Source organism: Leifsonia sp. Root1293 (assembly GCF_001425325.1).
Taxonomy (GTDB): domain Bacteria; phylum Actinomycetota; class Actinomycetes; order Actinomycetales; family Microbacteriaceae; genus Orlajensenia.
Genome location: NZ_LMEH01000002.1, coordinates 677560 through 906290, shown reverse-complemented (window position 1 = coordinate 906290; position 228731 = coordinate 677560). Strand labels below are relative to the sequence as shown.

214 protein-coding genes (2 of these 214 only partly in view) are annotated in these 228731 nt (G+C 68.6%); 76 read left to right on the top strand and 138 right to left on the bottom strand.

The window, feature by feature from the left end; genetic code table 11:
- Nucleotides 1–477, bottom strand: the start of a protein-coding gene (locus ASC59_RS16090; RefSeq protein WP_055824978.1) for a glycerate kinase. The gene continues 657 nt to the left of window position 1, outside the view; the window shows 477 of its 1134 coding nt (coding positions 1–477); its start codon is at nt 475–477; its stop codon lies beyond the left edge, outside the window.
- Nucleotides 478–550: 73 nt separating this feature from the next.
- Nucleotides 551–1600 carry a Gfo/Idh/MocA family protein gene (locus ASC59_RS16085; RefSeq protein ID WP_055824975.1) on the bottom strand — a complete coding sequence of 350 codons (1050 nt, stop codon included), beginning with the start codon at nt 1598–1600 and terminating at the stop codon, nt 551–553.
- A 278-nt stretch (nt 1601–1878) separates the two neighbouring features.
- Here ASC59_RS16085 and ASC59_RS17420 point away from each other — a divergent pair, with 278 nt between their 5' ends.
- Nucleotides 1879–2043: a DUF4175 domain-containing protein gene (locus tag ASC59_RS17420; protein ID WP_162243194.1), complete on the top strand. Its 165-nt coding sequence runs from the start codon at nt 1879–1881 to the stop codon at nt 2041–2043.
- Nucleotides 2044–2173: 130 nt separating this feature from the next.
- On the opposite strand, the gene ASC59_RS16080 is transcribed toward ASC59_RS17420, so the two are convergent.
- From ASC59_RS16080 to ASC59_RS16070, 3 genes are read right to left on the bottom strand one after another with little or no spacing between them, the layout of a single operon-like run.
- The gene (locus ASC59_RS16080; protein WP_055824973.1) at nt 2174–2428 is read right to left on the bottom strand and encodes a DUF6510 family protein; all 255 of its coding nucleotides are present in this window, start codon (nt 2426–2428) and stop codon (nt 2174–2176) included.
- A complete protein-coding gene (locus ASC59_RS16075) occupies nt 2425–3213 on the bottom strand; it encodes a ferredoxin reductase (RefSeq protein WP_200942412.1) in 789 nt (262 codons plus the stop codon). The genes ASC59_RS16080 and ASC59_RS16075 overlap by 4 nt, the downstream gene beginning before the upstream one ends.
- A complete protein-coding gene (locus ASC59_RS16070; protein WP_055824967.1) occupies nt 3210–3803 on the bottom strand; it encodes a sulfite oxidase-like oxidoreductase in 594 nt (197 codons plus the stop codon). The genes ASC59_RS16075 and ASC59_RS16070 overlap by 4 nt, the downstream gene beginning before the upstream one ends.
- A 110-nt stretch (nt 3804–3913) precedes the next feature.
- Here ASC59_RS16070 and moaA point away from each other — a divergent pair, with 110 nt between their 5' ends.
- A complete protein-coding gene (moaA, locus tag ASC59_RS16065; RefSeq protein WP_055824964.1) occupies nt 3914–4981 on the top strand; it encodes a GTP 3',8-cyclase MoaA in 1068 nt (355 codons plus the stop codon).
- 2 nt (nt 4982–4983) lie between these two features.
- Nucleotides 4984–5232, top strand: coding sequence for a MoaD/ThiS family protein (locus tag ASC59_RS16060; protein ID WP_055824960.1), 249 nt, complete (start codon nt 4984–4986; stop codon nt 5230–5232).
- A gap of 374 nt (nt 5233–5606) precedes the next feature.
- Here ASC59_RS16060 and ASC59_RS16055 read toward each other — a convergent pair whose 3' ends face one another.
- From ASC59_RS16055 to ASC59_RS16040, 4 genes are read right to left on the bottom strand one after another with little or no spacing between them, the layout of a single operon-like run.
- Nucleotides 5607–6020, bottom strand: a complete 414-nt coding sequence (locus tag ASC59_RS16055) for a molybdenum cofactor biosynthesis protein MoaE (RefSeq protein WP_055825825.1) — start codon at nt 6018–6020, stop codon at nt 5607–5609.
- The gene (gene moaCB / locus ASC59_RS16050; RefSeq protein ID WP_055824957.1) at nt 6013–7095 is read right to left on the bottom strand and encodes a bifunctional molybdenum cofactor biosynthesis protein MoaC/MoaB; all 1083 of its coding nucleotides are present in this window, start codon (nt 7093–7095) and stop codon (nt 6013–6015) included. Before moaCB ends, ASC59_RS16055 begins: the two co-directional genes overlap by 8 nt.
- Nucleotides 7092–8288 carry a molybdopterin molybdotransferase MoeA gene (locus ASC59_RS16045; RefSeq protein WP_055824954.1) on the bottom strand — a complete coding sequence of 399 codons (1197 nt, stop codon included), beginning with the start codon at nt 8286–8288 and terminating at the stop codon, nt 7092–7094. Before ASC59_RS16045 ends, moaCB begins: the two co-directional genes overlap by 4 nt.
- Nucleotides 8289–8321: 33 nt before the next feature.
- Nucleotides 8322–9440 (bottom strand): ThiF family adenylyltransferase, encoded by a 1119-nt coding sequence (locus ASC59_RS16040; protein WP_055824951.1) that lies wholly within the window; start codon nt 9438–9440, stop codon nt 8322–8324.
- Nucleotides 9441–9621: 181 nt separating this feature from the next.
- On the opposite strand from ASC59_RS16040, the gene ASC59_RS16035 reads away from it, so the two are divergent.
- Nucleotides 9622–10389 (top strand): MBL fold metallo-hydrolase, encoded by a 768-nt coding sequence (locus tag ASC59_RS16035; RefSeq protein WP_055825822.1) that lies wholly within the window; start codon nt 9622–9624, stop codon nt 10387–10389.
- 169 nt (nt 10390–10558) lie between these two features.
- Nucleotides 10559–13123, top strand: coding sequence for a transglycosylase domain-containing protein (locus tag ASC59_RS16030; RefSeq protein WP_055824948.1), 2565 nt, complete (start codon nt 10559–10561; stop codon nt 13121–13123).
- Here ASC59_RS16030 and ASC59_RS16025 read toward each other — a convergent pair.
- Nucleotides 13053–13832 (bottom strand): polyprenol monophosphomannose synthase, encoded by a 780-nt coding sequence (locus ASC59_RS16025; protein WP_055824945.1) that lies wholly within the window; start codon nt 13830–13832, stop codon nt 13053–13055. The two genes, ASC59_RS16030 and ASC59_RS16025, sit on opposite strands and share 71 nt — an antisense overlap.
- Before the next feature lie 49 nt (nt 13833–13881).
- The gene (locus ASC59_RS16020; RefSeq protein WP_055824941.1) at nt 13882–14517 is read right to left on the bottom strand and encodes a ScbR family autoregulator-binding transcription factor; all 636 of its coding nucleotides are present in this window, start codon (nt 14515–14517) and stop codon (nt 13882–13884) included.
- A gap of 391 nt (nt 14518–14908) precedes the next feature.
- Here ASC59_RS16020 and ASC59_RS16015 point away from each other — a divergent pair, with 391 nt between their 5' ends.
- Nucleotides 14909–15301: an SHOCT domain-containing protein gene (locus ASC59_RS16015; protein WP_055824938.1), complete on the top strand. Its 393-nt coding sequence runs from the start codon at nt 14909–14911 to the stop codon at nt 15299–15301.
- Between the two features lie 42 nt (nt 15302–15343).
- Here the strand turns inward: ASC59_RS16015 and ASC59_RS16010 are convergent, their stop codons facing one another.
- The gene (locus tag ASC59_RS16010) at nt 15344–16381 is read right to left on the bottom strand and encodes an AI-2E family transporter (RefSeq protein WP_055824935.1); all 1038 of its coding nucleotides are present in this window, start codon (nt 16379–16381) and stop codon (nt 15344–15346) included.
- A 205-nt stretch (nt 16382–16586) separates the two neighbouring features.
- Here ASC59_RS16010 and ASC59_RS17320 point away from each other — a divergent pair, with 205 nt between their 5' ends.
- The gene (locus tag ASC59_RS17320) at nt 16587–16736 is read left to right on the top strand and encodes a hypothetical protein (protein ID WP_157488192.1); all 150 of its coding nucleotides are present in this window, start codon (nt 16587–16589) and stop codon (nt 16734–16736) included.
- A gap of 25 nt (nt 16737–16761) precedes the next feature.
- On the opposite strand, the gene ASC59_RS16005 is transcribed toward ASC59_RS17320, so the two are convergent.
- Nucleotides 16762–17610 (bottom strand): alpha/beta fold hydrolase, encoded by an 849-nt coding sequence (locus tag ASC59_RS16005; protein WP_055824933.1) that lies wholly within the window; start codon nt 17608–17610, stop codon nt 16762–16764.
- A gap of 55 nt (nt 17611–17665) precedes the next feature.
- On the opposite strand from ASC59_RS16005, the gene ASC59_RS16000 reads away from it, so the two are divergent.
- Nucleotides 17666–18142, top strand: a complete 477-nt coding sequence (locus ASC59_RS16000; protein WP_157488190.1) for a hemerythrin domain-containing protein — start codon at nt 17666–17668, stop codon at nt 18140–18142.
- 193 nt (nt 18143–18335) lie between these two features.
- On the opposite strand, the gene ASC59_RS15995 is transcribed toward ASC59_RS16000, so the two are convergent.
- Nucleotides 18336–19283 (bottom strand): cytochrome b/b6 domain-containing protein, encoded by a 948-nt coding sequence (locus tag ASC59_RS15995; protein ID WP_055824926.1) that lies wholly within the window; start codon nt 19281–19283, stop codon nt 18336–18338.
- Between the two features lie 86 nt (nt 19284–19369).
- Between ASC59_RS15995 and ASC59_RS17675 the strand changes: the two genes are divergently transcribed.
- From ASC59_RS17675 to ASC59_RS15975, 4 genes are all read left to right on the top strand, one after another.
- The gene (locus ASC59_RS17675; RefSeq protein ID WP_055824923.1) at nt 19370–19984 is read left to right on the top strand and encodes a TOPRIM nucleotidyl transferase/hydrolase domain-containing protein; all 615 of its coding nucleotides are present in this window, start codon (nt 19370–19372) and stop codon (nt 19982–19984) included.
- A gap of 67 nt (nt 19985–20051) precedes the next feature.
- Entirely contained in the window at nt 20052–21116 is a 1065-nt protein-coding gene (locus ASC59_RS15985; protein WP_055824921.1) for a trans-sulfuration enzyme family protein, read from the top strand.
- Between the two features lie 101 nt (nt 21117–21217).
- Nucleotides 21218–21823: a DUF6518 family protein gene (locus tag ASC59_RS15980; protein WP_055824918.1), complete on the top strand. Its 606-nt coding sequence runs from the start codon at nt 21218–21220 to the stop codon at nt 21821–21823.
- A gap of 140 nt (nt 21824–21963) precedes the next feature.
- Nucleotides 21964–22818, top strand: coding sequence for a class I SAM-dependent methyltransferase (locus tag ASC59_RS15975; RefSeq protein WP_055824917.1), 855 nt, complete (start codon nt 21964–21966; stop codon nt 22816–22818).
- A 58-nt stretch (nt 22819–22876) separates the two neighbouring features.
- Here ASC59_RS15975 and ASC59_RS15970 read toward each other — a convergent pair whose 3' ends face one another.
- The 5 genes from ASC59_RS15970 to ASC59_RS15950 all read right to left on the bottom strand — a co-directional run bounded on the left by ASC59_RS15970 (nt 22877) and on the right by ASC59_RS15950 (nt 29192).
- Nucleotides 22877–24310: a DUF4832 domain-containing protein gene (locus tag ASC59_RS15970; RefSeq protein ID WP_082513743.1), complete on the bottom strand. Its 1434-nt coding sequence runs from the start codon at nt 24308–24310 to the stop codon at nt 22877–22879.
- A gap of 17 nt (nt 24311–24327) precedes the next feature.
- A complete protein-coding gene (locus ASC59_RS15965) occupies nt 24328–25848 on the bottom strand; it encodes a glycoside hydrolase family 36 protein (RefSeq protein WP_082513742.1) in 1521 nt (506 codons plus the stop codon).
- 12 nt (nt 25849–25860) lie between these two features.
- Nucleotides 25861–27216: an ABC transporter substrate-binding protein gene (locus tag ASC59_RS15960; RefSeq protein WP_055824915.1), complete on the bottom strand. Its 1356-nt coding sequence runs from the start codon at nt 27214–27216 to the stop codon at nt 25861–25863.
- A 76-nt stretch (nt 27217–27292) separates the two neighbouring features.
- Complete coding sequence (locus ASC59_RS15955; protein WP_082513741.1) at nt 27293–28249, bottom strand: carbohydrate ABC transporter permease; 957 nt, start codon at nt 28247–28249, stop codon at nt 27293–27295.
- Nucleotides 28250–28259: 10 nt separating this feature from the next.
- Nucleotides 28260–29192, bottom strand: a complete 933-nt coding sequence (locus tag ASC59_RS15950) for a carbohydrate ABC transporter permease (RefSeq protein ID WP_055824913.1) — start codon at nt 29190–29192, stop codon at nt 28260–28262.
- Between the two features lie 162 nt (nt 29193–29354).
- On the opposite strand from ASC59_RS15950, the gene ASC59_RS15945 reads away from it, so the two are divergent.
- The 3 genes from ASC59_RS15945 to ASC59_RS15935 all read left to right on the top strand — a co-directional run bounded on the left by ASC59_RS15945 (nt 29355) and on the right by ASC59_RS15935 (nt 33206).
- On the top strand, nt 29355–30557 hold the full coding sequence (locus ASC59_RS15945; RefSeq protein ID WP_235492758.1) for an ROK family protein: 1203 nt from the start codon (nt 29355–29357) through the stop codon (nt 30555–30557).
- 74 nt (nt 30558–30631) lie between these two features.
- Nucleotides 30632–32050 (top strand): LLM class flavin-dependent oxidoreductase, encoded by a 1419-nt coding sequence (locus ASC59_RS15940; protein WP_055824911.1) that lies wholly within the window; start codon nt 30632–30634, stop codon nt 32048–32050.
- Nucleotides 32051–32114: 64 nt separating this feature from the next.
- Nucleotides 32115–33206, top strand: coding sequence for a DNA glycosylase AlkZ-like family protein (locus tag ASC59_RS15935; RefSeq protein ID WP_055824909.1), 1092 nt, complete (start codon nt 32115–32117; stop codon nt 33204–33206).
- A gap of 2 nt (nt 33207–33208) precedes the next feature.
- Here the strand turns inward: ASC59_RS15935 and ASC59_RS15930 are convergent, their stop codons facing one another.
- Nucleotides 33209–34732 carry an ATP-dependent DNA ligase gene (locus ASC59_RS15930; protein ID WP_055824908.1) on the bottom strand — a complete coding sequence of 508 codons (1524 nt, stop codon included), beginning with the start codon at nt 34730–34732 and terminating at the stop codon, nt 33209–33211.
- 148 nt (nt 34733–34880) lie between these two features.
- On the opposite strand from ASC59_RS15930, the gene ASC59_RS15925 reads away from it, so the two are divergent.
- Nucleotides 34881–35228 carry a hypothetical protein gene (locus ASC59_RS15925; RefSeq protein WP_055824906.1) on the top strand — a complete coding sequence of 116 codons (348 nt, stop codon included), beginning with the start codon at nt 34881–34883 and terminating at the stop codon, nt 35226–35228.
- A gap of 17 nt (nt 35229–35245) precedes the next feature.
- Here the strand turns inward: ASC59_RS15925 and ASC59_RS15920 are convergent, their stop codons facing one another.
- Complete coding sequence (locus ASC59_RS15920) at nt 35246–36427, bottom strand: MFS transporter (RefSeq protein ID WP_055824904.1); 1182 nt, start codon at nt 36425–36427, stop codon at nt 35246–35248.
- A gap of 98 nt (nt 36428–36525) precedes the next feature.
- On the opposite strand from ASC59_RS15920, the gene ASC59_RS15915 reads away from it, so the two are divergent.
- Nucleotides 36526–36993, top strand: coding sequence for a winged helix-turn-helix transcriptional regulator (locus ASC59_RS15915; RefSeq protein WP_055824902.1), 468 nt, complete (start codon nt 36526–36528; stop codon nt 36991–36993).
- A gap of 41 nt (nt 36994–37034) precedes the next feature.
- On the top strand, nt 37035–37991 hold the full coding sequence (locus tag ASC59_RS15910; RefSeq protein WP_055824900.1) for a hypothetical protein: 957 nt from the start codon (nt 37035–37037) through the stop codon (nt 37989–37991).
- Between the two features lie 18 nt (nt 37992–38009).
- Here the strand turns inward: ASC59_RS15910 and ASC59_RS15905 are convergent, their stop codons facing one another.
- The 4 genes from ASC59_RS15905 to ASC59_RS15890 form a co-directional block, all read right to left on the bottom strand.
- Nucleotides 38010–39794 (bottom strand): glycoside hydrolase family 35 protein, encoded by a 1785-nt coding sequence (locus tag ASC59_RS15905; protein WP_055824898.1) that lies wholly within the window; start codon nt 39792–39794, stop codon nt 38010–38012.
- A 112-nt stretch (nt 39795–39906) separates the two neighbouring features.
- A complete protein-coding gene (locus tag ASC59_RS15900; protein ID WP_055824896.1) occupies nt 39907–41256 on the bottom strand; it encodes an ABC transporter substrate-binding protein in 1350 nt (449 codons plus the stop codon).
- Nucleotides 41257–41349: 93 nt separating this feature from the next.
- Nucleotides 41350–42234 (bottom strand): carbohydrate ABC transporter permease, encoded by an 885-nt coding sequence (locus tag ASC59_RS15895; protein WP_055824894.1) that lies wholly within the window; start codon nt 42232–42234, stop codon nt 41350–41352.
- On the bottom strand, nt 42231–43151 hold the full coding sequence (locus ASC59_RS15890; RefSeq protein ID WP_055824891.1) for a carbohydrate ABC transporter permease: 921 nt from the start codon (nt 43149–43151) through the stop codon (nt 42231–42233). The genes ASC59_RS15895 and ASC59_RS15890 overlap by 4 nt, the downstream gene beginning before the upstream one ends.
- 88 nt (nt 43152–43239) lie before the next feature.
- Here ASC59_RS15890 and ASC59_RS15885 point away from each other — a divergent pair, with 88 nt between their 5' ends.
- On the top strand, nt 43240–44295 hold the full coding sequence (locus ASC59_RS15885) for a LacI family DNA-binding transcriptional regulator (RefSeq protein ID WP_055824889.1): 1056 nt from the start codon (nt 43240–43242) through the stop codon (nt 44293–44295).
- Here ASC59_RS15885 and ASC59_RS15880 read toward each other — a convergent pair.
- Nucleotides 44292–45086, bottom strand: a complete 795-nt coding sequence (locus ASC59_RS15880; RefSeq protein WP_055824888.1) for an SDR family NAD(P)-dependent oxidoreductase — start codon at nt 45084–45086, stop codon at nt 44292–44294. The two genes, ASC59_RS15885 and ASC59_RS15880, sit on opposite strands and share 4 nt — an antisense overlap.
- A gap of 185 nt (nt 45087–45271) precedes the next feature.
- On the opposite strand from ASC59_RS15880, the gene ASC59_RS15875 reads away from it, so the two are divergent.
- Together ASC59_RS15875 and ASC59_RS15870 are read left to right on the top strand one after the other, a co-directional pair.
- Complete coding sequence (locus ASC59_RS15875; RefSeq protein WP_055825809.1) at nt 45272–45865, top strand: dihydrofolate reductase family protein; 594 nt, start codon at nt 45272–45274, stop codon at nt 45863–45865.
- A 10-nt stretch (nt 45866–45875) separates the two neighbouring features.
- Nucleotides 45876–46448, top strand: coding sequence for a GNAT family N-acetyltransferase (locus ASC59_RS15870; protein WP_055824886.1), 573 nt, complete (start codon nt 45876–45878; stop codon nt 46446–46448).
- Nucleotides 46449–46478: 30 nt separating this feature from the next.
- On the opposite strand, the gene ASC59_RS15865 is transcribed toward ASC59_RS15870, so the two are convergent.
- Complete coding sequence (locus tag ASC59_RS15865) at nt 46479–47450, bottom strand: Dyp-type peroxidase (RefSeq protein ID WP_055824884.1); 972 nt, start codon at nt 47448–47450, stop codon at nt 46479–46481.
- A gap of 11 nt (nt 47451–47461) precedes the next feature.
- Entirely contained in the window at nt 47462–47632 is a 171-nt protein-coding gene (locus ASC59_RS17315) for a hypothetical protein (protein WP_157488188.1), read from the bottom strand.
- A 259-nt stretch (nt 47633–47891) separates the two neighbouring features.
- Here ASC59_RS17315 and ASC59_RS15860 point away from each other — a divergent pair, with 259 nt between their 5' ends.
- The 4 genes from ASC59_RS15860 (at nt 47892) to ASC59_RS15845 (ending at nt 51227) form a co-directional block, all read left to right on the top strand.
- Entirely contained in the window at nt 47892–48605 is a 714-nt protein-coding gene (locus ASC59_RS15860) for a DUF2306 domain-containing protein (protein WP_055824882.1), read from the top strand.
- Nucleotides 48606–48609: 4 nt separating this feature from the next.
- Nucleotides 48610–49740, top strand: a complete 1131-nt coding sequence (locus ASC59_RS15855) for a histidine kinase (protein ID WP_055824880.1) — start codon at nt 48610–48612, stop codon at nt 49738–49740.
- The gene (locus ASC59_RS15850) at nt 49737–50381 is read left to right on the top strand and encodes a response regulator (RefSeq protein ID WP_055825806.1); all 645 of its coding nucleotides are present in this window, start codon (nt 49737–49739) and stop codon (nt 50379–50381) included. Before ASC59_RS15855 ends, ASC59_RS15850 begins: the two co-directional genes overlap by 4 nt.
- A 69-nt stretch (nt 50382–50450) precedes the next feature.
- Nucleotides 50451–51227 carry an EI24 domain-containing protein gene (locus tag ASC59_RS15845; protein ID WP_235492757.1) on the top strand — a complete coding sequence of 259 codons (777 nt, stop codon included), beginning with the start codon at nt 50451–50453 and terminating at the stop codon, nt 51225–51227.
- Between the two features lie 57 nt (nt 51228–51284).
- Here ASC59_RS15845 and ASC59_RS15840 read toward each other — a convergent pair whose 3' ends face one another.
- Nucleotides 51285–53855 carry an ATP-dependent Clp protease ATP-binding subunit gene (locus ASC59_RS15840; protein ID WP_055824878.1) on the bottom strand — a complete coding sequence of 857 codons (2571 nt, stop codon included), beginning with the start codon at nt 53853–53855 and terminating at the stop codon, nt 51285–51287.
- Nucleotides 53856–54011: 156 nt separating this feature from the next.
- On the opposite strand from ASC59_RS15840, the gene ASC59_RS15835 reads away from it, so the two are divergent.
- From ASC59_RS15835 to ASC59_RS15820, 4 genes are all read left to right on the top strand, one after another.
- On the top strand, nt 54012–54386 hold the full coding sequence (locus ASC59_RS15835; protein WP_055824876.1) for a hypothetical protein: 375 nt from the start codon (nt 54012–54014) through the stop codon (nt 54384–54386).
- A 100-nt stretch (nt 54387–54486) separates the two neighbouring features.
- Nucleotides 54487–56859 carry a molybdopterin oxidoreductase family protein gene (locus tag ASC59_RS15830; protein WP_055824874.1) on the top strand — a complete coding sequence of 791 codons (2373 nt, stop codon included), beginning with the start codon at nt 54487–54489 and terminating at the stop codon, nt 56857–56859.
- Nucleotides 56856–57317 carry a hypothetical protein gene (locus ASC59_RS15825; protein ID WP_055824871.1) on the top strand — a complete coding sequence of 154 codons (462 nt, stop codon included), beginning with the start codon at nt 56856–56858 and terminating at the stop codon, nt 57315–57317. The genes ASC59_RS15830 and ASC59_RS15825 overlap by 4 nt, the downstream gene beginning before the upstream one ends.
- 45 nt (nt 57318–57362) lie before the next feature.
- Nucleotides 57363–57917: an HPP family protein gene (locus ASC59_RS15820; protein ID WP_235492756.1), complete on the top strand. Its 555-nt coding sequence runs from the start codon at nt 57363–57365 to the stop codon at nt 57915–57917.
- A 27-nt stretch (nt 57918–57944) separates the two neighbouring features.
- On the opposite strand, the gene ASC59_RS15815 is transcribed toward ASC59_RS15820, so the two are convergent.
- From ASC59_RS15815 to ASC59_RS15800, 4 genes are read right to left on the bottom strand one after another with little or no spacing between them, the layout of a single operon-like run.
- Nucleotides 57945–58709: an ABC transporter permease gene (locus tag ASC59_RS15815; RefSeq protein WP_055824869.1), complete on the bottom strand. Its 765-nt coding sequence runs from the start codon at nt 58707–58709 to the stop codon at nt 57945–57947.
- A complete protein-coding gene (locus ASC59_RS15810) occupies nt 58706–59536 on the bottom strand; it encodes an ABC transporter ATP-binding protein (RefSeq protein WP_055824867.1) in 831 nt (276 codons plus the stop codon). The genes ASC59_RS15815 and ASC59_RS15810 overlap by 4 nt, the downstream gene beginning before the upstream one ends.
- Nucleotides 59533–59901, bottom strand: coding sequence for a DUF1048 domain-containing protein (locus tag ASC59_RS15805; RefSeq protein ID WP_055824865.1), 369 nt, complete (start codon nt 59899–59901; stop codon nt 59533–59535). The genes ASC59_RS15810 and ASC59_RS15805 overlap by 4 nt, the downstream gene beginning before the upstream one ends.
- A 2-nt stretch (nt 59902–59903) precedes the next feature.
- Nucleotides 59904–60260 carry a PadR family transcriptional regulator gene (locus tag ASC59_RS15800; RefSeq protein WP_055824863.1) on the bottom strand — a complete coding sequence of 119 codons (357 nt, stop codon included), beginning with the start codon at nt 60258–60260 and terminating at the stop codon, nt 59904–59906.
- Between the two features lie 170 nt (nt 60261–60430).
- Between ASC59_RS15800 and ASC59_RS15795 the strand changes: the two genes are divergently transcribed.
- Nucleotides 60431–60898, top strand: coding sequence for a VOC family protein (locus ASC59_RS15795; protein ID WP_055824862.1), 468 nt, complete (start codon nt 60431–60433; stop codon nt 60896–60898).
- A gap of 45 nt (nt 60899–60943) precedes the next feature.
- Here ASC59_RS15795 and ASC59_RS15790 read toward each other — a convergent pair whose 3' ends face one another.
- Complete coding sequence (locus ASC59_RS15790) at nt 60944–61297, bottom strand: nuclear transport factor 2 family protein (protein ID WP_055824860.1); 354 nt, start codon at nt 61295–61297, stop codon at nt 60944–60946.
- A 167-nt stretch (nt 61298–61464) separates the two neighbouring features.
- Here ASC59_RS15790 and ASC59_RS15785 point away from each other — a divergent pair, with 167 nt between their 5' ends.
- The 3 genes from ASC59_RS15785 (at nt 61465) to ASC59_RS15775 (ending at nt 65363) form a co-directional block, all read left to right on the top strand.
- Nucleotides 61465–62250: an SDR family oxidoreductase gene (locus ASC59_RS15785; RefSeq protein ID WP_055824858.1), complete on the top strand. Its 786-nt coding sequence runs from the start codon at nt 61465–61467 to the stop codon at nt 62248–62250.
- A gap of 6 nt (nt 62251–62256) precedes the next feature.
- Entirely contained in the window at nt 62257–63063 is an 807-nt protein-coding gene (locus tag ASC59_RS15780; RefSeq protein ID WP_055824856.1) for an SDR family oxidoreductase, read from the top strand.
- A 95-nt stretch (nt 63064–63158) separates the two neighbouring features.
- Nucleotides 63159–65363, top strand: a complete 2205-nt coding sequence (locus ASC59_RS15775) for a cell wall-binding repeat-containing protein (protein ID WP_055824853.1) — start codon at nt 63159–63161, stop codon at nt 65361–65363.
- Nucleotides 65364–65429: 66 nt separating this feature from the next.
- On the opposite strand, the gene ASC59_RS15770 is transcribed toward ASC59_RS15775, so the two are convergent.
- Together ASC59_RS15770 and ASC59_RS15765 are read right to left on the bottom strand one after the other, a co-directional pair.
- Nucleotides 65430–66230 (bottom strand): formylglycine-generating enzyme family protein, encoded by an 801-nt coding sequence (locus tag ASC59_RS15770; RefSeq protein WP_442915111.1) that lies wholly within the window; start codon nt 66228–66230, stop codon nt 65430–65432.
- 283 nt (nt 66231–66513) lie between these two features.
- Entirely contained in the window at nt 66514–67551 is a 1038-nt protein-coding gene (locus ASC59_RS15765; RefSeq protein WP_055824851.1) for an NADPH:quinone reductase, read from the bottom strand.
- A 71-nt stretch (nt 67552–67622) separates the two neighbouring features.
- Between ASC59_RS15765 and ligD the strand changes: the two genes are divergently transcribed.
- From ligD to ASC59_RS15750, 3 genes are all read left to right on the top strand, one after another.
- Nucleotides 67623–68861, top strand: coding sequence for a non-homologous end-joining DNA ligase (gene ligD, locus ASC59_RS15760; protein WP_055825793.1), 1239 nt, complete (start codon nt 67623–67625; stop codon nt 68859–68861).
- A 123-nt stretch (nt 68862–68984) separates the two neighbouring features.
- Nucleotides 68985–70298, top strand: coding sequence for an endonuclease/exonuclease/phosphatase family protein (locus tag ASC59_RS15755; protein WP_082513737.1), 1314 nt, complete (start codon nt 68985–68987; stop codon nt 70296–70298).
- 64 nt (nt 70299–70362) lie between these two features.
- A complete protein-coding gene (locus tag ASC59_RS15750) occupies nt 70363–71094 on the top strand; it encodes a M23 family metallopeptidase (RefSeq protein WP_055824849.1) in 732 nt (243 codons plus the stop codon).
- A gap of 96 nt (nt 71095–71190) precedes the next feature.
- On the opposite strand, the gene ASC59_RS15745 is transcribed toward ASC59_RS15750, so the two are convergent.
- From ASC59_RS15745 to ASC59_RS15710, 8 genes are all read right to left on the bottom strand, one after another.
- Nucleotides 71191–72678, bottom strand: a complete 1488-nt coding sequence (locus ASC59_RS15745) for an MFS transporter (RefSeq protein WP_055824847.1) — start codon at nt 72676–72678, stop codon at nt 71191–71193.
- Nucleotides 72679–72834: 156 nt separating this feature from the next.
- Nucleotides 72835–74088 (bottom strand): RNA polymerase sigma factor, encoded by a 1254-nt coding sequence (locus tag ASC59_RS15740; RefSeq protein ID WP_055825787.1) that lies wholly within the window; start codon nt 74086–74088, stop codon nt 72835–72837.
- A gap of 7 nt (nt 74089–74095) precedes the next feature.
- On the bottom strand, nt 74096–74515 hold the full coding sequence (locus ASC59_RS15735; RefSeq protein WP_055824845.1) for a YciI family protein: 420 nt from the start codon (nt 74513–74515) through the stop codon (nt 74096–74098).
- Nucleotides 74516–74626: 111 nt separating this feature from the next.
- Nucleotides 74627–74857, bottom strand: a complete 231-nt coding sequence (locus ASC59_RS15730) for a helix-turn-helix domain-containing protein (protein ID WP_055825785.1) — start codon at nt 74855–74857, stop codon at nt 74627–74629.
- Nucleotides 74854–75351 (bottom strand): DUF2975 domain-containing protein, encoded by a 498-nt coding sequence (locus ASC59_RS15725; RefSeq protein ID WP_055824843.1) that lies wholly within the window; start codon nt 75349–75351, stop codon nt 74854–74856. The genes ASC59_RS15730 and ASC59_RS15725 overlap by 4 nt, the downstream gene beginning before the upstream one ends.
- Nucleotides 75352–75413: 62 nt before the next feature.
- Nucleotides 75414–75908 (bottom strand): bifunctional nuclease family protein, encoded by a 495-nt coding sequence (locus ASC59_RS15720; RefSeq protein ID WP_055825782.1) that lies wholly within the window; start codon nt 75906–75908, stop codon nt 75414–75416.
- 141 nt (nt 75909–76049) lie between these two features.
- Nucleotides 76050–76736, bottom strand: coding sequence for an NUDIX hydrolase (locus ASC59_RS15715; protein ID WP_055824840.1), 687 nt, complete (start codon nt 76734–76736; stop codon nt 76050–76052).
- A 19-nt stretch (nt 76737–76755) separates the two neighbouring features.
- On the bottom strand, nt 76756–77193 hold the full coding sequence (locus ASC59_RS15710; RefSeq protein ID WP_055825778.1) for a VOC family protein: 438 nt from the start codon (nt 77191–77193) through the stop codon (nt 76756–76758).
- A 55-nt stretch (nt 77194–77248) separates the two neighbouring features.
- Between ASC59_RS15710 and ASC59_RS15705 the strand changes: the two genes are divergently transcribed.
- Nucleotides 77249–77713, top strand: a complete 465-nt coding sequence (locus ASC59_RS15705) for a cupin domain-containing protein (RefSeq protein WP_235492755.1) — start codon at nt 77249–77251, stop codon at nt 77711–77713.
- Nucleotides 77714–77735: 22 nt separating this feature from the next.
- The gene (locus tag ASC59_RS15700) at nt 77736–78029 is read left to right on the top strand and encodes a DUF4287 domain-containing protein (protein WP_055824837.1); all 294 of its coding nucleotides are present in this window, start codon (nt 77736–77738) and stop codon (nt 78027–78029) included.
- 3 nt (nt 78030–78032) lie between these two features.
- Here the strand turns inward: ASC59_RS15700 and ASC59_RS15695 are convergent, their stop codons facing one another.
- A complete protein-coding gene (locus ASC59_RS15695; protein WP_055824835.1) occupies nt 78033–78251 on the bottom strand; it encodes a hypothetical protein in 219 nt (72 codons plus the stop codon).
- Between the two features lie 58 nt (nt 78252–78309).
- On the opposite strand from ASC59_RS15695, the gene ASC59_RS15690 reads away from it, so the two are divergent.
- The 5 genes from ASC59_RS15690 to ASC59_RS15670 all read left to right on the top strand — a co-directional run bounded on the left by ASC59_RS15690 (nt 78310) and on the right by ASC59_RS15670 (nt 85154).
- Nucleotides 78310–78819 (top strand): MarR family winged helix-turn-helix transcriptional regulator, encoded by a 510-nt coding sequence (locus ASC59_RS15690; protein WP_082513736.1) that lies wholly within the window; start codon nt 78310–78312, stop codon nt 78817–78819.
- Between the two features lie 160 nt (nt 78820–78979).
- Nucleotides 78980–80248 carry a diaminobutyrate--2-oxoglutarate transaminase gene (gene ectB, locus ASC59_RS15685; protein ID WP_055824833.1) on the top strand — a complete coding sequence of 423 codons (1269 nt, stop codon included), beginning with the start codon at nt 78980–78982 and terminating at the stop codon, nt 80246–80248.
- 172 nt (nt 80249–80420) lie between these two features.
- Nucleotides 80421–81335 carry an endo alpha-1,4 polygalactosaminidase gene (locus ASC59_RS15680; RefSeq protein WP_055824831.1) on the top strand — a complete coding sequence of 305 codons (915 nt, stop codon included), beginning with the start codon at nt 80421–80423 and terminating at the stop codon, nt 81333–81335.
- A gap of 182 nt (nt 81336–81517) precedes the next feature.
- A complete protein-coding gene (locus tag ASC59_RS15675; RefSeq protein ID WP_055824828.1) occupies nt 81518–84547 on the top strand; it encodes a hypothetical protein in 3030 nt (1009 codons plus the stop codon).
- Between the two features lie 172 nt (nt 84548–84719).
- Complete coding sequence (locus tag ASC59_RS15670) at nt 84720–85154, top strand: cupin domain-containing protein (protein WP_055824826.1); 435 nt, start codon at nt 84720–84722, stop codon at nt 85152–85154.
- 10 nt (nt 85155–85164) lie between these two features.
- Here the strand turns inward: ASC59_RS15670 and ASC59_RS15665 are convergent, their stop codons facing one another.
- From ASC59_RS15665 to ASC59_RS15640, 6 genes are all read right to left on the bottom strand, one after another.
- On the bottom strand, nt 85165–85656 hold the full coding sequence (locus tag ASC59_RS15665; RefSeq protein ID WP_055824823.1) for a MarR family winged helix-turn-helix transcriptional regulator: 492 nt from the start codon (nt 85654–85656) through the stop codon (nt 85165–85167).
- Between the two features lie 62 nt (nt 85657–85718).
- On the bottom strand, nt 85719–86480 hold the full coding sequence (locus tag ASC59_RS15660; protein WP_055824821.1) for a ParA family protein: 762 nt from the start codon (nt 86478–86480) through the stop codon (nt 85719–85721).
- Between the two features lie 73 nt (nt 86481–86553).
- Complete coding sequence (locus ASC59_RS15655) at nt 86554–87942, bottom strand: class I SAM-dependent methyltransferase (protein WP_082513735.1); 1389 nt, start codon at nt 87940–87942, stop codon at nt 86554–86556.
- Nucleotides 87939–89330: an FAD-binding oxidoreductase gene (locus ASC59_RS15650; protein WP_055824819.1), complete on the bottom strand. Its 1392-nt coding sequence runs from the start codon at nt 89328–89330 to the stop codon at nt 87939–87941. Before ASC59_RS15650 ends, ASC59_RS15655 begins: the two co-directional genes overlap by 4 nt.
- 131 nt (nt 89331–89461) lie before the next feature.
- Nucleotides 89462–90262, bottom strand: a complete 801-nt coding sequence (locus ASC59_RS15645; RefSeq protein ID WP_055824817.1) for an alpha/beta fold hydrolase — start codon at nt 90260–90262, stop codon at nt 89462–89464.
- Nucleotides 90263–90788: 526 nt separating this feature from the next.
- Complete coding sequence (locus tag ASC59_RS15640; RefSeq protein WP_235492754.1) at nt 90789–91457, bottom strand: helix-turn-helix domain-containing protein; 669 nt, start codon at nt 91455–91457, stop codon at nt 90789–90791.
- Between the two features lie 72 nt (nt 91458–91529).
- On the opposite strand from ASC59_RS15640, the gene ASC59_RS15635 reads away from it, so the two are divergent.
- The gene (locus ASC59_RS15635) at nt 91530–92483 is read left to right on the top strand and encodes an NAD(P)/FAD-dependent oxidoreductase (protein WP_055824815.1); all 954 of its coding nucleotides are present in this window, start codon (nt 91530–91532) and stop codon (nt 92481–92483) included.
- Between the two features lie 280 nt (nt 92484–92763).
- Nucleotides 92764–94185, top strand: coding sequence for an APC family permease (locus ASC59_RS15630; protein ID WP_055824813.1), 1422 nt, complete (start codon nt 92764–92766; stop codon nt 94183–94185).
- A 21-nt stretch (nt 94186–94206) separates the two neighbouring features.
- Here the strand turns inward: ASC59_RS15630 and ASC59_RS15625 are convergent, their stop codons facing one another.
- From ASC59_RS15625 to ASC59_RS15615, 3 genes are all read right to left on the bottom strand, one after another.
- Nucleotides 94207–94656 (bottom strand): MSMEG_6728 family protein, encoded by a 450-nt coding sequence (locus ASC59_RS15625; protein WP_055824810.1) that lies wholly within the window; start codon nt 94654–94656, stop codon nt 94207–94209.
- A 13-nt stretch (nt 94657–94669) separates the two neighbouring features.
- A complete protein-coding gene (locus ASC59_RS15620) occupies nt 94670–94876 on the bottom strand; it encodes a DUF2945 domain-containing protein (RefSeq protein ID WP_055824808.1) in 207 nt (68 codons plus the stop codon).
- Nucleotides 94877–95117: 241 nt separating this feature from the next.
- A complete protein-coding gene (locus ASC59_RS15615; protein ID WP_055824806.1) occupies nt 95118–95543 on the bottom strand; it encodes a VOC family protein in 426 nt (141 codons plus the stop codon).
- Nucleotides 95544–95647: 104 nt separating this feature from the next.
- On the opposite strand from ASC59_RS15615, the gene ASC59_RS15610 reads away from it, so the two are divergent.
- Nucleotides 95648–96643 (top strand): helix-turn-helix transcriptional regulator, encoded by a 996-nt coding sequence (locus ASC59_RS15610; RefSeq protein WP_055824804.1) that lies wholly within the window; start codon nt 95648–95650, stop codon nt 96641–96643.
- A 100-nt stretch (nt 96644–96743) separates the two neighbouring features.
- Here the strand turns inward: ASC59_RS15610 and ASC59_RS15605 are convergent, their stop codons facing one another.
- The 7 genes from ASC59_RS15605 to ASC59_RS15575 all read right to left on the bottom strand — a co-directional run bounded on the left by ASC59_RS15605 (nt 96744) and on the right by ASC59_RS15575 (nt 102216).
- On the bottom strand, nt 96744–98465 hold the full coding sequence (locus ASC59_RS15605; RefSeq protein WP_055824802.1) for an ABC1 kinase family protein: 1722 nt from the start codon (nt 98463–98465) through the stop codon (nt 96744–96746).
- Between the two features lie 5 nt (nt 98466–98470).
- Nucleotides 98471–99022: a PadR family transcriptional regulator gene (locus ASC59_RS15600; protein WP_055824800.1), complete on the bottom strand. Its 552-nt coding sequence runs from the start codon at nt 99020–99022 to the stop codon at nt 98471–98473.
- 283 nt (nt 99023–99305) lie between these two features.
- A complete protein-coding gene (locus ASC59_RS15595; protein WP_055824798.1) occupies nt 99306–99716 on the bottom strand; it encodes a nitroreductase/quinone reductase family protein in 411 nt (136 codons plus the stop codon).
- A gap of 99 nt (nt 99717–99815) precedes the next feature.
- Nucleotides 99816–100277 (bottom strand): DUF3817 domain-containing protein, encoded by a 462-nt coding sequence (locus tag ASC59_RS15590; RefSeq protein ID WP_055824796.1) that lies wholly within the window; start codon nt 100275–100277, stop codon nt 99816–99818.
- A 67-nt stretch (nt 100278–100344) separates the two neighbouring features.
- Nucleotides 100345–100824: a MarR family winged helix-turn-helix transcriptional regulator gene (locus tag ASC59_RS15585; RefSeq protein WP_055824794.1), complete on the bottom strand. Its 480-nt coding sequence runs from the start codon at nt 100822–100824 to the stop codon at nt 100345–100347.
- A gap of 245 nt (nt 100825–101069) precedes the next feature.
- Nucleotides 101070–101612 carry a hypothetical protein gene (locus ASC59_RS15580; RefSeq protein ID WP_157488186.1) on the bottom strand — a complete coding sequence of 181 codons (543 nt, stop codon included), beginning with the start codon at nt 101610–101612 and terminating at the stop codon, nt 101070–101072.
- A 58-nt stretch (nt 101613–101670) separates the two neighbouring features.
- Entirely contained in the window at nt 101671–102216 is a 546-nt protein-coding gene (locus tag ASC59_RS15575) for a hypothetical protein (protein ID WP_055824790.1), read from the bottom strand.
- A gap of 215 nt (nt 102217–102431) precedes the next feature.
- On the opposite strand from ASC59_RS15575, the gene ASC59_RS15570 reads away from it, so the two are divergent.
- Nucleotides 102432–102974 (top strand): dihydrofolate reductase family protein, encoded by a 543-nt coding sequence (locus ASC59_RS15570; RefSeq protein ID WP_055825763.1) that lies wholly within the window; start codon nt 102432–102434, stop codon nt 102972–102974.
- Nucleotides 102975–102992: 18 nt separating this feature from the next.
- Here the strand turns inward: ASC59_RS15570 and ASC59_RS15565 are convergent, their stop codons facing one another.
- From ASC59_RS15565 to ASC59_RS15535, 7 genes are all read right to left on the bottom strand, one after another.
- A complete protein-coding gene (locus tag ASC59_RS15565; RefSeq protein WP_082513734.1) occupies nt 102993–104057 on the bottom strand; it encodes an ABC transporter permease in 1065 nt (354 codons plus the stop codon).
- A complete protein-coding gene (locus tag ASC59_RS15560; RefSeq protein ID WP_055824788.1) occupies nt 104054–105142 on the bottom strand; it encodes an ABC transporter permease in 1089 nt (362 codons plus the stop codon). The genes ASC59_RS15565 and ASC59_RS15560 overlap by 4 nt, the downstream gene beginning before the upstream one ends.
- Nucleotides 105139–106779: a sugar ABC transporter ATP-binding protein gene (locus ASC59_RS15555; protein WP_055824786.1), complete on the bottom strand. Its 1641-nt coding sequence runs from the start codon at nt 106777–106779 to the stop codon at nt 105139–105141. The genes ASC59_RS15560 and ASC59_RS15555 overlap by 4 nt, the downstream gene beginning before the upstream one ends.
- A 122-nt stretch (nt 106780–106901) precedes the next feature.
- A complete protein-coding gene (locus ASC59_RS15550; protein ID WP_055824783.1) occupies nt 106902–107903 on the bottom strand; it encodes an ABC transporter substrate-binding protein in 1002 nt (333 codons plus the stop codon).
- Between the two features lie 183 nt (nt 107904–108086).
- The gene (locus ASC59_RS15545) at nt 108087–109637 is read right to left on the bottom strand and encodes a sugar ABC transporter ATP-binding protein (RefSeq protein ID WP_055824781.1); all 1551 of its coding nucleotides are present in this window, start codon (nt 109635–109637) and stop codon (nt 108087–108089) included.
- Entirely contained in the window at nt 109634–110662 is a 1029-nt protein-coding gene (locus tag ASC59_RS15540; RefSeq protein WP_055825756.1) for a LacI family DNA-binding transcriptional regulator, read from the bottom strand. The genes ASC59_RS15545 and ASC59_RS15540 overlap by 4 nt, the downstream gene beginning before the upstream one ends.
- Before the next feature lie 164 nt (nt 110663–110826).
- A complete protein-coding gene (locus ASC59_RS15535; RefSeq protein WP_055824779.1) occupies nt 110827–111123 on the bottom strand; it encodes a DUF2277 domain-containing protein in 297 nt (98 codons plus the stop codon).
- A gap of 118 nt (nt 111124–111241) precedes the next feature.
- Between ASC59_RS15535 and ASC59_RS15530 the strand changes: the two genes are divergently transcribed.
- Entirely contained in the window at nt 111242–111838 is a 597-nt protein-coding gene (locus tag ASC59_RS15530) for a dihydrofolate reductase family protein (RefSeq protein WP_055825753.1), read from the top strand.
- A 176-nt stretch (nt 111839–112014) separates the two neighbouring features.
- On the opposite strand, the gene ASC59_RS15525 is transcribed toward ASC59_RS15530, so the two are convergent.
- Nucleotides 112015–112617: a TetR/AcrR family transcriptional regulator gene (locus tag ASC59_RS15525; protein ID WP_055824777.1), complete on the bottom strand. Its 603-nt coding sequence runs from the start codon at nt 112615–112617 to the stop codon at nt 112015–112017.
- 98 nt (nt 112618–112715) lie between these two features.
- Between ASC59_RS15525 and ASC59_RS15520 the strand changes: the two genes are divergently transcribed.
- From ASC59_RS15520 to ASC59_RS17310, 3 genes are all read left to right on the top strand, one after another.
- Nucleotides 112716–114260, top strand: coding sequence for an APC family permease (locus tag ASC59_RS15520; protein ID WP_082513733.1), 1545 nt, complete (start codon nt 112716–112718; stop codon nt 114258–114260).
- A complete protein-coding gene (locus tag ASC59_RS15515; protein WP_055824776.1) occupies nt 114257–115933 on the top strand; it encodes an amidohydrolase in 1677 nt (558 codons plus the stop codon). Before ASC59_RS15520 ends, ASC59_RS15515 begins: the two co-directional genes overlap by 4 nt.
- Nucleotides 115934–116057: 124 nt before the next feature.
- Entirely contained in the window at nt 116058–116579 is a 522-nt protein-coding gene (locus tag ASC59_RS17310) for a hypothetical protein (RefSeq protein ID WP_157488184.1), read from the top strand.
- Between the two features lie 152 nt (nt 116580–116731).
- Here the strand turns inward: ASC59_RS17310 and ASC59_RS15505 are convergent, their stop codons facing one another.
- The gene (locus ASC59_RS15505; RefSeq protein ID WP_157488182.1) at nt 116732–117118 is read right to left on the bottom strand and encodes a hypothetical protein; all 387 of its coding nucleotides are present in this window, start codon (nt 117116–117118) and stop codon (nt 116732–116734) included.
- A gap of 264 nt (nt 117119–117382) precedes the next feature.
- Between ASC59_RS15505 and ASC59_RS15500 the strand changes: the two genes are divergently transcribed.
- Nucleotides 117383–117772: a hypothetical protein gene (locus ASC59_RS15500; protein WP_157488180.1), complete on the top strand. Its 390-nt coding sequence runs from the start codon at nt 117383–117385 to the stop codon at nt 117770–117772.
- 674 nt (nt 117773–118446) lie between these two features.
- On the top strand, nt 118447–119565 hold the full coding sequence (locus tag ASC59_RS17305; RefSeq protein ID WP_157488178.1) for a hypothetical protein: 1119 nt from the start codon (nt 118447–118449) through the stop codon (nt 119563–119565).
- 506 nt (nt 119566–120071) lie between these two features.
- Here ASC59_RS17305 and ASC59_RS15490 read toward each other — a convergent pair.
- From ASC59_RS15490 to nrdH, 5 genes are all read right to left on the bottom strand, one after another.
- Nucleotides 120072–120839 (bottom strand): hypothetical protein, encoded by a 768-nt coding sequence (locus ASC59_RS15490; protein ID WP_157488176.1) that lies wholly within the window; start codon nt 120837–120839, stop codon nt 120072–120074.
- Nucleotides 120840–120922: 83 nt separating this feature from the next.
- Complete coding sequence (gene nrdF / locus ASC59_RS15485; RefSeq protein WP_055824765.1) at nt 120923–121900, bottom strand: class 1b ribonucleoside-diphosphate reductase subunit beta; 978 nt, start codon at nt 121898–121900, stop codon at nt 120923–120925.
- A 158-nt stretch (nt 121901–122058) separates the two neighbouring features.
- The gene (nrdE, locus tag ASC59_RS15480; protein WP_055825750.1) at nt 122059–124164 is read right to left on the bottom strand and encodes a class 1b ribonucleoside-diphosphate reductase subunit alpha; all 2106 of its coding nucleotides are present in this window, start codon (nt 124162–124164) and stop codon (nt 122059–122061) included.
- Between the two features lie 26 nt (nt 124165–124190).
- Complete coding sequence (gene nrdI / locus ASC59_RS15475) at nt 124191–124595, bottom strand: class Ib ribonucleoside-diphosphate reductase assembly flavoprotein NrdI (protein WP_055825747.1); 405 nt, start codon at nt 124593–124595, stop codon at nt 124191–124193.
- Nucleotides 124596–124807: 212 nt separating this feature from the next.
- Complete coding sequence (gene nrdH, locus ASC59_RS15470) at nt 124808–125041, bottom strand: glutaredoxin-like protein NrdH (RefSeq protein ID WP_055824762.1); 234 nt, start codon at nt 125039–125041, stop codon at nt 124808–124810.
- 497 nt (nt 125042–125538) lie between these two features.
- Between nrdH and ASC59_RS15465 the strand changes: the two genes are divergently transcribed.
- Complete coding sequence (locus ASC59_RS15465) at nt 125539–125913, top strand: VOC family protein (protein WP_055824760.1); 375 nt, start codon at nt 125539–125541, stop codon at nt 125911–125913.
- Nucleotides 125914–125949: 36 nt separating this feature from the next.
- Here ASC59_RS15465 and ASC59_RS15460 read toward each other — a convergent pair whose 3' ends face one another.
- From ASC59_RS15460 to ASC59_RS15370, 19 genes are all read right to left on the bottom strand, one after another.
- Complete coding sequence (locus tag ASC59_RS15460; RefSeq protein ID WP_082513731.1) at nt 125950–127125, bottom strand: LacI family DNA-binding transcriptional regulator; 1176 nt, start codon at nt 127123–127125, stop codon at nt 125950–125952.
- A gap of 117 nt (nt 127126–127242) precedes the next feature.
- A complete protein-coding gene (gene mmsB, locus ASC59_RS15455; RefSeq protein WP_055824758.1) occupies nt 127243–128487 on the bottom strand; it encodes a multiple monosaccharide ABC transporter permease in 1245 nt (414 codons plus the stop codon).
- A gap of 51 nt (nt 128488–128538) precedes the next feature.
- A complete protein-coding gene (gene mmsA / locus ASC59_RS15450) occupies nt 128539–130065 on the bottom strand; it encodes a multiple monosaccharide ABC transporter ATP-binding protein (protein WP_055824756.1) in 1527 nt (508 codons plus the stop codon).
- A 149-nt stretch (nt 130066–130214) separates the two neighbouring features.
- Nucleotides 130215–131300 (bottom strand): multiple monosaccharide ABC transporter substrate-binding protein, encoded by a 1086-nt coding sequence (gene chvE, locus ASC59_RS15445; protein WP_055825740.1) that lies wholly within the window; start codon nt 131298–131300, stop codon nt 130215–130217.
- A gap of 201 nt (nt 131301–131501) precedes the next feature.
- Nucleotides 131502–133016: an L-arabinose isomerase gene (gene araA, locus ASC59_RS15440; RefSeq protein WP_055824755.1), complete on the bottom strand. Its 1515-nt coding sequence runs from the start codon at nt 133014–133016 to the stop codon at nt 131502–131504.
- A 58-nt stretch (nt 133017–133074) separates the two neighbouring features.
- Nucleotides 133075–134721, bottom strand: a complete 1647-nt coding sequence (locus ASC59_RS15435) for a xylulokinase (protein ID WP_055824753.1) — start codon at nt 134719–134721, stop codon at nt 133075–133077.
- Nucleotides 134718–135431, bottom strand: a complete 714-nt coding sequence (locus ASC59_RS15430) for an L-ribulose-5-phosphate 4-epimerase (RefSeq protein ID WP_055825737.1) — start codon at nt 135429–135431, stop codon at nt 134718–134720. Before ASC59_RS15430 ends, ASC59_RS15435 begins: the two co-directional genes overlap by 4 nt.
- Nucleotides 135432–135711: 280 nt before the next feature.
- Complete coding sequence (locus ASC59_RS15425; RefSeq protein WP_055824751.1) at nt 135712–136830, bottom strand: substrate-binding domain-containing protein; 1119 nt, start codon at nt 136828–136830, stop codon at nt 135712–135714.
- A gap of 69 nt (nt 136831–136899) precedes the next feature.
- Nucleotides 136900–138240, bottom strand: a complete 1341-nt coding sequence (gene mmsB, locus ASC59_RS15420) for a multiple monosaccharide ABC transporter permease (protein WP_055824750.1) — start codon at nt 138238–138240, stop codon at nt 136900–136902.
- Nucleotides 138240–139790 carry a multiple monosaccharide ABC transporter ATP-binding protein gene (gene mmsA, locus ASC59_RS15415; protein WP_055824748.1) on the bottom strand — a complete coding sequence of 517 codons (1551 nt, stop codon included), beginning with the start codon at nt 139788–139790 and terminating at the stop codon, nt 138240–138242. Before mmsA (ASC59_RS15415) ends, mmsB (ASC59_RS15420) begins: the two co-directional genes overlap by 1 nt.
- A gap of 255 nt (nt 139791–140045) precedes the next feature.
- Nucleotides 140046–141080 carry a LacI family DNA-binding transcriptional regulator gene (locus ASC59_RS15410; protein WP_055824746.1) on the bottom strand — a complete coding sequence of 345 codons (1035 nt, stop codon included), beginning with the start codon at nt 141078–141080 and terminating at the stop codon, nt 140046–140048.
- Between the two features lie 168 nt (nt 141081–141248).
- The gene (locus tag ASC59_RS15405; RefSeq protein WP_157488174.1) at nt 141249–142577 is read right to left on the bottom strand and encodes an MFS transporter; all 1329 of its coding nucleotides are present in this window, start codon (nt 142575–142577) and stop codon (nt 141249–141251) included.
- Nucleotides 142578–142907: 330 nt separating this feature from the next.
- Nucleotides 142908–143741: an aldo/keto reductase gene (locus tag ASC59_RS15400; protein WP_055824743.1), complete on the bottom strand. Its 834-nt coding sequence runs from the start codon at nt 143739–143741 to the stop codon at nt 142908–142910.
- 186 nt (nt 143742–143927) lie between these two features.
- Nucleotides 143928–144845 carry a cyclase family protein gene (locus tag ASC59_RS15395; RefSeq protein WP_055824741.1) on the bottom strand — a complete coding sequence of 306 codons (918 nt, stop codon included), beginning with the start codon at nt 144843–144845 and terminating at the stop codon, nt 143928–143930.
- A gap of 1 nt (nt 144846) precedes the next feature.
- Nucleotides 144847–146154 carry an APC family permease gene (locus ASC59_RS15390; RefSeq protein WP_055824739.1) on the bottom strand — a complete coding sequence of 436 codons (1308 nt, stop codon included), beginning with the start codon at nt 146152–146154 and terminating at the stop codon, nt 144847–144849.
- A gap of 79 nt (nt 146155–146233) precedes the next feature.
- Nucleotides 146234–146671 carry a nuclear transport factor 2 family protein gene (locus tag ASC59_RS15385; RefSeq protein WP_082513730.1) on the bottom strand — a complete coding sequence of 146 codons (438 nt, stop codon included), beginning with the start codon at nt 146669–146671 and terminating at the stop codon, nt 146234–146236.
- Nucleotides 146672–146751: 80 nt separating this feature from the next.
- Nucleotides 146752–147150: a nuclear transport factor 2 family protein gene (locus ASC59_RS15380; RefSeq protein ID WP_055824738.1), complete on the bottom strand. Its 399-nt coding sequence runs from the start codon at nt 147148–147150 to the stop codon at nt 146752–146754.
- A gap of 187 nt (nt 147151–147337) precedes the next feature.
- Nucleotides 147338–148510, bottom strand: a complete 1173-nt coding sequence (locus tag ASC59_RS15375) for a cystathionine gamma-synthase (protein ID WP_055824736.1) — start codon at nt 148508–148510, stop codon at nt 147338–147340.
- Between the two features lie 140 nt (nt 148511–148650).
- Entirely contained in the window at nt 148651–150012 is a 1362-nt protein-coding gene (locus ASC59_RS15370; RefSeq protein WP_055824733.1) for a cystathionine beta-synthase, read from the bottom strand.
- Between the two features lie 334 nt (nt 150013–150346).
- Here ASC59_RS15370 and ASC59_RS15365 point away from each other — a divergent pair, with 334 nt between their 5' ends.
- Nucleotides 150347–151048 carry a DUF3105 domain-containing protein gene (locus ASC59_RS15365; protein ID WP_055824732.1) on the top strand — a complete coding sequence of 234 codons (702 nt, stop codon included), beginning with the start codon at nt 150347–150349 and terminating at the stop codon, nt 151046–151048.
- Nucleotides 151049–151064: 16 nt separating this feature from the next.
- Complete coding sequence (locus tag ASC59_RS15360; protein ID WP_055824730.1) at nt 151065–151772, top strand: DUF305 domain-containing protein; 708 nt, start codon at nt 151065–151067, stop codon at nt 151770–151772.
- A gap of 16 nt (nt 151773–151788) precedes the next feature.
- Here ASC59_RS15360 and ASC59_RS15355 read toward each other — a convergent pair whose 3' ends face one another.
- From ASC59_RS15355 to ASC59_RS15340, 4 genes are all read right to left on the bottom strand, one after another.
- Nucleotides 151789–153711: an ABC transporter ATP-binding protein gene (locus tag ASC59_RS15355; protein WP_442915110.1), complete on the bottom strand. Its 1923-nt coding sequence runs from the start codon at nt 153709–153711 to the stop codon at nt 151789–151791.
- A 151-nt stretch (nt 153712–153862) separates the two neighbouring features.
- On the bottom strand, nt 153863–154849 hold the full coding sequence (locus ASC59_RS15350) for a carbohydrate ABC transporter permease (protein ID WP_055824726.1): 987 nt from the start codon (nt 154847–154849) through the stop codon (nt 153863–153865).
- Nucleotides 154846–155817 (bottom strand): carbohydrate ABC transporter permease, encoded by a 972-nt coding sequence (locus tag ASC59_RS15345; protein ID WP_055824723.1) that lies wholly within the window; start codon nt 155815–155817, stop codon nt 154846–154848. The genes ASC59_RS15350 and ASC59_RS15345 overlap by 4 nt, the downstream gene beginning before the upstream one ends.
- Before the next feature lie 99 nt (nt 155818–155916).
- Nucleotides 155917–157263 (bottom strand): ABC transporter substrate-binding protein, encoded by a 1347-nt coding sequence (locus tag ASC59_RS15340; RefSeq protein ID WP_055824721.1) that lies wholly within the window; start codon nt 157261–157263, stop codon nt 155917–155919.
- Nucleotides 157264–157532: 269 nt separating this feature from the next.
- Here ASC59_RS15340 and ASC59_RS15335 point away from each other — a divergent pair, with 269 nt between their 5' ends.
- Nucleotides 157533–158561, top strand: coding sequence for a LacI family DNA-binding transcriptional regulator (locus ASC59_RS15335; protein WP_055824719.1), 1029 nt, complete (start codon nt 157533–157535; stop codon nt 158559–158561).
- Between the two features lie 101 nt (nt 158562–158662).
- Here ASC59_RS15335 and ASC59_RS15330 read toward each other — a convergent pair whose 3' ends face one another.
- The 4 genes from ASC59_RS15330 to rplJ all read right to left on the bottom strand — a co-directional run bounded on the left by ASC59_RS15330 (nt 158663) and on the right by rplJ (nt 161503).
- Entirely contained in the window at nt 158663–159916 is a 1254-nt protein-coding gene (locus ASC59_RS15330) for an MFS transporter (RefSeq protein WP_055824716.1), read from the bottom strand.
- The gene (locus ASC59_RS15325; protein ID WP_055824714.1) at nt 159913–160422 is read right to left on the bottom strand and encodes a MarR family winged helix-turn-helix transcriptional regulator; all 510 of its coding nucleotides are present in this window, start codon (nt 160420–160422) and stop codon (nt 159913–159915) included. Before ASC59_RS15325 ends, ASC59_RS15330 begins: the two co-directional genes overlap by 4 nt.
- A gap of 134 nt (nt 160423–160556) precedes the next feature.
- Nucleotides 160557–160940 (bottom strand): 50S ribosomal protein L7/L12, encoded by a 384-nt coding sequence (gene rplL / locus ASC59_RS15320; RefSeq protein ID WP_055824712.1) that lies wholly within the window; start codon nt 160938–160940, stop codon nt 160557–160559.
- Nucleotides 160941–160987: 47 nt separating this feature from the next.
- Nucleotides 160988–161503 carry a 50S ribosomal protein L10 gene (rplJ, locus tag ASC59_RS15315; protein ID WP_055824710.1) on the bottom strand — a complete coding sequence of 172 codons (516 nt, stop codon included), beginning with the start codon at nt 161501–161503 and terminating at the stop codon, nt 160988–160990.
- A 497-nt stretch (nt 161504–162000) separates the two neighbouring features.
- Here rplJ and ASC59_RS15310 point away from each other — a divergent pair, with 497 nt between their 5' ends.
- Genes ASC59_RS15310 through ASC59_RS15300 form a run of 3 tightly spaced genes read left to right on the top strand, consistent with a single transcriptional unit; the run spans nt 162001 to nt 164816 of the window.
- Nucleotides 162001–163770, top strand: coding sequence for an MDR family MFS transporter (locus ASC59_RS15310; RefSeq protein WP_268765496.1), 1770 nt, complete (start codon nt 162001–162003; stop codon nt 163768–163770).
- A gap of 33 nt (nt 163771–163803) precedes the next feature.
- Nucleotides 163804–164247 carry a MarR family winged helix-turn-helix transcriptional regulator gene (locus ASC59_RS15305; protein ID WP_055824708.1) on the top strand — a complete coding sequence of 148 codons (444 nt, stop codon included), beginning with the start codon at nt 163804–163806 and terminating at the stop codon, nt 164245–164247.
- Nucleotides 164244–164816: a MarR family winged helix-turn-helix transcriptional regulator gene (locus ASC59_RS15300; RefSeq protein ID WP_055824705.1), complete on the top strand. Its 573-nt coding sequence runs from the start codon at nt 164244–164246 to the stop codon at nt 164814–164816. Before ASC59_RS15305 ends, ASC59_RS15300 begins: the two co-directional genes overlap by 4 nt.
- Here the strand turns inward: ASC59_RS15300 and ASC59_RS15295 are convergent, their stop codons facing one another.
- The 14 genes from ASC59_RS15295 to ASC59_RS15230 all read right to left on the bottom strand — a co-directional run bounded on the left by ASC59_RS15295 (nt 164817) and on the right by ASC59_RS15230 (nt 178886).
- Nucleotides 164817–165272 (bottom strand): hypothetical protein, encoded by a 456-nt coding sequence (locus ASC59_RS15295; protein ID WP_055824703.1) that lies wholly within the window; start codon nt 165270–165272, stop codon nt 164817–164819.
- Nucleotides 165269–165964 carry a hypothetical protein gene (locus tag ASC59_RS15290; protein ID WP_055824701.1) on the bottom strand — a complete coding sequence of 232 codons (696 nt, stop codon included), beginning with the start codon at nt 165962–165964 and terminating at the stop codon, nt 165269–165271. The genes ASC59_RS15295 and ASC59_RS15290 overlap by 4 nt, the downstream gene beginning before the upstream one ends.
- Complete coding sequence (locus tag ASC59_RS15285; protein WP_055824698.1) at nt 165964–166278, bottom strand: hypothetical protein; 315 nt, start codon at nt 166276–166278, stop codon at nt 165964–165966. Before ASC59_RS15285 ends, ASC59_RS15290 begins: the two co-directional genes overlap by 1 nt.
- A gap of 4 nt (nt 166279–166282) precedes the next feature.
- The gene (locus tag ASC59_RS17540; RefSeq protein ID WP_055824696.1) at nt 166283–167056 is read right to left on the bottom strand and encodes a YbaB/EbfC family nucleoid-associated protein; all 774 of its coding nucleotides are present in this window, start codon (nt 167054–167056) and stop codon (nt 166283–166285) included.
- Nucleotides 167057–167342: 286 nt separating this feature from the next.
- Nucleotides 167343–168911: a sensor histidine kinase gene (locus ASC59_RS15275; RefSeq protein ID WP_082513728.1), complete on the bottom strand. Its 1569-nt coding sequence runs from the start codon at nt 168909–168911 to the stop codon at nt 167343–167345.
- A complete protein-coding gene (locus tag ASC59_RS15270; RefSeq protein ID WP_055824694.1) occupies nt 168908–169666 on the bottom strand; it encodes a response regulator transcription factor in 759 nt (252 codons plus the stop codon). The genes ASC59_RS15275 and ASC59_RS15270 overlap by 4 nt, the downstream gene beginning before the upstream one ends.
- Nucleotides 169667–169853: 187 nt before the next feature.
- Nucleotides 169854–170516, bottom strand: a complete 663-nt coding sequence (locus ASC59_RS15265; RefSeq protein ID WP_055824693.1) for a pentapeptide repeat-containing protein — start codon at nt 170514–170516, stop codon at nt 169854–169856.
- A gap of 359 nt (nt 170517–170875) precedes the next feature.
- Nucleotides 170876–171910, bottom strand: a complete 1035-nt coding sequence (locus ASC59_RS15260) for a sugar phosphate isomerase/epimerase family protein (RefSeq protein WP_055824691.1) — start codon at nt 171908–171910, stop codon at nt 170876–170878.
- A complete protein-coding gene (locus ASC59_RS15255) occupies nt 171907–172776 on the bottom strand; it encodes a sugar phosphate isomerase/epimerase family protein (protein WP_055824689.1) in 870 nt (289 codons plus the stop codon). Before ASC59_RS15255 ends, ASC59_RS15260 begins: the two co-directional genes overlap by 4 nt.
- A 79-nt stretch (nt 172777–172855) precedes the next feature.
- On the bottom strand, nt 172856–174061 hold the full coding sequence (locus ASC59_RS15250) for a substrate-binding domain-containing protein (RefSeq protein ID WP_055824687.1): 1206 nt from the start codon (nt 174059–174061) through the stop codon (nt 172856–172858).
- Nucleotides 174062–174086: 25 nt separating this feature from the next.
- Nucleotides 174087–175193 (bottom strand): ABC transporter permease, encoded by a 1107-nt coding sequence (locus ASC59_RS15245; RefSeq protein ID WP_082513727.1) that lies wholly within the window; start codon nt 175191–175193, stop codon nt 174087–174089.
- Entirely contained in the window at nt 175190–176266 is a 1077-nt protein-coding gene (locus ASC59_RS15240; RefSeq protein WP_055824685.1) for an ABC transporter permease, read from the bottom strand. The genes ASC59_RS15245 and ASC59_RS15240 overlap by 4 nt, the downstream gene beginning before the upstream one ends.
- Nucleotides 176263–177783 carry a sugar ABC transporter ATP-binding protein gene (locus tag ASC59_RS15235; RefSeq protein WP_055824684.1) on the bottom strand — a complete coding sequence of 507 codons (1521 nt, stop codon included), beginning with the start codon at nt 177781–177783 and terminating at the stop codon, nt 176263–176265. The genes ASC59_RS15240 and ASC59_RS15235 overlap by 4 nt, the downstream gene beginning before the upstream one ends.
- Nucleotides 177780–178886 carry a Gfo/Idh/MocA family protein gene (locus ASC59_RS15230; protein ID WP_055824681.1) on the bottom strand — a complete coding sequence of 369 codons (1107 nt, stop codon included), beginning with the start codon at nt 178884–178886 and terminating at the stop codon, nt 177780–177782. Before ASC59_RS15230 ends, ASC59_RS15235 begins: the two co-directional genes overlap by 4 nt.
- 115 nt (nt 178887–179001) lie before the next feature.
- Here ASC59_RS15230 and ASC59_RS15225 point away from each other — a divergent pair, with 115 nt between their 5' ends.
- From ASC59_RS15225 to ASC59_RS17410, 9 genes are all read left to right on the top strand, one after another.
- Nucleotides 179002–180189, top strand: a complete 1188-nt coding sequence (locus ASC59_RS15225) for an ROK family transcriptional regulator (protein WP_157488172.1) — start codon at nt 179002–179004, stop codon at nt 180187–180189.
- Between the two features lie 405 nt (nt 180190–180594).
- Nucleotides 180595–181161 carry a YqaJ viral recombinase family protein gene (locus tag ASC59_RS15220; RefSeq protein ID WP_055825722.1) on the top strand — a complete coding sequence of 189 codons (567 nt, stop codon included), beginning with the start codon at nt 180595–180597 and terminating at the stop codon, nt 181159–181161.
- Nucleotides 181158–181916, top strand: coding sequence for an alpha/beta fold hydrolase (locus tag ASC59_RS15215; RefSeq protein WP_082513726.1), 759 nt, complete (start codon nt 181158–181160; stop codon nt 181914–181916). Before ASC59_RS15220 ends, ASC59_RS15215 begins: the two co-directional genes overlap by 4 nt.
- A 313-nt stretch (nt 181917–182229) precedes the next feature.
- On the top strand, nt 182230–183216 hold the full coding sequence (locus ASC59_RS15210; protein ID WP_055824677.1) for an NADP-dependent oxidoreductase: 987 nt from the start codon (nt 182230–182232) through the stop codon (nt 183214–183216).
- Entirely contained in the window at nt 183213–183509 is a 297-nt protein-coding gene (locus ASC59_RS15205; RefSeq protein ID WP_055824675.1) for a hypothetical protein, read from the top strand. Before ASC59_RS15210 ends, ASC59_RS15205 begins: the two co-directional genes overlap by 4 nt.
- 60 nt (nt 183510–183569) lie before the next feature.
- Entirely contained in the window at nt 183570–184640 is a 1071-nt protein-coding gene (locus ASC59_RS15200; protein ID WP_055824673.1) for a hypothetical protein, read from the top strand.
- Entirely contained in the window at nt 184640–185026 is a 387-nt protein-coding gene (locus ASC59_RS15195) for a hypothetical protein (RefSeq protein ID WP_055824672.1), read from the top strand. The genes ASC59_RS15200 and ASC59_RS15195 overlap by 1 nt, the downstream gene beginning before the upstream one ends.
- Nucleotides 185016–185483: a hypothetical protein gene (locus ASC59_RS17415; RefSeq protein WP_162243193.1), complete on the top strand. Its 468-nt coding sequence runs from the start codon at nt 185016–185018 to the stop codon at nt 185481–185483. Before ASC59_RS15195 ends, ASC59_RS17415 begins: the two co-directional genes overlap by 11 nt.
- Before the next feature lie 47 nt (nt 185484–185530).
- Complete coding sequence (locus tag ASC59_RS17410) at nt 185531–185824, top strand: WXG100 family type VII secretion target (RefSeq protein WP_055824667.1); 294 nt, start codon at nt 185531–185533, stop codon at nt 185822–185824.
- A 64-nt stretch (nt 185825–185888) separates the two neighbouring features.
- On the opposite strand, the gene eccCa is transcribed toward ASC59_RS17410, so the two are convergent.
- The 8 genes from eccCa to ASC59_RS15145 all read right to left on the bottom strand — a co-directional run bounded on the left by eccCa (nt 185889) and on the right by ASC59_RS15145 (nt 196635).
- Nucleotides 185889–189839: a type VII secretion protein EccCa gene (gene eccCa / locus ASC59_RS15180; protein WP_055824665.1), complete on the bottom strand. Its 3951-nt coding sequence runs from the start codon at nt 189837–189839 to the stop codon at nt 185889–185891.
- Nucleotides 189839–191296: an RDD family protein gene (locus tag ASC59_RS15175; RefSeq protein WP_055824664.1), complete on the bottom strand. Its 1458-nt coding sequence runs from the start codon at nt 191294–191296 to the stop codon at nt 189839–189841. The genes eccCa and ASC59_RS15175 overlap by 1 nt, the downstream gene beginning before the upstream one ends.
- Nucleotides 191293–192657 carry a hypothetical protein gene (locus tag ASC59_RS15170; protein WP_055824661.1) on the bottom strand — a complete coding sequence of 455 codons (1365 nt, stop codon included), beginning with the start codon at nt 192655–192657 and terminating at the stop codon, nt 191293–191295. The genes ASC59_RS15175 and ASC59_RS15170 overlap by 4 nt, the downstream gene beginning before the upstream one ends.
- Before the next feature lie 161 nt (nt 192658–192818).
- The gene (locus ASC59_RS17735) at nt 192819–194210 is read right to left on the bottom strand and encodes a WXG100 family type VII secretion target (RefSeq protein WP_055824659.1); all 1392 of its coding nucleotides are present in this window, start codon (nt 194208–194210) and stop codon (nt 192819–192821) included.
- A gap of 2 nt (nt 194211–194212) precedes the next feature.
- Nucleotides 194213–195550: a S8 family serine peptidase gene (locus ASC59_RS15160; protein WP_055824658.1), complete on the bottom strand. Its 1338-nt coding sequence runs from the start codon at nt 195548–195550 to the stop codon at nt 194213–194215.
- Nucleotides 195547–195927 (bottom strand): hypothetical protein, encoded by a 381-nt coding sequence (locus ASC59_RS15155; RefSeq protein ID WP_055824655.1) that lies wholly within the window; start codon nt 195925–195927, stop codon nt 195547–195549. The genes ASC59_RS15160 and ASC59_RS15155 overlap by 4 nt, the downstream gene beginning before the upstream one ends.
- A gap of 69 nt (nt 195928–195996) precedes the next feature.
- A complete protein-coding gene (locus tag ASC59_RS15150) occupies nt 195997–196278 on the bottom strand; it encodes a WXG100 family type VII secretion target (RefSeq protein ID WP_082513787.1) in 282 nt (93 codons plus the stop codon).
- Nucleotides 196279–196320: 42 nt separating this feature from the next.
- Nucleotides 196321–196635 (bottom strand): WXG100 family type VII secretion target, encoded by a 315-nt coding sequence (locus ASC59_RS15145; RefSeq protein ID WP_055824653.1) that lies wholly within the window; start codon nt 196633–196635, stop codon nt 196321–196323.
- Between the two features lie 242 nt (nt 196636–196877).
- Here ASC59_RS15145 and eccD point away from each other — a divergent pair, with 242 nt between their 5' ends.
- From eccD to ASC59_RS15130, 3 genes are read left to right on the top strand one after another with little or no spacing between them, the layout of a single operon-like run.
- Nucleotides 196878–198215, top strand: a complete 1338-nt coding sequence (gene eccD / locus ASC59_RS15140; protein WP_055824651.1) for a type VII secretion integral membrane protein EccD — start codon at nt 196878–196880, stop codon at nt 198213–198215.
- Nucleotides 198216–198219: 4 nt separating this feature from the next.
- Nucleotides 198220–199545 carry a type VII secretion protein EccB gene (gene eccB, locus ASC59_RS15135; RefSeq protein WP_055824649.1) on the top strand — a complete coding sequence of 442 codons (1326 nt, stop codon included), beginning with the start codon at nt 198220–198222 and terminating at the stop codon, nt 199543–199545.
- Nucleotides 199542–200858 (top strand): S8 family serine peptidase, encoded by a 1317-nt coding sequence (locus tag ASC59_RS15130; protein ID WP_055824647.1) that lies wholly within the window; start codon nt 199542–199544, stop codon nt 200856–200858. The genes eccB and ASC59_RS15130 overlap by 4 nt, the downstream gene beginning before the upstream one ends.
- A 33-nt stretch (nt 200859–200891) precedes the next feature.
- Here the strand turns inward: ASC59_RS15130 and ASC59_RS15125 are convergent, their stop codons facing one another.
- The 9 genes from ASC59_RS15125 to ASC59_RS15085 form a co-directional block, all read right to left on the bottom strand.
- A complete protein-coding gene (locus ASC59_RS15125; RefSeq protein ID WP_157488168.1) occupies nt 200892–201602 on the bottom strand; it encodes a hypothetical protein in 711 nt (236 codons plus the stop codon).
- The gene (locus ASC59_RS15120; RefSeq protein WP_055824643.1) at nt 201599–202441 is read right to left on the bottom strand and encodes a PP2C family protein-serine/threonine phosphatase; all 843 of its coding nucleotides are present in this window, start codon (nt 202439–202441) and stop codon (nt 201599–201601) included. The genes ASC59_RS15125 and ASC59_RS15120 overlap by 4 nt, the downstream gene beginning before the upstream one ends.
- Nucleotides 202438–203991, bottom strand: a complete 1554-nt coding sequence (locus ASC59_RS15115; protein ID WP_055824641.1) for a DUF5684 domain-containing protein — start codon at nt 203989–203991, stop codon at nt 202438–202440. The genes ASC59_RS15120 and ASC59_RS15115 overlap by 4 nt, the downstream gene beginning before the upstream one ends.
- On the bottom strand, nt 203988–206492 hold the full coding sequence (locus tag ASC59_RS15110) for a transglutaminase-like domain-containing protein (protein ID WP_055824639.1): 2505 nt from the start codon (nt 206490–206492) through the stop codon (nt 203988–203990). The genes ASC59_RS15115 and ASC59_RS15110 overlap by 4 nt, the downstream gene beginning before the upstream one ends.
- Complete coding sequence (locus tag ASC59_RS15105) at nt 206489–207859, bottom strand: DUF58 domain-containing protein (protein WP_055824637.1); 1371 nt, start codon at nt 207857–207859, stop codon at nt 206489–206491. Before ASC59_RS15105 ends, ASC59_RS15110 begins: the two co-directional genes overlap by 4 nt.
- The gene (locus tag ASC59_RS15100; RefSeq protein ID WP_055824636.1) at nt 207856–208821 is read right to left on the bottom strand and encodes an AAA family ATPase; all 966 of its coding nucleotides are present in this window, start codon (nt 208819–208821) and stop codon (nt 207856–207858) included. The genes ASC59_RS15105 and ASC59_RS15100 overlap by 4 nt, the downstream gene beginning before the upstream one ends.
- A gap of 55 nt (nt 208822–208876) precedes the next feature.
- Nucleotides 208877–214945, bottom strand: coding sequence for an Ig-like domain-containing protein (locus ASC59_RS15095; protein WP_055824635.1), 6069 nt, complete (start codon nt 214943–214945; stop codon nt 208877–208879).
- A complete protein-coding gene (locus tag ASC59_RS15090) occupies nt 214945–216075 on the bottom strand; it encodes a serine/threonine-protein kinase (protein ID WP_055824633.1) in 1131 nt (376 codons plus the stop codon). Before ASC59_RS15090 ends, ASC59_RS15095 begins: the two co-directional genes overlap by 1 nt.
- 61 nt (nt 216076–216136) lie before the next feature.
- The gene (locus ASC59_RS15085; RefSeq protein WP_055824631.1) at nt 216137–217177 is read right to left on the bottom strand and encodes an FHA domain-containing protein; all 1041 of its coding nucleotides are present in this window, start codon (nt 217175–217177) and stop codon (nt 216137–216139) included.
- A 76-nt stretch (nt 217178–217253) separates the two neighbouring features.
- On the opposite strand from ASC59_RS15085, the gene ASC59_RS15080 reads away from it, so the two are divergent.
- Complete coding sequence (locus ASC59_RS15080) at nt 217254–218645, top strand: cryptochrome/photolyase family protein (RefSeq protein ID WP_235492750.1); 1392 nt, start codon at nt 217254–217256, stop codon at nt 218643–218645.
- A 32-nt stretch (nt 218646–218677) separates the two neighbouring features.
- On the opposite strand, the gene ASC59_RS15075 is transcribed toward ASC59_RS15080, so the two are convergent.
- A complete protein-coding gene (locus ASC59_RS15075; RefSeq protein WP_055825717.1) occupies nt 218678–219649 on the bottom strand; it encodes an ArsR/SmtB family transcription factor in 972 nt (323 codons plus the stop codon).
- A 56-nt stretch (nt 219650–219705) separates the two neighbouring features.
- Between ASC59_RS15075 and ASC59_RS15070 the strand changes: the two genes are divergently transcribed.
- Together ASC59_RS15070 and ASC59_RS15065 are read left to right on the top strand one after the other, a co-directional pair.
- On the top strand, nt 219706–221010 hold the full coding sequence (locus ASC59_RS15070; RefSeq protein ID WP_235492749.1) for an MFS transporter: 1305 nt from the start codon (nt 219706–219708) through the stop codon (nt 221008–221010).
- Between the two features lie 308 nt (nt 221011–221318).
- Nucleotides 221319–222110, top strand: coding sequence for a Pr6Pr family membrane protein (locus tag ASC59_RS15065; RefSeq protein WP_055824626.1), 792 nt, complete (start codon nt 221319–221321; stop codon nt 222108–222110).
- Nucleotides 222111–222127: 17 nt separating this feature from the next.
- Here the strand turns inward: ASC59_RS15065 and ASC59_RS15060 are convergent, their stop codons facing one another.
- Complete coding sequence (locus ASC59_RS15060; protein ID WP_162243192.1) at nt 222128–223615, bottom strand: flavin monoamine oxidase family protein; 1488 nt, start codon at nt 223613–223615, stop codon at nt 222128–222130.
- Nucleotides 223616–223840: 225 nt separating this feature from the next.
- Between ASC59_RS15060 and ASC59_RS15055 the strand changes: the two genes are divergently transcribed.
- A complete protein-coding gene (locus ASC59_RS15055) occupies nt 223841–225049 on the top strand; it encodes a Pr6Pr family membrane protein (RefSeq protein ID WP_157488167.1) in 1209 nt (402 codons plus the stop codon).
- Between the two features lie 6 nt (nt 225050–225055).
- On the opposite strand, the gene ASC59_RS15050 is transcribed toward ASC59_RS15055, so the two are convergent.
- The 3 genes from ASC59_RS15050 to aceA form a co-directional block, all read right to left on the bottom strand.
- Nucleotides 225056–225607 carry a GNAT family N-acetyltransferase gene (locus ASC59_RS15050; protein ID WP_055824620.1) on the bottom strand — a complete coding sequence of 184 codons (552 nt, stop codon included), beginning with the start codon at nt 225605–225607 and terminating at the stop codon, nt 225056–225058.
- A 205-nt stretch (nt 225608–225812) separates the two neighbouring features.
- Nucleotides 225813–227519: a malate synthase A gene (gene aceB / locus ASC59_RS15045; RefSeq protein ID WP_082513724.1), complete on the bottom strand. Its 1707-nt coding sequence runs from the start codon at nt 227517–227519 to the stop codon at nt 225813–225815.
- A gap of 120 nt (nt 227520–227639) precedes the next feature.
- Nucleotides 227640–228731: the 3' portion of an isocitrate lyase gene (gene aceA / locus ASC59_RS15040; protein ID WP_055824617.1), read on the bottom strand. It continues 234 nt past the right edge of the window; 1092 of the gene's 1326 nt are visible here — the last part of the coding sequence; the start codon falls outside the window, past its right edge; the stop codon is at nt 227640–227642.

The following is a 228731-nucleotide window of genomic DNA, read 5'->3' as shown; positions in this document are numbered from 1 at the left end:
ATCGCCGAGGTCGAGGCCGAGGGCGGCCAAGGCGCCGGCTCCCCCGTCGGTCGATGAACTCCCACCGAGGGCGAGCAGCAGGCGATCGACTCCGGCGTCGAGTGCTGCGGCGATGGCCTGCCCGAAGCCGAAGCTGTGCGCGTCGAAGGGCAGCAGCGGATCGAGCAGCGTGATGCCCGAGGTGCTCGCGAGCTCCACCACCCCCGTCGGCCCGTGATCGCCGGCTTGCGGCAGCCACAGCCACGACGTCTCGACGGCGCGTCCGTCTGGACCGTCGACCGTGACCGGCATGCGGCGGGATCCGGGCACGGCGAGCTCGAAGGCATCGAGCGTCCCCTCCCCGCCGTCGGCCATCGGCACCAGCCTGAGTTCGTCGGCGGAGCGCACCGAGGCCCAGCCTTCGGCGAGCGCCCGGGCGGCATCCGCAGCGCTGATCGTTCCCTTGAAGGAATCGGGGGCGATGACGATCACGGTCATGGTGTCACTCCTGCTCGCGACGAGTCAGCCCCGACATCCGCGTCGCTCGTCGGCCCTGCGCTCATCGCTGCGCTCACTCCCGCGGCGGCGCCCCGATCGCGCGCACCTGGCGCCGCGCCTCGTCGATGGTCTCGAGCACCGCGATGGAGCGACGCAGCGGGTGCAGCGCCGACTGCGTGCGTCCCTCGCTGATCTCCCGGGCCACGGATGCCGCCTGCCAGGCGAGCCCGTCTCTCCCTTCGAGGCCGGTCTCATCCCGCCAGAGGAGCTCTGCACCGTCCGGTGCGACGAGAGCGAAGCTGCCGGGCATGAGGAACAGCGGATCGATCTCGATGCGCGCTCTGGTTCCGAAGATGCGCGCCTCGGCCGTGGTCTGCACGAAGAGGGAGGTGCTGAGCAGGGCCTGGGCGCCCTGGTCGCCGTCGAGCACGAGTGAGGTCTGGCCGTCGACGCCCGTGGCCGCCAGGGTCCCGGTGGCCGTGATCTCGGTGGGGGCGCCGAGCACGAAGTGCGCGAACCAGACGGGATAGATCCCGAGGTCGAGCAGCGCACCGCCACCCAACGCTGGATCGAAGACCCGACTGCTCGGATCGAACGTCGGCTTGCCGCCGAAGTCGGCCGTCACGAGCTGCACGTCGCCCAGCACCCCGTCTGCCAGCAATGAGTTGATCACCGTCGTCTGAGGCAGGAACCTCGACCACATCGCCTCCATGGCGAACACGCCGGCGGCCTCGGCGGCCGCGGCCACCTCTCGCGCCTCTGCCGCCGAGGTGCCGATCGGCTTCTCCACCAGCACGTGCTTTCCTGCGGCGATGGCCAGCAGTGCCAGAGTGCGGTGCTCGGTGTGCGGTGATGCGATGTAGACGATGTCGACGGCCGGATCCGTGACCAGCACCTCGTAGGAGTCGTACCAGCTGGCGATGCCATGAGCGGCCGCGAAGCGCTCCGCGCGCTCGGCACTGCGCGACGCGACGGCCACCACCCGCTGGTCGGTGTTCGCGTGCAGGGTGCCGACGAAGGCGTTCGCGATCATGCCCGGCGCGAGCACACCCCAGGCCAGGGTCGGGCCACCACGCAACGGGGCCGCCGTGGAGACCGGGAGGGTCCGGGGAAGAGAGGTCATGAACGCGATTGTAGGGGCGTGGCCCCACTCGGCGCAGGAGTGCCAAGGCTCGACCGCAAGCGGAACCGTCGCAGAAAACTGAGGAAACCTCTGCGCGTCAGCGGCCCTTTAGCAGGAAGTCCGAGGCCCGGCCACCCCATTCGAAGAATCCCCACGATGTGCCACGATAGGCGAGGCCCAAACGGGAACCCCCTCAACAGGGGTGACCGTGAAGCGGGCCACACGGAGGGCGTCGGTCACAAGTCGGCTCCCACAACAGAAAACGGGAACAACAGAACATGAATCTTCTTCTCATCATCGTCGCCGTCGTCGCCGTCATCCTGCTCTTCACGGGTGGGTTCGTCTCGGCCCTCAACTGGCTGATCTGGGTCGGAATCATCCTGCTCGTCATCGCGGTCATCGCCTGGCTGCTGCGCGTCATCAGCGGACGCAAGTCCGTCTGATCCATTGAACTGAGGAAGGGCCCGTGCGCATCGCGCACGGGCCCTTCTCTCGTTCAGGGGCGCAGCTCTCGTTCGAGCGGCATCTCCCCGCTACCCGCTCAGCCGGCACAGGCGGCAGGAACGCAGTGTCTCAGCGCGGTACCTCGACGGCCGTGATTCCCGAGAAGTTCAACCAGACCTTGTCATCGGACTCCACGATGGTGGCCAGCACGTTGTCGCAGCTCGCGCAGCGCACCACGGTGCCCGGCCGCCCCTCCCAGACCATCGCCCTGGCGAGCACGTCGATCGTGCCGCAACCGGCGCATCGAGCCGACGCCGTCGTCGGGTCGAAACGGAACAGCTCCGAGAGCACACCGGCCAGGGAATTGCCGTCGAGGTGGGTCATGACGTTCCTCCGAAGCGTTCCGTGCGGATGGATCGCGGGTCGTGGCCCAGGTCCACGAGCCACTCGGCGACGGTCTCGACGAACGCCGTCGACCCGCACAGGTACACGCGCGGGTTGTCGGATGCTGGGAAGACCGACGATTCCACGACCTCACGAGTGATGCGCGCCGGAGTGACGGGCCAGCCGTCGGGTGCGCGTCGGGTGTAGATGAGGTCGACACGCAGGGCAGGGGCCCCGGCGTCGTCCTCGAGCACGTCGGGGAAGAACACATCCTCGGGAGTTCGCACCGAGTACAGCAGGCGGAACGGCGTCGGATCGTCAGCGGCCACATGCGAGCGGATCATGGCGACGAGGGGCACGACCCCGGATCCGCCACCGATCAGCTGGACGGGGCGCGGGGATGCCGGCCCGTGCTCGGCCGCTGCTCCATCGGCCGCGGCATCCGGAGCTGCATCCGGCTCCCAGACGAACCAGCCGCCCAGGGGGCCGTGGATCTCGAGCATGTCGCCGACCATGAGGTCGTCGACGAGGAACGGCGACACCTCACCGTCGGGGAGCTTGTCGACGGCGAGGTCGACACGGGTGCCTGGCCCGGCCGAGGCGATCGAGTACGACCGTGTCGCCGAGTAGCCGTCTGGGGCGGTGAGTCGGATGTCGAGGTGCTGCCCGGCGATGTTGCCCGGCCAGCCGTCCACGTCGATGATGATGCGCCGGGCGCTCGGCGTCTCCGAGTGGACCTCTGCCACCGTGCCGACGCGCCAGGCTGTGTCGGATGCGCCACTCACCAGTAGCGTTCCTCTTTCCAGGGGTCGCCGTGGATGTGGTAGCCGGACTGCTCCCAGAATCCGGGCTCGTCATCGGCCATCATCACGAGGCTGCGCACCCACTTCGCGCTCTTCCAGAAGTACAGGTGCGGAACGATGAGCCGCGCGGGCCCACCGTGCTCGGGGTCGAGCGGCTCGCCGTCGAACTCGAAGGCGATCCAGGCCTGGCCGTTGAGCAGCTCGTCGAGCGGCACGTTGGTCGTGTACCCGCCGTAGCTGTGCGCCATCACGTAGTCCTGGCTGGTCTCGACGTCGGCGAACAGGGTGTCGAGCGAGACGCCGCGCCACGTCGTTCCCAGCTTCGTCCAGTGGGTCACGCAATGGATGTCGGTCGTGACCTCGTCGATCTTCTCCGCCATGAGCTGCTCCCACGACCACGTGTGCGGTTCACCGCTCTCGGGCACGATGGAGAACTCCCACTCTGCGGTGTCGATGCGCGGCGTCGGGCCTGCGGAGAGCACCGGGAAATCGCCGACCTCGGTCTGCCCGGGCGGAATCCGAGGATCACGGTCACGGGAGCGTCCGGAGAAACCTCGAGTGATGAACGACATCGGATCCCCTTTCGAGTCCCGCAACGAAAAAGACGGGAGTTCACTCACGATAGTGACGCTGAGGGAGCGCTGTCACGCAATGGTTGCGAGATTGATCGTAGGGTTGAGCAATGACGCCGATCACGCTCGGAATCCCCGCCGTGCGGCGAGATCCGTCCTCCGCGCCGTCCACTCTCGGTCGACCGGATGTGCCCGGGCTCCTCGATCGCTTCGGTCGGGTCGCGCAGGACCTCCGCATCTCCGTCACCGAGAAGTGCTCGCTGCGCTGCACCTACTGCATGCCTGCCGAGGGCCTGCCGTCGATTCCGCGCAACGACCTGCTGACGGCATCCGAGATCGCCAGGCTCGTGGGCATCGCCCACCACGACCTCGGCGTGAAGGAGGTGCGCTTCACCGGCGGCGAGCCGCTCACCCGGGCCGACATGGTGGAGATCATCGCGCGGTCGCATGAGATCGCTCCGGCCATCCAGATCGCCATGACCACCAACGGCATCGGCCTGGACCGCAAGGCCGAGGCGCTCGTCGCCGCCGGCCTCACGCGCATCAACGTGTCGCTCGACACCCTGGACCGCGAGCACTTCATCCGTCTCACCCGGCGCGACAGGCTCGACGCCGTGCTCGCCGGCATCGCTGCTGCTCACGCCGCCGGGCTCACTCCCCTCAAGATCAATGCCGTGCTGATGCGCGAGACCCTGCACGACGCCGCAGAGCTGCTGGCGTGGGCCGTCGCCCACGATTGCCGCCTGCGCTTCATCGAGCAGATGCCGCTCGACGCCGACGAGACCTGGCGCCGCGACAACATGGTCGATGCCGCCGAGCTGCTGGCCGTGCTCGGTGAGCGCTTCGTGCTCACCCCCGTCGCACGGGAGGATCCGTCGGCACCGGCCGAGCAGTGGACCGTCGACTGCGGGCCGGCGACGGTCGGCATCATCGCCTCGGTCACGCGGTCGTTCTGCTCAGCCTGCGACCGCACCCGCGTCACGGCCGAGGGAACAGTGCGCTCCTGCCTGTTCGGCGACGACGAGACCGATCTGCGCGGCCTGCTGCGGAACGGCGCGACGGATGCCGAGATCGCCGACCGCTGGCGCGCCGCCATGTGGAACAAGCAGGCGGGCCACGGCATCGACGCGGCCGACTTCCATCGACCCGTGCGGTCGATGGGCGGGATCGGCGGCTAGAGGTGGTCGACGTGCACGTGCGCTACTTCGCTGCCGCAGCCGAGGCGGCCGGGCGTGAGGAGGAGGTGCTCGATGTGGACTCCGACGCCACGGTGGGCGACCTCGGCTCCGCTCTCGTCTCGCGCTACGGCCCCGTGATGGCCAGGGTCGTGTCCTCGGGCTCGTTCCTGGTCGACGGCCTCGCGACCCGCGATCCGCTCCGTCGACTCGGTGCTCGGGTCGATGTGCTGCCGCCGTTCTCGGGCGGCTAGGGCGCGCCCGCTGATCGAGTAGGCGCCCGTACCCGTTGATCGAGTAGGCCGCGCGCGCAGCGAGCAGCCGTATCGAGATCACCCTGTCCCGGCGACCCCTCGGGCAGGCGCCAGCGCCGAACCATGGTCTCGATACGCGACCTCGCTTCGCTCGGGCGCTACTCGACCAGCGAGGGGGGCAGCATTCTCGCCATTCCCGCTGATCGAGTAGGCAGCGAGCGCAGCGAGCAGCCGTATCGAGATCACCCTATGCCGGCGGCCCCTCGGGCAGGCGGCAGCGCCGAACGATGGTCTCGATACGCGACCTCGCTGCGCTCGGGCGCTACTCGACCAGCGGCGGAGGGGGACTCGACCGGAGGGGAGGCGACGACCCCCTACAGGTTCACCCACTCCGTCGTGCCCGTCGCCAGATGCTGGCGCTTCCAGATGGGCGTGCGCTCCTTGATCCGGTCGACGAGAGCGGAGCAGGCGGCGAACGAATCGGCGCGGTGTGCTGACGCGACACTCGCCACCAGGGCGACATCGCCGATGCCCAGCCGTCCGACGCGATGCGCCGCGGCCACCCGCACGCCGAACTCCTCGGCGATCTCCTCGCACACTGTGCGCAGGAACGCCTCGGCATCGGGGTGCGCCTCGTAGTCGAGCAGCTCGACGCTCTCGCCGTGGTCGTGGTCGCGGATGATGCCCTCGAAGGTGACCATCGCGCCGTCCTGCGGGGTGAGCACGAAGGCCTCGATGGCGGCGCGGTCGAGTCGATCGGACGTGACGGTGGCGAGGACCTCAGGCATGGTGCCCTCCGTGCCCGCCACCGGCCAGCTGGTCGACAAGGTGCGGCAGCACCTCGGCGAGCACGGCCAGGCCGTCACGCACTCCGCCGGGCGACCCGGGCAGGTTGACGATGATGGTGTCGCCGGCGAGTCCCGCGACGGCGCGGCTGAGCGCTGCCGTCGGCGTCACGGCGCGGCCGGCCGCCCTGATCGCCTCGGCGATCCCGGGAAGTTCCCGATCGAGCCGGGCACTGGTGGCCTCCGGGGTCCGGTCCTGCGGATGCAGCCCGGTGCCTCCCGTCGTCAGGATGATGCGCGGCGAGCCCGCGAGCGCCTCGTCCAGCGCCGACGCGATGTCGGCGTCGGCCACGACGACCGGAGCCTCGATCGCATATCCGGCCGCCTGCAGCCAGTCGACGATCACCGGACCCGTCGCATCGGTCGAGGTGCCCGCAGCGGCGCTGGTCGAGGCCACGATGACGACGGCGGAACCGAGCGATGCGACAGGAGCGTCCGGTGCGGCATCCGGCGCGACATCCGCTGAAGCCCCAGGCGCGGCACCAGGTGCCGCCGCGTCGACGAGCAGGTCGCCGGAGGCACCCTCGGCCACCCAGTGCCCGCGCTTGCCGCCGGTCTTCTCGAGCAGTCGGATGCTGCCGAGCTCGGCGCCGGGGTCGACGGCCTTCACCATGTCGTGCAGCGTGAGTCCGGCGATGGCCACGGCGGTGAGGGCTTCCATCTCGACGCCGGTGCGGCCGGTGACCGAGACCTGCGCGCGGATGTCGATCGAGTCCTCGTCGAAGCCGAACTCGATCGTCACCGAGTCGAGCGGGAGCAGGTGGCAGAGCGGGATGAGCTCGCTCGTGCGCTTGGCACCCTGGATGCCCGCGATCCGCGCGGTCGCGAGAACGTCGGCCTTGGGCATGCCGTCGGCGATCACCAGCGCTACCACCTCCGGCGTCGTCGTGAGACGTCCGGTGGCGACAGCGACACGACGGGTGACGGCCTTGCCGCCGACGTCGATCATGCGGGCTCGGCCCTGGTCGTCGACGTGGCTCAGCGCCGCGGCATCGTGGTGTTCGTGGTGATCGGTCATAGCTCCAACACTTCCACGAGATCGCCGGCCGCCAGAGCAGCGACGGCCTCCGGCACGATCACGAGCACGTCGGCGGCCGCGAGGGCCGCGACGAGATGCGAGCCGGGCCCGCCGACGAGTTCCACCCTGCCGTCCCGCATCCGCCGCCCCCGGAGGTACTGGCGGCGGCCGACGATGGAGGTGACGGATGCCGCCAGCGTGCGGTGCTCTCGAAAGGCGACGGGCAGGCCGGCGATCTCTCGCAGCACCGGCGCCACGAAGAGCGCGAACGACAGCTGGCTGCTCACGGGATTGCCCGGGAAGCAGATGACGGGCAGTCCGCGATAGCTCGCCGTGGCCTGCGGACCGCCGGGCTGCATGGCGACGGCGCCGACCCAGGCTCCGAGAGGTTCGAGCAGGTCGCGCACGACCTCGTGCTCCCCCATGGAGACCCCACCGCTCGTGAGCAGCAGCTCGGCGCCGGCGTCGATGGCCGCATCGAACCTGGCTCGCAACTCCGCGGCGTCGTCGCGTACGCGGGCAGCCGAGACGACCACGGCTCCGGCAGCCGTGACGGCGGCCTGCAGCGCAATGCCGTTGGAGTCGGGAATCTGACCGGATCCGAGTGCCTCCCCCGGAGCGACCAGCTCGGAGCCCGTGCTCACGACAGCGACCCGCACGCGTGACCGCACGGCCACCTCGGTGAGACCCGACGCGGCGAGGGCGGCCAGGTGCCGCGACTCGAGCAGCACTCCGGCGCCAAGCAGCTCGGCCCCGGCGCGCAGGTCGGAGCCCGCCTCGCGCACGTACTCCCCACGCTCGCGAGCTCGCAGGATCGTGACTGAGGCGCCGTCGACACTCGTGTCCTCGACCGGGACCACGGCATCCGCGCCAGCAGGAATCGGCGCGCCCGTCATGATCCGGGTCGTCGTGCCCGGCTCGAGCGTCGGCGGCTCACCGGGAGCGGCGGCGACCTCGCCGACGACGGGCAGCGCGACGGGCGCCCCTACCACCTCGGCGGAGCGCACGGCGAACCCGTCCATCTGGGAGTTCCGGAAGGGTGGCAGGTCGATGGCGCTGCGGATGGCGCCGGCCGTCGCCCGGCCGCGCGCGTCGAGGAGGGGCAGGGTCTCCGCAGCACCTCGATCGCGGAGCGGCGCGAGGAGTTCTGCGACCCGTTCGACGTGCTCCTCGACCGGAATGCGTTCGCCCATCAGGTCCACCCAGCCATCAGCGCCGCCTCGTCATCAGTACCGCTTCATTCCCGGGTCGACGGATGCCGCCCAGTCCTCGATGCCGCCGGCGAGATGCGACGCCTGGGCGAAGCCGCTCTGCTCGAGGTACACCAGGGCGTGGGCCGATCGCACCCCGTGGTGGCAGTACACGACGACCGGTGCGGAGGGATCCAGTTCGCCGACGCGGGAGCCGAGCTCGCCGAACGGGATGCGGATGGACCCGGGAAGCTCCGCGATCTCGGCCTCCCAGTCCTCGCGCACGTCGAGAAGCACGGGCGGCTGAGCACTCGCGAGCATCGTCGCCAGCTCCTCCGCGGAGTACGACCGCGGCCGGGAGGGCGGGGCTGCGGACGCCCGGGAGTCGGACGCCGGCTCGGCGGAGCGGTCGCCCGACACGCTCCGGGCAGGGTCCCGGGAGTACGGCACTTCACGGGTGCGTCCGGTGAGCGCGTCGTACACGGCGACACGGCCGAGCAGAGGCTCCCCGATGCCCGTGAGCAGCTTCACGGCCTCCGCGGCCATGAGCGCGCCGGCGACGCCGCAGACCATGGGCAGCACTCCGGTCAACTCGCAGCTGTCGCCGTCATCGGCCGGCTGCTCGGGGAACAGGTCGCGGTAGTCGATGCCGTGGGCGTCCCACGCGACGCCGACCTGCGCTCCGTAGCCGACGGCCGAGCCCCAGACCAGCGGGATGCCGAGCGCGGCAGCGGCGTCGTTCGCCGCGTACCGGGCATCGATGCTGTCACTGCCGTCGATCACGAGGTCGACGCCATCGAGCAGGGCCGAGGCGTTCTCGACGGTGAACAGCACGGCATGGCGGACGATCCCGAGCTCGGGTGCGAGGCGGGCTGCGGCGTCGGCGGCCGAGTCGACCTTGGGCCGGCCGACGTCTGCCACTCCGTGAGCGGTCTGGCGGGGCAGGTTCGTCTCATCGACGGTGTCTGGATCGACGAGCGAGAGCGTGCCGATGCCCACCGCGGCGAGCGCCGGGATCACGGCGCTGCCGAGGCCGCCGGCGCCGATGACGAGCACATGCGCGTCGGCGAGCGCGCGCTGGCCGGCGAGGCCGAAGCCGGCCAGGACATGCTGGCGCGCGAAACGCCGGGACGACGGATCGACGCTCGGAGCCATACGCCGATTCTGACACGGGACACCGGCACCATCGGCCGGCCCTGAGCCCGGCTCTGCTCGCTGAGGCCCGGACGCAGTCCACGCTCTCTGCTCGCTGGGGCCCGAACGCAGTCCGCTGCCGAAGCGCTCCGCCGTGCGGCGCCGCGCTGCGCTACGCGCCGCCGTGACCTACGCTGCTGCCATGAGCCCTCTCGTGCGCCGCGTGCTCGCCCCGAATCCGGGCCCGATGACGCTCGACGGCACCAACTCCTACGTGATCGCGAGCCCGACGGCCGAATCCGTCATCGTGGTCGATCCCGGCCCCGACGACGACGCGCATCTCGCAGCCCTTGCCGCCTTAGGGAGCGTCGGGCTCATCCTGCTGACCCACCACCATGCCGATCACGCCGACGGCATCGATACCCTCGTGGCACTCACCGGCGCTCCCGTGCGCGCGGTCGATCCCGCCCTGTGTCGAGATGCCCCTCCTCTCGCCGACGACGAGCTCATCGAGTCCGCGGGAGTGCGGTTGCGCGTCCTCGCGACGCCAGGCCACACGGCCGACTCGGCCTGCTTCCACCTGCTCGGCGACACCGGCTCCGACACCCACGGTGCCGTGTTCACCGGCGACACCGTGCTCGGCCGGGGCACCAGCATCATCGCGGACCCCGACGGGGCGCTCGGTCCCTACCTCCGGTCCCTCGAGCGGCTGCAGGAGCTCGGGCCGGTGGGAGTCCTCCCCGGCCACGGTCCGGAGCTCGAGAGCCTCTCCGCGGTCGCCGCCGCCTACCTCGCCCACCGCGCGGGCAGGCTCGCAGAGGTACGGCGTGCCCTCGAGCAGCTCGGCGCCGACGCCACCGCCCGAGCCGTCGCAGACCTCGTCTATGCCGACACGGATGCCGCGGTGCGGCCGGCCGCCGAGGCGTCGGTGCGCGCCCAGCTTCAGTACCTGCGAAGCGGCACAGACTGACGAACGATCCGCAAGCCCCAGAACGAGCAGGTCACGATCGGGCGCCCAATGCCGTTCTTCGCGACGCCATCTGTCAGAGTCGTAGTGAGCGCTGCGTCCACGGGGGTCGGTGAGTGCTCACTGCAGATCCGATGCCCATCGGCGCAGTCTGCGAGGAGAGGGGTGGAGTGTGGCTGATGATCGCTCCGAAGGGTCACGGGGCCGGGCACTGCTTGCCTTCGTCGGCCTGAGCGTCGCTGTCGGCGTTCTCGCCGCCCTCGCCGTCACTCCGGCGCTTGCCGTCGGCGGCCTCGCGGCATCCAGCAGCATCTCGATGTTCGAGAAGCTGCCCGGCTTCCTCCAGATCGGCGATCTCGCCGAGAAGACCAACATCTACGCGACCATGCCCGACGGCACGCAGACGCTTCTGGCTTCGTTCTTCGACCAGGACCGCGAAGAGGTCGACTGGGAGAACGTGTCGGCCTACGCGAGGGATGCCGCCGTCGCGGGCGAGGATCCCCGGTTCTTCGAGCACGGCGGTATCGACATCCAGGGAACCCTGCGCGCCGCTGCCGTGAGTCTCGGCGGCGGGAGCATCCAGGGCGGCTCCTCGATCACGCAGCAGTACGTCAAGAACGTCCTCGTCCAGGAGGCGGTCGCGACCGCCAAGACCCAGGAGGAGGAGGACGCCGCCGTTGCCGCGGCGACCAGGCAGACCCCGGATCGCAAGATCAAGGAGATGCGCCTCGCCATCGGCGTCGAGAAGAAGTACACGAAGAACGAGATCCTGATGGGGTATCTCAACATCGCCTTCTTCGGTGGTCGGGTCTACGGCATCGAGTCGGCCGCGCACTACTACTTCGGCACCACGGCGAAGGACCTGACCCTCGATCAAGCGGCCTCGCTGCTGGCCATCGTGAACAACCCCGAGAAGTTCCGCCTGGACAAGCGAGACAACCCGAAGAACGGGGCGGAGAACGGCTACGCCAACACGCTCTCCCGACGCAATTACATCCTCGACAAGATGCTCGAGCACTCCAAGATCACCGAGGCCGAGCACAGTGCCGCGAAAGCGCTGCCGATCACCCCGAAGATCACCCCGCCGAGCACGGGCTGCGCCACGGCGAAGGGCTCGGCGTACTTCTGCGACTACGTCTATTGGACCATCCGCAACGACGAGGCGTTCGGCGCCACCGAGGCCGAGCGCCTCACCCTGCTGAAGCGGGGCGGGCTCGACGTCTACACGACGATCGACCCCATCATGCAGGGCGCCGCCGAGCAGGCCATGCGCGAACTCGTGCCTGCCACGGCCGAGGGCATCGACCTGGGCGGCTCGAGCGTCTCGGTCGAGGTCGGTACTGGCCGCGTGCTCCAGATGACCCAGAACACGACCTTCTCCGACGACCCCGAGGTGCTGGCGACTCCCGGAACCAGCGCCGTCAACTACAACACCGACGGCGAGTACGGCGGATCGGCCGGCTTCCAGCCCGGGTCGACCTACAAGATCTTCACGCTGGGCGAGTGGATCAAGGAGGGGCACTCCCTCAACGAGTACGTCAATGCGTACAGGCGCTCCGATTGGGGCAGCTTCACCGACAGCTGCCTCGGCGAGCAGTCCGACCCGTCGTGGAACCCCCGTAACGACGGAGGCGAAGGCGGCGGAACGTGGAGTGCGCTGACCAACACCGAGCAGTCCTACAACACGGGCTTCGTGGCCATGGCCAAGGAGCTCGATCTCTGCGGCATCCGCACGATGGCGGAGTCCTTCGGGGTGCACCGTGCGGACGGCAAGCCACTGCAGCAGGGGCCGGCGTCGATCCTCGGCACCAACGAGGTGGCGCCCGTCACCATGGCCGCGGCCTTCGCTGGTGTCGCCGGCAACGGCATGGTCTGCAAGCCGATCGTGATCGACAAGGTGCTGCGCCACGGCGTCGAGATCCCCGTGCCGACGGCCGACTGCGCCCAGAAGGTCGACCCGACGATCACGGCCGCGATGGCGTACGCCATGGAGCGGGTCATGAACGGTGGAACCGGCTCACCCTCCAACGGCAGAACCGACCCCTATTCGCCGATGATCGGCAAGACGGGAACCTCCGACAACGCCGAGGCGACGTGGATGAGTGGAGCCAGCACCAGGGTCGCGACGACTGTGGGAGTCTTCAACGCCAGCGGCCACGTCAACCTGCGCGACACCTATATCAACGGCGAGCAGGCCGCCTTCATCCGTCACCTGATCTGGCCGCGCATCATGTCGACGGCCAACGCGCAGTACCCCGGCGGGGAGTTCCCCGAGCCTGACGACAGCGCCCTCGTGACGGTGACGAGGGACGTTCCCGACGTGCGCGGCAAATCCATCGCCGAGGCGGAGCAGATCATCGAGAACGCCGGCTTCAGCTTCTCAGACGGCGGCGCGCGCGACTCGGAGCTGCCGGCAGGTCAGGTCACGGGAACCGACCCGTCGGGCACCGCGCCACGCGGCTCGCTCATCACGGCGTTCACGTCGAACGGCGCGCTCGTCGTCGTGCCGCAGGTCGACTCCGACCCTCAGAGCGCCGAGAAGACTCTCCGCGATGCCGGGTTCACGGTGAAGACCACGGAACAGACGACGACGGATGCGAAGGCCGTCGGCAGGGTCATCTCCATCGACCCGGCACCCGGCACCGCTGTGGGTGCGGGCTCCACCATCACGATCGTGGTGGGGAAGGCTGCGGAGGAACCCGATCCGACTCCTGAGCCGCCCGAGGGCGACGGCTGAAGCCCCATCGGGTGACCTGGCCGATCGCCTCGAGAGCGATACCCGTGGTCATCTTCGAGGTGCCGTCATGGCGCTCCACGAAGGTGATGGGCACTTCACGGATGTCTGCGCCCGCACGTTCAGCGCGCCAGGCGACCTCGATCTGGAACGCGTAACCGGCGCTCTGCAGCCCGTCGAGATCGAGCGAGTCGAGGAACGGCGCCCGGAAGGCCCGGTAGCCCGACGTGATGTCGTGCAGGTGCGAACGCAGCATCACCCTGGCGTAGGCGGTGGCACTCCGCGAGATGAGCTTGCGATACCACGGCCAGTGCACTGTGCGCCCGCCCGGGATCCAGCGTGCGCCGATGGCCAGGTCTGCTCCCTCGGTGATCGCGGCGATGAGGCGCTCGAGTTCCTCGGGCTGATGCGATCCGTCCGCGTCCATCTCGACGATGATGTCGAATCCGCCCGCGTCCAGCGCATGGTGGAAGCCGGCGATGTAGGCGGGGCCGAGCCCCTCCTTGCCCGCTCGGTGGAGCACCTGCATCCGCGGCTCGGATGCCGCCATCTCGTCGGCCAGGACCCCGGTGCCGTCCGGGGAGTTGTCATCGACGACGAGAACGGAGGGCTTCGGCGGCGATGCCAGCACCCGTTCCACCAGGGGCCGCAGAGAGTCGACCTCGCAGTAGGTGGGCACGACCACCAGCACACGAGGCGCGTTCGCGCTCACAGCGTTCGTCGTTCCGGCTGGCCAGCGCCCATGTCGTTCATCATCCCCATTATCGACGCAGATGGCGCTCGACCATGGCGAGAGCCCGCTCCAGGCGTTCGGGGGGCACAGCGGCCCTGAAGACGATGCCCCACATCTCGGCGAGCCGCTCGGGCAGATCCGCCCGCGCCGTGAAGACCTCGGAGATGATCTGGATGCCGGTGAACGACGGGATGATGAAGCGCGCCAGCATGGCGGGATCGGAGCCGGCGCGCAGGTCGCCGGCTGCGAGTGCCGCCACCAGGATCGCCTCGAAGGTCGCCAGCCAGTGCTCGTACGGGCCGCGGACGGGCGCGTCGAAGGCGGAGGACTCCGTGGTCAGGCGGATGCCGGCCCTGGTGAGCGGATCGCTCTGCAATGAGCGCGCCAGACCGGCCGAGATCGCGACGGCGGTCTCGAGAGCATCCTCGTTCGTGACCACCATGCCCGCGGCCGACCTGGCCGCCGCGGCGTGCTGGGCCTCGATCACGGCGCTGGCCAACTCGTCCTTCGAACTGAAGTGAAAGTACAGGGCGCCCTTGGTCACTCCCGCGGCCGCCGCGATGTCGGCCAGGGACGCCGTCGCGAAGCCGCGCCTGTCGAACGTCTCCGCCGCGCCGACGATGATGCGCTCGCGCGTGGCGCGAGCTCGTTCCTGCGTTGCCATCGGTCTCCTGTCAGCGGGCTGCCGACATGCTAGTCGCGGAAGTCGTGGACCGGACACAGCTTCCGTCTGGCAGAGACCAGCGCACCAGAACGACGCCCCGCATAAGGAAAGGGAAGCCCATGTCCCCCCGGGCTTCCCTTCCGCATCCGCGTGGCGGACGCGTGGCGCAGACCCCCGTACGCGCCACCTCTGCGATCAGCATAATCGAAACAAAACCAGTCGTTCGGAATGTTCTGCTCCCTCGCCATTGTGTTACGCGATCGGGATGCGCGGGTGCCGTGCACCGTCGGCCCCGACCGACTCGTGACGAGATGCGTGCCTTCCGGCACTTCTCAGCGGTAGTTTGTGGTCAGACGCACGGGCGGGCCGGGCGGAACGGGAGACAACCATCATGTTCAACGACTTCTGGGGCTTCGCCTGGGTCTTCTTGTGGGCGTTCGCCTACATCGCCTACCTGTTCGTGCTCATCTACATCCTCGCCGACATCTTCCGCGACAAGACGCTGCACGGCGGGTTCAAGGCGCTCTGGATCATCGCGATGGTGTTCCTGCCCTTCGTCACCGCGGTGGTCTACCTGATCGCCAGGGGCAGGGGCATGAACGAGCGTTCAGCCGCCAGGGCGAACACCGAGATCCTCTCCGAGGACCGCTCCTCGATCCAGGCGCAGTCCTACGCCGACCCGCAGGCGGAGATCGCCAAGGCCGCCGCCCTGCGCGACCAGGGCGTCATCACCGCCGGCGAATTCGACGCGATCAAGGCCAAGGCAGAGGGCAAGAAGTTCTGATCTGAACGGGCATCTCAGACGCGGACCGCGGATGCGGCCGCGTCAGAGTTCGTTCTGACGCGGCACGACGACCTGCTTGATGATGAGCAGGATCGAGGCGGCCACGGGGATGGCGACCAGTGCGCCCAGGATGCCGAGCAGGGATCCGCCGGCGAGTGCCGCGATCACGACGACCGCGCCCGGAACCGACACAGCTCGATTCATGATGCGCGGGCTCAGGATGTAGGCCTCCACCTGCATGTAGATGATGTAGTAGATCGCCGCGGCGATGGCCGTCTGAGGTCCGGAGATCAGGCAGAACGCCACGATGATCACCGAACCGGTGATGGTTCCGACCAGCGGGATGAGCGAGAACGTGAAGGCGATGACCGCCAACAGGATCGCGAACTTCGCCCCGATGATGGTCAGGAAGATGGCGCTCAGGATTCCGTTGCAGAGCGCGAGCGCCACCTGGCCCATGACGTACTTGCCGACGGAGTCGGTGATCTGGTCGGCCAGTTCGCTGAAGCGCGAACGCTTCGTGGCGGGAACCAGCTGGTAGGTGCTGCGCTTGATCGCGGGCAGCGACGACGTGAAGTAGATCGTGAGGATGATCACGATGATCGTGGCGAAGAACCCGCTGATGATGCCGAGGCCGACCTGCAGCACTCCGCCGCCGATCTTCCCGGCGTTGTCCTGGAAATAGGACACGACGGAGTCGAGGTTGTCCTGGTTCACGATCGTCGGGAACTGCTGCTGGGCCTGATGCAGCAGGTCGAGCGCATCGCCGCTCTGCACCCACTTCGTGATGCCCTCGATGGCCTGCGTCGACTGGTCGACGATCACCGGCACGATGGCCCAGACGAGTCCCGCGATCGCCGCCAGCAGCACCACCATGGTGGTGAGCAGGGCGAGCCAGCGCTTGAAGCCTCGGCGTTCGAGGAACGAGATGAGGGGTTCGATGCCGAGCGCCAGGAACAGTGCGGCTCCGATGTAGGTGAGGATCGTCGCGAGTGAGACGATCGACATCAGGATCAGGATGCCGAGCCCGACCCCCAGTGTGCCGATGAGCCCGAGACGGAAGGCGTTCTGGATCTTCATGGCAGCTCCTGCGGTAGGGAATCCCAGTATGGGCTTCTGACCGGCCGAATTCGCTCCCTTGACACGGCGCTTCGCCAGCCGCGTTCTGCGACGGGTGCCGCTGCCGGATGCCGCGTGTCAAGGTCTCGGCATCCGTTGCGCATCGGCGTACGCTCGCACCAGCGGCGGTCACCGGACCGTGGCGGATGAGACGAGGAGCACAACGATGACCGACTCAACATCGACCAACTACCCGGATGAGCAGCCCGGGCGCGAGGCCGACGCAGCCGACGAGGTCGACGAGCAGTCGTTCAATCCCGACGACACTGCCGATGAGCTCGAGGGCGGACGCGGGGAGCAGCCGACAGCGGAGTGAGGTGACCCGCGCCCGGCGCGGGCCTCTACGCCTCGTTCGCTCTGATCAGCACGGCGAGCCTGTCGAGCGCATCCGGAATCACCGAGAGCACGGAGACGTGGCCGTCGTCCGGTCGCGCCCAGAGCTGGGCGTTGGGCAGCAGGCTCAGCATCCATGAGGCGTGCAGGCGCGGCACGACGCGATCGAGGTCGCCCTGCACGAGCAGCACCGGCGCCGCCACCTGCTCGAGATCGAAGCCCCACGGCGAGGTGAATGCCACGTCGTCGTCGATGAGGCCGTCGTCGCCCCACTCCGCCGATCGACCGACGTCATCGCCGAGCGCCGACCATGCCCCGTCGAGGGCGGCGAAGTCGGCGGCGATGAACTGCTCGGGGTCGAACTCGTCGACCTCGGCGAAGGCGGCGCGGCCCGTGCCACCGTCGGCGAGGGCCGACTTCAGTCCTCCCGGGGCGACCATGCCGCCGAACCAGTCGAAGCGCTCCGTGAAGGGCGCGATGCCGGCGATGGTCACGACGCCGCGCACCCGCTCGGGCAGCAGGGCGGCGCAGGCGAGTGCGTGCGGGCCGCCGCCCGATGCTCCCATGACGGCGAACCGCTCGATGCCGATGGCGTCAGCCACCGCCGCGACATCCGCCGCGGCTGAGGCGACGTCGCGTCCGGGGTTCGGGGTCGATCCGCCGTAGCTGGGCCGCCCATAGCTCACCAGGCGGATTCCCCGCTCTCGCGTCGCGGCGAGCACCGGCTCGAGAGGCGCTCCGGTCTGAGGCGAACCGTGATGCCACACCAGGGCGAGGCCGGACCCGGCATCGGCGCCGGTGTCGTAGGCGTGCAGGATGCGGCCGTCTGAGGTGGCGACGTCGAGCTCGGTGGTCATCCGGCGAGTGTAGACGGAAGGCGGGTCGCCGCGCTGGGGTGGGATCATGGTCGGGATGAGCACCGAGAGAGTGATCGCGTGGGGCGACGAGATGCGGGCAGTTCACGAGCGCCTGCGCCAGGCTCTGGACGCGGCGCGCGACACGATCGAGGCCGGCGGGGACGCGGCATCCGTCGCCCGAGACATCAGGCTGTTCTGCTGGGGCTTCTGCGTGGCACTCGACGGCCACCACGTGAGCGAGGACACCGCCCTGTTCCCCGAGATCGCGCGGCAGCATCCGGAGCTCGAGCCGGTCATCGCCCGGCTCATGCAGGATCACAGCATGATCGCCCACCTCATCCGCGGGGTCGAGCTCGCACTGAACTCCGGCGACGAGCCGGCTGTACTGCTCGGACACCTCGACGGCATCGGCGCCATCATGACGTCGCACTTCGGCTACGAGGAGCGCCAGCTGCTGGGCGTGCTCGACACCATCGAGGTCTCGTCGACGGATGCGAGCCCGCGCCGCTACTTCGGTCCGCTCGCGGAGTGAGCGGGTCGGCGGCTCGCCAGGTGTGGCCGTCTGCGACTCACTCGCTCGCCACTTGTGGTCGCTCGTGCTTCGTCGGCTCGCCACGTGTGGTCGCTCGCGACGCCGTCGAGCGGCCACAAGTGGCGAGTCGGTGAGTCCGCGAGTCGGTGAGTCCGCGAGCCGGTGAGTCCGCACGTTGCGTGGGCCGCTCGGCTCAGCGCTTCTGCGGCGGCCGCACTCCCTGCACGCGGCCGAACCGCGCGGCGAGCGGCACCAGCACCAGGGGCTTCGCCAGCAGCCACGCCCCGACCATGGCCACCACCGAGATCAGGAAGATGATGAAGCCGACCCAGTCGTCGGAGTCGCGGGCGGCGTACATGATGTTGAGGTTGCGCAGGGCGCCGGTGGTGAGCACCAGGAAGACGTGCACAGCCGTGAAGGCGAGGAAGAACAGCATCACGGGGTAGTGCAGAGCCCGCGCCAGCTTCTCGGGGAACACCCGCGACCAGGCGCCCTCCATCGGCCAGATCGGCGAGAGGCGCAGGCCCGTGATGATCGCGAGCGGCGACGCCAGGAACACGACCGCGAAGTAGCTCAGCAGCTGGGCGGCGTTGTAGGAGACCCACGAGTCCTCGACCGGCCAGTCGAGCGACGCGTACTGCAGCAGCGCCGAGATCGTGTTCGGCACCACCCCCCAGTCCGTGGGCACGATGCGCACCCACTGGCCGGTGGCGAACAACAGCACGACGTACGAGAGGCCGCAGAGCACCCAGAGCGCATCGACGACCAGGTGCAGCCAGAGCGGGATGCCGAGCCGGCGCGGTGCGCGCTTCGTGCGCGGCCAGCGAGTGTTGTCGCGGGTCCAGAACGCCGGCGGGCGCACCCCGGACTTGAGCAGCATGCCCGTGCGCACCAGCATCACGAGCAGGAACGCGCTGAGGAAGTGCTGCCAGGCCAGCCAGGCGGGGATGCCGACGGGGGCTCCCTCGGGAGGCGTGGTGCCGCCGGGATACTCGGCGAGAAAGGCGGCGACCTCCGGAAGCCCCCGCGCCCAGCGCGCCAGGAGCACGACGGCGGCGAAGGCCACGATCGCCGCGGGGATCAGCCATGCGAGCCGGCGCAACGGCACGCCCGCGAACGCGGGACGGTCGGGTTTCGGCACGTCTCACCTTCGCAAAGCCGCCGCGCGGATGCAAGCCGGCGCCCGCAGTGCAGCGGCCGGCCACCTCCGTGTGCCAGCCTGAGCACATGGACCCGGCCGACCTCGCCCGTTTCGCCGCGGCGAGCGCCGGCATCCGCCCCCTCAGACGCGTCGTGCTCGTCGAGGGCGACAGCGACAGGGAGGCCGTGCTGCAGTTCGCGGCCACAGTGGGTCGCGATCTGCCGGGCGAGGGCACGGCCGTCGTCGGCATGGGCGGCGCCAACAGCCTGCCGCGCTTCCTCGAGATCACACGGGCCACCGATCAGGGGCTGGCTCTGACCGGCCTCTGCGACGAGCAGGAGGTTCCGGTCTACCGCCGGGCCCTCGAACGCGTGGGGCTCGCGGATGCCGCCCACCCCGTGCCACTCGAGGAGCTGGGGTTCTTCGCCTGCAGGCACGACCTGGAGGACGAACTCATCCGTGCTCTGGGCATCGACGTGGCCGTTGCGATCATCGCGGAGCAGGGCGAGGGCGCCAGGTTCGAGGGGATGCGGCGGCAGCCGGCGCAGCGCGAGCGCGCACTGGCCGACCAGCTGCACAGGTTCATCGGTGCCGGGGCCGGACGCAAGGCTCGCGTGGCGCGGGCCTTCGCCGAACGCATTCCCGCGGAGCGCATCCCCGAGCCGATCCTCGGGCTGCTGTCAGCGACGCTTCCGACGTAACGCTCGTCGTCGATCCCCGATACTGGAACCGGCGCACGAGACGCGCCCCAGGCGAACCGGAGGTCCCGTGCACGAGCAGAATCCAGCCTTCCACCCCGAGACGCTCGCCATCATCGCGGGTCGTCCGGCGCGTGAGGTCGACGAGCCGCTCAATGTGCCCATCACCCTCGCCTCCACCTACGTCGCAGGTGGCGAGCGCGAGTACGGCCGCTACGCCAACCCGTCGTGGACGGCGTTCGAGGACGCCCTCGGCACCCTCGAGGGCGGGCGCTGCCTCTCCTTCGCGTCCGGCCTCGCCGCCATCTCGGCCGTGCTCGACCTCGTCGAGCCGGGCGGAGTCGTCGTGGCGCCGCGCCGCTCGTACACGGGCACGGTTCTGCAGCTCGACGACCGGGCCCGCGAGGGGCGGCTGAACGTCGTGTACGTCGACATCGCCGATGCAGCCGCGGTTGCTGATGCATCCGCCGGTGCCGCCATGGTCTGGATCGAATCGCCCACCAACCCGGCCCTCGAGGTCGCGGACATCCCCGCCATCTCCGAGGCAGCCCACGCAGCCGGAGCCATCGTCGTCGTCGACAACACCTTCGCGACCCCGGTGTTGCAGCGCCCGCTCGAGCTCGGTGCCGACATCTCGGTGCATTCGGCCACCAAGTACATCGCCGGTCACAGCGACGTTCTCCTCGGTGCCGTCATCACGGCCACGGATGCGCACCACGACGCCGTGCTCGGCCGCCGTTCCCTCTACGGGGCCATCCCGTCCCCCCTCGAGGCCTTCCTTGCACTGCGCGGCCTCCGCACCCTGTCGGTGCGCGTCGAGCGCGCGCAGGCGACGGCGCAGGAGTTGGTTCGCCGTCTGGCCGATCACCCCGCGCTCGAGGAAGTGCGCTACCCCGGCTTCGGCGCCATCATCTCGATCGTGGTCAGAGGCGGGGCGGATGCCGCCGACGCCCTCGTGCCGCGCACGGCGCTGTGGCTGCACGCCACCAGCCTGGGCGGCGTGGAGTCGACCTTCGAGCGCCGTCGTCGCTGGGCCGCGGAACACGAGACCATCCCCGAGGGCCTCGTACGCCTGTCGGTCGGACTCGAGCACGTCGACGACCTCTACGACGACCTCGTCGCGGCGCTCGGCTAGCCTGCGCTCGTCTAGTCCGCGCTCGGCCCGGACTCGATCTCAGGGTCGAACCGGGGATGTGACGGATGCGGCCGCCGGCCGACGCTGCCTAGCGTGAAGGTATGCCCCCGATCGTCACCTCATCCCTGCGCATCGCGGGGATCACCGCAGCCGCCCTCGTGCTCGGCGGGCTCACTCCCCTCGGCCAGGGCGCCCTGCCTCCGGAGTTCTCCTCGCTCGCGAACTCCGTCTCGGGGTGGATGATCCCGACCGCGCTGCTCGTGTGGCTCCTGGCCAGGAGCTACGTGGAGGCCGCGTTCGGCGGCGCCCTCGGCTTCGTGGGGCTCACGGTCGGCTACGCCGTGGTCTCCGGATGGCGCGGCGTCGACTTCGATCCGACGTTCTGGATCATCGTCGGCGTCGTGGCCGGTCCGTTCATCGGAGCCGCAGCGCACGCCCTGCGCCGCAGCGCGCTGTCGGCGGCTCTCGGCAACGGTCTGCTCTCCGGCCTGCTCGTGGGAGAGGCCGTCTACGGCTTCACCGTCGTCGGCGCCACGACCAGCCCGGTCTACTGGTGGATCAGCGCAGCCTCCGGCGTGCTGCTCCTCGGTGGAATGGCGTTCCGCATCCGTCGGCCACGACTCATCCTGTTGGCCACGGCGCTGACGGCCACGATCGCCGCGGCCTTTCTCGTCGCCTATCAGCTGCTCGGTGCAGTGTCGCGCTGACCTTGCTCACTGCACCCCGGCGAATACCCGTGGACGGCACGGATGCGCCTCCGCACTGTCGCGAGCACGATGGAGTGAATCACCATCCGGCCGAGCGCATTCGACCGGAGCCATGCACTCACCCGAACGAGGAGACACTCATGACCGAACCCCAGAAGAGCAGTGACACCATCACCTCCACCGACGCGGACAGGGCGCTCAAGGCCAAGCACCGCGGCATGTGGGCATCGGGCGACTACCCCACCCTCGCAGCCGAACTCATCGACGAGCTCGGCCCGCGGCTCGTCGCCGCGACCGGGGTGGGCCCGGGCGATCGCGTGCTCGACATCGCGGCCGGCAGCGGCAACGCGTCCATCCCCGCGGCGCTGCGAGGAGCGACTGTCGTCGCGAGCGACCTGACACCGGAGCTGTTCGACGTCGGCCGACGTCGCGCGGACGAGGCCGGAGCCGAACTGGAATGGCGTGAAGCGGATGCCGAGGCCCTGCCATTCCCCGACTCCTCCTTCGACGTCGCGCTCTCGTGCGTCGGCATCATGTTCGCGCCCCACCACCAGCTCGCCGCCGACGAACTGCTCCGCGTCACCGCCGCCGGCGGCCGCATCGGACTGCTCAGCTGGACGCCCGAGGGCTTCATCGGTCGGATGTTCCGCACGATGAAGCCCTTCGCCGCCCCGCTCCCCGAAGGCGCGCAGCCGGCCCCGCTGTGGGGCGACGAGCAGCACGTGCGCGAGTTGCTCGGCGATCGCGTCGACGATTTCACCGCTGAACGTCAGACGGTACGGATCGACAGATTCGCAACGGCCGATGAGTTCCGCGACTATTTCAGGAGCCACTACGGACCCACCATCGCCGTCTTCAACCGGATCTCCGACGATGCCGATCAGGTTCAGGCACTCGACGCGGCGCTCGTGCAGCTGGCGATCGACAATGGGCTGCGCTCCCCCGGCGACGCCCTCGAGTGGGAGTACCTGGTCGTGACGGCGCGCGTGCACTGAAAGCGATGCGGGGGCGGGGAGCGCATCAGCGCTCCCCGCCCCCGCACTCAGTGCATGGTCACCTCGTGACGGTCGCCCTGCCCAGGGTGAGCCAGCCGGTGACGGTGGCATCCTGATCGGAGTTGGCGAACCTCACGGGCTGACCCGTCGCCAACGGGTTCGTCCCCTGGACGAGCACCGTGTACCGCCCGGGCTTCACACCGCGAGTGTCGAAGCTGCCGTCGAATCGCTCCTGGGCCCCGCTGGCGATCTCGTCGAGACCCCACCGGGTGGTCCACTGCTTCACGACCCTTCCCCGTGAGTCGGCGAGAGCGACGGAGAGCGGCCAGTCGTAGTAGAACGGCGCGACTCCGACGTTCTTCACCACGAGGCCGACGTCGAGCTTTCCCTTCGATCGGCGGGGCTCGTCGATCCCCGCCTTCGTCACCCTCAGCGAATAGCCGAGAGATCGTGCCGCGTCGACCGCGCGGTCCCGGTCGGCGGCCGGGTAACCGGTCGCGAAGGCGTAGTGGTTGATCAGCCAGCTCGCGTGGGTCTGGTCGAGGCTCCCGGCGAAGTCGTTGTCTCCGCCCTCCTGCACCACAGGGCATCCGGCAGCGCTGAAGATGCACGACTGGAGTTCAGGGCGCAGTTCGCCGCCGATCGAGTTGGTCTTCCATTTCTCCGTAGCGCCTGCCGCGACGATCTGGTCCATGAAGTACCAGCCGTAGGGACTCTGCTTCGTCGTCAGCGCGAACGAGTCGTCGTGGTAGCCCACGTCCATACCCGCATTCGCCGTGCTCGCGTAGCGCACCTCGATGTCGGTCTCGTCGAAGGCCGTCGTGAAGTCGTTCAGCAGGCGCAGCTGGTTCTCCTCGGTCGCCATGTAGTCGGGCAGTCCCTCGCCGTTGTAGGGCCAGGTGTGCCACTCCCCCCAAAAGCCGATGAGGCCCGCCTGTACGAAACCGAGACGCGGGTCGCCGTCGTAGCGGTCTCCGAGAGCTGCGACGAAGGCGTCGAGGGCAGCGAGGAGCTGCGGATCGTTGTAGTCGGGGATGACGCTGGTCGTGTTGCCGAACTCGGTGTACGAGTGGGTGAGGAGGCCGCCGTCGAGCAGGAACTGCGGAATGCCGCTCTCGCGCTGCGGGTAGTCGAGGTAGAACCGCATGGTCGTCTGGTGACCGCGAGCAGCCACCTCGTCGAGGGTCGTCTCGACGGCGGTCCAGTCGAATGTCGACGGGCCCGTCATCACCGCGTCGAGCGGAAAGTACGACCATTCCATCGAATGCGGAAAGTCCGGGTAGTCCCCGGCGAACGGGATGAATCCCTTGAGCGGGTTGCTGTCTGGTTCAGGCCCGGCAGCGACGCTGCGCCAGTCGCTCCCGTGCCCGTTGCCATTGCCGGGGCCGGTGCCGGCGATCGCCGCCGGCGCCACACCACCGATCGTGATCGCCAGCACGGCTGCGATCGCCGTGGCGCTGATCGGGCGGATACTGCGTGAGGAGAGTGTCATGTTCTCATTCCCTTGATCTACCCCGCCATCGTGCTCGGGGGTGCTACGTAGTCGACATAGGGTCCGAAGTCGACGAGTCGGTCGTCGATGCGGAAGAGGTAGCGTCCTTCCTGGGTCACCTCCTCGTCTCGCTCCAGCCAGTGACGCAGCTCGGCGATCTCGTCGGGAAGCAGCCAGGACGTCGGATCCGAGGTGGACTTGAAGCCGAGCACCGTCGCGACGTCTTCGACGAGCTGGCGCTGGCCCTCGTCGAGCAGGCTGCGTCTCCGCCGGAAGTAGACGACATCCGGATCGGTCTCGAAGACCGGGCGCAGCCAGCTGCGGTGGATCGACGCGAGGAAGGCATTCTTGGCGCCGACGCCGGTCGGATCGCCCGGGCGCTCGGCGTTGTCCCAGAACGCGGCGACGTCGGGCCCGACGCGCACGCCGTCGAAGACTCCGGCTGACGGGAGCATCGGCACGCCGCAACCCAGCAGATAGACGTCGTCGCCGACGACCTCGCGGATGAGGGCGATCGCGTCGCGGTAGGCCCACTCGCGGTGGACGGGCTCGCTCCTGGCGCCCTCGAGGGCGCCGGCGTACATGAAGTCGAGCTTCAGGTAGCTGAAGCCCCATCCGACGACCCGCGTGAACAGTTCGCGGAGGTGGGCCTTCACCTCCGCCTGGGTCGTGTCGAGGGCGAAGTACGGCCCGCCCCAGTTGTAGCCGGCGACCATCGGCGTGCCGTCCGGCCCCTGCACGAGCAGGTCGGGTCGTTCGAGGGCGAACTGCGACGACGGCAGCGCGATGAGGGGTGCGAGCCAGATGCCCGCGCGGAAGCCGGCATCGATGATGGTGCGAGCGGTCTGCGCCATCCCGGACGGAAAACGCTCGTTGGCCCGCCAGTCACCCACGACGGGCTCCCACCCGTCGTCGAGCTGCACGACGTCGAACGGCATCCCGGCCAGGCCCTGGACTGTGTCGCGGACGAGGCCTTCGTCGAGCGCCTCGTAGAAGGAGTACCAGCTGCACCAGACCCGGCCCGCACGAGAATCGCGAGAGCCGAGCCGTTCTGCGAGCAGGTGCGCATACCGAGCGAAGACCTCTCCCTCGGGGCCGCGGGCGAGGTACCACTCGCCGTCCGGCTCCTCAACGCTCCCCCACAGCGTCGTCGGCGTCGCGCCCACCCTCGGGGCGCCCAGACCGAGCGCCCCGAGGAGGAGGATCTCACCATCACCCACTGCGATCGCGCCGACAGCGCTGCCCGAATGCGCCAGCGGGGTGTCGTTCCTTGCGTCGTCGGCAGTCAGCAGTCGCTGCGGGCTGTCGTAGATGCGTAGTGGCGCGTCGGTGAGGCGCCTCCAGCCCGATGGGCTCCACGAGTTCCATCCGTGACGGAAGAACTCGGCGTCCTCGAACGGATGCACGACCGTGACGGAACCCGACGGGATCAGGAACTCGCGTTCGCCGATCGAGCGGGGCGCACCGGGTGCGACCAGAGGTAGAGACAGGTCTCCGAGCTGTACGACGCCGGAGAATGTGGCGAGATCTGTGAGCATTCTGCTTTCCGGCTACTCGAAGAGGGCGTTGACCTTGGCGTTGGCATCGGTGAGGGCCGGTTCGGCCTCGTTGGTGCCCAAGGCCACGCTCTGGATGGCGTCCTGCACGATCTGCGACATCTCGGCGCCGTTGTAGTTGATCGGGATCAGGAACGTACCGTCATCCTCCTGCGAGTACGACAGGAAGACGGAGGCGTCGAGACCGAGGTCGCCACGCGCCGCGACCGATGCGTCGGAAGCCGATGCGACAGCCGGGAAGATGACGCCGGTGGCACCGACGACGTCCTGGCAGTCGGCCGAGGCGAGGTACTTGATCCACTCCCAGGCCTGGTCCTTGTGCTTGCCGCCCGCGTACATCGCGTCGCTCAGACCGTTGATGGCCGACTTGCGGCCCTCTGGCCCGGCCGGTAGCGGGGCGAACGTCCAGTCTGCGGCGGAGTCCTTGAACATGAGCTGGTTGAACGAGCCCATGCTCGTCATCGCCCCGGTTCCGGACTGCAGCACTTCGAGGCGCGACAGCGTCGACTGCTGGTCGAACGGCGGCGCGTAGCCCTTGTCGGCGAGCGACGCCATCCAGTCGATCGTCTCGGAGAGCTTCGGGTCGTCGTAGTAGAACTCGCTGCCGAAGGGGTTCTCGTCGGAGTAGGTGAAGCCGTTCGACTGCGCCAGGTTGCCCCACAGGTTCTGGCCCTGCGATCCGTCGGCCCACTCCGGAAGGAAGCCGTAGACGGCCACGTTGCCCTTGTCGAAGCCGGCCTCGTCGCCGTGCTTGCCGGCCTTGTCGACGGTCAGCTTCGCGATGGTCTCCTCGAAGGTGCCGCCGTCATCCGGGTTCCAGGTGAGGTCCTGGAGGGAGGCCGGGTCGACTCCTGCGTCGGCCACGGCCTTCGAGTTGATGACGAGGCCGATCGTGTCCCAGTCCTTGGGGAGGCCGTAGCGGGCGTCGCCGATCTGGTAGACGTCGGCGATGCCCGGAACGTACGCGTCGAAGTCGACGGCGTCGGGGTCGTCGTCGATGTAGGGCTGCAGGTCTTCGATCTGCTTGTCGGCGACGAACTGCGGATAGTACGAGCCCTGGTCGACCCAGACGTCCGGCGCGCTTCCCGCGGCGATCTGAGTCGCCAGGTTGGTCCAGTACTCGCCCCACCCGTACTGGGTGATCTCGACCTTGATCTCGGGATTGGCCTTCGTGAAGTCGTCGGCGCACTGCTGGTAGGCCGGAAGCTGGGCGTCATCCCACAACCAGTAGTTGATCGTGGCGGCGCCGCCGTCGTCTCCGCTGCCTGCGGCGGAGCATCCTGCCGTCATCGCCAGGACGATCCCGGCTGTGGTGATTCCTGCGATGCGCAGGGCTTTCTTGGTTCTCATGGGTGCACGCACTCCTTTGTCGTGATGATCGGTTTGTCGTGATGGTGGGTTCGGTGTTGCAGGTGGGGTGGAACCTTCACTTGATGCCTGTGAAGTTGAGCGACTCGACGATCCGTCGGCCGAGGAAGATGAGCAGCACGGCCACCGGGATGACCGACAGCGTGGATGCGGCCATGAGGCCGGTCCAGTCGGGTTGCGTGTTGGGCGACTGCTGCAGGTAGACGCCGAGGGCGACCGTGACGGTGCGCACGGCCTCGTCTCGGCCGATGAGCAGCGGCCAGAGGTAGTCCTTCCAGGACCACACGACGGTGATGAGCCCGATCGTGATCAGCGGCCCCTGGGCCATCGGCAGCACCACTCGCCAGAAGATGCGGATCTTGCCGGCGCCGTCGAGCATGGCCGCCTCCTCGACGTCGCGCGGGATGTTGAGGAAGAACTGGCGCAGGAAGAAGATGGCGAATGGCGTCATGAGCAGGCTGGGTGCGACCATGCCCCACATGTTGTTGAGCAGGCCCAGGTCACGAACGAGCACGAAGTTCGGCAGCAGGGTGAAGATGCCGGGCACCATCAGGGCTGCGATGAGGATGCTGAACAGCAGTTCGCGGAAGCGGAAGTGGAGCCGCGCGAATGCGTAACCGCCCATGGCGCAGAACAACGTCTGGAAGAAACCGATGAGCGCGCAGTAGACGACGGAGTTCCAGAGGTAGATGGCGAAGTTGATCGATGCGCCGCTTCCGCCGGCCTCGCGGATCTCCTCAGGAGAGAGCAGTCCGAGCACTCGCGCGAAGTTCACCGCCGTCGGGTTCGTCGGCCAGAGGTTTCCCGCGTCGGTGACCATGTCGGCGGCCGGGGTGAGCGCCGACTTCACCATCCAGTAGAAGGGGAAGAGGGTCAGCAGAAGCGCCAGGAGGAGCACGGCCCATCCGACGATGCGGGCGAGGGAGAAGCTCCGCCCAGTGCGGATCTGCGGCGGGCGAGGAGCCTGGGGCGCGTCGTCGAGCGTGACGGGAGTCAGGGTGGCTGTCGTGGTCATGGCGGGACTCCTAGGCGAGCTGGGATTCGGAGGCGCGCAACAGGCGCAGTTGGACGAAGGTGAGTACCGCCAGGATCAGCACGAGCAGGATCGCCATCGTCGCCGCGTAGCCCATGTTGAAGTAGGTGAACGCCTGTTGGTAGATGTAGTAGTAGATGACCCGGGACGCATTCACCGGGCCGCCCTTCGTCGTCACGGCGACGGTGTCGAAGATCTGGAACGACCCGATCAGCGACACGACGAGCACCAGGGCGAGGATGGGCCGCAGCAACGGCAGGGTGATCCGGGTGAAGGTACGGAACTCGCCAGCACCGTCGATCGCTGCCGCCTCATAGGTCTCCTGAGGGATCTGGAGCATCCCGGCGTAGAACAGGAGTGCCGTGTATCCCACGAAGGCCCAGGTGTTGATCATCGAGATGGTGGGGATCACGAAGACGGGGTCGGTGAAGAAGCCGATCTTGTCCAGCCCCATCGAGTCCAACGTGCGGTTGACGAATCCGAGGTTCGTATCGAGCAGCCACAGCCAGACGAGTCCGACCGTCACGTTGGGGACGAGCCAGGGCAGCAGCAGGGTGGTGCGGAGGGCGACGGATCGAGTCAGCCTGTGCATGAGAGCGGCGAGCACCAGTGCGATCAGCGTCTGCGACACGACGTTCAGCACCACGTAGTAGAAGGTGACGCCCATCGAGTTCCAGAATTCGGCGTCGGCGAGCACGTCGACGTAGTTCTTGAGACCGATGAACTCGGGCTCAGCGAGCAGGCTGTAGTCGGTGAAGGACCACCAGAATCCCCGGATCGTCGGATAGAGGTAGAAGACGGCGAAGCCGACGAGGACTGGCGCGATGAAGAACAGGGCGATCCGCCCATCTCCGCGCTTCCGCTTGCCTCGAGCCGCTGGCCGCGCTGAGCTGCCTTGTGCCGTGCGCAGCCGTACGTCTGTCATCGAGTGCCTTTCAGCGCCCGGCGGCAGTGGCCGACATTGGCGCGATCTTGGAAGGTGTTGCATTCTCGGATCGGCTCGAAAGTCGGACCGGAGAACCACTAGAGTTGGGCTAGCGGGTTAATAATCCAACATGGCGATATAAAACGCAAGAGGGAGGACGGAATGGCTCGAGAAGCGATGATCGACGCGTCGACGGCATCGATGGGAAGCCGCTCGCTGCTCCGCCGGATGAACTCGCTCGGAGTGCTGCGGGCTGTCATGGCCGAGCCGCAGACCCTGCGCGGGCTGGCGTCGTCGTCGGGTCTGTCCCGCACGGCGGTCGATGCCGTCGTCTCCGATCTCACGGCCATGGGGTGGCTGACGGCATCCGATAGCACGATCGTGCGCGGAGTCGGTCGCCCCGCGATGACCTACTCGATGCCGCAGGGCGTCGGGTGTCTCCTCTCGGTCGACATCGGCGCGAACCACATCTTCGCGGTGCTCACCGACCTGACCGGCGAGGTACTCGGGCAGCTCGCCGAATCCGTGTCCGAAGCGGATGACGCCGACGAACGCATCGCCGCAGCCCTGCGGGTCTGCGACCGACTGCTCGCCGATCACGAACTCGATCGCAGTTCCCCCTGGATCGTGACGATCGGCTCTCCGGGCGCCATCGCCGACGGGCGGGTGATGCACTTCGGTGGCACCGGAATGCCCGGATGGGTCGGGCTCGATCTGCGCGCCAGGTTCGCCTCGAAGTTCCGAGGGGCCGTCCTGGTGGAGGGCGACGTTCCTCTCGGCGCCCACGCCGAGCTGGCTTTCGGCGCTGCCCGGGGCCGCAGTGACGTCGTGTACGTCCTCTGCGGGCGACGCACGAGCGCGGCGGCCATCGTGAACGGCCGCGTCCACCGAGGAGTGCACGGTGCGGCTGGAACCGTCGGCGAGATGCCGGAACTCAAGTGGGCCGAGCTCAACGAGCTCTATGGTCAGGGTGTGTTGAGCTCCCCGCGCCCGTCCCGCGAGCAGATCTTCGCTCTGGCGCGATCGGGCGATGCCGCCGCGATCGCGGCCATGGAGGAGTTCGCCGACGACCTCGCCACCGGCGCCGCTGCCATGACGCTGGCCATCGATCCCGAGCTGCTGGTGGTCGGCGGCGGAAGCGCGCCCGGAGCCGACGTCTTCCTTCCTCGGTTCGAACTCACCCTCGGTCGCCTCTGCCCCCTGCCTCCGGAGGTCATCGCGTCGAGCCTCGGCTCAGAGGCCGTCGCCATGGGCGGCGTCAGCCTGGCGGCCCGCTACCTCGAGACGATCCTGGAGGAGGCCGTGCGAACCCGGTCGTCGTTCCCCGCCCCCGAGGACGCGCGGCAGCTCGTCCACGGGGCCTAGGAGGTAGCCGCCGCTGTGACGCTGTGTTGCGGCAGCCCTCGATCGCCGGGAGCCGGCGAGAGAGGATTGCGGCCATGTCCTCAGAGTCGACAACACCGAGCGCCGAGATCCCCCAGCGCCAGATCCGCTTCAACGCCTTCGACATGAACTGCGTCGCCCACCAGAGTTCGGGCATGTGGCGGCATCCGCAGGACCAGTCCTACCGCTACAAGGAGATCGGCTACTGGACCGAACTCGCCAGGCTGCTGGAGCGCGGGACCTTCGACGGCATCTTCATCGCCGACGTGCTCGGAACCTACGACGTCTACGCCGGGAGCAACGAGGCGGCCATCCGCCACGGCGCCCAGGTACCGGTGGCGGATCCGCTGCTGCTGGTCTCGGCGATGGCCGCTGCGACCGAGCACCTCGGCTTCGGAGTGACGGCCGGTACCGCCTACGAGCATCCGTACCCCTTCGCCAGGCGCATGTCGACGCTCGACCACCTGACGAACGGCCGCGTGGGCTGGAACGTCGTGACCGGGTACCTGCCCAGCGCCGCCCGCAACATGGGGCACGACGACCAGCTCGAGCACGACGACCGCTACGACCACGCCGACGAGTACCTCGAGGTGCTCTACAAGCTGTGGGAGGGCTCGTGGGAGGACGACGCCGTGGTGCGCGACCGCGAGACCGGCGTCTTCACCGACCCGTCGAAGGTGCACGAGATCGGCCACAGGGGCAAGCACTTCACCGTGCCCGGCATCCACATCTCGGAGCCGTCGCCCCAGCGCTCCCCCGTCATCTACCAGGCCGGCGCCTCTCCGCGCGGCATCGGGTTCGCCGCGGCGAACGCCGAGGCCATCTTCGTGGCCGCGCCGACCAAGGAGGTGCTGAAGTCGACGGTGGCACGCATCCGCGATGCTCTGGAGGCTGCCGGGCGCGACCGCTATGCCGCACGCATCTACACCCTTCTCACGATCATCACGGATGCCACCCCCGAGGCCGCGCAGGCGAAGTACCAGGACTACCTGTCCTACGCCAGCGAGGAGGGCGCCCTCGTCTTCATGTCGGGATGGATGGGCATCGACCTGTCGCAGTACGACCTCGACGAGCCTGTCGGCAACGTGAAGTCGAACGCCATCCGCTCGGTCATCGCGAACTACGAGGAGTCGGCGAAGAACGGCGAGGTGTTCACCGTGCGCGACATCGCCCGCGGCGGCGCCATCGGCGGCCTCGGACCGACGATCGTCGGGTCGGGTGAGGAGATCGCCGACACCCTGCAGGAGTGGGTGGACTACACGGACGTCGACGGCTTCAACCTCGCCTACGCCATCACCCCGGGCACCTTCGAGGACGTGATCGAGTTCGTCGTGCCGGTGCTCCGGGAACGCGGCGCCTATCCGACCGAGTACGTGGAGGGCACCCTGCGGCAGAAGCTGCACGGCCGCGGCGATCGCCTGCCGGCCGAGCACCGCGGCGCCGGATACCGCGTGGGGGCCGGCGTCACGGCATGAGCCCGGGCAGGACCGGGGCAGAGCGGGACTGACGGATGCCGCGGCCACGGCTTAGCGTGGACGCATGGAGCCGCACCGCCTCAGTCGTACCGATGCGCGCCGCATCGCGGTGCGCGCGCAGATGCTGGACGCCCAGCGCCCGACCGACCTGGTCGACCTGGTTCGCCACCTCTCGCTGCTGCAGATCGACCCGACAGCGGCCATCGCCCCGAACGCCGACCTCGTCGCCTGGAGCCGCCTCGGCAGCGCGTATCGCCCGGAACACCTCACGCGCGCGCTCGAGCATGACCGCAGCCTCGTCGAATTCGAGGTGCTCATCCGCCCCGTCGAGGACCTCGCGCTGTTCCGGCCGGGCATGGCGTCGTATCCGATCTACGAGCGCGGCCGTGAGTGGTTCGAGCAGAACGCCTCCTTCCGCCGCGACGTGCTCGATCGCCTGCGCGAGGCCGGCCCGCTCGCGTCTCGCGAGATCGCCGACACCTCGACGGTTCCCTGGCCGTCATCGGGGTGGAAGAACGACCGCAATGTGACGCAGATGCTCGAGTACCTCGTCTCCCGGGGCGAGATCGCCGTCTCCGCCCGCCGCGGACGCGAGCGCATCTTCGACCTGGCCGAGCGCGTCTACCCGTCAGGGGGCGAGACCATCCCGGCCGACGAGGCCATCAGCATCCGCAACGAGCGTCGGCTGGCGTCTCTGGGCATCGCGCGCGCGAAGACCACGACGTTCCCCATGGAGCCGGGCGACGTCGGGACCGCCGGCGAACCCGCCGTGGTCGAGGGCGTTCCCGGCGAATGGCGCGTCGATGCCGGCCAGCTCGCGCGGCTCGGCGAGCCATTCGCCGGCCGCACGGCCCTGCTCTCGCCGTTCGACAGGCTCGTGCACAACCGCCAGCGCACCCTCGAGCTGTTCGGCTTCGAGTACACCCTCGAGATGTACAAACCGGCCGCGGCCAGGCGCTGGGGCTACTTCGCGCTGCCGATCCTGCACGACGACGCTCTCGTGGGGAAGCTCGACGCCAGGGCCGACCGCAAGGCGGGCGTGCTCACCGTCGCGGCCGTGCACGAGGACGTGCCGTTTCCGAAGCGGATTCGGTCGGCCGTCGACGCCGAGATCGCGAGCCTCGCCTCGTGGCTGGGGCTCACGCTGCGCCGCTGACCCTACTCACGGAGCATCGCCCTCAGCGTCTGGATGGTGTCGGCATCCGTCGCCGTCTTGTCGTCTCGATAGCGCTTGACCCGCGCGAACCGCAGCGCGATGCTGCCGGGGTACCGGCTCGAACGCTGCACGCCGTCGATGGCGATCTCGACGACGGTGATGGGCTCGACCCAGACCGTGCCGGCGGTGCGACGCACCTCGATCTCCTGGAACCGCTCGGTCTGCCAGCGCAGCAGCGCATCGGTGAGGCCCTTGAAGGTCTTGCCCACCATCACGAAGCCGCCGGGCTCGCCGAACTCGCCGGTGGGGTCGATGGCCCCGAGGTGAAGGTTCGACAGGAGGCCGGTGCGGCGGCCTGATCCCCATTCGCACGCCAGCACGACGAGGTCGTAGGTGTGCACCGGCTTGACCTTGATCCAGCTCGATCCGCGTCGGCCGGCGGCGTACGTCGACCCGATGGCCTTCACGACGACGCCCTCGTGCCCGGCGGCGAGAGCCTCGCGCGACACCCGCTCGGCGACATCGGGATCGCTCGTGATCTCCCCCGGGATGCGATTGGCGGGTGCGATGCGCTCGAGCTCGGCGATGCGCACGGCCAGGGGTTCGTCGAGCAGGTCGCGCCCGTCGAGATGAAGCACGTCGAAGAACCAGGGCCGCAGCACCGTCGTGCGAGCGGCATCGGCACCGAACGTCGACATGGTCTCCTGGAACGGCCGTGGAACGCCGTCCTCGTCGAGGGCCAGCGTCTCGCCATCGAGGATGACGTCGTGGACCGGCATCCGGCGCACGACGTCGACGACGTCGGGGAGGCGGTGCGTGATGTCGGCGAGATTGCGGGTGAACACCCTGATGACGTCGCCGGAGCGGTGCACCTGGATGCGGGCGCCGTCGAGCTTGAATTCGACGGAGGCCTCCCCCGTGGATTCGAGTGCCGCCGCGGCGCTGGCAGCCGTTCCGGCCAGCATGGGCAGAACAGGCCGCCCCACGATGAGGCCGACGGAATCGAGCTCCTCGGCTGTGCCGGTGAGCGCCAGTCGAGTGGTCTCGCCGAGATCGCCCGAGAGCATCGCTGCGCGCCGCACGCTCCCGATCGGCCGGTCGGACGCCCGGGCGACGGCGTCGGTGAGCACGCCCTCGAGCGCGCCAGTGCGCACCTCGCCGAGCAGCACGCGAGAGATGAGGTGCTGCTCGTCCGCCGTCGCACGGCTCGTGAGCGAGCGCAGGGCGTCGGCACGGGCGCCAGCAGAGCCGGAACCCGACAGAGCGAGCAGGCGATCGAGCGCTGCGTCGAGATCGGCGACGGTGAGCGACGCCTCGTCGGCCGGTGAGCCCATGGCCGCCTCCATGCCACGCCAGCCGACGCCGACACGACCCTGGCGGGGCTTGCCGACGAGGAACCCGACGGCCGGTGCGATCTCGTCCGGCTCGAGACGACGCAGCAACTCGGCGAGCGCCTCCACCTTGGCCAGCCGCGAGCGCGTCGCAGTCACGGCATCCGTCGTCGTCACAAGCTCCTGGAGCAGCACGGGCCCAGTCTGCCATCGACCTCCGACACCCGCCGGGGCATTGACAGGCGTGCGCATCAGCCCCTGCCGGGCGTCGGTGCTCGCCTCCGGTCGGTGCTCGCCTCGGTCGGTGCTTGCCTCCGTCGGTGCTCGGTCGTACCGTCGACGCATGAGCCAGAAGTCCGCGGAACCCCGGCCCGAGAGGGTGGCGGGGCGTGCGCTCCTCGACACCGTCACGAGCGAGCTGCGGAAGCAGCCCGATGTCGCGGTGGGGAGGATGTTCGGTTCAGAGGGCTATTCGGTCCGCGGCAAGCTGTTCGCGTTCGTGTCGACCGACGGCAGCCTGGTCGTGAAGCTCCCGGGCGAGCGCATCGAGGCACTCGGCCTCGACAACATGGTGATGCACGGCGGCCCTGCCAAAGAGTGGGCGAGCGTGCCGCTCCTCGACGGCGCCGATCGGTGGCACGCCATCGTCGACGAGGCCCACGCCTTCGTCGACTCGATCACTCCGCGGTAGCACGTCGACGGATGCCGCTATGCCGCGAGCAGAATCCGTCGAGGTGCATTCGCGACGACGAGCGAGGCGACGCCGATGAGCAGGATCACGGGCGCCCCGATCTCGAGGGCGAGCTGGAGCCCGACCGAGGTCGCGAGGACGCCGAGGCCGAGGGCCGCGACCGCCTGCACGAGGTAGCCGATCACGTAAGCCGCCGAGATGACGCCGGCCCGATGGTGAGCCGGGGCACTGGCGGTCACGAGGCCGAGTCCACCCGAGAACATCAGGCTGTAGCCAGCGCCGGCCACTAGCGAGGCGACGATGAAGGCGGGCAGCGAATGCGCCAGTCCGGCCACGATGAGCAGGCCGAGGCCCGCGGTCGCGAGCACCGGGCCGAGGGTAACGGCCAGGCGCGGTCGCAGTGGCCTGGCCAGCACCGCGACGACGCCGATCGACACCGCGGAGAGCGAGATGATCGCCCCGTCGATGAAGGCGTTGTCGCTGCGCACCAGGTCGCGGGCGATCTGCGCCCCGAGCGCGAGGAAGATCGCGCCCATCGCGTAGGCGGCCGAGATTCCGAGCGCGCCGGCGAGGAAGGCTGGTCGCTCTCCCTGGGGCATGCGGGGAAGGCGGGGCTGCCAGCGCTCGCTGCCATCCCGTACATGTCGGGGCAGGAAGGCGGCCGCCAGGGCGACGAGGAGGGTGACGGCCGTGAGCACCCAGAAGCTCAGGTGCAGCGGGGCCGGCGCGTACTGCACCAGCGCTCCCCCGACGAGCGTGGCCAGCGCGAGCCCCGTCGCCGTGGCCGCCGTCGTGGCGGAGCTCGCCCTCCGCGCTCCGTCGGGGCCACCGAACTCGACCATCGCCGCGGTGGCCGGGCTCAGCGAGAGTCCGACGCCCACGCCCATCAGCGCCCGTCCCACGAACACCGAGGTGAGGTCGGGAGCCAGCCCGAACACGATCGACCCCGCGCCGAGAGCTCCGAGTCCCATGAGGATGACGGCCCGCCGGCCGATCACGTCGGAGAGATTGCCGAAGATGATGAGCACGGGCACCAGCACGATCGGGTACACGGCGAAGATGGCCGTGCTGACCGCGGGCGGCAGTCCCCACTCCTGCGCGTACAGCGGGTACACGACGGTGGGAGCACCACTCGCCCAGAGAGCGAGGCCGGCGACGGCTGCCGCAGTCCAGAAACTTCCACGCTGCGACAAGGTCACGGGTCCGCCTTTCGGGCTCACACGAGCTCCACCTGAATTGGTTTCACCAAGTTAGCATGCTGACTACGTTTCTCCTACTCAGTTGCTATGATCGACGCATGGCGAGTACACCGGCCCCCAGCGTGGAGCGCTGTTCCATCGCGCGCAGCCTCGAGGTCCTCGGTCAGAAGTGGTCGATGCTGATCGTGCGCGAGGCGTTCTGGGGGCGTACCCGTTTCGCCGAGTTCCGCACGCGCCTCGGTGTCGCACCCGATGTGCTCGCCGATCGACTCGGCCGCCTCGTCGATGCCGGCATCCTCGCGCGCCGCCCCTACCGGGCCGACGGCGAACGCGAGCGCGAGGAGTACGTGCTGACCGATGCCGGCACCGCACTGCTTCCCGTGCTCGCGGCGATGAACGCGTGGGGCGACGAGTTCCGTCCGACGGGCTTCGGCTCGGCTGCCGTCTACACCGACCGCGCGACGGGGGAACCTGTCCGCCTCGCCTTCCTCGATGCCCATGGGGTCGAGCACGATGCCGCCGACGTTGCCGTGGTGCGCGGGCCGGGAGCGGCATCCGTCGCCTGATGGCCCTTGCCTGTGTCGGTGGGCGGGCCTAGCGTCGACCCATGGACGTCACCGACTGGCTGCTCGACTCCGATCCCGCGATCCGCTGGCAGGTTCTGCGAGACCTCACCGATGAACCGCCGGAAGTCGCGGAGACCGAGCGGGCCAGGATCGCGACGGAGGGCTGGGGCGCCGCCCTCCTCGCGCTGCAGGACGAGCGCGGCTACTGGGGCGGCGACGAGTACGGCGAAGACCGCAAGAGCGTGCACTGGACCCTGCAGTCGCTGCGACGATTCGGGGTCGACCCGCAGGACGCATCCGTCGCCGCCGCGGTGAAGCTCGTGCACGATAACGTCGTCTGGCACTACTGGGACGACCTGCCCTACTTCTCGGGCGAGGTGGAGCCGTGCATCAACGGCGGCGTTCTCGCGTCGGCAGCGTACTTCGGTGCTCTCGGGGAGGGCAGCGACCGCATCATCGCCCGCCTCCTGGCCGAGCAGCTCGACGACGGCGGCTGGAACTGCGAGACCGAGTCATCGAAGGCATCCTTCGACACCACGCTCTGCGTGCTGGAGGGCCTGGCCGAATACGAACGCGCCGCCAGCCAGGTGAAGACCTCGGAGGAGACGGATGCCGACAGGGTCGTGCTCACCGCCGTGACCACGGCCCGCCATCGGGGCGAGGAGTACCTGCTGGAGCGCAGCCTGTTCCGCCGCCTCTCCACGGGAGAGATCGTGCAGCCGCGCTACGGCAACCTGTCATTCCCGCCTTACTGGTTCTACGACATCCTGCGCGCGCTCGACTACTTCCGCAGCACCGGACAGGTGGCCGACCCGCGGGTCGAGGACGCGATCGACAAGCTCGTCGGCCAGCGCCAGGACGACGGCCGCTGGCTCGCCGGACAACCGTGGCCGGGCGAGGTCTACTTCGCCCTCGACGCGGCGGAGGACGAGCCGAGCCGGTGGAACACCCTGCGTGCTCTCCGCGTACTGCGCTGGTGGGACGGCGAGCTCGCATAGAGCCCGCCCACACCGCGACTAGACCTCGGTGTGCCCGAGCTCCGGCCGCGGGAGGAAGACCGCACGCGCGTCGGCGAGCACCTCGAGTTCGAGCACGACGATCTCATTCGAGCCGGCGTGGACCACGGGCCCCGGCACGAAGAGCGTGCGCTGCGGCCCCCGACGCCAGTACCGGCCGAGCAGGAAACCGTTCACCCAGACGAAGCCCTTGACCCAGCCGGCGGTGTCGAGGAAGAGCCCATCGACGTCGGCGGCGAGGGTGAACTCGCCGCGCGCGATCACCGGCCCGGCTGTCGTTCCTGCGGTCGCCGTGGACGCCCGGGCCGCCGCGGTCGCCGGCACCGCATCCAGGTCGAGTGGCGTGACCGCCCAGTCGACGAGGTCGACGCCATCGAGCCGTGCGCCGCCGATGAGGCCCTTGGCCTCGCCGATGCGCTGACCGTAGTTCACCCGACCCTGGTCCTCCACGAGGATGCTCAGCTCGCCCACCGTCCGCGGAAGCACGATCGCATTCTCGTGGGTGTCCCGGGCCAGGATGCCGACGGGTGAACCGTCGAGGAACAGCCAGGCGCGGTCGCGTACCTCGTCGAAACGGAGGATGCCGGAGCCTGCCACCTCGCCGTCCCCCGGAAGCGTCGTGGTGAACAGTGCCAGCCCGCGATCGTGCTGCAGGTCATCGAAGGTGGGCAGCTCCGCGTGCGTGCTGGTGGTTCCGAGGGCCGAGCCCGGCGCCGCGATGGCGTCGAACAGCGACACCGCCGGTCGGAGCGGCGTCTCGAGGGCCGGAGCATCTCCGGCGGCATCCGGAATCTCGGAGGGAACGGGAGCGTACTTCGCGATGACATCGCGGAAGGCGAAGTACTTCTCCGTCGGATGCCCGGCCTCATCCAGCGGGGCGTCGTAGTCGTAGCTGGTGACGATGGGCTGGTACATGCCCTTGTCGTTCGCCCCACTCGTGAGGCCGAAGTTCGTTCCGCCGTGGAACATGTAGAAGTTCACCGATCCGCCGACCGAGAGGATCGCGTCGAGGTCGGCCGCCGTCTGCTCCACCKTGTTGGTGTGGTGATGGGTGCCCCAGCTGTCGAACCAGCCGTTCCAGAACTCCGCGCACATCAGCGGGCCCGTCGGCTGGTGTTCGCGCAGGGTTGCGAAGCGTTCGACCGTGCGCGACCCGAACGAAGCCGTGAGGTGCAGTCCGGGCAGGCTCCCGTCGGCGAGCATCTCGGGGGTCGGCTGGTCGATGGTCGTGAGCGGCACGGTGATGCCGGCATCACGCGTGACCTGCACGAGGTGACCGAGGTAGTCCTTGTCCGAGCCGTAGGCGCCGTACTCGTTCTCGATCTGCACGAGGACGACGGGGCCACCGCGATCGATCTGGCGCGGTTCGACGATCGCGTAGACCTGCTGCAGGTACTCCGTCACGGCGTCGAGGTAGCGCGGCTCCGAGCTGCGCGGGCGCACCTCGGGGTCGCGCAGCAGCCAGGCCGGCAGCCCGCCGTTGTCCCACTCGGCGCAGATGTAGGGCCCCGGGCGCACGATGGCGTGCATCCCCTCGGCCGCCACGAGGTCGAGGAACCGCGCGATGTCGAGTCCACCCTCGGTCGTGAACTCCCCACGGCGGGGCGCGTGAGCATTCCACGCCACGTAGGTCTCGATGGTGTTCAGACCCATGAGGCGAGCCTTGCGGATGCGATCGGCCCACTGCTCCGGGTGCACGCGGAAGTAGTGCAGCGCACCGGAGATGACCTGGTGCGGGCGCCCGTCGAGGAGGAAGTCGGTCTCGCCGATGGTGAATTCAGACATGGAGGTCCTCAGGAATGAGAGATGGAAAGGAGAACGGATGCGGGTCGCGGCTGTCGCCATCGACCCGCATCCGCTCACCGGATGTCACGCCGTCGCCCAGCGACGGGTGGCGTCACTTGTTGACGGTGAAGCCCTGACCGTTGCCGTAGTCGACGAGCTGCTTCTGCCACTCGGCGAGACCGTCGTTCAGGTCGCCCTTGTTCGCGTAGGACTGTCCGACCGTGTCGCCGAAGATGCTGTTCGCGTAGACCTGGAACGGCAGGTACTGCCACCCGGTCGGAACGTTCTTCGCGGCGTCGGTGAGCACCTCGTTGATCTTCTGGCCGCCGAAGTACTCGGGGGCCTCGGCGAGGAACTCGTCGGAGTTGAGGTCGGCCGTCGTGGCGGGGAAGCCACCCTTCTCGAGGAAGACCTTGATCGACTCCGGGTCGTTGTTCAGCCACTTGAGGAATGCGGCGGCGAGGGCCGGGTTCTTCGACTGCTTGATCACGGCCTGTCCGCCGCCGCCGTTCTCGGCCGAGACGGGCGTGCCGTCGTAGGTCGGGATCGGAGCGACCCGCCAGTCACCGGAGGCGTCGGGAACGCTGCCCTCGAGCACGCCGGGCATCCAGGCGCCCGTGATGAGCGTCGCGATGGTGCCGTCGCCGAGGCCCTTGTACCACTCGTCGCTCCAGCCGGGGATGTCGGAGAGCAGTCCGCCGTCGATGAGACGGTTCCAGTTGTCCGCCCACTTCTTGCTTCCGGCGTCGGCGAGGTCGATGGTCACGTCGGTGCCGTCGGCTTGGAACGGCTGGCCGCCCGCCTGCCAGATCATGCTGGTGGCGAAGCCGGAGTCGCCGGTGTCGGAGGTGATGTACTTCGTCGGGTCGGCGGCGTGCAGCTTCTCGGCCGCGGCGACGTACTCGTCCCACGTGGTGGGCACCTCGATGCCGTACTGGTCGAAGACGGTCTTGTTGTAGAACATCGACATGGGGCCGGAGTCCTGCGGAAGACCGAAGACCTTGTCACCCGAGGTGACGGATCCCCAGGTCGACGCGGAGTAGTCGTCCTTCAGGTCGCCGAATCCGTACTGCGAGAGATCGACGAGCGACTCGGACAGCGAGAACTGCGGGATGGCGTAGTACTCGATCTGCGCGACGTCGGGAGCACCGGAGCCGGCCTTGATCGCGTTCTGGAGCTTGGTGTACTCGTCGGTGTTGGTTCCCGCGTTGACGAGCTTCACGTCGACCTTCGGGTAGGCCTTCTCGAAGGCGGCGACCTGGGCCTCTGCCGAGGGGGTCCAGCTCCAGTACGTGATGGTTCCACCCTTCTCGAGGGCCGCGTCGAGGTCGGATGCCGAGCCGGAGCCTCCGGACGAACCGGAGTCTGCCGAGCAGCCGACGAGGGCCGCACTGATGGCCGCGACGGCGACGATCGCTGCTGCGCTCCGACGGATGCCGGAGCTGCTGCGCTTGATGGTCATGGTGTTCCTTTCACTTCCTTGTAAACGGTTCCGGCGCAGGACGCCCCGGGTGAGAGTGGTGCTGTATCTCGCAAGTGCGTGCCTCTCGAACACTCACTTGACGCTTCCGGCGCTCAGCCCCGACTGCCAGAAACGCTGCAGGACGAGGAAGGCGGCGACGATGGGGAGGATCGTGAGCAGGGAGCCCGTGATCACCAGGTTGTAGATGGGCTGCGCCGCGACACCCGTCGCCTGCGCGTTCCACTGGTTGAGTCCGACGGTGAGCGGGAACCAGGCCGGATCACTCAGCATGATGAGCGGCAGGAAGTAGTTGTTCCAGGTCGCGACCACAGCGAAGAGCAGCACGGTGACGATGCCGGGCGCGAGCAGCCGGATCGAGATGGTGAAGAAGGTGCGGAACTCGCCGGCTCCATCGATCCGCGCCGCCTCGAGGAGTTCGGTCGGGATGGACTCCGCCGCGTAGACCCAGATCAGGTAGAGGCCGAACGGGCTGATGAGCGACGGGATGATGATCGCCCACGGGGTGTTGGTGAGACCCAGCTGGCTGAACATCAGGAAGGTCGGCACGGCGAGGGCCGTTCCGGGAATCGCGATGGCACCCAGCACCACGGCGAACACCGCGCGGCGACCCGGGAACCGGTACTTCGCCAGGCCGTAGCCCGCGACCGTCGCCAGCAGGGTGGCGCCACCGGCGCCGACGACCACGTAGAGCAGGGTGTTGCCGAGCCAGCGCACGAAGATGCCGTTGTTGTAGCTGAGCGTCTGCGCGATGTTGTCGAAGAGGGCGAAGTCGTTGCCGAACCAGAGGCCGAAGGTCGAGAACAAGTCGGGCTGGGTCTTGGTCGCGTTGATCACGAGCCACACCAGCGGCACGAGCGTGTAGACCACGAAGAGGAGCATCAGCAGCGTGAGTGCGATGGACTTCCGCGAGCGGGGACGCGAGTTGTCCTTGCTGCGCACGTAGGCGGGGGCGGTCATCGGTCTTCCTTCCGCGAGCCGCGGAGTTGCACGACGTAGGCGATCACCGCGGTGATCACGCCCATGACGATCGCCACCGTGGCCGAGTAGTTGAACTGCTGACCGGCGAAGGAGAGGTTGTAGGCGTACATGTTGGGCGTGAAGTAGCTCGTGATGATGTTCGGCGCCAATGGCTTGAGGATGTTCGGCTCGTTGAAGAGCTGGAAGCTTCCGATGATGGAGAAGATGGCGGCGATCACGATCGCGCCGCGGAGGGCGGGGATCTTGATCCCGGTGATCACCCGGAACGGTCCGGCGCCGTCGAGCTCGGCCGCCTCGTAGAGCTCCGTGGGGATCGTCCTCAGGGCGGCGTAGAAGATGAGCATGTTGTAGCCCACGAACTCCCACGTCACGATGTTGCCGATGGCCGGGAGGATCCACTCGCGGGTGAACGGCGTGATGACCTCGGAGCCGAGGAAGTCGTTGATGTTGGCGGCGAGGCCGAAGTTGCCGCCGTAGATGAAGCCCCACATCAGAACCGCCACCACGGCCGGCACGGCGTAGGGCAGGAAGATCACGATGCGGAAGAAGCCCGTGGCGTGCAGGCGCGCGCTGTCGATGGCCATCGCGGCGGCCAGGGCGAGCACGAGCATGATCGGAACCTGGATCACCAGGAAGAGCAGCACCCGCAGGAACGCCTCCCAGAACTTGCCGTCGGAGAGGACGAGGAGGTAGTTCTCGAAGCCGACGAAGGCGTTGCCGCCCACCAACTGCTCGCGGAACAGGCTCAGGTACACGGCGTAGATCACCGGGGCGATGAACACCAGGAGGAACACGGCCATGAACGGGCCCACGAAGGCCCAGCCGCGCCAGTCTCGGCGGGCCTTGCGGCTCGGTCGCGGGATCGGAAGTCCCTGCTGTCGTGACAACGTCGTCATTTCACTCTTTCGTGGAGAACCCATGTTTACGTCAACATGTGGTGCTGGGAACAGTAGCATGTTGACGTAACCATCACAAAGGAGACCAATGACGGCCACCGATGAGACCGGCGCCGTCGAGGCGACCCGACGACGCGGCCCGTCGATGGCCGACGTCGCCCGCGAGGCCGGGGTGTCTGGCCAGACGGTGTCGCGGGTGTCGACAGGGCGCCCCAACGTCGACGCCGAGACGCGCCGGCGCGTGCTCGAGGCGATGCAGAAGCTCGGCTACAGGCCGAACAGCGCCGCCAGGGCGCTCCGCTCCGGCCGCTTCCGCACCATCGGCGTGATCATGTTCACCCTGTCGTCGTACGGCAACATGCGCACCCTCGACGCCATCGCCGTCACCGCGGCATCCGCCGGCTACTCGATCACCCTCCTCCCCGTGCAGCACCTGACCCAGGGCGAGGTGTCCGTCGCCTTCGGCCGCCTCAGTGAGCAGGCCGTCGACGGGATCATCATCATCATCGAGGCCCACCTGCTCGACGATGCCGACATCACGCTTCCGCCCGGACTGCCCGTCGTCGTCGTCGACTCCAGCGCCCGCTACCCCTACCCGGTCGTCGACACCGACCAGGCGCAGGGCGCCCGCATCGCCACGGAGCACCTGCTCGACCTCGGCCACCGGACCGTCCAGCACATCTCCGGCCCACTGGGCTCCTTCTCGGCGGGGCGGCGTCGGGACTCGTGGGCCGAGACCCTCCGCGCTCGCGGGGCAGCCGTTCCCGAGGTGATCGTGGGCGACTGGTCGACGGATGCCGGCTACAGGGCCGGGCTCGACCTCGCCGACGATCCGGAGGTGACCGCCATCTTCGCCGCCAACGATCAGATGGCGCTCGGCGTCATCCGCGCCCTGCACGAGCGCGGCGTCGCCGTGCCAGGCCAGGTGAGCGTCGTCGGCTTCGACGACATGGAGGAGGCGGGCAGCTTCTGGCCGCCCCTCACCACGGTGCACCAGCACTTCGACGAGGTGGGCCGGCTGAGTGTCAGCCAGCTGCTCGACGAGATCGACGGCGTCCTGCCGGAGGACCTCACGGTGAGGGTGCAGACCGAGCTCGTCGTGCGCGCCAGCACCGGCCCGGTCGGGCCACCACGGTCGCGCTAGTCGACGATCATCCCGGCCGTGAGGTTGGCGATGACCCCTGTCATGGAGCGCGCACGATCTGAGGCTGCGAATGCCAGGTACTCGGCGACCTCGTCCAGCAGCGGCAGCCTGTCGAGGAGGGTGTTCCCTGCCAGCCCGGCCAGCCATTCGGCTCGGGGCGTGGCAGTCAGTGCTGCGATGCGGCCGAACATCTCCCCGGTGTACGAGGTGCCGATGGCGTCGAGCAACGCATTCGGGCGCACGCACACCACCCGCACTCCGGCCGGACCGAGTTCACCGGCGAGCGCCCTGGAGAAGCCCTCGAGCCCGGCGCTCTGGGCGGCGTTCCCGATGAGGCCCGGCCCCGTGAGCCGTGCGCCCGGCGTGGAGATCGTCAGGATCACGCCGCTCCCCTGCGACGCCATGTGCCGCGCGGCCGCCTTCGCCGTGACGAAGTTGGTCTGCAGGTATCCCGTGATCGGATGCAGGTAGTCGGCGAGCGCCGCGTCGCCGATGGCGAGCCCCTGCACGTGGTCGAATCCCACGGCGTTCAGAGCCACGTCGATGCCGCCCTGCGCCCGGACGACGGCATCGACATGGTCGTCGACCGCGGCCTGGTCCATGGCGTCCACCACGGCGATCTCGACCGAACCCCTATCGGCTCGGATCGAGGATGCCGCAGCCTCCAGCCGAGGGAGGCTGCGCCCCGCGAGGAAGACTTGCGCGCCCTCTCGGGCGAAGACCCGCGCCGCGGCGGAACCGATCGATCCCCCGCCGCCGTGGATCACGGCGACCTTGCCCTCCAGCAACATGCGACGTCCTTTCATTCACCCTTTTGGGTGAATATACTCCGGCATCCCGCCGCACGTCAAGGAATGCGGGCGAGGAATGGCACACGAGACCGGTGCTGGAGGGCTGGACAGCCGCGGCCGTGCTGATCGAGGATGGAACGGTGCGCCGGCGCACGAGGCTCCGGCGACGACGGAAGGACGCATCCGTGGGCATCATCGTTGCGAACATGTTCATCACCCTCGACGGGGTCTACCAGGGTCCCGGCGGAGCGGATGAGGACACCTCGGACGGCTTCCGGTTCGGCGGCTGGCAGGCGCCGGTGTCCGACGACGAGGCCGGTGCGGCCATCGGCGCCGAGATCGAGCGCATCGACGCCCTGCTTCTCGGCCGCAGGACCTACGACATCTTCGCCGAGTACTGGCCCCGCCAGAGCGACGACATCGGCGGCGTGCTGAATCGCGTGCCCAAGTTCGTCGTCTCGAGCACTCTGACCGATCCCACCTGGGAGGGAACGACGGTGCTCCCGGATGCCGCTGCCGCCGGGCGTCTCCGAGACGACTACGACGAGGTGCACATGTTCGGCAGTGGCGCCCTCATCCGGTCGCTCCTCGCCGAGGACGTGCTCGATCGCCTCCACCTCTACCTGTATCCGCTCACCCTGGGTCAGGGCAAGCGCCTGTTCGACGACGGCACCATCCCGGCGACCTTCCGGCTGAGAGAGCCCGCTCGCACCTTCCCCAAGGGCGGCGTCTCGCTCGTCTACGAGCGTGCCGGCGAGGTCGAGCTCGAGGACATGTAGGCCCGGCGCCGTGGCGATCGACGTGCGACCGGCCACCCGGTTCGCCGATGTGCGCACCATGGTGGGCCCGAAGCGCCCCGACGCCAATGTGTGCTGGTGCCTGAGCTATCGCATCCCCTCGAAGGAGAACCTCGCCCTTTCCGGCACCGCACGCGGTGAGCGCGTGAACGGGCTCTGCCGCGAGGATCCGCCGCCGGGAGTCCTCGCCTACGACGACGAGGAGGTCGTCGGCTGGGCCGGCGTGCACCCCCGGGCAGACACGACCTTCGCCACCAACCGCAGGATCCCGCACGTCGACGACCTCGACGTCTGGTCGGTGTGGTGCATCCGGGTGCGCCCCGGGCACCGAGGGCATGGGGTCTCCCACACCCTCCTCGACGGCGCCGTGGCGTTCGCGCGCGACCACGGCGCGCCTGCGATCGAGGGCTACCCCGTCGACAACGGGGGCGAGAAGGTCGATCTCACCATGGCCTACGTCGGCACCCGCTCACTGTTCGAGAGGGCGGGGTTCCGCAAGGCAGCAGACACCACGAGCGTGCTGAACGGCTTCCCGCGCGTGATCATGCGGCTCGACCTGAGCTGAGCTGAGCTGGTCTGTGCTGGTCAGGGCTGGTCAGCCGACCGGCTCGACGGCGAGCGCATCGAGCACCGGCCGGCTCGGCACGAAGTAGGTGGAGCCCGTGAGCGCAGTGGAGAAGTCGAGCAGGCGGTCGTAGGCACCGGCCGGGAACCCGATGAACATGCGCCGGAGCATGCGATCGATGGTCTGCGGAGACCGGGCGTAGCCGGTGAAGTAGGTGCCGAACTCGCCGGCACCGGGCTGCCCGAACGGCATGTTGTCGCGCAGGATGCCGTGCTCGGTGCCGTCGGGGTCCGTGATGGTCGCGAGCGTCTTGTGAGCGGATTGGGTGCCGGCCGGCGCATCGTCGAGCTCGACGTTGTCGGCCTTGGTGCGCCCCATGATCGCCTCCTGCTGCTCGGTCGAGAGACCCCGCCAGCCGGCCATGTCGTGCACGTACTTCTGCACGGTCACGTAGCTGCCGCCGCTGTAGCCGGCATCCTCGTCCCCGATGATGACGTCGTCGAGAAGCTCGCCGCCGACGGGGTTGGCCGTGCCGTCGACGAAGCCGAGCAGGTCCCTGGCGTCGAAGTACCGGAACCCCGTCACCTCATCGGCCACGTCGACGCCCCCGTCGAGTGCCGCCAGCAGCAGGCGCTCGAATTCGAAGCACAGGTCGAACCGATCGGCGCGGATGTGGAAGAACAGGTCACCTGGGGTGGAGACCGCTGTGTGCACCGGCCCGGCGATGGGCGTGAACGGGCGCAATTGAGCCGGCGGCGGAGAGCTGCTGAGTCTCGGCCAGGCGGCGGCTCCGATGCCGACCACGCAACTGAGCTTGGCGTCGAGGTCGCGGAAGCCGACGCTCTTCACCAGGTCGGCGATGCCGGTGACGGCGTCGCGCGCCACGTCGGCTGCGGCATCCCCGTCGCGGATGGTGACGACGAGGAAAATGGCCGAGCGCGTGAGCGGTGCGAGCACGCTCTGGGCCTCGATCGGAACACGATCGCCGGAGGGTTCGGTCACGGTCGCGTGGCTCAGTAGTCCTCTCTCCCTTCCCTCAGCAGGCGAAGCTCGTCTTCTGTGCCCTGCCATGCCATGAGGGCGCCATCGAGTTGAGCGCGCAGCCACGTGGGGTCGAGGTCGTTCGGTTCGATCAGTGCGAGCTGCTGCATCCGTTCGGTCGCAGATCCGTTCAGGTCGTCCATTGCTTCGCCTTTCGTCCGGAGGCTCGGCCGCGACCGGGCCGGCACGCCGCCGGGTGCCGCCGCGGGCGGCCATCACGCTCATCCAAGCAGGTTCCGGGGATTCGCGGAACGATCGGTTCCGGCCGCGCCGGGTGGGTTCACACGCTTGTAACCGCGATCTCAGCTCGCGCCAGACGCGGCCCGGGGTCGGCCGAAGGGACGAGCCGATCCGACCAGCCGGCCGATGCGGCCGAGAACCGCAGGGCGCGACGATCGAGCCATGACCGAAACCATCGACACCGTGGCCACTCGTCCGCTGCCGCGGCGCCGCCCCGAGTGGCTCGCTCCCACGGGGCTCATCGCCCTCAGCCTCGTCCCGATCCTCGCCGGGTCGATGCGGCTCTCCCAACTCGGCAGCGGGGCCGCGGTCACGGCCGAGAACGCGCGCTTCTTCGACTCACCCGTTCCGGTGATCGTGCACATCGTGAGCTCGAGCGTGTTCCTGGTGCTCGGCGCCCTCCAATTCGCGCCCTCGTTGCGGCGGCGCCGCTGGCATCGCATCGCCGGTCGGATCGTCGCACCTGCCGGCGTGCTCTCGGCTCTGTCCGCGCTGTGGATGACCCTGTTCTACTCGATGCCGGCGAATTACGGGCCGATCCTGTTCGTTCTCCGGGTGGTGCTCGCCGTCGCGATGGTCGGGGCGATCGTCTACGCGGTCCTCGCGATCCGTCGCGGGGACGTGCGCACCCACAGCGCGTGGATGACCAGGGCCTACGCCATCGGCCTCGGGGCCGGGACCCAGGTCTTCGTCTTCCTCCCGTGGACGCTGCTGCTCGGCGAGCCCGATCAGCTGGCGTACTCGCTGCTCATGGGCGCCGGATGGGCCATCAACCTCGCCGTGGCCGAGGTCGTGATCCGGCGTCGTGCACTCACTGGCGGCGGGCGAGCCCGTACCTTCGGCCGATCCACGCCGCTCACGACCCCTCTATCCTGAGGGCATGACCAGCCCTGTCCGCGCGCTCTGGCAGGAGCCGGCGGCATACCCACCTCCGCCGCTCCGGGTGTGGCGGGACTGGGTGCTCGTGGCGATCCTCCCGCCGCTCGCGCTCGTCGAGGCAGCGCTCCGCCGCGAGGTCACCGCGGGCTGGGTGTGGGCCATCGCGCTCGTCGTCCTGGTTCCGACGCTGCTCTGGCGGCGGCGGCATCCGCTCGGCATGCTCGCGGTCGCGTTCGGAACCGGCACTGTCTGGAGCCTCGTCACCAACGGCGAACCCCAACTGTTCACGACGGCGTACTTCCTCATCCTCGTCTACGCCGTGATGCGCTGGGGCAGCGGGCGGGCCATGGTTCTCGGCGGACTGCTCCTCGTGGCGGGCATCCTCTCATCGTTCCTGTTCGAGCCACCGACCGTGTCTGATGTGATCGGGTCGATCGCCGTCGTCGTCACGACGAGCACACTGGGGCTGGCGTTCAGGCTGCGGGCATCGGCCCGGGCTCGCGAGTTCGACCGGATGCGATCGCTCGAGCGGGAACGACTCGCCCGCGACCTGCACGACACTGTCGCCCACCACGTGTCTGCGATCGCCATCCAGGCGCAGGGCGGACTCGCGGTCGCCGCCATCGACCCCGCAGCGGCCGTCGGAGTGCTCAGGGTGATCGAGGGCGAGGCCTCTCGCACGCTCGACGAGATGCGGTCGATGGTGCGGATCCTCCGCCACGACGATGCCGTCGACCTCGTCCCCGTCGCCGGCCTCGACGAGTTGTCGCGGCTGGCGCACGTCGACGGAGACGGCCCCGCCCTCGCCGTGCACACCACGGGTCCCGCCGATTCGGTGCCGCCAGCCATCGGCGCTGCGGTGTACCGCATCGCGCAGGAGGCCGTCACGAACGCCCGTCGGCACGCGGTCGGCGCCACCAGGCTCGACGTCGACGTGTCCATCGATGCCTCCGGGATCCGGCTCGAGGTGCGCGACGACGGCATCGGGGCGGCGCCAGCGGTGCCCGGATACGGGATGACCGGCATGGCAGAGCGCGCCGCGTTGCTCGGCGGCACCTGCGAGGCCGGTCCTCTGCCCGGCGGCGGCTGGGCCGTGGAGGCCGTTCTTCCCCGGGCGGGGTGGTCGGCATGACGGTGCGCGTTCTCATCGCCGACGACCAGGAACTGGTGCGCACGGGCCTGCGCATGATCCTCGACTCCCAACCGGGAATCGAGGTCGTCGCCGAGGCATCCGACGGGGCACAGGCCGTGGCGCTCGCGCGGGAGCTCAGGCCCGACGTCTGCCTCATGGACATCCGGATGCCGGTGCTCGACGGCATCGCGGCGACCACGATGCTCGCCGGACCGGGCGTTGCCGACCCGATCCCCGTCGTGGTGGTCACGACCTTCGACCTCGACGAGTACGTCTACGCCGCGCTCCGGGCCGGCGCCCGCGGGTTCCTGCTCAAGAACGCCGGACCCGTCCTCCTCGCCGAGGCCGTGCATGCCGCCGCCCGCGGCGACGCCCTCATCGACCCGAACGTCACCGTGCGCCTCCTCGAGACCTTCGCTCCGACGACCCGGGCTTGGGCGACCGAGCCGGCGAGCCCCATCACCGATCGCGAGCAGGCGGTGCTGGGCGCCGTCGCCCGCGGTCTCGGCAATGCCGAGATCGGCCGGGAGCTGCACATCTCGCTGAGCACGGTCAAGACGCATATCGCGAGCCTCATGCTGAAGCTGGAGGTGCGCAACCGCGTCGAGCTCGCGATCTGGGAGTACGAGCACCGACGCTGACACCGACCGCGCGGGATGCCGCCGTCAAGCCCACGGCGCGGCCGTGCTGCGCCACCTAGGCTGAGCGGCGTGCTGAGCGGATTCCTGTCGGGCGTTGCCCTGTTGCTGCGCGGTTTCGGTGTCTGGCGCCGCAACCCGGGCGTGATGCTGCTCGGGCTCGTGCCGGCGCTCATCGTCTTCGTCTTCGTCGTGGGCGCCCTCGTGGCCCTCGGGTTCAGCCTGGCGCCGCTCATCGACTGGGCGACCCCCTTCGCCGATTCCTGGGAGGAGTCGTGGGCGACGGCGCTGCGCCTCACCCTCGGTGCCATCACCCTGGGAGCCGCCGGCCTGTTGGCCGCGGTCACGTTCACCGCGCTCACCCTCGCGATCGGCGACCCGTTCTACGAGCGCATCTGGCGCTCCGTCGAGCTCGAGCTGGGCGGCGAGATCCCCGATCGCGGCGCCGGCGTCTGGCAGGCGGTCCGGGACTCGACCGCTCTCATAGTGCTCGGCGTGCTCTCCTCGCTCGTCGTCGTGGTCGTCGGCTTCCTCCCGGTCGTCGGCGCCGTGGCGGCTCCGGTGCTCGGCGTCGTCCTCTCCGGCCGTCTGCTCGCCCGCGAGCTCACGTCGCGTGCCTTCGAGGCGCGCGGCCTCACTCCGACCGAGCGCCGCGCCGTGCTCCGCCCGCACCGCGCCCGGATGCTCGGCTTCGGCGTCGCCACCCAGCTGCTGTTCCTCATCCCGCTCGGCGCCGTGTTCACCATGCCCGCCGCCGTGGCGGGCTCGACGATGCTGGCGCGCGAAGCGCTCGACGCTGCGCCGGCGCCCCAGCCCGAAAACAGGATGAGCCGCCCGATGCGCCCCTGAGGGACGCCATCGGGCGGCTCATCCTGTTTTCTTGCGACGCCGCCTGCGGCTGTGCGGCTAGGCCGCCTGCGCCAGGCCTGCGGATGCCGTCACGACGACGGCCCCGTCGCGGGCGTCGACGTGCACGGCGCCACCGTCACCCACTGACCCGTCCACGAACAGGTCGGCGATGCGGTCGTCGACCTCGCGCTGGATGAGGCGGCGCAGCGGCCGCGCTCCGTACTCGGGCTCGTAGCCGTGCTCGGCGAGCCAGTCGATGGCGGCATCCGTCACCTCGATGCTCACCTCGCGGGCGGCCAGGCGGGCGGAGGTCGCACCCAGCAGGAGCGACACGATCTCGCGCAGCTGCGGCTGGTCCAGCTTGCGGAACAGCACGATCTCGTCGATGCGGTTGAGGAACTCGGGCCGCATCGCCTCGCGTAGCTTGCCCATCACGCGGTTCTTCAGGTCCTGCTCGGAGCTGAAGCCCGACGCATCCGTACCCGCCACGAAGCCGAGGGCACCGGAACGCGACGCGAGGAACTCGCTGCCGATGTTCGAGGTCATGATGACCACGGTGTTCCGGAAGTCGATGCGCCTGCCCTGGCCGTCGGTCAGATGACCGTCGTCGAGCACCTGCAGCAGCAGGTTGAACACATCGGGGTGCGCCTTCTCGATCTCGTCGAACAGCACGATCGAGTACGGGTTGCGCCGCACGCGCTCCGTGAGCTGTCCCGCCTCGTCGTAGCCGACGTATCCGGGAGGGGCACCGACGAGACGCGACACCGTGTGACGCTCGCCGAACTCGCTCATGTCGAAGCGGATGACGGCACTCTCGTCGGCGAACAACGAGGTCGCGAGCGACTTGGCCAGCTCGGTCTTGCCCACGCCGGTCGGTCCGAGGAACAGGAAGCTGCCCACGGGACGGTTGGCGTCGCCCATGCCCGTACGGTTGCGGCGCACGGCCTTCGCGACGGCCGTGACGGCGTCGTTCTGTCCGATGACGCGCGAGTGCAGCTCGGTCTCGAGCACGGCCAGACGGTCGCGCTCGCCCTCGGTGAGGCGGTTGACCGGGATGCCGGTCGCCCGTGAGATGACCGCCGCGATCTCGGCCTCGTCGATGACGGCGCTCGCAGACGCCCGTACGGAGTCGGCAGCAGAGGCGACCTCGTCGAGCTTGACCTGCACTGCCGAGATCTCGTCGCGGATCCGCGACGCCTCCTCGTAGTGCTCAGCGCTCACGGCCGAGTTCTTCGACGCCTCGAGCTCGGCGAGCCGGGCCTGGAGGGCGGACACGTCGACCTTCGCCCCGAGGCGCAGGCGCAGACGCGCTCCGGCCTGGTCGATGAGGTCGATCGCCTTGTCGGGCAGCACCCGGTCGGTGAGGTAGCGCGCCGAGAGCTCGACCGATGCGCGCAGGGCGGCATCCGTGTAGCTCACAGCATGGTGCTCCTCGTAGGCCGGCTTGAGCCCGTGCATGATGAGCACGGCATCCTCGATGGACGGCTCGCCAACCCGCACCGGCTGGAAGCGGCGCTCGAGGGCCGGGTCCTTCTCGATGGTGCGGTACTCCTTCAGCGTGGTCGCACCGATGAGGTGCAGCTCTCCACGCGCGAGGCGGGGCTTCAGGATGTTGCCTGCGTCCATGCCTTCGCCCGCTCCACCGGCTCCGACCACGCTGTGCACCTCGTCGATGAACACGATGATCTCGGTCTTGTGGGCCGCGATCTCGTCCATGGTCTTGGTGAGGCGCTCCTCGAAGTCACCGCGGTAGCGGGTTCCTGCCAGCATCGCGGGCAGGTCGAGGGAGATGACGCGCTTGTCGCGCAGCTGCTCGGGAACACTGCCCTCGACGATCGCGCTGGCGAGACCCTCGACGATCGCGGTCTTGCCGACGCCGGCCTCGCCGACCAGCACGGGGTTGTTCTTGGTACGACGGCTGAGGATCTCGATGGTCTGCTCGATCTCGTCTGAGCGCCCGATCACGGGGTCGAGCTCCCCACCCTCGGCGAGGGCGGTGAGGTCGGTGCCGAACTTGTCGAGCATCGGGGTGTCGGACTCCGCGGCCGCGCCACCCTCGGCATCCGTGCCGTCGAAGCCGGTCTCGTCTCCGACGGTCTCGCGCATGCCCTGGGTGAGGGCATCGGCGGTGACGCCGGCGTTCGCCAGCACCTGGCCGGCGGGCGTGTCCTGGTTGAGCACGAGCGCGAAGAACAGGTGCTCCGGCTCGATGTAGGTGGACCCTGAGGCGCGAGCCACCTGGTAGGCGTGGAACAGGGCGCGCTGGGCCGAGTTCGTGATGGTCGCCGCGTTGACGGATGCCTCACCCGACGCCTGCGGCAGCCGCTTCTCGGCGGCCGTGGCGATGGCGGATGGGTCGACTCCGAGCCGCCTGACGGCGTCCTTGGCGGCATCCTCCGCGATGATGATGCGCAGGATGTGGAGTGCGTCGAGCTCGTTCTGGCCGCGCTCGAGCGCGAACCGACCTGCCTGCTGCAGGATCTCCTGCGTGCGCGCGGTCAGGAACCGGCTCAGGTCGATCGATCGAGGCGTGTTCGCGCGGGCGCGCTCGCCATCGAGGTAGCGGGCCAGGAACTCGTCGAACGAGTTGCCGGAATCGCCGTTCTGGGGTGTGAAATCGTCGGGCACGGGACCTCCTGGATGAAACTTGAGTGCCTTGCACTCAACTTCAACGCGGAGGGGGCGTGGGTATTCCCGCATCATTCGAGATTGCTCGGCGACGCGGGAATCGACGCGGACGGGGACCTGCGCGAGGCATCTCCCGCCCGCCCATAGGATCGCCCCATGCCCGCTGCCGCCATCGCCCTCTGCGTCATCCTCGGTGCGCTCGCCGTGTTCCAGCTCGCCTTGATCCTCGGTGCGCCCATCGGTCGCTTCGCCTGGGGCGGACAGCACCGAGTACTCCCCGCGAAGCTGCGCATCGGCAGCGCTGTGGCCATCGTCATCTACGCGGTGATCGGCATCCTGGCGCTGGATCGCGCCTCCGTCGTCGATGTCGTTCCCGACGTGGTGTCGACCATCGGCATGTGGGTGGCGTTCGGCTACTTCGTGCTGGGAATCCCGATGAACGCGATCTCGCGCAGCAGGCCGGAGCGCTTCACCATGACACCGGTCGTGGCGGTGCTCGCTGTCCTCAGCCTCCTCGTCGCCCTGGGCTGACGCAACAGGGTTCGCACGCGACCGGGCGCCCATCTCAGGGAAACGAGCCCGCGAATGCAAGCCCCTTCTCGCCGTGTGGAGGCGAGCGTAGCTTCGCGCCATGAGGATCGATGAACGCGCCCACGCCCGATGTGCAGCAGAGACCGACCGCACGACGGACGTCTGGGGTCGGCGCACGCCGCACGACATCCTGACGAGCTGGCCCGTGCGCGTCGACACCCAGTTCGCCGAGGGGATCGAGGAAGCGGATGTCGACCGCTGGGTGCAGTCGGCCTGCGTGCTGTGCAGCAACGGATGCGGCTGCGACATCGCCGTCAAGGACGGCCGCATGGTCGGCATCCGGGGCCGAGCCGATGACTCGATCAACAGGGGCAGGCTCGGACCGAAAGGTCTCCTCGCCAGCTGGCAGGGCATGGACAATCCGGATCGGCTGACCCAGCCGCTGATCCGCAGGAACGGCGAGCTGCAACCCGCGAGCTGGGACGAGGCGATGCAGGCCATCGTCGAGCGCAGCAGTTCGCTGCTGGAGAGCGCGGGCCCGCTCTCGCACGGCTTCTACACCAGCGGCCAGCTCTTCCTCGAGGAGTACTACGCACTCGCCGTCATCGGCAAGGCCGGCATCGGAACCCCGCACATGGACGGCAACACCAGGCTCTGCACTGCGACAGCGGCGACGGCCCTGAAGGAGACCTTCGGCGCCGACGGCCAGCCGGGCTGCTACGAGGACATCGACGACTGCGACGCCCTGTTCCTGTTCGGGCACAACATGGCGGCGACGCAGACGGTGCTCTGGGCCCGCGTGCTCGATCGACTCGACGGCGAGCACCCACCGAAGCTCGTGGTGGTCGACCCGCGGATGACGCCGGTCGCTCGCCGCGCCGACGTTCACCTGCCCGTGCTTCCCGGCACCAATCTGGCGCTCATGCACGCCCTCGTGAACGAGCTGCTGACGCACGGCTGGGTCGACGACGCCTTCATCGCCGAGCACACGATCGGGCTCGATGAGGTGCGCTCCGTCGTCGCGGAGTGGACTCCGGAACGTGCCGCAGAGACCTGCGGTGTGAGCGCGGACGACATCCGCCGCGCAGCCGAGATCTTCGGAACGAGCACGCGCGTCCTCTCCACGGTGTTGCAGGGCTTCTACCAGGCCGCCCAGGCCACGGCATCCGCATGCCAGGTCAACAACCTGCATCTGCTGCGCGGCATGATCGGGCGGGAAGGCTGCGGCATCCTCCAGATGAACGGTCAGCCGACCGCGCAGAACAACCGCGAATGCGGGGCGGACGGCGACCTCCCTGGCTTCCGCAACTGGGACAACCCGGACCATGTGGCCGAGCTGGCGAAGCTGTGGGGCGTCGATGACCTGGTCATCCCGCACTGGGCTCCGCCGACCCACGCCATGCAGCTGTTCCGCTACGCCGAGCAGGGCTCCATCCGGTTCCTCTGGATCTCGGCGACCAATCCGGCCGTCTCGCTGCCCGAGCTCAGGCGCATCAGGGAGATCCTCGCTCGAGCGGAGCTCTTCGTCGTCGTCCAGGACCTGTACCTGACGGAGACGGCGCGCCTGGCCGACGTTGTGCTGCCCGCTGCCGGATGGGGCGAGAAGACGGGCACCTTCACCAACGCCACGCGCACCGTGCACCTGTCGGAGAAGGCCGTCGATCCGCCCGGTGATGCGCGATCCGACTTCGACATCTTCCTCGACTACGCCGCCAGGATGGGCTTCCGGCGCGACGACGGACGCCCGCTCCTCGACTGGACAGACCCCGAGGACGCCTATCGGGCGTGGCAGGACTGCTCCCGGGGCAGGCCGTGCGACTACACCGGCATCAGCTACGACGACCTGCGTGCTCGGAGCGGCATCCGCTGGCCGCGGACCGAAGGCCAGGTCGCGAGCGTCGATCGCCTATACGCCGATGCCGACTTCCCGTCCCGACCCGACTACTGCGAGAGCTATGGCCACGACCTCCTGACCGGAGCGAGCAGGACGGCGGAGCAGTTCCGGGCCTCTGCGCCGAACGGCCGGGCCATCCTCAAGACCGCCGAATACACCGGACCGCACGAGCCGCCGGACTCCGAATACCCGTTCCGGTTCACCACCGGTCGCTCGACGTTCCACTTCCACACCCGCACGAAGACGGCGCACAGTCCGGAACTCGACGCCCGGGCCCCGGAGGTCTGGGTGGAGCTGGCGGAGGCGGATGCACGAGCGGCCGGACTGGTCGATGGCGAGATGGTGCGGGTGAGCTCGCGACGGGGCAGCATCGTGGCCGAACTGCGCATCACCGGCATCCGCTCCGGCACCGTCTTCGCCCCCTTCCACTACGGCTACTGGGACGCCCCGGAGGGCGCCGAGACGCGGCATCCGACGGCGGCGAACGAACTGACCATCACGGAATGGGACCCGGTCTCGAAGCAGCCCGTCTTCAAGACGGCCGCGGTGCGGGTCGAGCGGCTGGAGGAGAGCTCATGATGCTTCCCGTGTACATCGGGCTGCTCGTCGAGAGCGAGCGCACGCTTGCCGCGGCGTATCGGCAGGTCGCCGACGGGCATGGGGATGAACCCGACGTTCACTTCCTGTGCCTCACGCTCGCGGGCCAGTGCGACGGCCAGGTGGCCGCCCTGCAGCCGATGATCGACCGCTACGGCGAGTCCACCCCCGATGACGAGCCCGAGCGCCTCCATGCCGACTCCCTCGACGAGGTTCGGAGCGGCCCACTCGGGCTGCTGCGCGACCTGCAGGACCTCTACCTGCTCGCGAGCCTGCTCGACGTGACCTGGATCATGCTCGACCAGGCGGTTCAGGCGCTCCGCGACCGCGAGAGCCTCGAGGTCGTCAGGGCGGGCGAGAAGCAGACCGAGACCCAGCTGGCGTGGCTGCGCACCCGCATGAAGCAGGCGGCACCGCAGGCGCTCATCGCGGCTTCGTGAAGCCACGGCTCACAGAAGACACCAGACGGATCGACAGGAGGAATCATGAGCTCGAGTGACGTGCGCCGGCGGTCGGTCTTGGATCGGATGACGGATGCCGCCGGGCCGAGCGGCACCGCAGCCTACGTGGGGGTGCTGAGCATCGCGGTGCTGGCGGCCTGCGGGGCGATCGGTCTCGCCCTGCGATCGCCGTGGCTGTTCCCGAGCCTGGGGCCGACGGTGATGCTGATCTTCGGTTCGGCGGGAAGTCCGTCTTCCCGGCCGCTGAACGCCGCCGTCGGTCATGCCGTGGGCATCGGCGCCGGCGTGCTCTGTCTCCTCGTCTTCGGCCTCAACGGCCAGCCGTCGGCGCCCGACCAGGGGCTCACGCCCGCCTACCTCGCCGCGGCAGCCCTCTCGGTGGGCATCACGGCGTTCGTCCTGTCGGCGCTCCGCCTGCCGCATCCGCCCGCCGGTGCCACCACCATGATCATCAGCCTCGGCGTGATCGCCGATCCGACCGGAATCCTCTCGATGGCCGGAGCGCTCGCATTCACGATCATCGCGAGCTGGGGCGTGAACATGCTGCTCGGCACCCGACCGGCCGGGAACGGACGGTGAGGTGCCGAGCGGGCGACGCCGTGAGCGTCAGCTGAACTTCCGCCTGTAGATGGCGTTCGCCCAGAGGTAGGCGATCACCAGGATGCCGACGAGCCAGGCCAGGGCGACCCAGATGTCGCTGCCGACGGGCTGCCCGGCGAACAGGGCACGCGTGGTGTCGACGATCGACGTCACGGGCTGGTTCTCGGCGAACCAGGCCACCGGACCGGGCATCGACTCGGTCGGCACGAATGCCGAGCTGATGAAGGGCAGGAAGATCAACGGATAGCTGAACGCGCTCGCGCCGTCGACGGTCTTCGCCGAGAGCCCGGCGACCACGGCGAGCCACGTGAGGGCCAGGGTGAACAACACCAGGATGCCGGCGACGGCGAGCCAGGCGCCGAGATCGGCTCCGGTGCGGAACCCGAGGATCAGCCCGACGCCGATCACGATGGCGATCGACACGAGGTTCGCGACCACCGAGGTGAGCACATGCGCCCAGAGCACGCTCGACCGGGCGATCGGCATGGACTGGAAGCGCTCGAAGATGCCGCCCTGCAGGTCGAGGAAGAGCCTGTACGAGGTGTACGCGATTCCCGACGCGATGGTGATTAGCAGGATGCCCGGGAGCATGTAGTCGATGTACGACTCGTCGGATCCGGTGTCGATCGCTCCACCGAGCACGTACACGAACAGCAGCATCAGGGCGATCGGGGTGACGGCCGTGGTGATGATCGTGTCTGGGCTGCGGAGGATGTGGCGCAGCGACCTCCCGGTGAGCACACCGGTGTCGCCGATGACGTGGGTGGTCATCGCTTCTCTCCTTCTGTCTGTGCTGCCGCTGCGGCATCCGTGGTCCCGGCATCCGTGCTGCCGGCATGACCGGTCAGGGCGAGGAAGACGTCCTCGAGGGACGGCTGCTTCTCGACGTATTCGACCGTCGCCGCCGGGAGGAGGCGCTTGAGCTCGTCGAGGGTGCCGTTCTGGATGATGGTGCCCTCGTGGAGGATCGCGATGCGGTCCGCGAGGTACTCGGCCTCGTCGAGGTACTGCGTCGTGAGCAGCACCGTGGTGCCCTGGCCGGCCAGGGTCTTGACGGTCTGCCACACCTCCTTGCGCGCCTGGGGGTCGAGCCCCGTGGTCGGCTCGTCGAGGAAGATGATCGGCGGGTTGCCGATCAGGCTCATCGCGATGTCGAGCCTGCGCCGCATTCCGCCCGAGTAGGTGCCGGCCCGTCGGCTGCCGGCATCCGTCAGCGCGAATCGGGTGAGCAACTCGTCGGCGATTGCGCCCGGGTTCCTCAGGTGTCGGAGCTTCGCCACCAGCACGAGGTTCTCGCGTCCGGTGAGCACCTCGTCGACGGCGGCGAACTGGCCGGTCAGGCTGATCGACTCGCGCACGTCGCCCGCTGAGGCGACGACATCGAAGCCGTGAACGGATGCGGCACCCGCGTCGGCCTTCAGCAGGGTCGACAGGATGCGCACGAGCGTGGTCTTGCCTGCGCCGTTCGACCCGAGCAGGGCGAAGATGCTGCCGGCTGCGACATCGAAGTCGACGCCGCGCAGCACCTGCAGGTCCTTGAAGGACTTCTCGATGCCGTGCACCCTGATCGCGGGCGCGACGGCCTGGGCGGTGGTCATCTGCGATCCTTCCCCTCTGCGTCGTCGATCGCCTTGTTGAGGCGTGCGCGCTCCTTGTCGATCCACTTCTCGCCGGTGTACGCCTGGGCGAACGTCTCGGCGAACTCCGCCGGGTCATCACCGACGATGTCGCGCACGGGCGTTCCGTCGATGGCGGCTCGCTCCCACAGATCGGCGAGATCGTGGAACATCGTGATGAGGGTGTCGCCGTCGGTGATGCCGCCGTAGTACATGAGGTAGCGGTGCATCGCCTTCGCGGCGGTTCCGTACGGTTCGGCCAGGCCGTCGATGCGGGCCTTGTCCTGCTTGTACTGCTTCTTCTGCTCGAGCGAGCCCGTGAGGGTCTCGATCCACTTCGCGGCCATGGTCATTCTCCTTCGTGCTGCTGGTTGTCGGTGTGGTGCTGGTGGAGCTGCGCGATGCGTTCTGCGAGGAAGCTCCAGCTCTTCCAGAACTCGTCGAGGTACTCGCGTCCCTGTGCGTTCAGCGAGTACACCTTGCGTGGCGGACCCTTCTCCGACGGGACCTTCGTCACGTCGACGAGTCCGCGCTGCTCGATCCTGAGGAGCAGTGCATAGACGGTGCCCTCGACGATGTCGGAGAAGCCCTCGTCCCGCAGCTTCGCGGTGATCTCGTAGCCGTATGCGGGCTCGGAGGCCACGATCGCGAGCACGATGCCCTCAAGCGTGCCCTTGAGCATCTCGGTCATCTGCTGCTTGCCCACTGTGCCCTCCCTTGAACTACTCGGCGATGGTGAGTACTAGTACTCAGTGATGTTGAGTACCAGTACATAGTGACACCGAATACCGCTTCGCGCAAGTGGGATTCCGGATGCGACGGTGCTGGCCTGCGCGTAGCGTTGTGACCGCATGCCAGCGAACAGGGAGGTTCACCATGGCCGAGCTCTCACCCATCACTCCGTGCCTGTGGTTCGACGACAGGGCCCGGGAGGCGATGGAGTACTACGTGGAGGTGTTCCCGAACTCCCGCATCCGCGCGATCGAGGAGTACCCCGACGAGTCGATCGACTCTCACTTCGCCGGCATGAAGGGCAAGGTGCTGAACGGTCAGTTCACGCTGAACGGCATGGACTTCGTCTGCCTCGACGGCGGGCCCATGTTCACGTTCTCCGAGTCGATCTCGTTCGTGGTGAGCTGCGCCGATCAGGCCGAGATCGACCACTACTGGGCCAAGCTCTCTCACGTGCCGGCGTCGGAGCAGTGCGGTTGGTGCAAGGACCAGTTCGGCGTCAGCTGGCAGATCGTGCCGGCGAACATGAGTGACCTCACACGGACGCCGGCGCAGGTCCAGGTGATGATGAGTCAGAAGAAGATCGTGATCTCCGAGCTCGAGAACGCCTGAGGGACGCCCGCAGACGTTGTCGGCTGGTGGGCCGATCCCGTCGGCTCACTCCCCGACGTCGACCGTGTACGAGATGATCTCGGTCACTCTGCCGTCGACGAAATCATAGATGTCGCACGATGCGACGACGGAGACCTCTCCCCCGGCCTCCGTGTAGCGGGCCAGGCTGTCGACCACGACGCTGTCCTCCCCCACCACTGTGCGGAACCGCTGGAACTCCGTGGTGGCTTCGGCGAGGTCGGCGGCGGTGCCCCGGCAGAGCTTCTCCACGGCGTCGCGTCCGAGCACGGGGTCTGCACCGACCAGGCTCCAGACGACGTCGTCGGCGAGGTACGGGAGGGCATCCTCGAAGCGGTGGCTGGAGAAGGCTCGAGCGATCTCCTCCGGGGTGGCGTCCATGGTCCCGTCCTTCCTTTGCGCACGTGCGGCCGTGCGCATCACGGTAGTCCCGGTCGGCCCGGTGCGCGACTGATCTGGCGGCATCCGTCACAGAAGACATCGCCACCCGGTCTGAGCTTGGTGAAGGCAGCGGAATCACCGCTAGCCATGACGGAAGGAACCCGCTCATGAAGATCGTCGTCATCGGAGGCACCGGCCTCGTCGGATCCCAGGTCGTGCAGCACCTCGCCGAGCACGGTCACGACGCGATTCCCGCGTCGCCGAACTCCGGAGTGAACACCATCACCGGTGAGGGCCTCGCCGAGGTGCTCGTCGGCGCGAACGTCGTCGTCGACGTGTCGAACTCGCCCTCGTTCGCGGATGCCGATGTGCTCGAGTTCTTCACGACCTCGACGGGCAACCTGATCGCCGCCGAACGAGAGGCCGGAGTCACCCATCACGTCGCCCTGTCCATCGTCGGAGCAGAGCGCCTTCCCGACAGCGGATATTTGCGGGCCAAGGTGGCCCAGGAGAAGCTCATCGAGGAGTCGGGCCTGCCCTTCTCCATCGTGCGCGCGACCCAGTTCTACGAGTTCATGGGACGCATCGCCGACGCGGCGACGGTCGACGGCGTCGCACGGGTGTCGACGGGGATCATGCAGCCGATCGCTGCAGCGGATGTCGCGATCGACGTGGCGAGGGTCGCCGCGAACGAACCGCTGAACGGCACGATCGAGATCGCCGGCCCCGAGCGCCTCGGCCAGGACGAGCTCGTCCGCACCGTGCTCGCGGCCGCCGGCGACTCCAGGGACGTCGTCTCGGATCCCGAGGCCCAGTACTTCGGCACGACGCTCTCGGGAGACGAGCTGAGCGCCGGGCCGGACGCACGACTGGCGACGACCTCGTTCGGCCAGTGGCTCGACGCCCAGTCGCAGGCCTCAGGCGGCACTGCCCAGCCTGCTGCGGCGCGGTAGCCGATCATGCGCATCGCGGTCATCGGCGGCACCGGCCTCATCGGAACCCGACTCGTCTCGCTGCTTCGCGCCGGCGGTCACGACGTCATCGCGGCATCCCGGGCCACGGGCGTCAACTCCTACACCGGCGAGGGTCTCGCGGAGGCGCTCACGGGAGTCGAGACAGTGGTGGACGTGTCGAACTCCGGTTACCTCGACGAACGCGAGGCGAACGAATTCTTCTACGGATCGACGCTGAATCTGCTCACCTACGGGGCGGCGGCAGGGGTCGCTCACCACGTCGTGCTGTCCGTCGTCGGCACCGACAGGCTCGCACGCACCGAGGGCGGCTACTTCGCCGCGAAGGCAGCGCAGGAGCGACTGGTGCGGGCATCCGGTCGGCCGTTCTCCCTCGTTCACGCGACGCAGTTCTTCGAGTTCATCCAGAGCATCGCGGATGCCGCCTTCGTGCGCGGCGCGGTTCGTGTGTCCGACGCCCTCATCCAGCCGATGGCGGCGGATGACGTCGCTGCCGCGACGGCCGCCGTCGCCCTCGGCGGGCCGGTGAACGGGACGACCGAGTTCGCCGGCCCCGAGCGATTCCGGCTCGCGGAGATCGTGCGGCGGGGGCTGGCCATCAGACAGGACTCGCGCGAGGTCGTGGCCGATCCGCTGGCGCAGTACTTCGGCACGAGGCTCGAGGAGGATGAGCTGCTGCCGGGGCCGGGAGCGACCCTGGCCACGACGCGGTTCGTCGACTGGTTGGCGGGGACGCCGGCGGCGGTGTCGTCAGCGGGGGTGTCGTCGGCGCCCTCGACTGTCGCCTCGGCCTGACCGGCACGCCCCCGGGCGACTCGGGATGTTAGTGTCGCAGCGCGAGGACGCCAGCGCCTCTGACCGATCCAGTACCGCCCGGGGGAACTTCTCATATGCGTTCACGCGCTGCCAGCACCGTCGTCGTCGCGTTCGCCCTCACACTGGTCGCGCAGCTCGCCGTCGTCGGCCCGGCCGCCGCGATGCCGGCCTCGTCGGCTGCATCCGCGACGCCGACCGCGTGGCCGGCCACCTCGGGTTCGTCGGCATCCGCCGCACCTGCGTCCGCTGCATCCGCGCCGCCCGCACCGTTCCCGGCCGGCATCACCCGGCTGAGCGGCGCCTCGCGTTACGAGACCGCTGTCGCGGTGTCGAAGCGGTACGCGCCCGGGGTGCCCGTGGTCTACGTGGCCTCCGGAGCCGACTTCCCCGACGCCCTGTCGGCGGCATCGGCAGCAGCACTGGCGGGCGGACCGCTCCTCCTGACGGCCCCCACCAGCCTGCCGAGCGCGGTGATGGCCGAGCTGAAGCGACTGCGGCCCGCCGCCATCCGGGTCGTCGGAGGAACCGGCGCCGTGTCGGCGACCGTGGCCACGGCACTCGGCCGGCTGGCCCCCACGAAGCGTCTCGCCGGTGCCGACAGGTACGCCACCGGTCTCGCGATCCTCAAGGCGGCCTTCACACGCTCCGAGCACGCGATCATCGCGACGGGCCGCACCTTCCCCGACGCTCTCGCCGCCTCGGGAGCCGCCGGCGCCATGCGCGCGCCCGTCGTGCTCGTCGACGGCGCGGTGTCCACGGTTCCCCCGGCGACGATGGCCGCTCTGGCGAAGCTGGGTGTCACCTCGGTCGCCATCGCCGGCGGAACAGGTGCGGTGAGCGACGGCATCCGTCGGCAGCTGCAGAAGGCGGGATATGCGGTGAAGCGCTACGGCGGTACGACCCGCTACGACACCGCAGCGCTGGTCAACCAGGCGTACTTCCCGGCCGGATCCTCCTCGACCACGTTCCTCGCCACAGGGCTCGACTTCCCCGACGCCCTCGCCGCGGCCGCCCTGGCGGGCCGGCTCGCAGCGCCCCTGAACGTCTCTCCGCGCGACTGCGTGCATCCAGCAGTCGGCGATGCCATCGACTCCGTCGGCGCCACGAGTGCCGTGGTGCTGGGCGGCACGGCCGTGGTGTCGAACACGGCCGCGTCGAACGTCCGTTGCGTCTATCCCGTCACCGACCAGCCGCTCACCAGCTGGGCCCTCTCGCCCTGGACTCTGAACGCCAAGGCTGCCGTTCCGTACTCGGATCGTCCGCCGGTGAACGTCGCCGACCCCTCGATCAAGCTCGACTCGACAGGATTGCGCATCTACCTGCGCCGCGACACCGGCGCGCGGGCGGATCACCCGGTCGCCTACGCGCAGTACGGGATCTCGGCGCTCATGGAATACAAGCGCACGGGCAAGAAGGTCTGGCTCGACCGCGCCGTGCGACACGGCCAGCGGCTCATCGACATGCACACGGTGCGCGACGGCGGCTGGTGGTACCCCTACTCCTTCCCGTGGACCTACTACGAGCGCACCATCTCGGCGCCGTGGTACTCGGGCATGGCGCAGGGTCAGGCCCTGTCCCTGTTCGTGCGGCTCGCCCAGCAGACGGGCGACAAGCGCTGGAGCACCGCGGCCGACCGCACCTGGACGAGCTTCGCCCAGGCGAAGTCGGGCTCGGCGCCGTCGTCGTCACTCGTCATCGACAACCACCTCTACTTCGAGGAGTACGCCGGAGATCAGCCGCCACTGCTCGTGCTCAACGGGCAGATCTTCGCGATGTTCGGCCTGTACGACTACTGGCGCTACACCGGCAACCCCGAGACCGCGCGCTACTTCACCGGAGGAGGAACCACCGTGCTCGAGCGGATGATGCCGCTCGTCCGCGTGAAGGGCGGGGTGTCGTACTACTGCGTGCAGGTCACCTACTGTCACAGCCCGCTCTGGCAGAACCAGACCTACCACGTGATCCACTCGTGGCAACTCGACACCCTCGCGAGACTCACCGGCGACGCCGCGTTCACGACCTGGGCGGATCGCCTCCGCACCGACTGGACGCCGACGGATGCCTCCGTCAGGCGGGTCGAGCCGCAGAACGGCTCCGGCGATCTGGGTGAGGCTGGCGAGACGGGTGAACCGACTGACCCTGCTGACCCGGGCGCGACGGGTGAGGTGGGTGAGCCTGGCGACACCGGTGAGGTCGTCCCCGAGCCGGGTCTGGCGCCGCCGCCCGCGTCGGGACCTCGTGCCGGGACCGGTGGCGATCCCGACTGGATCGAGCCGTAGGAGCACCCGCCCTCTCGCCCGTTCAGTGAGGCCCGGACGCAGTCCGCGGCCGAAACGCACCGGCCGTCAGCCCTCGAATCGCAGCGGTGTCCACCCGACCGGGCGCGGCCCGCGCACGTCGGCGCGCTTGCGATCGGCTCGGTCCGACCAGCCCTGTGCCTCGCTGCCGCCGGGCGATCCGACGACCCCGCGCGCAACACGGAAGCCGACGTCTTCGAGCACGGCATCCGGAGCACTCCCGCGGCGCACGGATGCCCTCAGACTCCACTCCCGATCGGCCCACCCGCCGCCGCGCAGGGAACGATAATCGCCGTATCGGGCAGTATCGGCATAGTCCCAGCACCACTCCCACACGTTGCCGATGGTGTCGAAGAGTCCGAACGCATTCGGCGCCTTGCCTGCCACAGGCTGCGGGCCGGCAATGTCATCGAGGCTCGACCACGCGATCTCATCGAGCGAGCCGTACCGTGGCCCCGTGGAGCCCGCTCGAGCAGCGAACTCCCACTCCGCTTCCGTCGGCAGCCTGAAGCCGTCGGCGCTCCCGTCCCAGCTAACCCGGCCGCCGTCGACGACGTAGGCGCGTCGCAGGCCCGCGGCATCCGACGCCCCGTTGCACCAGTTCACCGCCTCGAACCAGGTGACCGGATGCTGTGGCACCGGGTCGTCGACGCGGGGAACCGGTCTGGCCACCGCCGCCCACTCCGCCGCGGTCACAGCAGTCCGGCCGATCTCGAAGGATTGCAGCTCGACGCTGCGCGCTGTCTCCGAGCGCGCGTCGCGCAGTTCGATCGTGCCGGCCGGCACAGTGATCAATACCGGCAGAACAGCCAGGTCGGGCGCGGCACGATCGGGCCGCGCAGGCTGGATCTCGGACACGCCCCAACGCTACAGCCGCCGGTCGGTCAGGCGGGAAGCTCTCGCCCCCACCACCGCCGGTCGACTAGGCAGGTCCCGACCGCAACGCTCCCGCCCCACCGCTGGTCGAGTAGGCCGCGAGCGCAGCGAGCAGCCGTATCGAGACCATGTTTCAGCTGCCGCGCCGACCTGAGTAGCGGCGAGCCTCGACGATGATCTCGATACGCGTCCTCGCTGCGCTCGGTCGCTACTCGATCAGCGGGGGGGGAGGCGGCTGCGCTCGGTCGCTACTCGATCAGCGGGGGCGGCGCTCGTCGCCCACCGCGATCAGCACCTTGCCGACGACGCCACCCTCGACGGCGTCGTGCGCCTCCGCGGTCTGCTCGAGGGCATACCGGTGCACGGGCAGCCCCGTCTCATCGCCGATGCCCAACGCGCTGTCGGCGGCAGCCGCGGTGATGGCGGAACCCGCCGCGACCCATGCCTCGGCGCCCATCGTGTAGATCAGCACGAACTGGTAGCGCAGGTTGAGCGAGATCGCTCGCCCGAACTCGATGGTGAGCGGCACACCACCATCGTTGCCGTAGCTCGCGATGGTGGAGCGCGAATGCGTCACAGCCTGGTCGAGCGCCGCATTGGCGCCGGCCGCGACCTCCACCACGATGTCGACGCCGTCGGGAGCGAGCCCGCGGATCTGCTCCTCGGCATCCGGATCCCGATAGCTGACGACGTGGTGCGCTCCGGCTGCAGTGGCCAGCGCCGCCTTGTCGGATCCGCTCACTGTGGTGATCACGGTGGCGCCGGCCCACCGAGCGAGCTGGACGGCCGCATGTCCGACGGCGCCCGCTCCACCAGCGACGAGCACCACACGTCCGGCGAGGGCGCCCGGCGCGAGCTGCGCGGGTCCGTCCTCGGCGACGGTCAGTGCGCGATGCGCGGTCACGGCGGGTACGCCGAACGCAGCGCCCTCCTCGAAGCTCACCGCATCCGGCAGCGGGAATGCCCGCGAAGCCAGGGTGATCGTGTACTCCTGGGCGGTTCCGGATGCTGGCCGCTGCCATGCCGAGATTCCGAGCCAGACGCGGTCGCCGACGGCGAATCCGTCGACGCCGGGACCGACCGCGTCCACGATGCCGGCGCCATCCTGGTTGGGAACGCTCTCGACCCCGGATGGCGCTGCATTCGACCCGCGACGCGTCTTCCAATCCGTGGGATTCACGCCCGAGACCATGACCCGCACCCGGATCTCGCCGGGACCCGGTTCCGCAATCTCACGTTCGGTCGATTCGAGCACCGACGAGTCGCCGGTCTGGGTGTAGACGATTGCTCTCATGTCGAATGCAACCGACCCCAGCCCGCATCGATTCCTCGCGCGACGGCCGACCCGCGCGTAGCATCGCCAGCATGAACGCGGCCAAGGACGACGCGACCACGCTCGAGATCGACGGGCGTGAGGTGCGCATCAGTCACCCCGACAAGATCGTCTTTCCAGAACCGGGGCTCACCAAGCTCGACCTCGTCCAGTACTACCTGGACGTGGCCGACGGCGCCCTGCGCGGAGCAGCCGACCGCCCCATGGTGCTCAAGCGCTTCGTCAAGGGAATCGATAAGGAGGCCTTCTTCCAGAAGCGAGCCCCCGAGTCCCGCCCGCCGTGGATCGAGACCACGACACTCCACTACGCGTCCGGAACGTCGGCCGAGGAGGTCGTGGTGACGGATGCCGCCTCTCTGGCCTGGGTGATCAACCTGGGGTGCATCGACCTCAACCCCCATCCGGTGCGCGCATGGGACCTCGATCACCCCGACGAACTGCGCGTCGACCTCGACCCGATGCCCGGCGTCGACTGGACGCAGATCGTCGACGTCGCCTTCGTCGCCCGCGACGTGCTGGAGGACTGCGGGCTCGTCGGCTGGCCGAAGACGAGCGGGTCGCGAGGCCTGCACATCAACGTGCGGATCGAGCCGAAATGGAGCTATCGCGAGGTGCGCCTGGCCGCGGAGACGCTGGCCCGCGAGGTCGAGAACCGGGCTCCGGGGCTCGCGTCGGCACACTGGTGGAAGGAGGAACGGGGAGCGAGCGTCTTCGTCGACTTCAATCAGAACGCGAAGGACCGCACTGTCGCTTCCGCCTACTCGATCCGCGCCCTGCCCGACGCTCGGGTGTCGACTCCCCTCACGTGGGAGGAGGTGCGCGATCGACGACCCGATGAGTTCACCGTCGCCACCATGCTCACCCGGTTCGCCGAACGCGGAGACGTCGCTGCCGGCATCGACGGAGCTGCCGGCAGCCTCGACGCGCTGCTCGCACTGGCCGAGCAACTCGGCCCGGCCGAGAAGGCTCCGGCGACCGCCAAGGGCGACGGCGCGGAATCCTCCGGTCGCCGACAGCCGTCGATGCCGCTCATCGAGATCGCGCGAGCGAAGACCAAGGACGAAGCCCTCGCGGGTCTCGAGACGTGGAAGGCACGGCATCCGGATGTCGTCCCGCACCTCGAGCCGGCCGATGAACTCGTCGACGGCATGCGCGGATCGAGTTCGCTCTGGTACCGCATCAGGGTGAACCTCCAGCATGTTCCGGAGGATCTGCGCCCCGAGCAGGCTCCACTCGAGGTCGACTACGACCCGTGGGCGGGGCGCGGCTGAGCGCGACCGGCCGAGCGACCTGTCACCTCGGGTTCTTCCGCTCGTCACCGGAGACCCCTAGTTTGGGGGACGGGGGTGAACCGCACGCGTCACTCCTGTCGCATCGCCCACGAAGGAGTCAGCATGCCCGTCACCCGTTCGATCCCGATCGCCATCGCCGCCACCCTCGTCGGCGGCCTGCTCACAGCGACCGTCGGAGTCGGCGCGGCCAGTGCCGCCGTGCCATCGACCTCGACCTCGACCTCGACCCAGAGCGCGGCGGCCGCGGCCGCATCCGGCCTCCCCACGGCGACGAACCTGCGCATCGCCACCTTCAACCTCTCGCTCAACCGCGCCGCACCCGGCCAGCTCGAGGCCGACCTCGCCACGGGCACCAACGAGCAGGCGCGTACGGTGGCCGAGATCATCCAGCGCGCGAACCCCGACATCGTGCTCCTGAACGAATTCGACTACGTTCCGGATGGCCGGGCCACCGACGCCTTCCGCAGCAATTACCTGGCCGTCGGCCAGAACGGTGCGAACCCGGTCGACTACCCGTACGCGTACACGGCTCCGTCGAACACCGGCATACCCAGCGGCTACGACCTCAACAACGACGGCACCGTCGGCGGCGGAGACGACGCCTTCGGCTTCGGGGTGTTCGAGGGGCAGTACGGCATGGCCATCCTGTCGAAGTTCCCGATCGTCACCGACAAGGTGCGCACCTTCCAGAAGTTCCTCTGGAAGGACATGCCCGGCGCCCTGCTCCCCGACGACCCGGCCACCCCGGAGGCGAACGACTGGTACTCTCCGGAGGAACTGAAGGTGGTGCGGCTCTCGAGCAAGTCGCACTGGGACGTGCCCGTGAAGGTCGGCAGGGCGACGGTGCACGTGCTCGCCGCTCACCCGACCCCGCCCACCTTCGACGGGCCGGAAGACCGGAACGGCCGCCGCAACCACGATGAGATCCGGTTCTGGGCCGACTACATCTCGCCGCTGAAGAGCCGCTACATCACCGACGACGCCGGAAAGCGCGGCGGCCTGTCACCGCTGTCGCCCTTCGTCATCCTGGGCGACCAGAACGCAGACCCGCTCGACGGCGACTCGGTCGACAGCGCCATCCAGCAACTGCTCGACAACTGGCGCATCACCGATCCGAAGCCGACCTCCGCTGGTGCGCCCGAGGCTGCAGCGCTGCAGGGGGGCGCGAACGCCACCCATCTGGGCGACCCGAAGTACGACACCGCCGACTTCGCCGACACGGCCCCGGGCAACCTCCGCGCCGACTACGTGCTGCCGTCGCGCGGACTGCTGCAGGTGCGCGACGCCGGTGTCTTCTGGCCGACGCAGTCCGACCCGCTGTCTGCGCTCACCGGAGTCTTCCCCTTCCCGAGCAGCGACCACCGCTTGGTCTGGGTCGACCTGCGGGTCCCGCGTCTCGTGGGCCTTCTGGGCTGACGGATGCCGCCAGCCGGAGCCGGAACGCACGCCTGAAGCCTCAGTCCCCGAGCCCGATCCGATCATGCGCTACTCCCCCGACCATCCCGTCGTCGTCGGCCTTCCGCTTCGCGGCGAGGGATGGCTCGCGGTGACCACACCGGCCACCCGCGTGCCGAGTCACGGCGTCGACGTGCTCGGGCAGACGTACGCCTACGACTTCCTCAAGGTCGACGAGCGGCCGGGCGGCCATTTCAGCCCAGCGGGCGGACTGCGCGGCAACCTCCTCGGCGTGCGGGCGCGCGACTGCTACGCGTGGGGCGCATCAGTTCACGCTCCCTGTGACGGTGTCGTCGTGGGCGCGAGCGACGGCACGCCCGAGCGCGAGTGGATCCACCCCGTGCGCGAGCTCACGCGCATGACCTGGAACGGGCTGACGTTCACCCCGGGGAGGCTGGGCGCCATCATGGGAAACCACGTGACACTGAGGCTCGATCCGAGCACCTGCTCTGCAGACCGGCCGGACGCCCCCGCCTCGATCTTCGCCGGGTTCGCCCACCTGCAGCCCGGCAGCGTGAGCGTCAGCCCCGGTCAGCGCGTGCACGCGGGTGACGTGCTCGGCCGCGTCGGCCACACGGGCAACTCCACGTCGCCGCACCTGCACTTCCAGCTGATGGACTCCGCCGACCTGCTCGAGGCGCACGGCATCCCGTGCGCCTTCAGCGCCTACGAGGTGCAGCGCGGCGGGTCGTGGGAACGGGTGACGGATGCGATCCCGAGCAGTCGGGACCGCATCCGTTCGATTCCCACTCGCTGAAAAGACCGCTCGCTGAGGGCCGAGCGAAGCGACCGCCCGAAGCGCGCGTCAGCGGCGGACCGCTCGAAGCGCTTCGACCGCGGCCTTCGCCCGGGCTCAGCGACCTGACGTGACCGGCACCGACCCCGTGGGAGCCTCATCGTCGACCGACGACGCATCCGAAGCCGCATCCGTCGCCGCCTGCAGCTTCGGCCGGCGAATGAGCGCGATCGCGATGACAGTGCCGACGAGCATGGCGATGGCGGCGCTCAGGAAGGCGGCCGAGTAGCCGTCGACCAGCGCGTCCATCGAGCCGGGCACCGAGGCGTCACGGATGGCGGAGGCGTACGCCGTCGCGAAGATCGACAGGCCGATCGACCCGCCGATCTGCATGGCGGCGTTGGCCGTGGCGCTCGCGGCCCCGGCATCGTGCGGAGCGACTCCGGCGAGCGCGAGGTTCTGCATCGGGATGAACAGCATCGCCATGCCGATTCCGAGCAGCACGAGGGCGGGCAGCACCTGCACGACGTAGCTGCCGTCGACAGTGATGAGGCTGAGGTAGCCGAGCCCGGCCGCTGCCACCAGCGTTCCGCCGATCATCAGCGGACGCGGTCCCCAGGTCGAGAGCACCTTGGTGGCGAGCGGGGCGCACAGCGAGATGACCACGGGCAACGGGAGGGTGGCGAACCCAGCCACGAGAGGCGAGAGCCCGAGCACGATCTGCAGGTGGAAGGTGAGGAACACCATCGCGCCGATCATCACGCTGCCTGCGATCGCCTGCAGCAGGAAGGCGCCGCCGCGCACCCTGTCGAGCACGATGCGCAGCGGAAGCAGGGGCTGACCGACGCGCGACTCGATCCAGACGAAGGCCGCGAGCAGCACGACTCCGGCGGCGATGAAGCCGACGGTGCCGACCGATGTCCAGCTCTCCTCGGCGAGGGTGAACCCGTAGACGAGCGAGCCGAGCCCGAGCGTCACCGTGATGACACCGGGGATGTCGTAGCGGTTCTCTCCCTCGGCACGGCTCTCGGTCACCAGGATGGCTCCGGCGATGAAGGCGATGACGACCACCGGAACGTTCACGAGCAGGCACCACCGCCAGTCGGCCGCCTCCGTGAGCAGACCGCCGAGCAGCATGCCGACACCGGCGCCCGCTCCCGCGACGGCGCCGAACACCGCGAAGGCCCGGTTGCGGTCGCGTCCGCTCGGGAAGGTCATGGTGAGCAGCGCGAGCGCTGCCGGGGCCATGAGTGCGGCGAACACTCCCTGCAGTCCGCGGGCGAGGATGAGCTCGGTGCCGTTCTGGGCGATCCCTCCGATGACCGAGGCGATTCCGAATCCGACCATGCCCACGAGGTAGGCGCGCTTGCGTCCCCAGTAGTCGGCGATGCGGCCACCGAGCAGCAGCAGGGCGCCGAAGGCGAGGGCGTAGCCGGTGACGACCCACTGGCGCTCGGAGTCGGTCAAGCCGAGCTCCTGCTGCGCCTGCGGAAGCGCCATGTTCACAATGGTGCCGTCGAGCACCACGATGAGCTGCGTGAGCGCGAGGGTGACGAGCACCCACCAGCGGCGAGAGGTTGACGAAGACGAACTGGACGAAGACATAGGCGTGGCCTGCTTTCCGATTGCACTGCGTGATCACGGGGTTTCCAGCCCGGATCACGCCCCTGAATCGGTGACGCGACCACACCGACGAAGAATGTCGGTCGAACGTTCAGTTTATCAGGCGCCCGCCGCACCCCGGCGGTCGGCCGGCGCCCGCTACCGAAGCGCGTCCAGCTTGCGCTGCAATGCCGCCCGCTCCGCGGCGTTCGTGCACAGCTCCAGCGCCTCGGCGAGCGCGCTCTGCGCCTCCTCGTGCCGCCCCAGGCGCAGCAGCAGCTCACCGCGCACCGCGGGAAGCAGGTGCGATCCGGCCAGGTCGCCGCGCTCCGCGATGACGGCGACCACGCCGAGACCATCCGCCGGCCCTGAGTCCATCGCGACTGCGACGGCTCGGTTCAGCTCGACGATCGGCGACGGCGCGAGCCGACCGAGCGCCTCGTACAGGATGACGATGCGCTGCCAGTCCGTTTCGCCGACGGATGCCGCCACGGCATGGCACTCGGCGATCGAGGCCTGCAGACCGTAGACGCGCAGGCCTCCGCTCGGACTCACCGCACGGGCCAGTGCCGCGCGTCCGCGCCGGATCGCAGCGTGGTCCCAGAGGCGCCGGTCCTGATCCTCGAGAAGCACCGGACTGCCGGAGGCATCGATCCTGGCCGGGAAGCGGGCGGCTGTGAGCTCCATGAGCGCGAGCAGGCCGAAGACCTCGGGTTCGGGATCCAGTCGAGCCAGCACGCGCGCCAGGCGCATGGCCTCGCCCGCGAGCTCCGAGCGCATCCAAACATCACCGCCAGACGCGTACGAGCCCTCGGTGAAGATCAGATAGATCACCTGCAGCACCGAGCCCAGGCGCTCCGGCAGCTCGGCGGCGTCCGGAACCCCGAAGGGGATCTGCGCCGCGGCGAGGGTCTTCTTGGCCCGGGTGATGCGTGCCTGCACCGTCGGCACCGGGATGAGCAGGGCTCGCGCGATCTCCTCCGTGGTGAGGCCGCCGACGACACGCAGGGTGAGGGAGAGCCGGGCCTCCTTCGAGAGCACGGGGTGGCACGCGATGAACATGAGGGCGAGCACGTCGTCGTCGATCACGTCGGGGTCGAAGAGCGCGTCGGCACCCGGCGTCGACTCGTCGAGGTCGAGGTCGCGGGCGAGCAGGGCGTAGCGCTCGTCTCGGCCCGAACGCCGGCGAAAGGCATCGATGGCGCGGCGACGTCCCACGGTGAGAAGCCATCCGGTGGGTTCGCGCGGCACGCCGTCGACGGACCACGACACCAACGCCTCGGCCAGAGCCTCCTGCGCGAGGTCCTCCGCCAGCGAGAAGTCGCCGGTGTAGCGGGCGAGGGCGCCGACGATGCGCGCGGACTCGATGCGCCACACCGCCTCGACGGCGCCCCGCGCCTCGCTCGTGCTCACCACGCGATCAGAGCTGCCCCGTCTGTTCGCGCCAGGCGCGCTCCTTCTGGATCCACACGTTGTCCTGGGGGAACTCGTCGATCGACGGCACGCGACGGATCTCCATCTTGGTTCCCTCGGTGTACGGCGCCCGCTTGGCCCACTCCACAGCCTCCTGCTGCGACGCGACGTCGAGGATGTAGAAGCCGTTGAACAGCTCCTTCGTCTCCCCGTAAGGACCATCGCTGACGACGGGGCTCTCGCCGGTGAAGTCGACCACCACACCGCTGTTCGGGTCGTCGAGGCCCTCGGCCGCGAGCAGAACGCCGGCGCGGATGAGTTCGTCGTTGAACCGTCCCATCGCTTCGAGCAGGTCGTTGAAATCGGCCTCGGCGAACTTCGAGGCGACGTCGTCGCTCGAGCGCATGATCAGCATGTACTTGGCCATCGGAATTCTCCTTGTTCGTGTCAGGTCGCGCTTCGACCTTCTCACCCCAAGGTCGAACGGCGCGATGGGGAATCGACATCGTCGATGAGAAACTTCCCGCCCGCTGTCCCGTCAGATGATCAGGTCAGGCTCGTCCTCAGAGTCCACGTACTCGAGCAGGTCTCCAGGCTGGCACTCGAGCACCCGGCACATGGCGTCGAGCGTGCTGAACCGCACAGCCTTCGCGCGACCGTTCTTCAGCACGGCCACGTTCGCCGGCGTGAGTCCGATCCGCTCGGCGAACTCGCCGACGCTCATCTTGCGCTTGGCGAGCTCCACGTCGATGCGAACGACGATCATCAGATGACGTCCTCCATGTCGGCCCGCAGCACGGCTGCCTGCCTGAGCAGGGCGCGCAGCACGACAACGGTCAGCACGACAACACCGCCGATCAGGACGATGCCGAACAGCAGCATGGGAGTTCCGGGATCGCGGAGCTCGGGCGTGAAGTAGATGACGCCCACGATGACGGCCGAGACACCGGCGAGCAGGGCCCAGCCGACGACCAGTGCCCAGACGATGCCGTCGACCCAGCCGAACGATTCCTCGCTGAAGATGCGGTCGGCCCGCACGAGGGTGAGCAGGCGCCAGGTGCACACGATCACCACCTGGATGCAGAGCAGTTCGACCACGGAGAAGGCGAGCAGCAGCCACGGCACCGACCCGAGGTCGGGGTTCCGTTCCGCCAGGTACCGGAACGTTCCGGGCAGGCTGAAGGTCTGCGCGACGAGCAGACCGACGAAGACGAGCACCAGCAGCACTCTGAGCGGTACGACGACGCGATCGATGCTTCTCATGCATTGATTAACGCTCGATTCCTATCGTTTGTCAATCGATAGGAGGAAGGAATACGGCCGCTTCAGCCTTGGAAGTCCTCGGGGTCGACGTGTTCGAGGAACTCCTTGAACTCCTCGAGCTTCTCCTCGTCCTCGGCGACGTCGACGAGCTCCGCCGGGATCCCGGCCTCCTCGACCACGGCATCAGCGACCCAGATCGGCGAATGGAACCGAGCCGCCAGACCGAGGGAATCGGACGGGCGCGCGTCGATCACGCGGCGACCCGATGGCGTCATCAGGGTGATCTCCGCATAGAACGTTCCGTCTTCGATGCGGGTCACGTCCACTCGCTCGACCTCGGCGCCGAGGGTCTCGAGCATCGTCTTCATGAGGTCGTGCGTGAGCGGCCGCGGCGGTTCCTCGCCCTGCGTCGCCATGAGGATCGAGTTCGCCTCGAGCTCACCCACCCAGATCGGCACGACCCTCCCCTGACCAGGCTCCTCGAGCACGGGCTTCAACAGGATGATGTGCTGCAGCGCCGAGTCGAGCGCCACCCCGAGGATGCGGACCTGCACCATGACGCCTCCCATCGCAGACCGACAGCCGGCTGAATCAGCCGAGACTGCCATGGTAGATCCGGATGCCGTGAGCCGGTCAGGAGTTCCGGGCGCGAAGTTCCCGTCACCGGTGCGTCAAGGAGGCGACCGGGTGGTCGTGCCTCAGGGCAGAAGATCCTCCGGCACGACGACGCGGGCGTCATCCCAGGGCTCGGCCCAGCCGAGCTCATCGAACATGCGCGACAGCACCATGGCCGTGAAACCCCAGATGAGCCTGCCGTCCACGGTGAATGCCGGCGATCGATAGGTGCGCCCTCCGAGCGTGTGCGATGTGATGGCGCGGTTCGCGGGCAGCAGCAGATCGGCCACCGGCACTCTGAAGACGTCGACGGACTCGTCGTGGTCGACGGCGGCCACCTCCGACGGGTGCGTCCACCACGCCGGCACAGGGGTGACGAGATGCCGACTGATGGGGACGGGGAACGGAGGCAGGGTTCCGAGCGGCTCGATGCCGTCAGGATCGAGCCCGGTCTCCTCGACGGCCTCGCGCAGGGCACCCGCGATCGGACCGTCGTCGGATGCCTCCAGTCGACCTCCGGGGAAGGCGATCTGCCCGGCGTGCGATCGCAGCGTCGACGCTCGGCGCAGCAGCAGCACGTCGAGGTCTCCGCGCACGGGACCTGTCGCCCGCGCCGGGTGGCCGTCGAGCACGCCGAACAGCACGAGTACCGCCGCCGGACGCAACTCCGCGGCCCCGAGCATCGCCTGTTGCAGGTCGGCGTGCCAGTCCAGCGGACGCCCGCACAGCGCCAGGAGTTCGGAGCGTGGGCCGTCATCGGCTGGAGTCATGGGTCCAGCCTAGGCAGGGTCAGCCCTCCGTCAGCTTCTGCGCCAGCATCACGAGGATGCCGCTCGGTCCGCGCAGGTACGTGAGCTTGTAGACGTCTTCATAGGTGGCGACGCCGCGAAGCGGGTGGCATCCGTGCCGCGCGGCGATGGCGAGGGCTTCGTCGATGTCGTCGACGGCGAACGCCACCCTGTGCATGCCGATGTCGTTGGGTCGCGTCGGCTCCGACTCGATCGCGTCGGGGTGGATGTACTCGAACAGCTCGATGCGGCCGTGACCGTCCGGCGTCTCGAGGAGGGCGATCCTGGCGTGGTTGCCGTCGAGGCCGACGGCGGTGTCGGCCCACTCACCGCTGATGGTGTCGCGGCCGACAACGGTGAGCCCGAGGTCGGTGAAGAAGGAGATCGCGGCTTCGATGTCGCGAACGGCGATGCCGACGTTGTCGAGTGTGATGGCCATGCGTTGCATGCTACTTCCGGAGCCGAGGTCGGCACTGGATTCGGCGAGAGCCGCGGTGAGAGGCTGGCTCCAGCGCGAGCGGCATCCCGTCGCTCCCCGATCATCCGGAATCGAGGCCGCCATGCCCGTCTCCAGCAGTCCAGCCGAGATCACGATGCACCCGAGCGATGCCGCACCCGTCACCCCTGAGATCATTCCTCCGCAGGCTCTGCTGATCGGCAGCAAGGGCACCCGCCGCTTCGTGGGTCGCGAACACGGGGCCGGCATCTCCTACTTCTTCGTCGACGCCGAGCCCGGAGACGGGCCCGACCTGCACTGGCATCCGTACACCGAGACCTGGTTCGTCATCGAGGGCACGGCGCGCATCACCGTCGGAACGGCAACCCTCATCGCGAACGCCGAAGACACGGCCACAGTTCCGGCAGGCGTATGGCATGGTTTCAAGAACTCCGGCACGGGGCGCCTGCGCATCCTCTGCATCCATGCGTCGGACACGATCATCCAGACCTGGGCCGACTGAGCCCGACCGCGAAGGAGCACCCATGACGTTTCAGGCCTACCTCGACAACATCGAGGCGAAGACCGGGCTCACCCCGCGTCAGTTCATCGATCTCGCACACGAGAAGGGCTTCGACGAGACGACGAAGGCCGGGCCGATCCTGGCCTGGCTGGCCGACGACTACCAGCTGGGCAAGGGCCACGGCATGGCACTCGTGCACGTGATCACGAAGGGTCCGCAGATCAGCCAGAAGCACGTGAACACGGGCACGACCCACAGCGATCCGAGCGACACGCTCTGGCTCGACGGGGCTGCATCGAATCCGGCGGCGAAGTAGCTCCTAGCGCGAGCTCGGGCAGTACAACTGGGTCGGCACCCGCTGGTCGCTCGACCGCTCGATGCGGTGTTCGGACATCGGCTGGTGGCAGAGCGGACACGACGGATCGCTCGGCCGCACGTCGGGACCCTCGGGGCGGCCGATGCCCACCTGCGCCGGGCCGGTGAAGATGCGCACCACGTCGTTGGCCTTCTCGTAGAAGCGCCAGAACCTGTTGCCCATCTCGCCGTCCTCATTTCGTTCGTGTACTAATCATTAGGGTAGCATGTAGTCTGGGCGCATGAGCAGTTCAGCCCAGATCCTCGCGACGGAGACGGTCGATCCCGCCGCGGCGCCCACGACGCCCACAGCGGGCGTGCCCGATGTCCTCGCCCTCGAGAACCAGGTCTGCTTCGCCCTCGCGGTTGCAGCGCGCGGAGTCATCGGGCTGTACCGCCCGATCCTCGAGCCACTCGGGCTCACGCATCCGCAGTACCTGGTGATGCTCGCGCTCTGGGAGCGCAGCCCTCGCACGGTTCGCGACCTGGGCGATGCGCTCCAACTCGAGCCGGCCACCCTCTCGCCGCTGCTCAAGCGCCTCGAGGCCCAGGGCTACATCGCTCGCGACCGCAACCCCGCTGACGAGCGGGCATTGAACATCACCCTCACGGATGCCGGCGCTCGACTGCGCGAACAGGCGCTGGGCGTTCCGCCTCAGGTCGTGGCCAGGCTCGGCGTCGAGCTCGACGAACTCGAGCGCCTGCGCTCCCAGCTCACCGACGTGATCGCGGCGGTGCGCACGACGCGGTGACGTGAAGCGGGGCTATGCGGTGCCGTGCCGTGCGGTGCCGGCGTGCGGCGCCAACGGTGCGTCCCCCGTCGAGGAATCGGCGAGCGGCAACGTACCCTTGAAGAAGTGCGCATTCTCGACCCGGCGCGCGTGATTCAGTACGAGCAAGAGGTGGTGCGACGTGAGCGACGTCTCGTCCTTGGAGACATTCGACCGACGGGAGTCGGAGGTTCGGGGCTACATCCGTTCCTTCCCCGTAGTCTTCGACAGTGCCCGCGGCTCCGTGCTGACCGCCGCCGACGGGCGTGAGTTCCTCGACTTCTTCGCCGGTGCCGGTGTTCTGAACTACGGCCACAACAACCCGGCCTTCACCCGCGCACTCATCGAGTATCTCGAGCACGACGGCATCATCCATGGCCTCGACATGGCCACGAGCGCCAAGAAGGGCTTCATCGAGGCGTTCGAGAGGCTTGTGCTCGAGCCGCGCGGCTTCGACTACAAGCTGCAGTTCACCGGCCCGACCGGCGCCAACGCCGTCGAAGCGGCACTCAAGGTGGCACGCCAGGCCACCGGGCGCGCCAACGTCGTCGCCTTCACGAACGCCTTCCACGGCCTGAGCATCGGCGGACTCGCCGCCACCGGAAACAGCCACTACCGCGAGGCTGCCGGCATCGCGCTCGACAACGTGACGCGACTTCCGTTCGACGGCTACCTCGGCGACGGCGTCGACACCCTCGACCTGTTCGAGAAGATGCTCGGCGACCCCGGCAGCGGTCTCGACCTTCCGGCGGCGGTCATCGTCGAGGCCGTGCAGGGCGAGGGCGGCATCAACGTCGCCAGCTCGGCCTGGCTGCAGCGCCTCCGCCGGCTCACCGCCGACAACGGCATCCTGCTCATCCTCGACGAGATCCAGTCGGGCATAGGCCGCACCGGCTCGTTCTTCGCCTTCGAGGAGTCCGGAATCGTTCCCGACATCGTCACGGTGTCGAAGTCGATCTCGGGCTCGGGCCTCCCGATGTCGCTCGTGCTGCTGCGCCCCGAGGTGGACGTCTGGAAGCCGGGCGCCCACACAGGCACCTTCCGTGGCAACAACCTCGCCTTCGTCTCGGCTCGGGTCGCCCTCGAGGAGTACTGGGCGGATGCCGCCCTCACCGACGGCGTCACGGCCAAGTCGGCTGTGCTCGAGGCTGAACTCCAGCGCCTGGCCGCCGCTCACCCGTCGCTCGGCGCCGTCGTGCGCGGTCGCGGCCTCATGTTCGGCCTCGCCATCGACAGCGACCGCACCCTGGCCGGTCGCATCTCGAAGGAGGCCTTCACGCGCGGCCTCATCATCGAGACCTCCGGCGCCCACGACGAGGTGCTCAAGTTCCTCCCGGCGCTCACCATCACCGACGACGAGCTCGCCCGCGGCCTGCGGATCGTCAGCGACAGCCTCGACGCGGTGCTCTGAGTGGTCAGCCCACTCACCTCGACTGCGCACTTCGCACTCTGAGCAGCCGACCGACGAGGGCCGCTTGTAGTCTGAGCGCATCCGTGGAGGGTCCTACCGGCGATCGGCTCGATCGCGCGGGTCGTACGCCAGAGATCAGCTCGAGGCGGGTCATCCGCAGATCGGAACTTCCATGAGCACGCTCTCCCGCAGGATCCTCGCCGCCGCGATCGCCGTCGGTGTCGTCGCGGCATCCGTCACCGGAGTCGCCATCGCCGCGAACGCCGGCACCGAATCGTCGAGTGCAGCGGCGTCGAGCGCAGCAGCCGCGTCCAGCGCCGCCACGTCGTCGGCCGCCGCCAAGAAGGTCACGCTGCCTCCGGTCAACGGGCGCTTCGACTACCAGATCGGCGGCGTCTACCCGCCCGCGGCATCCGTGAAGATCGTCGACCGCGATCGCACGGCGAAGCCAGCGGCCGGAAAGTACAACATCTGCTACGTGAACGCGTACCAGACCCAGCCCGACGACGCGAAGACCTGGTCCGGCCGCAACAGCGACCTCATCCTGCGCAACAGCAAGGGCGTGAAGGTCGGCGATCCCGAGTGGGACGAGTACCTGCTCGACACGTCCACCGCCGCCAAGCGCACGCGCATCGCGGCCATCATGAACGCCTGGATCGACGGATGCGCCGCGAAGGGATTCCACGCCATCGAACCCGACAACCTCGACTCGTGGACCCGCTCGAAGAGCGCAGGCACGCAGCTGCTGACGAAGGCCGACAACGTGGCACTGGCCAGGCTGCTGGCGACGCACGCCCACGGCAAGGGCCTGGCCATCGCCCAGAAGAACACCCCGCAGCTCGGCATCGCGGGCAAAAAGACCGTCGGCTTCGACTTCGCCATCGCCGAGGAATGCCAGATGTACACCGAGTGCGATGCCTACACGGATGTCTTCGGCCGGAACGTGATCGAGATCGAGTACACCGACAACCCGCTGAAGGCATACACGACGGCCTGCGCCAAGCAGGGCACCCGGATCTCGGTGATCCTCCGCGACCGCGACGTGGTGGCGAAGGGCAAGCCGGACTACGTCTACAAGTCCTGCTGAGCCCGCCCCGCCCCGCCCCGCTCGCTGAGGCCTCGACGAAGTCCGCGGCCGAAGCGCACCGGCCCACCTTCCCGCCCGCTCGCTGAGGCCCGGACGCAGTCGGCGGCCGAAGCGCACCCAGTGCAGGGGACAACACCATCACCCGGTCAATCGACCGCCGAGATCCGGGCTACTCTGACGCAGTGAAACTCGCACTGCGGCGACGTTTGACGCTCATCGGCGTCTCCCTCGCGCTCCTCTCCCTCGGCGCCGGCGTCGCCTCCCAGGTGTCCGATGCACTCGGCCTGCAGAGCGAGCCCTCGGTGGGCATCCCCGTCGAGAAGCTCAGCGTCGCCCCGGCATCCGCCGTGGTGCTGCCACCCGAGTTCACCAGCATCGACGCTCCCGACGACCTGCGCATCGACACCGCCCTCGACGAACTGCGCGATGCCGTCGCCGACGCCGGCGCCACCTCGGGAACCTCGACGCTCGCAGTCAGCTTCGACAGTGCTGATGCACCCGGCGAGAGCTACTCTGTCTCGGGCACTCCCGGCGCACTGCGCATCTCGGCCGCCTCGCGCAGCGGTGCCGTCCTAGGCGTCTACGACCTCGCGTCGGCCGTACGGGCCGGACGCCCGGTGACCGAGAACCTCGGAACCACCGTCGAGTCGACGCTGCCCTTCCGCATGGTCGACCTCGGAGCCGTCGGGGTGCAACCGGATGCCGAGGCCTACGCGGCGGGCACCGACTACTCGCACAACTCGAACGCCTTCAAGGACGTCATCCTGGCCGACGCGCCCTACATCGACGACGCCGCACTCGCCACGGCGACGACGGAGTTCGAGGAGTACGTGCGACACACCCTCGCCCTCGGCTACAACGCCATCGCCGTTCCCGGCTTCATCGAGTACGTCACCTTCGACGCCGTCGGCGACGGCACCGAGGTGTACGCGGCCGACGATCCGCATCGCGCCCGCGCCGAGGCCATGCGCGCGGCCTTCGGCCCGCTCCTCGACTACGCGCACGAGCTCGGCATGAAGGTCTACTTCCGCACCGACATGCTGGCGCTGACGACGCCGCTGCAGGAGTACTTCGACCGCACCTTCGGCGGGCTCGCCACCGACGACCCGGCCTTCTGGGACGTCTATCGAGCGGGGCTCGACGAGCTCTACGATGCGTTGCCCTCCGTCGACGGCGTCGTCGTGCGCATCGGCGAGGCCGGCCGGGTCTACGACCTGCCCGGCTGGGACTACTACTCCGAGCTCGCCGTCACCTCGGTGGCATCCGTTCGCGCGATGCTCACCACCTTCAGCGATCAGGCGGAGGCGTCGGGCCGCGAGGTGATCTTCAGGTCGTGGAGCGTGGGCGTCGGCGCCGTCGGCGACATGCACATCGACCCGGCGTCGTACGCCGAGGTGCTCGACGGCATCGATTCTCCAGCGCTGGTCGTCTCGACGAAGTACACGCTCGGCGACTTCTACAGCTACCTGCCGCTGAACACCACGCTCGAGTCCGGAACGCAACGGCGCATCGTCGAGTTCCAGAGCCGGCGCGAGTTCGAGGACTACGGCGCGCTGCCGAACGACCTCGGCGTGCTCTACCAGCAGGCGCTGCAGCACTTCATCGCGGCGAACCCGAACGTCGAGGGCATCTGGACGTGGACGCAGGACGGCGGCCCCTGGCGCGCCGGACCCTTGACCCTCGAGCTGAAGGCGGGCTTCTGGCAGCTCTACGAGCTGAACACCCAGCTCGCCGTGACGCTCGCGCGCGATCCGAGCGCCGACCCGTCCGAACTCACGGCTGACTGGATCCGCCAGTGGTTCTCGGACGACCCAGCCACGGTGGAGGCCATCGGCGCCGCGATGGCCGACTCCCGCGCCGCCGTGACCGGCGGACTCTACATCGGGCCGTTCGCCAGCCAGCGCGTGCGCGCCCTCGGGCTCGAGCCGCCGCCCATGATGTGGATCTTCGAGTGGGACATCGTCACCGGCGACAGCGCCGTGCTCGACGTGATCTACCACGTGAGCAAGCCCGAGCTCGAGCGGGCCATCGCCGACGGCGAGACGGCGGTCGAGACCGCGAAGTCGATGCGAGACGCGATCGCGGCGACGGATGCCGGTGCCTGGCGCGACGACGCCCTGCGCGAGCACTTCGTCGCGACCCTCGATTACCAGGTCAACTTGTTCCAGACTCTGGGTTCGTATCGCACCATGGTGCTGCGTCACGCGCAGTGGCTCGACACCGGGTCGGATGCCGCCTACAGCGACTGGGCCGCCGCGAAGACGGCGTTCGAGGGCTTCGCCTCCGTGCACGAGCAGACCTACGGCGGAGACGTCGACCTGCCCGCCTACAATCTCACCGCGGCACGCATCGGCATGGAGCGGGCAACCCTCGACCTGCCGATGGCCTGGCTGGCGCGAGTGCTCCTGGTGCTCCTCGGACTCTGGCTCGTCCTCGGCATCTTCGCCGCTCGAACTCCCTTCTCCCGCTGGCCCGGAGCCGCTGCAGCACGCGCGCTCTGGCTCGCCGGAACGCGGCCGTGGCGGGCGACGGATGCCGTGGCCGGACTGTCCCGACTCTCCAAGGTGCTGCTCGTGGTCGTGCCGGCGGTGCTTCTCGTGCTCAGCCGCGGCATCCTCACCTGGTTCCTCGCTCCCACGCACCTGCTCTTCACCCTCGCGGCCTGGCTCGTCTTCGCAGCCGGCATCGCCCTGGTGATGCGGAGGGTGTCGCCCTGGCCGATCATCGCCGCGGCCGGAGGTGCCATCGCACTGCGGGTGGTCCTGCTGCTCGGCGTGCTGGCCGTGCGTGGGCCCGGCTTCTACTGGTTCGGCTTCTGGACCGACCCGCTCGCCCGCACTGTGTACATCACCGTGGCGTTCGCGCTGTTCGCCTGGGTGCTCGTGGCCGTCGGCTGGACGCTCGCCGGCCAGATCGGGGCTCGACGGGCGACGGGAGCGGTGCTCGGCTCGAGCGGACTCGTGCTCGTGCTGCTCGGCGGCTTCCTCGGTGTCGTCGGGCTCGAACAGGCGCTCACGGCCTGGAACGATCAGATGGCGTTGCTGCCGTGGGGACTCTCGCGCATCCTCGGGCTCACGGTCTACCTCGAGATCCCGGCGTCGACGCCTTGGTATGCCGCGGCCTTCGGCGCCCTGCTCCTGGTGGTCGGAGCGCTGCTGGCGTGGCGCTGGCGCCGCGCACAGCCACCCTCGGTCCGCCCGCTGGTTGAGTAGCGCCGACGAAGTCGACGCGTATCGAAACCACCCACCCACCCACCCCACCCCTCCACCCGCTCGCTGAGGCCCGGACGCAGTCCGCGGCCGAAGCGCCCACCCTCCGCCCCGCCCCACCCGACCGCATCCGTGCGACCGCACCTCTGCCGACCGCCCGCAATACGATGACCCCATGAGCGACAACTACGACATCGTGGAACTCGGCGGCCTTGACGACTGGCGCGAGCACTTCGGCGGATTCCGCCCCGAGAGCTCGCGCGAGGGCCGGCGGGTCGTCGACCACGAGCTCACCATGCAGTTCATCGGCATGACGGCCAACGCGTTCGAGCCTGGCGAGGAGGCGGGGTACTGGCACGCGCACTCCAGCATCGAGGAGGCCTACGTCTTCCTCGCGGGCCGCGGGCAGATGGGCATCGACGACGAGATCGTCGACGTCGGCCCGGGCACGGTCGTGCGCGTCGGCCAGGGCGTGTGGCGCACGTGGCGCTGCGTGCCAGACTCACCGGAGCAGCTGCGCTGGCTGTGCATCCGCGCCGGGGGCACCGAGCTGCCCCACTTCCCCGACGACAGCACGAGGGACAACGATCGCCCGTCGCCCTGGGAATGACTCCCGGCGACTACTCCGGCTTCGCCATCTTGCGCAGCAGCGCGGCGAGGGTCGCCTGCTCCTCCTGGCTCAGCCCGCTCAACTCCTCCGCCTCCCGCTGAGCGAGAGTGCGCATGGCGTAGTCGACGCGTGAGGCGCCATCCGCCGTCAACCGCACGAGCACGCTGCGTCCGTCCCGCGGATGCGGCCGTCGATCGACCAGCCCGCGGCGCGACAGGTTGTCGAGCCTGTTCGTCATCGCGGCGCTGCCGATCATGGTCGCCTCGATCAACTGGGCAGGGCTGAGCTCGTGGGGAGCATCCGCTCGCCCCAGTGCGGCGAGCACGTCGAACTCCCAGGCGGCCAGGCCGGCGCCGCTGAAGGCGTCGGCACGCAGCACACTCAGCTTCTTCGACACGCGCCGCAACCGCGACATGACGTCGAGCGGCGTCAGGTCCACATCGGGCAGTCGACGAGACCACGCATCGATGATCAGGTCGACCTCGTCGTCGGGCTCACTCACGTTGGGAGCCTATCGCCGAGCTCGGCGTCGGCCCACCCGAGCGAACTCCACCCGTTGATGCCTCAGCGCTTGCGCTTGCGCGGCTTCAGCTTCATGGTCGCCGCCACCCGCGTCCACAGCTCGCCGAACGAGCGGGCGGCCTCCGAGGTGGGCGCATAGCTCGACACCGGGGCCCGCAGCGTGCCCATCCGCTCGATGACCACGGTGGCCGGCACGACGATGTCGGTCACGGCCTTGCTGCTGGCGGGCAGATTGAGCACGGTGTCCCGGTGCTGGGTCTTGCGGCGGTCGACCATCGAGAAGAACGTCAGGATGCGCGCCTTCGACACCGACTCGGCGACGAACCCGGTGACCTGCTCGAGGGAGCGCATCGCGAGCGGCGACGGCACCAGCGGAACCACGACCACGTCGGCCGAGAAGATGGCGTTCTCCGCGACCACGGCGGCACCGGGCGGGCAGTCCAGCACCACGACGTCGTAGTCGTCCTCGATGTGCTCGAGGATCTTCGCAATCCGCTGCTGCGACTTCTTCGCGTGGTCGAGCACCAGGTCGAGGTCGCGGTAGCCGGCATCGGCGGGAAGAACGTCGAGGGTGCGGATGCTCGTCGAACGGATGGCGTTCTTCACCTTGCTGTCTCCGGCGACGAGGGCGTCGATGCCGCCCTTCAGCTTCGGCTTCACCTGCAGCAGGAAGGTGGCTGCGCCCTGCGGGTCGAGATCCCACAGCAGCACCCTGTAGTGGGCCGACGCCTCGGCGGCCAGGTTGACGGCCGCCGTCGTCTTGCCGACGCCGCCCTTGGTGCTGTACACGGCCACGACCTTCATCGGGGAATCCCTCCGTCGAAGGACCGGCGCCGAGCAGCACCACTCCTGTCGCTGAAGCTATCAGTCGCGATGGCTAGGCGGTCCACCATGGCCGCAGCGGCAACCCTCCACCGACACCGGCGTGGGGGTCCGGCCGGGTGGCGAGCACCTGGTGCAGCTGGATGCCGCCGACCTCGAACGCCAGCCGGGACCCCGCCATGTACAGTCCCCAGACCTTCGCGGTCGGCAGCCCGACCTCGGCCACGGCCTCGTCCCAGTGCTCGACCAGGTTGGCGCACCAGTCGCGCAGCGTGAGTCCGTAGTGCTGTCGCAGGTTCTCCTCGTGCAGCACTTCGAGACCGGCATCCTGAGCCTCGGTGATGATGCGTCCCGAGCCGGTGAGTTCTCCGTCCGGGAAGACGTAGCGATCGATGAAACCCCGCGTCGACGCCGCGTGAGTGTTCTCGGGGCGCGTGATGCAGTGGTTCAGCAGCAGGCCGCCCGGGCGCAACCGCGACTGCAAGAAGCGGAAGTACGACGCGTAGTTGCGCACTCCGATGTGCTCGAGCAGACCGATCGACGACACAGCGTCGAAGCCGTGCTCCCGGATGTCGCGGTAGTCACCGAACCGCACCTCGGCCAGGTCGGCCAGGCCCTCATCGGCGATCGCCCGTTGAGCCCACGTCGTCTGCTCCTCCGAGAGCGTCACCCCCGTCGCCCTCACCCCGCGACGAGCGGCGTAGCGCACCATCCCGCCCCACCCGCATCCGACGTCGAGCAGCCTGTCGCCCGGCTTCAGCCGCAGCTTCTCGAACACCAGCCGGTACTTGTTCTCCTGTGCCTCGTCGAGCGAGGCGTCGAGGTTCGGGTAACAGGCGCAGGTGTAGGTCATCGACGGCCCGAGCACCCACTCGTAGAACGTGTTGGAGACGTCGTAGTGATGATGGATGGCCTCGGCATCACGACTCTTGCTGTGGCGCAGGCCCTCGGCGACTCGACGCCAGCGCGGCGGGGCCTCCTGGGGAGGAGGAGCGATCGGGCGCAGGTGCTCGACGCCGATCGACCTGACGATCTGCGCCATCACCCGCGGCGACGGGAGCTTGAACACCAGGTCGTCCGCGAGCGCTCGAAGCAGGTCGTACGGATCTCCCGGATGCACTCCGTGGATCTCGAGGTCGCCGGCGATGTAGGCGCGGCCGAGCCCCAGGTCGCCACGCCCCGTCGCCAGGTAGGTCGTGCCGCGCGGGGTCTTCAGCTCGATCCCGAGCGGCGCATCCGCCGGTCCGGCGGCACTGCCGTCGTAGGCGGTGAACCTCAGCGGCAGGTGACCGCCGGCGAGGATCTCGAGAACCTCGGCGAGGGTGTACCTCCCCGTCGGCTCGGGCTTGCCGGTCGCGCTGCCAGCCGCATCCGTCGCACTCGGAGAAGCATCGGAACCCCCGGCATCCGTGGGCCCGGTCGGGCGTTCCTTGAACGTCGTCATCGTCGTTGCACCGCCTTCGCATAGAGGTCGAGGAGTCGGGAGTCGGGGTCGTAGATGGCTTTGGCCCGCCGATAGTCGTCACCGCCGTACAGGGCGTCGAACTCGTCGCGGGAGTAGAAGGACTCGGAGTAGAGCGACTTGTGCCCGTCGAGTTCGCTCACGCGACGCTCGATGAGACGGTTGCTCGCGCCCTCGGTGGCGCCGACGGGAACGGTCGACCAGAAGCCCACGTTCACGTAGGTCTGCCGCGGTCGCATCGGGTAGAGCGGCCATCCGGCCTCGGATGCCGGCCCGTCACGCAGCCGCAGCGGGCACAGCCAGATCGGCTCGATGGGCACCGTCGCGAGGAACCAGTCGACGAACTCGGCGCAGCGCTCGATCGGGATCTCGACGTCTTGGATCACGCGCTCGCGTGGCGGCCGGTGCTTGAGCTTCTCGAGGCGGTCGCCGATGTCGAACCGCCGCTCCAACGTCATGAGCTTCGCGTAGGAGCTGCTGCGCCGATAGCGCCGCGGCCACACCCGCCGGATCACCGGATGCTGCGCGCCGAACGCCTCGGAGCACCAGAACCAGTCGGTGTCCCACCGCCAGAGGTAGTCGTGGATGGTGAGCCTGTCCTCGATCACGCCATCGTCGTGCTGGATCGAACGGTAGTAGATGCGCTGCCCGGTGTAGTCGCTCACCGCACCGGGTGCCGCGGTCTGCGCGCCGAGGCAGAGGTAGCTCTCGTCGGCGCCGAACACGACGCCGTCGAGGTAGTCGACCCGGATCCCGTCGAAGACGCCGGTGTCGACGATGTCGTCCATCGCCGCGATCAGGTCGTCGAGCGCGTGGAACCGCACGTGCCGCAATGCCGCGAACGGCTTCACAGGCTCCAACTCGATGCGCAGCCGCACGGCGTAGCCGAGAGTGCCGTACGAGTTGGGGAAGGCCCGGAACAGGTCGGAGTGCTCATCGGCCGATGCCGTGATCACCTCGCCCGAGCCGGTCAGGATGTCGAGCTCGAGCACCGACTCGTGCGGCAGCCCGCTGCGGAACGAGGTCGACTCGATGCCGAGGCCCGTCACCGCGCCCCCGAGCGTGATGGTCTTCAGCTGCGGAACCACCAGCGGAGCCAGCCCGTACGGCAGCGTCGCCGCGACGAGGTCGTCATAGGTGCACATGCCCGCGACGTCTGCGGTGCGGGCCTCGGGGTCGATCGAGATCACTCCGGTCAGGCCGGAGGTGTCGAGTCCGGGCGCATCCGTCTTGGCGCGGGAACGGAACAGGTTCGACGTACGCTTCGCCAGGCGAACGGATGCCGTGGGCGGAACCGCGCGATAGCTCTGCACGAGGCGCTCCACGCCGTCGGCGTGAGCAGATCGTGCATCGGTCGCGGGAGCGGACACGTCTCACACGCTAGTCCGCGCGCGCCTCCGCGGAAAGGACCAGCGTCTGCTCGCTCCCCGCTCTCACCCCTCGCCGCTCCCCGCTCGCTGAGGCCCGGACGAAGTCCGCGTCCGAAGCGCTCCCGGCGCCGTCACCCTTCGCGCGAGAAGAACTCCACGGCGGCCTGCCTGAACACCCGCGACCCGGGCGCATTGAAGTGGTGGCGGTCGGGCAGCTCCACGAAGCTGCCGTGAGGAGTCGCATCCGCCAGCAGCTTCGATCGCTCGAGGATGGCATCCTCGCTTCCCGTCGCGAACAGGATCTCCTGGGTCGGCGGATGCGTCGGATCGGGATCTGCATCCCCCAACCGCATCCCCTCGGCGAGCGCGATGAGTGCCCGCAGGTCGTTGCCGGCGACGCGTTCTGTGAGCGTCACGTAGTTCTGCGTGACCTTGTCCTCGACAGGTATGCCGCTTTCGACATATGCCCGCGCCTGGTCGATCTGAAGCCGTGCGAGCGGCCGTCCGTCGGGGATTCCGCCGAGGACTGCGCGCTCCACGTGTTCGGGAACCTGCACGGCCAGCTGCCACCCGACTCGGGCGCCGAGGGAGTATCCCGCGTAGAGCACGGTGTCGAGCAGGTAGGTGTCGAGCACGGTCACGAGGTCGTCGACGAGCGCATCCATGCCGTATGCGGATGCCTCGTGAGGCTTGTCGCTCGCTCCGTGTCCGCGTTGATCCACCCCGACCACGCGGAAGCCCGCGCGCGTCAGGTCGCGCACCCACCCGGTGCTCACCCAGTTGTCGCGGCAGCTCGAAGCGAAGCCGTGCACGCACAGCACCGTCGGAGCATCGTCATCGCCCCACTGGTAGGTCGCGATGCGCAGGCCGTCGGCCGACATCACGTACTGCGGCGACGGCATCTCGGTGAGGGCGGGGAAGGGGGTGCTCATGCTGCCATTCTCGCGGTATCGCCGTGACCCCGCTTGTCGAGTACCGCTGCAGCGCACCCCCACCGCACCCAACTCGCCACTTGTCGCCGCATCCGCACCGCCCGCTCGCCACTTGTGGCCGCATGCGCACCGCCCGCTCGCCACTTGTGGCCGCATGCAGAAGTTCGAGGCGGCCACAGATGGCGAACGAGCGCTTCCCCACCCGCACCCGCCACCGCGCCCACCGCACCCGCCGCTGGTCGAGTAGCGACCGAGCGCAGCGAGGACGCGTATCGAGACCACCGCCTCCGCCCCCACCGCTGGTCGAGTAGCGCCCGAGCGCAGCGAGGACGCGTATCGAGGCCACCCCACCGCCCCGGCGGCATCCGCACGCCGCCGAGAACGCAGTCCGCGTGGGTGCACGCCGCCGAGTACGCAGTACACGTGGGTTCACTCCGCCGAGAACGCAGTCCGCGTGGGTGCACCCCGCTCACCACCCGCCGCAACTCCGTTCTCGGTGCGTTCCGTCCGGCGCGAACCGGACCCCTCACCGGTCGCGCGACTCCCGCAGGTGCACCCGCTCCCCCTGCGTGCTCAGCAGGTTGAGAATCTCCGCCGGTTCCATCGACGCGCTCGCGTTGCCGTGCGGCATCCGCGTGTCGAATTCGGCTGCCTCGCCGGCCTCGAGCACGATCTCCTCGGTTCCGAGCGCCAGTCGCACACGGCCGCTGAGCACGTAGATCCAGTCGTAGCCCTCGTGCGTGCTCGTCTCGATGGGCGCCTCAGGGTCGTGCCCGGGCAGCACCATCTTGAACGCGTGCACATCGGGGTTGTCGCGGGTGAGCGGGATGATGGCCTTGCCGCCGCGGTAGAACGGCTTCGGCCGCACACGCGGGTCGGCGATCTGAGGCGCCCCGACCAGGTCGTCGAGGCTGACCCGGTAGACCCCCGCCAGCCGCATGAGCAGGTCGAGAGCAGGCTTGCGAGTTCCCGACTCGAGTCGCGACAGCGTACTCACCGAGATGCCCGTGCGCTCGGCGAGTTCGGCGAGGGTCAGCTCCCGACGCTGGCGGAGGGCCCGCAGGCGTGGCGCGACCTGATCGAGCATCGACTCGAAGCCCAGCGTGCCCGCATCCGGCCCGGCATCCCGACCGCCATCCCCCGCCCGCGAACCACCCGCGCCTCCCGCCGCGTTCCAGCCATGCGCATGAGCCATGAGCACCTCCCCTCGTTGCCGTTTCAGCAAATCCGTTTGCCATCCTACGGAGCCGCGGCGCAGGATCACCTCATGAACACTTCCTGGGACGTCATCATCGTCGGTGGCGGCAGCGCCGGACTCAGCGCCGCCCTCATGCTCGGCCGTTCACGCCGGCGCGTGCTCGTGGTCGACCAGGCGCGTCCGCGCAACCGTTTCGCCGCCCACATGCACGGCGTGCTGGGTCGCGATCACACCTCGCCGCTCGACCTCCTCGCCGACGGACGCCGCGAGCTCGAGCGCTACGACACCGTCGCGATGCGCACAGGAGAAGTGGCTTCAGTCACGCGTACCGGCGACGAGTCCGCACCCGGCTTCGAGGTCGTGCTCGACTCGGGCGAGACCCATGTGACGAGGCGGATGCTGCTCGCCACCGGACTGCGCGACGACCTGCCCGGCATCCCCGGTCTCGCCGAGCAGTGGGGCCGCGGCGTGGTCGTCTGCCCCTACTGCGACGGCTGGGAGGTGCGCGACCGCCGCATCGCGGTCCTGGCCGGCGGCCCCACGAGCACCCACCAGGCACTACTGATGCGCCAGCTCTCCACCGACGTCACCTACCTCGTGAACGGCACCGAGCTCCCCGACGAGTTGCGCAGTGCCCTCAGGGCCCGCGGCATCGTCGTCGAGGAGCGAGCCGTCGTCGCGATCGAAACGGATGCCGCAGACACCCTCAGCGCGGTGCGCCTCGCCGACGGCGCATCCGTTGCAGCCGACATAATCTTCGCGGCCCCGACGCCACACCCTCTCGACGAGATCGCGCGCGAACTCGGAGCGAGCGTCGTCGACCGTCAAGGTTCGACTTGGATCGACGTCGACCCGATGGGACGCACGAGCGTTCCCGGGCTCTGGGCAGCCGGCAACGTGACGGATGCCCGATCATCGGTTCCGCTCGCCATGGCCGCGGGCAACATGGCCGGGGCCGGCCTGAACGCCGACCTGGTCGAGGACGACGTGCGCCAGGCGCTCGCCACCCCGCCGGTCGAGTAGCCCGCGCCCCAGCGCGCCCACGCCGGTCGAGTACCCGCGAGCGCAGCGCGCCCACGCCGGTCGAGTAGCCCGCGAGCGCAGCGAGCAGGCGTATCGAGACCACCGTCACCGCCGCGCATCCGCCGACAGACCGCAGCGCCCACTCGCCCACACCGCAATTCCACACTCCCCCGCCCGAAGTCAAGGGGCCGCCGCCACCGCCCCGACGCCGGAACAATATGTGGAATGCACCACTTCGCCCCCCGCAGCCAGCAGGCCGCCCTCCAGATCCGAGTTCCCCGTGGCTGACGCCCCGACGACGGCGGCGCCGGATGCGACGGGCGCATCCGACTCCGACACGCGCCTCCGCCGCTCGATCACCGGCCCGCTCCTGTTCCTCTTCGTGCTGGGCGATGTTCTCGGCGCGGGCATCTACGCGCTCATGGGCGTGCTGTCGAAGGAGGTGGGCGGAGCTCTCTGGCTCCCCCTGCTGCTTGCGCTCGTGATGGCGCTCTTCACTGCCGGCTCCTACGCCGAGCTGGTCACGAAGTACCCGCGCGCCGGAGGCTCAGCCGTCTACGCCGAGCGCGCCTTCAAGCGCCCCGTGATCTCGTTCCTCGTGGGCTTCTGCATGCTCTCCGCCGGCGTGGTGAGCGCAGCGGGCCTCTCCCTGGCCTTCGCCGGCGACTACCTCGGCACCTTCATCGACGTGCCGGCCATCCCGGCGGCCATCGTCTTCCTGGCGCTCGTGGCGGCGTTGAACGCCCGCGGCATCCGTGAGTCCATGGCGGGCAACGTGGTCATGACGGTGATCGAACTCAGCGGTCTGCTCATCGTCATCATCGCCGGAGCCGTCGTTCTCGGCTCGGGCAACGGTGAGCCGGCGCGCGTGTTGGAGTTCCGCGACGGGGTCTCGCCGTGGGCAGCGGTGCTCGGCGCCACCATCATCGCGTTCTACTCCTTCGTCGGGTTCGAGACGTCGGCGAACGTGGCCGAGGAGCTGCGCACTCCGCGCAACTACCCCCGCGCCCTGTTCGGCGCCCTCGCCGTCGCCGGAGCCGTCTACGTGCTCGTCGCCCTCGCCAGCTCGATCACCCTCGCGCCTGACGAGCTGGGCGAGTCGAGTGGTCCGCTGCTCGCCGTCGTGTCGGCATCCGGTCTCGGAGTGCCCGAATGGCTGTTCAGCGCGATCGCACTGATAGCCGTCGCCAACGGAGCGCTGCTCACCATGATCATGGCCAGCCGCATGACCTACGGCATGGCCGAGGAGGGCCTCCTCCCCCGCGTCTTCGGGCGCGTGCTGCCCAAGCGCCGCACCCCGTGGGTGGCCATTCTCGCGACTACGCTCATCGCCATGGGGCTGACCCTGCTGGGCGACCTGTCGGTGCTCGCCGAGACCGTGGTCTTCCTGCTGCTGTTCGTGTTCGCCAGCACGAACATCGCGGTGCTCGTGCTGCGCCGCGACAAGGTCGACCACCCGCACTTCCGGGCGTGGACGATCCTCCCGATCCTCGGCATCGCGTCCTGCGTGCTGCTCCTCACCCAGCAGTCGCCGCAGGTGTGGCTGTTCGGGGCGATCGTGCTGGTCGTCGGCGCCGTGGTGTTCCTCGTCGCCCGCCGGGTGTCGGGCGCGCGCACGTCAGCCAAGCCGGTCGCGGGCGCCGACGCTGCAGACGTCGCAGACGCCGCAGCGCCATCGAAGTCCACGACCACGCACGAGTAGCGGCATTCGTTCCGGCATCCGTCACACGGATGCCGCGGGCCACACGTACGGCAGGTCGTCGGGAACGTCGGCGGCCAGCTCCGCGTAGAGCACCGGATCCTTGCGCAGCAGGTTCGATCGATGCGATCGGTGCAGCTCCTCGTCGCCGATCCACGCCGGCCACGGGAAGTCGCCCCGGCGATAGGCCTCGCCGTCCTCGGGCACGAGGTCCAGGTCGGCGAGGGTCTTCACTCTGCAGGTGTCGGCGTGGCCCCGTGCCACCCATTCGTCGCAGATCGCGTCCTGGTACGCCATCAGGGCGGGTCGGAACCCGCGCCACATGCGCACGACAGGGTGATGCTGCCAGCCGTATCCGGGCAGGGTGAGGGCGCGCATCACCTGAAGCGTCTCGACGCGCTGCTTGCCGAGCCGGCTCTGGTCGAGTGCGGCCGCACTGCGTGCGAGATCGGCGTAGGGCAGGAAGGTCTGCACGGATGCTCCCGCGTTACTTCTTCAGCACACGCAACGCAGAACCCTTGTGCGCTGCGCGAGCACCGGTCTTCTCGCTCTCGACGATGAACGCCGGCTCGTCGGTGCTCGCCGTGAAGTGCTGCCCGTCGAAGGTGAAGTCCGAGGTGCGCCGCTCCACGACTCGCCCGCGCGTGCGCCCCTGCGAGGTGTTCCAGCTCACGCGATCATGCACAGCCACCATGGAGACCTCCTCATGCCGGCCCCGGATGCGGGACCCGTACCGTGCAGCGTAGGCGGCGGCAGCACTGCACGGCACGGGGTTGACGGATGCGGTCCGACCCCATCCCACCCCGCTGGTCGAGTAGCGCCCGACGAAGTCGACCCCACACCGCTGGTCGAGTAGCGCCCGACGAAGCCGGACGCGTATCGAGACCACCCACCCAGCGCCGCCGCCGACCCCGCCGCCTCGCTTGCGCCTACGCCTACGCCCCCTCGTACGCCACCGCGACGTCGAGCACCCAGACCACGCCGAAGGCGTCCTTCAGCATCCCGTAGGCCGGAGAGAACTGCGACGGCGCCAGGTCGGCGATGACGGTCGAGCCCTGTGCCAGCCGACCCCAGAGCTCGGTGATCTCCTCGACCGAATCAGACCGCACCGAGACGAACAGCGACTTCTCGCCCTGGTCGTAGTCGACGCTCGACGGCACGTCATAGGCCATGACCTGGAAGCCGGTGTCACCGAGCACCTGACCGAACTTGATCTGCTGCGCCTCCTCCGGAATCTCGACGCTGTAGGTGTCCTCGTTGGTCAGGGCGATCAGCTGGCCGCCGAAGACGGAGTGGTAGAACTCGAGCGCTGCCCGAGCGTCGCCGCGGAAGTTGAGGTGAGGGGTGGTGATGACGGTCATGTCTGCTCCTGGATGCGAATGTCGTTCCGGGCTTTCCGGAACGGCTCTGACTGTTCCATCCGTCTAGGACAGCTTCGGTCCTAGACCAGAAGTACTCTTGAGCAATGACCACACCGGCCTCCACGACAGCACGCCTGCTCCGGCTGCTCTCGCTCCTGCAGACTCGGCGGGACTGGCCCGGTAGCGTGCTCGCCGACCGTCTGGAAGTCAGCCACCGCACGGTGCGCCGCGACGTGGATCGCCTGCGTGAGCTGGGTTACAACATCCGCGCCACGATGGGCCCCGATGGCGGCTACAGGCTCGATGCTGGCAGCGATCTGCCGCCGCTGCTCTTCGACGACGAGCAGGCCATCGCCGTGACGGTGGCGCTGAGAGCCGCGACCGAGTCGAACGCCGGCATCGAGGAGGCGGCCCTGCGCGCGCTCACGACGGTGCGGCAGGTGATGCCATCCAGGCTTCGCCATCGCCTCGATGCCATCAGCTTCACCACCCTTCGCCGAGCGGGCACCTCTGCTCCCTCCCCGGTCTCGCCGGATGTCCTGGTGGCGCTGTCTGCGGCCGTGCGCGCTCGCGAGGTGCTGCGCTTCGACTACGCGGCTCGCGGATCGGGGCTGGACGACGAGTCGCCCACTGCGCCCCGCAGGGTGGAGCCGCATGGCGTCGTCGCATCCGACGGACGCTGGTATCTGCTCGGCTGGGACCTCGAGCATGACGAATGGCGCATCTTCCGCGCCGACCGCATCACGCCTCGCACGCCGAACGGCCCGCGGTTCGATCCGCGCGAGGTCCCCGGAGGAAGCGTTCGCAGCTTCGTATCGGCACGTTTCAGAGGGTCGGATGCCGCCGACTCCTGGCCGTGCCGCGGCACGGTCCTCCTCGACCTGCCTGCGTCAGCGGTGCTGCCCTTCGCGGGCGACGGCACGGTGGAAGCGCTCGGGCCGAATCGCTGCAGCCTCGAACTGGGCTCGTGGTCGTGGGGTGCGCTCGCGGCATCGTTCGGCCGCTTCGAGGCCGCCATGGAGGTGGTCGGACCACCGGAGCTCACCGCAGCGTTCGCGGAGCAGGCGTCCCGCTACGCGTCAGCGACCACCCGCCGCTGATCGATTTGCCGCCAGCGCCGGCGCCCTCCGCTGGTCGAGTAGCGCCCGACGGAGTCGGCCGCGTATCGAGACCACCCTCAGCGAACCCTCCAAGCGCCCATCATCCCCGAACCCCGCGCCCCGAGAACACCGCGTGCAGCAACGGAACGACCGACACGACCATCAGCACGGTCCCGAACACCACATCGTCCGCCCGCACCACGGCACCGGCAATGAGCAGGCCGCCGAACAGCACCGCAGAGACCACTCGACGCGCCGTGCGCTCGAGCTTGGCCACGCGCTTCTCGAGCGCCGGACTCGTCACGGCGACGGTGCCGTCGTCGAAGCTGCTGACGAGGGAATCCAGTCGCTTGGGGAGACCGACCGCGATGCCGGCGATCTCGAGCGCCTGTCGCGCGACGTCCTGCACCACATTCCCGCGCTCGTCGCGGATCAGCTGTGCGGCGTACGGCTCGATGGAGTCCCAGAGGTTGAACTCGGAGTCCAGGGCACTGCACACACCCGAGGTGAGGGACATCGCGCGAATGATGAGCAGGAAGTTCTCCGGCAGCTGGAACGGCAGCGACCGCACCACGTCGGCGAACTGCACGGCGAAGTCCCGGAACTCCCGAGGGTCGACCTCGCGCAGCTCGGCGAAGCCCATCCCCCCGAAGCGCGCGAAGAGCTGCGTCATGGCGCGTTCGAGCTCCGAGGTCTCGGCCGAGGGCAGCAGAACACCGAGGTCTTGGATGGCGTCGACCAGGCCCTTGCCGTCGCGCGAGGCAGCGGCGATGAGCAGCTTCCGCAGGCCCCTGCGCGTTCCGCCGGGAACCTCGCCCATCATCCCGAAGTCGATGAACGTGAGCTTCCAGGCGGGTTCCCCGGTCTCGCCGGTTCCAGCCAGAGGCGTCACGAAGATGTTCCCCGGATGCGGGTCCGCGTGGAAGAAGCCGTTGCCGAACAGCTGGTCGAACATGACGGCCGCGAAGACCGGGGCCACGTGCGTCGGGTCGATGCCGGCCGCACGCAGGGCATCGGCATCCGTGATCTTGATCGCAGTGACGTCTTCGAGCGTGAGCACGCGGCGCGTGGTGCGCTCCCACACGACGGTGGGCACGCTCACGCGCGGGTCGTCGGCGAAGGTCTCGGCGAAGCGCACGGAGCTGGCGGCCTCGTGCAGGTACTCGATCTCCTGCAGGCTCGTCTCGGCGAACTCCTCGACGAGCGCCGGTGCGTCGACCCGGCTCGAGACGAGTCGCACGTGGCTGAGCCAGCCGCCCACCTTGCGGAGGGCCGCCAGGTCGGTCTCGACGATCGCCTCGATGCCCGGCCGCTGCACCTTGACCACCACGAAGTCGAGACCCGTGTCTTCAGCGTCGAGCGGCGAGAGCCTGGCTCGATGAGCCTGGCCGAGGGATGCCGCCGCGACGGGCGTCTCGTCGATCGAGGCGAACGCCCGCTCGAGTGGCATGCCGAGTTCGGCCTCGGCGAGCGCGCGGATGTACTCGAACGGCACCGGCGGCACTTCGTCCTGCAAGCCCTCGAGCTCCCGCGTGATCTCGGGCGGCAGCACATCGAGGCGAGAGGACATGAACTGGCCCACCTTGATCATGAGCCCGCCGAGGTCGACGGCGAGAACATGGAAGCGCTGCGCGAACCGCTGCATCCGTCGCGACCGGGATCGCTCGGCGAGCTTGGCGAGGCCGATGCGCGGCAGGAGGAGTTCGTACCACCAGGTGACCGCAAGGTTCCACCCGGCGAAGCGGAGGATGCGACGGTAACGGGCGCGGGTATTGCCCGCGCCCGCTGTCGATGCGTCCCGGCCCGGATGAGCCGTTGGCACCCCCGTCAGTCCTGGGCGAGGATCAGGTGGAGCCGGCGACGGGCGTCCTCGAGCACGGCGACGGCTTCCTTGATCTGCTCCTTGGAACCCTCGGTGTTCACCTGTGCGGCCACGCGGGCGAGCTTGACGCCCACCTTGGGCAGTGCCGAGAAGCCCGCTGCGTCGTCGGAGGACTCGGTGCTGGCGGCCCACGGCGACGATCCGCTGGCGCTCTCGGCCTCGACGCGACCGGCCTCGGTCAGCGCGTACGTCTTGCGACCGTTGGACTCCTCGGAGGTGATGAGCGCCTCGTCGGCGAGGAGCTGGAGCGTCGGGTAGACGGATCCGGCGCTGGGCTTCCAGCTGCCGCCGCTGCGCTCCTCGATCTCGCGGATGATCTGGTAGCCGTGCATCGGCTTCTCGGCGAGCAGAGAGAGCACCGCGGCGCGCACGTCGCCTCGACCGGCGCGGGAGCCTGTGCGCTTGTCGAACGTGGAACGGAGCTCCTCCATCTTCTGCCAGATGGTCTCAGCGTTGAGGCCGGCTGCAAAGCCACCGGTCGGGAATGAACTGCCCATGATGTTCTCCTCCGTGAGTCGTGAACGATACCTAACGATATATCGCGACCTACACGAACGATAGCTTTCCCAGCGCACTCGAAGCATCGGCCCCCCGCCGCTGGTCGAGTAGCCCGCGAGCGAAGCGAGCCGCCCCCGCCGGTCGAGTAGCCCGCGAGCGAAGCGAGCCGCCCTCGCCGGTCGAGTAGCCCGCGAGCGAAGCGAGCCGCCCCCGCTGGTCGAGTAGCCCGCGAGCGGAGCGAGCCGGCGTATCGAGACCACTCCGACCCACCCGCACTAGAACTCAGCGCCGCCTCAACTCCAGCACCGGAATCACCCGGCTGGTCTTCGCCTCGTACGACGCGAAGCTGCTGCCCGGAAGCGACGTGAACTGCGCCCAGCCCTCGTCGCGGGCTGCGCCGGTCAGGCGTTCGGCATGCACGGCGACGGTGCCGTCATCCGGGGTCTCGATCTCGATGTCGGGATGCGCGAGCAGGTTGTGGAACCATGCCGGGTTGTCGGGCGCCCCACCCTTCGATGCTGCGACGAGCCAGCCGGCATCCGTTCGAATCGCCCGCACGGGGCTGACGCGCTCTTCGCCGCTCTGCGCACCGATGTGGTGCAGCAGCACCAGGTCGCGGCCGAATCCGGCCCGTTCGACGGTACCGCCGGTGCGACGGAACTCCTCGATGATCTCGTCATTCCAGTCCGCCATGCTGTTCCTCCTGTGGGTTCGCGCACGCGCGCGCGTCACCACTCACGCTACGCGCGGTTCGGAGCACATCACCCCGGATGACGCGACTCGACTCCTGACTCAGCGCCCGCCGGGAGGACCCGCGATCAGCAGCACGGTGAAGATCGCGGCGACCAGAACCGCCACCAGCACCGCCAGCACCCACGGGCGACGCAGCAGCGTGCGCATGAAGCGGTCGTGCCAGGCGGCGTCGCGCGGGTCGGCGCCCGCCTCGAGCCGCCACGCGCCCTGCAGGCGTCCGCTGCGCTGCAGCCAGATCTCCACGGGCACGGTCGCGTAGGGGATGAGGGTGCTCACGATGGCGACGATGGTCGGCCAGGCCGTCCAGCGCTGGTTCTTCGCCACCAGCACTGCAGTGGCGCCATAGGAGAGGAAGACGAAGCCGTGGATTCCGCCGCCGATCGTCACGCCGAGCGCCCAGTCCGTGGTGGCTCGCAGCAGGAGGCCGGTGAGAAGCAGGGTCCACGAGATCGCCTCGGCGATCGCGAGAGTGCGGAACAGGGAACGGGGTGTGCGGAACACTGATGACTCCAGGTGGCGAATCGGTGACGCAGAATCCTGCGCCACCTTCAACCTACCTGAAGGTGCTTCAGTGTTCCTGAAGGTTTGCCTCGAACGGCTCCTCGTGCATTCCGCGCAACGCTTCGCTCAGGGTCGGCGCCGCCGCGGTGAACGCCGAGTCCAGGGTCGCCAGACGGCGCTCCGCCTCGGCGAGCGCCTGCTCCCCCAGTTCCGTGGCCTGGAGAGCGGATGCCGAGCCGGCATGAGCGGTGGCATCCGTCACCAGTCCGTCGTTCGACAGCGCGTGCACCGCCGTGTGCACTGTCTGCACGGTGATGCGCGAATGGCGGGCGAGCTCGCTGAACGAGATGCCCGGGATGGCGTGGATGTGGGCGAGCAACGCGTACTTTCGCGTCGTGAGACCGAGGTCGCGCAGCAGCTTCGCGAGTTCTGCATCCCAGACGGCGGATGCCGTGAGCAACGAGATCACGGGACTGAACGGCGGGCGCTCGCCGCGAGCGGATGGCGCCACAGAGGCACCTCGTGTCTCATCCGAACCCGTCGCCATAGCCCGATTCTCTCGCAGATCCCGACCGGATCGCTGGCGCGCTCGCGCGCACGGGCGCTCGGTCGCCTTCGCGGCCAGAACAGACCGACGTTCGGCCGGGTTCCTGATCCCACCGCTCGCCGAAACCGAACTTCGAGCGGCTGCGTGACGCCGAGCCTGCAGTTGCGGTGAGTGCAGCGGCGCTTCCACCCGCAGAGGATCCGTTCTCAGCAGCCGCACTCGCGACCTGATTCCTCGGAGACCCCTCAGTGCACCAGCGAACTCAGCCAGATGACAGCCAGGCCGAAGGCCGTGGTGATGAGCGTGCTGACGAGTCGCATCCGCCACGTGCCGTGGTTGCGCTCCGAGTTCACCCAGCCGATCACTGCGAGGGTGAGAACGCCGATCCAGAGCGCGATGTAGTACGCGACGTATTCGTCGACCCACCCGAAGGTGGCTGTCGCCAGGGCGACGGATGGCAGCAGCATCGCCAGCAGCATCCCGACCGAGTGCCCGGCTGCCGCACCGATGGCGCGCCCGATCGGCTGCGCGCGTCCTTCGGCGGTGCGACGGCTCGCGACCACGGCGGCGTAGATGTGCGTCAGCCAGAAGACCCAGACGGTGCCGACGATGAAGAGCAGCACCTCGCCATCGGTGTCGAACTTCCAGCCCACGGACACGAGCGTCGTGACGAGAACGATCCCGTACACGGCGTGCTCGGTGTTGTACGCGTTGAAGAGGGCTCGCCCCAGTCGCACTCGAGGCGCGGCATCCGCGACGCCTGCCCCTTGCTCACTCGCATCACCCATGCAGACAGATTCCCACGTCAGCGGGCTCGGTGGGGAAGGTCCGGCTGTCGCACCCCGGTCAGGGTGTGACGGATGCGGCGAGCCGGCGTCGCTCGTCCTCGGGGAAGAGTTCGATGGGGTACAGCGAATACGCGGTCGTTCCGCGGAGCCTCAGCAGCACCGTTCCGCGGAAGACGACGACCTGGTCGAGGGCGGAATAGAGCACCTCGCCGCTGCCCAGTGCGGTGCGGGAGCGCAGTTCGGTGTCGGAGAACTCGGTCTGCAACTCAGTGCCCACAGGGTTGAGCGCATCCCACTGCCGGGCGACTGATCGCCAGTTCAGCACGATGACCGCTCCGAAGATGATCACGAACAGGATGCCGCCGATGATGGACGGACCGGCGCTGGAGTTGATCATCGCGACGCCCACGAGAGAAAGAAGCACTCCGGCCACCATCGCGACTCCGATGAAGATGCTCAGCTTGCGCGTCGTCGTGTAGACGAGGTGATCGGTGGCCAGACGTCGGGCTGTTTCCGGTCGCACCACGAAGCTGTACGTCCGGGCGGCACCGTCGATCCGATCTGTGCCGGTGTGCTCGGCTTCCTCCGGTGTCGTCTCTGTCATATATGCCCTTTCCGGCATCGACGCTAGGGCACCCGGTTCCCGTTCAGTGGGAGGCCGGAACCGACGCCACTCCCCCAGTTCGAGGACCTGCTCGAACACAGGCTGCCACGCCTGCTGATCGACGGATGCGTCTGGCCGATGCGGCCGACGGGTGGGGCCGACGCAACCCGATTCCGCGCTCGCGCCAGCGGCCGCTCCCTCGGTACCCTCATGCCATGCGCCCGCTTCGCTACTCCATCAACGTCACTCTCGACGGATGCGTCGACCACCGCGTGGGACTCGTCGACGAGGAGCTGCATCGACATTCCGCCGAGATCCTGTCCCGCGCCGATGCCCTCATCTTCGGGCGGGTGACCTACGAGATGATGGAGTCCGCCTGGCGCCTGCCCCTGTCAGACGGGATGCCGGAGTGGACGCATCCGTTCGCCGAGACCATCGACGCCGCGAAGAAGTACGTCGTCTCGAGCACGCTGACCGACCTCGACTGGAACTCCGAGCTCGTGCGCGGCGACCTGCGCGAGGCCATCACGAGCCTCAAGCAGCAACCCGGCAAGGGACTGTACGTCGGCGGCGTTACCCTGCCACTCGCGCTGGCCGACCTGGGCCTGATCGACGAGTACGAGTTCGTGGTGCATCCACGCCTGGTGGGCCACGGCCCGACCCTGTTCGCCGGCCTCTCCGAGATCGTCGACCTCCAGCTCGTCGGTCGACAGGACTTCAGCTCGGGCGCGATGGCGCTGCGGTACGAGCCGAGGTAGCCGACGAGTTCAGTCGGGCTAGGTCCGCCACTTCGACGTCACCGCACGCTGCAGGATGACGAAGATGAGCAGGATGCCTCCGGTGATGATCGTCGTCATCTCGGGCGGAATGCCGCCGTCGCGGGTGATCAGCACGTTCATGAGGCCGAGCACGAGCGCGCCGACCACGGATCCGAGCACGAACCCGTAGCCACCGGTGAGCAGGGTTCCACCGATCACGGTCGCGGCGATGGCATCGAGCTCCCAGCCGATGCCGGTGATGTTCTGGGCGATGCCGAGACGTGAGGTGTAGACGACAGCCGCGACTCCCGCGAGGGTGCCACTGACCACGTACACGAGCACCTTGGTGCGCGGCACGGCGAGACCCATGAGGGCCGAGGAGCTCTCGGATCCCCCGATCGCGTACACCGTGCGGCCCGTGCGGGTGCGGTGCAGCACGAAGAACGCGATCAGAACGACGATCACGGCGATGATCACACCCGGGGTGATGACGACGTCGTTGACCTTGGGGCCGTCGATCAGCTTGAACTGCTCGCCGAGCCAGAGGATCGGCGACTCATCGCCGAGCCGCTCGGGCTGCGTGCTGAGCAGGGCCGCCAGGCCACGGCCGAGGAACATCATGGCGAGCGTCGCGATGAACGGCTGCACATTGAAGAACTGGATCAGGATGCCGCTGACCAGGCCCATCGACGTGCCGATGAGGATCATCAGAACGATAACCATCAAGGGATTCCAGCCGGCGTTCGCCAGCATGACGCCGGCGACGCTCGAGAGCGCGATGACCGAGCCGACCGAGAGGTCGATGCCGCCGGTGAGGATCACGAACGTCATCGCCACCGCGAGGATGATCAGGTGGGCGTTGTTGATGAACAGGTTCGAGATGGTGTTGTACTGCAGGATGCGCCCGTAGGCGATCTCGCCGTAGATGACCATGCCGACGAAGATGACGATCGCGGCGCCGGTCGGCAGCACCGACGGGTTGGAGGCGATGACTCGCTTCGAACGGGAGATCAGCCTCGTGATTCCGGACTCGGTGGCGGGAGCGTCGGTCTGGGGAGCTTGGCGGGTCTGCACGGTGGTCATGCCGAGACCTCCTGCTTCTTGGGCTCGGCGGGAAGGGGTTCCGGTCGCACCATCGGGGGCCTGCGCCGCTGCACGAACCAGCCACGCACCCGATCGGACTGCAGCAGGCAGAGCACCACGATCACGATCGCCTTGAAGGCCGGGGTGGCCGACGACGAGATGCCCAGGAACACGATGGTCTTGTCGAGTGTCGCGATGAGCAGGGCGCCGACGGCGGCGCCGCCGATCGAGAACTTGCCGCCGGCGAGCGAGGTGCCGCCGATGACGACAGCGAGGATCGCGTCGAGTTCCATCTGGTAGCCGGTGCGAGACACGTCGACCGTCATGACCGTGCCGACCGACATGATGCCGGCGATGCCCGCGAGTACGGCGCTGAGGATGTACACGGTCATCAGCAGGCCGCTCGGCTTGATGCCCGCCATGCGGCTCGCCTTCGGGTTGATGCCGATGGCTTCGATCATGAGCCCGAGTGCGCTGCGACGCACGACCAGACCCACGATGATCACGATGACGACCGCGATGAGGAACACGACGGGCAGCCCGAACACGAAGCCGTTCGCTATCCAGCGGAAGGACTCGTTCGAGGCCGAGGTGTTCTGCCCCTCGGTGATGACCTTGGCGATGCCGCGGCCCGCGAGCATCATGATGAGCGTGCTGATGAACGGCTGCAGGCCGACGTAGGCGACGAGCACACCGTTGACCACGCCGAGGATCGCACTCACGAGCAGCGCGAGCCCGATGGCACCGAGCGCCACTCCGAGCGAGCCCGACTGGCCGGCATCCTTCATGAACACCATCGCGACCGCGCCAGAGACCGCCATGACCGAGCCGACCGAGAGGTCGATGCCGCCGGTTGCGATCACGAGTGACATGCCGACAGCGATCATCAGGATCGGCGCGGATGCTCGCAGGATGTCGACGACGTTCCCCACGAGATTGCCGTTGGTCGGGTTGACCGACAGAGCGAGGTAGTTCGGGTCCTTGAGCACGTTGAGGAAGAGGAGCGCGAAGATCGCGACCACGCCCCAGAAGTACGGCTTCCGCACGAGCTCGCGCAGCCAGGTCGTTCGAGCAGCGTTGCTCATGATTCCTCCTCCGTCGCAGCATACGCACGCGCGCTCGTCTGCGGGGTTCCCGGGATCGATGTGTCCGGGTCGTGCTCGTCTTCGGCATCGATGATGTCACTCTCGGCGGCCGCCTCCACACCGTGCGCGGCGATGACGTCGACCACGTGCTGAGCGGTGATACCGGGTCCGTTGACGATCTCGCCGATCTTCTGGTGATCTTTCAGCACGACGATGCGTTCGCTCAGTCGCACCACCTCTTCGAGCTCCGAGGAGATGAAGACGACCGATACGCCGCCTTCCGCGAGCTCGGCCACAGCCTCCTGGATCTCGGCCTTCGCGCCGACATCGATGCCGCGGGTCGGCTCATCGAGGATGAGCAGCTCGGGATTCGTGGCGAGCCAGCGACCGAGCAGCACCTTCTGCTGATTGCCGCCGGAGAGGTTCTTGATCAGTCGGTTCGGGTCGGACGGCCGCACGTTCAGCGCGGTGATGTACTTCGCCACCAGCTCGTCCTGCTCCTTGCGCGGAATCGGCTTGGCCCAGCCGCGCTCGGCCTGCATCGCGAGGATCATGTTCTCGCGCACGGTGAGGTCGGCGATGATGCCCTCGTCACGGCGGTTCTCGGTCGAGAAGGCGATGCGCTTCACGAGACCGTCGGCGGGGTTCTTGATGTCGACACGCTTGCCGTGCAGTGTCATCTCGCCTTCGTCGGCGCGATCGGCGCCGTAGAGCAGGCGTGCCAATTCGGTTCGCCCCGATCCGAGGAGACCCGCGAAGCCGACAACCTCTCCCCGGTGGATGTCGAGGTCGGTGGGCTCGATCGAGCCGCGCCGGGCCAGTCCCTTCGCCGCGAGCAGGGGCGTCTCGGACGCGTAGTCGCGCTCGTCGACACGGCGGTTTCCGCCGAGCGAGAGGGCTTTCAGGTCCTTGCCGATCATCTTCGAGATGAGGGAGTGACGGTCGAGCTCGCGGGTCGGGTATTCGCCCTCCCAGCGGCCGTTGCGCAGAATCGTCACGCGGTCGCTGATGGCGTAGATCTGGTCGAGGAAGTGCGAGACGAACAGGATGGCCACGCCCTGGTCGCGAAGCGAACGCATCACCCGGAAGAGGCCGTCGACCTCCGCTGCGTCGAGGCTCGAGGTCGGCTCATCGAGGATGAGCACCTTGGCCTTGATCGCCATCGCCCGGCTGATCGCCACGAGTTGCTGCATCGCGATCGACAGCGTCGAGAGCGGCATGTGCGTGTCGAGGTAGTCGAGGTTGAGGCCGGCGAGCGCCCGCGTTGCAGCGGCGTGCGTGGCACGCCAGTTGATGCCGAATGCGCCACGCACCTCGTGGCCGAGCATGACGTTCTCGCCGATGGTGAGGTTCGTGACCAGGTTGATCTCCTGGTACACCGTGGAGACCCCGGCGCTCTGCGCATCGCGGGTGCCGGTGAACTGACGTTCCTGGCCGGCGACGACGATCGAACCGGCGTCGATGCGATACACGCCGGTGAGGGCCTTGATCAACGTGGACTTGCCCGCGCCGTTCTCCCCCATCAGTGCGTGGATCTCGCCCGGGAAGAGGCGGAAGTCGACTCCGTCGAGCGCTTTGACGCCGGGGAACTCGATCGATATGTCGTGCATCTCCACGATCGGCAGTGTGTCTGTCATGGCATTCGCATCCTGTACCACGGCCTTCCGATCAGACCGTTGAATTGAGCGGTGCGGGGTCGCCCTGGGAGCAGACCCCGCACCGTTTATGCTGCTCGCCGCACGGTGGCGGCTTCAGCCGATCAGTACTTGCGGTCGGCGAGCACTGCCTGGGCAGCGTCGGCCGAGTCGAATGCCTCACTCGGCACGATGATGTACGACTCGACGGAGTCACCCTCGAGCGCCTTGTTCACGACGTCGAGTGCGGTCTCTCCGAAGAGCGGGTTGTACTCGTGCACGTAGCTGAGCTGACCATCGGCGAGTGCCTGCATGGCGGCCTTCGTGCCGTCGATCGTGGCGATCTTGACGTCGACGCCCGGCTTGAGGCCGGCCTCTTCGACGGCCTGCGCGGCACCGAGACCCATCTCGTCGTTCTGGGCGAAGATCATCTGAACGTCGTTGTTGTTCGCCTTCAGGAGGGTCTCGGTCACGCTCTTGCCCTCTTCAGCCGACCAGTTGGCGGTCTGCGCGGCGACCTGCACGAGCTTCGAACCCTCGACGGACTCGTTCCAGCCCTCGTTGCGCTCGTTCACGACTCCGACGCCGGCGGGTCCTTCGAGGGTGATGTAGTTGCCACCATCGGGGAACTGCTCGACGGCCCAGGCTCCGACCTCCTTCGCGACCTCGACGTTGTCGGGCGCGATGCGGGTCACGTAGAGGCTCGTGTCATCCGGCTCGATGCCACGGTCGAGGAGGATCACGGGGATCTCGGCCTCCTGGGCACGCTTGAGCGAGTCTTCCCAACCGGATGCCTCGGTGGCGGAGAGCAGGATCACGTCGACACCCTCGTCGACGAACGACGTGAACGCGTCGATCTGCGACTTCTGGTCGAGGTTCGTGGCCGGGGCGTACTTCAGGTCGAAGCCGGCGTCTTCGGTGAACGTGTCCTGCACGTTCGTCTCGTTGGCCTCGCGCCAGGCTCCCTCGGGGCCGACCGCGACGAAGCCGACCGTGGTGAGCTCATCCGAGCCACCGCTGTCGCCGCCGCTCTCGCCACCGCCGCTCGAGCAGGCCGCCAGGCTGATGCTGATCGCTCCAACGGCCGCCAGGCCGAGGATCTTCGTGAAACGCCTCTGAACTGCCATGAGATCTCCTCCTTGAGATCGGCGCGATCGCGCCGGGGTCCGCAGTGCGGACTACGAGTGACTGCGGCAACGCTTGGCGCGCTCCCACGCTGTGATGTTACCGGGAACAAATCGAGGAGCACAAGAACTATGTTCCCGGAAACATAACGTTCTGGACACGACCGTCAGCCGTCGGATCGGGACCTAGGCGTCGTCCTCGTCGTCGGCCGCGATCATCTCGATGATGGTGTCGACACTGAGCCCGGGACCGTTGCTCACCTCGCCGATCTTGCCGCGGTCCTTGAAGATGGCGATGCGGTCGCTGAGGCGCACCACCTCCTCGAGCTCCGAGGAGATGAAGACCACCGCCATGCCGTCCTTGGCCAGCTCGGCGACGCGCGCCTGGATCTCGACCTTCGAGGCGATGTCGATGCCGCGGGTGGGTTCATCGAGAACAAGCACGTGCGGGCGGGTGGCGAGCCAGCGGGCGAGGAGCACCTTCTGCTGGTTGCCGCCCGAGAGCTGACGAGCCGGCCCGTCGAGACTGGGGGCGACGATGCCGAACGACTCCACGAACCGCTCGACGAGCGCGTCGCGCTCCCCGCGGGAGATGGGCCGCGCCCACCCGCGGATCGCCTGCAGGGCGAGCACGATGTTCTCGCGCACGCTCAACTCCTCGATGATGCCGCCGTCACGACGGTCCTCGCTCGCGAACGCGATCCGGTGTCGCAATGCCGCCGCCGGATTCGGCAGTCCCACCGGTCGGCCGTCGATCTGGAAGGTGCCGGAATCGTTTCGCACGACGCCGGCCAGGAGCTGCCCGAACTCGGTGCGCCCCGAGCCGCGCAGTCCGCCGAGCCCGACGACCTCGCCCCGGTGCAGCTCGAAGTCCGTTGCCGCGAACTCGCCGCGACGCCCGACACCGACCGCACGGAAGACCGGCGTGCCCGTCGGCTCCACGCGGTGGGCTCGTCGATCCGAACCGATGCGACGCAGTTCGGTGAGCTCCTTGCCGATCATCTTCGAGATGAGCACGGCGCGATCGAGCTCGCGGGTGGCGTACTCACCCTGGCCGTAGCCGTCCCGCAGCACGGTGATGCGATCGCTGAGCGCATATACCTGCTCGAGGTAGTGCGAGACGAACAGGATGGCGACGCCGTGGTCGCGGAGCCGCCGCAGCGCTCGGAACAGCGTCGCCACCTCGTCGGCATCGAGGCTCGACGTCGGCTCATCGAGCACGAGCACCTTGGGGTGCGTCACCATGGCGCGCGCAATGGCCACGAGTTGTTGCAGGGCGGGCGACAGGGTCGCCACCGCCCGCAGCGGGTCGAGGTCTCCGAGCCCGAGTTCCTCGAGCACCACGGCGGCGCGGCGACGGGTCGCCGACCACGAGATCCCCCACCAACGCCGCTCCTCGTGCCCGATCATCACGTTCTCGGCTATGGAGAGGTTGCCGCACAGGTCGACGTCCTGGAAGGCGGCGGCCACGCCGGCGGCCTCGGCATCCGCGGTTCCCCCGAGAACCACGGGTTCTCCGTCGATGCGCACCACGCCGTCGGCGATGCGGTAGGCACCGCTCAACGCCTTCACCAGCGATGACTTCCCGGCGCCGTTGCCGCCCATGAGCGCGTGCACCTCGCCCGGGAACAGGCGCAGGTCGACCTGGTGCAGCACGACGGTACCGGCGATCTCGACGGTGATGCCCGCCATCTCGACGACCGGCTGCGGTGCCGGATTGCGCGTCGGTGTCGTCATGTCGCCCTCGGCGGAGCAGTCGAGGAGCGCACGGCGAGCTCGCTGGGGATCTTCGATCGCTGCGGGATCTCGCGACCTTCGAGCGCCGCGTGGAGCACCTCCATCGCCTTGACTCCGAGCGCATGGAAGTCCTGCGTCACGGTGGTCAGCGGAGGAATGAAGTGGCGCGACAGGGGCAGGTCGTCGAAGCCCACGACGCTCACGTCTTCCGGCACCCGGATGCCGCGGTCGTGGAAGCCGTGCATCACGCCGAAGGCCATCGCGTCGTTCGCGACGAACATCGCGGTGTACTCGGGCACGCCGGTGAGGCCGGCGGCGTAGTCGTAGCCGAAGTCGGCTGTCCAATCGCCGACGACGATCGGCCGCGCCTTCAGCCCCCACTGCTCGATGCGCAGGTGGAACGCGCGCTCCCGGCCTCGGGCGTCGAGCCAGTCGAGCGGGCCGGCGAGATGGAGGATGTCGCGGTGCCCGAGAGCGACGAGGTGGTCGACGGCGAGCGTGGTGCCGAGCTGTTGGTCCACGCTCACGGTGAGGAAGTTCGGGTCCTTCGCCGCCTTGACCACGAGCACGGGCACGTCGATCGAGATGCGTCGCAGCGCCGACACCGAAGACGACCGGGGAGCCACGATGCACAGCGCATCCACGCCCTCGGCGATGAGATGGCTGACCGCGCTCTCGGGCGTGAGGCTCGCGTCATCCTGCATCGCGACCGACGTGATGGAGTATCCGCTCGCACGAGCCGCGAACTCGAGCCCGCGCAGGGTGCTCGTCGGTCCGAACTCGACGGAGCTGTCGACGATCACGCCGATGCGCTGGGTGCGCTGAGTCGACAGCGCGCGGGCCGCGCTGTTCGGCTTGAAGTCGAGCTGCTCGATGATCTCCAGCACCCGCTGGCGCGTGGCCGGGCGGATGTTCGGGTGTCCGTTGAGCACGCGGGAGACGGTCATGTGCGAGACGCCGGCGAGCACGGCAACCTCACGGATGCCGAGTTTCTCGGGGCGTTCCCCGCTCTCGACGTCACTCACCACCGGTCTCCTGTCTCGCGGAAGCGTCGTTGCTCGGTTCCCCGATACTGAACCACCGAGCCCGGCTGCTCGAGGTGCGGTCGACGGGGACAGCCTATGCGTTCGATCGGTCCATCATCGATGATCGATCGTCGAACATCCCGACGCGTCCGCCGAGTCGCTTGTCACGCAGACGCGGTGCGAATCCTGACCTCGCGCTCCATGCGCTTCTCGTGACGCTGCCGTCCCTTGATGGCTTCGGCCTCGCGGGTCTTCGGCGGCGCGTTCGTCGCCAGCTCGTCGAGCATGCGCCGGGTGGCGGCGGCGATCTCGTCGATGGCGCGGTCGAACGCCTCGGCGTTCGCGCGCGACGAATACGTCGACCCACTGGTCTTCCGGACGAATTGCAGAGCAGCCTCGCGCACCTCGTCGTCGGTCGTGGCCGGCACGAAGTTGTGGAGGCAGCGGATGTTCCTACACATGTTCCAGACGATACTCGGATGCTTCTCCGGAATCAGCCCCCATCCGACTGCGAACAGGGCCTGGGGACGACACGCGTGCCTCGCTACCATGGGTCACCTCGGAGCAGAGGAGAACGCCATGGGCACGGTGGTCATGTACGGCTCGGTGTCGGTCGACGGCTTCATCGCCGACAAGAACGACGATCCGGGGCCGCTGTTCGACTGGTTGACCAGTGGCGATGTCGCGCTGGACGACAGCGGCTTCCTGAACGTCTCGCAGGCCTCGTACGACTACATCCGGTCGTACTGGGACCAGATCGGGGTGACGATCGCCGGGCGCCACGTCTTCGATCTGACGGATGGCTGGGACGGCGTGCCCCCGAGCGGCATCGAGCACGTCGTCGTCGTGTCGCACCGGCCCGCGCCCGAAGGATGGGACCCCCAGGCACCCTTCCACTTCGTCGACGGCATCGAGGCCGCCGTGGCCAGGGCGCAGGAACTTGCGGGCGACCGCATCGTCGAGGTCGCGGCCGGCGAGGTCGGCGGGCAGGCGCTCTCGGCCGGCCTGGTCGACGAGGTGCGCATGGATGTCGCGCCAGTCGTGCTCGGCTCGGGCAAGCGCTACTTCGGCTCGGTCGACGCCCAGCACCTCTTGGAGAACCCCGACGTCATCCAGGGCGACCGAGTACTCCACCTCCGCTACCAGGTGCGTCGCGCAGCGCCGCCCGTGGAGTAGCCGCTCCACAATCGCTGGTCGAGTAGCCCGCGAGCGCAGCGAGCAGGCGTATCGAGACCACCCCCTCCGCCGGTCGAGTACCCCGCGAACGCAGCCCCTCCCTCCCGTTGGTCGAGTAGCCCGCGAGCGAAGCGAGCAGGCGTATCGAGACCACCCCTCACCCGCACGCCCCCGCCTCACACCACCGTCGAACACCCCAGGTTGTCCGCAACTGCACGCATCGCAGCCTCCGCCGACTCCACCGTCACCAGCGAGTTCCCCGCCACGATGTGCAGCCCGTACGCATCCTCGAGCGCGACCAGATTCATCGCCAGCTGCTCCACCGGCAACGGTGGCGCGAACACCCCAGCTTCGACGCCCCGCGAAATCACCCCGGAGTACGTCGCCAGCTGTCGCAGGTACATCCGTTCCACCAACTCGTCGTGCAACTCCGACGTTCCCGCGAGCACGTCGAACTCGTAGAGCAGGCGCATGAGGGCGTCATCCGGACCACTCGGCAGACCTTCACGGATAGCAGCCGCCAGCTGCTCCTGCGGCGCCGCAATGCCGGCGACCACAGCATCGCGCGCGTCGCAGAACCGCTCCAGGCCGGCGCGATGCGCCTCGCGCAGCAGCTCGTCGAGGTCGTCGTAGTAGTAGAGGATCGCCCCGCGCGTGAGTCCGGCCTGAGTGGCGACATCCGCCAGTGACAGCGATCGCAGCCCGTGCTCCGACACTGCGGCGAGCGCTGCCTCCACGAGATCAGCCCGTCTGGCCTCTTGCTTCTTCGGTCGCGCCATTCCTTGACACTAGCGCAAAAGAATGACACGATCCTCAAATTCCTTGACGCTGACGTCAAAGAATCCCGCCCGAGATCTTCACCGAGAACGGATGACCGATGGACTCCACCGCAGCAGCCACCGAGCACGGATCGCCGAACGGCGCCCTCCCCACACCCGCGGAGGTCGAACGCGCCGAGCAACCGCGCCTCGCCCGCAGGCTGGGCGTCGGGGGCAACGTGCTCATCACGCTCTCGTCCATCTCGCCGGCGTCGAGCGTCTTCATCCTCGGCGGCGCCGCCCTCGCCAGCTACGGCACCGGAGTGTTCTGGGCGTTCATCATTGCCGGCGTCGTGAGCATCCTCATCGCCTTCTGCTACGGCGAGCTCGCCAGCGCCTACCCGGTGTCGGGCGGCGACTACTCGCTCGTCACCCGCGCTCTCGGCCCCGCCTTCGGCGTCGCGACCTTCTTCGTCAGCCTGGTGTCGCTGCCGCTCATCCTCGCGGTCTTCGGCCTGGGCGTCGCCGACTACCTCGGCGTCGCCATCGCCGACCTCTCGCCACTCGGCACCGCCCTCGTGGTCGTGGCGCTGGCCACGGTCACGGCGTGCTTCAACATCCGCACCAATGCCTGGCTCACCGGAGTCTTCCTGTTCATCGAGTTCGCCGCGCTCGGCCTGCTCGCGGTGCTCGGCTTCATCCATATCGAGCGCTCGCCCGCAGCCCTGCTCAGCCCCGAGTTCCTCGATCCGTCGACCAACGCCATGGCCCCGCTCGCCATCGGCGGCCTGCTGCTCGCCGTCACACAGGGCATCTTCGCCTACAACGGTTACGGCGGAGCCGTCTACTTCTCCGAGGAGACCAAGAACGCCACCCGCTCCATCGCCAAGGCCGTCATCCTGAGCTGCGTCATCACCGTCGTGGCCGAGGTCGTGCCGCTCACCGCAATCCTGCTCGGAGCCTCCAGCCTCCCCGCACTCTTCGGCGACGCCCTCCCGGTCGAGTCGTTCCTGGCCGAGAACGCCGGCGACACTGTGAGCCTCATCGTGCTCATCGCCATCGCGCTGGCCATCATCAACGCCATCATCGCCATCGCCCTCCAGGCCGGCCGCCTGCTCTACACGGCCGCCCGCGACAACGCGCTCCCCCGCGCCCTGTCGCGTCCGCTCAGCCGTGTGACCTCCGGCTCGCGCGTGCCGGTCGTCGCCACCGCGACCATGGGCGTCATCGCGCTGCTCGCCTGCTTCATCCCGCTCGACGTGCTGCTCACCGCCACCGGATCCACCGTCGCCTTCAGTTACCTCTTCATCGCCCTGGCCGCCCTGGTGAACCACCGGCGCAAGGCCGCTGAGGGTGCGTACCGCATGCCCCTCTTCCCCCTCCCGCCGATCGTGGCCATCGTTGTCATCGCCGGCATCATCCTGAGCGCGCTGCTCGACCCTGCGCAGTGGCTCAGCCTCAGCATCTCGGTCGGCATCGTCGCCGCCGGATTCATCTATTACTACGCCTACCTGCGTCCGCGGTCTGGCACGCACCTGGTGCTGCTCGATGCCGAGGATGAAGAGGTGACGGATGCCGCAGCATCCGCTCGCCCGAACGGCGGCGCGTCCGTCGCTAGCACTGCCGGCGCCAATGCCGCAGACCCGAAGGACCCCCGCGCATGATCGACCTCCTGCTCACCGGCGGCGTCGTCCGCACCTTCGACGACGCCCAACCCACCGCCGAGGCCGTCGGCACCACCGACGGACGCATCACCTACGTCGGCCCCGCCGAAGATGCGCCATCCGCCCGCCGCACCATCGACCTCGAGGGGCGCCTGGTCACCCCCGGCATCATCGACAGCCACAACCACCTGCTGCTCGGCTTCGACGCGGATGCCGTCTCCCTCGAGGGCGCCGAGACCCTCGAGGAGGTGTGCCGCCGCATCCGCACCCTCGCCGACGCCCGCCCCGACCTCGACTGGGTCTGCGCCGAGAACGCCGTCTACTCCGTCGTGCCCGGCCGCCGCCCGCGCGCCGCCGACCTCGCCGGCCTCACCGACCGCCCCGTTTTCGTCACCACCTACGACCAGCATTCCGTGTGGCTCAACGACGTGGCGGTGCGGGTCCTCGGCATCCGTCGCGCCGACAGCATCGCATGGGGCAATCCCGAGATCGACGCCGTCACAGGCGAGCCCACCGGCTGGGTCACCGACTTCTACACGAGCGCGATGACCACCGCGGGCCTCGCCGCCCTGCAGCGCGACATCCCCATGTACTCGCCCGAGCGCCGCTACCGCAAGCTGCTCACCAGCCTGCGCATGGCCCGGGCCACCGGCATCACCACCGTCGTCGAGCCGCAGGTGCCGCTGGCCGAGATGGACCTGCTGTTCCGCGCCCGCGACGAGGGCGAGCTCTCGAGCCGCGTCATCGCCGCCCTCTTCCACCCGATGGATGCGGATGCCTCCTTCCGCGCGGACCTCCGCGAAGCCGTCGACTCGGCCCCCGTCGACGAACGCCTGCGCTTCGGCCCGGTCAAGCTCTACGCCGACGACGTGATCGAGCCGCACACGGCGTGGATGCTCGACGATTACGCCAACCGCCCGGGCCACCGCGGCCACCCGAGCGCACCCCTCGGCGAGCTCACCCGCATCGTCACCGAGCTCGACCGCCTGGGCTTCCAGACCCACACGCACGCGACGGGAGACGGCGGCATCCGCATCGCCCTCGACGCCATCGAGCACGCCGCCCGCACCAACGGCACCCGCGACCGCCGCCACGGCATCGTGCACGTCGAGTGCCTGCACCCCGACGACCTGCCCCGCTTCGCCCGGCTCGGCGTGACCGCCGCGATGCAGCCCCGGCATTGCTCCCCCGACCTCGTCGGCGGCACCTGGATGGACAACGTCGGCGAGCAACGCTGGAGCCGAGCCTGGCGCTTCCGCTCCCTCATCGAGTCGGGCGCGCACGTGGCGTTGTCGAGCGACTGGCAGGTCGGCGAGATGGACCCGCTGGTGGGCCTGTACTCAGCCCTGACGCGGGCCGGCCTCGACGGTCGCTCGTCGTGGACAGGCGCCGAGCGCCTGACCCTAGACGCCGCGTTGCGGGGTTACACGGCCGAAGGCGCTTGGGCTTGGCACGCGGAGGACTCCCTCGGCGTGGTGCGAGTGGGCGCTCGAGCCGACCTCGTCACATGGTCGTCGAACCTCTACGACCTCGAGCCCGACCCGGCCCAGTTGCTGACTGAGCGCGCCGACCTCACGATCGTCGCCGGCGACATCGTGCACGACGCGACGGATGCGGCTCCCCTGCCGGAGGCGCCGCCCGCCGGCACGCACCACTGCTCGACGGCAGCCTGACCACTTCCCCTCAAGGCACGCCAGTTTCCGAATCCATGAGGTCGACCAAGTTGACCTCATCGCCAACGTAGGCCGGCGTCCCAGCGCCTTTCGTCAGCGTCAAGTTGCGGATACCGTATCTCGCATGGACGCCAGCAACATCATCAATATTGGAATACTTCTCGTTGCGGCTGTCGCGTCCGGAATTGCCGCTTGGCAAGCACTTGATGCGCGTGCAGCTAGAAAGTCCGCTGAGACTGCGAGTAAGGAAGCGGGTGAACACGAAGTTGAGGCGCTACGGGCGTCAACCGCCTCCGCTAATGCTCACGCAGCCGCCGCGGCGGCCCTGCAAGAAGCCAACGCGATTTCCATGTCGATGGCGCCAAAGTCCCCATGGGTTATGACACGCGAGGGCAATCACGGCAATACGATCGTTGTCCGAAACGACTCCGGTAGGCAGCTCCTAGATGTGGATGCCCACTACTTCAACAACAACGGCGACATCGACAGCTTGACGGTTCTGCCCTATCCAACGATGCAACCCAACGAATCCTTGATCTTCGTCTACGAGAAGACACTCGCAAGCCCCGCCGTTGATTCACTCATCCTAAACTGGCGGGAGGCCGGTGATGTGGATCCGCGCACGTGGGCTTTCACCCTCCACTAGGAGCGCACATTCAGAGCAAATCTGGGCCACCCCATTCGGGAGATGGATCCCAGATCGCAGCCCGGAACTGCGCCACGATTGTGGCCTGCGCGGCGGTGGTAACGGTTTTCGATGGTTCCACGGCTCCGATTTCGAGTGTCGCCTTTCGTGTTTCACCATCGGCGTAGGTGAGCGGCTCCAGAATGAACTTTTTGTTCGGGAGTGATCGCACCTTCGGCGACAGCTTGGTCAACAATGTCTTGAAGAGGCTGGACGGGCGGCTTCCAGAACGGATCCGACGCCCATTGCTCATCACCCTGCGTCCCAATACGACTCCACACCACCTCAGCCATATCGTTGATCAGATCGTCTAAGAGCGGCGTCGAAACGCTGTCGGATGTCAGTGAGATCCGTGCGAACAACTTCTGCACAGCGGTATGCAAGCTGGCGTCTGTGGCGAAAGATACTGACTCGAACCGCAGTGCCATCAACTGCTCGTGTCGCCACTGGTTAGCAACTTCGAGCGCGGCGACAGGGTCGCCCGCGCGCGTGGTGACCATCTCGAATATGCCAGCGAAGCGGAGATGCCATGCGTCACTGAGCAGCACAAGTGTAGATATTGCGGGCATGGCGCCTCCCGTCGCCGCAATGGCGAATCACGGCCGCCGAGTCTAGGTGCACAACGCGGACCGCGCCGTTCCGGGATGCATTCGCACAGGCCGGATTGTCTGGATTGGGGGATCCGACGCCAGCCCTTCCAGCGCACCGTGACCGGGCTGGCTTCATCTAGCGGATGAGAACGCAACCAGCAGTACCGTGTTGTCGTGGCAGAGGAAAAAATGACACCAGAGAATCCCCGTGACCATTGGTGGACCTGGCCGGCGGCCTGGTGGCGAGACCAGGCCTTCTGGCGGGATGTCGCTACCCGAACGACATCTGGGCTCTTGGTTGTGTTCGTCGCGTGGCTGTTCGCCGTGGTGTTTGGCTACCTTGCGGTTCCAGAGATTCTTGCGAACGTGACGAACGCAATCGGAGTCCTCGCTGTAGCAGGGATGCTAGGCGTAATCGTCCTTCTTTTCATTCTTGGCTTTCGAGCGCGGCGTGAGGGGTTGAGCATGAAGCCGTACTTCCTGCTGATGCTGTTGCCGCTGGCGGGGATCCTGGCAATTACCGGGGATGTGATCTCGGACTTGGCACACCGATACGAATGGTAACTCAGGCCCCGGCGCAGGTACCCATCCAATGAGTTCGGTGTTGACGTCAACCGTTGACGACATCGTCGGCGTTCTCGGCAGCGAAGCGCCCCAAGTACCGGTGCGCAGACCTGTCGCTGACGTCGGCAGCCAAGCGCAGTTCACTCCTCCCGGTCACCCTCCCGTTCTCTGCGACGGATGTCTCGATTGCTTGCCGCGCTCCTGCCTACCCGCTCGCGGAACTCTTCGCTCACACCGCCGCGGTCGCTCGACCCCCAGCCCGTGGTGCCCCTTGCGAGGCCACCCGTGCCGCCAGCTCCCGCAAATCGCGGCGACGAGGGTGGGAACGATTCGCTGGATGACGCCACGCGCGAAGAAGATCACCCGGTAGTGCGGCGACTCGATCGAAGCACTGTGCTCGGCGTGAACGGTCTCGAATGCAGCATAACCGTAGGGATCGGCCGTTTCGAGGAGATCTGACCCTGCCTCGTCATCCCTACGTGAGATTTGGCGACCGAGGCGCCTCTATAACGTCGTCGATTCCCGAATAGGGCATCGACGCGAAAGGCCTTCTAAACACCGGCGGCTGATTGACGTATGGCATGCAAACGCTTAGAAGAACGAGCCGCTGTCAGGTTCAAATCTCGAGTTGTGAAATCCCTGATGCCAGGGAAGTTCGCATCTATTCTCATCACATGACTAGCTTCCCGGGACAACCTGTACCGAATGCCGACGATGTCGCTACGTTCTCTCAAGCCCAGCAGTTGTGGAACCAAGGCAATCAGGAAGCTGCCCTCAGCCTCCTGCGCCCAGAGGCTCAAGATGGTCAATCCTGGGCCGCAGCACTTCTCGCGTGGCTGCTCATGCAGCAGGGCCCAGCCGGCATAGACGAGAGCGTTACGTGGGCAGTCCGGGCTGCTGAACTCGGGATTCCGAGCCAGGCGGTTCACACGTTCAACAATGCAGTCGCACACCTACCGGCGATCCCGCAGCTGGCGGATCGCCTTCCTGAACTTTTTCCGTGGGCAGCTTCATGGTTGGGAGGGGTCGACGTTGTGGGCCAGGCATGGAATCTACTTGCACAAGGGCAGGCTGAGCTTGGCTTGCAATTTATGACGGTCTTTCCAACGGCCTGGTACCCCGAACCCGTTGCGCAGGCCAGTTCACGTTTGCAGGAGATCAACGCTCTCGTCGCGTCAGCCCGCATGGCGCAATCCGAGCTAGTCGCAGCGGCGAGTGAAGCGACCCAGGGCATCCAACGTGCGCGTGATGACCTCGAAACTAATGCCAAGCAGGCCAACCTTTTGGTCTCCTCGGTGAGGTCCGGCGCGGTGGGTGAACTCTTTGTGGAAGACGCCGAGCGAAACTCGAGAGAGTCAAGATCAGCGTGGATCATAGGGCTCTGTGTGCTCGGTGCGGCTGCGTTGGTGGCCGTCCTTCCCGTGATCTTGAACTACCTGAAGGTGGGACCCAACTATTCGTCCATCGAAGAGATCGGCATCCATCTCGTTTCAACAGCAGCGTTGGCCTCGTTTGCAGGCGTCTTGCTTGCCCGAGCTCGATCGCGCGACCAGGCCGCCCAGCGTGCACGGGACCTCTCGACCGCCATGGGAACGATGATCTCCTACAGCGGCGAGATCACTGATCCTGACGAAAAGCAGCGGTTCATGACCCTCATGGGACAGATGGTCTTGCAGGCCCACTTGACCGTCGGATCAAAGAGCGGCGGGAGCGACGACTCGGCAACACAGCTACTGAACGCAGCCGGACTCCTTCGAACTCTCTCAAACAACCCCGCGACGCCTCAGAGCTGACCGCGGCCCGACAGAACGCCGCCGGAGATCTCCGGGGGCATTCTGTCGTGCTGTTGCTCGGCACCGATCACGCTGCATCAACGAATCGATGTGGCTCGTCAGCAGGAGAGCACCGATGTGGTGGCCGGGTGACATCCATCACAGCCTTCGGAAACATCGGCTCGCAGCCCCGGTCAATGAGGAGCGTTCTTGACTTTGACCTCTGGAAGTTCTTCGCGTCTTCGGTGATACCGATGCCGTCGTAGAGGTCCTGCGAAGAATGTGGTCGTTGTAATAGAGCTCCTGCATGATGCTGAGGTGGTAGTTTTCCACCTCACAGCGCTCGGTCTGGATGATCGACCGAACAGCGCCACTGTAGCCTCACGCACCATCGGTGGTTCGGGTGCAATCGCTCCGACACGAGGATGCGTCGCCTGCGGCCAGGCGGCGATGGGGACCTTGCCAGCCGCGCCCTTCACCCTGCTCGGGTTCGGTGTGGTTCTTATTCCGCATCTCGCTCACTACGACTATCTATCGCGACGTGCCGATACCGCGACATAGGTTGCACCGCCCCAGACAACTGACGGAATCGGATTAAGGTCACCGACCCCAAGTCCGACTACGTACGTGGCGAGGCACACCGTGAACGCGAGAATCAGACCGGTCCCTGAAACACGATGTCCGCGCATGCGGTCCCATATGCCTAACGCATTACTGAAGTCGATTACGTCTACGTCAGTAAGTCCCCCCAGATCGAGGACGCTCGCGATTCTAGGCGCGATAGTCTCGTCAAATTCTGGGTCTTCGTCAATCGCCCTGCCCAAGCGAGTGGCAGCTCCCTGGATCAGACCGTAGTCGAGCCCGAACGACCCGCGCATTTGGGTCGCATCCACGACTGCTCGGAGACTTGCCTCCACCTGAGCTGACTCGCTCAGAGCACTCTGGAGGGCGCCGAATCGGTCGGCCGGAGTCCGAGACACTTCCGCAAACCCTGAGATGAGGCTTGCAAGCTTGGCATCGGTCGCCCACTTCGCACCTGCAAGCCCAGCCACCATCGACTGCATACTCTTGACCGCGTCAGAAGCCGCCAACGACGACTGCGCCGCCGCAAGCCCAGYCACCATCGACTGCATACTCTTGACCGCGTCAGAAGCCGCCAACGACGACTGCGCCGCCGCAAGCCCAGTCACCATCGACTGCATACTCTTGACCGCGTCAGAACCCATCAACGACGACCGCGCCGCCGCAAGCCCCGCCAGAGTTTCGCTAGCTGATGCCATTTCGAACTTGACCACTGATGAACTGGCGATGCTGCCTACGGACGTCATCTGCAACCTCTCATTCAGCGGCGACTGCTCTCCGGGGAGCCTGCGTAAGACTAAAAGTCCCAGTCCTCGTCCTCGGTCGACACGGCCTTGCCGATCACGTACGAGGAGCCGGAGCCCGAGAAGAAGTCGTGGTTCTCGTCGGCGTTCGGGGAGAGCGCCGAGAGGATGGCGGGGTTCACATCCGTCACCGTCTTCGGGAACATCGGCTCGTAGCCCAGGTTCATGAGGGCCTTGTTGGCGTTGTAGTGCAGGAACTTCTTGACGTCTTCGGTGAGACCGACGCCGTCGTAGAGGTCCTGCGTGTACTGCACCTCGTTGTCGTAGAGCTCGTACATGAGGCTGAAGGTGTAGTCCTTCAGCTCGTCGCGCTCGGCCTGGCTGACCTTCTCAAGACCCTTCTGGAACTTGTAGCCGATGTAGTACCCGTGCACGGCCTCGTCACGGATGATCAGACGGATGAGGTCTGCCGTGTTGGTGAGCTTGGCGCGCGACGACCAGTACATGGGCAGGTAGAAGCCCGAGTAGAACAGGAACGACTCGAGCAGCGTCGAGGCGATCTTGCGCTTCAGCGGGGAGTCGCCCTGGTAGTACTCCATGACGATCGCGGCCTTCTTCTGAAGGTTCTCGTTCTCCACGCTCCAACGGAACGCCTCGTCGATCTCCTTCGTCGAGCACAGCGTCGAGAAGATGGACGAGTAGCTCTTCGCGTGAACCGACTCCATGAACGCGATGTTCGTGTAGACGGCCTCCTCGTGCGGGGTGATCGCATCCGGAATCAGCGAGACGGCGCCCACGGTGCCCTGGATCGTGTCGAGCAGGGTGAGACCCGTGAACACGCGCATCGTGAGGGTCTGCTCCTCCTGAGTGAGCGTGTTCCACGACTGGATGTCGTTCGACAGCGGCACCTTCTCGGGCAGCCAGAAGTTGTTCACGAGGCGGTTCCACACGTCGACGTCTTTGTCGTCCTGGATCTTGTTCCAGTTGATCGCTTCGACGTGCGAGACCAGCTTGAGCTTGTCGGGGGTCATGGGGTTCTCTTCTTTCGAAACGGATGCTTCGGGTCGTGTGGGGTGGTGCGGTTCGTGCGGGGCGTGGTCTCGATACGCGTCGACTTCGTCGGCGCTACTCGACCAGCGAGGAGTGCCGGCGCATCCGTTTCACTGAGACGAATGCGCCGGCCGCTAGATCACAGCGCGCAGGAGACGCACATTTCCAGCTCGGTGCCCTCGAGGGCCATCTGACGCAGACGGATGTAGTAGATCGTCTTGATCCCCTTCTTCCATGCGTAGATCTGCGCCTTGTTGATGTCACGCGTGGTCGCGGTGTCCTTGAAGAACAGCGTGAGCGAGAGGCCCTGGTCGACGTGCTGCGTTGCCGCGGCGTAGGTGTCGATGACCTTCTCGGCACCGATCTCGTAGGCGTCCTGGTAGTAGTCCAGGTTGTCGTTCGTCATGAACGGCGCCGGGAAGTACACGCGGCCCAGCTTGCCTTCCTTGCGGATCTCGATCTTCGCGGCGATCGGGTGGATCGACGCCGTCGAGTTGTTGATGTACGAGATCGATCCGGTGGGCGGAACGGCCTGCAGGTTCTGGTTGTAGATGCCGTACTGCTGGATGGATGCCTTCAGCTCGCGCCAGTCGTCCTGCGTGGGGATGTGCACGCCCGACTGCTCGAACAGCTCGGCGCCGCGGGCGGTCGACGGCAGCCACTCGGCATCCGTGTACTTGTCGAAGAACTCACCCGACGCGTACTTGGAGTCCTCGAAGCCCACGAAGGTCTCACCGCGCTCCTTGGCGATGTTGTTCGAGGCACGCAGAGCGTGGAACAGCACCGTGTAGAAGTAGATGTTCGTGAAGTCGATGCCCTCTTCGGAGCCGTAGTAGATGCGCTCACGAGCGAGGTAGCCGTGCAGGTTCATCTGGCCTAGGCCGATGGCGTGGCTCTTGTCGTTTCCGTCTTCGATGGAGCGAACGGATGCGATGTGGCTCATGTTCGAGACGGCGGTGAGGCCACGGATGGCGGTCTCGACGGTCTGGCCGAAGTCGGGCGAGTCCATGGTGAGGGCGATGTTCAGCGAACCGAGGTTGCAGCTGATGTCCTTGCCGATGACGTTGTAGCTGAGGTCCTCGTTGTAGGTCGTGGGGGTGTTGACCTGGAGGATCTCGCTGCAGAGGTTCGACATGTTGATGCGGCCCTTGATGGGGTTCGCCTTGTTCACCGTGTCTTCGAACACGATGTAGGGGTAGCCGCTCTCGAACTGGATCTCGGCGAGGGTCTGGAAGAACTCGCGGGCGTTGATCTTGGTCTTCTTGATGCGCGGGTCGTCGACCATCTCGCGGTACTTCTCGCTGATCGAGATGTCGCCGAAGGGCAGGCCGTAGACCTTCTCGACGTCGTACGGGGAGAACAGGTACATGTCCTCGCCGTTCTTGGCGAGCTCGAAGGTGATGTCGGGAACGACGACACCGAGCGACAGCGTCTTGATGCGGATCTTCTCGTCGGCGTTCTCGCGCTTGGTGTCGAGGAACTTCATGATGTCGGGGTGGTGCGCGCTCAGGTACACGGCGCCGGCACCCTGGCGGGCACCGAGCTGGTTGGCGTAGCTGAAGGAGTCCTCAAGAAGCTTCATCACGGGGATGATGCCGCTGGACTGGTTCTCGATCTGCTTGATCGGGGCGCCGGCCTCGCGGATGTTGGAGAGCGAGAGGGCAACGCCGCCACCGCGCTTGGAGAGCTGCAGGGCGGAGTTGATGCCGCGCGAGATCGACTCCATGTTGTCTTCGATGCGCAGCAGGAAGCAGGAGACGAGCTCACCGCGCTGCGCCTTGCCCGTGTTGAGGAACGTGGGGGTGGCCGGCTGGAACCGGCCGCCGATGATCTCCTCGACGAGGTTCACGGCGAGGGTCTCGTCGCCCTGGGCGAGACCGAGCGCGGTCATCACGACGCGGTCTTCGAAGCGCTCGAGGTAGCGCTTGCCGTCGAAGGTCTTGAGCGTGTAGCTCGTGTAGTACTTGAAGGCACCGAGGAAGGTGTCGAAGCGGAACTTCTTCGAGTAGGCGAGGTCGTTGAGCTTGGTGATGAACCCGAACGAGTACTGGTCGAGCACTGCTGCCTCGTAGTACTCCTTCTCGACGAGGTAGTCGAGGCGCTCCTTGAGGGAGTGGAAGAAGACGGTGTTCTGGTTGACGTGCTGCAGGAAGTACTCCCGCGCGGCCTCGCGATCCTTGTCGAACTGGATCTGCCCATCATCGCCGTAGAGGTTGAGCATCGCGTTGAGCGAGTGGTAGTCCATGCCCACGCGTGGCGCGTCGATCACGGCTACGCCGCTGTCAGTTGCGTTGACCAAAATGCTTCCAATCCTTCGTTGACGGCGGTGACGTCGTCGGGTGTTCCGAATACTTCGAATCGATAGAGGTGCGGCACGTGGCACTTCGCCGCGATGATGTCCCCGGCGAGGCAGTAGCCCTCGCCGAAGTTGGTGTTGCCTGCGCCGATCACGCCGCGGATCAGCATCCGGTTGCCCGGATCATTGAGAAAGCGGATGACCTGCTTGGGTACTGCGCCGTCCCCGTCGCCCCCGCCATAGGTGGGAAGAACGAGCACGTAGGGTTCGTGCACGGTCAGCGGAGCGTCCCGCGGGTACAGCGGGATGCGTGCTGCCGGTCGGCCCAGCTTCTGGATGAATCGGTGCGTGTTGCCCGAGACGCTCGAGAAGTAGACCAGGTTGACGTGGTCATTGCCGCCAGCCGCCGCGTTGGTGACGGTGCTGCCGGTCGCGTTAGTGTCTCCGTTGCCGGCGACGTCAACGCCGGCTGCGTTCGTGGGGCGGCCCTGCGAAAGGGGCGCGTTGATGGTGACCACCGGCATCCTCCTTGTTCTCCGGTGACGCGGATATTCGATTGCTGCGTCGATACCGAGAAACGGATGCGGCGGGATCAGGCCAGGCGCGAAGCCAGCTCGCTGATCTTGTCGGGGCGGAAGCCCGACCAGTGGTCTTCGTCGGTGATGACGACCGGGGCCTGCAGGTAGCCGAGTTCCTTGACGGCGGCCAGAGCGTTCTCATCGACCGAGAGGTCGAGAACCTCGTACTCAACGCCCTTGGCGTCGAGAGCGCGGTACGTGGCCGTGCACTGAACACACGAAGGCTTCGTGTAGACCGTTACCGTCATTTCTCTGACCCCTTTTGGCTCGTTCTGAGTTGTTGTCTTGCTGTACTTCAATACTACATCTAGTGCTTCCCGAAAGGAACGCCCACAAGATGCAGTAGTTACATTCGTGTAGTTCTCCACAAGTAATTCACCTGTTTTCAACAGGCTGGCTGATGCGGATCGGCTTGTTTCCGGCCTTCGGGAGCGAGTTGTCCACAGCCCCCATTTCGGGAAATCCACGTGTTGTGGAATTGCACCGGGCGTGTCGCGCCGTGTCGCCGTCTAGTGCTGCTGCAGCGCCCGACCCCTACATGTTGTGTTGTGCTGCACACTCTTCCACCACCCACCGACACTGCGCCTGCACGACGCGCGGGCGTGTTCGGCGCCCGTTCGGGGGCGTGCGCGGATGCCGCGTTACCGCCGTTCTTCTCGTCTGGCGGCATCCGCTCGCCATTCCCTCTGTCGGTGGTGCGGACTACGGTGAAACGCATCCCCGCCATATACAAAGGAGTATCGCCATGGATTGGAAGATCGAGCTCATCTTCGTGCCGGTGACCGATGTCGATCGGGCCAAGGAGTTCTACGTCGACAAGGTCGGCTTCACCCTCGACCACGACCAGACGCCGTTCGAGGGCCTGCGCTTCGTGCAGCTCACTCCCCCGGGCTCGGCGTGCTCGATCGCATTCGGAACGGGCCTCGGCGTGCAGCTCGAGCCCGGCCAGCAGAACACGATCCAGGTCGTGGTTCCGGATGCCGCCGAGGCGCGCGCGCATCTGCTCGCGAACGGCGTCGAGGCGTCCGAGGTCGACCCGCAGGCGTGGGGCAACTTCGTCACCTTCGCCGACCCCGACGGCAACACGTGGACGCTGCAGGAGCTGCCGAAGCGCGACTGACGCGCCGGCCGGCGGCTGAACAATCCCGGTCGCGCGTCAGCGCGCGGAGCGGGGCGCCCCGGTGCGCGGCGGCGCCGTGCTCTCGCGCACGACCATCTCCGAGACCCGTCCGGCACGGTCGCCGGCCTTCTGCTCGTCGACGAGCACGTCGAGCACGACGGCCATGATGTCGCGTCCGAGCCCGCTGAAGTCCTGCCGCATGGTCGAGAGTGGTGGCGCGAAGTGCGCGGCCTCTGGGATGTCGTCGAAGCCCATCACGCTCACCTCGCCCGGAACGCGCACGCCGGCATCCCGGAAGGCGTGCAGCACCCCGAGGGCCATCTGGTCGTTGCCGACGAACACGGCAGTGGGGAGCGGATGGCTTGCGTCTCTCGCACCGAGCAGAGCGCGCCCGGCCGCGTATCCGCTCGTCGACTGCCAGTCGCCGATGATCGCGGGGCGCTGCGGCAGGGCATGGGCTGCGAGGGTGTCGCTCCAGGCCCGCACACGCTCGGTCGCATCCATCGAGTCGGCCGGACCGGCGACGTGCGCGATGTCGGCGTGCCCCAGGCCGATCAGGTACTCCACGGCCTGGCGTGCGCCCTCGTACTGGTTCATCGCCACACGGTGGAAGCCGTCGAGCTCCTCGGACGAGACCGCGACCAACGGCACTGAGCGCTCGATGCCGCGGATGATGTCGAGCGCCTTGCGCTCACCCGAGATGAGCACGATGGCCTCGACGTTGTGGCGCACCATCATCTGCACGGCCGCGCGCAGCGAGTCGGCGTCGATCTCGCGCATCCCGGCCTGGGTCACCGTGTAGTTCGCAGCGTGCGCCGCCTCGTTGAACGCGAGCGCGGCGTTCGACGGACCGTAGTCGGGGCGCCCGGCCTGGATCAGGCCGATGGTCTGGGATCGTCGCGATGCGAGCGTGCGAGCGGCGGGCGACGGCACGTACGAGAGCTCGGTCATGGCCTGCTCGACGCGCACCCGGGTGGAGGCCCGCACTCCCGGCAGGTTGTTCAGCACCCGCGAGACCGTCTGGTGCGAGACCCCGGCCACTCGAGCCACGTCGAACATGGTGGCCGCACGGCCGCGGTTCTCGTCGGGCTGAACGGATGCCGCCACTCGCCCGGGCGCGCCCGTCGACGAGGAACCCACGGATCCCGCACCGGCAGCGCTCGGCTCAGCGGTCACCGCTGCGTCAGCGCGTGCGGCATCCGTGTCGGTCATCGCGACTCTCCCCCTCGAGATCCATCAGAATGTTCGCTCCCGCGGTGAAGCGGCCAACGGCGGCCGGACTTCCTCAGCCCGGCCGCCGCCGTCCCACCACCACCACAGAGGAGGGACCTACTGGCCGCCGGAGCGACGCTTGTTGTAGACATCGAAGGCCACGGCGAGAAGGAGCACGAGGCCCTTCACGGCCTGCTGCCACTCGATGCCGATACCCATGATCGACATGCCGTTGTTCAGCACACCGATGATCAGACCACCGATGATGGCGCCGCCGATGGTGCCGACACCGCCCTGCACCGCTGCTCCACCGATGAAGGCGGCGGAGATGGCCTCGAGCTCGAAGCCGTCACCTGCCTTCGGGCCGGCGAGGTTGAGGCGAGCGGTGAAGATGAGTCCGGCGAGGGCGGCGAGGAAGCCCATGTTCACGAACAGCCAGAAGTCGACCCGACGGGTCTTGATGCCCGACAGCTCGGCTGCGTGACGGTTGCCGCCGATCGCGTAGATGTGGCGACCGAACACCGAGCGGTTCATGACCACGCCGTAGACCATGACCAGCACGGCCAGGATGATGAGCGTGACCGGGATGCCCTTGTACGAGGCGAGCGCGTAGGTGAAGAAGCCGATGGCGACCGAGACGAGAACCAGCTTGGTGATGAACCAGACGATCGGCTCCACCTCCTGGCCGTACTTCTGGCGTCCGCGGCGGGTGCGCAGCTGCTGCACGATCAGGGCGACGATGGCCAGCGCACCGATTCCGAGGGTGAAGATGTCGGGATCGGATTCGCCGAAGATGCCGTTCACGAAGCCGTTGCCGAGTGCGCGGTACTCGGTCGGGAACGAGCCGATGTTGGCGTTGCCGAGCACGACGAGGGCGAGGCCTCGGAAGATGAGCATGCCGGCCAGCGTCACGATGAACGCTGGGATGCCGACGTAGGCGATCCAGAAGCCCTGCCAGACACCGACGGCGGCTCCGATCGCGAGCGACAGGATGACGGCCAGCCACCAGGGCATGCCCCAGGTGACCGCGAACAGTCCGGAACAGGCGCCGACGAAGGCGGCCACCGATCCGACGGACAGGTCGATGTGGCCCGCGATGATGACCATCACCATGCCGATCGCCAGAACGAGGATGTATCCGTTCTGCACGATCAGGTTGGAGATGTTCTGCGGTCGCAGCAGGATGCCGTCGGTGAGGAACGAGAACAGCACCACCACGATGATGAGGGCGATGAAGATGCCGTTCTTGCCGAGGTCGCTCAGGATGTGGCTGAGGCGCTGGGTGAACTTGTTGTCGATCGGGTTGAGGTTGCCGCCCTCGAGCCTGGTCTCGGTCTGAAGTGGAGCGTTGGGATCTGACATGGTGATGTCTCCTCTGGAAGGTGCGTGGACGGAAGCGGGCCAGCGGCGGCGCTAGCGGGGCTTCTCCATGGTCATGAGCTTGAGTACGGATTCCGGGGTCGCCTCTTCGATGGGCAGTTCACCGGTGATGCGTCCCTCCGAGAGGGCGTAGATGCGGTCGCAGATGCCGAGCAGTTCCGGCAGCTCCGAGGAGATGACGATGACACCCTTGCCCTCTGCCGCCAGCCTGTTGATGATCGTGTAGATCTCGTACTTCGCACCGACGTCGATGCCGCGGGTGGGCTCGTCCAGGATGAGGACATCCGGGTCGGAGTAGATCCACTTCGACAGCACGACCTTCTGCTGGTTGCCGCCCGAGAGCTTGCCCGTCTTCACGAGCACGCTCGGCGCCTTGATGTTCATCGAGGTGCGGTACTCGTTGGCGATCTTGAACTCCTCGTTGTCGTGAACGAGGCCGTACTTCTCCAACTTGCCGAGCGAGGCCATCGAGATGTTGCGCTTGATGTCCTCGATGAGGTTGAGGCCGTAGGTCTTGCGATCCTCCGTGGCGTAGGCGATGCCGTTCTCGATCGCCTCGGACACGGTGCGGGTCTTGATCTCCTTGCCGCGCTTGAACACCTTGCCGGAGATGCGCGATCCGTAGGTCTGACCGAACAGGCTCATGGCGAACTCGGTGCGGCCCGCGCCCATGAGGCCGGCGATGCCGACGATCTCTCCGGCGCGCACCGTGATGTTCACGTTGTCGACCATCACGCGCGAGGTGTCCTGCGGGTGGTGGGCGGTCCAGTCCTCGACCCGCAGCAGCTCCTCGCCGATGTTCGGCGTGTGCTCGGGGTAGCGGTGCTCGAGGTCGCGACCGACCATGTCCTTGATGATGCGCTCTTCGGAGACGTCGGCCTTGGCGATCGTCTCGATCGACTTGCCGTCGCGGATGACCGTGACGGTGTCGGCGATCTTCTTGATCTCGTTGAGCTTGTGGCTGATGATGATCGACGTGATGCCCTGCTCCTTGAGGTGCAGGATCAGGTCGAGCAGGTGATCGGAGTCCTCGTCGTTCAGTGCCGCTGTCGGCTCGTCGAGGATGAGCAGCTTCACGCGCTTCGAGAGGGCTTTCGCGATCTCCACGAGCTGCTGCTTGCCGACGCCGATGTTCATGATCTTCGTCGTCGGGTTGTCACGGAGGCCGACGCGGTGCAGCAGCGTCTGGGCCTCGTGGTTGGTCTTGTTCCAGTCGATGAGTCCGCCGCGGCCCTTGACCTCGTTGTTGAGGAAGATGTTCTCGGCGATCGACAGGTAGGGGCTGAGTGCCAGCTCCTGGTGGATGATGACGATGCCCTTGGCCTCGCTGTCGGTGATGTCCTTGAACTCCACCACCTCATCCTCGAAGACGATGTCGCCCTCGTAGGTTCCGTGCCCGTAGACGCCCGAGAGCACCTTCATGAGCGTGGACTTTCCGGCGCCGTTCTCGCCGCAGATGGCGTGAACCTCGCCCCGGGCGACCTCGAGGGTGACCTCGGACAGCGCCTTCACGCCGGGGAACGTCTTCGTGATGCCTCGCATCTCGAGAATGTTCGTCATTCGTTTTCCTGACTTCCTCGCCGGATGCTCCGGTGACGGACGGGAGTGGTGGTTCGACGTCGGCGGGCCGGGGCCTGCTGCGAGAGTACTCGTACGCAGGCCCCGACACGCTTCAGTCGATCATCGGGACGATCGGGTGATCGAGGGTATTAGCCCTTGATCTCCTCTTCGGTCCAGTAGCCGCTGTCGACGAGGACCTCGTTGATGTTGTCCTTGACGACGATCTGCGACTCGAGCAGGTACGACGGAACGACCTTCTTGCCGTTGTCGTAGTCCTCGGTGTTGTTCACCTCGGGCTTCTCACCGTTCAGCAGGGCGGTCGCCATGTCCACGGCCACGACCGCGAGCTTGCGGGTGTCCTTGAAGATGGTGGCGTACTGCTCACCGGAGTTGATGGCCTTGACCGAGTCGAGCTCGGCGTCCTGGCCGGAGATGAACGGCCATTCGGCGCCCACGGTGTAGCCGGCGTCGGTCAGAGCCGAGATGATGCCTCGCGAGAGACCGTCGTAGGGCGAGAGCACAGCGTTGACCTTCGAGCCGTCGGAGTAGCTCTTGGTGAGGATGTCCTCCATGCGGCTCTGTGCGACCTCGCCGTCCCAGCGCAGCGTCGCCGCCTGCTGGAAGTCGGTCTGGCCGCTCTTGACGACGAGGGTTCCGTCATCGATCAGGGGCTGCAGGGTGTCGATCGCACCGTTCCAGAAGAACGTGGCGTTGTTGTCGTCGGGCGAACCGGCGAACAGCTCGATGTTGAACGGTCCCTTGGGTGCGTCAGCGACGGGCGCGCCCTCGAGGTCGACCAGGCCGAGTCCGCTGAGGATCGAGTTGGCCTGCTGCACGCCGACCTTGTAGTTGTCGAACGAGGCGTAGTAGTCCACGTTCTCGCTGTCGCGGATGAGGCGGTCGTAGGCGATCACGGGGATCTCCTGGTCGGCTGCCTCCTGCAGGACGCTGGTGAGCGTGGTGCCGTCGATCGAAGCGATGATCAGGGCTTCTGCACCCTTGGTGATCATGTTCTCGATCTGCGAGACCTGCGTGGGGATGTCGTCCTCTGCGTACTGCAGGTCGACCTTGAAGCCCTCGGCCTCGAGCTGCTCCTTGACGGCGTTGCCGTCCTGGATCCAGCGCTCGGAGCTCTTGGTGGGCATCGCGACGCCGATGAGGCCGCCGTCTCCCTTGGCACCCTCGGTGGCGCCGCCGCCGGCGCCGCCGCCGGAGCAGGCCGCGAGAGCGAGCATCGAGCCCGCTGCCAGCGTTGCGAGAAGAACCTTCTTGGTGGTCTTCACTGTGTTTCCTTTCACTGATGGACACCGTTGTTCACTGGGTGAGGTGCGGATCCGGTGTCGTCCATGAATCACCGGATCTTGATTGCCGTTCGGCCGGATGGCCGTGCGGCGGGTTGTTGAGTTGTGTGGTGCTCTTGGTGCTGGGTGTTGCGTTTACAGGCCTTGTGCCAGACGGTAGTACGCCTGGTTCCAGCGCACCTCCCGCGCGAAGTCGCGCTGGGTGGTGGTCTCATCGATCACGAGAAGCTCGGTGCGAGCGATCTCGGCGAAATCTCGGAACACGTCGACGCTGACGGCTGTCGACATGACTGTGTGGTGCGCTGCGCCGGCGGTGAGCCAGCATGCGGCACTCGTGGCGAAGTCGGGAGCCGGCTTCCAGACGGCGCGTCCGACGGGCAGCTTCGGCAGCTCGGGAGCCGACACGTTCTCGACGACGTTCGCCGTGAGGCGGAAGCGGTCGCGCATGTCGGAGAGCGCCACGACGACGGCGGGGCCGGGGTCGGCCGTGAAGACCAGGCGCACGGGGTCGTCCTTGCCTCCGATGCCGAGCGGGTGGATCTCCAGCGTGGGCTTCGACGTCGTGAGAGACGGCGACACCTCGAGCATGTGGGCGCCGAGGATGCGCTCGTTGCCCGGAACGAGGTCGTAGGTGTAGTCCTCCATGAGGCTCGCGCCACCGGGAAGGCCGGAGCCCATCACGTTCGCGACGCGCACCAGAATGGCTGTCTTCCAGTCGCCCTCTGCACCGAAGCCGTAGCCCTCGGCCATCAGGCGCTGCACGGCGAGGCCGGGCAGCTGCTTGAGTGCGCCCAGGTCCTCGAAGCTCGTGGTGAAGGCGCCGAAGCCGCCCTCCTCGAGGAACGAGCGCAGCCCGATCTCGATCGCGGCACCGTCGCGCAGGCTCTGGTGGCGGTCGCCGTCTGCACGCAGCTCGGGAACGACGTCGTAGAGCTCTTCGTACTCGGCCACGAGCGCGTCGATGTCGGCCTCGGATGCCGCGGCGACGGCATCCGCCAGCTCGTTGACTCCCCAGGTGTTGACCTGAACGCCGAACCGCAGCTCGGCCTCGGTCTTGTCACCCTCGGTCACGGCGACGTAGCGCATGTTGTCGCCGAAGCGGGCGAGCTTCAGGGTGCGCGATGCCGCCCAGCCGGCCGCCGCGCGCTGCCAGGTCTCGACCTGCTGCTGCACGGCCGGGTTCGACACGTGGCCGACGACGGTCTTGCGGGCGATGCCCAGGCGGGTCTGGATGTAGCCGAACTCGCGGTCGCCGTGCGCGGCCTGGTTGAGGTTCATGAAGTCGAAGTCGATCTCGCCCCACGGCAGCTCGACGTTGGCCTGCGTGTGCAGGTGCAGCAGCGGCTTCTGCAGCGCGTCGAGGCCGGCGATCCACATCTTCGCGGGGCTGAACGTGTGCATCCACGCGATGACGCCGATCACGTTGTCTGCCGCATTCACCTCGAGGGCCGTGCGACGGATGCTGTCGGAATCGGTGAGCACCGGCTTCCAGACGACCTTCACCGGCACGCCGCCACCCAGCTCGTCGGAGATGGCGCGCGACTGCTCGGCCACCTGACGCAGCGTCTCCTCGCCGTACAGGCCCTGGCTTCCGGTGAGGAACCAGACCTCGTAGTGCTCGAGCGAGGTGGTGAGGGTGGTGCGGGTCATGTGCTGGTCTCCAGGTGAGTGGTCGGTGTCGGTTGTCGGTGCGTGGTCGGTCGCTCGGTCAGAGCGCCTGCACGGCGGCGGCCTCTGCGGCGAGGCCGGCGCGATAGCGGTCGAGGAAGGCGGCGAAGCCGGCGACGTCTTCTGCGACGGGAGCGACGGTGTCGAACCCGGCGTCGGCGAAGACGCGCTCGTTCAGGTAGGTGCCGAGGTCGGTTGCAGAGCCGGTTGCCGAGCCGGTTCCGGATGCGGCACGCGACTGCTCTGCCAGGTACGACGCCAGCACCGCGATGCCCCACGCGCCGCCCTCGCTGGCGGTCTCACCGACGGCGACGGGAGCGTCGAGCGCACCGGCGAGCAGCCGCTGGGCGACCCCCGCCGTGCGGAAGATGCCTCCGTGCGCGAACATGCGGTCGATCGAGACGCCCTCGTCGGCGAGCACGCGCATGCCGAGGCTGAGGGTGCCGTAGACGCCGTAGACCTGCGCGCGCATGAAGTTCGCCAGAGTGAGCCTGCTGTCGGGGGTGCGCACGACGAGGGGGCGGCCCTCGGTGAGGCCGGCGATCGGCTCGCCGGCGAGGTGGTTGTAGGCGATGATGCCGCCGGCATCCGCCTCTCCGTCGAGGGCTTCGCGCAGCAGCACGCCGAAGGCGGCATCGGTGTCGACCGGGGTTCCGGATGCGGCAGCGAAGCGGGAGAACATGCTCACCCAGGCTGCGAGCTCGCTGGCACCGTTGTTGCAGTGCACCATGGCGACGGGGTCGCCGGCCGGCGTGGTGACGAGGTCGAGCTCGTGGTGCACCTGAGCCAGTGGGGCCTCGAGCACGACCATGGCGAAGATGCTGGTGCCGGCGCTCACGTTGCCCGTGCGCGGTGCGACCGAGTTCGTGGCCACCATGCCGGTGCCGGCATCGCCCTCGGGCGGGCAGAGCGGGATGCCGGCCTGCAGGGCACCCGAGGGGTCGAGGAGCGCGGCGCCGTCGACGGTGAGCGTTCCAGCGGCCTCGCCGGCGACGAGAACAGCGGGCAGCAGTTCTGCGACGCGGAGTGCTGGTGCACGGTCGGCGACCAGGCCGTCGTAGATCGCCACGAGGTCGGCGTCGTAGTCGGAGGTCGCCGAGTCGATCGGGAACATGCCGGAGGCGTCGCCGACCCCGATGACCTTGCGGCCCGTGAGCCTCCAGTGCACGTAGCCGGCGAGGGTGGTGAAGAAGGCGACGTCGGCGACGTGGGCCTCCTCGTCGATCACGGCCTGGTGCAGGTGGGCGATCGACCAGCGCAGCGGGATGTTCACGCCGAAGCTCTCGCTGAGCTCGGCGGCCGCCGGACCCGTCGAGGTGTTGCGCCAGGTGCGGAACGGCACCAGCAGCTCGTCGGAGGCGTCGAAGGCGAGGTAGCCGTGCATCATCGCCGAGACGCCGATGGCGCCGTAGGTCGCCGGCTCGACTCCGTGGTTGCTGCGCACCTGAGCGACGAGATCAACGTAGGCCGCCTGGAGTCCCTCCCAGACGGCGTCGAGGGAGTAGGTCCAGACGCGGTCGACGAACTGGTTCTCCCACTCGTGACTGCCGACGGCCAGCACATCGCTCGGGTCCTCGCCGATGAGGCAGGCCTTGATGCGGGTCGAACCGAACTCGATGCCGAGAGAGGTGCGTCCGTCGAGGATGGCCGCGCGGGCGGCATCCGTGGTGCTCATGTCGTCGCTCATCGGCGTGCATCCCCCGACTGCCCGTAGACGTTCTGGTAGCGGTCGAAGAGGCGGTCGATGGCCTCTTGCGGGATGGGGACGAGAGGTCCGGCCTCACGGGCGTAGTGCACGGTGCGGGCGACGTCCTCGACCATGACGGCAGCCTTCACGGCGTCCTTCGCGTCGGTGCCGATGGTGAACGGGCCGTGGTTCGCCATGAGCACGGCGCGGGAGCGATGACCGGAGAGGGTCTCGACGATGCCGCGGCCGATCGAGTCGTCGCCGATGATCGCGAACGGGCCGACGGGGATGGGTCCGCCGAACTCGTCGGCCATCGCCGTGATCACGCACGGGATCTCCTCGTTGCGTGCGGCCCAGGCCACGGCGAACGTGGAATGGGTGTGCACGACTCCACCGACCTCGGGCATGTTGCGGTAGACGTAGGCGTGCGCCGCGGTGTCGCTGGACGGGCTGCGATCCGAGCCCGGGGTGCCGGCGATCACGGTTCCGTCGAGGTCGCAGAGGATCATGTTCTCGGGGGCGAGGTCGTCGTAGGAGACGCCCGACGGCTTGATGACGAAGAGGTCTGCTCCGGGAACACGGCCCGACACGTTGCCGCCGGTCCAGACGATGAGGCCGTAGCGCGTGAGTTCGGAGTGCAGGGAGGCGACGTCGGAACGCACCTGCTCGATGGCTGCTTCGATCTCGGCGGTGAAGACGGAGCGCGTGATGCTCTCCTGGCCGGATGCTGATGCCACCGTGGCAACTCCTTCGTCGTGATGCTCACCGACGCACCACGGGACGGCGGCGTCGGAGCCGCCGCGTCGTTAGCGCTAACAGCCTTCGTCCATGTTAGCGCTAACGAACGGGCGGAATGCAAGTGGTTCAGGTCTCGATCGTGCACCGTGATCAAGCTGTGACCTGCGCGCGCATTAAGAGGGGTACGTCGGGAACGCGGAACGGCCCCCGCTCCCGAGGGAGCGAGGGCCGTTCGTGACGCGGGAGCGCTGCTTAGGAAGCGGCGTTCACGATCTCGAGGAGGTTGGGGTTGTTCTTGTACGCCTCGGCTGCGTTGTCCTTGGTCACGATGACCGGAGCGAGCAGGTAAGCGGGAACGACCTTCTCGCCGTTGTCGTACTGCTCGGTGTCGTTGACCTCGGCCTCGTCGCCCTTCTGGAGCTCGCCGATCATCTTGATCGTCTGCTCCACCAGGAGGGTGGTGTCCTTGTTGATCGTGGAGTACTGCTCTCCAGCCATGATCGACTTGACCGACTCGACCTCGGAGTCCTGACCGGTGACGGTGACCTTCGAGATGTCCTTGCCGGCCTGCTTGGTCGACGTGATGATGGCGCGAGCCAGCGTGTCGTTCGGGGACAGGACACCGTCGATGGCGTCGCTCGAGTAGTTCGAGGTCAGCAGCGAGTCCATGCGGCTCTGGGCGTTCTCAGCCTTCCAGCCCTGGGTCGCGGTCTGGGCGACATCGGTCTGGCCCGACTTGACGACGAGGGTTCCGTCGTCGATCTTCGGCTGGAGCACGTCCATCGCACCGTTGAAGAACACGGCGGCGTTGGCGTCGTCGGGCGAGCCCGAGAAAAGCTCGATGTTCCACGGGGCAGCGTGACCCGAGCGCTTCTCGAGACCCTCGAGGAGAGCCTGGCCCTGGAGCTGGCCGACCTTGAAGTTGTCGAACGCGACGTAGTAGTCGACGTTCGGCGTGTTCTCGATGAGGCGGTCGTACGCGATGATCTTGACGCCGGCGTCGGCAGCCTGCTGCAGCTGCGTTCCGAGCTGCTTGCCGTCCTTCGCGCCGATGACGATGACCTTCGCGCCGTTGGTGACCATGGCCGAGATCTGGTTCTGCTGCTCGGCGACGGTGTTGCTGGCGGGTGCGTACTGCACGTCGCCCTTGTAGCCGGCGTCCTTCAGGCCGTTCTCGAACAGGCTTCCGGCGAGAACCCAGTTCTCCGAGGTCTTGTCGGGGAGCGCGACACCGATGGTCGAGTCAGCGGCGAAGCCCTTGGCGGCTTCACTGGACCCGCCGGTGCTTGCACCGCGGTCGGACGAGCAGCCCGACAGCGCGAGGGCAGCTGCGGCTGCAACCGCGACTGTTGCCAAAGCGATCTTCTTCATTGATTTCACTTTCTCTTGGTGGTGGTGGTGAGAGGGATGGTGCAGGTCTTGGGGCCGGATGCCGCGAGCTCAGCTGCGCAGCGACTCGGCCGAGGCGTTGTCGTTCGTCGGCAGCACGGTGCCCGACGACTCGAGAACGGGCTCGTCGGCCGCGGCGCGGGCCTTGCGGCGCTGCGACCAGATGCCGAAGATCGACGGGCGACCCTGGCGCTTGCTCCAGACGTCGACACCCACGGCGATCAGGAGCACGAGGCCCTTGATGATCTGCACGAGGTCGGCGCCGGCACCGATCAGCTGGAGGCCGTTGTTGAGGAACGCCATGACCAGACCACCGACGATGGAACCGATGACCGTACCGATACCGCCCGAGACCGCAGCGCCACCGATGAAGACCGACGCGATCGCGTCGAGCTCCCAGCCGTTGCCGTCCTGCGGGCCGGATGCCGTTGCCCGCGCCACGTAGATCATTCCGGCGAGCGAGGCGAGCACCGACATGTTCATCATGACGAAGAAGTCGACACGACGGTCCTTGACGCCCGAGAGCGTCGCGGCCAGGCGGTTGCCGCCGACGGCGTAGATGTGGCGGCCACCGATGGTGCTGCGAGTGATGAAGGAGTAGAGGATGACGAGGGCGACCAGGATGATGCCCGAGATCGGGAAGCTGGTGCCGACGCGACCGGTGGCGAACAGCCAGGCGGCGGCGAGGATCACACCGGCGAGCAGCACGACCTTGACGACCGAGACCCAGACGGGCGACGAGGTGGAGCCCATCTTCTTCTGCACGCGGCGGATGTGCCACTCGTTGTAGACGATCCAGGCCGCGCCGAGGATGCCGAGGATCATCGTTCCGGTGCTGAACGGGAACGGACCGAAGTCGGGGATGTAGCCGGCGCCGATGTAGGTGAACTCCGACGGAACCGCGACGCTGGTGGACTGGCCGATGAACTGGTTGCCACCGCGGAAGATGAGCATGCCTGCCAGGGTCACGATGAAGGCGGGAACACCGATGTAGGCGACCCAGAAGCCCTGCCAGGCACCGATGGCGGCACCGACGGCGATGCCGAGCACGATCGCCAGCGGCCAGGGGAGGTTCCAGTCCGCCATGGCCTTCGCCACGACGATGCCCGTGAAGGCCGCGACGGATCCGACCGACAGGTCGATGTGGCCGGCGATGATGACCATCACCATGCCGATGGCGAGGATCAGGATGTAAGAGTACTGGTTGACGACGTTGATGAGGTTCGTCGGGGAGAGAGTCAGTCCGTTCGTCAGCACCTGGAACAACAGGATGATGACGATGAGGCTGCCCAGGATGCCGAACTGGCGCAGGTTGGACTGGCCGCCACCGAACATCTTCTTGATGTCGGCGAACCCGCCACTCTTCTTCGTCGAGCTGGTTTCGGTGCTCATCAGTTCTGAACTCTCTTCCGTGCGGAGGTCATGCTCTTCATCAGGGTTTCGGGGTTGGCATCCGTCACGGGGATGTCACCGGTGATCTGGCCTTCGAAGACGGTGTAGATGCGGTCGGCGATGCCGAGCAGTTCGGGGAGCTCGCTCGAGATGAGGATCACGCCCTTCCCCTGCGCGGCCAGTGCCTGGATGATCGTGTAGATCTCGTACTTGGCTCCCACGTCGATGCCGCGGGTGGGCTCGTCGAGGATGAGCAGGTCGGGGTCGGTGAACATCCACTTGGCGAGGACGACCTTCTGCTGGTTTCCACCGGAGAGCTTGCCCACCCCCATGTCGACGGTCGGCGCCTTGATGCGCAGCGACTTGCGGTACTCCTCGGCGACCGCGTACTCGCGCATGTCGTCGACGACCTGGCCGCGGGAGATCTTCTTGAGCTTCGCCGACACGATCGACGCCTTGATGTCGTCGAGCAGGTTGAGGCCGAGCACCTTGCGGTCCTCGCTCACGTAGGCGAGGCCGGCGTCGATCGCCTGCGACACGTCGCGCAGTTCGATCTCCTCGCCGTCCTTGACGATGGTGCCCGACACGAAGCTGCCGTAGGAGCGGCCGAAGAGGCTCATGGCCAGCTCGGTGCGTCCGGCGCCCATGAGGCCCGCGAGACCGACGATCTCGCCGCGGCGCACGTACAGGCTCGAGCCCTTGACGACCAGGCGCTCGGCGACCTGCGGGTGCTGCACGGTCCAGTCCTTCACCTCGAAGAACACGTCGCCGATGTTCGGGGTGCGGTCGGGGAAGCGGCTCTCGAGGCTGCGGCCGACCATGCCGCGGATGATGCGGTCCTCGTTGATCTCGCCTGCGGCGATATCGAGGGTCTCGATGGTCTTGCCGTCGCGGATGATCGTGATGGAGTCGGCGACCTGCTCGATCTCGTTGAGCTTGTGGGAGATCATGATCGACGCGATGCCCTTGCCTTTGAGACCCCGGATGAGGTCGAGCAGGTGCTGCGAGTCGTTCTCGTTCAGTGCGGCGGTCGGCTCGTCGAGGATGAGGAGCTTGACGTCCTTGTTGAGCGCCTTGGCGATCTCGACGAGCTGCTGCTTGCCGACGCCGATGTTCTTGATCTGGCGGTCGGGGTCCTCGTTGAGGCCGACGCGGGCGAGCAGCTCTGTGGCCTTCGCCTTGGCCTCCACCCAGTCGATGACGCCGTGGTGGGCGAGCTCGTTGCCGAGGAAGATGTTCTCGGTGATGGAGAGCTCGGGGATGAGCGCCAGCTCCTGGTGGATGATGACGATGCCCGCGTTCTCGCTCGAGCGGATGTCCTTGAACTCCACCTTCTCGCCGCGGAAGACGATCTCACCGGTGTAGGTTCCGGCGGGGTAGACGCCGGACAGCACCTTCATGAGGGTGGACTTGCCTGCGCCGTTCTCGCCGCAGATTGCGTGCACTTCGGCTGCGTTGACCGTGAGGGAGACCTCCGACAGCGCCTTGACGCCGGGGAACTCCTTGGTGATCGAGCGCATCTCGAGGATGGGGTGCTGCTCAGACGGCATCGCTTGACTGTCCCTTCGAACCGTGGCTGAACGTGGAATCGGCCGCACCCGCATCGCGAGTGTCCGTCACCGTCACGGGCAGGGCAGCCGCTGCGCGGCCGGGCTGCAACATGAAGCTCACGGGCTGACTCCGATGTCAAAGGGATGGGTCGGAATTTCTGATGTGACTGTCGTGTGACCGTTCACATCGCGTCTCATAGTGCCTCCACGACGAACCAGTGTCAAGTTGAGTCCGCGTCACGCTTTCGTAACGGCTCAGTAATGCAGGAGGGCCGCATGCACGGGCCCGCTGGAGCCGCGCACGACGAGGGCCGGCACGATCTCCTCGCTCTCCGACGCGGGCTCGCCCTGCAGCTCGCTGAGCAGCAGGGCCACCGCGCGACGCCCGACCTCGCGGAACTCCTGGTGCACGGTTGTGAGCGGCGGAGACACGTGCTGGGCCACCGGGATGTCGTCGAAGCCGACGACGCTCACGTCGTGCGGAACATCGAGACCGGCATCCCGGAAGGCGTGCATCAGACCGATGGCCATGAGGTCGTTCGCAGCGAACACGGCGCTGAAGTCCCGGTACCGGCTGAGCTCCCGCCCGGCGTAGTACCCGAAGTCGGCGGTCCAGTCGCCCAGGATCGGCGGGTGCGTGCGCAGGTCGGCGTCGATGATGGCGTCGAGGAAGCCGCGCATGCGGGCCTCGGCCTCGATCCAGTCCTGTGGGCCGGCGAGGTGCACGATCTCGGCGTGGCCGAGGTCGATGAGGTGCTGGGTCGCCGCGCGGGCACCGGCGATCTGGTCGACCGCAAGGGCTCGGTGGTCGCTCTGACCCGTTGACTGCAGGCTCACGTACGGGATGTCGAGGGCCATGCCGGCGAGCACGTCGAAGACGCGCACCTGCGGCGCCATCACGATCAGGCCCTCGACGTCCTGCAGCACCAGGTGCTTCAGGGCGTCGACGATCGCAGCGGGAGTCGATGCGGCCAGGTTCGCGGTGTTCACGAAGTACCCGGCCTCGCGGGCGGCATCCTCGATGGCGGCGATGCTCGACGACGGGCCGTACTCGCCCGTCGTCGCCGAGAGCACGCCGATGGTGCGCGACTTGCTGGTGACGAGCGCACGGGCGGCGCGGTTGGGGCGGTACTTCAGCGCCTCCATCGCATCGAGCACCCGCTGGCGGGTCTCGTCGCGGATGCTCGGGTGCCCGTTGAGCACTCGGGAGACGGTCTGGTGCGACACGTCCGCAAGGCGCGCGACATCGCGGATCGAGGGCGCTCGCCCCTTCTGCGGCTCTGGCGACATTGACGGACCGTTCGGATGTTCACGTTCACATGGAAAAGCTCAGATCAATTATGCACATGAGCGGCGGATGCGAAAGTTCACGATGTGACAGTCACATTGCGCGGATTGTGTGACAGCGCCGCAGACGACGCCGCACTTTCACCGCTTCGCGCACATATACCGCGTCGGTCATCGACGGCGCACGCGCGCTCCCAGCGCAACGGCGAGCACGCCGCAGGCGGCCGCGACAGCGAAGGCCGCAGTGAAACCGGCGCTGGTCTGGGCGGCGGATGCCTCCTCGGCCGAGGTTCCAGCAGCCGTGACCACGGCGAGGGCCGTGGCGGCGAGGGCCGCCGCGGCTCCGATCGCATCGGCGATGGCCAGTGAGGAGCTGTTGGCGCCCTGGTTGCTCGCATCGGAATATTCGAGAGTCAGAACGGAGAGCCGGGGATACCCGAAGCCCATGCCGACACCGGCGAGCACCCAACCGCCGATCGCGAGGAATGGAGAGAGGTGCAGTGCGCTGGTGAGGCCGACGATGACGATGCCGGCGAACAGTCCCGTCGCACCCCACCGGACCACATCGGCGCTGAGGATGCGCTGCCCCGCGCGTCCCTGCAGATGGGAGCCGAGCGCCCACGCCACTCCCGCGCCGGTGAGTGCGAGGCCGGCGAAGGCGGCGGAGTAGTCGTACTGCTTCACGAGCATGTAGGGAACGTAGGCCTCGGCGCCGAAGAATGCGGCCGCCATGAGCAGTCGCACGAGCACGACCGAGGGCAGTCCCCACGCCGAGCGCAGCGTGCCGCGCGGCACCAGCGGAACCAGCGCCACGCCGGCCACGACCACCGAGACGACGGCCACGATCCAGCGCACAGCGCCGTCGAGTTCGGCGGTCAGGGTGAGCGCGAGCACGGCGGCGGCCGCCAGCACCGACCAGCCGAACCGCACCGGAGTCCAGCGCGGCGCCGTGCTGGCGACATCCGTCAGTCGCCCTCGGAGTGCGATGCCGACCATGGCCAGCGCGGCGACCACCAGCGCCACGACGCCGAGGAAGACCCAGCGCCAGCCGACCGACTCGGCCACGGAGCCGGCGATGACGGGTCCGATGATGGACGGGAGCACCCAGGCCGCGGCGAACGACGCGAAGATGCGCGGATGCCGCACCTCGGGGTAGACGCGCGCCACGATCACGTAGATGGGCACCGTGATGGCACCGCCGCCGATGCCCTGCACGATGCGCCCACCGATGAAGACGGGCATCGAGGGGGCGAGCCCGGCGATCAGCAGGCCCACTGTGAGGGCGATGACCGCCGCGTACAGCGGGGCGCGCGGACCTCGCCTGTCGGCCCAGTCGCCGGCGAGGATCATGCCGATGACGCCGGCGGCGATGGGCGCGGAGAAGGCGAGGGCGTAGGCGTTGGCACCGTCGAGGTCCGCCGTCACCAGGGGCATGGCCGTCATGATGGCCAGCGACTCGAAGGCGCTCAGCACGATGAGGGAGATGAGGCCGACGAGCACCCACGGCGATGGCTGCGTCGCCGTACCGGGTGCGTCCGCTCGGTGAGGCGCAGACGGCTCCGCTCGGCGAGGCGCCGACGGCTCCGCTCGGTGGGGCCCGGACGAAGTCCGCGGCCGAAGCGCCTCCGACCCCGCGCTCGATTCAGTACTGCTCACTCGTTCGATCCTAGGACGATCGCCGCTGCCGAGAACGGAGCCCGTGCTGGTCCACGGCGTCGAGACCGAAGGTCAGGCGGGTGACACACTCCACGCACCCACGCGAACTCCGCTCTCGGGCTTCGCGCCGGGCGCAATCGGGATGCGCCCGCGTTCGAAGCGTGAGCTGGCGCTCTAGTACTCCTCGTTGGTGTCGGGGTCGCCGCCCCACAGGCGTCCGCGCTCGAGCGAGGAGATCGTGGCGACCTCGTCGTCGCTGAGCTCGAACCCGAACACGTCGAGGTTCTCGCGCTGACGGGCCGCATCCGCCGACTTCGGAATCGGGATGGATCCGAGCTGGATGTGCCAGCGCAGCACGACCTGGGTCGGGGTAACCCCGTGGCTGTCGGCGATCGCGGCGATCAGGGGCTCTCGGGTGAGTTCGCTCCGGTTGGCGAGCGGGCTCCACGACTCGGTGCGGATTCCATGCCGCTCGTGGAATGCACGCAATGAGGCCTGGGGGAAGTACGGATGCAGCTCGATCTGGTTGACGGCGGGCGTCACTCCCGTCTCGCCGATGATGCGATCGAGGTGCTCCTCGGTGAAGTTGCTCACGCCGATGGAGCGCACCTTGCCCTCGTCGCGCAGCGCGATCATGGCCTTCCAGGTGTCGAGGTACTTGTCGACCATGGGCAGCGGCCAGTGGATGAGGTAGAGATCGATCACGTCGAGCCCGAGGTTCGTCGACGACTCGGCGAAGCTGCCGAGAGTCTCGTCGTAGCCATGGTGCCGGCCGGGGATCTTCGAGGTCACGATGATCTCGCCGCGGTCGATCCCGGACACCCGGATGCCGTCGCCGACCTCGGGCTCGTTCTCGTAGTTGAGCGCCGTGTCGAGCAGGCGGTAGCCGCTGCCGATCGCCGCGGCGACGGCCTCCGTTCCTGCTGCGCCGCGGAGCCCGTAGGTGCCGAGGCCGATCACGGGGATCGAGGTCTGGTCGTTCAGTGTGTACGTCGGAATCTCAGCCATGCGTCCATCCTGCGCCCGACGGGATGCGGATGCGAGGGGTTGACGGTGTCCCGCTCCTCGCTCGCTGAGGCCCCGACGAAGTCGGCGCACACTGCTCGCTCGCTGAGGCCCCGACGAAGTCGGCGCCCGCTCCTCGCTCGCTGAGGCCCCGACGAAGTCGGCGGCCGAAGCGTGCGCGAGCGGCAGCTAGCCGAGTTCGGCGAAGGCGCGCACGGGGAAGGTGCCGAAGTCGGCCACCTTCGGGGGCACGGCCGTGAAGCGCGCACCACGAGCCGGGACAGCGCCCAGGTTGGTGAGGTGCTCCACCACGTGGATGCCGGCGTCGAGCAGCAGGCTGTGGGCCGGGCGCTCTCCCCCGCTCTCGGTGTCGTCGATGTTGAGCGAGTCGATGCCCACGAGCGTGACACCGGCGTCGACGAGGTGCTGCACACCCGCCTCGGTGAGGAACGGGGCCCCAATGGCGTAGGCGGGCCGGCCGAAGTGCACGTCCCAACCCGTGTGCAGCAGCACGGCGGATCCGGCGAGGTCCCGGTCGTGGAACACCGAGGCCGGAATGCCCCTCGTGGCGGCATCCGTTCGCCAGGAGACGTCGGCGAGGTGGAAGACCTCGGCGCGCAGGCCGACGAGGGTCGACAGCTCGAGTCCGGCGAGGTCGGTGCCGCCCGCGTAGCGGTGGAATGGGCTGTCGAGGTAGGTGCCGGTGTTGCCGATCATGGTGATGACGTCCATGGCGAACTCGGTGCCCGGCGCGTACTTGGCGCGCGAGTCCTCGCGGGTGAGGTGCGGCGTGATCACCGGGGCTGGCAGACCGGGGTAGGTCACGAGGCCGGCCGAGACGGTGTGGCTGAGGTCGATGATCCGGCGTTCGGTGGGGACGGCGCCATCCGTTCCCCGCGAACCCTTGTGCTGCTCCTCGACGATGCTGAGCTCGGTGATGTCGACACGCTGCACCAGGGCCAGCCCGAGGTGGCGCACGAACAGCTCGGCGAGCTCGCTCTCGGAGACGTCCGCCGACGGCAGGTCGAGCCTGAAGTCGCTCACGCGCAGGTCGCCTCCGTTGAGGAAGGCGACCTCGGCATCGAAGCGGGCACGGAAATCGGTCATGTCAGGTTCTCACTCTCGTTCTGCGTTTGATGATGCCGACGATGACGGCCGCGAGGGCCAGCACCGCCGGGATGATGAGGTTCGGGCCGGCGAGCACGAGCAGGCCGGCGGTGAGCACCGTCGAGATCACGGCCATCCACCAGCCGAGGCTCCAGGTGGCCAGCAGGCGCACGGCGGCGACCATGCCGATGGCGTAGATGGCGGCCATGCTGCTGGTGTGAACGAGGATGAACGGCGTCAGCTCGAAACCGCTCGCGGCCATGAGCGCGTAGTAGGTGCCGATCAGCAATGCGACGACGGTGAGGCTCCGCCGCGGGACGCCGCCGTCCTCGACGCCGCGCGCGAACCAGCGCGGGAGGTCGCCGTCGCGGCCGAGTGCCGCGCCCAGCTTGCTGAACGCACCGACGTAGGCGTTCACGACTCCGGCGACGACGACGGCCGCGATCACGGCCACGAGGAACGGACCATAGCCGGGCGCACTGTCGGCGACCAGGTCGACGAGGGGCGTCGCGCTGCCGGCGGCATCGCTGCCGAGCACGGCGACGGTGACGAACTGCAGGGCGAGGTAGGCCGCTCCCACGACGACCACCGCGATCGCTGTGGCGAGGGGAATGACGCGGCGCGGGTTGCGGAACTCTCCCGCGATGTGGGTGCCAACCTCCCAACCGGCGAACGCCCAGAGGAACAGGCTGATCGCCGTGCCGATGCCGGCGATGCCATGTGGCAGGAACGGCTGGAAGTTGGCGGCATCCGACTGCGGGAAACTCACGACGACGACGCCGACCACGACTATCAGCAGCAGGGCCGTGAGCACGAGCTGCAGCGCGCCCGAGACGCGCACGCCGAAGAAGTTGATGACGAACGGCGGCACGAAGATGGCGATGCCCACCCAGGCGACGGCGGCGTGATCGACCCCGAGCACCGCGACCACGTACTCGGCGCCCAGCACCCCGACGACGGGGGCTCCGACGCAGACGCCGAAGTAGAACCAGTAGCCGGCCATGCGCGCCCAGACGTCGCCGAGGGCTCGGCGTGCGTAGCTCGCGACGCCGCCGGGGTCCGGATAGCGCGAGGCGAGGGCGGCGAAGGTGCCCGCGAGCGGGATGGAGAGCAGGAACACCGCGGCGACGGCGATGATCGAGGCCGGCCCGGCGACGGATGCCGCCAGCCCGGGCAGCACGAGGATGCCGGTGCCCAGCACGGCGGCGATGTAGAGCGCAGTTCCGCGGGCGAGCCCGAGGGATCCGTGGTGTACGGCCGGCTCCGAGCTCTGCCCGGCCTCTGCTGCGCCGGTCGCGGTGGTGGTCACCCGTCCACTATGCCCGACCGGCGCATCCCGCTACGCTGGCAGTAATGACGATGTTCGTCGAAATCCTGCCAACGCTGTGTCAGCCGGTGGTGGTGCGGGAGTCGGGGTTGGAGTCGGACTTGGAGTCGGTCTCGAGGTCGCTCTCCGGTGGCGCGCCGACGTCTTTGGCGTCGATGCTCATGTACCACTCGGTGTAACGGGAGGCCCGGCCGTCTGCCGCGAACTCGATGACCCAGAGGTTCTCGTAGCTGCGCCCGTCGGCGTAGTCGGTGCGTCCGCGGATGACGGCGGTCTCGGGAGTGACTGCCACCGGGCGCCACCCGAACTCGTAGTCCCCCGGCTCGTCCCGTGCGGTGAGCCACCAGTCGACGATGGCATCATGGCCGATCGCCGGGTGTACGTGCGGGGCGGGGAAGTACTCGGCGTCCTCGGTGAACAGGGCGCGGATGTCGTCTGGCTCGTTCGAGCCCCACGCCAGCAGGTAGCCGTCCATCCACGTCTCGACGCTCAGGCTCATGCTCGTGCTCCCGTCTCGCTCCTGCCCTCGATGCCGGCGTCGAGGGCCTTCTCTCGGTGCCAGGCCTCCGGAGTGCGCCGTCAGTCCTCGGACGCCGTGATGGTGGCGCCCTTCGGCCCGGAACCGTCGGCCGGAACCTCGACCCACCATTCGGTGAAGCGACTGGCGCGGCCGTCGGGCTCGAAGTCGATGACCCAGAGGTTGTGGTACCCCTCGCGCTCGCGGTAGTCGGTGTAGCCCTGGATCACGGCGCGACTCGGAGTGACGGCGATGGGCTCCCACCGGAAGGTGTAGTCGCCGGGTTCGTCGCGGGCGTCATCCCACCACTCCAGGATCCCGTCGATGCCCGACTTCGGCGGGCGGCCGGGCAGCGTGTAGTACTCGGCGTCTTCGGTGAACAGGGCGCGGATGTCGTCGGGCTCGTTCGAGTCCCAGGCGCGCAGGTAGGCGTCCATCCAGTCGTTGATCGGTTCGCTCATGCGTACTGTTCTACCGCGAGGCGACGACATCGCGCACGGGGGTTGCGGTATCGCGAGAGACCGCCCCCGCTCGGTCCCCGAACCCCTTCGAACGCCGACTTCGTCGGGTCCTCAGCGAGCGAGTGGATGCGAGCCCTTCGACCGCCGACTTCGTCGGGTCCTCAGCGGGCGAGGGCGAGGGCCGGCGTCAGCCCGCGACGGCCTCGAGCGCCTGCAGCACGTCGGCCACCAGGTCCTGGACGTCCTCGATGCCGACGGAGAGACGCACGACGTTCTCGGGCACCTCGAGCTCGGTGCCCTTCACGGAGGCGTGGGTCATGGCCGACGGGTAGTTCACCAGCGACTCGACCCCGCCCAGCGACTCGGCCAGCTGGAACAGCTCGAGCGACTCGGCGAAGCGGCGGGCGGCATCCGCACCGGTTCCGGATGTCGGACGCACAGCCAGGGAGAGCATGCCGCCGAACCGGGACATCTGGCGAGCGGCCAGCTCGTGGCCGGGGTGCGACGGAAGGCCCGGGTAGTAGACGGCCTCGAGTGCCGGGTGATCGACGAGAGCCTCGGCGATGGCCTGGGCGTTGGCGGAGTGGCGCTCCATGCGCACGTCGAGGGTCTTGATGCCGCGGATGGTGAGGAACGCATCCATCGGCGCCGACACGGCACCGGCGGCGAACTGCAGGAACTTGACCTTGTCGTGCAGCTCGTCGTCGTTGATCACCAGGCCGCCCCCGATGACGTCGGAGTGTCCGCCCAGGTACTTCGTGGTCGAGTGCACGATCACGTCGGCGCCCTGGCTCATCGGCTGCTGCAGAGCCGGCGACGCGAAGGTGTTGTCGACGACGACGATGGCACCGGCCTCGTGGCCGATCTCGACGAGGGCGGCCACGTCGCTGATCTTCATGAGGGGGTTCGACGGCGTCTCGATCCAGAGGATGCGCGTGCCCTCCGTCGCCACGGCGGCACGCACGGCGTCGAGGTCGGCGAGGTCGACCGGAGTGTTCCGGATGCCCCATGCCCCGTGCACGCGGTTGATGAGGCGGTAGGTTCCGCCGTAGACGTCGTTGCCGAGCACGACGTGGTCACCGGGCTGGAGCACAGCGCGCAGCAGGGCGTCCTCGGCGGCGAGGCCGGAGGCGAAGGAGAGGCCGTGCTTTCCGCCTTCGAGGGCGGCGAGCAGGGTCTCGAGCGCGGTGCGGGTCGGGTTGCCCGATCGGGCGTACTCGTAGCCGCCGCGGAGGTTGCCGATGCTCTCCTGCACGAAGGTGGAGGTCTGGTAGATCGGCGGGATGACGGCGCCGGTGGTGGGGTCGAACTCCTGGCCGGCGTGGATGGCGCGGGTGGCGAAGCGGTCTGAGGTGGTCATGGTGTTCTCCTGAAACTGGAAAGCGAGGAAGTCTTGGTCGAATCGGCTCGATCCGGCCCCGGAAGCCGTCGGGCGGCGAGAAGTTCCTCGCTTTTCAGGTGACGGCCGGGGTTGGGCATGGCGACGAGAGGCGTCAGGCGTCAGGCGCCCAGGTAGCTCAGCAGGTCGGAGCGGGTGACGACGCCGAGCACCTTGCCGCCATCGGTCACGAGCAGCGCGGGCTTCGCGGCGAAGGCCGCGCGTGCCGCGGCGACGGGCTCGTTCACGCCGATGAGCTGCAGCGGCTCTCCGATCACGGAGGCGACCTTGTCGGTGAGCTTCACGCCGCCGGAGAAGACGAGCTCCATGAGCTCCTCGTCGTGGATGGCGCCGGACACCTCGCCGAGCACGACGGGCGGCTCGGCGTTCAGCACGAGCAGCTGCGAGACGCCGGTCTCGGTCATGCGGTCGATGACGTCGCGAACGGTGTCGTCGGGATGCGCGAACACGAGGGGCTCGGTGCGTCCGGCCTTCGTGGCGAGGAGGTCTGCGACGGTGTGTCCGGTCGGAGCGTTGCTGAAGCCGTAGGAGCGCAGCCACTTGTCGTTGAAGATCTTCGCCAGGTAGCCACGGCCGCCATCGGGCAGCAGCACGACGACGACGGCATCCGCCGGGAGGTCGCGAGCGGCCTGGAGGGCGGCGACCACCGCCATGCCGCTCGATCCGCCCACGAGGATGCCCTCTTCCAGGGCGAGTCGGCGCGTCATGGCGAAGGCCTCGGCATCCGTCACCGCGATGATCTCGTGTGGAACGCTGGGGTCGTAGGCCGTCGGCCAGAAGTCCTCGCCGACGCCCTCCACGAGGTAGGGGCGCCCGGTGCCTCCCGAGTAGACCGATCCCTCGGGGTCGGCGCCGATGATGCGCACGGTGTCGGACTGCTCGCGGAGGAAGCGTCCGGTACCCGTGATGGTGCCTCCCGTGCCGACGCCGGCGACGAAGTGCGTGACGAGGCCGTCGGTGTCGCGCCAGATCTCGGGACCCGTGGTCTCGTAGTGGCTGAGCGGCCCGTTGGGGTTGGAGTACTGGTCGGGCTTGAACGCCCCGGGGATCTCGGTGACCAGCCGGTCGGAGACGCTGTAGTACGACTCGGGGTGGTCGGGCGGCACCGACGTGGGCGTCACGACGACCTCGGCGCCGTAGGCCGTGAGAACGTTCCGCTTGTCTTCACCCACCTTGTCGGGGAGCACGAAGACGCAGCGGTAGCCGCGCTGCTGGGCGACCAGGGCGAGGCCGACGCCGGTGTTGCCGGAGGTCGGCTCGACGATGGTTCCGCCGGGCTTGAGCTTGCCCTCGCGCTCGGCCGCGTCGATGATGCGCGTCGCGATGCGGTCCTTGGCCGAGCCGCCCGGGTTGAGGTACTCGAGCTTCACGAGCACTGTCGCTGCGATGCCGTCGGTCACCTTGTTCAGCTTGACGAGCGGGGTGTTGCCGACGAGGTCGACGATGGTCTCTGCGTAATGCATCCGTGTTGTCCTAACGGTCGTGCTGCGCTTCGTCGCGCAGGCACAGGGAAATGGTCGCTGGGGTGATGATCAGCGGCGACAACACGAGCGGGAGATGTTCACGCCTCCACCATATCCGGTGACGGATGCCGCGGCACGGGCGAATCCGTCGCCCGCGCGGTCGTTTCTTCACGATGCGGTCGAAAAGACGGCCGCGCGTCGCAGGAACTGCAGCGCACGGTCGCCTGAGCCGTCGATCGCACGGACACCGGCGCCCCAGTTCGCCGACTGGGAATGGGCTGTGAGAGGCATCCGTTGGTCGCCGCGAGAGCGGTTGATACGTTCGTATTGTTCAGTGACCCCCAGCACCCCGCCCGTTCCACCAGTCCCGCCCGCCGCCAAGGCCGCAGCCAAGCAGAGGTCCATCAAGCAGAAGCGTGCCGACGACCGTGCCGCCAAGCTCGAGGAGTTCCGCCGCAAGGAGGCGCGGTCGAAGCGCAACCGCCGCATCGGCATCGGCTCGGCCATCGTCGCCGCCATCGCCGTCGTGGCCGTCGTCGTGGTCTCGATCGTGCTGACGCCGCAGCCGAAGGAGTACACGGCCGGCGGAACCGGTGCCGAGATCGAGGGCGTCGAGACCTTCGACAACGAGTCGCAGCACGTGAGCACCGTCGTCGACTACCCGCAGACTCCTCCCGCCGGCGGCGCGCACAACCCCGCCTGGCTCAACTGCGGCATCTACACCGAGCCCGTGCCGAACGAGAATGCCGTGCACTCCCTCGAGCACGGCGCCATCTGGGTCACCTACGACCCATCGCTCTCGGATGCCGACCTCACTGCGCTGAAGGCGGAGCTGCCCAGCAGCTACATCGTGCTCTCGCCCTTCGACGGACTGCCCAGCCCCGTGGTGCTGAGCGGCTGGAACGTGCAGCTGGCCGTCGACTCCGTCGACGACGAGCGCATCTCCGCCTTCCTCGAGGAGTACTGGAAGAGCCAGAACGTTCCGGAGCCCGGCGCCCTCTGCACCGGAGCGTTCGATGCCCCCGGCAAGGTCTAGCGTCGGCAAGGACGGCATGACGGACGGCACGGATGCCGCAGCTGCAGGCCGCGGCGGCAGCGGCGGTCGCGGCGGCCGCGGCGGACGCGTCGCCGTCATCGTCGTCGCGATCGTGGCGATCGTCGTGACGGCCCTGCTCGCGTACTCCTTCGGACGCATCTCGACCCTCGGCGATCCGACGCCCACGGACACCAGCGCTGAAGCGGGCTTCGCGCGCGACATGCAGGCCCATCACGTGCAGGGCGTCGAGATGGCGATGATCGTGCGGGACGCGACTGATGACGCCGACGTGCGCCTCCTCGCCTACGACATCGCCACCACCCAGGCGCAGCAGTCCGGCCAGCTCTACGGCTGGCTGAACGAGTGGGGCCTGAGCCAGGCCGGGAGCGAGCCGTCGATGACGTGGATGACCCGCCCTGGTGCATCCGGCACCGAGCACGGCCACAGCACCGGGGCCGACGCCGCCACGCACACACCCGGCGGCCCCATGCCGGGCATGGCCACGGAGGCGCAGCTCACCGAACTGAAGGGCCTGCAGGGCGTCGCGGCCGAGCGGCTCTTCCTCTCCCTGATGATCGCTCACCACCAAGGGGCGCTCGAGATGGCCGTGGCGCTGCTCGACCGCAGCACGAACTCCGTCGTGACCACGTTCGCGAACGGCGTCGTGGCCAGTCAGACCGCTGAGATCGAGCTCATGGAGGGGATGCTCGCCGAGCGGTCCTGAGTCGCCGCCCTGGCCGTCACTCGACGGCGGTCGGTTCCACGGGCGCCGTCACCTGCTGCGAGTACAGCTGCGCGTAGGTGCCTCCCGCCGCGAGCAGTTCCGGGTGCGTTCCGCGCTCGACGATGCGGCCGGCGTCGACCACGAAGATGACATCGGCGTCGATCACCGTCGACAACCTGTGGGCGATGGAGATGGTGGTGCGACCGCGCGCGGCATCGTCGATGGCCGTCTGCACCACGCGTTCCGAGATGGTGTCGAGCGCGCTCGTCGCCTCGTCGAGCACGAGCACCTCGGGATCCTTGAGGAGAACCCGCGCGATCGCCACGCGCTGCTTCTCTCCGCCCGACAGCCTGTAGCCGCGTTCACCGACGACGGTGTCGTAGCCGTCGGGGAAGCTCGCGATGGTGGCGTGGATGTTGGCGGCACGCGCGGCGGCCTCGAGTTCGGCATCCGTCGCGTCGGGCTTGGCGTAGCGCAGGTTGTCGCCGATGGTCGCGTGGAAGAGGTAGGTCTCCTGGCTCACGATGCCGATGTGGTCGACGAGGGAGCTCTGCTGAAGCTCGCGCACGTCGACTCCTGAGAAGCGCACCGCTCCCCCGCTCGCCTCGTACAGCCTCGGAACGAGGTAGGACACGGTGGTCTTGCCCGCGCCGCTCGGCCCGACGAACGCCGCGAACTGGCCGCGCTCGATCGTGAACGAGACGTCGTCGAGCGTCGGATGCGCCTCGCCTGCGGCATCCGGATAGGAGAAGGAGACGTGGTCGAACTCGACCCGCCCGAGCGAAGCGCCCTCGGGAACTGGGCGGGCGTCGGGAGCATCGGTGATCGACGGCTTCAGGTCGAGGTATTCGAAGATGCGGGCGAACAGGGCTCCGGATGTCTGGAGGTCGAGGGCGACGCGCATGAGGCCGATGAGCGGGAACAGGAGTCTCGCCTGCACGGTGGTGAAGGCGACGATGGTTCCCGGCGTGATCGTCTCGGCTCCGCCGACGGCGAGGTAGCCGGCCAGCAGGTAGACGATCGCGGGAACGCTGGAGAGGAAGATGGTGACCAGGGCGAAGAACCACTGCCCGCTCATGGCCTGACGCACCTGCAGGCTGATCTGGTTCCTGTTCTCGTCCGAGTAGCGGCCGATCTCGGCCTGCTGGCGTGCGAAGGCCTTGGAGAGCAGGATGCCCGAGACGCTCAGCGTCTCCTGGGTGATGGCCGTCATCTCGGAGAGCGACTCCTGGGTCTGGCCTGCGATGCGCGCACGCACCTGGCCGACGCGACGCTGCGCGATCACCATGAACGGCATCAGCACCACAGCGACGATGGTGAGGCGCCAATCGAGGATGAGCATGGCGACGAAGGCCGAGATGACCGTCACGGTGTTGCCGAGCACGCTCGAGACCGTGTTCGTGAGCACGCCGGCGACTCCGCCAACGTCGTTCTGCAGGCGGGACTGGATGACGCCCGTCTTGGTGCGCGTGAAGAAGCCGAGCTCCATGGACTGCAGGTGGGTGAACAGGCGCACCCGCAGGCCGCCCATGACCTTGTTGCCGACGGTGGCCGTGAGATAGGCCTGCCAGACTCCGAGGAGCGCGCTGACGACGAACACGGCGATCATGGCGGCGACGATCGTGCCGAGCACGGGGAGGTTCGGGGAGCCGCTCGGCGGGAACAGGCCGTCGTCGAATGCACGCTGCGTGAGCAGAGGCGGGATGACGGCCAGGCCGGCGGTCACGATCACCAGCACGACGGTGAGCGTGAGCGCCGCGCGGTGCGGGCGGAACAGCTCCATGATGCGCTGGCCGAGATGGGGGATGCGGGGCGCGTCGGCGTTCGCGGCCTTCTGGGCCTGGATGTCGACAGGTCCGTGCCGCGGTGCACTGCTGGCCGTTCCGCCGCCCTCACCGAGGGTGGCGCGCTTGGGGCCGCCTCTCATCCCGCCGCCCATGCTCATGGATTCAGCCTAGGCGCGCCGGCGGCCGCATCCGTCGTCAGGGTTCCGCTGGCAGCGCACGCGAGTTCACAGGACGAGAGCCGACACAGCCGCAGATCGCGGTCGTGTCGGCTCTCATCCTGCATTCGTGAGCGGGGCCTGAGGCCTACCCCTTCGTGGACCCTGCCAGCAGACCGCGCACGAAGTAGCGCTGCAGGCTGAAGAACACGATGAGCGGCACGATCAGCGAGATGAACGCAGCGGCCGTGAGGCGTTGCCACTCCTGACCTCGGTTACCCGTGAGCTCCGCCAATCGTTGGGTCAGCGGTGCGACATCCGGAGTTCCGCCCGAGAACACCAGGGCGACCAGCAGGTCGTTCCAGACCCAGAGGAACTGGAAGATGGCGAACGACGCGAGGATCGGCACCGACAGCGGGAGGATGATGCGCAGGAAGATCTGGCCGTGGTTCGCGCCGTCGACGCGGGCGGCCTCGATGAGCTCCCCCGGGATCTCCGAGATGAAGTTGTGCAGCAGGAAGATCGCCAGCGGGAGGCCGAAGATCGTGTGGGCGATCCACACCTGCAGGTAACTCTGCTCGGGGATGATCGGGATGATGTCGTGGATGAACCGCTGGATCGGGAGGATCCAGGTGGTGAACATCTGCAGCAACGGGATGAGCGCCATCTGCAGCGGCACGATCTGGAGCGCGAAGATCACGATGAAGATCCAGCCGGCACCCTTGAACGGGATCCAGGCCAGTGCGTAGGCCGCCATGGCCGCGAGCACGGTCGCGAAGACCACCACGGGGATGGTGATCGCGAGCGAGTTGACGAAGTAGGCGCCGAGCTGCGGTGACGACGACGACGACGAGAACAGCACCTCTTTGTAGTTGTCGAGCGTGAATCCCGGGTTCTGGAAGATCGTCCACCAGCCGGTGGTCTTGATGAGCTCCTCGGGCCGGAACGACGAGACGAAGAGGCCGAAGGTGGGGATCACCCAGATGAGCGCGATGATCAGCGACACGATCGTGGCGGTGCGCGAGGTGAGGCGCTTCTTGACCCGCGTCGCCTTCGTGCCGTCGGCGTTGTAGCCGCGCTGGAACTCCTTCTTGGTCTCGTCGTCGAGGGGGAGTTCGACCGGTGTGTATGTCATCGGATCTCCTTCTGCTTGCGCAGGACGCGAACGTTGTAGACGACGATCGGGAGGACGAGTACGAACAGGATGAGCGCGAGTGCCGAACCTCGGCCCGGCTCCAGTGCGCGGAAGGCCTGGGTGTACATCTCGTTAGCCACGACACTGGTCTCGAAGTTTCCACCGGTCATGGTGCGCACGATGTCGAACACCTTGAGCGTCGCGATGGAGATAGTGGTGACGACCACCACGAGGGCTCCGCGGATGCCGGGGAGCACGACGTTCGTGAAGCGCTGCCAGCCGTTGGTGCCGTCGAGCTCGGCCGCCTCCAGCTGTTCAGCCGGGATGCCCTTGATGGAGGCCGACAGCACGACGACGGCGAATCCGGTCTGCACCCAGATCATCACGACGATGAGGAGGATCGTGTTCATCGGTGCCGTCTGCAGCCAGAGCACGGGTTCCTGGCCCAACCAGACCATGATCTGGTTGAGGAGTCCGATCTGGTCCCGGCTGGCCGGCCGGTACTCGTAGACGAACTTCCAGATGATGCCGGCGCCGACGAAGGAGATGGCGAACGGCATGAAGATGAGGGACTTGTAGATCTTCTCTCCGCGGGAGCGGTCGATGAAGTTCGCGTAGGCGAGGCCGATCACCGTCGAGATGGTCGGGACCAGGATGACCCAGATGATCGTGTTGCGCAGCGTGATGAGCGCCTCGGGCTGGGTGAACATCCAGACGAAGTTGTCGAGCCCGACGAACTCGCCCGCCTTGTTGGCGAAGGCGGCTGCTCCCGTGCGGATGGCCGGGTAGACCAGGCCGATCGCCAGCAGGATGAATGCCGGAAGCACGAAGGCGAGGAGCTGGAGCACGTCGCGGCCGCGTTTGGGAGCCTTGTCGATGAAGAACAGGATCAGTCCCACGACGGCGGCGAAGATCGCCACTCCGCCGAACAACTGGAGGATCTTGCCGATGAGATCTGCAGTCGTCATGTATGCCTCTCCTCTTCTTTGAGGTTGCAGTGGGGCCGCGCGGCTGGCCGCGCGGCCCCACTACTGATCAGTGATGTTAGAGCAACAGCAGTCCGAGGACTACTGCGGCCAGCTGTCCTGGATGAAGGTCGTCGTGTCGGCTGTGGACTTGCCGCCGATCCAGTCGACCATTCCCTTCCAGAAGGAGCCAGCTCCCACGGCGCCCGGCATGAGGTCCGAGGCGTCGAAACGGAAGGTGGTGTTCGGGTCCTGCAGCGTGGCGACGGCCGTCTTCAGCAGTTCGCTGGAGGCGTTCTCGGGGTCGAGTCCGTTGTTGGCGCTGATGACACCGCCGAGCTTCACGCGGTTGTTGGCCCAGGTGTCGCTGGAGAGGTAGGTCTGCACTGCGGCGACCTCCTTGGCGTCACGGAAGGATCCGACGATCTCGCCACCACCGGTGACGGCGTTGGCGCCGGCCTCGGTGCCGGGGAGCAGGAAGGCCCAGACGTCGCCGTCGGGGGCAACCGTCGTTCCCTCGGGCCAGAAGCCCTCGTAGAACGTCGCCTGGTGGTGCAGGGCGCAGGTGCCGTCGAGGATCGGGAGGCCGGCGTCGCCGAACTCCGTCGTCGCGATGGAGTCGATGCCGCCGAGGCCACCGTTGACGTAGTCGGCGTTGCGGATGAACTCACCCACGGAGTCGAAAGCGCCCTGGATCTTCGGGTCGGTGAACTTCACTTCGTTGGTGACCCACTGGTCGTAGACGTCGGGACCCTGCTCGCGCAGGACGAAGTCCTCGACCCAGTCGGTGCCCGGCCAGCCGGTCGCGTCACCCGATGCGAATCCGACGCACCACGGCTTGTCGACAGCGCCCGACTTCTGGATGTCGGCGGTCAGCGTCGCCAGCTCGTCGAGAGTGGTCGGCACCTCCCAGCCGTTGTCCTCGAAGGTGGACGGCGAGTACCAGACGTAGCCCTTGACGCTCGCCATGAGCGGCGCGCCCCAGATCTCGCCATCGACGGTGCCGTACTTCTGCCAGTCCTCGGACCAGAATTCCTTGGCGTTGTCGACGACAGCCTGGGCGGGCTTCTGGATGTAGCCGGCCTCGACCTGTGCAGCGAACAGTCCCGGCTGCGGGAAGATCGCGATGTCGGGCGGGTTTCCACCCTGGGCGCGAACGTTGATCTGCGTCTCGAACTCCTTGCTGGGCTCGTAGACGACGTCGATGCCCGTGCAGGTCTCGAAGTCCTTCCACGACTCGTTCAGCAGGTCTGCTTCGGTGTCGCTGATGGTGCCGTATGCGCTGACCTCGGTGCCGGAATCGAAGCTTCCGTAGGCCTCGTAGGGGGCGCAATCGGTGTCGGCCTTGTTGCCGGCGGCCTCGTCACCGGTACATCCGGTGAGAGCCAGTCCGACGACGGCTGCTGCGGCCATGGGAATCAACAGACGGCGGTGCCGCGTGAGTCTCATTTCTCATCTCCTCATTGAGTATGTGTGCAGGGAGAACTGGGGAACCGGTTCCAGACGCCACGGTAGCGCCTCGCCCGCCCGGGACACAAGCCGATGGCATCACGAATCGGTCTCCTTCGCCGAATGCGCCAGAAATGGGCGAGAGAGCGTTTGCATCCGCGACTCCCGTGGCGTCATGCGCACGGAAAAGGCGTCTGAGATCGGTTCCAGAAAACCGGCATTCGGCGCTATGATCGGCTCCAGTCATGCCGACCGAGGAAGTGAGGCATATGAGCGCCATCGCCGATGTGGCCCGCCTGGCCGGCGTCTCGAAGGCCACGGCGTCGCGCGCGCTCAGCGGCCGGGGCTACGTCGCCGACGAGACGCGGCTGCGCGTGCAGGGCGCGGCGACGGAGCTCGGCTACATCGCCTCCCCGAACGCCGCGAGCCTCGTCACGGGGCGCACGAAGAACATCGGCGTGATCATCCCGTTCGTCAACCGCTGGTTCTTCGGCGAGGTGCTGGAGGGTATCGAGCGGGAGCTGCTGGCCGCGGGCTACGACCTCACGCTCTACAACGTGACCAGCGAGGCCGCCCAGCGCAGCCAGATCTTCGAGTTCTTCCTCGCCAGGAAGCGCGTCGACGCCGTGATCGCCGTCGGGGTGGAACTCTCCGCCGACGAGGTGGAGCGGCTGCATCGCTTCGGCAAGCCCGTCGTCGGCATCGGCGGTCCGATCCCCCGGGCCACGACCATCGCCATCGACGACGTGGCCGCATCGAGGCTGGCCACGGAGCACCTGCTGAGCCTCGGGCACACCCGCATCGCGCACATCGGTGGCAACCAGGCGCAGCAGATGGACTTCTCCGTGCACGGCAAGCGGCTGCGCGGCTTCGAGCTCGCCATGCAGGCTGCCGGGCTGTCCACCGAGGAGTCGTTCTGGCCCACCGAGCTCAGCATGCCCGGCGGCTACGCTGTCGCGCTGCAGGTGCTCGGTGATCCGCGCCACCGCCCGACGGCCATCTTCGCCGCCTGCGACGAGGTGGCCTTCGGCACGATCCTCGCCGCGCAGCGCCTCGGCGTCGAGGTGCCGCGCGACCTGTCCATCACGGGCATCGACGACCACGAGTACGCCTCCATGTTCGGCCTCACCACGGTGGTGCAGGCTCCGAGGGAGCAGGGACGCCTGGCGGTGGCATCCGTTCTGCGATTGCTCGAGACGGATGCGGCAGAGCAGGCCGGCGGCGAGACAATCCTGCCGTCCCGCCTCGTCGTGCGCTCCTCGACGACGGCAGCAGTGCCCGTTGGCGCCGGGCGCTGAGGGAGCAGAGACGTCGAGACCGGAGTTCCTGCGGGTGCGCAGCGTGGCACACCCGCGGGAACTCCGGTCTCGATGACGGGGACCCGTGTGACGAGGCGGCGCTACGCCGCGTCGCCCACCAGCACCGCCTCTGCCTGCTCCGCCTCGTCGAGCTCGGCCATCCCGTCCGAGGCCGCGAGCGCCCTGCGCCCGACGATCACGATGAGAGTCGCCACGACGAAGGCGATGGCACCGGCGATGAAGGGAGCCGGTTCTGCGATGTTCGCCGCCAGCAGCGAGGCGACGGGAGGGGCGACCGCGCCGCCCAGGAAGCGCACGCCGGAGTAGGCGCTTGAGGCGACGGATCGCGGCAGGTCTGTCGCCTCCATCACGCTCTCGGTGAGCACCGTGTTCATGATGCCGAGCAGCAGGCCGCCGACCACCACGAACACGACGATGCCGACGACGGAGTGGATGAGCAGGGCGATGGCCACCAGGTCGAGGGCGAGCAGCGGGAGGATCGTCCAGATCACGCGGGTGCGCCGCATCCGTGCCGTCAGCATCGGAGCGAGCCAGACGGAGGAGACTGCCACCGCGACGCCCCATCCGAAGAACACGAAGCCGAGCGAGATGGCGCTCGAGACGCCGAGCGGCACCAGCGCGAACGGCGTGTAGGCGAGCAGCACGAAGAAGCCGAAGTTGTAGAACACGGCCGTGGCGGCGAGGATCGCGAGCGCCGGCCGTCCGAGCGCGCGGAACGGTGCTGAGAACGCCGTGGGCACGGGCTTCTCGTCACCGGCCGTCGAGCGCAGCAGCGTCGAGATGGCGATGAAGCCGATCGCCATGAGCACCGCGGTGCCGAAGAACGGGCCGCGCCAGCTCCAGCTGCCGAGCACTCCTCCGACGAGGGGGCCGATGGCCAGGCCGAGACCGAGGGCGGCCTCGTACAGGATGATCGCCGACGAGGTGCCGCCGGATGCCGCTCCCACGATGGTCGCCAGCGCGGTGGAGATGAAGAGCGCGTTGCCGAGTCCCCAACCGGCGCGGAAGCCGATGATCGATTCGACGTCTCCCGAGAGGCCGGCGGCTGCGGCGAACACCACGATGACGGCGAGGCCGATGAGCAGCGTCTTCTTGGCGCCGATTCGACTCGACACCCAGCTCGTGAAGAACATGGCGATGCCGGTGATCACGAGGTAGCTGGTGAAGAGGAACTCGGTCTCTGTGGGGGTCGCCTGCAGGTCTGCGGCGATGGCCGGAAGGATGGGGTCGACGAGGCCGATGCCCATGAAGGCCACGACGCAGGCGAAGGCGACCGCCCACACCGCCTTCGGCTGCTTCAGGATCGACCCCGTACCGGTGTCTCCGTGGCTCATCGCGCGTCCACCAGCTCGCTGCTGGAGGATGCGGCGGATGCCTCGGGAGCGATCTCCCGAGCGATGCGGGAGTGCAGGATGGCTGCCGCTCGGGCGAGGGTGTCCGCTTCGTCGGCGCTCAGGTCGGAGAAGACAGGCAGCAGAGCGGCCCCGATGGTCTCGCGCCAATCCTCGATGGCACGCTCGCCCTTCTTCGTGACGGCGATCTGCCAGGCCCTGGCGTCTTCGGTGTCGGCGATGCGGCGCACCCACTCGCGCTCGACGAGCGTGCGCACGAGCTTCGTCATGGTGGGCTGCGAGACACGGCTCTCGTCCGCGAGGGCACCGAGGCGCATCGGTCCCGATGTCAGGAGCACGCTGAGCGTGCGGAGGAGGGCGGGCGACTCGGCATCGGGAGTACGGCGAGCGGCGACGCGGGTGAGGCGGTTCGAGGCGCTGACGACCTCGACGAGGATCTGGCTGATGGTGGTGGCGCGCGTGGCGTCGACAACGGCGTTCTGTGACATGTCATCAATTATATAGCAAGGCTATCTATATTCATAGCCGAGCTATCTATGGGACGGAAAAGGGCGCCACCCCGGGGGGTGACGCCCTTTCAGCGTTGCTTCACGCCAAGCTCTGGTGCCCCGAAGGGCCCGGATTACTTGAGGGTGACGGTGGCGCCGGCCTCTTCGAGAGCAGACTTGGCCTTCTCGGCGGTCTCCTTGTTCGCGCCCTCGATGACAGCCTTGGGGGCGCCATCGACGACAGCCTTGGCCTCGCCGAGGCCGAGCGAGGTGAGCTCGCGGACGACCTTGATGACCTGGATCTTCTTCTCACCAGCAGCCTCGAGGACGACGTCGAAGGAGTCCTTCTCCTCGACCTCTTCAGCGGCGGCGGCGGGGCCGGCAGCGGCAGCGACAGCGACCGGAGCAGCGGCGGTGACCTCGAAGGTCTCCTCGAATGCCTTGACGAACTCGGAGAGCTCGATGAGGGTGAGGCCCTTGAACTGCTCGAGCAGCTCTTCAGTTGACAGCTTTGCCATGATTTTTCTCCTTGGTTTCTTAGTTACTCACCGCGTCGTAGGAAGACCTACGCAGCGGACTCCTGCTTCTCACGCAGCGCGTCGACCGTGCGAACGGCCTTCGACAGCGGGGCGTTGAACAGATATGCGGCACCGAACAGCGAGGCCTTGAAGGCGCCTGCGAGCTTCGCAAGCAGCACCTCACGGGACTCGAGGTCGGCGAGCTTGCCCACCTCTTCAGCGGTCAGCGGCTTGCCATCGAAATAGCCGCCCTTGACCACGAGGAGAGGGTTTGCCTTGGTGAAGGCACGCAGCGCCTTCGCGACAGCGACAGGGTCGCCGTGCACGAATGCGATAGCGGACGGACCGGCGAGCTCGTCGTCGAACGACGTGATGCCGGCGTTGTTCGCCGCGATCTTGGTGAGCGTGTTCTTCACCACGGCGTACGTGGCGTCCTCACGGATGTTGGTGCGCAGCTCCTTGAGCTTCGCAACAGTGAGGCCGCGGTACTCGGTCAGCAGAACGGCGGTCGAGCTCTGGAATGCTTCCGTGAGCTCGGCGACCGTGGCTTCCTTGTTCGCCATGGCGTACTCCTCTGATGTCTTTCGTCGCACACCACGGGAGCGGTGTGCGCCTCGACCTGCCCCTGGCTGATGAAACAAGAAAAGCTCCGGCGCTTGGCGCACGGAGCTTTGAGACGGGAAACCCGAAAAGTTCGATACACCTGCGCAGGTTCTCGCTTTCGCAAGCCTTCGATCAGCATCCGTATCTCTACGCACGCCGATAACCGGCGGTCTTTGGCTTCGTACACAGTAGCGGATGCTGCGGGCAAAGTGAAATCGGGCCACGGCCGCGGCGCAGCCGCCCGCCGGGCTCGGGTCGAGTAGCCCGCGACGAAGGAGCAGGCGTACCGAGACACTCTCCAGCCGAACACGGGACGATCGCGTCGCCTACCGATCTCGATACGCGACCGACTTCGTCGGGCGCTACTCGATCCGGAATAGTTGACCGAGAGCAATAGTTGACCAAAGTCATCTAGATCGTTATAGTTGACCGCAGTCAATCAAAATCAGGAGTCCTCGTGTCACGCTCATCGCGCACTCGCGCAGCGGAAGCCGTCGCCGAACCGGCATCATCCGCGCAGTCCCCCACCGCCGACAACGGCATGTCGCACCGCCAGGTGCTCGAGGCCCTCTCGGGTCTCATCCTCGGCATGTTCGTGTCGATCCTCGCGTCGACCGTCGTCAGCTCCTCGCTGCCGCTCATCATCTCCGACCTGAAGGGCGACCAGTCGTCGTTCACCTGGGTCGTCACCGCCACGCTTCTGGCCACCACGGTGTCCACTCCGATCTGGGGCAAGCTGGCCGACCTGTTCAGCCGCAAGCTGCTCATCCAGATCGCACTCGTCATCTTCGTGCTGGGCTCGGCCTTCGCCGGCTTCTCCCAGGACACGACGACGCTCATCGTCTTCCGTGTCATGCAGGGCCTCGGCGCCGGCGGACTCGGCGCGCTCAGCCAGATCATCATGGCCGACATCATCAGCCCGCGTGAGCGTGGCAAGTACGCCGGTCTCTTCGGCGGTGTCATGGCCGTCGGCATGGTCGGCGGCCCGCTGCTCGGCGGCGTGGTGACCGATGCGTTCGGATGGCGCTGGAACTTCTTCCTCGCGCTGCCCATCGCCATCGTCGCGATCGTGCTGCTGCAGATGACCCTGCACCTGCCCAAGATCGTCAAGCGTGCCGTGAAGATCGACTACCTCGGCGCCATCTTCATCGCCGGCGGTGTCTCCCTCCTGCTCATCTGGGTGAGCCTGGCCGGATCGCAGTTCGAGTGGGCATCCGCGACCTCCTTCGTCATGGTGGCCGGCGCCGCCGCGCTCCTGATCGCGGCCGTCATCACCGAGTTCAAGGTCAAGGAGCCGATCATCCCGCTCCAGCTGTTCAAGAACCGCACCTTCACGCTCTCGGTCATCGCGAGCATCTCGATCGGTGTCGCCATGTTCGGCACCTCGGTCTTCCTCAGCCAGTACATGCAGCTGGCCCGTGGAGCGACCCCGACCCAGTCGGGCCTGCTCACCATCCCCATGATGGGCGGACTCCTCCTCGCCTCCGCGTTCTTCGGAAACATCGTCAGCCGCACGGGCAAGTGGAAGGCCATCATGGTGACGGGTTCCGCCCTCGCCGTCGTCGGACTCGCGCTGCTCAGCACGATCCACTACGACACGAACTTCTGGTTCGTCGGCATCTCGATGTTCGTGCTGGGCTCCGGCGTCGGCATGGTCATGCAGAACCTCACTCTCGTCGTGCAGAACACGACCGAGGTGAAGAACCTCGGAGTCGCCACCAGCGCCGTGACCTTCTTCCGCAGCCTCGGCGGCACCATGGGCGTCTCGATCCTCGGGTCGATCATGGGCACGCTCGTCGCCGACAGCATCAAGGACGGCATCACCGACCTCTCCCCCGAGAACCAGCTGGAGGCCGCCAAGACGCTCGGCAGCGGTGTCATCCCTCACGTCGACTCGCTGCCGGACGCCATCCGTGTGCTCGTCGAGTCGTCCTACGGCTCCGCGGTCGGATCGATCTTCCTGCTCGCCGTCCCGCTCGCGGTCATCACCCTCATCGCCGTCGCGTTCCTTCCGAACAACAAGCTCGGCACCATGAACGCGATCGACCTGGCGAAGAAGGGCGGAACAGCCGTCGACGCCGAGACCGAGCGTGAGCGCGAGATCGAGAACGCCGAGGACTCGATCATCGAGGCTGCGGCCGCGACAGCCGGCCTGCCGGCGGTCGGCGAGGCGCACCCCGTCGGAACGCGCACGGGATCGACGGCATCCGTCGACACCCGCTCCTGACCGACGGCGCCAGAACGCACTGAGGCACGCATCATGAACAGCACGGCCATCGCTCCGATCGACTCCGCCATCGCGGACGTCGAGGACGCGATGGCCGTGCTGTTCACCCGTGCCGGCGCCACCTGGCGGGACTTCGCAGCGTGCGTGCACCCGGAACTGCAGCCCGCCGGCTACAAGATCCTCTCGGCGCTCGTGCGCCTCGGGCCGACGTCGAGCGGGGCTCTCGCCGACCTCCTCTTCACCGACAAGAGCGTGATGAGCCGCCAGGTGCGCTGGCTCCAGGCGAACGGTCTGGTCGAATCGCACCAGGACCCGGGTGACGGCCGAGTTCGTGTCGTCGCCGTGACGACGGATGCCTGCTCGCGTGTCGAGCACGCCAGATCCGACAACATGGAGATGTTCCGCGATCAGCTGCGCCAGTGGCCGCGCGAAGACCTCAGCCGGTTCGCCGACATGATCGAGAGGCTGGGCGAATGAGCACCGCGAGCGACGCATCGGGCCTCATCGCGACCGGCGACCCGGCCGATCTGAATAGGATTGCGCCCATGAGCGACGACCTCCAGCCGCCGATCGACGACGCCGACGCCGACGCCGACGCCGCAGGCGACACTGCAGCGGCCACCGCAGCCGACGAGGCGATCGCCGACGTCGAGGGGCAGCTGAGCGCCCTGTTCAACAGGGTGCGCTCGAACTGGCGCGACTACGCCGCGAGCGTGCATCCGGAACTGCAGCCGGCCGGCTACAAGATCCTCGGGCACCTCGTGCGGCAGGGTCCGGCCCATGCGGGCGTGCTGGCGGAGCAGCTGCACACCGACAAGAGCGTGATCAGTCGTCAGGTGCGACTCATGGAGCAGCTGGGCCTCGTCGAGAGCACCGCGGATGCGAGCGACGGACGTGCCCGGGTGCTCGTGGCCACGCCCCTCGCCGTCGAGAAGGTCACGGCGATCCGGCGTACCAACCAGGCCCGGTTCTACGAACTGCTGCGCACCTGGCCGGAGGACGACATCCGCAAATTCGCCGAACTGCTGGGGCGACTGAGCGCCTGACTACGGGCGAGGGCCCGTCGCCGCCTCGCTGCGGATGGCGGTGCGGTTCGCTCCGGCCAGCAGGACGACGGCCCCGGCGAAGACGGCGATCATGACGACCAGGAACCCGCCGGCGAGGCCGTATTCGAACGGCTGCCCGATGAGGCTCAGAACCGCCAGGACGACACCGAGGATTCCGACCACGAGCACCAGGACGGTGGCGAGGTCGTTCGGGCCGCCGAGGTGCCTGACCGCCGGATAGCGGCGTGCGATGCTCAGGGCGATGGCGCTCACCACGAACACGAGGGCCGCGCAGGCCAGCGACGCGATGCCGAGCACCGCGATGGTCGGAGACGTGCCCCAGAGAGGTGCCGTGGCGCCACCGATCACGAGGATGAGCACGCCGATCACCATGCCGCCGATGCCTCGACGCCTGGCGAGCTTCGCCGGGTCGGCCGACCAGTCGCGGGCGCTCATTCCGTGACGAACTGCGGCCAGGTCTGCACGCCGGCCGATGTCGATGCCATGGTTCCCCGGGCGGATGCCGCCGAGGCGTAGAGCGTGGCCGTACCGGCGGCGAGAGCGCCGACGCCGATGGCGAGGCCGCCCAGGGCGGCGGGCGGGGCGAGCGGGAGGCCGAACACCGTGACAGCGGCGCCCGTGGCCGTCGCGAACCCGACGATCACCGAGATGATCGCGGCGACGACGGACGCCCAGAACGCCACGATCGCGAGCATGAGCGTCGAGAGCGCCGACGAGATGTTGCTGGCGAAGTCTGCATTGATGGAGCCGAGGGCCTCACGCTGCGGATCGAGAGACTGGCGGTACTGATCGGCACCGTCGCCCTTCCACTTGTCGTCGACGAGGAGGTCGCTGTCGTCGATGTCGCGCACGAGGTTGGCGACCCGTCCGCCGACGTCCTCGCTCCACGAGACGGAGGCTGCGTGCAGCCCGAACGGGTTGCCGACGTAGCTGAGCTTGTCGGTGAACCAGTCCCAGAACTCCCCGAGCTTCTCCATGAGCGCGTTCCAGCCGTCGATCAGCTTGTCGACGATCCAGTCGAGGAAGCCGGGAACCTTGGAGAGGGTCGAGTTCACGATGCGGGTGAGCTCCTCGACCTTGTCCTGGAGCTTGCCGATCATCTCGCGGACTTCCTGTGCCGGATCCATCAGTTGACCTCCCACATCTCGGCGAGTGAGGCCTGGATGGCCGCCTCGGTGCTCTCGAAGTCCTCGCGGATGTCGCGCAGGGCCGTCGCGGCCCCCCGCGTCTGGGTCGCCCCGCTCTCCAGGAGCTGGATGACGAGGGTACGGACGCGCGTGTACTCGTCTGCGACATCCGTGGCCGCGAAGGAGAATTCTCCTCGGCCCAGGTCGAGGTTCTGCGCGCTCGCCTTCGCCTCGTCGAGACCGGCCGCGATGTCGTCCCACCTCGCCGCGTCACTCGTGAGGGCGTCGTAGGCGACGGTGATGTGATCTGCCACGATGTCAGTCCTTTCCCATGAGGATTCTGGCGAGCGCCGACGGGTCGTCGAGCACTGCCGCGTAGCGCTCGAGCGGAGTGCCTGCGAGCGGTTCAGCCGGTGCCGTGGCGGATGCCGCCGCGGTGGCGATGGCCTGGTTGATCGCGCGGGTGATGTCCGCTGCCGATTCGCCGGCCAGCCAGTCCTCGTCGAGCACCAGGGCCGTGACGGCTCCTGAGCCGTCGACCGTCGCGTGCACACGGCCCTGCGCGCTGGCGGCGGAATGAGTGGCACTGAGGCGAGCCGAGATGATCTGCATGGCGGCATCCATGCCCGCATTGACCTCCTCGAGCATCGTCATCATCTGGGCGAGCACGGCTGTCGCGTCGAGGGAGTCGCCGGCGTCGGCGAGGGCAGCCTGCACGTGCTCCGCCGGAGTCTCGCTCCGAGGAGGAAGCGGCGTGGTCTCGTGGCCGCCTTCATCCTCGGCGACCGACTCCCCCCACTGCCGGGCGCGTTCCGCCGCCAGCTGGGCGACGAGTTCGACGATGACCGTGCCGAGCTCTTCCGCACGGTGCGCGGACTGCCAGCGATCGCCGACGATCACCGAGAGAACGCGAGTGGCGGAGTCGAACTCGACACTCACGGAGCCAGAGGCGTCGGATGCCGACGACACGGTCGGAGCCGCGGAGTACGCCTGCGCGTCGCGGCTGAGTTCATCACGGAAGTCGAGGATGTGGTCGGCGTCGGTCATGATCTCCTCGTCGAGCGGAAACGGACGGCCGGCGGGAGCGGTCACTGCTGCAGCTGACGCCCCCTCAGCCTCCGACATCCTTTCACAGCCGGGTCGGATCCGAGAGGGTGCGGCACGGGGAAAATGGTGATCTCGATACGCCGGCTCGCTGCGCTCGCGGGCTACTCGATCGGCGGAAGGCGGTGGGCGGTGGGCGAGAGCGAAGGGGAAGGGTGATCTCGATACGCGTCCGACTGCGTCGGGCGCTACTCGATCGGCGGAACTGCGTCGGGCGCTACTCGATCGGCGGAAGGCGCGTCTGGCGCTACTCGATCGGCGCGAGGGGGTCGGGCTACTCGATCGGCGGGGCGTGTCGTGAGGCCCGCGGGAGGGTCACGGTGAACGTCGTGTCCCCGGGCTCGCTGAGAACCGAGACGGTTCCGCCGTGGGCCGCGACGACGGCCTGCACGATGGCGAGGCCGAGGCCGGTGCTGCCGGTGGCTCGAGTGCGCGAGACGTCTCCGCGGGCGAAGCGCTCGAACAGCGTTCCCCTGATGGCGGGTTCGATGCCGGGGCCGTCGTCCGTGACGGCGATCGACACCGAGTCGCCGTCGTCGGTCAGTCGCGCGACCACCGAGGTGCCCGCCGGCGTGTGCACCCTGGCGTTGGCCAGCAGGTTCACGACGACCTGGTGCAGACGCGGGGCGTCGCCGTCCACCACGACGGGCTCGTCGGGGAGGTCGACCTCCCACTCGTGGTCCGGACCCGAGACATGCGCGTCGCCGATGGCGTCGATCAGGATGCTGGTGAGGTCGACGGGATCGTGGGCGAGCTCGCGGCCCTCGTCGAGCCTCGCCAGCAGCAGCAGGTCCTCGACGAGGCCCGTCATGCGCACCGACTCGCTCTCGATGCGTGCCAGGGCGTGCGCGGTGTCCGGCGGAACCTCCTGGCCGGAACGTCGGGTGAGCTCGGAGTAGCCGCGGATGGAGGCGAGCGGCGTGCGCAGTTCGTGGCTGGCATCCGCGACGAATCTGCGCACCTTCTGCTCGGACTCCTGACGGGCCTCGAGGGCGGCGCCGATGTGGTCGAGCATCGTGTTCAGGGCAGCGCCCACCTGGCCGACCTCGGTGCGTTCGTCGGCGTCGGCATCCGGAACCCGCTCGGCCAGGGCGACCTCGCCGCGATCGAGCGGCAGCTGGGCGACGCGCTGCGCCGTGCGGGTGACGCGGGTGAGGGGTCGGAGCGCCAGGCGCACGATCCGGGCGCCGAGGACGGCGACGATGAGGATGCCGAGCAGGGCGACGATGGCGATGGTGATGGAGAGCTGGGTGATGGTCGCGTTCACGCTGGCCAGGGGCAGGCCGATGACCACCTTGCGGCCGTCCTGGTCGGCCACCGCGATGGCCCGGTACTCTCCGAGCGGCTCGCTCAGGGCGACGGTGTGCGGCTCGCCATCGGGCGGAACGGCCGCGAGCGCCCTGCCCTGCTCGACCGTGATCGGCCTGATGTCGCCCTCGGTGTCGAGCAGTCCCGCCGTCTGCACGGCGCCGTCCTGCGAGACCAGCGCGACGGTGCCCTCGGCCTGACTGGGTGCGCTCAGGATCGTGCCGGCATCCGGGAGCCTGATGAAGTCCGGCAAGTCGTTGCCGTCCTGTCCCTGCGGGATGTCGGCGGCGACGTAGCCGCGCTTCGTCGTGTTCGCCAGCTGGGTGTCGACGCGGCTCATGAGGGAGGCCTGCAGCACGAGCACGCTGACCAGGCCGATGACGGTGCTGACCACGGCGAGCACCGCGATGACGGTGATGAGAAGCCGGCGCACCAGGGTCAGAGGCGCACGGGGGCGCTTCGGTTCAGCAGGGGCATCCGTCGGCGTCGAGTCCTTGGTGAACGCCGTGACGCCGGCGACCCTCTGCTCGCTCATACGGCTTGCTTGATGAGGTAGCCGGCGCCCCGCACTGTGTGGATCATGGGCTCGCGGCCGGCGTCGATCTTCTTGCGCAGATAGGAGATGTAGATCTCGACGACGCTCGAGCGGCCTCCGAAGTCGTAGCTCCAGACGCGATCGAGGATCTGCGACTTGCTGAGCACGCGGCGGGGATTGCGCATGAGGAACCGCAGCAGTTCGAACTCGGTGGCGGTGAGCTCGATGGACTCGCCGGCGCGGGTGACCTCGTGGCTGTCCTCGTTGAGCGTGAGATCGCCGATCTCGATGACGGGGTCGGATGCCGATGCCGACGTGAGCGTCGACCGACGCACCAGTCCGCGGAGCCTCGCCACGACCTCCTCGAGGCTGAAGGGCTTGGTGACGTAGTCGTCGCCGCCTGCGGTGAGCCCCTTGAGACGATCGTCGAGGGAGTCCTTGGCCGTGAGGAACAGCACGGGCGCCTCGGGGCGGTCCTCGCGGATGCGGGCCAGCACCTGCAGCCCGTCGATGTCGGGGAGCATGATGTCGAGCACGACGGCGTCGGGGCGGAACTCGCGGGCGGCGGCCACGGCGCTGCGGCCGTCGGCGGCCGTGCGCACGTCCCAGCCCTCGTAGCGCAGGGCCATCTGGAGCAGGTCGGTCAGCGTCGACTCGTCGTCGACGACGAGCACGCGAACAGGGGTGCCGTCGGCACGGCGGATGCCGCCGGCGAGCTGGCGGGAGGGGGCCTGGTCGGTCGAATCGGTCGTCATGGTGCTTCCCAGTATCCGCGTCAGCCTATGAGCCGCCTATGAGAAGACGGTGTCGCCGCTGTGAGTTGCTTGGGCCGCGCTCTGGCGGGGCGGCATCGAGGTGACGCGATTCGACCTTCCGCGCCGCGCGAGGATCGATTCGTGTCATTTCGACGGCTCGATCGGGGGCGGGAGGATGTACGGGACGTCAGTCCTCGACCGTGATGCCGAGCTGGTCGGCGAACAGCGACGCCAGCTCGGCCACCTGGTCGGGAGTGAGCGTCGCGCCCTTGAGTCCGGGGAGGCCGACGATGCGGCGGAGCTCCACGGTGCGCAGGTCGACGTTGCCCAGCTCGGCGCGGGTGAGGTCGATGGTGCCGACGCGCGTACCCGCGAAGGCGACCCTGTTCGCCTTCACTCCCCCGAGGTCGAGCTCGTCGATGGTGCAGTCGGTGAACAGCACGTCTTGCAGGTGCGCACCGCGCAGGTTCACGAAACCGAGCTTGCAGTTGGAGATGTGCACGGACTGCCACGATGCGTCGTAGAACTCCGCCGATCCGATGCGGGAGGAGTCGAGGGCGACGTCGCGGAAGCGGGAACGGGCCGCGCTCAGGATGGGGGCGTTGAGGCGCTCGATCGTGGTGTCGAGGAAGCTCGCGGTGCGCAGGTCTGCCTCGTGCGCCGTGACGTCGAGGAAGGCGCACTCGCTGAACGTCGAGCCCTGCAGGTCGCGAGCGTCGAGGTCGACGCCGGCGAAACGCTGCGCGTCGTAGGCGTCGTGCGGCTCGAGCCCGTCGGCGTCGCCGTCGAGCAGTTCGGGGAGACGGATGCGGTCGATGCGAGGAGCGAGGGTGCGCGGGGTCGGTGCCATGGTGGGTTCAACTCTTCCACCGTTCGCCGGTCGGGTGGCGCCGGACGAGGTGATCTCGATACGCGTCCTCGCTGCGCTCGGTCGCTACTCGATCAGCGGAGAAGGAGGGGGTCGCTACTCGATCAGCGGAGAAGGGGCGACGAAGTTGACCCCGCCCGCTGATTGAGTAGTGCCCGACGAAGTCGGACACGTATCGAAATCACTTCCCACGACAGCGCCCAGTCGACTGAGCGTGCGCCCGACGAGGTGATCTCGATACGCGTCCTCGCTGCGCTCGGTCGCTACTCGATCAGCGGGGAGGGAGCGGGTCGCTACTCGATCGGCGGGAGCGGGTCGCTACGCGATCAGCGGGAGCGGGCCTACTGGTTCGAGAAGGCGGCGTCGAAGGAGGCCGCCGGGCGGTCCCACAGCAGCGAGCGGATGTAGGCGAGCGCCTCCGGTGCACCGTGCAGGCGGTCCATGCCCGCGTCCTCCCACTCGATCGAGATGGGGCCGGTGTAGCCGACGGCATCCAGCGCCCGGAACGAGTCCTCCCACGGCACGTCGCCGTGCCCCGTCGACACGAAGTCCCAGCCGCGCCGCGGGTCGCCCCACGGCAGGTGCGATCCGAGCACACCCGCGCGCCCGGTGCTGGGCCGCATCCGCGTGTCCTTGCAGTCGACGTGGTAGATGCGGTCCTGGAAGTCCCAGATGAAGCCGACGGGGTCGATGTTCTGCCACATCATGTGCGACGGATCCCAGTTGAACCCGAACGCCGGCCGGTGGTCGATGGCCTCGAGGGTGCGCACCGAGCTCCAGTAGTCGTAGGCGATCTCGCTCGGGTGCACCTCGTGTGCGAACCGCACGCCCTCGTCGTCGAAGACGTCGAGGATCGGGTTCCAGCGGGCGGCGAAGTCCTCGAATCCGGCTTCGATGACGGATGCCGGCACCGGCGGGAACATCGCGACATAGGGCCAGATGCTCGACCCCGTGAAACCGACGACGGTGTCGACCCCGAGCTTGCGTGCGACACGGGCCGAGCGCTTCATGTCGTCGGCCGCGCGCCGGCGTACTCCCTCGGCGTCGCCATCGCCCCAGGTGTAGTCCCGCACGATGGCCTCGTGCCGGAAGTCGATCGGGTCATCGCACACGGCCTGCCCGGTGAGGTGGTTCGAGATGGCGAACACCTGAAGCCCGTGCCGGTCGAGGATGGCCCGGCGCTCGTCGAGGTATCCGGGCTCCTCCTCGGCGCGCTTCAGGTCGAGATGGTCGCCGGAGCAGGCGATCTCCAGGCCGTCGTAGCCCCACTCGCCGGCCAGCCGGGCCACCTCCTCGAAGGGGAGGTCGGCCCACTGCCCGGTGAACAGCGTCACCGGGTGGCTCGACGGCGTTGTGGGCTGCGCGGGGTCGGTCATGATCTCTCCCTGTCGTCCTGCAGAGCGGTGAGGTGGTGCAGCGAGTCCGCCGCGAGGGCGTCCTGCGTGAGTGCGAGCGGTCGCCAGACCGAAGCGGCGACGGCGATGGTGGCGTTCTCGCCCGTGAAGCTCTCGAGCCCGAGCGGCCCGGTGTAGCCGGCGTCGTCGAGGGCGTCGAGGAAAGCCGGCCAGTCGATGTGGTCGTCGCCGACGGCGCCGCGATCGTTTCCGCAGACCTGCACGTGGGCGATGTGCTCGCCGGCCGCGCGGATGGCGTCTCCGATGCGCTTCTCCTCGATGTTGAGGTGATAGCTGTCCAGCGCGAGGCCGAGTCCGTGGCCGAGCAGCGGGCCGAGGGCATCCAGTGCCTGCTCGACGGTGTTAACGAGGCTGGTCTCGTAGCGGTTCAGGGGTTCGACGGCGAGACGGATGCCGCCCCGCTCCGCGCGGTGCACGACCGGCGTGAGCGCAGCCTGCAGTTCGGTGTAGTGCTCGGCCCTGTCGGCGTCGGTCATGCGCCACGTGCGTCCGGTGGCCGAGTAGAAGGGACCGGCGACGACGCCGGCGCCGACGGTCTCGGCGACCCCGATGCAGTGCACGAGGTAGTTCTGGGTGGCCACGACCTCGGAGGCCGGAGCGGCCACGAGATTGCGGCCGGCGCCCATGGCCCCCACGACCACCGGCAGCAGCCGATGCTCGGCGAGCACGTCGCGGGCGCGTTTCGGTGACCAGTCCCCGACCGATTCGACCGGAAGTTCGATGGCCCCGAAGCCCATGCCCGCCGCCTTCGCGGCGAGCGCGGCGAGGGAGTCGTCATCGAGCGGGCTCGTCCACACCCAGGTGTTGACGCCGATGGTGCGGCGCATCCGTGTCTCCTCTCGCCGAGCGGCGGAGCATGGCGACTGGCGAGGCTCGAGAGAGCCCCGCCAGTCGGCAGCGTACCGGCTACGGGATCTGGCGCTCCTGCCAGACCGTCGGGTATCCGGGCAGGTCCTCTCCGCCGAACTTGGCGTAGTGACCGTCGGGCATGCCCTCGTTCGCGGCGAGGTACTGGTCGAGGTCGTCGCTCGTCACGGGGCTCTGCGGGAGCACCCACTCCTTCGGAACCTCCTCGCCGGCGAAGATCTTCTGCGCGGCGAGCAGCGGCGTGCGCCACTGGAAGTTCGAGTACACGGTTCCGAGTCCGGTGAGGCCGGTGTCCTTCCACTTGCGCAGGAAGCTCAGCTCGTCCTCTCCGGTCATGACCGGGTAGTCGACTCCGGCGTCCTCGAACGCCTCGATCGCCGCGACGGCGCCGTCGCCGGCATCCATCCACACACCCTTGACGTCGCCCTTGGCGAGCTCGTCGGAGATGATCTTCTTGATCTCGACGGGGTCTGCACCGGTGAAGTAGTCGACGGCGTCGATGTTCGCCTCACCGAAGAGCTTCTCAGCCGCGGCCCAGCGCTGCTCGAGCACGTCGACACCCGGGAGGATGCGGAGCGCCACGACCTTATCGCCCTCTTCGAGGTTGTCGATGAGGAAGTTGGCCGAGTCGATGCCCCAGGCGAAGCCGCCGATCGGATGGATGAAGGTGACGGGGCAGTCGGTCTGCACACCGCGGTCGAACACGATGACGGGCTTGCCCGTGTCGCACGCCCGCTCGACCGCCGGAGTCATGGCCGCCGTGCTGTTCGGCGAGATGACGAAGAAGTCGCAGTTGCCCTCGTTGATGAAGTAGTCGATGTCGGCGATCTGCGTGTCATCGCTGTCCCGCGCATCGCGCGTCTCCAGTTCGCTGATCGCTCCGGACTCCTGAAGCACCTTGAGCTGCTCGTTCATGGTGATCCAGCCGGTCTGGCGCCACGGGTTCGAGATCGAGGCGTTCGCGAAGCACCCCTTCTTCGCCCCCTCGCTCGCGTACTCCGACGTGTCGACCATCTCCGCGTTGATGTACTGCAGGTAGGGCTGTCCGTCCGGCCCCTCGGGTACGACCCCCCGCTCCTCGTCCTGCTTGTCGAACAGTGCCTGGTCGAACCACTCGACCTCGGCCTCCTCCGTGGCCGCGGCGTCGTCCGACGGAGCGGTCACGCTGGGATCGGTCGTGCAGCCGGCCAGTGTCAGCAGCGCAAGCGCTCCGACCATGGCGGATGCCACATGCATTCGTCGCATCACAAACCTCCTTGGTTGTGTTGGATCAGCCCTCTGCCTCGAGGGAGTGGATTGCAGGTCGAGTCGCGCCCGACTGTGGGGGCGACTCCTTCTCCCGTGAGGGTGAAGTCTCAGTGGCGCCGTCGACGGGTCCGTCATCCGCGTCGACCGGAGGGCCGGCGACATCGGTTCGTCCGCGACGGCGAGCGCGGAACGAGACGGCGGAGTATGCGACGGCGGCGATGATGATGACGCCCTGGATGGCGTCACGCATCGTCGAGGGGACACCGGCGAAGTTGAGCAGGGTGAACAGGGCCTCGAGGGCGAAGGCGCCGGCTGCGGCGGCGACCACCCAGCCGCGTCCGCCGCCGAGGACGACGCCACCGAGGACGACCGCCGTGATGGCGGTGAACTCGTAGCCTCGGCCGACGGAGGGATGCACACCGGCGTATCCGACCAGCAGGATGCCGGCGAGAGTGGCCGACAGCGACGACAGGATGAACGTGCTGGTCTTCACCCACCAGGTGCGTACACCGGCGAAGCCGGCAGCCGTCGGGTTGTCGCCCAGGGCGATGATGGTGCGCCCGAAGGGACGCTTGCTGAACCAGATGGCGGCCGCGAGCACGACGATGAGGATGAGCACCGACCACGGGATGAGGTCGAGCACCGGCACGTCCTGGATGCCGCCGCGACCGATCTGCCTGAAGCTGTCGGCCGGGTTTCCCGTGGCGGCACCGCCGGTCCAGTACAGCACTCCGCCGAGGAGGGCCAGCATCATGCCGAGGGTGGCGATGAACGAGGGCACGCGGAGGAACGACACGATCAGGCCGTTCACCAGTCCCACCAGCACACCGAAGGCGAGCATGAGGAACAGCACCGGGATGGTGCGGGCCTCGTCCTGTCCGACGAGGTTGCCTGCGATGACGACCTGCGCTGTCACGACGGACCCCATCGACAGGTCGAACTCTCCGCCCACGATCACGAAGTACTGCCCGATCGCGACGATGGCGACGGGAGCGACGCGCTGGATGAAGCGCATCAGCTGCCCGGGTTCGGCGAAGTTCGGGTTGAGAACGGTGATGGCGACGAGCAGAACGGCGAGGAGCAGGAACACCGCCCCGCGCGGGCTCACAAGTGCGCTGACGACCTTCATACCGACCCTCCCTTCACGGATTCCGAGACTCTGTCGGCCGGCGACGGATCGGCATCTGGGTCGGCATCCGCCCCGTCCGCTCCGAATCGCGCCCGACGACGCTCGACCTGACGTGCGGTGTAGACGGCGACGGCGGCGACGATGACCACGCCGCGCACCACGTCCTTCATGAACGGGTTGACCTGCAGCACGCTCATGAGGTTGTCGAGCACCGCGAAGATGGCGACGCCGCCGATGGTGCCCCAGACGGAGCCCCGCCCGCCGGCGAGGATGGTGCCGCCGAGCACGACGGCAGCGATCGAGAGCAGGTCGTAGCCGCCCTGGACGCCGACGGTCGGGCTTCCGACGCCGAGCCGGCTGGCGAGCAGCAGGCCGGCGAAGGCCGCCGTGACCGAGCACAGCACGTGCGCGATGATGATCGGCTGGGCCGTGCGGATGCCGGAGAGCCTCGCGACCTGCTCGTTGCCGCCGACGGCGAAGATGTGGTTGCCCGTGCGGGTGCGACTGAGGAAAAGCGCCGCCAGGAGCGCCACGATGATCATGAGGATGGTCGACACCGGGATGGGCCCGAGTCCCGTCGCCCCGATGAGCTGGAACTCCCACGGCACGTCGCCGCTGGTGCCCTTGTAGTTGGTGTCGAGGTAGCCCTTGATGATGAGGCCCATGCCCAGGGTCGCGATGAAGCCGTTCACGTGCAGCTTCGTCACGATGAGCCCGTTCACGAGCCCGAGCACGGCCGCGACGGCGATCGCCGTCAGCACGGCCGGGACGATGTTGGCCGCGCTGCCCTTCATCATGTCCGCGGCGATGAGGCTCGACAGGCTGACGACGTAGGGAACGGAGAGGTCGAGGGATCCGCAGAGGATCACCAGGGTCTGCCCGATGGCCACGAAGCCGAGGACGCTCATGCCGGTGAGGATGTCGCGGATGTTGCCCGCGCTGAAGAAGCTGCGGCCCACGGTCGCGACGAGGATGGCGCTCACGATGATGACGCCCAGCAGCGCCACGTACACGAGGGCCGTCGAGTCGATGCGGCGACGACGACGCAGCGGACGAGCGGATGCCGTGCTCATGCGACACCTCCCCTCTCGGTGTCGGCTGTCGTCGGGGCGTGGCCCGTGGCGGCCGAGAGCACGGCCTCCTCGGTGGAGCCCGCAGGCAGCTCGGCGGCGATGCGGCCGTCATGCATGACGAGGATGCGGTCGGACATGCCGATGACCTCCGGGAGTTCTGACGAGATCATGAGGATGGCGACGCCATCCCGGGCCAGGCTGCGCATGAGTGCGTAGACGGCGATCTTGGCGCCGACGTCGATGCCGCGGGTGGGTTCGTCGAGCAGCACGACGCGCGGCTTCGTGGCGAGCCACTTGGCCAGCACGACCTTCTGCTGGTTGCCGCCGGAGAGGAACTGCACCTCCTGGTCGAGGCCGTGCGAGCTCACCTCCAGGGTGGTCATCACCCCGGGGATCGAGCGTCGCACCTCGGCCGTGCGGCGTGCGAACACTCCGCGGATGACGAGCAGCGCGTTGTCGAGCACCGACTGGTTCACGGCGAGGCCCTGCGCCTTGCGGTCCTCCGTGATCAGCGCGATGCCCCGGCGTACGGCCGTGCGCGCCCGGGTGATGCGCACCGGCTCGCCGTCCAGGGCCATCGATCCCCTGGTGAACGGCGTCACTCCGAAGATGCCCTCGACCAGCTCCGTGCGCCCGCTCCCCTGCAGGCCCGACACTCCCACGATCTCGCCGGCTCGCAGTGCGAGGTCGATGCCGTCGACGAAGCCGTTTCCGGCATCCGTCACAGCCAGACGCACGTCGCCGACGACAGTGTCCTCCAGCGCCGTCGGGAAGTAGGTCTCGATGGAGCGGCCGACCATGCGACGCACCAGTTCGTTCGTGTCGAGCTCCGACGCCGGCCCGGTGCTCACGAGCGCGCCGTCCTTCAGCACCGTGATGGTGTCGCAGAGGTCGAAGATCTCCTTGAGCCTGTGCGAGACGTAGAGAATGGCGACACCGCGTGCCTGCAGACGGCGGATGATGGCGTAGAGCAGCGCCACCTCGTTGTCGGAGAGCGCAGCTGTCGGCTCGTCCATCGAGATGACCCGCGCGTCGTACGAGAGCGCCTTGGCGATCTCGACGATCTGCTGCTCCGCCACGGTGAGGGTTCCGACCCGCGAGGTCGGATCGATGAAGTCGATGCCGAGCTCGGCGAGCAGCGACCTGGTCGCGGCGATCATGCCGCGCTGGTCGACGAAGCCCGCCCGACGCGGTTCGCGGCCGAGGAACACGTTCTGCGCCACGGTTCGGTCTGGCAGGAGGTTGAACTCCTGGAACACCGTCGCGAGGCCGGCCTTCATGGCCTGCACGGGGTGCCCGAACTCCACAGCCTCCCCGCCGAGGGTCACGGTTCCGGCGTCGCGCTGGTAGACGCCGGCGAGGATCTTCATGAACGTGGACTTGCCGGCGCCGTTCTCGCCAACGAGACCGTGTACCTGACCCGGGAGCAGGGTGAGTCCGACGCCGCGCAGCACAGTCACGCCGAAGAAGCTCTTCTCGAGGCCGGTAGCGACCAGCACGGGTTCCTGGGCGCTCATTCGGCCACCTCCACCCAGTGTCCGGATGCCGCCGACTCGAGCACGGCATCCGTCACCCGCACGGCCCGCAGCCCGTCGGCGAAGCGGGGCAGCCCGTCGGGCTCTGCTCCGTCGATGGCCGCGTAGCTGTCGGCGACGAAGGCGTTGAACGCGTCCTGGTAGCCCATCGGATGACCGGCGGGAAGGAGCGAGAGCCGTGCGGCCGACGAATCGAGCACATCGGTGTCGCGCAGGATGTGCTGTGAGCCGGTGCGACGCCCGATCCAGAGTTCCTCGGGCCTTTCCTGATCGAAGCGGATGCTCTCGCTCGTGCCGGCGATCTCGAGCACGAGGCTGTTCTTGCGCCCCGGTGCCACTTGCGAGACGAGCAGCGTGCCGACGGCTCCACCGCGCAGCTCGACGACGAGGGCGACCAGGTCTTCCGTGGCGACGTCGGTGTGCGCACCGCGATGCGCGTGCACCGTGCGTGTCGAGGCCGAGAGCCGGGCGATGCGATCGCCGGTCACGAACTCCAGCAGGTCGACGAGGTGGCTTCCGATGTCGGCGAACGCGCGGGACGGGCCGCCCAGCCCGACGCCGACGCGCCAGTCGTCCGACTGCGGCTCGAGGAGCCAGTCCTGCAGGTACCCGCCCTGAATGGTGAGCAGCCGCCCCACCTCGCCGGCGGCCACGCGGGCGCGGGCCTCGCGCACCATCGGGTGGTAGCGGTAGACGAAGGGCACTGTCGCGGTGAGGCCGCGGTCTGCGGCGCGCTCGGTGAGGGTGGCGGCATCCGTCACCGTCGTCGCCAGGGGCTTCTCGCAGATCACGTGCTTGCCTGCATCGAGAGCAGCGAGCGCGAAGGCCGCGTGGGTGGTGTTGGGGGTGCAGATGTGCACGATGTCGATGCCGTCGTCGGCGAGGAGTTCGTCGACCGAGACGTAGGAACGGTCGAGGCCGAGCCTCAGCGCGGCGTCGGCGGCGGATGCCTCGCTCGAGGACGCGGCGCCTCCGAGCTCAGCACGAGCGGCGCGAGCTGCGCGGCTGTGGACCGAGGCCATGAACCCGGAACCGACGAAGCCGACGCGGATCGCGGTGGCGGGTGCGATGACGTCCGTTGTCATGGGGCGAGTGTGGCACACACTGATCGACTTTTGCTAGTCCATCGGCAAAAGTTGCAAGTTCGAGATCAAGTCGCTGCAATACGACTCGACGAAGACCCTGTGCTTTACTATGCGAATGGTCGACATCAGCCGGGGATCGGCGCTCGGAACGTCGGGCGCGAGTGAGCTCTTCCAGCTGCTGCGCGACGGTCGCCCGCGCACCAGAGCCGAGCTAGCGACGGTCACCGGGCTCGCCCGCTCGACCATCGCCACCCGCGTCGACTCCCTCATGGCCCTCGGTCTCGTCTCGCCCGTCGGCGACGCCCTCTCCACGGGGGGACGACCGCCGTCCCGGTTCGCTCTGAACCCGGCGGCCCGCGTCGTCCTCGCCGCCGACCTCGGCGCATCCCACGCCACGATCGCCGTGACCGACCTCTCGGGAACGGTGCTCGGCGAGCTGCGCGAGGCCATCGACATCACCAGTGGCCCGGAAGCCGTGCTCGGCTGGATGGTCGAGGCCGCCACCACCCTGCTCGCCCGCATCGACCGGACTCACGACGAGCTCGTGGCCATCGGCATCGGCGTGCCGGGGCCCGTCGAGCACTCGACCGGTCGCCCGGTGAACCCGCCGATCATGCCGGGCTGGGACCGGTTCGACGTTCCCGGCTGGGTGCAGCAGCACCTGCAGGTACCCGTGCTGGTCGACAACGACGTGAACATCATGGCCCTGGGAGAGCGGGCCTTCGCGTGGCCCAACGCCGAACACCTCATGTTCGTAAAGGTCGCCACCGGCATCGGCTCGGGCGTGATCTCGAGCGGCCGACTGCAGCGCGGAGCCCAGGGCATCGCCGGAGACATCGGCCACGTGCAGGTCGCCCGCGGGGTCGGCATCCCGTGCCACTGCGGAAACCGCGGCTGCCTCGAGGCCCTGGCCTCCGGCCCGGCCATCGCCCGCGACCTGCGCAAGGCCGGCATCGACGTGGCGACGGGCGCCGACGTCGTCGACCTGGTCAAGCGCGGCAACATCGAGGCGATCCAGGCCGTGCGCCAGGCCGGCCGCGACATCGGCGAGGTGCTGACAACGGCCGTGAGCCTCATCAACCCCTCGGTGATCGCCATCGGCGGATCGATGGCCCGCGCCGGCGAACACCTCATCGCCGGAGTGCGCGAGATCGTCTACACCCGCTCGATGCCCCTCGCCACGGAGCACCTCGCCATCGTGCAGTCGTCGGCGGCCGAGAACGCCGCCGTGCTCGGCGCCAGCATGCTGGCCATCCACCACGTGCTGTCGCCGGAGGGCGTCGACGCGCTGGCGACGAGGTAGGGCTGCGGGCGGGTCGCCCCTGTCACCGTTGATTGAGTAGTGCCCGACGCAGTGCCGCCGCCGATTGAGTAGTGCCCGACGCAGTGCCGCCGCCGATTGAGTAGTGCCCGACGCAGTCGGACACGTATCGAAATCACCCATCGCGACGCGATCTCGATACGCGTCGTCGCTCCGCTCCGGCGCTACTCGATCGGCGGGTGGGGCGCTGCGCTCCGGCGCTACTCGATCAGCGGGTGGGTCGAGGGTTCCGCCGCACTCGATCAGCGAGCGCGGCGGAGCGTCGTGTCGCCCGGCGTCCGAGGCGCGAGGCACAATGGAGCGGTGACCGATACGCTGCTCGACCTCTTCGCCGAGGCGCAGCCCACGGTCGCGGCGGCTCCGGCACCCGCATCCGTGCACCCCGCGATGCGACGCATCGTCGCCGATTCGAGCGACCGCGTGGCGTGGCTGCGCGCGCGCTCCCGGGGCATCACGGCGACGGATGTGGCCAAGCTCGCCACTCCACGCTCCATCCAGGCGGCGGCCTACGAGAAGCTGCACGGCACGAGCTTCGGCGGCAACCCCTTCACCGACCACGGCCGGGCCCGCGAACCTGTGATCGCCGAGTGGGTGCTGCGTCAGCACGGGATCCTCTCGAGCAGCGCGCTCTTCCACGCCGAGCACGAGTCGCGCCACCTCGCCACTCCAGACGGCTACGTCGTGCGCTCATCCGGGAGCCTCGAGCTGTGCGAGATCAAGACCACCTCGAAGCCGTGGCGCAACATCCCCCGCTCCTACCTTCGTCAGGTCTGGTGGCAGCAGTACGTGCTCGGCGCCGACCGCACGCTCGTGGTGTGGGAACAGCACGAGGACTTCGTGCCGGTGTCGACGGAACCGCTCTGCCGCTGGGTCGAGCGCGATGAAGACCAGATCGCCATCCTGGTGAGCCTCGCCAACGGCCTGATCGACGAGCTGCACCGCCGCACACGATGACAGTGCTGCTGCTGCACGGTCTCGGTTCCGACCGGCAGTACATGCTCGACGTCTTCGGACCCGTGCTCGCGACACTCGCTCCGGTCGAGCGCGTCATCGCCCCCGATGCCCGCGCTCACGGTGGCTCGCCGCTGATCGGCTCCCCGTCGGACTTCACCCTCGATGGAATGGCCCGGGAGATCGAGGCCTCGCTCGGCGGCGACCACGAGGACCCCGTCACCGTCCTCGGCGTGTCGATGGGGGCAGCCCTCGCGCTGCGCATGGCGCTGGCCGGCCGCATCCGCATCGATCGGGCGCTGTTCGTGCGTCCGTCGTTCACCGACAGGTCGATGCCCGAGAACCTGCGCGCCTTCCCGGTGATCGGACAACTGCTGCACGACGTGGGTCCGGTCGAGGGCCAGGTGCGGTTCCGCGAGACTCCGGCCTACCGCAGGGCCGTCGATGCGTCGCCGCTCGGTGGCGCCGGGCTGCTCGCGCAGTTCCGCTACCCGCTCGCCGTCGAGCGAGCGGTGCGGCTCGTCGAGGTGCCGCGCAATCGCGCCTTCCAGAACGCGGCCGAGCTGGCATCGCTCGGGGCACGGATGCCGACCGCCGTCATCGGAGCGCCGCGCGACCCCGTGCATCCGTTCTCCGTCGCCGAGCGGTGGGCGGGATCTCTGGGCGCACCGCTCACCCGACTGCCCGCGCGCGACGACGGCCAGGCGGCGCAGCTCGCGGCGCTGCGGGCGGCCTTCGGGGCGTGGCTGCGGCCCTAGGCGTCGCCCCCTTCGCCCTGGCTCCGGGGAGGAACCCTGCCGATCGGGAGGCCTCCGAACCGGTTGGGAGGCCTCCCCATCTGAAGAACTCCTCCCGAGCGCCCACTCTCCCGGCGGCCTCGAACCGATCGGGAGGACATGTGCCGGTGGGGAGGACATGCGCCGGTCGGGAGGACTTGTGCCGGTCGGGAGGCCTCCGAACCGGTTGGGAGGCCTCCCGATCTGCAGTGCTCCTCCCTGGCACGCCAGTCGGGAGGACTTGTTCCGGTCGGGAGGACATGTGCCGGCGCGACCGAGGAGGCAGAATGAATGCATGCCGGAACCCCTTCCCGAGACCATGCGCGCCCTCGTCGTGGACCGCCTCGGCGGCGCCGATGAGCTGCACCTCGCCGATGTCGCCGTGCCGCTGCGCATCGCCGACGAAGTGCTCGTGCGGGTCATCGCGGCGAGCGTGAACCCGATCGACGTGAAGACGCGGTCGGGGCGCGGCTCATCCGCAGCCATCAGCTCCTTCCCGTTCATCGGCGGCTCGGACTTCTCGGGCGTCGTCGCCGCGGTGCCCTATGCGCAGCATCCGTTCCCCGTCGGCACTCCCGTCTTCGGCATGGGACGGGTACCGCGCGTCGGCGGCAGTTTCGCCGAGTTCGTGACCGTCGCCTCCACCGCCCTCGCCGGGAAGCCGGCGAACCTCAGCCACGTCGAGGCCGCTGCGGTCCCCGTCGCCGCGCAGACCGCGTGGGGCATGGTGCGGCTGGCCGGGATCGGCGCCGGCGACAGGGTGCTGGTGCACGCCGGTGCCGGGGGCGTCGGCCACTTCGCCGTGCAGTTCGCGGCCATCGCCGGGGCCCACGTGATCGCCACGGCGTCGGCCGGCAACGCAGCCTTCCTGCGCGAGCTCGGCGCCCACGAGACCATCGACTACGCCGCGCAACGTTTCGAGGACGTCGTGAGCGACATCGACGTCGTGATCGACCTCATCGGCAACGTGCACGACGACACCGGCACCCGCTCGCTCGAGGTCCTGCGCGAAGGCGGGCGACTGGTCAACGCACCGACGGGAAGCTGGCCGACGATGCAGACGGATGCCGCAGCTCGCGGCATCCGCGCCACCGGCTACAACGTGCCTGCCGACGGACGGATGCTGGCCGAGATCGCCGAGCTCCTGGAGTCGGGCGCCGTGAGCGTGCACGTCGACCGCGAGTTCGGCCTCGAAGACGGCGCCGACGCCCAGCGCGCCGTCGAGGGTGGGCATGTGCGCGGCAAGGTCGTCATCCGCGTGGCAGAGGATCCGGCCCTGTGACGGGCGAGCGGAGGGCGCCGTCGAAGACGCGCTCGATGGTCGTCGGTGGCGTGTTCGTGATCGTGGGCGTGCTGTGCGCCGTGGCCGCTGTCGTGATCGCCGCCCGCGCCGGCGGAGACCTCTCGACCGTCGTCGGCAGCGGTGGCGCCAACCGCACCGGCGGCGCCGCACCGGCCTGGTTCGCGATCGGCGTCACGGCCGTGCTCGCCCTGCTCACCTCGGTGACCGGGGTGTTCATCGCGATCGTGGGCTGGCGGGCGGCGGACGGCGCGGAACGCGAAGCGGACAGGTAGGTTGATTGTCGGGGGAAGCGATCATCCGCGCGTCCTCCGACCGGAACCGAGAGGACGCCTGTGGCCTTCGCGATCGACCCGTCTGCGCTGAACACCCACGCCAAGACCCTGCGCACCCTGTCCGATGCCGTTCCGCCCGCGACGAGCTACGTCACGACGAACCTCAGCCTCACGATCGTCGACACCGCCTTCCTGTTCGCGAAGGCCCTCGATGCGGCGAACCAGACCAAGGACGCCATCCAGCCCTACCTCACCGACCTCGCGAATTCTCTGGATCTCTCGGCCGATGAACTCGACGCAACGGCCACCCGGTCGATCGAGCTCGACGACGCCATCGAGCGCGACCTCGATGCCGCCTACCCCGAGCCCGTCGAACGAGGCACGCCGATGTCGGTTCCGACGAGCAGAGCGGTCTACGTGAAGCCGTCGGCGCCCGGTGACGCGCTGGTCACGCCTGCCGGCGAGCCGCCCACCGACCTGGTCAGCGTCATCCTGACGACGGACTGGCTGAGCCCGTCGACCGTGGTCGCCCAGATCCTGGACTGGATCTTCGACTGGAACTACCTGGACGAGATCTCGAAGAAGTTCTCCGGGGACTGGAACTCGCTGTTCCGCGTCACCCATGCCCTGGAGAGCCTGAAGGGCTATCACGTCTCCCAGGCGGACAACATCGGCTACGCCATGTCGGTCGGAGCGAACACCTGGACCGGTCAGGGCGCAGACGCGGCGAACGCCTTCTTCACCGAGATGGCCCGCCTGGTGCGCGAAGCCGGTGACGAGGTCGGCACGCTGGCACCCGAGTTCGAGATCGTCGCCCGCGGCATGCACGACACTGCGGCTCTCGTGGCCGACCTGTTCGCCCAGATCCTCGACGCGGCGATCGCCGCCGCCTTCTTCTACATCGCCGGCACCGTGCTGGTCGAGACCGTCGTCGGCACCGTCATCGGATACCTCGCAGGAACCGGAACCCTCGCCTACATGGCGTGGCTCGCCCACGAGGCCTACGACGTCGTGCAGAGCGCCCTGCTGTTCTTCGACGCCCTCGGCGCCGGCGTGGCCGTCTTCGCCCAGTTCCTGGCCGGTGGCATCGAGCTGCCCAAGCCCCTTCCCTACGACAACCCCACGGTGTGATGAACGAACCTCCTCTCGACCCCACGACGGCGCCCAACGGCTCTGACCCCTCCGACGGACCACGGATGCTCCCCACGATCGACCCGGGAAGCCCGACCGGACGGATGCTGCGCGACTCGATGGAGCGCCTGCGCTTCGCTCCCGTCGATCCGGCCATCCAGCGGTTCGCCCAGGACGTGCTCGACGGCCGCCGCAGCGCACGCGACATGATGGACCTGCCGCAGTTCCAGCCGCTGCTGGAGAAGGCCGGCCAGTCGCTGCAGGAGTACCTCGCCGCGATGAGTCCCGCCGAGCAGGAGGCCTTCCGCGCCGACATCCGTGCCGGACGCCCGCCGGGCACCGGACGCCCCGACGGCTCGACGGGAGGCTCGGCCGGTGCGCGCTGATCGGATGCGCGTGGCAGGAGCCGCAGGAGCCGCCGGCATCCTCCTCCTCGCGCTCACCGGATGCTCCGGCGCGGGGTCGCAACCCCAGTCGGTGACGGTCGCCTACACGAACGACGGCGACGAGAAGACGGTCGATGTCGAGATCCCCGGGCTCGCCTGCCAGACGCTGGGAGAGCGCGTCTTCTACTCGACCACGGCCGAACGGAACGGCGACGACCCGCTCCCCTTCGTCGCCAACGCCGATGGCGCCTCGTACGAGAGCGTGATCGTGACAGTGCAGGTCTCCGACGACCTCTGGTTCACCTCGGGCAAGCCGTTCACGGCCACCGAGGACGGGGTCTCCTTCGACGGCGTCGTCGGAGGCATCGGCCCGCTGGACGACTCGGGCCTCCCCACCGCCGCGGTCGACGGTGCCGCGACCATGACGGGCGACCTCGACTGCACCGAGAAGAAGTAGCACGAAGCGCGCAGCGCGACCACGCAAACGACACCGAAGGAACGATCATGAGCCGCGAGATCCGAGTGGAAGACACCGTCATCGAGGCATCCGTCGCCCGCATCGAGGCGGCCATCGACGAGATGCAGCGCTTGCTCGACCACCTCGAGCGCCGGGCGGCCGTGCTCCGCACCGAGTGGTCCGGTGATGCCTCCGACGCCTACGACAGGGCCCACCGCGACTGGGATCGCTCGATCCGCATCATGGAGAAGGCGGCCCGCGACGTTGCGGCCGTCGCCCACTCCGGCACGAAGCGATTCCGCGCCATGGACGAGGCTCACGCGCGCGTCTGGTCGTTCTGAGTCACCGTCAGCGTCAGCGCGTCGCGCTTCCGTTGCTCCCGGATGATCCCGATACGCCGAGGCGTCAGCTGTAGCGCGGAGGAACCCAGGCGAGCTGCGCCGCCACGACGCCGCGACTGCGGCTGACGATCTGCGCGCGCCCCGGAACCGCGGGAACCGCCTTGACCTTGCCGATGAGCTGGCCCTCCTCAGGGCTTCCGCTCAGCAGGATGCCCGTGGTGCCGAGGTCGGTCAGGCGCTGGATGATCGGGTCGTACGCCGCCCTGCTCGCGCCACCGGCACGACGCGTGAGGATCACGTGCAGGCCGAGGTCGCCGGCCTGCGCGAGCAGCGGCGCGAGCACGGCCAGCGGGTTGCCCTGCGAGGTGGCGACCAGGTCGTAGTCGTCGACGAGGATGAAGCCCTCCGCGCCTGTCCACCACGACCTGTTCCGCAGCTGTTCGGGAGTGACATCCGGGCCCGGGATGCGGCTCTGGAAGAACGCAGCCAGCTCGCCGAGCCCACCCGTCGCCATCTCGTGGGAGCTCAGGTAGGCGCCGAGGTACTCGTCGGGGATGTCGCCCAGCAGGGCGCGCCTGTAGTCGACGACGAAGATCTTCGCCTCGGTCGGCCCGTAGTGCCGCATGATCTCGTTGGCGTAGGAGCGCAGCATCGACGACTTGCCGGAGCCGGCGTCGCCGTAGAGGAACAGGTGCGGCTCCTCCGACGGATCGATCATGAACGGAGCCAGGTCGGCCTCGTCGATGCCCAGGGCGATCTCGCGCGACGCAGCAGGCACGAGTTCGCGCAGCTCGTCGAGACTGATGCTGTCGGGCAGCAGGCGCAGCTTCGGTCCGGCCGGGCCGGTCCAGGCCGCACGCACGTGCTCGGTGAGGTGGTCGATGCCGTCTGCGAGGCTCGCGGATGCCGCCACCCCGTCGATGCGCGGCAGCGCCGTGAGCATCTGGAGGGCAGCGGGGCTCAGACCGCGACCGGGAATGGCCGTGACGTTGGCGGCGGCCTTGCGGTCGGTCTCGGAGTCGCTCGGATCGCCGAGGCGGAGCTCGATGCGCGTGCCGATGAGGTCCTTGATGTTCGCGCGGAGCTCGAGCCAGCGCGCCGCCGTGATCACGATGTGCACGCCGTAGGTGAGTCCGCGGGCGGCGATGGTCTGGATGCTCGCCTCGAGCGACTCGAACTCGGAGCGGAGGGTTCCCCAGCCGTCGATGACGAGGAACACGTCGCCGTAGCCGTCGTCGACCTGACCGGCCGCACGTCGCTGCCGATACGTGTCGATCGAGTCGATCCCGTTCTGCCTGAAGAACACCTCTCGGGCGTTCAGGATGCCGGTGACCTCGGCCACGGTCCGCCGCACGACGTCGGGCTCCGACCTGGTGGCGAGGCCGCTCAGGTGCGGGAAGCCCTGCAGGCCCGAGAACGCGCCGCCGCCGAAGTCGAGCACGAAGAACTGCACCTCGAGCGGGGTGTTCGTCAGTGCCAGGGCGATCATCGTGGTGCGTGCGAGCGTGCTCTTGCCGCTCAGCGGCGCACCGACCACGACCATGTGGCCTGCGGCACCGCCGAGGGAGACCACGAGGTTCTCGCGGCGCTGCTCCAACGGGACGTCGACGATGCCGAGAGGCACCGTGAGGGCCCCAGCGCCACGCCACCGCGCCGAGACGAGCCCGAGCGTCGGGTCGACGGCGAGATCGCCGAAGAGCTGGTCGAGCGTCGCCGGCACCTCGAGCGGCGGCAGCCAGACGCGGTGGGCGACGGGGCCGCGGCCCGACATCCGTGCCACGGCGATCTCGAAGGTGCTGCGCGACTCCTCGGGCTCGATGGCCACGGGAGCATCGGGTTCGGGATCGACGGGGGCTTCCGTGTGCACGGCGGCGGCCGTGAACAGCTCGACGGATGCCGCTGCCGAGTCTGCGCGCCCGGTGTCGACGGACCGGCGACGACGCGGCGGCGGCGCCGACACATAGGCCGCCCGGAACTGGGTCATCGTCTCGGTGTCGCTCTTCAGGAAGCCGACGCCGGGCTGCTGCGGCAGGGTGTAGGCATCCGGAACCCCGAGGATCGTGCGCGACTCGGCCGCCGAGAAGGTGCGGAGGCCGATGCGGTACGAGAGATAGGTGTCGAGCCCGCGGAGCTTGCCCTCCTCGAGGCGCTGCGAGGCCAGGAGGAGGTGCACCTGGAGGGAGCGGCCGACGCGACCGATGTTCACGAAGCTCTCGACGAACTCGGGCTTGGCCGAGAGCAGCTCGGAGAACTCGTCGGCGACGATGAGCAACGACGGCAGGGGTGGAAGGTCGCTCCGACCACCACGGCGGGCCTTCTCGTAGTCCGAGACGTTGGCGAAGTTGCCCGAGGAGCGCAGCAGTTCCTGGCGGCGCACGATCTCGCCCTGCAGCGCGTCCTGGAAGCGGTCGACGAGCGAGATCTCGTCGCCGAGGTTCGTGATGATGGCCGAGACGTGCGGCATGCCCGCCATGCCGGCGAACGTGGCCCCACCCTTGAAGTCGACGAGAACGAAGTTCAGCTGCTCGGGAGAGTGCGTGAGCGCGAGGGCGAGCACGAGCGTGCGCAGCACCTCGGACTTGCCCGATCCGGTCGCGCCGATCATCACGCCGTGCGGACCCATGCCCTGCTGGGCGGATTCCTTGATGTCGAGCACGATCGGCGCGCCGGTGGTGTCCTGGCCGATCGGCACCCGCAGGCGGTCGCGCTCGAGTCGCGGCTGCCACGACACGTCGAAGTCGATGTCGCGAACGTCGGGCAGCCCGAGCAGGTCGACCAGGTCGGCCTGCTTGGCCGTCGAGCGCGTGGCGACGGCGGTGCTCGTCATCGAGAACAGGGGAAGGAGCCGGCGCGCCGTGGCCTCGGCCTCCACGATGCTGATGGTGTCGGGGCGGAAGGAGCGTGCCGGGATCTGCAGGGTGAGCAGCTCCGCCCGGCCGGGTCGTTCCGCGTCGAAGGCGATGCGCAGCGCGTTCTGGTTGTCGAGGTCTCCCCAGCGCGCCGGCAGGTCGATGACCGTGACACCCGAGGTGCCGTCGCCGGCCAGCAGCACGTCGCTGAGCGGGATGCGCGCACCATCGGTGACGATGACCACGTGCGGGGTGAGCGGCGTCGAGCCGTCGCGCGCGAACCGAGGACGCTCGCGCACGTCGGCGGGCATGAGGGCGGCGAGCTCGGTGACGTTCGACCCGATCATGCGGGCAGCGCCGAGGGAGTCGGTCGCCTGGCGCGAATGGGTGTGCGGCAGCCACTTCGCCCACTCCCACTGACCGAGGGCCGCATCCTCGGCGGCGATGACGATCTGCAGGTTGTCCGGATCGTGCATCGTCGCCGCGTGCAGGAGCATGGCGCGGGCGAGTCCCCGTGACTCGTTCTCGTCCCCGGTGATCTCGATGCGGGCGAAGTCGCGCAGGGTCACGCCGAGCGGCAGGTCCTTCTGCACCTCGTGGGTGAGCATGAAGCGATGGGCCGCGGATGCCGCGACGGGGTCGAGCTGCGCGAGCGGGGGAAGCTCGGGCGCCTCCAGCGTGACGCACAGCGGCTGGTCGCTGGTTCCGACGCGCACGGCGAGGAAGTCGGCGTCGCCGGCCGAGCGCTCCCAGACGCGGGTGCGCTCCTCGGCGATGAAGGGCAGCGTCGATGGTGCCGGATGCTGCCAGTTGCCGGCTCGTCGCTGCTGCTTCGATGCCACCCGCACCGTGCGTCGCAGCTCGGTGAGGTAGGCGAGGTACTCGCGACGGGCGGCGAGGGTCGCGGAGGTGCGCTGGGATCGCTGGCGCCATCCGTTGACCGCGACGAAGCCCAGGGAGGAGAGCAGGAACATGCCACCGGTGATGAAGCCCGTCGGCCCGGTGTTCGAGACGCTCACCATGACGATGGCGCCGATCGATCCGAGCATCGGGAGCATGGAACTGAGGAGTCCGCCGCCGCCGTCGCTCGGGGCGATCTCGGGGGGCGGCTGCACCGTGATGGTGCCGGACGGGACGCGCGGTGGCGCCAGGCGTGGACCGCCCATCAGGCGTTGTCCGCGCTCTCGGGAGCCATGAGGATGCTCACGGTGAAGGTGCGGTTGCCCATGCGCACGCGGTCGCCCTCGTCGAGGAGCACCCTGTTTCCCGGCAGGAGGGGCGCTGAGGCGGCGTCGTCGCTTCTGATCTCGGTTCCGTTCGTGGAGTTGTTGTCTGTGACCCAGGTGCGACCCCGGGAGTGCTCGAGCCGCAGATGGGTCTTCGAGACCGTCGACTCGGGGTCGCGCACCGAGATGAGCCTGTCGCCCTGGTCGGTGGCCGACGGGTTGCGTCCGAGGTTCACCGCCACCGGGATCGGCAGCTGCTCGCGCTGGCCGGTGTCGAAGATGAGCAGCAGCGCACCGGTCTCGGAAGCCGGAGTGTCGCCCGGGGTCTGGTCGACGGGCACCGCGGCAGCGCGGCGGCCGGTCGGTGCGGCGGAGGCGGCGGAGGCGGCCGGCGCCGCGACGACGGATGCCGCCCCGGGGTCGGCGGTCTTCGCATCGGTGCGCCCGCTCGCGCCCCGGGGTTCGCCGCCAGCGGCCGATGCGTCGAGCTCGGGCATCCGCTCCTCTGCCCTCCCTCGGCCCGAGGATGCTCCCCGTACCGAGGCGGACTCGACGGCGATGGGCACGGACGACGATGGGGAACCCGTGAAGGAGGCGCTGGCCGAGTTCTCGTCGTCGGACACAAGCATGGCTGGAGCGCGGCGGGTCGACGTGACGAGGAGTGGGGCGGCCAGCACGATGCCGCGGGAACCTGCCGGCGCCGCGCTTCGGCTGCGGGCGGGAACGGCGACGACGAGTGTGCGCGCCGCGCGGTCGGCCCAGGAGCGGCCACGCCCTGTTGCATCCCAGGCGCTCGAGGCGACGACCACCCAGGCGCCGACACCAGCGGCGAGGAAGCCGGCACCGGTGATGAACCAGCGTACGAAGCCGCGTCCGACGCCGGGCGAGAACGGCCCGTCCTCGCGGGCTGTGCGCAGCCGCAGGGCGGCGTTGCCCGGGGTGACGCCGGTGCGGGATTCGATGATCCAGAGGCCGATGGCCAGTTCGATGGCGACGACGGCGCCGAGCACGATCGTGCCGGTCAGCAGCCAGACCACGACCGCTATCGCGGCGACGACGGCGACGTCGATGCTGAACGCGGCGATCCGGCGACCGACCGTGGCCGGGCGGCCGACGAAGGCCGTGCCCAGCGAGCCTGCGATACGGCGCGGTCCGGCCGGGGTGGGCACGGCGGTCGACCCGACACCGGATGCACCGGGAAGAGCTGCGGTCGACGGTGACGCAGCGGCGGCACGTGCCTCGACCTCGCTGCCGGCAGCCGGCTGGGCAGCAGCATCCGGAGTCGAACCCTCGAGGCCCGGCTGGGGCGCGAGCAGGCCAGGGGGCAGTGCGGGCACGCCGGAGGGAGGCAATGCCGGAACCCCCGCGCGCCCGGGGAATCCTCCGCGGTCGCTCATCCTGCCATCATCCCACGGAGCAGGCTCAGCACGTCCGCGTAGAGCAGTGCGGCGGGCAGCGCGAAGGCGACGGCGATCCACTCGATCACGTCGCCGGTGCGCGACCAGGCGAGGGAGGAAGCGCCGCGCGATGCCGGGACGACGATCGCGGCGGCGATCACGGCCGCGAGGAACAGTCCGGCGGCGATGATGCTGAGCGCGAGCGGATCGAGAGTGGTGAGAGCCAACTGGGCGGCGACGACGAGCACGACCGCAGCCGCTGCCCTCGGCATCCAGCGCAGCAGGAGACCCGTGGTGTGCCTCGGCGTGAGCAGCAGGGAGATCTCGACGCACACGATGAGCACGATGCCGCCGGTCGCGACGAACGGATCGCTTTCCCACGGCCGGAGCAGCGCGACCGGCGCGAAGACCGCCGCGATGATGCTGAGGAGAGCGGCACCGGCGACGAGCCGGGCCGACGACCCGTCGACGACGGCCCGCACGGTCTCGACCCTGATGGCCCCCGGCGATTCCGGGATCGCGCCGCGCACGGTCCACCGGTTGCCGATGAAGTGCTTGTAGTCGATGAAGTAGCCCTCGGGAAGGTTCACGAGAGTGCTGGGCAGGGCGCGCAGGGCCAGCGGCACGGCACCGAGCGAGACCGCTGCCGCAGCCGGCTCCTCCCAATGGAGCAGCAGGGCCAGACCCCAGATCGCTGCGAGCACCGCGAGCATGATCGCCACTGTTCCGGCGGCGGCACGCAGTTCTGCGGATGCCGCCGTGGCCGTGAGCACGGCGCTCAGCACCGCTGCGGCCACGAATCCGGCAGCGACGGCGAGACGCACGCCGTCCTCCAGTCCCGGCGGCGGAGCCAGGGCGCCGGCGCTGAAGGCGAGAGCGAGGGGCGCGAGGAGTGCGACGGCGCCGGCCATGCCTGCGCGGGCGCGGGCGGCCCAGACCACGGCCGTCACGATGGCGGCCAGACCCAGCACGATGCTGGTGAGCAGACGCATGCCGGGGCCGACGGAGACAGCGACGATGGCAGCGAGGGCGAGGGGGGCGATGACGGCGAGCATCCACCACGGCGCACCGTGGTCGACGCGCCGGGAGGCGGACTCGCGCTCGGCGCGTGCCGAGACCGCAGCATCCGCCCTCAGGTCGACGACGCTGTAGAGGCCGCCGTCCACGAGATCGATCGCCGGGGTCTCGGGTGCGATCTCGGTGCCGTCGCGGTCGAGCACGATGTGTCGCCCGTCGCCGACGGGCAGGCCACCGGCTCGCAGGGCATCGCCGAGCCTGTCGTCCAGCGGGATGGCGATGTCGAAGCGGCCCGTGTCGCTGAGCAGTGCGAACCTGCGGCGTTCGACGGCGGGAGTGCTCATGAGTCTCCCCCTGGTCTGTCGCCGTTCAGCACGTGGGCAGCCCCCGAGGCTCCCACGCTAGATCCTGCCACCTGCACGCGTGTCCTCGCGGCCACCGCGATCGGCCGAGCGCGTCGTCGAGAGCTCACCGGGGCGTCGCCGAGAGCGTCACCTACCGGAGGTCAGCCGCGTCCGCCGGCGCCGGCGCCCTTCGACCGGGGACCGCTCTCCTCGTCATCGTCGAGGGTCGGCGCGATGTATCCGCCGAGGCCCTGGCCCTTGGCCTTCTCCTCGGAGGCTCCGGCCTGCTGGCCGGCAGCCATCATTCCGGGACGACCGCCTGCTGCTCCGGATGCTCCACCGGCGCGAGCCGCCGTCGAACCGTTCGCACCGTTGGCGCCGCCGCCGGCCCCACCGGCCTGGCCGAGCAGCCCGCCGCTGGATCGGACACCGGATGCGGCTCCCGAACCACCGGGGCCACCGAGACCGCCGACTCCTCCTGCACCACCGGCACCGCCGAAGGCGCCGAGCCCGCCGATGCCGGCCGATCCGCCCGCGAGCTTGGAGCCTGCGAGCAGGGCCGCACCGGCGCCGCCGCCGATCACGCCCGAGCCCAGGGGCGAGGGTCCACCGGAACCCGTCGATCCCCCCAGGCCGCCCGGGGTTCCGACGCCCGAACCACCGGATCCACCCGAACCGCCGGACCCACCGGGTCCGCCGGGGATGTATCCGGGTCCGCCGTCATCGACCGAGGGGGTGGTCGGGTCGAACACCAGGTCCGGGGTCTCGTACACGGGGTCGATCGGAGTCGGGTCGATCCAGTCCGGACCCTCCGTCGTCGGGCCGTCGGGTCCCGGGAAGTCGGGGGTGCGGATGATCGTTCCGACCTGGCCGCCGGGGTGGGACCCCGTGGGGGAACCGACACCGGGGTGGCTGCCGCCGCCGGGGTTGCTTCCACCGCCGGGATAGCCGGGCCCACCCGGGTTGCTGCCGCCGGGCATGGTCGGGCCGGTGGGGCCGTCGTCCTTCGGGATGTCGACATCGGTGATCATGACGGGAGCGACGCCTCGGAGGGCGGCCTGGCTCTCCTGGAGTTCTGCCCGGTGCTCCTCGAGTGTGCTTCCGAGGCTCTCGACCTTCTTCTTCGCCGCCTCCTCGCGCTGGTTGCCGAGGAATCCCTCGATCACGTCGAGGGCCGTGTCCGAGGCCAGCGGGCCGAGCACCGGGTGCACGACGGTGGATCCGGCGGTGACGGCTGTGCGCCAGAAGGAGTCGACCTTCGACGATGGCAGATCCGACGACGACGATGCGGCAGCGGCCCTGGCCGCGTTCGCGTTGGAGACGGTCGTCCCGATGCGGGTGACGGCGTCCTCGACCACGGTGAAGTTCTTCTTCAGCTGCTGGAAGACCTCCGAGGCGTCGTCTGCCGACGTTCCCTTCCAACCGGGGGATGCCGCGAGGCTCGCCATGGTGCGCTGCAGCGTGCTGAGGGCGAGCGACAGGGTCTGGAGCTTCTCGATGTTCCAGTCGGTGCCCGATCCCATTGCTGCGAGCTGGTCTTCGTACTTGCCCATGGTCATGCTCCTGTCTGGGTGTGGCCGGCGGCCGGAGAAGGCGTGCTCGGGCGACGACGCGCGAGCACCACGATGAGAACGATGAGCCCGGCGAGCACCAGGATGCCGACGACGGCGATGGTCACGACCAGGGGCACGGAGAGACCCGACGCGTCGTCGTCGGATGCCGCTGCCGGTGCGGTCGGGGACTCCGATGCGGACTCGGACGGCTCTGCAGACGATGCCGCGTCGAACTCGGCGGCGGCGGGGTAGGCATCCGCACCGTCGAGGATCAACGGGTTCACGTCGGGGTAGGTCGTGGGGTCGACCTGCAGCATGGTGGTCAGCGACGCGACGCCGTAGCCGTAGGTGTTGTCACTGGTCAGCTCGGGGTTTCCACCGCCCGTGTTATGGATGAGCGTCTGGATGAGCTGGTTGCCCGTCGCCTTCGGGTACTTCTGCTTGACGACGGCGAGGAAGCCGGCGGTCAGCGGGGTGGCGATGGAGGTTCCATTGGCGAGGGACTGGTCGGTCCAGTTCTTCTCAGCCTCAGGAGTGCCCGCGCTCGATCCCTGCACGAGCAGATCCACGCCGGCGTTGGCCACCGTGACCTTCTCGAAGGTGTTCGGGACCCCGTCCGTGGCGAGCGCCGCACCGTCGGCGCCGATCGCCTGCACCGCGACGACGCTGTTGGCACGGGCGAGTCCGTCCGGCTGGCCGATCACGTCGGGAAGGCCGACGAGGATCACCACTCCGGCCTCGTTCGCACGCAGGATCGTGGGCGTCCAGTCCTGGTCCCAGTCGATCGCCAGGGAGATGGAGATGATGTCGGCACCATCGTCGATGGCAGCGTCGACAGCTTCGATGGTGGTGTTCCCCGTCGGATCGTCGACAGGATCGCACCGGCCGTCGAACTGGATCCCGTCGGCGGTCGGCGGGCTGATCAGGGCGTTGTAGTAGAGCAGTTCGGCTCCGGGCGCCGCACCGAAGACGCCGAGCTCGCCGTCAGCCGCTGTGCCGTTTCCCACGACGTACGACGCCGTGTTGGTCCCGTGCTTCGCGGTCAGGGAATCCGTGGTGGCCGGGTAGGCCGCGCCGTCGTCGTCGGCGCAGAACGACGGCTCACGCACGGTGAGGCCGGCGCCCTCGAGCGCGGGGATGTCCGGGTGGATCTGCGAGTCGATGACGGCGACGGTGACGCCCTCCCCCGTGTACCCCGCTGCCCAGGCATCGGGGAGGTGGAAGGCGTCCACGTACCAGAGGCCGGGTCCGTCGACGGCCGCCGCCGGAAGGGCGGGCACGACGATGAGGGCCGCGGTCGTCGCGAGTGCCGCGAGAAGGCGTCGGGTGCCGCGCCTCATACGATCAGCGGTGACTTCCCGCCACCTGCCGACGGCGTGGGCGTCGGTGCCGCCGGGAGTTCGGTCTTGACCGCAGCGTCGAGGAAGGACAGGAACGCCTGGGCATCCGCAGCGATGCTCTCGTCGTTCTGCACCAGCTGGGCGACGGTGGTGCGGATCGCGTCCTCTGCCGCCTGGAGCTCCATGATGATCGACCGCGTCGCCGCCTTGAGCACGATGGCGGTCTCAGCCAGTTCCGAGCGGAACGGGGACGCCACGCCGATGCCGACACCCTCGGACTGCAACTCACTCGGTTCCGGCAGGGCTGAGAGCCCCTCGAGGAGGTCTTTGAGACCACTCGTCACGAGGTCGGGGATGACCTGGATGATGCTCGCCATGATGGGGCTCCTTTCAGCGATTGAAGAACGGGCCGGTGGGTCCGGATGCTCCGGACCCACCGGCGACGACTAGAGCGAGAAGCGCCCGGCCGACGACTTGTCGCTCTGGAGGTACTGCGCGGCGATCTCCTCGGTCTTGCCGGAGATCTGCTGCAGGAGCTGCTGGAGCTCGCCGAGCGAGGCGTTCCACTTGGCCTGGGCCTGGTCGTACGCGAGCTGAGCGTCACCGCCCCACGCTGAACGCAACTTGCCCACCTCGGCCTCGAGGCGGTCGAGCTCGGCGCGGATGCCCTGGGCACCTCCGCGGATCTGACCTGCGAGCGCCGTGACCTGCTCGGGACGGACTGACATCGACTGCATGTTCATCTACTCCTTGATCCGTGTTCGACGTGCCTAGGCGCCCATCATCGAGCCGAGGCCCGAGATGGTCTGCTGGTGCGAGTCTTCCGTGGCTGCCTGGTCCTTCTCCGTGCCGGCGAGTGCGGCCTCCAGAGTGACGAGGACCTCGTTCAGCTTGCGGGTCTGCTCGTCCCAGCGCGTCATCAGCGTGGTGAACGAACCGGCAGCGGCGCCGGTCCAGTAGCCACGCAGCTGGTCGATCTCGCCGCGAACCTTCTTGACCTGCTGGTCGACTCCGGTCTTCGTCTCGCGCACTGCCTGGGCACCCTTGCGGAGGGCACCCTCTTCTGCTGAAATCTGGTCAGCCATCACCCATTCCTCTCATTCGTCCGATGTAGACGATCACTGGAGGGGGCGGCCAAAAATCGGCAGCGTCTTCGTCCCCCAAATGCGTCACCGCCCACAAACCTAAGCGAGATCTGCTCAGTGGGCAATTCCCCCCTTACGCGGGACGTACCCCGGATGCCGTCACGCGGCGGGCTGAGCCTTGATCATCTAGAGTGAAACGCGTGTCATCCGCTGGTCGAGCGGACGAGACGAATGGGGAAGACATGAGCCAGACCGCTATCGCTGCGGGTGCGGTGCTGCGGTTGTCGATCGTCAGCGAGGACCGACGTCTCGACGTCGGCGTGCCTGCGCAGATTCCACTGATCGAGTTGCTGCCGGGCTTCGCCCGACGCCTCGGCATGCTCGACCCGTCGCTGGCCCACGGCGGCTACGTCCTCAACCGCGCCGACGGCTCCGAGCTCGATCCGTCCCGCGGCATCGGAAGCCAGGGCGTGCACGACGGCGAACTGCTCACGCTCGTTCGTGGCGGCCTGCTCGCCGAGGCCAGGGTCTACGACGATGTCGTCGAGGCCGTCATCGACGCGACCAGCGAGCAGCACGGCTCCTGGACTCCCCGCGACAGCTCCCGCACGGCACTCGCGGTGAGCGTCACGTTCCTGGCCCTCTGCGCCCTCCTCCTGGTCGGCACGGGACGCGACTTCCCTCTGGCCGTCGTGCTGGCCGGTGCCGGGGCGCTCGTGCTCATCGCCGCATCCGTCGTGCTGTCACGCCTCGGCCAGACCGAGGCCGGCGCAGCGCTCGGATTGGCCGCCGCCGGCTACGGCGGCATCGCCGGCTTCCTCGCCGTACCCGGCGATGAGATGTGGGGCTGGCCCGTCGCGGCAGGAGCCCTCGGACTCCTCGTCGTCGGCGGCGTCGAACTGGCGTTCACCCCCAAGAAGCCCGAGATCCATCTCGTCCCCCTCGCCTTCGGCGCGAGCATCGGGCTGGCCGCCGTCGTGACCGCCCTGTTCTCGCTCGACCCCGTCGGGCCGTACTCGATCATGCTGGCCGTCACGGCGATGCTCGCCAACGGCCTTCCCTGGCTGGCGCTCAGCTCCACCCGCATCCAGGTCATCTCCCCGCAGAGCGATGCCGACATCTTCACGGCCCCCGATCCGATCGACGCCGACGATGTGAAGCGACGCGCCGCTGCCGGAGCACGGGTGCTGGTGTCGCTGCGGCTGGCCCTCGGGCTCTCCGCCCTGGCAGCAACGCCGCTCGTTGCTGCGAACGGGCTCACCGGGGCCCTGCTGTGCGCGCTCGCCTTCCTCGGCATGATGTTCCAGTCGCGCCAGACGTACGCCCGCGCCGGTGTCATGACCCTCATGGCCCTCGGCGCGTTGGGGCTCGCCGCCACCGGTCTCACCGTGATCGTCACCCAGCCCGACCTGCGCATCGGCATGCTCGTCGTGCTGCTGGTCGGAACGGCCCTGCTGGTCGCCCTCACGCTGTTGAGCCCCCGTGCGCGCCTCCGCCTCGGACGCCTCGCCGACACCGTCGAGGTCATCGCGCTGGCACTCCTGCTCCCGCTCGGCGTCGTCACGGCCGGGCTCGCGTAACCCGATGGCGACCAAGAAGGACCTCATCGAGGCGCAGGGATTCAGTCGTCGGCGCCTGCTCTCGGCGTTCACCGGTGGAGCTCCCGGTGGCAAGGAGCTCGATCCGGCCAAGCCGTTGCGCGCCGTCGTCGCCGGGGTCGCACTCACCGCCATGGTCATCCTGGGCGGGGTGTTCTACGGCTTGGTTCGCCCGGGTCTCCCGCAGGGCTGGGAGGACAACAGGCTGGTGCTCGTCTCGGACACCGGCGCGCGCTACCTGACCGTCGGCGGCGAGCTGCACCCCGTCATCAACACGGCCAGCGCCCGACTGCTCGTTCCCGCCGGGGACTTCTCCGTCATCAGCACCGACCAGGCAACCGTCGCCGACATCACCGTCGGCGGCACCGTCGGCATCGTGGGCGCCCCCGACGATCTGCCGGCCCCGGATGCCCTCATCTCCGACGGCTGGACGGCCTGCGTCACCGGCCGCGCTCAGACCACTGTAGGTATCAGTGCAGCGCCCATCGCCACGAACGCACCCGGCAGCGGCACCGTCGTGACAGTCGACGACGAGCTCTTCGTCGTCGCCGGCGAATACCGCTACGCGATCGACGATGACGACGCGAACGCCGTGCTCCGCGCGGTGGGACTCGGGGCATCCGCACCGATCGAGGTCGACGGCCGGTGGCTCAACCTGTTCCAGCCCGGAGAGGACCTGTCGCCGTTGCGGGTCGAGGGGACCGGCGACGCCATCGACGGCACCGATCTGCGTGTCGGAACGGTCGTGCACCCCGAGGGCAGCGACGACGACGAACGGTACATCGCGCTGGCCAGTGGCGAACTCGCCAAGCTCACTCCTCTCGCCTACCAGCTGCAGCTCCTCGGCAACAGTGACGGCGAGGTCATTGACGTCAGCCCCGCCGAGATCGGCGACCTGCCGACAGCCACCGACCCAGCGGGCGGTCGCGACTGGCCGACCGACGTGCTCGCGCCCGTTGACGCGGAGCGCGTTCCCTGCGCCCTCTCCGAGCTCGCCGATGATGCCGCGACGACGACACTGGCCACGGCACCCGCTGCCGACGTCACGGGCGATTCCGGCGGATCCATCGGCGTCGATGTAGGCGCTGGATCGCTCGTGCGCACCGGACCGGGCGCTCCGGCCTTCCTCGTCGACGGTTCCGGCACCGCCTACGCCGTCGCCACGACCGATTCCCTCGAACGCCTGGGGTACGCGGGAGCCGACGTCGCCGCTGTCGTGCCCGGATGGCTCGACTTCCTGCCGACGGGTCCCGAGCTCTCCCCGGAGGCGGCCGGAGCCAGCCCCACCGTCGAGGCCGCGAGCGCCCAGTGACGCGCGGACGTACCGGTCTCGCCGTTCTGCTCGGAGGCCTCCTCGCCGGCGGCCTGGTGGTGTCGCCCCCGGTCGGGGTGGCGCCGGCGGTCGCCGCAGACGAGGTCTGCAAGCCGGGCAATGTCGTGTACTCCGCCGAGAGGCCTGCCGCCTTCTCTCTGCTGCAGGTGGATGCAGCCTGGCAGCGCAGCACCGGCGAGAACGTCGTCGTCGCGGTCGTCGACTCCGGCATCGATGCCGGTAACCCGCACCTCAAGGACGCCGTGATCGGCGGCGTCGACCTCGTGGGCGACGGCGAGAGGTCGGACGGACTGAGCGACCCCCAAGGACACGGCACCGCCATCGCCGGCCAGATCGCCGCCCGCAAGATCCCCAAGTCCGGCGTCGTCGGCCTCGCGCCCGACGCCGAGCTGCTGTCGGTTCGCGTGTTCCGTGGCACGGACGAGGAGTCGAAGCGCGACGGCTTCGGGCCGACGACGGCTCGGTTGGCCGCCGGCATCCGGTGGGCGGCCGAGCACGATGCCGACGTCATCAACGTGTCCCTCAGCGAGGTCGACGGTTCGGCCGAGCTCGAGGCGGCCGTCGCGGCCGCCCACGACGCCGGCAGCCTCGTCGTCGCCAGTGCCGGCAACAGGGCGACCGCTGAGGACGCGCGCGACGGTGCTCGGTATCCGGCCGCCTACCCCGGCGCTCTCGGAGTGACGGCGACGGATGCATCCGGCACCGTCACGAACGACTCGATCCACGGCCCCCAGGTCGACCTGGCCGCCCCGGCGCAGTCCGTCACGACGTCGGCGACGGGAGCCGGCGACTGCGTGTACGCGACGGAGGCGCCGTCATCGAGTTTCGCCACGGGCTACGCGAGCGGTGCCGCCGCCCTCGTCGCGGCCGCTCATCCGGCCGAGGGGCCCGCCGACTGGGCCTACCGCCTGATGGCCACAGCCGCGCGTACGGATCCCGACCAGCGCGACGACATCGCCGGCTGGGGACTCGTGCAGCCCGCGGACGCGATCACGCTGCTGCCCTCCGCCACCACACGTGGGCCGGCCAGCCCCTTCGTCGACACGGCGGGCAGTGCCGTCCGGCCGCCGGAGATCACCGTCACCCCGAGCGACGGCTCGTCGGCCTTCGCGGCCACGACCGCCGCCGCTGCCTTCATCTCCATCGTCGGTGCGACCCTGCTGGGCATCATCGCCACGGCTGTCGTGCTGCGCCGACGCCGTCGAGCCGACACCGCCGCTGAGACCGCCCCGGCATCCGACGGACCGCCACGGCTCGGCTTCCTGGATCGTCCCGCGGACGAGGAGTACTGAGACTCCGACCGCCGGTGCGACGCTCGAGCGACCTCAGCCCGCCAGCAGGATCGCGAGCGTCGCCAGTCCTGCCACCGAGATCGCGGATGCCGCGACGACGGCACCGACGGCGATGAGGCTCATCCGTCTGGCCTCCCCCTCGACCGACAGCAGGCTGCCGTCGACGACGCGGGTGGCCGCTGCCGTCGGGGCGAGCTGAGCCGGCGGAGCCGCTGGAGTCGGCAGAGCGCGTGGACCATAGGGTGCGACGGCGCCGGGGCCCGGTGCTTCGATGGAGGTGCGTACCAGGGCGGGGTCGAGTGGTGCCGGCCTGAGCGCACGACGGCCTCGACGCACGAGCGGCGTCTTCTCGCGCGCCGGGGCCGGCGGACGGAAGAGCGGCTGCTCGAGGTCATGCGCTGCCCTGTCGACGACGAAGGTCCCGTCGTCGAGGGAGGACTGCTGGCGGTCGACGACAGCGGTGCCGTCGTCGGCACCGTCGTCAGGGGACCCAGGCGACCCGTCGTCTGCCCGATCGACGATGACGGTGCGCTCATCCTCGTCGTCACCGCGATCCACGACCACGGTGCGCTCATCCTCGTCGTCACCGCGATCCACGATCACGGTGCGCTCGTCCTCGTCGTCACCGCGATCCACGATCACGGTGCGCTCATCCTCATCGTCACCGCGATCCACGATCACGGTGCGCTCGTCCTCATCGGCGAGGACCGGTGCGTCGTGCTCGTTGGCGCCTGACACGCTCACACGCCCGATCGCACGGGGATCGTGGTGTCGTCGATCATGGAGTCGGTGAGGCCGCTTCCGGTGAGCCTGGCGCCGGTGGTGTCCGTGGGCTCGCCCGTCGCACCCCCAGAGACGACGTCGAGCACGATGACGGTGATGTTGTCGCGACCGCCGGCCCGGTTGGCGCGCTGCACGAGGGCCTCTGCCGCAGAGTCCGGTCCCCCACTCATGGTGAGCGTCGCGCGGATCGCCTCGTCGTTCACCTCGGAGGTGAGTCCGTCGGAGCAGATCAACAGCCGTTCCCCGTTCGTCACCGGCATCAGCCAGCTGTCGGCGGTGCTGTCGGGTGCACCGATGGCACGGGTGATCACGTTGCGCTTCTCGAAGGTCGCGAGCTCGTCCTGGCGCATCCGCCCTTGGTCCACCAGTTCCTGGCCCAGCGAGTGGTCCACGGTGATCTGCTCCAGCTCGCTGCCGACGTGGCGGTAGACCCTGGAGTCGCCGACGTTGAACACCAGCCAATGCGGCCTGCCGTCGTGCTCGACGATCGCGATGCCGGCCACGGTGCTGCCGGCGCCACGCCTCGTGCCTGCCGAGACCGTGTCGACAGCGTCATCGGCCGCGCCGAGGGCGTCGCGCACCTCGTCGAGAGTGGTGACCTCGTCACCGGTCACGAATTCCCGGAAGGCCGCGACGACGGCCTGGCTCGCCAGATCGCCGGCGTCGTAGCCGCCCATGCCGTCTGCCACCAGGAAGATGGGCTGCCGGGCGAGAACCGAGTCCTCGTTGGCCTGGCGCTTCTGCCCGCGGTCCGTGACTGCCGCCACGTTCACCACCACGCGCTGAACTGATGCCGTCACCGGGTCTCCTCCACGAAGGTCACACGCATGGACACCTTGCCGAGCACGAACCCGTCGGCGACGGAGACGGCGACGCCGGGGTCGACGAGCACCTCGCCGCCGTGCTCGTCGTAGAGGAGCACTCCGTTGGTCGATCCGAGGTCGGTCACCGTCCACTCGCCGTCGTCCAGGATGAGCCTGGCGTGGGTCTTCGAGAGGGTCCGCGTCTGGTCGGGCACGGCGAGGGCCTGTTCCCCGGGGTCGGCGGCCACGGGGTTGCGTCCGAGCACAACGCGCGGAGAGGTGAGGTCGAGCTGCGTGCCGTTCTCGAGGGCGAGGCGCCAGCGCACGCGGGGTCGGCGATCCACCACGACCGTCGCCTCGAGGTCGTCGTCCGCCTCGGCAGGGTGGGCAGCAGGAGGACGCCCGGCGGTGATGACGGTGTCGTAGTGGCCGAAGTCGTCATCGTCGTCGGAGGCGTCGTCGAGGACGGGCGGCGTGAAGAGTGGAGCCTCGGCCGGAACCGAGGGAGGGGCGACGACAGCCCGTGCCGCAGGACCAGAGGCCGCGGCGAGCGGGGCCGGAGCCGCTGGTGCGACCGGCGGAGTCACCGGCTGAGCGACGACGGGCAGCGGGCTGACCGGCACGACAGGTGGCGCAGTCGCCGGAACAGGCTCGAAGAACACCGGCGGCGAGGCGATCACCGGCGGTGCCGACGGACCCGACGCGGCCGGCTCCTCGGTGCGAGGAACGACGGGAGGGGCGGCTGGAGAGACGGCGGGCGGAGCCGTGCGCGGGGCGTCGAGCGGGGCCGCGGCTGCCTGCTCACGGGGTGCCCACGGGTTGGTCGCGTCGACCGCCGGAGCCGCATCCGTCGCGGCCTGCTGCACGGAATCCGACGCGGCGAGCGAGCCGGCGCCGGCTCTCGCAGCGGGCTGTCCCATGGTCTCGGCGATCGACAGTGGTGCGACCGGCGGCAGGTCCGGTGCCTGCTCGGCTGCCGGGGCGGCGACCGGGACCACGGAGGCGGCGGCGACCGCAGCGGATGAGGAGGCACCGGCATCGGAGGCGGGCACCCGGGGCGGGATCGCGTAACCCGAGGCGTCGCGAGGGGCAGCCGCCGGCTCCAGGAGCGGGCCCACCCGCTCGCTGAGCGTCGGTACCGACTGCATCCGCCCGCGCTCGGGGTCAGGGGACGTGCTGCCCCAGGCGAGCAGAGTCGCCCAGAGCGGACGCAGGAGCACGGCGAGCACCGTGCTGCCCGCACCTCGCCCGAACAGCACGTTGATCCTGTGCGTGGCGATGACGAACAGGTAGATGCCGTAGAGGTTCACGATCGGGATGAAGAGGAAGACCACCGACCAGGCCGGAACACCACCGCGGGAGTACACCTCGGCAGTGTTGAGGACGGGAACCCATCCCTTCCACGACTCGCCCCCGAGACGCTGGAACAGCCGGGAGAGGGCGAGGGCGTCCCACACGTAGACGGCGATGCCGATCAGGGAGAAGACCACGACCATCGCGACGAGCGCTCCGATGACCGTCGACGGATCCGACGTGGCTGTACTCATGGAGCGATCTCCTTGCGCATGCTGAGAGGCACTGTGATGGGCCGGTTCGAGGTGCGGATGCGAGCGATGAACGATCGCAGGGTGAGGGCTGTGCCGAGGCGCTTCCAGAACGACGAGCCGGCACGCAGGGTCTGACGCTCGTCGTCGACGATGCTCCAGGCGGAATCGGCGTCGGCAGTGCTGGGCGGATGCTCCGAGAAGACGGCCCTGTCGACCTCTCTGGCCAGCTGCCCGGCCGCTGCACGACCGGCCGACCTGGCGAGCAGCAGCCGGCTCGGCAGCCTGTCGAACGGCACGTCGGCGTCGGAGTAGGCGTCGACGAGTTCCTCCCAGGCGCCGACGATCCGCACCTCGGGGTCGCTGGCCCCACGGCGGAACCGGCGCCGCAGCACCTTGGCCAGCACGATGGCCGCGACAGGGAGCAGCAGGAGCAGGAGTGCCAGCGCTCCGATGGCGACACCGCGGACGACGGGCCAGAATCCAGCAGCGGTCCCGGCGTCGTCCCCCGTCGGAACCACGTCGGCGTCGCTCGCGTCGCTCTGCGCCTGCGGCGGGTCGACGGCCTCGCTCTGAGCGTCGTCGGGAACCGTCGGGTTCTCGGGCAGCTGCTCGCCCTCGGTGATGGCTGTCGGGGCCTTGGCAAACTGCGGCGTGACGTCGAACGGCACCCAGCCCCCGCGTGGATCGCGCACCTCCACCCAGGCGCTCATCTGCGAGCCCGTGCACACCTCGGTGCACACCGGGATGCCGGGCACCTCCTCTGCGGCCGGCAGGCGGATGCCGACGACCACGCGCGACTGGAATCCCCACTCACGGGCCAGCAGGGCGGCGGCGACGGAGAACTGCTCGTCGTCGCCGATCGCCGCGACCAGCGTCGCATCCTTGGCCTTCTCACCGGCCCGGCGCTGCTGGTCGACCAGCGAGGTGAAGAGGGTCTCGATGCGCGCTCGGGAATGCCCGGCGTAGCTCGAGATGAAGCTGTAGCGGCCGTCGGCCTTCAACGCCTCGATCCAGCTGGTGGAGTCGGCATCGTCGAGCAGGGCGTGGCTCAGGTAGCCACGGGCACGCAGTCTGTCGATGATCTCGGCCAGTCCGGCGCCGGTTCGCGGCAGTTCCTGCAGCGACGCCCACTCCAGCAGTGCCGGGTACTCGTCAGGGTCCAGCCCGGTCGCGGCCCCCGTGGCCGAGTCGAAGTCCGCCGGCGCCTTCTGCTCATCGGCCGTCAGGGTGTACGAGTCCCCGGGAACGAGTCCGAAGTCATCACCGGCCGGGGCCACGTCCACGGCTCCCCCTCCATCGGCGGCGATGGCGAACCCGTCGTCGAGGGCCTCGGCGCGCGGACCGGCGAAGTCCGGTGCGGCGGCGAGAGCAGACGGCGAGAGCACCCAGACCCCGCTGTATCCCTCCCCGATCCGCACTCCGAGGTCGATGCGGTCGTCGCCGGCTCCGGCCGATCGCGGCAGGCGGGAGAATCGGGTGTCGGATGCGACATGCACGGTCTCGCCGTCGTAGTCGTCCAGCACGGCGAGCGGAACCCTGCCGACGCGCTCGACGTCGCCGGAGACCCGGAACAGCTCGGTGTCGAAGGAGTCGACGCCGAACCAGCCGCGATAGTCGCTCAGCGGGCTGGGCTGCTTCTGCACGACGATGCCGGGGTCGATTCCGTCGCGCAGCGCGTCGCGATCGGCGAGCTGGGCCGCGGCCGGGGCGACGGCGATTCCGCCGACCAGCGCGACGACGATCAGGCCGACGGCCAGGGCGTTGCGGCGCACGGCGATCCAGACCGACCCTCCGCCGCCGCTGATGGTCCCGCCGCGGGCTCGGGCCAGAGCCCTGGCCCGCACCAGCCTCGATCGGCCGAGCAGCCAGCCGACGGTGAGGAGCAGGGTGAGCACGGCGAGGAGCAGTTCGCGCGGAGCAGGCAGTTCGATGCCGAACAGGTCGGCGGCCGGGCTGGTCTCGCTCGAGCCGAAGGCCACCCCGAACAGCACCATGGCGACGACGGGCAGGGCGGCCAGCGGTGTCCATCGGTCGTCACGCAGGACGAGGATCGTGCCGAGGAGGGTGCCCACGAGGGTCACGATCAGGAAGGGAACGAGCACCGCCTGGTACTCGCCGAGCGGAAGGTCGAGGGTGAGCAGCTGCTTCCAGCCCACGACGACTCCGACGATGCCGTCCCGGATGCCGCGGGCGATGCCGGGGATGCCGGTGACCGCTGAGGGAATGGCGACGGGCACCACGACGACGGCGTACGCGGCGACAGCGACGAGCGCGGTGAGCAGGGCGCCGGTGATGCCGCGCCAGGCGAGGCGACGCGCCAGCAGGGCGATCCCTCCGCCGATGACGGCGCCCACGACGGCCACGAGCACGACGCGCCAGGACTGGTACACCGGCCAGGCGGCGACGGTGGCGAGCACGACGCCGAGCACGAGGTAGCCGAGACCCCACAGCTCGATGGCGCGGTCGGTGCGGCGCTCCCGAGCCGCGAGACGCCGGCTCATCGGATGGCTCCTCTGGCGAGGAGTTTGGTCAGGTCGTCGAGGGCACCGATCGTGATCACGGTGATCTCGCGGGCCGTGCGGATGCTGGGTTCGGCCCCGGGCTCGCAGCGCACGGCGACGGTGCGGATGCGGGCCGGCAGGGTGATGGCGGCCTGGCGCATGCGCGTCAGCGGCATCCGTGATCCGGTCACGAGGAAGGCGATCGACAGATCGGGGAAGCTCTGGGCGGTGAGGGCCGTGACGGCCTCGAGTCGCATCACGTTGGCGCGGGACTCGATGGCGGCCATGCCGTCGAGCATGGCCTTCGGGGTCTGCGTCGGAACGGTGTTGATGCTCATGACGGCATCGCGAGAGAACTCGGGAATCGGGGCACTCACCGCGACGAGCACGTCGCGGCCCTCGCGTACCCCGTTGAGGCCGAGCGACGAGGCAGCGCTCACGGCCATCTCGAACTCGTCGTCGGTCTCGAACTCGGCCGTGTCGAGATCGAGCAGGATGGCGATGCGAGCGTGCCGCGACTCCTCGAACTGACGCACCATCAGCTTGCCCGTGCGGGCCGTCGCCTTCCAGTGCACGTGCCGCTGCGAGTCGCCGATGACGTAGTCGCGCACGGCGTGGAAGGACAGGTCCGAGTCGGTCAGGTCGCTCGTCGGTGTTCCCTCGAGGTCGCGGATGAGACCGGCGCTGGTGCTCGGAATGGCCACGGTGACGGGATGGACGAAGACCCTCTGCACGTCGGGCCAGCTCATGTCACGGTGCAGGATGCCGAGGGGGTCGCCGCGCGAGATCGTCATCGGACCCACGTCGATGACGCCGCGACGCTCGGCCCCGATGGTCAGCTTCTCGCGGTGCTGGGCGCCGGCGCGCAGGAGCGGAACGTGCACCTCGACGAGCCCGCGCCCGACGGGGATGTCGACGACGCCGGGCAGCGACGCCCTCTCGCCACGGTTCACCAGGTCGAGGTGACCGGCGACCGTGCTGCCTGCGACGACCCTGTCGCGCTCGAGCACCAGCTGGAGCCTGTAGTCGTGGGCGCCGAGCAGGAACGGCACGCAGGCCAGCAGCAGCAGGGCCGCGATCGCTGCGACCACCCAGGCCTCGACCCAGCCGAAGCCAGCCCCCGCGATGACACCGCCGATGACGGCGACGACCAGCACCAGCCCCGCCGGCGAGACGGTCTCACGGGTCCACTCCACCGCACGCCGCAGCGCGCTCGCGCCGACCCGCGTCGCCCGACGCACGCCGAACACCGCGCCGGCCACGGCGCCGCGCCGGGTCTCGGCGTAGCGCGTGACCGTCGCTGCACGCGTGCGGGTTCCCGTCGCAGCCGAGGTTCGGCTGATGCGGGATTCGGTCGGAGAGCTCACGCAGCCCCATTCTCACGCGGCGGGGTGACGTCGAGCAGGATCTGCCCGATCACGGCGGCAGCGGTGACGCCGTCGAACTCCGCCTCCGGCTCGAGCACGAGGCGGTGGCTGAATGCGGGGATGGCGAGATCGCGCACGTCGTCGGGGGTGACGAAGGTGCGGCCGTGGGCAGCCGCCCAGGTCATCACCAGCTTCGACAGGGAGATGGCTCCACGCACGCTCACGCCGAGGCGCACCTCGGTGGCCCGACGCGTGGCGTCGACGATGCGCATGATGTAGTCGGAGATCAGCGGGTTGACGTAGACGCTGCGCGACATGTCGGTCATGGTCACCAGTGTGTCGGGCGAGACGATGCCGGTCAGCTCGCCCTTCGGCTGGGAGACACCCTGCAGGATGCGGAGGGTCGCGGCCTCATCCGGGTAGCCGATGCTGGTCTTGATCATGAAGCGGTCGAGCTGCGCCTCGGGCAGACGGTAGGTGCCGCCCTGTTCGATCGGGTTCTGCGTCGCCAGGACGAGGAAGGGATCTCCGACGGCACGGGTGACGCCGTCGATGGTCACGTTGCCCTCCTCCATGACCTCCAACAGCGCCGACTGCGTCTTCGGGCTGGCGCGGTTGATCTCGTCGGCGAGCACGATGTTGGCGAAGATCGGGCCGGCGTGGAACTCGAACTCGCCCTTCTTCTGGTCGTAGACCGTGATGCCCGTGATGTCGCCTGGCAGCAGGTCCGGCGTGAACTGGATGCGCGAGTTCGTTCCGGTGATGGTCTGGCCGATGGCGCGCGCCAGGGCGGTCTTGCCCGTGCCGGGGAAGTCCTCGAGCAGCACGTGCCCCTCGCTGATGGCTGTCGCCAGCACCAGTTCGACCACGTGGCGCTTGCCCAGGATGGCCTGCTCGACGTTGTCGGCGAGCAGCGAGAACGTGTCGGTGAACCAGGCGGCCTGCTCGGGGGCGATCGTCATGCTGTTGGGTCCTCTCGAAGGATGCTGGGGAAGTAGGGCTGCCTGCAGCGAGTCGTCACGGGGTGACTGGTTCGGCCGGGGGCGTCTCGGTCGGCGTCGGCTCCGGGGTCGGATCCGGCGGTGGCGGCGGAGCGCAGATGGGAACGGTGTGGGTGATCCCCTGCAGCGGCGCGAACGAGCCCGTGAACGTCACGGTGAAGTCGGCCTGCAACCTGTCGGCGGAGAAGGTGAAGCCGGACACGGCGTAGGAACCACGCGCTGCGGCGGAGACCGACACGAGGTCGCCCGGGTTCGTGGTGTCGACCCAGCAGCCGTCGTCCTGGTTGTTCGGATCGTCGAACTCCACCGAGACCGTCGTCGGCACATTGCCCGAGATGCCGGTCTCGCCCGAGCAGTACAGCCCGAAGTTCTTTCGGCACTCCCGCGCCTTCACTGTGCCGGGCCCGCCGTCGTCGGAGAGGGAGAACTCGTCCCGCCACTGGCCGTAGAGGTAGTACTGCATCTCGAAGCCTCGGCGAGCCTGGAGCGACGGCCCGCGCTCGAGCCCGTAGCTGTAGTTCAGGTCGCCGCCCTCGGGTGTGGTCGCGACGGCGTAGGTGTTGTCGCCGGACGGCGCGTCGACCGCCACGAAGGTGAGCACCTGGGTCGAACTCGAGGAGGCGACACCGAAGCCGTTGCTGACGCAGGCCTTGACCTGGTAGACCTCGAACTCGGCCAGCCCGGCCAGCGTCGGGCCGGCACCCTGCACCTCGCCGCCGGAGATGGAGAGCGATCCGCCCTTGCCGTTCACCCGGCACTGCGGCTCCCCGCCGTTGCGCCACGCGACGTAGAGGCGCTCGACCGGCTTGGCGCTTCCATTGGCGTTGACATCTGCTCCGCCGACGGTGAGCGAGGAGTTCGTCGCCGCCGACGCGGTCACGCCGTTGGTGATGATCGGGCTCCCGGCGCCTTCGACGGTGACGACGACGGATGCTCCGTCGGTCGAGCCCGAGATCGGGGGCTGGAACCGGCTGATGGGCACGATCGTCAGCACCTGGGTTCCTGGAGCCAGGTCGAGGCGTTCCGTGGTCGTCCTGCCCGAACGGTTGATGGTCTGATCGCGCTCGAGAATCCGGAACGCCTGGGTGTCGTCCGAGGAGGCCACCGTCAACTCGACGACGGCGTTGTTCGGTGCCGTGCGGCCGTCGACGTAGACGGGAACCGCCGATGCATCGCCGATGCGTGGAGCCTCATATGCCCACGTCGTGACCGAGGAGGTGTCGCCCGATTCGCCGACGGCATTGACCGCCCGCGCCGTGTAGTCGTGCTTCTCACCGTTGGCCAGGCCCGAGATCGTGCAGGAGTAGACGCCGGCCACCGAGGGCGAGCAGTCGGCGGACTGCTGGCGCCCGCCGCTGTAGACGGCGACACCCGTGAGCTCCGGATGCGCCCTCGCCGCTTCGCCGAGCGCCACGTCGAGCGTCACGCTCGAGCCCGTGTACGACCGGGTCGAGATGGACGACGGCCGCTGGGGATAGCCCTGCACGTCGATCGTGAGTTGTCCGGTTCCCGTGCGTCCTTGGGCGTCGGCCACGGTGAACGGCACCACGCACTCCCCGCCGAAGGCATCCTGTCCCGAGGGGAAGACGGCACTGACCGCGGTGTCACCGGATGCCGCGACAGTGGCCACATCGCAGGCCACCCCGCCGCCCGAGCCGATGCTCACGAGCTTCAGGCCCGCGCCCGTCTTGCCCGAGAACGGGTCGTACTCCCCCGAGACACCCACGACGGGGACCGAGCAGGTGCCCGCGCTCACCGTGCACTTCTCGGTGAAGTTGGCACCGCGCGGAGCGTCGACCGGGGCGACCCCGACCACCAGCGTGATCGCCGCGCTCAGGCCGCCGAAGGCCGACACCGACACCGTCGCCGTCTCGCGGGTTCCCGGACGTGCATCCGCCCTCGCCTCGAACGAGACCTCGGCCCCGTTCTGCGTCATGACGAAGGAGGCTCCGTCGTAGGCCACGCTGTAGTCGAGCTTCGACCTGTCGCCCTCGCGGTCGCCCTCCCAGGTGGTCATGGAGTCGTAGAGCGCGACGGTCTCGGATGCGGCCGGCGCGATCGTGCGCGAGAGCGCCGACAGGATGGCCTGCGGGTTCTTCGGCCTGATGGCGACGGGCACCACGACGTACGACCAGGTCGACTGCCCGTCGATGCGCAGCGGCACGAGGCAGGAGTCGATCCAGGGCGCCTCGCGGCCTGCGGAGTACACGGCGTCGTCCTTGCCGCTCGCCGTGCAGGTGGCAGCAGGGCGCTGGGTGGTGAACGCGCCGTCGCGCAGTTGCACGTCGTCGGATGCCGGCAGGTCGACGAGGTCGCGGACGTCGATCGTGGCCGACTTCTCCTCATCGACTTGCACCGGGTCGATGGCCGACTTCAGCTGAACGCGCATGTTGTCGAAGGCGGGGATGCGCAGGAATCCGTAGGAGACGACGACGTCGCCTGCCGCATCCGTGGCCGTCACCTGGAAGGGAACGAGATCGCCCTTGGCGGGCAGCGAGCCGGTGATGCGCCATCCGTCGACCTCGTAGCGCGATTGCGCCCTGTCGCCCCAGAGGCGAAGTTTCAGCCCCGAGACGTCTCCCGAAGACCACGTGACCTTGCCCGAGAGCACGTCGACGCCCGAAGTCGACAGGTCGCCCCGGGTCCGTGCCGTCAGCACCGTGTCGCTGACGATCGGGTTGTCGGCGCCGACCTCGTCGCTCACGGCGACGACGATGAGTCCCTGTGCCGTGCTCGACGATGCATCGGAGCGCACGGTGTAGACGTAGGAGTTCGTGCCCGTCACTTCGCCGGCGTTCAGGAGCACGCGTCCGTCGGCGATCGACGTCTTGGAGTCGATCAGGCGCTCGAGCCTGTCGTACTCGCTGGTTCCGGCCGGGGCGTTCGGCTCGAGTGCGATCAGTTCGAGCTCGCCCTGGGCGGGGTCGCGGTCGTTGTCGAGGGGCTGGATGCGCACGGGAGTCGCGGCGCCGCTCTGGACGCGGGCGAAGTCGCTGAAGGTGACCGGAGCGGTGTCAGCCAGCTCGGAGTCGAGCACGCCCACTCGCACGACGCCCGATGCCTCGGCACCGTTGGAGTCGCGCACGGTGTAGCCGAAGCTCAGCTGGCCGCCCGGCACCGCCGAACCCGGAGCGGTGTAGACGATGGCGTTGCCCTCGGCCGAGACCGATGCGGTGCCGGAGTTGACGGGCGGCTGCTCGGTGCCGACCAGGATCACGGCATCGCCGTCGGGGTCCACACCGTAGGAGGGCACCCTGATCGAGACGCTCTGCCCGGTGAGCACGCGGGCGCTGAGCGCCTGCGGCTTCGGAGCACGGTTGGCGCCGGGCGGCAGCACCGTCACGGTGATGGTGGTGTTGTCGGTGCGCGACGGGTCGGACTCGAGCGCGACCGAGTAGCCGATGTTGTAGGTGCCCGCCTGCGACGGCGCGAGGTAGCGCACGCTGTCACCGGCCGCGAATGCCAGCTCGCCGGCAGTGCCGGAGCCCGCCACCTCGGGGCTGACGACGAGTCTGGCGCCGCGCGGACTCACATCGTTCGCCGTCACCGGGATGCGCACGAGCGCTCCGGCCCGCACTGTGACCGCGTCGGGAAGGGCGATCGGTGACACCGCCGAGACGCTGGGGGCCAGGAAGACGGCGACGGAGCCGGTCACCGCGGCTCCAGCGCCATCGGCCACCGTGACGTTCGCCCGTCCGATGAGACCGGGCAGACCGTCGGGGGTCGAGCCGCTGACCCGCAGCTGGGCAGAGTCGACGACGCCGACGTTGAGGGCGGCATCCGTGCTCTCGGCCGACGACAGCACGAGCACGCGACCGGTCGTGTTCGACACGGCGCCGAAGACGTCGACCGAGGTGTCCTCGCCGGCACGCACGAAGGCCGTGAGCGGTGCCATCGCCAGGGGTACGCCCTCGCCGACCACGGTCAGGCGCACGATGGCCGACTGCTCGGACTGCGAGACCGTGTCGACGACGGAGTAGGTGACGACGTACTGGCCCGGCTCCGATGCGCTCAGTTCGATCTCGCCGGCCGCGGCGTTCGGGGAGACGATGAGACCCTGCTCCGAGGTCGAGGAGGCGACGGCGTCGACCAGCCGGAACGATCCCGATCCACCGGTCACATGGTCGGCGACGGCCACCGAGACGGTCTCATCGACCGCTGCCGTGACGGCGACTGGCGCGGCCTCGAGGGTCGGGGAGCCGGTCACGACGACGGAGAGGGTCTTCTCGGCGCTGGCGCCGCCTGCGTCGGTCACGGTGACCAGCACGTCGACGACTCCGTCGGCGCCGTTCGGGTCCGAGTGGCGTACGGCCACCCGGCCGTCGGCCATGGGCACCACGGTCACCGGAGCCTCTGAGTCGACGGTGCGGGCATCCGAGAGGATGACGGGATCACCCTCCGGGTCGACCCAGGCGTTCAGCACGGGGACGATGACGGTGCCTCCGGGCAGCACCTGCGGGGTCGGCCAGTCCTGCTGGCACGCCTCGACGCCGCACCACGCGGGGGCGGTCTGCTCCTCGGGTGCCTTGACGCTGAGGGTGACCGTCGCCGGCTTCGAGGTCGCGGTGCCGTCGGTCACGGCGTACTGGAACGACGTCTCGCCTTCGCCCGCCTTCACGCGCACGGCGAGCGACTGGCCCGACGCCACGACCGAGACGGCACCGAAGCCCTCGTCGCTCAGCCCCGTGACCGAGGCAGGATCGATCGTCAGGACGTCCTTCTTGTTCGGGTCGTGATCGTTCAGGAGCACCGGCAGCAGCACGAGCTGTCCGCTGCGCACGCCGAAGGCGTCGTCGACGGCCACCGGGGGCTCGGGCTCGGCCACGTCGTCCACGACGATCGCGCCCTCCTGCTCGTCGTCGTCCTCGTCGACCGACCACTCGTCGCGCGGGATGGCCTCCCCATCCGGCAGGGTCCAGAGCAGGCCCGACGTGGTCTCGTTGAGCACCGCCCGATCGCCGTTGGAACGGATGACGGGGTTGACGGCCTCGGCGTTGTCGAGGGCGTCGTCGGGGATCGTGAGGGGCGTGGTCTCGCCCGTCGAGCGCGACCAGATGGCCCCGACCGACGTGCCGACCCAGGCTGCGTGGGCGTCGTCGCCCACGACGACGGGTTGCGCCGGCGTTCCCGACGCCTGGGCGATACGCCTGGAGGTCGCGCGCTCGAGATCGAGTTCGACGAGGCCGTTGCCGTCGGCGATCAGGGCGGAGCTCCCGTCGTCGCTTCCGGACTGGAGGAGCGCCGCGTCGTCGACATCGACGTCGACGGGAGCGTCGCGGTCGGAGATCCAGGCACGGCCGCCCGAGAGCAGCACCCAGCCGTCGCCGACGACGCTGAGGGCGACGGCCGCGTCGGCCTCCGGCGCAGATGCCAACTCGACGGGCGACCCGAGGAAGCTGCCCGTCGTCGCGTCGTAGCTGCGCACGGCCTGCTCTTCGGCCGAGTACAACGCCACGAGACCGGCCGGCGAGACCGAGACCGCGTCGGCGACGTAGGTCGCAGGTTCAGCATCGCCGTCGGCACCGTCCCCTCCATCGGCCGGACCCTCGGTGGGGGCGGCGGATGCCGCCTCCTCGGCGAGCGGATCGATGGGAGTCACGCTCGCGTCGGTGCCGACGCCGCCGAGGTACACCTGGCCCGTGTCGGTGCGGTAGAGCACGTGGGACCCGGCGGAGACGACCTCACGGGTGCCAGCCGGAGTGCTCTCGGCGGCGCTGGCCGGAGCATCCACCTCGGCCTCGGCGTCGTCCGCCTCCACGAGATCGATCGGGTTCGCGGCATCGATCGGCCAGCGCTGGCGGAGGCCCTGGCTGTAGACCGAGCTGGCCGCGCCGGCCTGCACGACCTCGTTCGGGTCGTCGACGGCCCGCACCGTGTCGATCTCGGCGAGGTCTGTGTTCACTCGTGCGTACAGCCCGGAGTCGCGGGTGACCCAGACCGACGACTCGACCCGGGGAACCTCTGTGGCCTCGTAGCCCTCCGCCGTGACGGCCAGGGTGACCACGACGCCGAGCACGGCGATCGACGACACGGCGGCGATGATCGCGGAGCGCGCCGGACGACGCGTCGTGCGAGGGGTGCTCATCACAGCGCTCCGGTGATGAACAGGGCCGCGACTCCGGCGACGGCGAGGAGGCCGGCACCGATGCCCGCGCCGACCAGGCCGGCGCGCAGTGCGGACGGCTGGGCTGCCGCAACGGGGATGCCGTCGCGATCGACGACCCCGCCGTCGCCCTGCTGCATGGCGCGAGCGGCACGGCGCGAGTTCTTCTCCACCGTGGTGACGACGGGACCGCGCTGGCGGGTGTCCTTGAAGCGGATGGGGGACGCGGCCGCCCACTCGGGGCTGGCGACGTCGAAGGAGGTCGACGGGATGCCGAGCTCGTACTGGGCCCAGCGCAGCTGCTCGGCGAACTCGGCCATCGATGCGAAACGCTTGGCCGGGTCGCGGTGCATGGCCTTCGAGAGGATCTCGTCGATGCGCGGGGGCAGGCCGTCGACAGGCAGGGCCGTGTAGCGCGCGGCCGTGATACGGCGCACCAGCTGTTCTCGGGTGTTCTTCTCGCGGGTCGACGCCTCGAACGGACTGCGACCGGCGAGCAGCGTGTACAGGGTGGCGCCGAGGCTCCAGATCTCGCTCGGGACAGAGCCCGACACCCGCTCCTGCAGCACCTCGGGCGCGCTCCACGGGATGGACATGGCGAAGATCTCGGGCACCCCGTCGTCGGCCGAGACCGCGGCCGCGATGCCGAAGTCGGCCAGGACGGGCGAGCCGAGGGCGTTGATGAGCACGTTCGACGGCTTGATGTCCCGGTGGAGCAGGCCGGCCCGGTGCGCGGTCTCGAGCGCCCCGGCGATGCGCACTCCGGTGTCGAGCACCTCGACGATGTCGAGCGGCTCCTTCTTGTAGCGCGCGCTCATGGTGTCGGGGCAGTACTCCATGGCGAAGTAGGGCCGCCCGTCGGCGGAGATGGAGGCCTGGTAGATGGTGACGATGGCGGGATGGGCCGAGAGCTTGGCCATGATGTCGGCCTCGACGTTGAAGGCGCGGCGCACCTCGGGGTTCAGGGCATCGGCGAAGAGCACCTTGACCGCGGAGACGCGGCGGGGCATGTCCTGCTCGTACAGGAAGACGTCGGCGAAACCGCCGGATCCGAGAGGACGCACGTAGCTGTAGCCCCCGATGACCGGCGGTGATGACACCCGTCTGGCCACGTGTGGATCGCCTTTCTGTCAGCTCGGGCTGCTGACAGTCCCGACGTGCTCGAGGCGGACTCTACGTCGAACGCCCCTGGACGGCAACACGGTAGGAATCCCCCAAATCGAGTATATCTCCGGGGGACAGGGCCATCCTCCCCCCATCGTGGAGCAGACGGGGTGGTCTGGAGCGTGCGTAGACCACGGTTCCGTTGGTCGAATCGAGGTCGTGCGCGGTGAGAACGGCACCATCGAGGTCCACCTCGATGTGCACTCCCGAGATCTCCCGACCGGGTGAGGGAACGACGATGTGCATGGCGCCGGACGGGCCGTCCTTCCACGGCCGACGACCGAAGACCACCGGCGGCGCGATCGGTGTGCCGTCAGGGAGCAGCAGCGTCCAGCCGGATCCGGGCGGCGTCGCCGGGGTTGCGGGAGCGACGGGCGCGACGGGCGCGACGGGCTGCTCGAGGTCGACCGCCGGCTCGAGGTCGACCGCCGGTTCGAGCGCCGGCTCCGCCGCCGGCTCGACCGCCGGCTCGATCGCCGGCTCCGGAGCGACGGATGCCTCCGGCGACGCCTTCGCCGAACGCTCCAGGTCGATTCGTGTGGGAGCAGCGGGAAGCCGGATGGGCCGCGTGTGCAGGTGCGCCTCGGTGGCACGAGCGAGAGCGACCGGCCGTTCCGCGACGCCGATCATCGAGGTGCGCACGACTCCGTCGCGCACAGGCAGGCAGTCGACTCCGTCACGGGCGTCGAGCGCCAGTCGCAGCCTGTCGACGCCGACGGCCTCGCCGATGATCCAGGTGGCACCGGGAGGGCCGCTGAACCGCGTCGATGATGTTCCGGTCATGGTCACATCGACGTCGCCGCTCACGGCGACGTGGAAGGTGCGCTCGGTCGGGTCGATGACCTCGACGATCGCGAACGAGAGTTCCGGGTGGTCACCGATCAAGACGTCGAGCGCATCGGCGAGATGGGTCTCGTCGTCATCGAGCAGCGCGTACACGCCGGCGCCGAGCGCGGAATCCGCGTCAGGTCCGAGCAGGCAGATGAACCGGTCGGTCACGATGCCGAGACCGGATCCGCCGTCACCGCCCACTGAGGAGTACTCGAACACGATCCGACCCTATCGAACGCGCAGAATGGGAGGGTCGCGAATGTGGCGCTTCCGACCCGAGCAGAGGACGACTCCAGTGCAGCATTCCCCCGAAGCTCCGGCCATCGTGTGGCTGCGAGACGACCTGCGCGTCGCCGACAACCCCGCGCTGAACGCGGCTGTTGGGCGCGGCGGTCCCGTCGTGGTGCTCTTCGTGCTCGACGAGGAGTCGGACGGCATCCGTGCGCTCGGCGGCGCGAGCCGATGGTGGCTGCACCAGAGCCTGTCGTCCCTCGCCGCCTCACTCGACGACCTCGGCGCGCAGCTGGTGCTGCGCCGCGGCCCTGCGGCAGAGATCGTTCCTGCCGTCGTCGCCGAGACCGGTGCGGCCGCGGTGTTCTGGAACCGGCGGTACGGCGGGGCGGCGCGCGCCATCGACACCGAGCTCAAGGCGACTCTCCGGGCCGACGGGCTCGAGGTGGCGAGCTTCGCGGCGTCGCTCCTGTTCGAGCCGTGGACCATCCGCACCGGAACGGGAACCCCCTACTCGGTGTTCACGCCGTTCTGGAAGGCCTGCCGCGACGCGCCGCCGCCGCGCGGGCCGCTGGCGGCGCCGTCGGAGATCGACGGCTACACCGGCCAGGTGGCATCCGACGCCATCGACGACTGGGCGCTCGAGCCGAGACGACCCGACTGGGCCGGTGGCCTCCGAGAGGCCTGGACTCCCGGAGAGGCTGCCGCGAGCGCCGCCCTCGACGACTTCCTCGCCGGCAAGCTGGCCGCCTACTCCGGCGAGCGCGACTTCCCGGCCGAGGATGCGACATCACGGCTCTCGCCGCATCTTCGCTTCGGTGAGATCAGCCCGTACACGGTGTGGGAGCGGGCGACCCGCGCTCGAGCGGAACTCGGTGCCCCTGGCGCAGAGGGAACCACCCGGTTTCTGACCGAGCTGGGCTGGCGCGAGTTCACGCACCACGTGCTGTTCTCCGCCCCTGACCTCGCGACGGTGAACTGGCGACATGAGTTCGACGCCTTCCCGTGGCCGCCGCTGGACGAGGGTGCGCTGCGCGCCTGGCAGCAGGGCCGCACCGGGCTGCCCATCGTGGATGCCGGGATGCGCGAGCTGTGGACGACCGGAACCATGCACAACCGCATCCGCATGGTCGTCGCCTCGTTCCTCACCAAGAACCTGCTCATCGACTGGCGGCACGGCGAGCAGTGGTTCTGGGACACCCTGGTCGACGCCGACGAGGCGAGCAACCCGTTCAACTGGCAGTGGGTAGCCGGATCGGGAGCGGATGCCGCTCCCTACTTCCGCGTCTTCAACCCCGAGTTGCAGGCCAAGAAGTTCGACGGGCACGGGCAGTACGTGAAGCGGTGGGTTCCCGAGGTCGGGACCGACGCCTATCCGGACCCGATCGTCGATCTCGGCGAGACGCGGCGCGCGGCCCTCGCCGCCTACGACGTGGTGAAGAACCAGTCCCGCTGATCCGCTGATCGATTGGCGCCGGGGCCACCCCGCTACTCGAGCACCGCCGACGCCGACGCCGTCAGCAGCGCCGTGCCCAGCTCGCTGCGGAAGTACAGCACGCTGTGCCCGTAGCGCGTCGATGTCACCAGCCCGGCATCCCGCAACGCACGCAGATGCTGGTTCACTGCCGAGGTCGTCACGTCGAAGCGCACGCCCAGTTCGGTCGATGACGCCGGCTCGGCGAGCGCCGTGAGCAGGCTGGCCCTGGCCTCGCCGATGATGCCGGCCACCGCCGCCGGGTTCGTCACCTTCTCCGTCTCCCACAGCGCGCCCTGGCCCCGCGCCGGGTACATCACCATCGGTGGCCCGCTGCCCACGGGAGCGGAGGCCCGCCTCGTGAACATCGTCGGAACCAGCGTGAGCCCGAGACCACCGGTCGCCACCTCCCGATCGACGGGATCGCGCAGCCGCACCGACACCACGTCCTTCTCGTACGACACCGTCGACGAGATGCCGTTCAGCATGGCGGCCAGCCCCGAGTGGGCGATGAGCCGACCCCGGTAGGTGACATCCGCTTCGAGCACGGCTCGCATCCGCGGCCAGTACGGCGCGAAGCACTCGTCCCAGAGTTGCTGCAGCGCACGCATCATGCGCGCCACGGCCTCGCGCGGCGGCCCGGCGAGAGCATCCGGGATGCGCCCGTGCACAGCCTCGAGACCGCGATGGAATGTCGCCGTCCGAATGCGCGCCAGTGCCTGGAACTCGTCGTCGATGCGGGTGAGCGGCGAGCTCGGCCGGGGATTGAGGAAGTCCGGCGTCCAGAACCTGTCATCGATGAGGGCGAGCAGCGTGTCGAGGTCGACCCGGGATCGCGCCTCCTCGGTACGACGCAGCCACGACAGCTGCAGCGGGAAGGCCGACGGATCCTTGATCGCCCGCAACGACAGCCCCAGCTCGCAGAGCGGCGACAGACCGAAGTGCACGCCGCCGAAGTCCGATTCGGTGAGTCGGTAGCGCAACATGTAGAAGAACGCTACATCACTGTGATGCATCCGTTCCGCCGACCATGATCGATCGAGTGATCGACACGGATGCCTCCCCCTCGCCGACCCGCCTCACTCCGGTGCAGCGCATCGCGGCCTCGATCTCCGATCCGGTACTGCGCGTCCTGGTGCTGTCGACCCTCATCGGCCGCGTCGGGCGGGGCATCTTCCTCACCGTCACGGTGCTCTACTTCACGCTCATCGTCGGGCTCTCCGCTCTCGAGGTGGCTCTCGTGCTCGCAGCGTCGAGCGCCGTCGGCGTCGTGGCGTCACTCGTCGGCGGCCAGCTCGCGGACAGGTTCAGCGCGAGGCGGCTGCTGCTCGGCTTCTCCGCGCTGAGCGGGCTCGGTCTGATCAGCTACGTGTTCGCCGACTCGTTCCCCACGGCCCTGCTCATAGCGTGTGTCGTGGGAGCCGCGGACTCCGCAGGCAACGCGACCCGCATGGCGATCATCGCGCGTGCCTTCACTGGTGCCGCCCGCGTGAACGCTCGTGCTGTGCTGCGCACCGTCACGAACATCGCCATCGCCGCCGGCTCCGCGCTGGGCGGGCTCGCCCTCCTCGTGGGCACGGCGGACGCGTACCGCGGCATCCTCGTCGGAGCCGGCGTCATCTACCTGCTCGGCTGCACCGTGCTGGTGCGCCTGCCGTCGGGCGTGGACGCCCCACCGCGCGAAGTCGGCGTCGACACGAGTGCCCGGGCCGCCATTACAGCCGACAGGCGCAGGCGCTCTCCGTGGCGCAATCCGCGCTACCTCGCCCTGTCGGCCCTCAGCGCGATCTTCGGCATCCAGTTCGGGCTGGCTGAAGTGGGCGTTCCGCTCTGGATCGCCCACGACACGAGCGCTCCGACGGCTCTCGTCTCCGTCGTGCTCATCCTCAACACGATCGTCGTCATCATCTTCCAGGTGCCGCTGTCCCGTGGCACGCACGATCTGCGGCGGGCCGGGGCGGTCACAGCGTGGGCCGGCGTCATCATGGCCGCGGCCTGCCTGCTCTACTTCGCCGCATCCGGAACCGGTGTGGTGGCCGCCGTGATCCTGCTGCTGGTCGCAGCCCTCGCCCACGCCTGCGCCGAAGTGCTCTCGCAGGCGGGCGGATGGGGGCTGAGCTTCGAACTGGCCGACCCCGCCGTTCCCGGGGCCTACCAAGGGGTGTTCTCGATGGCATTCTCGGTCGGGTCGATGCTGGCGCCACTGGTCGTGACGGCGGCGCTGGCGCAGGGCTTCGTCGGCTGGGCCGGGCTCGCGGTGATGTTCCTGCTCGCCGCCTTCGGCACGGCTGCGATCGCGCGCCGGGCTGCGCGAGCCCGACGGGCGGAGGATCTGCCCGCGAGCTGACGGAGTGGTGCGCTGCTGGTCTCGCCGGCCGCCGGAGTGGCGCGCCGCCGGGGCCATGCGCCCTGCCCGGAGTCGTGCGCCCCGCCGGAGTCGTGCGCCCCGCCGCGCGGAGGACGTGCACCCTGCCGCAGGGAGGAAGTGTGCAGGTGGGGAGGCCTCCCAACCGGTTCGGAGGCCTCCCCACAGCACTTCCTCCTCCGAACCGGCGGGCTCCCCCTCCGCCGCACCGGCAGGGCGCTCCCCCTCCTCCGCACCGGCCCCGGCCGCGCGAGCGGGCTCCGACCAGCGGCCTGGCGTAGCGTTCTCCTATGCGCGTGCGTAGGAATCCGGCCCAGCGGCCGGGGCTCCGCGAGGCGCGCGTCGCCCTCGCCCTGGGCTGGCTGCGCATCGCCGTGGTCGCCGCGGAGATCATCGCGCTGATCGGCAACTTCCGCTACGTGCTCGGCTTCAGCTCCTTCGGTGTTGCCAACTTCTTCGGATACTTCACCATCCAGTCGGCCATCATCGCTGTGGGCGTCACGCTCGTCGGCGGCATCGTGCTGCTGAGTGGGCGCACCGAGTCCGTCGTCCTCCTCACCGCCCGCACGATCCTGCTCGTGTACGTCGTCCTCTCCGGCATCGTCTTCGGCCTGCTCGCCGCCTTCTCATCGACGCGGACCTACCAGATCGCCATCCCCTGGTCGGATCAGCTGCTGCACTTCATCCTCCCGACGGTGCTGCTGGCCGACTGGCTGGTCGATCGCTACCTGGGCCCGCGCGCCCCGGCGGTGCCGTGGCTCGCCCTCGCCTGGGCCGTGCCGTTCCCGGTGATCTGGCTGGTCTTCACGCTGGTGCGCGGTGACTCCGTCGGCTGGTATCCGTACTTCTTCCTCGACCCGTCTCAGGTGAGCGGGCCGCCCGTCATCACGGCCTACTGCGCGGGCATCCTCGCCGTCATCCTGGGCTTCGTGGCAGCACTCATCGGCGTGAGCCGGACACGGATGCTGCATCCGACCGAGCGGCCGTCCTCGCCAGCCGGCAACCCCGAGCCCCGCGCCGATCTGCCCGCAACGGAAGCACACGAGACACGCGCGGGACGCGCCAGCGTCGAGCAGCTCTAGCGCGGCCCGCCCGCCGGTCAGGGCGTCGGTGTCGGCGTCGCCGTCTCAGTGCTCGCGCCCCCGGCCTCGACGCGCTTCGACTCGTCGAGGAACGGCTCGAGACTGGCCAGCAGCTCGCCCAGCACCGTCGCATCGTCGTCGATGACGGCCAGGCGAGCGGCCTCTCCGGCAGCGACGGTGCCGACGAGCACCGGATACCCCGTGTCCGGCAGCAGGTTCACCCACAGGCCGACAGGGGAACCGGCCGCGATGGTGGACCACACCGTGGCCTCCGTGTTCCAGAACGGCTCGTCGAACCGCAACCACACGCGGTCGGAGTCGCCCATTCCGAGGATGGACACGGCGCGCGCCTTGGGCAGCGGCAACTCGGGTTCGAACACCACCGACCCGGACTTGAGCACGCCCAGGGGCAGCGTCACGATCACTCGGTCGACCGTGAGCGACTCCCCGGTGCGCAGGCGCAGGCTCACCCTGTCATTGCGGGTGACGACTCGCGTCACGACGCTGCGCAGCAGAACGTCGACACCGTCGGCCAGGTCGTCGGCGAAGGTGCCGAAACCGGCCAGCGGGATGGCTCCGCCCACTCCGTCTCCCGGCGCGGTGGCACCGCCGTTCCAGGCTGACAGCCTGTCGTCGGCCGCGCTGGTACGCGGCTGCACCACGGAGTCCAACTGGTGCACCAGCCAGTCGGCATCCGACACGCCGGCGTCATCGGGCGTCGTCGACAGGGAGCCGGCGGACGACTGGTCGATGGCGAGCGAGAGGGTGACGTCGTGCGGCTGCTGCGACGACCATTCGACAGCGTCTGCCACGGCAGCGGCCCCGACTCCCGATGCGGCGACCGGCACTCCCGCCGCCGTGCGCACCTCGTCGGAGCGCCCGAAGGAGACGACGTCACCGCCCGCGGCGACCACGGCCGAGTGGAGGGCCTCGTCACCGTCCCCGATCATCGTCGGACCGAGGTCGACGGCGAGCGGCCATGAATCGCCCGAGCGCGCGTCGATGCGCCCGCCGATGCGGTCGCGCGCCTCGACGACGACGACGTCGTAGCCGGCGTCGAGCAGTGCCCTGGCGGCCGTCAGACCGGCGACGCCGGCGCCGATCACACCGATGCGCTCGGAATTCGGCGACGCCGAGATCACCTCGTCGGCAGCACGGGAGCCCGAGGCCATGGCGCCGCTCACCGTTCCCGGATCGTCGCGCGAGGTCGCCTCACCGGCGAAGAAGATGCGGTCGTCGATGGCGGCGGCGAGGTCGTCGCGGTTGGCGCTCGTCGAGCCGACGGCGGCAAAGCTCGCGGCTCCGAGAGCGAACGGGTCGACGCTCCAGCGCGATCGCAGCATCGACACGGGCTGCGGAACAGCGGATGCCGGAGGCTGGGTCGTGCTCGTCGGCGACGGGGTCGGCGATGGCGACGTGCTCGGCCGCGGCCGCGGCGTGCAGGCCGCGAGAACGGAGGTGCCGAGCGCCCCGGCGGCTGCGATGAGGAAGGTTCTGCGTCTCATGGATGTCGTGGGCTTGCGCTGGAGCCCCGGCCGCCCTCCTCCCGAGCACGCGAACGCCATTTCAACCTACTGCACCCGTCTGAACGAGCCTCCGGGGACGTGAGGATAACCAATCTGGGGGCATATGCCCAGCATGCACGGCCTTCTGCCAGATACCGTTCAGGTATGCGAGAGCGTATTTCAGGCCCTCACATCTCACGGGGGAACATCCACAAGGCGATCGGCGTGGCCCGATTGGTGTTGGCTGCAGTCGAGACGGTCTCGATCGCGGCCAACTTCCAGGCGATCGGGATCACGGCCTTCGACGCGGGCAACTACTTCTGCTTCTTCACCGTGCAGTCGGCGGTCGGTGCCGTCGCCCTGCTCGGAACGAGCGGAGTGCTCGCCATCACCGGCAGGCCGGAATCCAGTCGCATCCACGCGGCGCGATCGATCGTCCTGGGCTACGTCATCCTCGCCGGGATCGTCTACGGCATCCTCGCCGTCGGCTCGGCCGGCGAGGTCAAGCCCATCATCGTCACCCCCTCGGATGTGGTGCTGCACTTCATCATGCCCGTCCTCCTCACCATCGACTTCATCGCCGAACGGCGTCTGGCGATGCGCACGAACACCCTGCCGTGGCTCACGATGGGCTGGGCACTGCCTTACCCGGGCGTGTGGCTGGTGTTCACCATGGTGCGCGGCAGCATCGTCGGATGGTTCCCCTACTTCTTCATCGACCCGACCCGCACCAAGTCGCCGGTGGAGATGGGCGTGTACATCATGATCGTGATCCTCATGATCCTGGTGCTCACGACAGGGTCGGTGGCCCTGACCCGCATCGGCGCCCACACTCTGTTCGCCCCAGCGCCCGTTCTGGGCGCCCCTGTCCCCCGCATCGTGTACGGGATGCCGCACGGCGATCCCGGGAGCGCTCACGGACGATTCCGGCCGGCCAGCGCGCTTCTCGCCCCCGCATCGACCGCCGTTCTGCGGTCGCAGCTGGCCGCCCTCTCCGGTGAATCACGCTGGACGTCGTCCGTCTCCTACGCGCCCCTCCCCGTCGCCCTGGGCACGGCCGGGCACGGCGATCGTCGGTGGGTCGACGCCACCGCGATTCCGCGCTCGCGATCGCACTCCGGACTCCGGCTCGGCGCCGACGCACGGATCGCACCCCGGGCCGGTCGATGCGATGTCCACTCGCAGCTGCAGAACGTCGGCACGACGGCGTACCACGGTCCGAAGCCGCGACCCCCGGACCAGCACACGGCGGTTCAGCTTTCCGCGTCGACGCCCCTGGCCGGCAAGGAACGATCCGACAGGCGGACATCGAGCGTGCGCCACTCCGGCGCCCTGCATGCCGGCGCCCTGCATGCCGGAACCCTGCATGCTCGGAGCGGGCATGCAGGCACCCTGCTCTCGCCGACTCCCGCGCGGGTCGCGGTCGGCGTCTGATCGCCGCTACGGCAGGCGGCGTTCCAGAACGAAGTCGTCCTCATGGCGATCGCCGACGAGGAAGTGCTTCGTCCCGACCCTGGCGAAGCCGCTCTTCTCGTAGAAGCGGATGGCCCGGGCGTTCTCCTGGTTCACTCCGAGCCAGGCACCCCTCGCTTCGCGCTCCCCTGCCGCGACCAGGGTAGCGGCCATGAGCGGGCCCGAGACGCCGGTGCCGTGGGTCGACGCCCGAGTGTAGAACTTGCTGAGCTCGACGGTCGGGCGGATGCCGATGGCGGCGGCGACGGCGACATCGGTGGGCTCGGCGAAGACCAGCATCGTGTAGCCGACGGCGACGGATGCGGGATCCGTCGCCGACTGCTGCTCGGCGATCAGCAGCACCCGCGAAGGATCGGAGAGGTGCGCGTCGAAACTGTCGCGGGACAGGTGGGCGGCGATGAACGCGGCGATGGCCTCAGCCGTCGTGTGGGGCGGGCAGGCCAGGGCGAAGGTCGCGGCGGCGAGCTCGGCCAGGGTGTCGGCGTCTGCCGTCGTCGCGGTGCGGATGCTCACGGTCACGAGTCGACCATACTGGCGCGTGGATGCGGTCTCGATACGGCTGCTCGCTCCGCTCGCGGCCCACTCGACCAGCGGAACCGGCGCCGCTCCGCTCGCGGCCTACTCGACCAGCGGAACACCCCGCTGATCGAGTAGCGCCCGACGCAGTCGGACGCGTATCGAGATCACCTCACGGAGACCCCGATACGCGTCCTCGAGCGTGCCCTCAGAGGAACCGCGTGTAGGCCGGGATCGTCAGGAACGTCGGGAACTCCGGCTCGAGCGCGACCTGACGGAACACCGCGAAGGCGTCGTCGAAGCGGTCATCCCGGCTCCGGGGCAGCTCCTCGGCGACGGCGGCCACCACCGTCTCGAGCCACGCGGCGTCGATGCGCCGCCCCTCCCGGGTCACGGTGTTCTCGTTCACCCACTGCCAGATCTGCGAGCGCGAGATCTCGGCCGTCGCGGCGTCCTCCATGAGGTTGTCGATGGCAGCGGCACCGGTGCCCCGGAGCCACGATTCGATGTAGCGGACGGCGATGCGCACGTTGTCCCGCACACCCTCCTCGCTCACCGTGCCCCCGATCGACGGGATGTCGAGCAGCTCGGCCGCGGTGACGTCGACGTCGTCGCGGAGCCGGTGCAGCTGGTTGCTGCGGTCCCCGAACACGGCGTCGAACTCTGCCCGTGCGGTCGGAATGAGGTCGGGATGGGCGACCCAGGTTCCATCGAATCCGTCGGCAGCCTCGCGCCGCTTGTCCGTCGACACCTTCTCCAACGCCCGCGCAGTGACCTCCGGGTCCCGGCGGTTCGGGATGAACGCACTCATGCCGCCGATGGCATATGCCCCGCGCCGGTGGCAGGTCGCGACGAGCAGCTCGGTGTACGCCCTCATGAACGGCACGGTCATCGTGATCTCCGACCGGTCGGGGAACACCCAGCGCCGGCCCCGCGACCGGAACGTCTTGATGATCGAGAAGATGTAGTCCCAGCGGCCGGCGTTCAGCCCGGCGCAGTGATCCCGCAGCTCGTAGAGGATCTCCTCCATCTCGAAGGCGGCCTGGATGGTCTCGATGAGCACCGTGGCCCTGACCGTTCCGCGGGGAATTCCGAGATGGTCCTGCGAGAAGGTGAAGACGTCGTTCCAGAGCCGCGCCTCGCGGTGGCTCTCGAGCTTCGGCAGGTAGAAGTACGGGCCGAGTCCCAGCTCGATCAGGCGGTGGGCGTTGTGGAAGAAGTACAGGCCGAAGTCCACCAGGCTGCCCGACGCGTTCATCGCGCGCCCGGAGCGGTCGTGGAAGCGCAGGTGCTTCTCCACCAGGTGCCACCCGCGTGGTCGCATGACGATCGTGGGCGTCTCGGCCTCTCCACCGTGCGTCAGGCCGATGCGGCCGGCGACCGTGTACTCCCGGCCGTCGTCCGACGTGTACGCCAGGGTGCCGCGCAGCGCATCCAGGAGCGAGAGCTGTCCCTCGATCACGTTGGTCCACGTGGGGCTCGTGGCGTCCTCCAGGTCGGCCAGCCAGACCTTCGCACCGGAGTTCAGAGCGTTGATCGCCATCTTGCGATCGGTCGGACCGGTGATCTCCACCCGGCGATCCTCGAGACCCGGGCCGGCGCCGGCGACGCGCCAGGTGGCATCCGCTCGCACCGGAGCCGTCTCGGGCAGGAATCGCGGGTCGCGTCCGTTCGCCGAGGCGACCCGTGTCTGCAGTCTGGCCGCGAGCAGGTCGTGACGGATGCCGGCGAACCTGTCGTGCAGCTCGGCGAGGAAGGCGAGCGCCTCGGGCGTGAGGATCTCGGAGTAGCGGTCGCCGAGCGGTGCCGTCACCTCGATCCAGGGTTGCGACGTGGCGAAGCTGCCCGTGGTGGTGGCCGGTTCCCGGGTCGTCGTCGGCTCGCGTTCCAGGGTGCTGGTGGGTGTGGTGTTCATGGTCGTGTCTCCTGTCGAATTCCGCTGATCGAGTAGCGCCCGACGGAGTCGGACGGCACCCGCTGATCGAGTAGCGCCCGACGGAGTCGGACGCGTATCGAGATCACAGCGATCGGGGTTCTAGAACTGGTGTTCCTCGGTCGATCCGACGAGGGCGAGGGTGGCGCTCGATGGGTTGAGCGCCGTGCTGATGCGGTCGAAGTAGCCTGTGCCGACCTCCTGCTGGTGGCGGGTGGCGGTGTAGCCGTTCTTCTCGGAGGCGAACTCGGCCTCCTGCAGCTCGACGTACGCGCTCATATGGCGCTCGGAGTAGCCGCGGGCGAGTTCGAACATCGAATGGTTGAGGGCGTGGAAGCCCGCGAGCGTGATGAACTGGAAGGCGTAGCCCATCGAGGCCAGCTCGCGCTGGAAGGTGGCGATCTGGCCGTCGTCGAGGTGACGCTTCCAGTTGAACGACGGCGAGCAGTTGTAGCTGAGGCGCTTGCCCGGGAACTTCTCGTGGATGGCCTCGGCGAAGCGGCGGGCGAGATCGAGGTCGGGTTCGGCCGACTCGACCCAGAGCAGGTCGGCGTATTCGGCGTAGGCCAGGCCGCGGGCGATGACGGGCTCGATGCCGTTCTGCACCTCGTAGAAGCCCTCCGCCGTTCGCTCCCCCGTGAGGAACGGACGATCCCGCTCGTCGTGGTCGCTGGTGAGCAGGGTGGCCGCGAGTGAGTCGGTGCGCGCGATGATGATGGTCGGCACGTCCGAGACATCGGCCGCGAGCCGGGCCGCATTGAGGGTGCGGATGTGCTGACCCGTCGGGATCAGCACCTTGCCGCCCATGTGGCCGCACTTCTTCTCGCTGGCGAGTTGGTCCTCCCAGTGCACGCCGGCTGCTCCGGCCTCGATCATGCCCTGCATGAGCTCGTAGGCGTTGAGGGGGCCGCCGAAGCCGGCCTCGGCGTCGGCCACGATCGGCGCCATCCAGTCCCGACCCGCCTCGATCTGGCCGGCCCGCAGCAGAGCGTTGTTGATGCGTCGCACGACGGCGGGAACCGAGTTCGCCGGGTACAGCGACTGGTCGGGGTAGGTCTGGCCCGACAGATTGGCGTCGGCCGCGACCTGCCAGCCGGACAGGTAGATGGCCTCGAGGCCGGCGCGCACCTGCTGCACGGCCTGGTTGCCGGTCAGGGCGCCGAGCGCCGCGACCCAGCGCGGGTCCTCCTCCGG

Bases quoted from the DNA above. Each gene is read 5' to 3' on its own strand.
- ASC59_RS16085 (WP_055824975.1), bottom strand. From the start codon at position 1,600: ATGACCTCTCTTCCCCGGACCCTCCCGGTCTCCACGGCGGCCCCGTTG.
- ASC59_RS17420 (WP_162243194.1), top strand. From the start codon at position 1,879: ATGAATCTTCTTCTCATCATCGTCGCCGTCGTCGCCGTCATCCTGCTC.
- ASC59_RS16080 (WP_055824973.1), bottom strand. From the start codon at position 2,428: ATGACCCACCTCGACGGCAATTCCCTGGCCGGTGTGCTCTCGGAGCTG.
- ASC59_RS16070 (WP_055824967.1), bottom strand. From the start codon at position 3,803: ATGTCGTTCATCACTCGAGGTTTCTCCGGACGCTCCCGTGACCGTGAT.
- moaA (WP_055824964.1), top strand. From the start codon at position 3,914: ATGACGCCGATCACGCTCGGAATCCCCGCCGTGCGGCGAGATCCGTCC.
- ASC59_RS16055 (WP_055825825.1), bottom strand. From the start codon at position 6,020: ATGCCTGAGGTCCTCGCCACCGTCACGTCCGATCGACTCGACCGCGCC.
- moaCB (WP_055824957.1), bottom strand. From the start codon at position 7,095: ATGACCGATCACCACGAACACCACGATGCCGCGGCGCTGAGCCACGTC.
- ASC59_RS16045 (WP_055824954.1), bottom strand. From the start codon at position 8,288: ATGGGCGAACGCATTCCGGTCGAGGAGCACGTCGAACGGGTCGCAGAA.
- ASC59_RS16040 (WP_055824951.1), bottom strand. From the start codon at position 9,440: ATGGCTCCGAGCGTCGATCCGTCGTCCCGGCGTTTCGCGCGCCAGCAT.
- ASC59_RS16035 (WP_055825822.1), top strand. From the start codon at position 9,622: ATGAGCCCTCTCGTGCGCCGCGTGCTCGCCCCGAATCCGGGCCCGATG.
- ASC59_RS16020 (WP_055824941.1), bottom strand. From the start codon at position 14,517: ATGGCAACGCAGGAACGAGCTCGCGCCACGCGCGAGCGCATCATCGTC.
- ASC59_RS16015 (WP_055824938.1), top strand. From the start codon at position 14,909: ATGTTCAACGACTTCTGGGGCTTCGCCTGGGTCTTCTTGTGGGCGTTC.
- ASC59_RS16010 (WP_055824935.1), bottom strand. From the start codon at position 16,381: ATGAAGATCCAGAACGCCTTCCGTCTCGGGCTCATCGGCACACTGGGG.
- ASC59_RS17320 (WP_157488192.1), top strand. From the start codon at position 16,587: ATGACCGACTCAACATCGACCAACTACCCGGATGAGCAGCCCGGGCGC.
- ASC59_RS16005 (WP_055824933.1), bottom strand. From the start codon at position 17,610: ATGACCACCGAGCTCGACGTCGCCACCTCAGACGGCCGCATCCTGCAC.
- ASC59_RS16000 (WP_157488190.1), top strand. From the start codon at position 17,666: ATGAGCACCGAGAGAGTGATCGCGTGGGGCGACGAGATGCGGGCAGTT.
- ASC59_RS17675 (WP_055824923.1), top strand. From the start codon at position 19,370: ATGGACCCGGCCGACCTCGCCCGTTTCGCCGCGGCGAGCGCCGGCATC.
- ASC59_RS15980 (WP_055824918.1), top strand. From the start codon at position 21,218: ATGCCCCCGATCGTCACCTCATCCCTGCGCATCGCGGGGATCACCGCA.
- ASC59_RS15975 (WP_055824917.1), top strand. From the start codon at position 21,964: ATGACCGAACCCCAGAAGAGCAGTGACACCATCACCTCCACCGACGCG.
- ASC59_RS15970 (WP_082513743.1), bottom strand. From the start codon at position 24,310: ATGACACTCTCCTCACGCAGTATCCGCCCGATCAGCGCCACGGCGATC.
- ASC59_RS15965 (WP_082513742.1), bottom strand. From the start codon at position 25,848: ATGCTCACAGATCTCGCCACATTCTCCGGCGTCGTACAGCTCGGAGAC.
- ASC59_RS15960 (WP_055824915.1), bottom strand. From the start codon at position 27,216: ATGAGAACCAAGAAAGCCCTGCGCATCGCAGGAATCACCACAGCCGGG.
- ASC59_RS15955 (WP_082513741.1), bottom strand. From the start codon at position 28,249: ATGACCACGACAGCCACCCTGACTCCCGTCACGCTCGACGACGCGCCC.
- ASC59_RS15950 (WP_055824913.1), bottom strand. From the start codon at position 29,192: ATGACAGACGTACGGCTGCGCACGGCACAAGGCAGCTCAGCGCGGCCA.
- ASC59_RS15945 (WP_235492758.1), top strand. From the start codon at position 29,355: ATGGCTCGAGAAGCGATGATCGACGCGTCGACGGCATCGATGGGAAGC.
- ASC59_RS15940 (WP_055824911.1), top strand. From the start codon at position 30,632: ATGTCCTCAGAGTCGACAACACCGAGCGCCGAGATCCCCCAGCGCCAG.
- ASC59_RS15935 (WP_055824909.1), top strand. From the start codon at position 32,115: ATGGAGCCGCACCGCCTCAGTCGTACCGATGCGCGCCGCATCGCGGTG.
- ASC59_RS15925 (WP_055824906.1), top strand. From the start codon at position 34,881: ATGAGCCAGAAGTCCGCGGAACCCCGGCCCGAGAGGGTGGCGGGGCGT.
- ASC59_RS15915 (WP_055824902.1), top strand. From the start codon at position 36,526: ATGGCGAGTACACCGGCCCCCAGCGTGGAGCGCTGTTCCATCGCGCGC.
- ASC59_RS15910 (WP_055824900.1), top strand. From the start codon at position 37,035: ATGGACGTCACCGACTGGCTGCTCGACTCCGATCCCGCGATCCGCTGG.
- ASC59_RS15900 (WP_055824896.1), bottom strand. From the start codon at position 41,256: ATGACCATCAAGCGCAGCAGCTCCGGCATCCGTCGGAGCGCAGCAGCG.
- ASC59_RS15895 (WP_055824894.1), bottom strand. From the start codon at position 42,234: ATGACCGCCCCCGCCTACGTGCGCAGCAAGGACAACTCGCGTCCCCGC.
- ASC59_RS15890 (WP_055824891.1), bottom strand. From the start codon at position 43,151: ATGACGACGTTGTCACGACAGCAGGGACTTCCGATCCCGCGACCGAGC.
- ASC59_RS15885 (WP_055824889.1), top strand. From the start codon at position 43,240: ATGACGGCCACCGATGAGACCGGCGCCGTCGAGGCGACCCGACGACGC.
- ASC59_RS15880 (WP_055824888.1), bottom strand. From the start codon at position 45,086: ATGTTGCTGGAGGGCAAGGTCGCCGTGATCCACGGCGGCGGGGGATCG.
- ASC59_RS17315 (WP_157488188.1), bottom strand. From the start codon at position 47,632: ATGGACGACCTGAACGGATCTGCGACCGAACGGATGCAGCAGCTCGCA.
- ASC59_RS15860 (WP_055824882.1), top strand. From the start codon at position 47,892: ATGACCGAAACCATCGACACCGTGGCCACTCGTCCGCTGCCGCGGCGC.
- ASC59_RS15855 (WP_055824880.1), top strand. From the start codon at position 48,610: ATGACCAGCCCTGTCCGCGCGCTCTGGCAGGAGCCGGCGGCATACCCA.
- ASC59_RS15850 (WP_055825806.1), top strand. From the start codon at position 49,737: ATGACGGTGCGCGTTCTCATCGCCGACGACCAGGAACTGGTGCGCACG.
- ASC59_RS15835 (WP_055824876.1), top strand. From the start codon at position 54,012: ATGCCCGCTGCCGCCATCGCCCTCTGCGTCATCCTCGGTGCGCTCGCC.
- ASC59_RS15830 (WP_055824874.1), top strand. From the start codon at position 54,487: ATGAGGATCGATGAACGCGCCCACGCCCGATGTGCAGCAGAGACCGAC.
- ASC59_RS15825 (WP_055824871.1), top strand. From the start codon at position 56,856: ATGATGCTTCCCGTGTACATCGGGCTGCTCGTCGAGAGCGAGCGCACG.
- ASC59_RS15820 (WP_235492756.1), top strand. From the start codon at position 57,363: ATGAGCTCGAGTGACGTGCGCCGGCGGTCGGTCTTGGATCGGATGACG.
- ASC59_RS15815 (WP_055824869.1), bottom strand. From the start codon at position 58,709: ATGACCACCCACGTCATCGGCGACACCGGTGTGCTCACCGGGAGGTCG.
- ASC59_RS15810 (WP_055824867.1), bottom strand. From the start codon at position 59,536: ATGACCACCGCCCAGGCCGTCGCGCCCGCGATCAGGGTGCACGGCATC.
- ASC59_RS15805 (WP_055824865.1), bottom strand. From the start codon at position 59,901: ATGGCCGCGAAGTGGATCGAGACCCTCACGGGCTCGCTCGAGCAGAAG.
- ASC59_RS15795 (WP_055824862.1), top strand. From the start codon at position 60,431: ATGGCCGAGCTCTCACCCATCACTCCGTGCCTGTGGTTCGACGACAGG.
- ASC59_RS15790 (WP_055824860.1), bottom strand. From the start codon at position 61,297: ATGGACGCCACCCCGGAGGAGATCGCTCGAGCCTTCTCCAGCCACCGC.
- ASC59_RS15785 (WP_055824858.1), top strand. From the start codon at position 61,465: ATGAAGATCGTCGTCATCGGAGGCACCGGCCTCGTCGGATCCCAGGTC.
- ASC59_RS15780 (WP_055824856.1), top strand. From the start codon at position 62,257: ATGCGCATCGCGGTCATCGGCGGCACCGGCCTCATCGGAACCCGACTC.
- ASC59_RS15775 (WP_055824853.1), top strand. From the start codon at position 63,159: ATGCGTTCACGCGCTGCCAGCACCGTCGTCGTCGCGTTCGCCCTCACA.
- ASC59_RS15765 (WP_055824851.1), bottom strand. From the start codon at position 67,551: ATGAGAGCAATCGTCTACACCCAGACCGGCGACTCGTCGGTGCTCGAA.
- ligD (WP_055825793.1), top strand. From the start codon at position 67,623: ATGAACGCGGCCAAGGACGACGCGACCACGCTCGAGATCGACGGGCGT.
- ASC59_RS15755 (WP_082513737.1), top strand. From the start codon at position 68,985: ATGCCCGTCACCCGTTCGATCCCGATCGCCATCGCCGCCACCCTCGTC.
- ASC59_RS15750 (WP_055824849.1), top strand. From the start codon at position 70,363: ATGCGCTACTCCCCCGACCATCCCGTCGTCGTCGGCCTTCCGCTTCGC.
- ASC59_RS15745 (WP_055824847.1), bottom strand. From the start codon at position 72,678: ATGTCTTCGTCCAGTTCGTCTTCGTCAACCTCTCGCCGCTGGTGGGTG.
- ASC59_RS15735 (WP_055824845.1), bottom strand. From the start codon at position 74,515: ATGGCCAAGTACATGCTGATCATGCGCTCGAGCGACGACGTCGCCTCG.
- ASC59_RS15725 (WP_055824843.1), bottom strand. From the start codon at position 75,351: ATGAGAAGCATCGATCGCGTCGTCGTACCGCTCAGAGTGCTGCTGGTG.
- ASC59_RS15720 (WP_055825782.1), bottom strand. From the start codon at position 75,908: ATGGTGCAGGTCCGCATCCTCGGGGTGGCGCTCGACTCGGCGCTGCAG.
- ASC59_RS15715 (WP_055824840.1), bottom strand. From the start codon at position 76,736: ATGACTCCAGCCGATGACGGCCCACGCTCCGAACTCCTGGCGCTGTGC.
- ASC59_RS15710 (WP_055825778.1), bottom strand. From the start codon at position 77,193: ATGGCCATCACACTCGACAACGTCGGCATCGCCGTTCGCGACATCGAA.
- ASC59_RS15700 (WP_055824837.1), top strand. From the start codon at position 77,736: ATGACGTTTCAGGCCTACCTCGACAACATCGAGGCGAAGACCGGGCTC.
- ASC59_RS15695 (WP_055824835.1), bottom strand. From the start codon at position 78,251: ATGGGCAACAGGTTCTGGCGCTTCTACGAGAAGGCCAACGACGTGGTG.
- ASC59_RS15690 (WP_082513736.1), top strand. From the start codon at position 78,310: ATGAGCAGTTCAGCCCAGATCCTCGCGACGGAGACGGTCGATCCCGCC.
- ASC59_RS15680 (WP_055824831.1), top strand. From the start codon at position 80,421: ATGAGCACGCTCTCCCGCAGGATCCTCGCCGCCGCGATCGCCGTCGGT.
- ASC59_RS15670 (WP_055824826.1), top strand. From the start codon at position 84,720: ATGAGCGACAACTACGACATCGTGGAACTCGGCGGCCTTGACGACTGG.
- ASC59_RS15660 (WP_055824821.1), bottom strand. From the start codon at position 86,480: ATGAAGGTCGTGGCCGTGTACAGCACCAAGGGCGGCGTCGGCAAGACG.
- ASC59_RS15655 (WP_082513735.1), bottom strand. From the start codon at position 87,942: ATGACGACGTTCAAGGAACGCCCGACCGGGCCCACGGATGCCGGGGGT.
- ASC59_RS15645 (WP_055824817.1), bottom strand. From the start codon at position 90,262: ATGAGCACCCCCTTCCCCGCCCTCACCGAGATGCCGTCGCCGCAGTAC.
- ASC59_RS15640 (WP_235492754.1), bottom strand. From the start codon at position 91,457: ATGGCTCATGCGCATGGCTGGAACGCGGCGGGAGGCGCGGGTGGTTCG.
- ASC59_RS15635 (WP_055824815.1), top strand. From the start codon at position 91,530: ATGAACACTTCCTGGGACGTCATCATCGTCGGTGGCGGCAGCGCCGGA.
- ASC59_RS15620 (WP_055824808.1), bottom strand. From the start codon at position 94,876: ATGGTGGCTGTGCATGATCGCGTGAGCTGGAACACCTCGCAGGGGCGC.
- ASC59_RS15615 (WP_055824806.1), bottom strand. From the start codon at position 95,543: ATGACCGTCATCACCACCCCTCACCTCAACTTCCGCGGCGACGCTCGG.
- ASC59_RS15610 (WP_055824804.1), top strand. From the start codon at position 95,648: ATGACCACACCGGCCTCCACGACAGCACGCCTGCTCCGGCTGCTCTCG.
- ASC59_RS15600 (WP_055824800.1), bottom strand. From the start codon at position 99,022: ATGGGCAGTTCATTCCCGACCGGTGGCTTTGCAGCCGGCCTCAACGCT.
- ASC59_RS15595 (WP_055824798.1), bottom strand. From the start codon at position 99,716: ATGGCGGACTGGAATGACGAGATCATCGAGGAGTTCCGTCGCACCGGC.
- ASC59_RS15585 (WP_055824794.1), bottom strand. From the start codon at position 100,824: ATGGCGACGGGTTCGGATGAGACACGAGGTGCCTCTGTGGCGCCATCC.
- ASC59_RS15580 (WP_157488186.1), bottom strand. From the start codon at position 101,612: ATGGGTGATGCGAGTGAGCAAGGGGCAGGCGTCGCGGATGCCGCGCCT.
- ASC59_RS15575 (WP_055824790.1), bottom strand. From the start codon at position 102,216: ATGACAGAGACGACACCGGAGGAAGCCGAGCACACCGGCACAGATCGG.
- ASC59_RS15570 (WP_055825763.1), top strand. From the start codon at position 102,432: ATGCGCCCGCTTCGCTACTCCATCAACGTCACTCTCGACGGATGCGTC.
- ASC59_RS15565 (WP_082513734.1), bottom strand. From the start codon at position 104,057: ATGACCACCGTGCAGACCCGCCAAGCTCCCCAGACCGACGCTCCCGCC.
- ASC59_RS15560 (WP_055824788.1), bottom strand. From the start codon at position 105,142: ATGAGCAACGCTGCTCGAACGACCTGGCTGCGCGAGCTCGTGCGGAAG.
- ASC59_RS15555 (WP_055824786.1), bottom strand. From the start codon at position 106,779: ATGACAGACACACTGCCGATCGTGGAGATGCACGACATATCGATCGAG.
- ASC59_RS15550 (WP_055824783.1), bottom strand. From the start codon at position 107,903: ATGGCAGTTCAGAGGCGTTTCACGAAGATCCTCGGCCTGGCGGCCGTT.
- ASC59_RS15545 (WP_055824781.1), bottom strand. From the start codon at position 109,637: ATGACGACACCGACGCGCAATCCGGCACCGCAGCCGGTCGTCGAGATG.
- ASC59_RS15535 (WP_055824779.1), bottom strand. From the start codon at position 111,123: ATGTGTAGGAACATCCGCTGCCTCCACAACTTCGTGCCGGCCACGACC.
- ASC59_RS15530 (WP_055825753.1), top strand. From the start codon at position 111,242: ATGGGCACGGTGGTCATGTACGGCTCGGTGTCGGTCGACGGCTTCATC.
- ASC59_RS15525 (WP_055824777.1), bottom strand. From the start codon at position 112,617: ATGGCGCGACCGAAGAAGCAAGAGGCCAGACGGGCTGATCTCGTGGAG.
- ASC59_RS15520 (WP_082513733.1), top strand. From the start codon at position 112,716: ATGGACTCCACCGCAGCAGCCACCGAGCACGGATCGCCGAACGGCGCC.
- ASC59_RS15515 (WP_055824776.1), top strand. From the start codon at position 114,257: ATGATCGACCTCCTGCTCACCGGCGGCGTCGTCCGCACCTTCGACGAC.
- ASC59_RS17310 (WP_157488184.1), top strand. From the start codon at position 116,058: ATGGACGCCAGCAACATCATCAATATTGGAATACTTCTCGTTGCGGCT.
- ASC59_RS15505 (WP_157488182.1), bottom strand. From the start codon at position 117,118: ATGGTCACCACGCGCGCGGGCGACCCTGTCGCCGCGCTCGAAGTTGCT.
- ASC59_RS17305 (WP_157488178.1), top strand. From the start codon at position 118,447: ATGACTAGCTTCCCGGGACAACCTGTACCGAATGCCGACGATGTCGCT.
- nrdF (WP_055824765.1), bottom strand. From the start codon at position 121,900: ATGACCCCCGACAAGCTCAAGCTGGTCTCGCACGTCGAAGCGATCAAC.
- nrdE (WP_055825750.1), bottom strand. From the start codon at position 124,164: ATGGACTACCACTCGCTCAACGCGATGCTCAACCTCTACGGCGATGAT.
- nrdH (WP_055824762.1), bottom strand. From the start codon at position 125,041: ATGACGGTAACGGTCTACACGAAGCCTTCGTGTGTTCAGTGCACGGCC.
- ASC59_RS15465 (WP_055824760.1), top strand. From the start codon at position 125,539: ATGGATTGGAAGATCGAGCTCATCTTCGTGCCGGTGACCGATGTCGAT.
- ASC59_RS15460 (WP_082513731.1), bottom strand. From the start codon at position 127,125: ATGACCGACACGGATGCCGCACGCGCTGACGCAGCGGTGACCGCTGAG.
- mmsB (WP_055824758.1), bottom strand. From the start codon at position 128,487: ATGTCAGATCCCAACGCTCCACTTCAGACCGAGACCAGGCTCGAGGGC.
- mmsA (WP_055824756.1), bottom strand. From the start codon at position 130,065: ATGACGAACATTCTCGAGATGCGAGGCATCACGAAGACGTTCCCCGGC.
- chvE (WP_055825740.1), bottom strand. From the start codon at position 131,300: ATGCTCGCTCTCGCGGCCTGCTCCGGCGGCGGCGCCGGCGGCGGCGCC.
- araA (WP_055824755.1), bottom strand. From the start codon at position 133,016: ATGACCCGCACCACCCTCACCACCTCGCTCGAGCACTACGAGGTCTGG.
- ASC59_RS15435 (WP_055824753.1), bottom strand. From the start codon at position 134,721: ATGAGCGACGACATGAGCACCACGGATGCCGCCCGCGCGGCCATCCTC.
- ASC59_RS15425 (WP_055824751.1), bottom strand. From the start codon at position 136,830: ATGAAGAAGATCGCTTTGGCAACAGTCGCGGTTGCAGCCGCAGCTGCC.
- mmsB (WP_055824750.1), bottom strand. From the start codon at position 138,240: ATGAGCACCGAAACCAGCTCGACGAAGAAGAGTGGCGGGTTCGCCGAC.
- mmsA (WP_055824748.1), bottom strand. From the start codon at position 139,790: ATGCCGTCTGAGCAGCACCCCATCCTCGAGATGCGCTCGATCACCAAG.
- ASC59_RS15410 (WP_055824746.1), bottom strand. From the start codon at position 141,080: ATGTCGCCAGAGCCGCAGAAGGGGCGAGCGCCCTCGATCCGCGATGTC.
- ASC59_RS15400 (WP_055824743.1), bottom strand. From the start codon at position 143,741: ATGGCTGAGATTCCGACGTACACACTGAACGACCAGACCTCGATCCCC.
- ASC59_RS15395 (WP_055824741.1), bottom strand. From the start codon at position 144,845: ATGACCGATTTCCGTGCCCGCTTCGATGCCGAGGTCGCCTTCCTCAAC.
- ASC59_RS15385 (WP_082513730.1), bottom strand. From the start codon at position 146,671: ATGAGCCTGAGCGTCGAGACGTGGATGGACGGCTACCTGCTGGCGTGG.
- ASC59_RS15380 (WP_055824738.1), bottom strand. From the start codon at position 147,150: ATGAGCGAACCGATCAACGACTGGATGGACGCCTACCTGCGCGCCTGG.
- ASC59_RS15375 (WP_055824736.1), bottom strand. From the start codon at position 148,510: ATGACCACCTCAGACCGCTTCGCCACCCGCGCCATCCACGCCGGCCAG.
- ASC59_RS15370 (WP_055824733.1), bottom strand. From the start codon at position 150,012: ATGCATTACGCAGAGACCATCGTCGACCTCGTCGGCAACACCCCGCTC.
- ASC59_RS15360 (WP_055824730.1), top strand. From the start codon at position 151,065: ATGACGGACGGCACGGATGCCGCAGCTGCAGGCCGCGGCGGCAGCGGC.
- ASC59_RS15355 (WP_442915110.1), bottom strand. From the start codon at position 153,711: ATGGGCGGCGGGATGAGAGGCGGCCCCAAGCGCGCCACCCTCGGTGAG.
- ASC59_RS15350 (WP_055824726.1), bottom strand. From the start codon at position 154,849: ATGACATACACACCGGTCGAACTCCCCCTCGACGACGAGACCAAGAAG.
- ASC59_RS15345 (WP_055824723.1), bottom strand. From the start codon at position 155,817: ATGACGACTGCAGATCTCATCGGCAAGATCCTCCAGTTGTTCGGCGGA.
- ASC59_RS15340 (WP_055824721.1), bottom strand. From the start codon at position 157,263: ATGAGACTCACGCGGCACCGCCGTCTGTTGATTCCCATGGCCGCAGCA.
- ASC59_RS15335 (WP_055824719.1), top strand. From the start codon at position 157,533: ATGAGCGCCATCGCCGATGTGGCCCGCCTGGCCGGCGTCTCGAAGGCC.
- ASC59_RS15330 (WP_055824716.1), bottom strand. From the start codon at position 159,916: ATGAGCCACGGAGACACCGGTACGGGGTCGATCCTGAAGCAGCCGAAG.
- ASC59_RS15325 (WP_055824714.1), bottom strand. From the start codon at position 160,422: ATGTCACAGAACGCCGTTGTCGACGCCACGCGCGCCACCACCATCAGC.
- rplL (WP_055824712.1), bottom strand. From the start codon at position 160,940: ATGGCAAAGCTGTCAACTGAAGAGCTGCTCGAGCAGTTCAAGGGCCTC.
- rplJ (WP_055824710.1), bottom strand. From the start codon at position 161,503: ATGGCGAACAAGGAAGCCACGGTCGCCGAGCTCACGGAAGCATTCCAG.
- ASC59_RS15305 (WP_055824708.1), top strand. From the start codon at position 163,804: ATGAACAGCACGGCCATCGCTCCGATCGACTCCGCCATCGCGGACGTC.
- ASC59_RS15300 (WP_055824705.1), top strand. From the start codon at position 164,244: ATGAGCACCGCGAGCGACGCATCGGGCCTCATCGCGACCGGCGACCCG.
- ASC59_RS15295 (WP_055824703.1), bottom strand. From the start codon at position 165,272: ATGAGCGCCCGCGACTGGTCGGCCGACCCGGCGAAGCTCGCCAGGCGT.
- ASC59_RS15290 (WP_055824701.1), bottom strand. From the start codon at position 165,964: ATGGATCCGGCACAGGAAGTCCGCGAGATGATCGGCAAGCTCCAGGAC.
- ASC59_RS15275 (WP_082513728.1), bottom strand. From the start codon at position 168,911: ATGAGCGAGCAGAGGGTCGCCGGCGTCACGGCGTTCACCAAGGACTCG.
- ASC59_RS15270 (WP_055824694.1), bottom strand. From the start codon at position 169,666: ATGACGACCGATTCGACCGACCAGGCCCCCTCCCGCCAGCTCGCCGGC.
- ASC59_RS15265 (WP_055824693.1), bottom strand. From the start codon at position 170,516: ATGGCACCGACCCCGCGCACCCTCGCTCCTCGCATCGACCGCATCCGT.
- ASC59_RS15260 (WP_055824691.1), bottom strand. From the start codon at position 171,910: ATGACCGACCCCGCGCAGCCCACAACGCCGTCGAGCCACCCGGTGACG.
- ASC59_RS15255 (WP_055824689.1), bottom strand. From the start codon at position 172,776: ATGCGCCGCACCATCGGCGTCAACACCTGGGTGTGGACGAGCCCGCTC.
- ASC59_RS15250 (WP_055824687.1), bottom strand. From the start codon at position 174,061: ATGCGACGAATGCATGTGGCATCCGCCATGGTCGGAGCGCTTGCGCTG.
- ASC59_RS15245 (WP_082513727.1), bottom strand. From the start codon at position 175,193: ATGAAGGTCGTCAGCGCACTTGTGAGCCCGCGCGGGGCGGTGTTCCTG.
- ASC59_RS15240 (WP_055824685.1), bottom strand. From the start codon at position 176,266: ATGAGCACGGCATCCGCTCGTCCGCTGCGTCGTCGTCGCCGCATCGAC.
- ASC59_RS15235 (WP_055824684.1), bottom strand. From the start codon at position 177,783: ATGAGCGCCCAGGAACCCGTGCTGGTCGCTACCGGCCTCGAGAAGAGC.
- ASC59_RS15230 (WP_055824681.1), bottom strand. From the start codon at position 178,886: ATGACAACGGACGTCATCGCACCCGCCACCGCGATCCGCGTCGGCTTC.
- ASC59_RS15225 (WP_157488172.1), top strand. From the start codon at position 179,002: ATGGTCGACATCAGCCGGGGATCGGCGCTCGGAACGTCGGGCGCGAGT.
- ASC59_RS15220 (WP_055825722.1), top strand. From the start codon at position 180,595: ATGCGACGCATCGTCGCCGATTCGAGCGACCGCGTGGCGTGGCTGCGC.
- ASC59_RS15215 (WP_082513726.1), top strand. From the start codon at position 181,158: ATGACAGTGCTGCTGCTGCACGGTCTCGGTTCCGACCGGCAGTACATG.
- ASC59_RS15210 (WP_055824677.1), top strand. From the start codon at position 182,230: ATGCCGGAACCCCTTCCCGAGACCATGCGCGCCCTCGTCGTGGACCGC.
- ASC59_RS15195 (WP_055824672.1), top strand. From the start codon at position 184,640: ATGAACGAACCTCCTCTCGACCCCACGACGGCGCCCAACGGCTCTGAC.
- ASC59_RS17410 (WP_055824667.1), top strand. From the start codon at position 185,531: ATGAGCCGCGAGATCCGAGTGGAAGACACCGTCATCGAGGCATCCGTC.
- eccCa (WP_055824665.1), bottom strand. From the start codon at position 189,839: ATGGGCGGTCCACGCCTGGCGCCACCGCGCGTCCCGTCCGGCACCATC.
- ASC59_RS15175 (WP_055824664.1), bottom strand. From the start codon at position 191,296: ATGAGCGACCGCGGAGGATTCCCCGGGCGCGCGGGGGTTCCGGCATTG.
- ASC59_RS15170 (WP_055824661.1), bottom strand. From the start codon at position 192,657: ATGAGCACTCCCGCCGTCGAACGCCGCAGGTTCGCACTGCTCAGCGAC.
- ASC59_RS17735 (WP_055824659.1), bottom strand. From the start codon at position 194,210: ATGGGCAAGTACGAAGACCAGCTCGCAGCAATGGGATCGGGCACCGAC.
- ASC59_RS15160 (WP_055824658.1), bottom strand. From the start codon at position 195,550: ATGAGGCGCGGCACCCGACGCCTTCTCGCGGCACTCGCGACGACCGCG.
- ASC59_RS15155 (WP_055824655.1), bottom strand. From the start codon at position 195,927: ATGGCGAGCATCATCCAGGTCATCCCCGACCTCGTGACGAGTGGTCTC.
- ASC59_RS15150 (WP_082513787.1), bottom strand. From the start codon at position 196,278: ATGTCAGTCCGTCCCGAGCAGGTCACGGCGCTCGCAGGTCAGATCCGC.
- ASC59_RS15145 (WP_055824653.1), bottom strand. From the start codon at position 196,635: ATGGCTGACCAGATTTCAGCAGAAGAGGGTGCCCTCCGCAAGGGTGCC.
- eccD (WP_055824651.1), top strand. From the start codon at position 196,878: ATGAGCCAGACCGCTATCGCTGCGGGTGCGGTGCTGCGGTTGTCGATC.
- eccB (WP_055824649.1), top strand. From the start codon at position 198,220: ATGGCGACCAAGAAGGACCTCATCGAGGCGCAGGGATTCAGTCGTCGG.
- ASC59_RS15115 (WP_055824641.1), bottom strand. From the start codon at position 203,991: ATGAGTACAGCCACGTCGGATCCGTCGACGGTCATCGGAGCGCTCGTC.
- ASC59_RS15110 (WP_055824639.1), bottom strand. From the start codon at position 206,492: ATGAGCCGGCGTCTCGCGGCTCGGGAGCGCCGCACCGACCGCGCCATC.
- ASC59_RS15100 (WP_055824636.1), bottom strand. From the start codon at position 208,821: ATGACGATCGCCCCCGAGCAGGCCGCCTGGTTCACCGACACGTTCTCG.
- ASC59_RS15095 (WP_055824635.1), bottom strand. From the start codon at position 214,945: ATGAGCACCCCTCGCACGACGCGTCGTCCGGCGCGCTCCGCGATCATC.
- ASC59_RS15075 (WP_055825717.1), bottom strand. From the start codon at position 219,649: ATGTTGCGCTACCGACTCACCGAATCGGACTTCGGCGGCGTGCACTTC.
- ASC59_RS15065 (WP_055824626.1), top strand. From the start codon at position 221,319: ATGCGCGTGCGTAGGAATCCGGCCCAGCGGCCGGGGCTCCGCGAGGCG.
- ASC59_RS15060 (WP_162243192.1), bottom strand. From the start codon at position 223,615: ATGAGACGCAGAACCTTCCTCATCGCAGCCGCCGGGGCGCTCGGCACC.
- aceB (WP_082513724.1), bottom strand. From the start codon at position 227,519: ATGAACACCACACCCACCAGCACCCTGGAACGCGAGCCGACGACGACC.